Here is a 228041-nt window from a genome sequence, read left to right as displayed (position 1 = left end):
TCCGCGACGTCGCCACCGTCACGCTCGGCCCCGATATCGGCCAAACCACATTGCGTTCGAACGGCAAGACCGGCATCGGTCTCGGCATCATCCGCCAGGCGGAATCGAACACGCTGGATATTTCGACCGGCGTCAGGGCCGCTGTCGCCGCGCTGCAGGCGGATCTGCCTCAGGGCATGTCGATCAAGGTCACCAGCGACGATGCGGTCTTCGTCAACGGCGCGGTGCATGAGGTCGAGATCGCACTTGGCCTGTCCGTCTCCATCGTGCTGATCGTCATTTTCGTGTTTCTCCTCGACTGGCGCGCGACGCTCATTCCCGGGCTTGCAATGCCGGTCGCCATGATCGGGACCATCGCCGCCATCTATCTCGCCGGATTCTCGGTCAACATATTGACGCTGCTCGCCCTGGTGCTGGCGACCGGCCTGGTCGTCGACGACGCGATCGTCGTTTTGGAAAACATCGTGCGACGACGCAACGAAGGCATGGGGCCACGCGCCGCAGCCGTTCTTGGCGCCCAGGAAGTATTTTTTGCGGTCATCGCCACGACGCTGACGCTGGTCGCCGTCTTTGTGCCGATCTCCTTCCTGCCCGGCCAGACCGGCGGCCTGTTCCGCGAATTTGGCTTCGTTCTCGCTATATCGGTGCTTCTGTCCGCCGTCGTGGCACTGACGCTTTGTCCGATGCTTGCCTCCCGCATGCTGTCTGTCGCGCCGCTTCACCACCAGGCAGGCAGCGGCTTCGGCGCCCGCATCGGCGGCGCGCTGAACACGCTTTACCGGCGCTGTCTGCGCATCTGCCTCGACGCCCCGTGGATCGTGCTTCTGGTCGCGCTGCTGTTTGCAGCCACCGCTTTCGCGCTGTTCGGCACGATCCGCCAGGAACTGACGCCGACCGAGGACCGTGCCGTCGTGCTGATGCGCGTCGACGCACCGCAGGGCGTCAGCCTCGACTACACGACGCAGCAGATGCAGAAGATCGAGAAACTGATCCAGCCGCTTCGCGATTCCGGCGAAATCCGCAACACGTTCGAGAGTGCCGGCCGCAACGGCGCCTACAATGCCGGCTTCATGGTGATGACGCTGGCGCCATGGGACGAGCGCACGCGCAGCCAGCAGCAGATCATGGCCGACATCAGCCGGCTCACCCGGCAGGTCCCGAGCGTGCGCGTCTTTCCGATGCAGCCCAACAGCCTCGGCATTCGCGGCGCCGGCAGCGGCCTGCAGTTTGCGCTGGTCGGCAACGACCGTGCGGCGCTCGGCGACGCTGCGGTGAAGATCATCGCCGAGATGCACAAAGATCCCCGCTTCCAGTCGCCCCGGCTCTCCGTCGACCCGACCCAGCCCCAGCTTTCCGTGGCCATCGACCGCGAACGCGCGTCCGACCTCGGCATCGACATCACCGGGCTTGCCGATACCTTCCAGGCCATGCTCGACGGCAATGATGTCGTCGACGTCTACATCGCCGACCGCAGTTACGGGGTGAAGCTCGTCTCGACGACCAGCCCGATCAACGATCCGACCGACCTGGAGAACATTTTCCTGAAGACGACCGACGGCCGCTTCGTGCCGATGTCGACCATCGCCACTTTGACCGAGCGCGCCGTGCCGCCCTCGCTGACCCGCGAGCAGCAGCAGCCGTCGGTGGCGATCACCTCCAATCTCAGCGGTGATTTCGCGCTCGGCCAGGCGCTCACCCGCGCAGAGGCAATCGCCACGCCGCTTCTGCCGCCGGGAAGCCGCATCGTCCCCTTGGCGGAAGCGGCGACGCTGGGCGAAACCAACAGCGCCATGATCACCATTTTCGGTTTCTCGTTGGTCATCATCCTTTTGGTGCTTGCTGCCCAGTTCGAGAGCTTCGTCAGCGCCATCATCATCATGGCAACGGTGCCGCTCGGCCTTGCCTGCGCGGTCTTTGCCCTTTTGCTCACCGGCACCAGCCTCAACGCCTACAGCCAGATCGGCCTGGTCCTGCTGGTCGGCGTCATGGCCAAGAACGGCATCCCGATCGTCGAGTTCGCCAATCAGTTGCGCGACCGCGGGCTCGGCGTGCGCGAGGCGATCGAGCAGGCTTCCACCATCCGGCTGCGGCCGGTGATGATGACGATGATCTGCACCGTGCTCGGCGGCCTGCCGCTGGTGCTGGCGAGCGGCGCCGGCGCCGAGGCGCGCATCGCGCTCGGCTGGGTGATCGTCGGCGGTCTGGGGCTGGCCACCGTCTCAACGCTGTTCCTGACGCCGGTCGCCTATCTCCTGCTCGGCCGCTTCGTCACGCCGAAGGTGGAAGAGGCATCACGGTTGAAGCGCGAACTCGAGCAAGCCGCCTACACCAATATCGAGCCGGCTGAGTAGTTCGGGTCAGGCCGCCTTCAGTATCGCGGCGGGAAGGTGTTCTCGGGCATCCAGCACCTCCATCCCGACGACGTGACCTTCAGCATCATAGTCGAGGACTATGCCTGCGGAAACTTCCCCGCTTTCCTGGATCGCCTCCGAGGAGAAACGTATGTAGGCTGCATTGGCTTCCGGATCATATTCGAGTTTGAGCGTCATTTCGGCCTTCTCGCCCCGCGATCGAAGTAAGCAGAAAGTATACGGATTCCTCAGGCGTAGAAACCGCAGCGCACACCGGCAGGACAATCGTTTCCGCTTTAGAGCGGGATGAGATTACCTGCGGTCATAGCCTGAGTTTGCGAAGTAATTTGAGCACTCGAGCGGTGTGACGCGGTTGAGAATCTGGCCGATGGCGTTGCAGACCGTTTCAACGGTGCGCTTTGCGGCCTTTCGCAGCCAGTGCTTGAGCTTGGCGAAGAGCTGTTCGATCGGATTGAGGTCAGGCGAGTATTTCGGCAGGAAGAAGAGCCTCGCGCCGGCCTTTCGGATGGCGCGACGCACGGCCTTGCCTTTGTGGCTGCCGAGATTGTCCATCACAACGATGTCGCCCGGCTGGAGAGTGGGCACGAGAACCTTCTCGACATAGAGGAGGAACCTCTCGCCGTTGATCGGCCCGTCGATGAGCCAGGGCGCTTCGACGCGATCATGACGCAGCGCAGCCAGAAAGGTCATTGTCTTCCAGTGGCCATTGGGAACTTTGGCCTTGATCCGCTGTCCGACCGGTGCCCAACCCCTGAGCGGGGCCATGTTGGTCTTGGTCCAGGTCTCGTCGATGAACACCAGGCGGGCGGGGTCGATCCGGTCCTGATACAGAACCCATTGCCTCCGTCGGCGCGCAACATCGGGACGATCTTGCTCGGCGGCGATCAGCGTCTTTTTTTGTGAGACAGCTTCTCGGCGTGCACGAACTCCCACACCGAGCGGTAGTCAACCTTCAGGCCACGCTCGCCAAGTTCGGCCACAAGCCCGCGCAAGGTGAAGTCCTTCTCCCGGCAGCGCTCGACAAGCCAGTCGCGCCACGCTCCCGATATCTTCTTCGGCTTGTAGCCGCCCACTTGGCGGGGCGCCACGCTCCCCGTCTGTTCCACCCGCTTCAGCCACTCGATCGCCGCGCTGTAGCTGACGCCAAATCGAGCAGCCGCCGCGCGCCGCGAAAGCCCTTCAACCTTGACCGCCGCAACAACCCGTTCGCGCAGGTCCATTGAATATCCAACCATCAATGCTGGCCTCCTGCCCAGCAGCAAGGTTGAATCAGATCATCGCTGATTTGGGAATCCCACGACTCCCATAAATCTCATCCCGCTCTAGACCAGTGGCCGCTCGTTCCGAGCGTTTGCGCTGCCCCTCACCTGCCTGCCGGCATCCTCTCCCCGTATAGGGACGGGGAGAGGGGCGCTCTCGTCACCGGTTTTGCCAATCACCGGCGTCGCAAGAAGGGCGCCGGCGTTGAGGCCAGTTCCTTCTCCCCGTCACTATACGGGGAGAAGTGCCCGGCAGGGCGATGAGGGGCGGCGCCGACTTCAACAAGTTGATCTCCAATACAAATTGGGCACTATCATTTGCCTGAAGAAATTTGCGGCCCTGACCATGGCAGCCTTTTGCTGGGCGAGGCAAGGATGCGCAGAGGAATTGCGATGAGTTATCTGGACGAGCTGTTTTCGGTGGCCGGCAAAACCGCGCTGGTGACCGGGGCTGCGACCGGCATCGGCCGCATGGCGGCGACCGCTTTGGTCAGAGCCGGCGCCACTGTGATGATCGCCTCGCGCAAGGGCGAGGATTGCATCAGGGTTGCCGGCGAACTGAACGGCCTCGGCGGCTCCGGCCGGGCCCAGGGCTTTGCCGGGGATGTCTCCAGCGAGGCTGGCATCGCAGCGCTGGTCGACGAGGTCAAGGCGCGGACCGAGCGGCTGAATATCCTGGTCAACAATGCGGGCGTCTCCTGGGGCGCGCCGCTGGAAAGTTTTCCCTACCATGCCTGGGCCAAGGTGTTCGGCGTCAACGTCACTGCCGTCTTCCAGCTGACCCGCGAGCTTCTGCCGCTGCTCGACGCCGCCGCCAGTGATGCCGATCCGGCCCGAGTGATCAACCTGGGTTCGGTGATGGGCACGCAGCCACTCGCCGACGACGCCTACTCCTACTCTGCCTCGAAGGCTGCTGTTCATCATCTGACACGCATTTTGGCGATCGAGTTCGCCGCCCGCCGCATCACCGTCAACGCCTTCGCCCCCGGTCCCTTCCAGAGCCGGATGACCGCCTTCGCCACGGCGACCGAGGACCAGGCAAAACATGTCGGCGGCCATGTTCCGCTTCGTCGCATCGGCGCGCCGGATGACATTGCCGGCGCAACGCTCTATTTGTGCAGCCGTGCCGGCAGCTATGTCACCGGCGCCATCCTGCCGATCGATGGCGGGCAGTCGGTGCAGCATGGGCTGGCACTGTTCAAGGAATGAAGCCGCTCGCGTTCCGGACGGTTGAAATGGAGGACAGCGTGGAACCGATCAGTCTCGATGTGCTTCTGGCCAGCATCGGCAAGGAGGTCGGCGTGTCGCCGTGGCGGGTGGTCTCGCAGCGCATGATCGACCAGTTCGCCGATGCCACCGACGACCACCAGTTCATCCATTGCGACCCGGAGCGCGCCAAGCGCGAGACGCCGTTCGGCGGCACCATCGCGCATGGTTTTCTGTCGCTTTCGCTTCTGTCGGCGATGACCTTCGAGACCATGCCGCCGCTCGAAAACAGCAAGATGGGCGTCAACCATGGTTTTGATTCGCTGCGCTTCCTGGCGCCGGTGAAGACCGGCGCGCGCATCCGCACCCGTTTCGTGCTCGCCGACGTCAAGGTCAGGCCGTCGGGCTGGGTGCAGACCGCGCATGACGTGACGATCGAGATCGAGGGCTCGAAAAAGCCGGCGCTGACCGCGCGCTGGCTGACGCTGACATTGATCGAACGCCAGCCAGAAGCGGCTTGAACGGCTCAACGAACCTCGGTGTGACCACGCCTTGTCCGATTCCGTACAGCGTATATAGTTTAGCCAGCCACTAACAGAAGGCAGGCGAAAATTGCCGCTTAGCGTCCAGACACGCCGCGAGAAACAAAAGGCCGAACTGCGCTCCGAACTTGTCGACGCTGCGCACAAGCTAGTCCAGGAAGAAGGCTATGAAGGCCTCACCATCCGCAAGCTTGCCAAGCGTGTCGGCTATGCGCCGATGTCGGTGTATTCCTATTTTGCCGACAAGCAGGACATCTTGTTCGCGTTGGCCGAGGACGCGTTCAAAACTCTGGCAAAGCGTATCGAGGATCACCCGGCCGACGATCCGATCGAGGCGCTGCAGGTGGTGATGTCCGAATACGCGGCCTTCGGCCTTGGCAACCCCAACGAGTATCGCACGATATTCATGACCGAAAAAGTCAAGCCCCCGGAAGGCAAGTCCTTCGCCGACATGCGGGAGGGCAACCCGTTGATGAAAGTGCTGATCAATAGGGTCGAGGCCTGCGTTGCCGCCGGCAAGCTGAACGGCGATCCGCACGCCATCGCCACCATGCTGTGGGCGGTCGGCCACGGCACGATCTCGCTGCTGATCACCTTTCCCTTCTACCCGTTCGGCGACCAGCAGGCGTTCGTCAAGCGGATGTCCGATTTCACGCTTGCCGCGCTGGCCACGCAGGACGTGCCGCCGTTGACCGAGATGCCGGTCAACTGCTGAAGGATTTTGTTCGGTTTCGGACAGCTGATGGCAATCAGTGCGAATGTTCGAGATTAGCCGAAGCATCCCTCCATTTCCTCATTTCCAGGACGAAGGCGCAGCGCCACGCGCCGTCAAAAAATTTCGTACATGTACAATTCCGACTTGAACTTCACGTTCGCCAGCCGTATATGTACGTTATGTCGTACATGTACAAAAACTTTTCAGCCATCCAGCCCGGAGACAGACAATGAAAAAGACAATCCTCACCCTCGCGGCACTGCTTGCTTTCTCGGGCGCTGCCTTCGCCGACCAGGGCCAACTCGGCAAACAGGCGCCGGCCGCGGCCTGCGCCGACACCAGCATCAAGCTCGATTGCGGCGCGACCGGATCGGTCGAGAAGGCAGGCGCGGCCACCCACCAGGGCTCGACAGAAAGCAAGGGCCCGCGGCTCGGCATCGACATCGACCCGTGGATCGTGCCCAGCACATTCTGAGGTTCGAAACCAAAAGCGGCGACAGGAACCCTGACCGCCCGCTCTCGTGGCCGGCGACCCGGCTCGCCGGAGCCTGATGGATGTTATTTCCTGCGCTTCTTCATTCCGGTCACGAACTTGGCCTTGCCGGGTCTTGCAGGAGCGCCGGGAATCGAAGTCCCGGTGATCGACACCGGATCGCTGGCCGGAAACGTGTCCTCGAGCCCTTCCTCGAGTTCCTCTTCAATGTTTGGTTCTTTGTGCTGTTCGTGTTCGAACGAGCGCACTGCCGGCGTCTTCTGGACCGGTGGATTCGGCGCCGATTTCGACGGCATCGATATTCTCCCTCGACTCGCTCCGGCAAACGGTCGAGCCCAGCGAACGTTCCTAAGCCGCTGCGTCGCCGGCCGCCTCCGACAGGAAAGTAAAGACATAATCGGAAAAAGAGCGCCAGCATTCAACCCGGAACGCGTCGGCTGCGGTGCGCAACAGCACGATCTCGGCCTTGCCCAGAATGGTGCGCGACGCCGCGCCGACCGGAAAGACGTCCAGCGACAGATCCTGCGGACAGCCTGAATTGATCGTCGCCGCCGCCGCGGGGCCGGTGACCGAGATGGCGACGTTGCGATGCGAGATGCCGACCGCCGAATGCAGCACTGCAACCTCGGCGCAGTCGGCGAGCGGGTCTTTTCCCGCCTCGTCGATGACCAGCCATTCGTCCGGCCCAAGCCACAATGCCGTGCGCCCGGCCTTTGCCGCCGAGGTTTTGGGCTTCCGCGGCAGCTCCACGCCAAGCGCCTTCGAAAGCGCCGCGACAGAGGCGTCCGGCGCGCGCAGCGAAATACGCTGCGCCGGCGGCAACACAGCAAGCGTAACGCCGGTTACGGAAAGCTCCTGGCCGACGAGCGCCGGCCGGCGTTCGGCCGGTGTGGGAGCAGCGATCTTGTCAGCAGCAGCCTTAGCCATTGAGGCGCTCCCCCTTGTCGTCGAAGAACACCATGCCTGTGACCTCCACCTCGATCGTCGCATTGGGCATCGGCACGTAGAGCGTCTCACCCATCCGGTCCCGGCCGCCGGCAACCAGCGCGAGCGCGATCGAGCGGCCGCAATTTTGCGACCAGTAGCTCGAGGTGACATGGCCGATCATGGTCATCGGGATCGCCTGCTTCGGATCGCCGACGATCTGCGCGCCTTCTTCCAGCACCACTTTTGGGTCTTTGGTCTTCAGGCCGACAAGCTGCTTGCGGCCCTTGGCGACCAGGTCGGGCCGAGCCATGCCCCTGATGCCGACGAAATCGGTCTTCTTCTTGCCGACCGCCCAGTCGAGCCCGGCATCGCCGGGCGTCACCGTGCCGTCGGTGTCCTGGCCGACGATGATGTAACCCTTTTCGGCACGCAGCACGTGCATCGCCTCGGTGCCATAGGCGCAGGCGCCGTGCTTCTGGCCCTCGCTCCACAGCGCTTCCCAGACGGCCTGGCCGTAATCGGCCGGCACGTTGACCTCGAAGCCGCGTTCGCCGGTGAACGACATGCGGAACAGCCGTGTCGGCACCCCGCAGATCTTGCCTTCGCGCACCGACATATGCGGCAGCGCCCCGTCCGACATGTCGATGCCCTCGACCAGCGGCGCGATGATGTCCCGCGACTTCGGCCCCTGCACGGCGATCACCGCCCACTGTTCGGTGGTCGAGGTCAGCCAGACGTTGAGATGCGGAAACTCGGTCTGGAGGTAATCCTCCATATGGTTCATGACGCGCGGCGCACCGCCCGTCGTCGTCGTCACATGAAAGCGGTCGGCTGCAAGCCTGCCAACGACACCGTCGTCATAGATGAAACCATCCTCGCGCAGCATGATGCCATAGCGGCAGCGGCCGGGCTCCAGTTTCTCCCACGGATTGGTGTACAGCAGTTCCATGAACTTCGCCGCATCCGGCCCGACCACCTCGATCTTGCCCAGCGTCGAGGCGTCGAACAGGCCGGCCGTCTTGCGCACCGTCACACACTCGCGATCGACCGCGGCGTGCATGTCCTCGCCTGCCTTTGGAAAATACCAGGCGCGCTTCCATTGGCCGACATCCTCGAACACAGCGCCTTGAGCCTCCGCCCACGGATGGATCGCCGTCTTGCGGGTCGGGTCGAAGAGTTTTCCGCGCGCATGGCCAACAATCGAGCCGAATGTCACCGGTGTGTAAGGCGCCCGGAACGTCGTCAGGCCGACTTGCGGGATCGGCTTGCCCAGCGTCTCGGCGGCGATCGCCAAGCCGTGCATGTTCGAGGTCTTGCCCTGGTCGGTGGCCATGCCGTTGGTGGTGAAGCGCTTGACGTGCTCGATCGAGCGCATGCCTTCATGCACCGCCTGGCGGATGTCCTTGGCGGTGACGTCGTTCTGGAAGTCGACGAAGGCTTTTACCGTCGTGTCCGGCCCGGCGCCGGGCGCCGCACCCAGCATGCCGCGCGACCAGCTCTCGCTGGCGTCGACCGTCGGCTTAATTGCCTTGGCGACGTTGATGCCCGCATCCTTCGCCGCTTTGGCGCCCGCCGCATAGGCTTCGTCAATCGTCGCCGACAGCCCGTCCGTACCGTTGCAGGCGCCGACCGAGACGCAATCCTGCGCGTAGGTGCCGGGCACGAAACGCTTTGTCTCATCATTGAAGACAACCTTGCCGCGGGATTGCGAGAACAGATGCACCGACGGTGTCCAGCCGGCCGACATCAGGATCGCGTCGACCGGGATGGTGCGCTCGCCGCCGCCATTCTTCGGCTGCACGGTCATCGATGAGACCCGCAATTTGCCGCCGGCGCGGATCACCGCGCGGCCGAAATTGACCTCGATGCCAAGCGCCCTCGCCTCATCGATCAGCGCCCCGGTCGGGTTGTCGCGCAGGTCGACTATCGCCGCCACGCCGACACCGGCCTTCTTCAAGTCGATCGCCGCCGCATAGGCGGAATCATTGGCCGTATAGACGCCGACATTCCTGCCGACGGCGACGCCATAATGGTTGAGATAGGTGCGCGCCGCCGACGCCAGCATGATGCCAGGCCGGTCGTTGTCGGCAAACACCATGTGCCGCTCGATCGCGCCGGTCGCCAGCACCACACGTTTGGCGCGAACCTGCCACAACCGCTCGCGCGGCAGCTCGCGGCCGGGGTTCCGCAGATGGTCGCTGACGCGCTCGACCAGCCCGACGAAATTCTGTGCGTAATAGCCAAAGGCCGTGGTGCGCGACAGCACGCGGACATTGTCCATGGCCTTGAGCGTCGCGACTGCCCTTTGCGCCCAGGCAAAACCATCCTGGCCGTCGATCCTGGCGCCGCTTTCGAAGCGCAGGCTGCCGCCGAAATCCACCTGCTCGTCGGCAAGGATGACGCGCACGCCGGCTTCGGCCGCGGCAAGTGCCGCGGCGATGCCGGCAGCACCGCCGCCCAGCACCAGCACGTCGCAATGGGCGAAGCGCGCCGAATAGTGGTCGGGATCCGGCTGGTCGGGGGCGACGCCGAGCCCTGCCGCAGCCCTGATCCTGGGCTCGTAAAAGTTTTTCCAGGCGGACTTCGGCCACATGAAGGTCTTGTAGTAAAAGCCGGCCGAAAGCAGCGGCGAGGCGACGTCGCCGAGCGCGCTGACGTCGAAGGCGAGCGACGGCCAGCGGTTCTGCGACTGTGCCGTCAGCCCGTCATAGAGCTCCTGCACGGTGGCGCGGACATTGGGTGTCCGCCTGGCGGAGTCGCGCTTGATCTCGACCAGCGCGTTGGGCTCTTCCGCCCCGGCGGACAGGAAGCCGCGCGGCCGGTGATATTTGAACGAACGGCCGACCAGATGGACACCGTTGGCGAGCAACGCCGAGGCCAGCGTTTCGCCCTCGACGCCGGCATAGGTCTGGCCGTCGAAGCTGAACCGAGCGGTCTCTGCCTGCTTGAGGCGCCCGGCGCCGGGAATGCGAAACGTCGCGATCATTCGGAGGCTCCCGGCAGCTTCGCCGGCTTCGGCTCGCCGGCCTTGTAGGTCATCAGGAACCTGTCGCTGACGGTGTCACGCACGGCATTGAAGAACCGCGCGCAGCCATGCATGTGCCGCCAACGCTCATAGATGATGCCTTTGGGATTCGAGCGGATGAAGAAGAACTTTTCGAAGTCGTCATCGCTTGTTGCGGCCATGTCCGCCGAACGCGCGATATGTGCCTCGCCGGCGTTGCGGAATTCGAGTTCCGGACGCTCTTCCTCGCAATAGGGGCAGCGGATGAGAAGCATGGTTGTTCCTACAATTCGCCGTGGCCAACAACGCAGGCGCCGGCCGGTTGATCGCAAAGCCACTGACCCAACGTCACGGAGGGAGCCATCATCAGTGCGCCACCGCTGCCGCCGCCGCTTCGTCAATGAGACGACCGGTGCGGAAGCGCTCGATGGTGAAGGGCGCGTTGATCGGATGCGGATCGTCCCTGGCGATGGTATGGGCAAAGACATGGCCCGAGCCCGGCGTCGCCTTGAAGCCGCCGGTGCCCCAGCCGCAATTGACATAGAGGCCGGGCACCGGCGTCTTGGCCAGGATCGGCGAGCGGTCGGGCGTCACGTCGACGATGCCGCCCCACGAGCGCAGCATCTTCATGCGCGTGAACATCGGGAACATCTCGCAGATGGCGTCGAGCGTGTGCTGCAGGATGTGCAGGCCGCCGGTCTGCGAATAGGAGATATACTGGTCGGTGCCGGCGCCGATGACCAGCTCGCCCTTGTCGGACTGCGAGATATAGGCGTGCACCGTGTTCGACATCACCACGCAGGGGAAGACCGGCTTGACCGGCTCGGAAACCAGCGCCTGCAGCGGGTAGCTTTCCAGCGGCATGCGCACCCCGGCCATGTCCATGATGACCGACGAATGGCCGGCGGCAACGACGCCGACCTTGCTGGCGCCGATGAAGCCGCGCGTCGTCTCGACGCCGGTGACCGCACCGTTCGGCGCCCGCTTGACCCCGGTGACTTCGCAGTTCTGGATGATGTGGACGCCGCGCGCCGAAGCACCGCGCGCATAGCCCCAGGCGACCGCATCGTGACGGGCGGTGCCGCCGCGACGCTGCAGGGTCGCCCCCATCACCGGATAGCGGGCATCGCGCGAAATGTTGAGCGGCGGGCAGAATTGCTTGGCGGCTTCCGGCGTCAGCCATTCATTGTCGATGCCGTTCAGCCGGTTGGCATGGACGTGGCGTTTCAGCACCTGGATGTCGTGGACATTGTGGGCCAGCATCATGACGCCGCGCGGCGAATACATGACGTTGTAGTTGAGCTCCTGGCTGAGCCCGTCCCACAACTTTAGCGCGTGGTCGTAGATGCCGGCGCTCTCGTCACAGAGATAGTTGGAGCGGATGATGGTGGTGTTGCGGCCGGTATTGCCGCCGCCGAGCCAGCCCTTTTCCAGCACCGCGACATTGGTGATGCCGTGCACCGTGGCGAGATAGTAGGCGGTGGCCAGGCCATGGCCGCCGGCGCCGACGATAATGACGTCGTACTCCTTCTTCGGCTCTGGCGAGGACCACTGTTCCTCCCAGCCCTTGTGGCCGCGCATGGCCTCGCGGGCGATGGCGAATACCGAGTATTTCTTCAACGTTCCAGCCTCGCAAATAGCGGCCGGACATCCAATCGAGCCCCGGCACGCGAGGTGTATCACTAGCGAAACCGCGCTGCCAGCCTTGCGCTGTTTGCGACGGCGCTTGCCGTTTTGCGCCACGGCCAAAAAGACCTGTCGAAGCAACGAGCCAACGACGCATCCCGGACGCCTTCGCAGGTATCGGGTGGCTCGCTTTGCCTCGATCTGCGACCAAGCAGCCGATTGCCGGCAATGCTGGCGCGAAGAAAAGGACGCCAAAAATGCTCACACTCGCCAACAAGGTCGCCATCGTCACCGGTGCCAGCTCCGGCATCGGCCGCGCCACCGCAAAACTCTTTGCCGAGCAAGGCGCCAAGCTGGTCGTCGCTGCCCGCCGCCAGGCGGAGCTTGACGCCCTCGTCGCCGAAATCGAGGCGGCCGACGGCACGGCCATTGCGCTTCCCGGCGACGTTCGCGACGAGGCCTATGCCAAAGCTCTTGTCGACATAGCGGTCAAGAAATTCGGCGGGCTGGATATCGCCTTCAACAACGCCGGCTCGGTCGGCAAGATGGGTCCGATTTCGGAGCTGTCGCTGGAGGGCTGGCGAGAGACGCTCGACACCAATCTGACCAGCGCCTTCCTCGGCGCGAAATATCAGGTGCCGGCCATGATTAATCGCGGCGGCGGTTCGCTGATTTTCACCTCTACCTTTGTCGGCCATACCGTCGGCATGCCCGGCATGGCCAGCTATGCCGCAAGCAAGGCCGGGCTGATCGGATTGACGCAGGTGCTTGCCGCCGAATACGGCGCTAGCGGCGTACGGGTCAACGCGCTGCTGCCGGGCGGCACCGACACGCCTTCGGCAACGTTCAAGACACCTGAATCGCGTGCGTTCGTCGAAAACCTGCATGCCTTGAAGCGCGTCGCCGAGCCCGAGGAGATCGCCCGCTCGGCGCTCTACCTGGCTTCGGATGCGTCGAGCTTCACCACCGGAACCGCGCTGTTTGCCGATGGCGGGGTCTCGATCAATCGGACGTGAGGCAATGTCGCAAAGGCGGACTTGCTTTCCAGTGCGATTTGGCGATTTCTTCGGACACTTCTGTTCGAAGACGGACCTAAAACATGCTGCTGATCAGGACCTACATCGCTGCGAGCACAATCGAGGGCGTCGGCGTGTTCGCCGCCGAGCCGATCAGCAAGGGAGCGTCGATCTGGCGGCTCGATCCGGATTTCGACCGGATGATCCCGCTGGAAAAATATGAAACGGCGCCGCCGCACCTCAGGGAATTGCTCGACAGATATGCCTATCCAAGCCCGGACCGGCCGGGATTCATGGTCTATGAAGTCGACAATGGCCGCTTCATGAACCATTCCGAAAGGCCGAACACGGACTTTTCTCGGTATGGCGGGGCAACCGCGATCCGCGACATAGCGGCGGACGAGGAAATAACCTGCGACTACGGCGAGTTCTTCGAAGATTTCGAGCGGCTTCACGTGGCCACAGCATCATAGCGGTCTGGTTTGCGTCTGTGGAGGAACATCGCACAGCCCGGAGCGGTGATCGGCTCCGGGCCCGTTTCCAGCCCCCAGATCAGTTCCGGTGGGCGTGCGGCTCGTCGGTGAGGTGGCCTTCATACTGCAAGTCCAGCTCGCGTATCGCCTCCTTGCCCTTCTCTGGATCGACAAGCCTGAGAAGCGCGTCGATCTTGGCCTCCATCCGGTCGGTACTCTCCTTCGATTGCGGCGAGCCGACGAAGAGCAGGAACGCCAGGCCACCGACCTGCCAGAGCAGTTGCAGGAATTCCGACTGCCAGTTCTCGAGCGTGTCGCGGCTCATCTCGATCAGATAGCCCCCGAACTCGGGCGGTTGGCCAAGCGCTCGCTGCTCGTCGAGATAGGCGAACCAGCCGAAAACCCAGTGGCCGACAAGCGAAATGATGAAGAAGCCGAGGGTAATCCATGCATAGCTGTAAGCCCGCCAGACCGAAGGTCGCTTCACGTTGCTCGCCGGCCTGCTGTCGTCACCGCTTGGCATTGTCGCTGTCCGACGCCGAGCGAGCCAGGAACTGCCCCGTAGTCGCGGGCAGCTTGTTTTTCAGCCACTCGGCCATCGCCTCCTCTTCACGCAGATTTTGTTCGCAGGCCCGGGCGATCTCCGTTTCGCCGAGGGACTCGGCGGTTGCTATGAGGATCGTGTAGGAGGCGATCTCCATGTGCTCGAAGGTATAGCTCGCCAGTGAGCCTTTCATCACCTCGTCGTCGGCGAAGACGCCGCTCAGGGACTGCGCCATCGCCAGCAGCTTGCCGCCGGCGTCCTTCAGCGCCGATGTATCTTCGCCCAGTCTTTCCAGGCAGGTTCCGAGGCGCGCGGCGTGTCCCTTCGTCTCATCGAGGTGCAGCCTGATGCGCTCGCTGAGCTCGGGATAACTCTCCAGCCGATTGAGCTGGCCGTTCAGCATGGTTTCGGCCTGCTCCTCCATCGCATGCGCATCCTTGAGCCATTGGACGAGCCATTCACGGGTGCCTGACATCGGCTTTCCCCTGTGCTTGTTTCGCCGCAACAACCATTGGGGAACGAGGTTGGTTCCTTCGTTGATAGAGCTGGGCTGAGCGTTCTGCCGGATTGGGCAGCAGGAAATTTATCGGTGGCGGAGAAAACGCCAACGATCTCTCATCGGCGCGGGGAGCCCGCCCGAGCAGGCGAATATGCTACCGGAGGTCGTAATTCCTTGCTTTGTGACGGCAGTTATGCTATTGGTTTGCGCATGGTGTGATTTGCGCCGACGACCCGCCGCTGAGGCGGGTTTTTCGTTTCGGCAGTGGACAGAGCGGCATGATTCTGCTATCAGCCGCCACAATTCGTGGTGTAGACCGCCGCGGAGGCAAGCGACTTTGGCCACTTGCCTGTTGTTAACAAAACCCGAAAGACAGGATTGCACGTGCAGGTACTCGTCCGCGACAACAATGTTGATCAGGCGCTTCGCGCGCTCAAGAAAAAGATGCAGCGCGAAGGCATCTTCCGCGAAATGAAGATGCGCGGACATTATGAGAAGCCTTCCGAAAAGCGCGCCCGCGAAAAGGCGGAAGCCGTTCGCCGCGCCCGCAAGCTGGCCCGCAAGCGCGCTCAGCGCGAAGGCCTGCTGCCGATGACGCCGCGCCCGGTGGCGGCTGGTGCTGCTGGCGCTGGCGCTCCGCGTCCGCCGCGGTTCTGACGTCAATTTTTCGTCCTTTTCGAAGGATACCAAGGGTGGCGCGATGTGTAATCGCCGCCACCTTTTTGTTTTGAATTCGACCAGTTCGCAGAGGGCCGGTTCGGAGACGGACCAGACCTGACGGCGCGGGCGGGCAGTGAGGACAGAGCAGACATGAACGCAATTAGCGTGGAGCGCAGAACCGCAATGCGCGGCTTCGCCCTGACGGCAACCTTGCTTTCCGGACTGGCGCTCGCCAGCTGCCAGACAGCAGCCCCGACCGGCGAATTCACCAACATCGACAGGGCGCAAGGGTCGGCCGAGAACATCTCCTCGCTATCGGCCGTCATCCAGCGCAGTCCTCAGGACCCGGAAGCTTACAATGTGCGCGGCTCGGCCTATGGCCGCGGCGGCCAGTATCAGGCGGCGCTCAAGGACTTCAACACCGCCATCCAGCTCAATCCGAATTTCTACCAAGCCTATTCGAACCGCGCTCTCATCCAGCGCTTCCTCGGCGACCAGGCGGCCGCCCTTGCCGACTACAACCGCTCGATCCAGATCAATCCCGATTATGACGCAGCCTATATCGGCCGCGGCAATCTCTACCGCAAAGCCAACCGGATCCAGGAAGCGTTCAACGACTTCCAGAAGGCCATCCAGCTCGACACGACAGATGCGCGCGCCTATCACAATCGCGGCCTGATCTATCAGAGCCAGGGCCAGCACGCTTTCGCCATCGAGGATTTCTCGACCGCCATCTCGCTGGCGCCGGATGCCGCCGATCCCTACAATGGCCGCGGCCTCTCCTATCTCGCGACGAACGACGAGGACAATGCCTTCGCCGACATCAACATGGCGATCAAGCTCGACGGCAAGAATGCCGAGGCCTGGTCCAACCAGGCGCTGATCTACGAGCGGCGCGGTGACAAGGCCAAGGCGGCAAAATCTTATCGCGAGGCCGTGCGCCTCAGCCCCACCTACCAGCCGGCCAAGGACGGCCTGGCACGCACCAGCGCCGCCTGACCGGCGGCGGCTTTTCGGCCTGATATGGCGGGCCTGCCGTTTGGCATGCCTTCGAAACCTTCAACGACTGTGCATTGACGCCCGCCTTGATCGCGCCAAGTTCTCGGCGGAACGCTCGGGACACTTAGCCGTTGTTCAAGGCTGTTCGCGAAAAGGACCCCTCCCATGATAAAGAAACTCGCCTGTGCCGCCGCCCTCGCCGCTACGGTTCTCGCCACCCCTGCCAGCGCGGGCAGGCTGCAGCTCGGTGTGCTCGACTGCACCATCGACGGCGGCACCGGCTATATCGTCACATCCAACAAAGGCGTGGCCTGCACCTTTCGCCCTCATCATGGCGGCCCCCCCGAAGCCTATACCGGGGTCATTTCCAAGCTCGGCGTCGACGTCGGCAGGACTCACCAGGGCGAATTGATATGGGCGGTTCTGGCGGCCACCCGCGACCGTGGTGCCGGCGATCTTGCCGGCAGCTACTATGGCGTCAACGCCGAGGCCAGCCTGGTAACCGGCGGCGGCGCCAACCTTCTGGTCGGCGGCTTGAACAGCGCCTTCTCGCTGCAGCCTCTCAACGTACAGGCGCAGACCGGCGTCAACCTGGCCGTCGCCGTCACCTCATTGGAGCTGATCCACTCTTTCAAATAAGCGCCATAGCGTAACTCTGCATGCGGCGCGGAAGGACTGTTCCGCGCCGCATGATTTTTGTGGGGACCTTTGCGGTTCGAAATTGACCGGTTAACGCGCAGTGCCGCCAAACTCGCTCGATTTTGTGGGGACGCAGAGGATTCAACTATCCGTGCTGATCATTCTGTGCGCAGCGCTTCGATTGGCTGTAGCCTTGCGGCCTTGCGGGCGGGATAGTAGCCGAAGAAGACGCCTACCGCCGCGGCAAAGCCGACAGCCAGCAGGACGGCGCTGAGGTCGATGATCACCGGCCATTGGGCGATAGAGCCAACGGCGATTGCCGCAGCAATGCCAATAGCGGCACCTAGAATACCCCCGAGCAAGGCAAGCGTTACTGCCTCAACGAGAAACTGGCCAAGGATATCTCGCCGTCGCGCGCCGACCGCAAGCCGCAGTCCGATCTCGCGGACCCGCTCCGTCACCGTCACCAGCATGATGTTCATGATGCCGATCCCGCCCACCACCAGCGAAATTGAGGCCACCGCCGAAAGCAGCAGCGACACCACGCGCGTGGTCGAACCCTCGACATTCGCAGATTCGGCGAGGTTGCTCACCATAAAGCTGTCTTCCTGACCCGTCCGCAACCGATGGCGCTGCCACAACAGGTCGCGGATAGCTGCCATCGTGTCCTCGGCCGAGACCCAATCGGCGAACTTGACGGTGATGCTGTGTACGAAGGTCGGATTGGCGCGGCTCGTGCCTATGAACTGACGTCGCACCGTCTTTAGCGGCACAAGTGCCACATCGTCCTGATCATCGCCCCATACGCTCTGACCCTTCCGCTCCAGCAGTCCAATCACCGTGAACGGCACGTCGCGGATGCGAATCGCGGCGCCTACCGGATCGGCTTTTCCGAACAATTTCTCCCGCATCGTCGTTCCGAGGAGCACCACATTGGCGACGCGCTTGTTGTCCTCCGGGGTAATCTCCTGCCCGGCGATAACGCGCCATTCGCGCGCCGAGAAATATTCCGGCGTCACGCCGCGCACCACGCCTTGCCAATTGCTGGAACCGATCGTGAACTGCTCGCGGGCGTGGAGGAGTGGCGCCGCCACCACGACGCCAGAGATTTCCATTCCGATCGCCGCCGCGTCCTCTTCGCTCAGCCGTGGCGCGCCACCGGCCCCAAGCCGGACACTGCCCATCTTCGCACTGCCCGGACTGATGCTGATGAGGTTGGCGCCAAGGCTGCGGATCTGGGTTGCGATGCGTTCGCGCGCACCAACCCCGATCGCGATCATCACCACGACAGCGGCCACGCCGATGATGATGCCCAACATGGTGAGCGCGCTGCGCAGATGATGGGAGCGTAATGATCGCAAGGCCGTTCTTGTGCTACCGGACATTGTTGTAAGCCAGCGATAGATGGCGAGCGTTACCCAGAGATCGGGTCTGTTGCACGACAGGGGTGTCGGACACGACGCGACCGTCTCGAAAGGCGACAATGCGATCGGCATGGGCAGCTATCTCCGCCTCGTGGGTGACCAGCACAATAGTCAGGCCCTCTCCATTGAGGCGGCGGAGAATTGCCATGATCTCCAGCCCGGTCTGGCTGTCGAGCGCACCAGTGGGTTCATCGGCGAGCAGAAGCAAAGGCTCCGTCACCAGAGCACGGGCAATGGCAACGCGCTGCTGTTGTCCGCCCGAGAGTTCGGCAGGAGTATGTCTGGCCCGATCGGCGAGCCCTACCCTGGCCAGCATCGCCAGGGCTGCGCGCCGCCGCTCTCCAGCCCACATGCGGCGATAGACAAGCGGCAGTTCCACATTTTCTAGTGCGCTGGCCCGCGGCAGCAGATTGAACGACTGAAACACGAAACCGATGTTGCGATTGCGGATCGCAGCGAGCTCATCGTGATGGAGTCCGCCGACGTAAACCCCGTTCAGCCGATAGCGGCCTTCGCTGGGCCTGTCGAGGCAGCCCAGAATGTTCATGAAGGTAGACTTGCCTGACCCAGAAGGTCCGATCACCGCGACGAATTCGCCTCGTTGAATCGTCATGCTCACCCCTTCGAGCGCCCACACCGGCCCTCCGCCAACGCGGTAGCAATGGCGCAGCCGGTCGACTTCGATCAGGGCCATGGATGCCTCACCGCAACCGGAACTTGACCAGGACGGAAGACGTGTCATCGTCCCGACGCGGAGCAGTGGCAAGCCCTGTAATGACCTGCTGCCCCTCGGTCAGGTCGCCTGCCAGTACCTCCGTTGCACGACCGTCGGTGATTCCAAGCCGGAGCGAAACCCGCTTCGGCTCGTGGTCTGGCCCAACTACAAAGACCTCGCCCGGGCTCCCTGGCTCTACGCCCGTTTCGGCAATGGCCGGCGCGGTTGAACGCGCCTCCTCCCGGATATCACTCGGCGGCCGGAAACGCAGGGCCGCATTAGGCACTTTCAAGACGCCCTGTCGCCTTGCCACCACCACGCTCAGATTGGCGGTCATGCCGGGCAACAGCAGCTCATCGGAATTTTTCGTACCGACCACCACTATGTATGTGACGACATTTTGAACGACCATGCGGTGCCTTGCGTATCTGCTTCACCGTGCCGGTGAAAATTCGGTCGGGATAGGCATCGGCGGTGAAGGTAACCGGCTGGCCAAGCGCAAAACGGCTAATATCGGCTTCGACCACCGAGGCCTCCACCTGCATCTCAGTCAGATCCTGAGCTATGGTGAACAGGATCGGTGTCTGCAGGCTAGCCGCCAGGGTCTGACCGCCACTGACGGCGCGATTGACCACTGTGCCGGTGACCGGCGCGCGTACATAGGTGCGGTCAAGATCGATTTGAGCCTGCTGAAGCACCGCTTCCTTCTGCTTCACCTGGGCAAGCGTGTTGGCGAGCTCCGCTTCGGCCATGTTGAGTGTCGCTTTGGCGGCTCGAACGGCTGCCGATTGCGACAGTTCCTCCGCCTGGGCCGCAGTCGCCTGCGCCTTGGCAGAATTATGCGCAGTGTTGTCCCGCTCCCACTCACCTACCGCGATGATCTTTTGCTTAGCCAGCGAGCGTTTGCGGTTCACCTCCTGCGCCGCACCATCGAGCGCGATTTCGGCGCGTGCAGTCTGTGCTGCGGCAGAATCATATCTCGCCTCGGCGGTCTCTAACTCTGCCCTGGCCCGCTCGATCTGGGCCCGCTGTACGGAAACCTGCGTTTGGGCCATCTCCCGTTCGGCAAGGGTTTGCGCTACTCTCGCCTCATAAATCTCCGGCTCAACCCGGGCGATGACCTGGCCCTTGGTAACCTTGGAGTTGAAGTCGACATAGAGTTGCTTCACCCGACCCGAGAGCTGAGAACCGACTTCCACCATAACCAATGCGTTCAGCGTGCCAGCCGCCTGAACTGTTGTGATGATATCGCCGCGCTCCACGGCTTGCGAGCGATAGGCGGGGGTATCGGGCCGGATCGAGGACGGCTTGAGGAGAGCTGAGAGGTTATTGAAGGCCGACAATACCTGGCCGGAAGTCGCCGATGGCGACGGTCCCATCGAACTCCCTGGCGTCACCGCGGCGCCGAGGATTACCGTAACGAACAGAACGCTGCGCATCATGTTCTGACCACCTCCGAGCCGGAAGGAGAAGTAGACCCCTCCCAGCTCTAATCTGTGCTTTGGCAGTAGAGGAATTTATTCCACCTATAGAATAAATTCATGAACAGCCAACCACATAAACGAAAACTCGAATTTTCGGATATTACTGCTGCTTGCATTGACCTTGATTACCCTCGCAACCCGTCTCGGTCTTGTTGCCGATATTGCCCTTGCCTTCAGCAGTGTCCTGCGTTGCCGTGCCGAACGCATTGCCATTCACATCCTTCGTGTCCTCATTGCATTGGCAGTCCGGAACCGACCCCGTCTTCTCGCAAGTAGCCACACCAGCGGCGCCGCAGAAGTCTGTGCACTGCTGCGCCGACACGCCAGGACAGTTGTTCTGCGCCAGCGCTCCGCCTGTTCCAAGCAACAGTGTCCCACCCATGAAAGCCGCAGCCGCGGCCAGCTTTAAAACACTATGTCCAACAATCATGTTTTCCTCCGAATTTGCCAGAGCTAGAGCGGGATGAGATTTATGGGAGTCGTGGGATTCCCAAATCAGCGATGATCTGATTCAACCTTGCTGCTGGGCAGGAGGCCAGCATTGATGGTTGGATATTCAATGGACCTGCGCGAACGGGTTGTTGCGGCGGTCAAGGTTGAAGGGCTTTCGCGGCGCGCGGCGGCTGCTCGATTTGGCGTCAGCTACAGCGCGGCGATCGAGTGGCTGAAGCGGGTGGAACAGACGGGGAGCGTGGCGCCCCGCCAAGTGGGCGGCTACAAGCCGAAGAAGATATCGGGAGCGTGGCGCGACTGGCTTGTCGAGCGCTGCCGGGAGAAGGACTTCACCTTGCGCGGGCTTGTGGCCGAACTTGGCGAGCGTGGCCTGAAGGTTGACTACCGCTCGGTGTGGGAGTTCGTGCACGCCGAGAAGCTGTCTCACAAAAAAAGACGCTGATCGCCGCCGAGCAAGATCGTCCCGATGTTGCGCGCCGACGGAGGCAATGGGTTCTGTATCAGGACCGGATCGACCCCGCCCGCCTGGTGTTCATCGACGAGACCTGGACCAAGACCAACATGGCCCCGCTCAGGGGTTGGGCACCGGTCGGACAGCGGATCAAGGCCAAAGTTCCCAATGGCCACTGGAAGACAATGACCTTTCTGGCTGCGCTGCGTCATGATCGCGTCGAAGCGCCCTGGCTCATCGACGGGCCGATCAACGGCGAGAGGTTCCTCCTCTATGTCGAGAAGGTTCTCGTGCCCACTCTCCAGCCGGGCGACATCGTTGTGATGGACAATCTCGGCAGCCACAAAGGCAAGGCCGTGCGTCGCGCCATCCGAAAGGCCGGCGCGAGGCTCTTCTTCCTGCCGAAATACTCGCCTGACCTCAATCCGATCGAACAGCTCTTCGCCAAGCTCAAGCACTGGCTGCGAAAGGCCGCAAAGCGCACCGTTGAAACGGTCTGCAACGCCATCGGCCAGATTCTCAACCGCGTCACACCGCTCGAGTGCTCAAATTACTTCGCAAACTCAGGCTATGACCGCAGGTAATCTCATCCCGCTCTAGAGGGGTGCTGCGCAGGCCATCTCTGGCACTGGTCGGCAGCATGAGGGCGCAGAGCGAGCCCTCGATCCGGCTCGATCGATTATGCTGTGGGAGATGTGGAAGTTATGAGGCCGCCAGCAGCGGGTTATGCCGCCGGGCCTCCCAAGACTCTTTCGGGTGAAGGTCCCTCTGCGGCGCATAGAACCGCCGCGATATTTTGCTTGCGCAAATAGGTAGCGCTCATTGTCGTGCTCCAGTACGACCGAAGCATGGTAATATTCGCTGTAACTAATATAATAAGTTGCAGAAGCTGGCAACAATTAACTAGCACATAGGCGCCGCTAAATCGTTTCAGTGAGGGGAACCAACATCGCTATCCGCGGGAGCTAGTTCCAGTTGCGCAGCACAACGGATTGATAGTGGCGCCGGGATGCGCGATCCCTCTGGTCCCGCGTTCATCGCATCGAAGCACCGCAAAAACCGCTTGAGCTCAACTGCGGTTGAGGTTCTACAACCCGTCCCCGAAGCGCCGCGTGCCTGTTGGAGACGAAGAGCGCTCCACCATTTTTTGAATCGGCGTATAAGAAGTTTGGGAGGGCGGGGTGATCGAAACCAGCACAAACAGGGTCGACTGGCGGGCACTGTGGGCGAGTGGCGATCTAGCGCGCTTCTGCTTCATCAGCCTCGGCATCCTGCTGCACGCCACCAACGAAACCATGGTGGCGACGGTGATGCCGGCGATGGTCGGCGAACTCGCCGGCGTTCAGCTGGTCGGCTGGTCGCTGGCGATCTACGAGCTCGGCGCCATCGTCGCCGGTGCCGGCGCCGGACGGCTGGTGAGCTATGTCGCCCTACGCAGCAACATGATGGTCGCCGCCCTGCTCTATGCCGCCGGCGCCCTGGTCTGCGCCACCGCGCCGTCCATGCCGCTGTTCCTGACCGGGCGTCTGATCGAAGGGCTTGGCGGCGGCGCGCTGGTGTCGCTGGCCTTCGTCTCGGTCGAGCGGCTGTTTCCACGCGCCATCTGGCCACAGCTTTTCGGCGTCATGTCGGCGATCTGGGGCGTCGCCGCGTTCAGCGGGCCGGTGCTCGGTGCGTTGATGACCGAGTTGTCCTCCTGGCGCTGGGCTTTCGGTATCTTCACGCTCGGCGGCACCGCCATGGCATTGGCGAGCTTCATCGTGCTCGACGCGCCCGAGGCGACCCGGCCGCAGGCGATCACTGGAACCGCGCCGCCCTTCCCCTTTGCCGCGCTCGGCTGCCTTGCCGTCAGCGTCGTGCTGATCGCCACGGCCGGTGTCGACATTGCCGTGCTGCGCTCCTCCCTGCTGCTCATCCTCGGCCTGATCGGACTTGCGCTGTTCATTCGCCTCGACGCGCTGCTGCCGGGCTCGCGGCTGTTCCCGTCGCGGCTGTTCTCATTGCGCTCGCCGGTTGGTGCTGGCATGACCATGGTCGCCGCGTTTTCGGTGGCGACCTGTTCCTTCGCCGTCTACGGGCCGCTGCTTCTGACCAGCCTGCACGGCATTCCGATCCTGACCACCGGCTATATCATCGCCGCCGAATCGATTGCCTGGTCGATCCTGTCGATCCTCGTCGCCAATGCGCCGGCGGAGCGGGAAAGACTGATCATCACCGGCGGCGCGCTGATGATTGCGACGGGCATCACCGGTTTCGCCTATGCCGTGCCGGCGGGTTCGATTCCGCTGATCCTGTTTTGCGCCTTGCTGCAGGGCGGCGGCTTCGGCATTGCTTGGCCCTTCGTCACACGGGTGATCGTCGCATCGGCCAGCGACGGCGAGCAGACGATCGCCTCCGCCGCCGTGCCGACCATGCAGCGCATCGGCTATGCGGTCGGTGCCGCGTTGACCGGCATCGTCGCCAACGCCAGCGGTTTTTCCGAAGGCCTGAACCGCGAGGCGGCGGCCAACGTCGCCACCTGGCTGTTCCTCGCCTTCGTGCCGCTCGGGGTTCTGGGATGCCTTGCCGCGCTGAGGATCCCGGGGCCGGCAGCCCCACGGCCGGCGGAGCTGCCAATCTCCCCCCTTGTGGGGGAGATGCCCGGCAGGGCAGAGGGGGCGTGAAGGATCGCCAAACGTGGGCTTAACCTACCCATACGAGACAGCGCCGATTCCTGGGATCCTGTTATTTCGAGCGCCGCTGCGGAACACGATCTTTCGAAACGTCGGCGGGACAGCGCCCCCTCTGGCCTGGCCCTCTGCCAAAACTTGGCATCTCCCCCACAAGGGGGGAGATTGACTAGACGATGATCGTCTTCAGCCGTTCGGCGATCAAGGCGGCGAGCCGAGTCGCCACCTCGTCCTTGCTCATCTCGGGCCATTCGTCGACACCGGCCTTCGAGACGATCCGCACCCGGTTGCGATCACCGCCCATCACCCCGCTTTCGTGGGACACATCGTTGGCGACGATGAAATCGACGCCCTTTTTCCTGAGCTTGGCTTCGGCGTTGCGGACGAGATCCTGCGTTTCAGCGGCGAAGCCGACGACCAGGCTGGGCCGCTTCCGGTGGTGACCGATACCGGCAAGAATGTCAGGGTTTTCGACCATCTGCAGCGCCGGCGGCCCCTCGCCTGCAATCTTCTTGATCTTCTCGCCGGCCGATGTCTCGCTGCGCCAATCGGCAACAGCAGCGACAAACACGGCCGCATCTGCCGGCAGAAGCTGTTCGACAGCGTCCTTCATCTCGTTCGCGGTTTCAACATGCAGCGTGGTGACACCAGCCGGATCGGCAATGCCGACCGGACCGGAGACGAGGCGCACATCGGCGCCCAGCCTTGCCAGCGCCGCCGCGATGGCATGGCCCTGCTTGCCGGACGAACGGTTGGCGATGTAGCGCACCGGGTCGATCGGCTCATGCGTCGGCCCGGAGGTGACGATGATCTTTCTGCCCGCCAGCGGCTTCGGCCCGATATCGAGCAGCGCCTCGATCGCAGCAACGATCTCCAGCGGCTCGGCCATGCGGCCTTCGCCCGCCTCGTTGCTCTCGGCCATCTCACCCTTTGCCGGGCCGACGAATGCGACGCCGTCCTTCTGCAACGTCGCGAAATTGCGCCGGGTCGCCGGATGCGACCACATTTTCGGGTTCATGGCTGGCGCCATCAACACCGGCTTGTCGGTGGCAACGAGCACGGTGGAGGCAAGGTCGCTGGCGTGGCCATTGGCGAGCTTCGCCATCAGGTCGGCGGTGGCCGGCGCCACGACGACAAGGTCGGCCTCGCGCGACAGGCGGATGTGGCCGACATCGTGTTCGTCATAGCGGTCGAACAAATCGGTGAAGACGTGGTCGGCCGACAGCGCCCCGACCGACAGCGTGGTTACGAACTCCTGCGCCGCAGCGGTCATGACGACACGCACGGCGGCGCCGCGCTCGCGCAGCCGGCGGATCAGGTCGAGCGCCTTGTAGGCGGCGATACCACCGCCGATGATGAGCAGGATGCGCTTGCCGGAGAGGATCATGCCCAAGACCAGTTCTTGTCCGATGTCATGCCGGCTTCAGCGCCGGTTCGATGTCGGTATGGATGAAATCGTCGCCCTTGAAAAGCAGCGGCAGGTTTCGGGTCTTGGCCAGAGCGTAGGCGAAACAGTCGCCCATATTGAGGTTGGCACGATGGCCAGTACCTCGGCCATAGAGCGCATAGGCTTCAATTCCGACCTGCGCATGTTCGGCGGAGAGCGCGACGATCGTGACTCTCAGTCTGGCGAGGAGGCCCGTCAACTCGGCCGTGCCAGCCGCGCCATAGCGTCGGACAATTACTGTGCCGCATTCCATCAGAGTCGCGGCGCTCATAAGTATCTGCTGTTTTCCGGCGAGGCGCTGGGCGATCGCGAGAGCATCGGGCTCCTGGTTCAGGATGGCCACGATCGCTGAGGTATCGACCACCACGGTCATTCCTCCTCGATGAAAGACCAGAGGTCATCCGTGAATTTCTTCTGATCGAAGTCCGCTCGTTGCAGTCGTCGGCCGAATTCGAGGATTTCCTCCACCGTAACGACATCCCCCTCACGTTCTTTGGCGGCCGCTACATCCTTCAGCAACAGACTTCTTGCTTCCTGCTCCATTGACACGCCATGTCTGGCAGCCCGCTCGCGCAGCTTTTGCTTCAGATCGTCGTCAAGATTGCGAATGGTCAGGGTGCCCATAGTTACCCTTGCCCCCGTGCCTTCGGTCTGAACTCGGCTTCGTCCTCGGCTGTTATACCCGACCAGTCGAAACCTTTGGTGGTCGGCAGCCCAACGGATGCGGCGAGCACGTCCCGCGCCTCCTGCTCCATCGAAACCCCACGTGCGGCGCCACGCTCACGCAGTCGCTGCATGACGCTCTCATCGACATTGCGGACAGTAATCCTGGCCATATCGCCCTCCTGCTACCAATATAGCGACGCCAGGGCATGACTGCAATGACAGCACTGCTGTCATTGCCTGCAGTCAGAGCAGCTTCCAAGCGATATAGACCAGCGTCAGCGCGATTACCCACAGCGCCAGCCTGCCTGACCGGGTGTGGCGCGCCTCGGCCTTGCCGATCGCATGTGCGGTCGCCTCGTCGAAGCGCAGCCCGTGCTCGGCCATCAGGTCGATCTCGCGCGACAGCCGCTCGGTGCGGGCGGCGAGGTCCGGCGCCTGGCGGGCCAGTGCCAGCAGCGCGCCGGCGCCGTCGCGTGCGTCGGCCAGCAGGGCACGCGGGCCGAGATTGCCCGATATCCAGCCGCCGACCACCGATTCTGACGTCTTCCACATGTTGAAGGCCGGGTCGAGCGTGCGGGCAACGCCCTCGACCACCACCATGGTCTTTTGCAGCAGCACCAGTTCGGACCGCGTCGCCATGTCGAAGAGGTCGGTTACCTCGAACAGCAGCGCCAAGAGCTTGGCCATCGAGATGGTCTCGGCCGGCTGGCCGTGGATCGGCTCGCCGATGGCGCGGATCGCCTGGGCGAATGCTGCGACGTTATGCTGGCGCGGCACGTAGCCGGCCTCGAAATGCACTTCGGCGACGCGCAGATAGTCACGGGTGATGAAGCCGTAGAGGATTTCGGCGAGAAAACGGCGCTCCTTCTTGCCGAGCCGGCCGGCAATGCCGAGATCGACAGCGACGATGGTGCCGTCGGGCTCGACGAACAGGTTTCCCGGATGCATGTCGGCGTGGAAGAAACCGTCGCGCAGCGTATGGCGCAGGAACGACTGGACCAGATTGGCGGCGATCGCCTTCAGATCGTGGCCGGCGGCAGTGAGGCCGGCAATGTCGTTCAACTTGACGCCGTCGACCCATTCCATGGTCAGCACGTCACGGCCGGTGCGTTCCCAATCGACCTTTGGCACGCGAAAGCCGGGATCGTCCCTGGTGTTTTCGCCGAGCTCCGAAAGCGCTGCCGCCTCGAGCCTCAAATCCATCTCGATCTTGGTGGTCTGCGCCAGCGTTTGGGTCACCTCGACCGGCCGCAGCCGGCGCGACGACGGGATGTATCTTTCCTGGAGACGGGCGGCGAGGAAATAGCTTTCGAGATCGCGAAAGAAACGGCGCCGCACGCCCGGCCGGATGACCTTCACCGCCACCTTCGAACCAACGCCGTTCTCAAGGGTTTCGGCGAAATGGACCTGAGCGATCGAGGCCGCGGCGACCGCCTCGCCGAAACTGGCGTAGAGCTCGCCGACCTTGCGCCCGAGCGAGGCCTCTATCGCCGCAATCGCCTCGGCCTGCGGAAAGGTCTGCATCTTGTCCTGCAGCATGGCGAGATCGAGCGCTATGTCGTTGCCGACGACATCGGGCCGGGTCGCCAGGAACTGGCCGAGCTTGACATAGGATGGGCCGAGCCGGACGACCGCCTTGGCCAGCCGATCGCCACGCTCATAGGCAAGCGCGCGGCGGCGGGTGAACAGCCGTGCCACCCGCCAGCCGAATTTCGGCAGGCCGAAGAGCTCATCGCCCGGCAACGCCGCCACGACGCCTTCGCGGACCAGCACCCAGCCGGCCCGCACGAGCCTGAGACCAGCGCCGACACTGCTCATGACCGCGCTTGTCCTGCCGGTTTCTTAAACCGGCGAAGGGCACGTCGCGTATAAAAAATACCGGCCAGCCTCAAAGCTTCCAGCCCGAATGAAGCGCAGCTATGCCGCCGGCATAATTGCGAAAAGACACGCGGTCAAAACCGGCGCGGGAAATCATCGCCGCAAAATTCTGCTGATTGGGAAATTTGCGGATCGATTCGACCAGATAGGAATAGGGCTCGCCTTCGCCGGTCACCGCCTTGCCAATCCTGGGGATGGCGTTGAACGACCACGCCTCGTAGACCTTGTCGAGCAGCGGCATGTCGACCTCGGAAAATTCGAGGCAGAGAAAACGCCCGCCGGGCTTCAGCACGCGATAGGCTTCGGCAAGCGCCACATCGATGCGCGGCACGTTGCGAATGCCGAACGCGATCGTGTAGGCGTCGAAACTGGCATCAGCGAAAGGCAACTCCTCGGCATTGGCCTCGACGAAATCAGTGTTGTCCTTCAGGCCCTTTTTCTCGGCCCGGTCACGGCCGACGGCGAGCATCGAGCCGTTGATGTCGAGAACCGTGGCATGGGCGTTCCTGCCGCTCGCCTCGATGATGCGGAAGGCGATGTCACCAGTGCCGCCGGCAACGTCGAGAACGCTCCAGCCCGGTCGTTTTGGTGGATTGAGCCATGTGACCATGGCGTCCTTCCACAGCCGGTGCAGGCCGCCCGACATCAGGTCGTTCATCAGATCGTAGCGGTTCGCCACCTTGTGGAAAACGTCGTTGACCAGGGACTGCTTCTCGCCTGCCCCTACGCGCTTGAAACCATAGGAGGTTTCCATGCCGCCAACGGCCGTGGTTCTCTCAACCGACATTATTTTTGATCCGCCATAAAACCGGCGGGACCATAGCCGATCGATGATGCCAACGCTATTGTTTAAGGCGCGGTGTTCGGCCGCGCTTCCCGGTCGTGGAGTCATGCTTTTGGCTCAACGTCCCGGACTGACCTGACGGGATGATTGCATGCCTTTGAAAGCGGAACTGCACTGCCATATCGAAGGGGCAGCGGCGCCCGAACTCGTCATCCGCCAGGCGCAGAAATACGGCAAGGACACCTCGCCCTACATTCAGGACGGCTCTTTCGTCTGGCACGATTTCACCTCCTTCCTCGCCGCTTATGACTTCTCCTCCGACCTGTTCCGCACGGAAGAGGACTATGCGCGGCTGGCCGATCATTATCTGACCAGCCTCGCCCGCGACGGCGCCATCTATTCCGAGATCTTCACCTCGCCGGACCACGCCGGGAAGGCCGGCCTGTCGCCCAGGGCCTATACGGACGCGCTCGGCGAAGGCATGGCGCGTGCCAGGGCCAAGACCGGCATCGAGGGCCGCATGATCGTCACCGGCGTGCGCAATGCCGGCGTCGAATCGATCGAGCAGGCGGCCCGCTTCGCCGCACGTTGCGGGCATCCGCTGGTCACCGGCTTCGGCGTCGCCGGCGACGAGCGGATCGGCGATCTGGAGGACTATGTCAGGGCCTTCGAAATCGCCCGCGAGGCCGGCCTTGGCATCACCGTCCATGCCGGCGAACTGATGGGCTGGGAGAGCGTCAAGGCCGCACTCGACCACATCCGCCCCGCCCGCATCGGCCATGGCGTGCGCGCCATCGAGAACCCCGACCTTGTTCGGCGCATCGCCGACGAAGGCATCGTGCTCGAATGCTGTCCGAGTTCCAACATCGCGCTGAAGGTCTTCGACAGTTTCGCCGGACACCCTTTTCCGGCACTGCAGGCGGCGGGCTGCAAGGTGACGCTCAACTCCGACGATCCGCCCTATTTCCGGACGTCGCTGAAGCGCGAATACGACATTGCCGCCGAGCATTTTTCGATGAACGACAAGGCGCTCGCCGCCGTCACCAGAACCGCTATCGACGCCGCCTTCGTCGACAGGAAGACCAAGGCAATGCTGCTGGGCCGGCTCGACGCCAAGAGCCGGTGAATGGTGAATGGTGAATGGTGAATGGTGAATGGTGAATGGTGAATGGTGAATGGTGAATGGTGAATGGTGGTGCGCCCGGCACTTCGGCCCGTCAACCGCAAGTTTCCGCTGAATCAGGAACTCGCCAACCTATTCACTATTCGCTATTCCCTATTCACTATTCACCATTCACCATTCACTAACTGCGCAGCCAGGAGACCACCATGCAGGGCGTCACCGTCGTCGACCACCCGCTTGTCCAGCACAAGCTGACCATCATGCGCAAGAAGGAAACCTCGACGGCCGGCTTCCGGCGGCTGTTGCGCGAGATCTCGCTGCTGCTCGGTTACGAGGTCACACGCAACCTCGAACTGACGACGACGACGATCGAAACGCCAATCGAGACGATGGAAGCGCCGACGCTGGAGGGCAAGAAGCTGGTCTTCGCCTCAGTGCTGCGCGCCGGCAACGGCCTGCTCGAAGGCCTGCTCGACCTGGTGCCGGCGGCGCGCGTCGCCCATATCGGTCTCTACCGCGACCACGAAACCCTGGAAGCGGTCGAATATTTCTTCAAGGCGCCGAGCGATCTCGCCGATCGGTTGGTGATCGTCGTCGATCCGATGCTGGCGACCGCCAATTCGGCGATTGCGGCTATCGACAAGCTGAAAGGGCGCGGCGCCACCAACATCCGCTTCCTCTGCCTGTTGGCGGCGCCAGAAGGCCTCGAGCGCTTCATAAAGGCGCATCCCGATGTCCCGGTCTTCACTGCTTCCATCGACCGCCAACTCAACGAGAAGGGCTACATCATGCCCGGCCTCGGCGATGCTGGCGACCGCATGTACGGGACCAAATGACCGTGCCGCTCGTTTACCGATCGTTTACGCAAACGACCGCTTTCCGCGTCTGTTAAAGCGTAAGCGGTCAGCCGATAACGTCAGGCCTAAAGTTCCAAGGCATGAGCATTTCGATTTCGGATGCCGGCCAGCCTTGAGCGATGCGGGTCAAGGTCTGCGAGAGCCAGTCGAGCGGATCGACGCTGTTCATTTTGCAGGTTTGCAGCAAGGTGGCTACCGTCGCCCAGGTTCGTCCACCGCCGTGGCTGCCGGCGAATAGACTATTCTTTCGCGTGATCGTCTGGGGCCTGATTGCACGCTCGACGATATTGGAGTCGATTTCGATGCGACCGTCCATCAGAAAGCGTTCCAGCGCCTCCCGCCGGGTGAGCGCGTAGCGGATCGCCTCGGCGGTCTTGGATTTTCCGGAGACCTTGCCCAGTTCCGCTTCCCATAGATCGAAGAGGCTCGCGACAATGGCCACGGACTTTTCCTGACGTAGCGCGGCGCGGCTTCCGGCATCCTTGCCGCGGACCTCGTCCTCGACCTTCCACAATTCGGTCATGGCGATGATCGAATCCGTCGCGGCCTGCGAGACCCCGCTGATGTGCAGGTCGTAGAATTTGCGCCGCAGGTGAGCCCAGCACCCGGCGAGCCGGATTGTTTCATTGCTGCCGGCTTTGGCCCGTGCCTTGACCAGGTTGGTATAGGCCGAGTAGCCATCCACTTGCAGGATACCGCTGAATCCGGCGAGGTGGCGCGCCACGCAATCCGCACCTCTGCTGTCTTCAAAACGATAGGCAACCATTGGCGGACTGGTTCCGCCATAGGGTCGGTCATCCCGTGCGTAGGCCCACAACCAGGCTTTCGTGGTTTTCCCGGAACCAGGGGCAAGGGTGGGCAAGGTCGTCTCGTCGGCGAAGACCCTTTCGCCCTCCTTGATGCGCTCCAGTATGTAATCAGCAAGCATCTGCAGCTCGAAGCCCAGATGCCCCATCCACTGCGCCATCAACGACCGGCTGATCTCGACGCCGTCGCGCAGATAGATCGCCTCCTGCCGATAAAGCGGGAGGCCGTCGGCGTATTTGGAGACGGCGATATAGGCGAGCAGCCGCTCCGTCGGCAGCCCGCTTTCGATGATGTGCGCCGGCGCCAGAGCCTGGACCACGCCGTCACGGCCCCGGAAGGCGTATTTGGGACGGCGCGTGACGATGACCTGGAACTTCGGCGGCACGACGTCCAGCCGCTCGGATCGATCCTCGCCGATCAGAACCTTTTCAAGCCCCTCGCAGTCGGCCGGGATTTCCGGCTCGACGACCTCCTCGATGCGTTCGAGGTGGGCAGCAAAGCCCTTGCGCGGACGCGGGGCGCGCTTCGGCTTGTTCCCGACCGCGCGGTCGAGTTCGCTCCGGATTTCCGAAAGGCCGGTCTCGACCTCTTCGAAGGCAAAGGAGGCCTGCTCGTCGTCGATGGCCAGGCGTAGCCGCTCGGAACGCGTGCCATGTTGCGTGCGCTGTAAAACTTTCAGGATTGACGTGAGATTGGCGATCCGCTCGCTGGCGCTTTTCTCGACAGCTTTCAGCCGGGCGACCTCCGCCTCAGATGCTGCGATCCGAGCGTCGGCGACTGCGATCCGGGCCTCGCTTGCAGCCTGCTCGCGAGCCATGGAAAGGATCATCGCCTTCAGCGCATCAACGTCGTCGGGAAGGGCAAGACCCGGTAGAACCATGGCAAGCAACAGAGCACAAAAACAGCCGCTTTCCCAACCGTTCCAGCCGCATGATTCATCTTGCCGCAGGCCGGTTTCAGCCCGTCGATAACGGCCGCCTGACCCTGGCCGGACGAATCTTTTTCCAGTCCAGTCCGGCCAGAAGCGCCATCAACTGGGCGTGGTCGAGACGCATGCGCGCGGCCGATATCCCCGGCCAGCAGAAGCTGTGATCTTCCAGAGTCTTCGAATAAAGACAAACCCCGCTGCCGTCCCACCACACGATGCGAACCCGGTCCGCACGCTTCGAACGGAATACGTGAAGTGCCCCCGAGAATGGGTCCAGGCCGCCATCCCTGACCAGCGCCATCAAAGATGCCGCGCCCTTGCGGAAGTCGACCGGCTGGCACGACACGTAAACCACCACACCGGAAGCGATCATGCCTTACGAACCGCGCGGATGATCCTCGCCAGGCGATCGGGATCGACATCGCCGCCGGCGCGCACCACTGCGTCGCCAATGACGATTTCCACCGTGTCGCTGCCCACCGCTTCAAAGCGCGTGAACTTCGCCGGCTTGCTCGCTCCCTCCGTCAGTGGCGCAACCATGCCCGACGAAAGCGCCTTGCGGCGCCACGCATAGAGCTGCGAGGGGTCCAGCCCCTCGGAACGCGCAACCGCCGAGACATTGCCCCCTGGCGAGAACGCTTCGGCGACAAGCCGTGCCTTCTCTTCGTCCGACCGATGGCGCGGCTTGCGTCGGGACGGCACAGGCTCCGCCGTCAAAATCTCGAATGTTCGATGATGGCTCATACTGTCGCTCATAGGATTCTCCGCATGATTCATGCTGAAAATGAGCGATCAACCGCCTGCACGCTACGTGGGGACGCCTACGCGCTTACGTTAAAGCGGCAAACACCATGTCGCGATAAGCATGGACCTTCACGAAGGCGGGTCCATGCTGCGCAATCTTCTCATCCTTGGCGTGCTCGCCGTAGCATCGGCGTCGTTCCCGATGCTCTACCAGTCGAATCCGCAGATGTTCGAAGGCCTGCTGAAATCGGCGGTCGGGACCAGGCCGGCGATCGAAACGGACCTGAACCTGGCTGCGGTTCCCGACAGACCAGCGCAGCCGCTCGGCCGCAAGGTCGTGATCGCGGCGGACGCGCGCGGGCACTTCAGGTCGGCGTTCAAGCTCAACGGTCGAACGGTCGACGGCATGATCGACACCGGCGCGACGCTGGTCGCCATCAACGGTTCGACGGCACGCAGGATCGGCATTTCGCTGAACGCGTCGGACTTCAAGCACCAGGTCAACACTGCCAACGGCGCGATCAAGGCTGCCCTGGTGACCGTCGATCGGCTGCAGATAGGCAAGATCACGCTCGACGGTGTCCAGGCGGTCGTGCTCGACGACAAGGCGCTGCGCACCAATTTGATTGGCCTGAGCTTTCTCCAGCGGCTGGAAAAATACCAAGTCGAGAACGGCGCGCTGCTGCTCGTCCAGTGAACCATGATCCCGAAAAAGTGGAAACCGGTTTTGGTCCGCTAAAAAGGATCAGCCGCGCGGCAAAATACGCCGGATGACGGTTTTTTCCGCGGGCGGCTTCGAAGCGCCGATCGCATAGGCCGAAAGCACGGCGGCGGCGGCCGCCTCGGCATCCCCCGCATTGCGGGCATGGACCAGCGCCAGCGCCTCACCGGCCCGCACCTCGGCGCCGACAGGCAGCAGCCGGGTGATGCCAACCGCATGATCGATCCTGTCGTCCGGCCGTATGCGCCCGCCGCCAAGCCCGACGACGGCGAGCCCGATGTCGCGGGTGGCGATGCCGGTGACAAAACCGTATTCGGTCGCCTTGACCGCAAACTCGGTCGCCGCCCTCGGCAGGTATTTTTCCGGGCTCTCTATGAAGTCGGTCGGACCGCCGAGCGCCGCCACCATCCGCGCGAAGACGGCGGCGGCGCCGCCGCCGGCAAGCGTCTCGGCGGCGCGCCGCAAGCCATCCTGGTTGGATGACACCAGCCCGGCCGACTGCAGCATGTCTGCGGCCAAAGCCAGCGTCACATCCTCCAGCCGCCGGTCACGGAAACGGCCGGTGAGAAAATCGACGGCATTGCGCACCTCGACCGCGTTGCCGGCTGCCGACGCCAGCGGCTCGTTCATGCCGGTGACCAGTGCTGAGGTCTTCAGTCCGGCGCCATTGGCGACTTCGACCAGGCTGTTCGCCAGTGTCGTAGCGTCACGCGACTTTTCCATGAAGGCGCCGTTGCCGACCTTTACGTCGAGCACCAGCGACTGCAGGCCGGCGGCCAGTTTCTTCGACAGGATCGAGGCGGTGATCAGCGGCACCGATTCGACGGTTCCCGTCACGTCGCGGATCGCATAGAGCCGGCGGTCGGCGGGCGCGAGATCGGCGGTCTGGCCGATGATGGCGCAGCCGGCTTCGAGCACCGCCTTGCGGAACCCCGCCACGTCCGGCTGGCTGATATAGCCCGATATGGCATCCATCTTGTCGAGCGTGCCGCCGGTATGGCCGAGGCCGCGGCCGGAAATCATCGGCACATATGCGCCGCAGGCAGCGACGATCGGCGCCACCAACAGCGAGACATTGTCGCCGACGCCGCCTGTCGAATGCTTGTCGGTGACCGGGCCCGGCAGGTCCGACCAGTCGAGTACATCGCCGGAATCGCGCATCGCCAGCGTCAGCGCCACCGCCTCGTCGCGGCTCATGCCGTTGAAGAACACCGCCATGGCGAACGCCCCGACCTGCCCGTCCGAGACGGTGCCGGCGGTGACGCCTTCAATGAAGCTGGCGATCTCCTGCGTCGACAGCTTGTGGCCGTCGCGCTTGCTGCGGATGATTTCCTGGGGAAGCATCAGGCCAGGACCTTACGCTCCGGCAACCCGTCCTGGAACACACGCTGGAGGATTGTCGCCAGCCGCGCGCCGCCAATCGGCGCCATGTCCTTGGTCTCCTGGTGCGAAAGCTCCGCCCCGGTCATCCCTGCGGCGAGATTGGTGATGATCGAGCAGGCGGCGACGCGCAGGCCGAGGAAGCGGGCGAGAATGACCTCCGGCACGGTCGACATGCCAACGGCATTGGCGCCCATGACGCGCGCCATGCGGATCTCGGCGGGCGTCTCGAAGCACGGCCCGGAAAACCACATATAGACGCCCTTGTGCAGCGCGGTGTCCGTCGCCTTCGCGGCCGTCTCGATGGCTGAGCGAAGGCCGGCATCATAGGCTTCGGTCAGGCCGACGAAGCGGCGGTCGCTCGGCTCGCCGATCAGCGGGTTGGAGCCCGAGAAATTGATATGGTCGGTGATCAGCATTATCGAGCCCGGCCCCATGTCCGGATCGACCGAGCCCGCGGCATTGGTGAGGATCAGTTGCGAGATGCCGAGGCCGGCGAGCACTTCCAGCGCCGGCCGCATCGCCGCCGCGTTGCCATGCTCGTAATAATGCGCGCGGCCGGACAGTATCAGCACCGGCGTGCCGGCAAAACGCCCCGCCACCACCTCGCCGGCGTGGCCGCTGACGCCGCTTCTTGGAAAGCCCGGCAATTCGGCATAGGAAATGCGAACAGCGTCCTCGACCTGGTCGACAAGCCCGCCAAGACCCGAACCCAGCACCAGCCCGGTGGCGGGCGCCAGCCCGTCCAGCCTTTCGACGAGACGATCAAGCGCTTCCTTCATTTCGACCAGCTCTTCATTTCAACCAAGCTCTTCATTTCAACCAAGTTCTTCATTTCAACATGTCGCCCTGAAAGCCGTAGGGCAGCATCTCGCCCATGGTCACGGTTTCGACCACGCCGGCATTGTCGCAGAGATAGAGTTTGGTTTCCGGCCGGCAGAATTCGGCCAGCCGCTGCCGGCAGCCGCCGCAGGGCGAGCATTTCGCCATGCGCTCTGCGATGACAGCGATCTCCGTTATCCTGCCGCCGCCGGCCATGATGAAGTGGCCGAGCGCCGTGGTTTCGGCGCACCAGCCTTCCGGATAGGACGCTACCTCGACGTTGGCGCCGGAAAAGACGCGGCCGTCCTCGGTGCGCAGTGCCGCCCCGACCGGGAATTTCGAATAGGGCGCATAGGCCTTGGCCATGGCGGCCTTGGCCGCTTCGAACAGATCATGCGACACTGTTTTTCTTCCACACGCGGGCCAGGGCAATCGCTTCAGACGAGTGACGGTTTCCAACTTGCGGTGGAGAGCGATGCTTACCGAAGTTGGCGCCGCCCCTCATTGCCCTGCCGGGCAATTCTCCCCGTAGAGTGACGGGGAGAAAGGGCTTGCCGCAACGTTGGCGCCCTTCCTGTAACGCTGGTGCTTGGCGAAACCGTCGATGACAGCGCCCCCTCTCCCCGTCCCTATACGGGGAGAGGATGCCGGCAGGCAGGTGAGGGGCAGCGCCAACGCCCGGAAGATGAAGCTGAAGCGATCGCCCTGGAACCATGCTCAGCGTTCCTTGACATAGGGCACGCCGCCGGCGCGTGGCGGGATCGCCCTGCCGATGAAGCCGGCGAGCAGGATGACGGTGAGGATATAGGGCAGCGCCTGCATGAGCTGCACCGGCACCTTGCCGATCAGCGGCAGCGGCGTGCCCTGCAGGCGGATCGACAGCGCGTCGAGGAAGCCGAACAACAGGCAGGCGAACATGGCGTTGACCGGCTTCCATTTGGCGAAGATCAGCGCGGCCAGGGCGATGTAGCCCTTGCCGGCGGTCATGTCCTTGACGAAGCCGCCATTCTGCACCATCGACAGATAGGCGCCGGCAATGCCGGTGAGCACGCCGGTGCAGATCAGCGCCCGGTAGCGCAGCCAGGCGACCGAGATGCCGGCGGTGTCGACCGCAGCCGGGTTCTCGCCGACCGCGCGCATGCGCAAGCCGAAGCGGGTGCGGAACAGCACCCACCAGGTGAACGGCACGGCGAGGAACGCGACATAGACCAGCACGGAATGGCCGGAGATGAGTTCCGAATAGATCGGTCCGAGGATCGGCACGCCCCTGAGCGCGTCCGCTCCGGGCCAGATGATCGCCCCGAACCGCTCGTCCGAGGCAAGAGCCGGCGTGCGTCCACCTTGCTGGAACCAGGCCTGGCCTAGCATGATCGTCGATCCGGCGGCGATGAAATTGATCGCCACGCCGGAGACGATCTGGTTGCCGCGATGGGTGATCGAGGCAAAGCCGTGGACCAGCGCGAAAGCGACCGAGATGAGGATGGCCATGCCGAGGCCGATATAGGCGGAATGGAAGACGGAGGCGGAGGCGGCGCCGGCGAAGGCGCCGACCAGCATCTTGCCCTCGAGCCCGATGTCGAAAATGCCGGCCCGCTCCGAATAGAGGCCGGCAAGGCAGGCGAGCAGCAGGGGCACCGACAGGCGGATGGTCGAGTCCAGAACCTGGATGATGGCGTTGAACAGATCCATCTCAGGCACCCTTCCCCTTGATCGCTTCGATGCCGACGGATCTCGGGCTGAGCGAGGCGAACAGCGCCTGGACATAGGGCCGGAACATATGCTCGAGCGCGCCGGCGAACAGGATGACCAGACCCTGGATGATGACGATCATGTCACGGCTGATCGCCGGCATCTCGAAGGCGAGCTCGGCGCCGCCCTGGTAGAGCATGCCGAACAATATTGCGGCGAGCACAATGCCGACCGGGTGCAGGCGCCCCATCAGCGCTACGGCGATGCCGACGAAACCAGCGCCCGAAACGAATTCGAGCGCGACATTGTGCTGGTCGCCCATCGTCGGGTTGAGCGCCATCATGCCGGCCAGCGCGCCCGAAATCATCATCGCGACGATGATGATGCGGGTTTCCGAAATGCCGGCATAGCGCGCTGCTTTCGAACTGTGGCCGTAGGTGCGCATCTCGTAGCCGAGCCTGGTGCGCCAGATCAGCACCCAGACCAGAAACGCCATGGCCAGCGCCAGCAGGAAGCTGATGTTGAACGGCGCCGAGCGGATCTTGGCGCCGAACAATTCGATGACCCAGTTGAGCTTCGGCAGTTGCGCGCCGTCGAGGAAGGAGCGTGTCTGCGGCGCCATCGAATTGGCCGGCTTCAAGAATCCGACCAGTGCGTAGACCATAACGCTGGCGGCGATGAAATTGAACATGATGGTGGTGATGACGATATGCGAGCCGCGCCTGGCCTGCAGATAGGCCGGGATCAGCGCCCACAGCGCCCCCATCGCCGCAGCGGCGATGATCGCCAGCGGAAAGGTGAGCCACCATGGCAGCACGCTGTCGAAGGTCAGGCAGACGAAGCCGATGCCGAGACCGGCGATATAGCCCTGGCCCTCGCCACCGATGTTGAACAGGCCGCAATGCGCCGCAACCGCCACCGACAGCCCGCTGAAGATGAAGGTGGTGGCGTAGAACAGCGTGAACGCAATGCCTTGCCCACGGCCGAATGCGCCCTCGACCAGAACGACGGCCGCGCGGAACGGATTTTCGCCAACCAGTAGCACGACGAGGCCGGCGACGACGAAGGCAACGGCGAGATTGATCACCGGGATCAGCCCGTAATCGGCCCAGGCCGGCAGCTTGGCGTAGGGCGTGCTCATTCCGCCGCCTCCCGATGCTCGACGCCGGCCATCAGCAGTCCAAGCTCGCCTTCGCTCGCCTCCGGGCCGCGCTCGCCGACGATTCGGCCGGCAAACATCACCAGGATGCGGTCGGAGAGCGAGCGGATCTCGTCGAGCTCGACCGACACCACCAGCACCGCCTTGCCCTGGTCGCGCATGGCGATGAGCCGCTTGTGGATGAATTCGATGGCGCCGACGTCGACGCCGCGCGTCGGCTGGCCGACGATCAGCACGCCCGGGTCCTGTTCCATTTCCCGCGCCAGCACGATCTTCTGCTGGTTGCCGCCGGAGAAATTGGCGGTCTTGAGCCGGCAGTCCGCCGGGCGGATGTCGTATTTGGTGATCTTGTCCCTGGCGTCGTCGCGGATCGCGTCGATGTCGAGGAACGGCCCTTTCACATAGCGCGGATCGTTGTGATAGCCGAGGATCGAATTCTCGTTCTCCTCGAAGGCCAGCACCAGCCCGACATGATGACGGTCTTCCGGGACATGGGCGAGGCCGCGGTCGCGCAGTTCGCCGGGATCGGCGGCGCCGGTCAGATCGATCGGCTTGCCGTCGAGCATGACCGAGCCCGAGACCGCGCGCCTGATGCCGGAAATCGCCTCAAGCATTTCGGATTGCCCGTTGCCGGCGACGCCGGCGATGCCGACGATCTCGCCGGCGCGCACGTCGAAGGAGACGTCGTCGACCATGGTGACGCCACGCGAATCCTTCACCGTCAGGCTCTTCACCGCAAGCTTGACCTCGCCGGCTTCCGCCTCGCCCTTTTCGACCCTGAGCAGAACGCGCCGCCCGACCATCAGCTCGGCCAATTCTCCGACCGTGGTCTTCGTCGTCTGTCTGGTCGCCACCATAGTGCCCTGGCGCATGACCGAGACCGTGTCGGTGATCGCCATGATCTCACGCAGCTTGTGGGTGATCAGCACGATCGTTTTGCCCTGCTCCTTCAATTGCCTGAGGATGCGGAACAGATGGTCGGCCTCTGCGGGCGTCAGCACGCCCGTCGGCTCGTCGAGGATCAGGATCTCGGCGCCGCGATACAGCGCCTTGAGGATTTCGACACGCTGCTGCAGGCCGACCGGCAACTCCTCGATGATCGCATCGGGATCGACCTCCAGCCCATATTCGCGCTCGAGCCGTTCCAGCTCGGACCGTGCCTTGGCGATGCTCTTCTTCAGCAGCGCATCGCTTTCGGCGCCGAGAATGACGTTTTCCAGCACCGTGAAATTGTCGACCAGCATGAAATGCTGATGCACCATGCCGATGCCGAGCGAGATGGCGTCGTTGGGCGATTTGATCGATGCCGGCTGGCCGCCGACGCGGATCTCGCCGCTGTCGGCCTGATAGAACCCATAAAGAATTGACATCAGCGTCGACTTGCCGGCGCCGTTCTCGCCGACAATGCCGTGGATGGTGCCGCGCGCGATTTCCAGATTGATGTCGCGATTGGCGCGGACGGCGCCAAAACTCTTGTTGATGCCGATCAGCTCGATTGCGGCTTGCGCCATGCAGCCTTTCCCATCGTATTTTTATCGCTTGGTCAAAACGCCTAGCATGACGCCCCGTCTGTGCCAATTGCCGGAGCGGCATTCACTCTCGACAAATCCCCGCGCGCTTGTCAATTTCGAACGTGGCCGCAGCCTGCACAATCGCCTGATCGAGGATTTCAAATGACCATGCCCGACGACCGGTTGACGACGCTGGAAATCCGCGCTGCCGAGCAGGAGAAGACCATCGAGGAACTGTCCGGCCAGATCGCCGAGCAGTGGAAGGTGATCGAGCGCATGCAGTGCAAGCTCGATGCGCTGGCCGACCGCTTCCTGGCGCTGGAGGAACAGGCTACACCCGACGTGCCGGTGGCCAAACCGCCGCATTGGTGAGCTTGCGGATAAAAAAGCCGCCGGGTTGTCACCCGGCGGCGTCGAGCAGATCGGCAATCTCGCGATCAGTAAGGGCAGGAATTGTCCGACATGTAATCATGCACCTTGATGGTACCGGCGATGATGTCGGCCTTGGCCTTTTCGACCGCCGCCTTCATCGCGTCGTCGACAAGCGCCTTGTTGTTTTCGTCCATGGCGTAGTCGACGCCGCCTTCCTTAAGACCGAGATCGTTGATGCCGGCGGTGAACTTGTCGTTCTTGGCGTCCATGAAAGTGTTGTAGACGGCAACATCGACGCGCTTGACCATCGAAGTCAGCACCTTGCCGGGCTGCAGGCCGTTCTGGTTAGAATCGACGCCGATGCCGAGCTTGCCGGCGTCGGCAGCCGCCTGCAGCACGCCGACACCGGTGCCGCCTGCCGCTGCGTAGATCACGTCGGCGCCCTGGTCGATCTGCGTCTTGGCGATCTCGCCGCCCTTGGCCGGATCGTTCCAGGCCGCCGGCGTGTCGCCGGTCATGTTCTGGATAACCTCGGTAGCGCCAGCCGCTTTGGCGCCGCCGACATAGCCGCAGCCGAATCGGCGGATCAGCGGAATGTCCATGCCGCCGATGAAACCGACCTTTTTGGTCTTCGAGGCCATCGCCGCCATCACCCCGACGAGATAGGAGCCTTCCTGCTCCTTGTAGACGACGGAGCGGACATTGGGCTTGTCGACGACCATGTCGATGATGGCGAATTTTGTCTCGGGAAACTCGACGGCGATCTTCTCCAGCGCATCCGCCCAGGAGAAGCCCGCCATGGCGATCGGATTGCGGCCATCCTCGGCGAAACGGCGCAGCGCCTGCTCGCGCTGGGTCGCGTTCGAGACCTCGAATTCCACATAGGCGATGCCGGTTTCGGCCTTGAACTTTTCGGCGCCGTTGTAGGACGCTTCGTTGAACGACTTGTCGAACTTGCCGCCGAGATCAAAGAGAAGTGCTGGCTGAATGTCCGCAGCGAAGGCCGGAAGAACCATCGCAGTTGCGGCCAGGAGGCCGAGAACGATACGTTTCATGTGATCCACACCCTGTCGGTTATTTTTCCGTTATGCACCGCCTGCCTGTCCGATTCTCCGGCAGGCAGGCGACATCAGACAGGAGTGTCTTCCTCCCGCTTCGGGCCAATCTGGCACGGCCCGAAGCAAAATTCACGCGGAATTTTGACCCTTTGGAAAAGCCGGGCGCCGCATCCCGGCGCCACGGATCATCGTCTCGCCAAAGGCCTCAAACGGAGGCGGCCGCCGGGATGGCGCAGGCGACGCCGGTGCCCTGCAGATTGCAATAGCCGTAGGGATTCTTCGCCAGATATTGCTGGTGGTCTTCCTCGGCGAAGTAGAATTCCGGCGCCGGCGCGATCTCGGTGGTGATCTTGCCGCGCCCGGCGCCGCGCAACGAGGCCTCGTAGGCGTCGCGCGAGGCGATCGCCGCCTGATATTGCGCATCACCGAAGGTGTAGATCGTCGAGCGGTAGGTGGTGCCGACGTCGTTGCCCTGGCGCATGCCCTGTGTCGGGTCGTGGCTTTCCCAGAACAGCTTCAGAAGCTGTGCATAGGACACGATCTTCGGGTCGTAGACGACCAGCACGACTTCGGCATGGCCGGTCAAACCGGTGCAGGTTTCCTGGTAGGTCGGATTGGGGGTGACGCCACCGGCATAGCCGACGGCCGTGACCCACACGCCCTCGACCTGCCAGAACAGGCGTTCCGCGCCCCAAAAACAGCCCAGCCCGAACATCGCCTTCTCCAGGCCCTCGGGATAGGGCCCCTTCAGCGGCCGCTTCGAGACAAAGTGATTGGATGCCGTCGGGATAGGGCTGGCGCGACCCGGCAGCGCCTCGGCAGGCTTCGGCAGGTTGAGCTTCTTGTTCAGCATGTCGCTGAGAAACATGTGCAGTCTCCTTTTCTTTTTGTTTGGAGCTTGTCTTTGTTTGGGAACACCAAACGACAACAAATCATCAAGTCTAGGCGAACCGCCTGGTCGGCCGCTCCCGCCTGTAGCCGATCAAGTAGAGAATGAAGGCAACCACCGCGAACACGGCGAAACCGGGCTGGTTGAGCACCCAGGCGATGGCGCCGTCCCACAGCAGCGGACCAAGCTTTTCGCGGACGAAGCTTTCGAAGGCGCTTCGCGTATCCGGCGAGACGGCGAGCCAGCTTGTGTTGAGCGGGGTCATGACCAGCACGGAGGCGGCCACCGAGCGGGTCGCGTCGATCACCGCCATGATCACCGAAACCGCAAGCGCAACCATTGCGGCAAGACGGAAAAGAAAGCGGAACATGCAGACCTTTCCTCCCCGGAATCAGAAATCTGTATCGGCCTGATAAATAGGATCTGCGCGCTATATCCGCAATCGCGACACGCGAAGTTGAACCTGCGCCGCCGGTTTTCGCCGCTGAGGCGTCGGTCGGCCAAGACGACGCCGATCGCGGCGATCGGCTTGCCAAGCAGCGCTGGTGGCATGGACAGAGCATCCCTGTCCGACAAAGCGAATAGAGCGTCTTGGCATTCGGCACCGGATCGACTAGATGAGCCCCGCGCCTGTTGCTTTGACGGCTCAGGTGCGGAGAAAAGGTGTCCGCTGGTTGACGGCGCCTGCGGTGCGGAGTTCCGGACCGGAATTTTCCCGAGGGAGACGGCATCTCCCCAACCCGCGCGGCGAAACCGGCCGCGGCGAAATGACGGAGAGGTGGCCGAGTGGTTGAAGGCGCACGCCTGGAAAGTGTGTTTACGGGAAACCGTAACGCGGGTTCGAATCCCGCTCTCTCCGCCAGACTCCCTTGCTAAAAGGTTGTTTTAGCTTAGAAATATCAATCATCGTCGAATTTACTTGCACCTTTCGTTGCCCCTTCGGTTGGCGCTTTGCGCGGGGCCGATCCGCGACAGCCTGCCGCATTCTCGAACCAGCCGGAATGACGCTTCCGCCTGCCCCGGCGGGTCAACCGGCACATGCCTGCTTCGCGCCCCCATCAGCAGCGGTGTGGCTTCTAGCCGCAAGCAATTGCTTGAAGCAGTTCCCGACACCACATGGTGTTCCATAGCCAGCCAAGCGAGATAAATTCGCCCGACGCAGTCGCTGCCCTCCACAGTGGAAATCAGACTATTGGATCATGGCGACGGCCAACCTTTAGGAACCAGAAAGACATCATGCCTGAAAATGCCAGACTAACTACGAGTGACGTCCCCCTCATGAAGCTAGGCCCCTATCAATGCCGCTTCCCGGTTCGCGAAGATCGGTCAGTACCCGGCGGTCACCGCTTTTGTGCTGGGCCAACTTCGCCTGACCGTGTGTACTGCGATCACCACCACAGCATCGTGACCGTCGTCGAGCCCCGTCGAGCCCGTTCGGGTTTCCACCTCGCTCAACGACGCGCCGCGTAGATAGATATCGGGCGGCTGCACCTCGAACCAGTCTCAAGGGCTCGATGTGATGCTCTCCCACGTGTTCGGGCACCACCGCGGCGGTCAGGACTTCCTATCGCCGTGTGGATTTGGTGCCGGAGCCTCGCGCACGTCTCGTGGCGGCGGGTCCACATGTTCAGGCTCCGGCGACGCTTCCTTGTCAGGACGACGGACAGGTGTCTTCTTCGGGGCGGGCTTCGGTGGCGGGTCTTTGATTTTGTTTGGCATATCCAGTTAACCGAATCGCCAAGCTCTGGTTCCGGTGTACCCATCGATAGGCCGCGCCACCGTGAGGCCGCGGGCACGATCTGGAATGCGGGAACAGAAGAAGACAAAAGGTGCACTGTCGCCGTAAAAAAATCTTCGAGTCTCGGCGGCGGCTGAAAGGAAAGTCGGGCACGGCTCAGATCAGATGCTTCAGCCGGGAAGCGAGCAAGGTCGTTCGAGGAAGCTTACCTAAGAAAATTCGGCAGCGTTATCTTGTGTCCATTCCGGTCGAATTCCGAAGCAAAGCTGTAGGACCTGGAGAACTCGAAGCTGATCTTGTCGTAGAGGCCAGGCTTGTTGGAATAATCCTGCAACTTTCTAAACAGGATTTTCTGCTGGAACGGCCAGGCCAATCCATCGGTCACGCCGCGCACCTCGCCGCAACCGACCTCGATGTCGACGACAGTCTTTCTCGATTGGACGTCCCCCAGAAAATGAAGCTGAACGTGACCGTCGGCACGTTTGGTGTGCCCGTAGCTGTTCAGCTTAAAAACTTCGACAAGATACTCGACTGCTTTGCTCGAAATCTTTCTATTCTCTTGGTAGTATCTTGCACTGCGGCGCCGAGATTGAATTGTAGAATATCAGGTAGTGCACTGCTTTGTTGGCTCCAGATTCTTTCCGAAATCCTTTCGCATAGTAATCATCCAGGAATTGGTCTATCTTGATGCCAGCTTGCGCTGCGAGTTCCTTTTCCTCACGGTACACCTTGTTTTTGCTGTAGGTTTTCGGATCGTCCAAGGCTCCCGACTGCCTGGTGTCGCCTTCCATCCCGCGGCGCAATGTGACCTGCTCAAGGATGATCTCCGATGCCGATAAAGGTATCGAAAAAAGCACAATGCCCAGAGACAACGGATACTTCATACTTCACGCACCTCAGGGATATCATGAGCCTCAGCAGCTAGTTGAACCGGGGCATTGCGGCCGATTCGCGGCCTGGTTGCCGCCCAGCCGGGCATGTCCGTAGCGGCTCAATCGTCGCATAATGCAGATCGCGGTGGGCACTCCCATTGCTGAGCGCCCCCCGCACAGATCCGTACGCCGCTGAGAGGATCAACTCGTCCAGATCGACACTACTTGACCCGTTGCCGGATCACGAACCCTTTTCGAAAACACGCGATGAAGGCCGAGTGCGCGTGATCTAGCTTCCTTCGTCGCAACGTAATCGGGATAGCCGACGTGCCATAGCCAGAAAAAGTCTGATGGGGCAGGTTTCCACGTAAATTTTAATCCAAAGGCCTCTTTGTCCAAATCAGTGCTATCGAACCGGCAGTCGACCGTTGCGGGCATCATGCCTTTCTTAGCCATTGCGTCGGAAACCGCGTCAGCATTTCGCTTCATAAGCCATCCATCCGCACCGCCAGTGGAAACTGTAGTGCACCCTGCCAGAGATATGCTCGATATCAAAAGCCCGATCGCCAACGCGCTGCCTGCGGATGATCGCCGATTGCCATCCTGACTCTGTTTCATACCCGCCCCTCAGACTAAAAGTAGTTGAAGCAGATAGGACATCGGCGCAAAACAAAGCAAGGCCCACTTTCTTAGTATTTCTACTAAATATTGCAGCGAGCCACGCGGCAGGTCTTCCTTGCCATGCAAGTGCATCACGCGGCAGACCATCTCCGGTTTGCCACTGTGTCGCCGGCATCTTCATGCCCCGGTAGTGCCGCGTGCATTGCCTGGCGATCACCCAGGCGGTCGAGCGGCTAAGCCGATGCCCAGAGGACGCTACTGGTCGTCAGCGAAACCCATCAGTGACGCATTGCGTATCTGGCTGTGGTCGCCGCGAAGATGCTTGATGCGCAGCTTCACCCCGGGCCTGAGCCATTGCGTCCCCGGCCGCTTCTCCATTGCCTCTGGCGGCGGCCCGGCGTGCTCCCGAACCCGCTTCAACAGCCGCTCCTTCATGTCGCGGCCCAGGCTGATCAGGGCGGAACCGACATATTTCCCGGTGCCGGGCTGCGCCAAAAGGGCGAAGGCTGCCTCGCCGGGCTGGCGCTCGACGCCCAACAGTTCGAATTCATCGACCGTGAAGCTCTTGGTCGTCAGCCAGTCCGAGGTCAGGCCGCTGCGATATCTGCTGTCGGCGCGCTTCGAGACAATGCCCTCAAGCTCGACCTCCTCGACGAGGTGGAAGAGCGACTGCGCGTCACCAGGCAGGGCCTCGCTGAACCGAATCCGGCTGTGCGGCTTGATGATACCGCTGAGAATTTCACGGCGCGCCTTGCAGCCGATGTCGCGCAGATCATCGCCGTCGAGGTGCAGAATGTCGAATGCGCACAGGTACATGCCGTAGGGATTGTTGTCGACGGCGTTCTGGAGCGCGTTGAAGTCGGGCATGCCGGCCTTGTCGGTGACGACCGCCTCGCCGTCGATGATGGCGTTCTTGACCTCAAGCTCACCCGCAGCTTCGACGATGCCCAGATATTTACGCGTCCAGTCCTTACCGGTTTCGGCATAGACGCGGATATCCTCGAGGCCGTTGACAATGATCTGGGCGCGGTAGCCGTCCAGCTTGATCTCGTGAATCCAGTCGTCACCCTCGGGCGGCATGGCCACCAGCCTGGGCTCCATCGGGGGAATGAACTCTAGCCGGCCGGTGCCGGCATCTGCCCGCCTACGCATGGAACCAGTCTAGGTCATCTCCGTATATTAGCCATAGCCAATATTAGAGAATCCTAAAGGACGTGCGATATGGCAGACGACAAAGGCAAACGCGACTTTCGCGACCGCAACAAGATATCGGCGAGCGATGATTATGAAGTGAATTATTTCGCTCTGCAGAACAACATCACGCCGGAGCAGGTGCGCGAGCTGATCCGCAAGCACGGCACCGATCGGGCAACCCTGACCGCTGCCGCGAAGGCATTGCCGGCACAATGATGACCAAACTCTCAGACCTGGGGCCGCCGATCGCGGGTTGGTCGTTGGCTATTCCGTACGATAGGCAAAGAAAGCCCGCGCCCCGTGGAGGGGAAGAGGACGCGGGCTGATCGGAGGGACGAGCCGATCTCGCAGCATGTCTGCACAGGAAATAATGCCGCGGAAGCCGAACTTTCTAAGCCTTTGTTCCAACGCAAAAAACCCGCCGCAGCTTTCGCCAAGCCGGTCAATGGGGCCTGGATTTCAATCCCTATTGGGCCGCACCTAAATTCCAGATGTCCCGATGCAGGCGCCATGTCCCGTCGTCGCCCTTTTTCCAGACGACAATGTACTTGCCCGCAAGGGTGGAGAGGGGGCCGTCTTTGCTCGGCACATCGAGCGTAAATGCGCCAACTTCGTATGCGAGGTTCGCGCTCTCTTCCACTTCCAGCGCCTTCAGGGTGAGATTCTTCATCCCGCCTTTGATCGCGCTCTGCCAGAATTCTTCCACGCCCTTGCGGCCATCGACGCGCTTGCCGTCGGGCGGCAGCAAGGCAGCGTCCTCGGTATACAATTGACCCACCGCCGCCGCGTTTCCGCTGTTGAAGGCGTCCATGAATTTCGGCAGCGCCGCTTCGATGTCCTCGCGAGCCGACTGGGCGGCCGCAGTCAATGCAGATGAAAGAAGCAGCACAGCAGCAAATGCAAATGACTTAACCGGTCTCATCTCGTCCTCCTTCCGAGATTTTCGGCATGTCATGTCCTCCCAAGCCGTTGCGGGCGGCCCGGCAGCCTGTTGGGGGTGACCGGCTGGCCGCCGGGCCTAACCGGCTTGCGCCGGCTGATCAAAACATGCGCTCACACTAATATAATTGCAATATCGAGATGCCGGTACGCACAGCGAGTTTGATCTGGATTCCCGTCTCAGGGGGAAGATGGGTGCCAGGAGTTGAAAACGCTAGCCAGGACGCCGCAGGTGTTCGACAAGGGCGCGCAGCTTCGGCGCGACGTTGCGACGGCTCGGATAATACAGGTAAAAGCCGGCAAAGCGCGGGCAATAGTCGACGAGAACCGGCACCAGTTCGCCCCGACCGATCCACGGGCGAAAGCTTTCCTCCATGCCGAAAGTGATGCCGGCGCCGGCAATGGCGAGCTTTATCATCAACGCCATGTCGTTGGTCGTGATCTCGGGCGCCACCGCGACGCTGAACTCCTTGCCGTCCTCGGCGAATTCCCAACGATAGGGCGCGACCTTCGGGGCGCGGCGCCAGCCAATGCAGCGATGTTCAGCGAGTTCCTTCGGATGCGAAGGCTCGCCAAACCGATCGCGATAGGCCGGCGCGCAGACGGCCAGCTGCCGTTCGTCACCGGCGACAGCCACCGCGATCATGTCCTGCTCGATCACCTCGCCGAGCCTGACGCCGGCATCGTATCCCTCGGCGACGATATCGAATTCCTCGTCGGTCACCGTGATGTCGATCTGAACCTCGCGATTGGCTTCGGCAAAGGTCGCCAGGAACGGCCCTGAAAGAAAGCGCTCGGCGATCGACGAGACGGCGAGCCGCAACTGCCCGCGCGGACGCCCGCGCAGGTCCCTGGTGCTCTCCATTGCGGCGCGCATGTCGGCAATGGCGGGCGCTATCTCGGCATAGAGGCGTTCGCCAGCCTCGGTCAGGCTGACGCTTCGCGTCGTGCGCTGGACGAGCGCTATACCGAGCGTCTCTTCCAGCCGCTTCATCGTCTGGCTCACCGCCGAGCGGGTGACGCCCATTCGGTCCGCAGCCGCGCGAAAGCTCCGCTCCTCGGCGACGAGGGCGAAGACGGCAAGGGCATTGAGATCAGGCTGCATTGGTTAGCTGTGCTTTCGACGCTGTGAACGAATGGTCGTCTTATCGCAACAGTGAAACAGATCCATCTTCCTGGCAACCGCTGCATGGCGGCTCGCAAGATCAACCAGTCGGAGACAAAAAATGTCCATCAACAAAGTCGTGCTCATCACCGGGGCTTCGAGCGGCATTGGCGCCGCCATCGGCATGGAGCTTGGTGCCGCCGGAGCAAAGCTCATGCTGGGTGCGCGCCGCACCGATGGCTGAACGCCCTCGCAGATGAGATCCGGGCAAAGGGCGGGGAGGCAATGACGCGCCGCCTGGACGTGACCGACCGCGCCGATGTCGCGGGCTTTGCCGAGGCGGCGCGCCAGGCCTGGGGAGGCGTCGACGTGATCGTCAACAATGCCGGCGTCATGCCGTTGTCGCTGATGGCCTCGATGAAGGTCGATGAATGGGACCGAATGGTGGACGTCAACATCAAGGGTGTGCTCTACGGCATCGCCGCGGTGCTGCCGGAGATGACGGCCCGCGGCTCCGGACATGTCGTCAACATCGCCTCCGTCGGCGCGCTTTCGGTGTCGCCGACAGCAGCGGTCTATTGCGCAACCAAATACGCGGTCCGCGCCATCTCCGATGGCTTGCGGCAGGAGCACGACAACATCCGCGTCACCTGCATCCATCCCGGCGTGGTCGAGAGCGAGCTCGCCGACACGATCACCGATCCGGTCGCGGTGGAAGCGATGAAGACCTATCGCGCCATTGCGCTGCAGCCCGACGCGATCGGCCGTGCCGTGCGCTTTGCCATCGAACAGCCGGACGATGTCGACGTAAACGAGATCGTCATCCGGCCGACAGCCAGCAAGTAGTCCCATGAAACAAATTTCCATACTTGCCGCTGCCGTGCTTGTTGCCGGCGTGGCCGGCTTATCCGCACAGAAAGGTCTCGCCCGGATGAATATCGCGCAAAATTCCGCTACCCCACCTTCGGCATGCCACTCCTATGTCGGGATGTGGGTCACGGCGAACGGTTATATCCGCCACAACTTGCTTCCAAATGGTCGCTATGACGAAGCGCGCGGGAACCGTGAGAGCGCATACCAGGGGCGCTATGAGATCCGGGGAAATCACATCGACTACTGGGACGACACCGGCTTTACCGCTGACGGAACGTTCATCGACGGCGTGCTGCACCACGCCGGCATGATCTTGTATCGGGAGAAGTAGATGACGTCCGTATCGCGATGACGACATCCGTCGCGTCTCGATAAAAAGGTTTCGGCGCCGCTGCACCGTATGTAGTCTGCTGCAAAGCAAACCAGGGGCTCACCTTGCCAACCGAACCACGTTCTCCACGGCTTGCAGTGCTGATCGATGCGGACAATACTTCGGCCAAGATTGCCGACGGCTTGTTCGAGGAAATCGCAAAGATCGGCGAGGCAAGCGTTCGTCGCATCTACGGCGACTTCTCCAGCACCCGCTCAAAGGCATGGGCCGATGTGCTGTCGAAGCATGCGATCATCCCGCAGCAGCAATTCGCCTACACCACCGGCAAGAACGCATCCGACATCACGCTCGTCATCGACGCCATGGACCTACTCCACAGCGGGCGGTTCGAAGGCTTCTGCCTGGTGTCGTCCGACAGCGATTTCACCCGCCTTGCCGCTCGCATCAGGGAGCACGGCATCGACGTTTACGGATTTGGCGAGCAGAAGACGCCGGAGAGTTTCCGGCAGGCATGCCGCCGCTTCGTATACACCGAAAACCTGCTTCCGACTGCGTCAGCCAACGCGCAAGATGCGGCAGCGACGAAATCCTTGCAGCCGCCCAGCGCCGCGACGCCGGTCATCGCCAAGGTCATTTCACAGATGGGAACCGAGGACGGCTGGGTGCCGCTCGGGATTGTCGGCAATCAGCTCGCCAATCTGGCATCGGACTTCGATCCCAGGACCTTCGGCTTTCGCAAGCTGAGCGATCTTGTGCGCAAGACCAACGCCTTTGAGATCGATCATCCCGAGGGTGGAGCGATGCGCATAAGGCTCAAGCCGGCTGCGAAGAGCCGAGAGAAATCGAAGTCGGCAGCATCGCGCTGAGTCCCGCAAAAAGCTGGCTGTCCCAGCCCGATTGGTGTCCGATTGGCCTCTGGTCGGACCACAATTTCGCTGGCGAAAACCGCCATTCGGCGTATCATTCTGGTGGGAAAGGCTTCATGGTGGAGGATGCCAATGAACGTCGTTTCGAGAGCGCCTGTCGTCGACTTGCCGGCCCATGAACTTGTTTCATCTGCGCTTTCAAAATTCCGCGCCGGCGACACCATATCGACCAGAGCCGCAATAGATGCCATACGCCGGGCAGGCCCGGCTTGTGCGGACAGCGACGACCGTCTGGTCGAGCTTATCGTCATGACGGCAATTAGTAGGACCATGGGGGTCGTGTTCGATCATCGGTGCCACTAAAGCGCGTCACCCGCAATTGGCTTGCACAACTGTCAAAAATGAGACCGGCGACGTAAGCCACTCGGTAACCATGAATTGTGATCGGGATGGATCGCGCCATTCGCTATCGGAACAGATAATCCGCTGCGCCGTTGCTGCCGTTGGAGTCAAGGAGTGGCGACAATGCGTGATGAACAATTCGACGTCCCGGTGACGATCGAGAGCGAACGGACCGGGCGCCGGCTTTCTGTGACGAGGACGGTTCAGGCGGCCTCGCTGCTGGTCGACAGATGGCCAGACGAAAAGCGCGGGCCGAAATATCGCGCCGCCTTGAAAGCCATGATGGATGCGATGGAGCAGCGGCGTGCGGTTGGCAGTGCGCGGCGGGCATTCACGGCCGCCGCCAAGGAAGCCCATGTGTTTGTGCGCGAAGGCCAGCATTAAAGCGCGTCACGTCTGAAGAGCTCGAAGCGACGCGCTTTGGTTCTTTTCTTTAGGCATGTCGTTGTCCCAAAACCGCTGCGCAGCTTTGGGCGACATGCATCAAGGAACCTCACGAAATCTCCGCCGTTATGCTCCAGGTCCACGAGGAGAGAACTGCCATGCCAGACGACAAGACCAAAACCGACAATCGCGATCGCTCACAAGTAGCCGGCGACGAGGACTATGAGGTGAGGCATCTCGCCGAGGAAGCCGGCATTACTCCCGAACAGGCACGCACCTTGATTAAGCGCCACGGCACCGATCGCAAGGTGCTGCACGAAATCGCCGAGAGCATAAAGGCGTCGTGATGGCTGACAAACGAACCGCAATGGCCGATCGGAAGAAACGCGAACCGGACGACAAGGAGGCCCTGCGCCTGGCCGAGACCACCGACGTTTCGCCCAACCAGGCGAAGGATCTGATGCGCAAGCACGGCAAGGACAGCGCCAAGGTCGAGAAGGAAGCGAGGAACTTCAAGGCCGAAGGCTGAGCAGCCGATTTGCCGGAGCGCCCGCCCTCGACGCCCCGCGTCGGCTACGCACGCGCCAGCCACTCGCACGCTTCGCCTGGCTGGCGTTGTGTGCGGGCTATGCTGAGCGGCTTATCAATTTTCTAAGAAATTCGGCCTATTCCCATTCTTACCATGGGAGCTGGGCTTTTGGCGCATACAGAGAAAATCGCTGCGCGACGCGCCGTCGCGCTGTCGGTTGTCGTGCCGTGCTACAATGAAATCGGTGGGATCGCCGAACTTTACCGGCGCGTCACCGCCGTTTGCCGTGAGCAAGCCGGGCATTCCTACGAGATCGTGCTGGTCATCGACGGAGCCACCGACGGCACCCGCGAGGCCATCTTCGAACTTGCCAAACAGGACAGCCACGTCGTCGGCATAGACCTCGCCCGAAATTATGGCCACCAGATTGCGCTCAGCGCCGGCCTGGAGTTTTGCCGCGGCCAGCGCATTCTCATTCTCGATGCCGACCTCCAGGACCCGCCGGAACTGCTCAAAGCCATGATGGCAAAGATGGATGAGGGGTTCGACGTCGTCTATGGCCAGCGGCTGAAGCGGCAGGGCGAAGGCTGGTTCAAGCGCGCAACCGCCGCATTGTTCTACCGTCTGCTGCGCAAGATGGTCGACGTCGACATAGCGCTCGATTCCGGGGACTTCCGCCTGATGAACCGCCGCGCGCTCGATCATCTCAATGCGATGCCGGAGCGTTACCGCTTCATTCGCGGCATGGTGAGCTGGATCGGCCTGAAGCAGGCGGCCTTTGCCTATGAGCGGCACCAGCGCTTCGCCGGCACCACGCATTACCCGTTGAAGAAGATGGTGCTTCTGGCGATGGATGCGATGACCAGCTTCTCCATCGTGCCGCTGCGGTTCGCCTCGCATCTCGGCATGATCTTCGGCTTTCTCGGTCTTGCTGCGCTGGGCTACACGCTGTTCGCATGGATTGCCGGCAGCGTCTTGCCAGGCTGGACCAGCCTGGCCGCAATCGTCCTGATCCTCGGCAGCGTTCAGCTTCTGGTGCTTGGGATTTTCGGGGAATATCTCGGGCGCATGTATATGGAGACCAAGCGGCGGCCGCTCTACCTCATAAACGAGATCGCTGCCCATGATCCTGCCGCCGGCAAACTGCCGGTCCATCGCCTTCAGGAAATGGCCGAGGAACTGACCAAGGGAGCCGCGCGTGCTTCAGGCCGAATTTGACCAGTTCGCGCTGGAATATCAGCGGCAGCATGCCGCAAGTATCAGGCTGAGCGGCGAAACCCCTGACTTTTTCGCGCAGTACAAGATCGATGACGTCGCAGCACGGCTGGCTCGCTCCAATATCAAGCCGCGGCGGATACTCGACTTCGGCGCTGGCGTCGGCAATTCGCTGCGGCCCATGCGCGCCGCATTTCCCGACAGCGAAATCACCTTGCTCGACCCTTCCTCGCAGTCGCTCGACATCGCCCGCAAGCGCTTTCCCGGCCAGGCCGATTTCCGGCACTTCGACGGCGAAACGATCCCCTATGCCGACGCGAGTTTCGATCTCGCCTTCGCCGCCTGCGTGTTCCATCACATCCCCGAAGACCTCCATGTCGGCCTGATCAGGGAGATCAAGAGAGTGCTGACCGGCGGTGGCAGTTTCTTCTTGTTCGAGCACAATCCCTGGAATCCGCTGACGACGCACGCGGTGCGAAACTGTGCTTTCGACGAGAACGCAATCCTGATCAGCAGCCGCGATCTGCGCAAGCGAATGGCTGCCGCCGGCTTCTCCAAATCCGATGTCGTCTATCGGATCTTTTTCCCACGCGTGCTCGCAAGATTGCGGCCCTTGGAGCGCTTCCTGACCAGGATGCCTATGGGAGCCCAATATTTTGTGCATGCGGTCAAGCATGCCGTTTGAGCGGACGCCCTGCCCTTGGATGAGCGACAAGCTGAAACCGCCAATCGATCTGCCGCAGAGCGGCCTGGAGCTATGATATGAACGGGATTCAGGCGACCGTAGCGACCGTTGCGACCGCGTCGTCGGTTAACAGCGCGCAGCGGGCCAGGGTGATGTTCTGCCTGCTCGTCGCGCCTGTCGTGGCATTCGCGCTTTCCGCCCACGCCCAGGCCGTCCTGCAGGACCCCGACAGTTGGTGGCAGGTCAAGGTCGGGCTCGACCTGCTGGCAAATCGTACCTTCCCGGTTGTCGACAGCTATTCTCACACGTTCGCCGGCCAGCCGTGGATCGCCAAGGAGTGGCTTGGACAGGTCCTCCTTGCGCTCGCCTACACGGCAAGTGGCTGGAACGGCGTGGCGGTGCTGATCATCTCAACCATCGCCCTGACGGGCGTGTTGCTGTCATGGTATCTCAGCACCTGGTTGAGACCGACGGCGGCAGTGGGACTGGCCTTGCTCGCGGTGGCCTTGATCTCCCCGATCTTCACCGCGCGTCCGCACATCTTCACCTTCCCCATCATCGTGATCTGGACCGCAATGCTTTTCCGCGCAGCGCGCGATGAGCAAGCACCGCCTCTATGGCTGCTGGCCCTGCTTGTCCTGTGGGCCAATCTCCACGCGACCTTTACCGTCGGCTTCGTCATCGCGGCTTTCGCTGGCCTCGATGTTCTTGTGCGGATCCGCCTGTCCAACCCACTACTCCTTAGCAAATGGATATCCTTCGGACTGCTTTGCCCGGTGGTCAGCCTGATCAATCCCTATGGCATCAAGGCCATCCTTGCCACTTTCACCGTAGCCTATGGCAATGAAGCGGTTCCCTTGATTGTCGAGTGGAAACCCTTCGACGCCTCGGATCAACAGTTCCAGGAAGTCGGTATCCTGGTGTTCTTTTTCGCGCTGCTTGTGTCGCGACTTCGTGTTGGCTGGGCGAAGGCGCTGTTCATCATCTTCGCCTTGCATATTTATCTCACCCATATGCGCTTCATGTACCTGTTCTTCCTGCTGGTGCCGATCGTGCTTGCGGCCGAGATTGCGCAGCAATATCCAGCACTTTCCCTGGAAAAATGGGCGTCCGGCAGACGCGACGGCCTGGAACGGTTTTTCGCAGAGCGATTTTACCGGATCTGCGGCGTGGCAGGGGTTTTGCTGCTGGCGGCAACCGCAATGCACACCAGCGCCTATCCGGTCGCGCCGAGCCAGAAGACTTCGGCCAGGGACGCGCTCGCATTCGCCGAAAGCCATCATCTGTCAGGCAATGTGCTGAATTCATACAATTTCGGCGGCAGCCTGATTTTCCATGGCATCAAGACGTTCATCGACGGTCGGACAGATCAGCTCTTTCTCAACGGCTTCATGAAGACAGATGCCGAGACCGGACGCAGCGGTGGAAAGCCTGTCCTCGAAGCCCAGCTCGACAAGCATGCGATCGACTGGGCCTTGCTGACGCCGGACGACAACCGCATTCCGTTCCTCGATGAACTGGGCTGGAAGCGGGCCTATGCGGACGACTATGCCGTGATCTATACGCGCAATCGCTGATTTTCGGCGGCTTCGCGCCGGTGCACGACTTGTCTTTGAGCGCCGCGCTAAGAACCGCGACGGCAAATCCTTTATAGGATTTTTATTTCTTTCCTCTTCGCCACGTCTCGAACCTTTATGGGGTTTGGATCCATATCCCGTCGGGAAGAACTCGCTCGCCATTACCGTCGCGACAGAGTGTCTTCACATGACTTCAACGCTGCCGGCTGCAGGCAAGCCAGTGCAAAACGAGAATAAGGAACAAATCCGATGGACATCATCGTTCTCGGGATAGGGTTTTTGTTTTTCGCCCTGTTCTTCGGCTTCGTCAAAGCCTGCGACAGTCTTTAGGCGGAGGGATCGCAACATGCTTGTCGACTATGTTCTCGGTGGCGCTGTGACCCTGTTCCTTCTTGCCTACCTGACATACGCCCTCATTCGCCCAGAACGTTTCTAAACGGCAACTGGCGCAGGCACGGAAGGCCATTTCAATGACTTTTGGCGGATGGATGCAGATCCTCGTCTATTGCGGGATCGTCGTTTTGCTGGTGAAGCCGCTCGGCGGCTACATGTATCGCGTTTTCAGCGGCGACCGCACATTGCTCTCGCCGATCCTGGCTCCTGTCGAGCGGGGCCTTTATCGCATTTCGGGAACCAGCGAGCGTGAGCAGCAGCACTGGACCACCTATGCGGCGGCCTTGCTGTTCTTCAACCTCGCCGGCTTCGTGGTGCTCTACGCTCTGCAACGGCTGCAAGGCAGCCTGCCTTACAATCCGGCCGGCATGAGCGGCGTCGAACCCGGGCTCGCCTTCAACACCGCCGCCAGCTTCATGACCAACACCAACTGGCAGAACTACGGCGGTGAAAGCACGATGTCCTATCTCGTGCAGATGGCCGGCCTCACCGTGCAGAACTTCCTGTCCGCAGCGACCGGCATCGCCATCGCAATCGCGCTGATCCGCGGCTTCACCAAGGCTTCCGGCAAATCGATCGGCAATTTCTGGGTCGATATGACCCGCTGCACCCTTTACCTGCTGTTGCCGCTCTGCATGGTGCTGACGCTGGTCTATGTCTATCTCGGCATACCGCAGACGCTCAGCGCCTATCTCGAAGCCACAACCCTGGAAGGCGCGCGGCAGACGATCGCGGTCGGACCGGTTGCCTCGCAGATCGCCATCAAGATGCTCGGCACCAATGGCGGCGGCTTCTTCAACGCCAATGCCGCGCATCCCTTCGAAAATCCCGACGCGATCTCGAATCTGATCCAGATGGTTTCGATCTTCGCCATCGGTGCGGCGCTGACCAACGTCTTCGGTCGCATGAACGGCGACCAGCGCCAGGGTTGGGCGATCTTGACTGCGATGGGCATCCTGTTCATCGCCGGCGTCGCCGTCTGCTACTGGGCGGAAGCATCAGGCAATCCGCTGGTGCATGCGCTGGGCATCGACGGCGGCAACATGGAAGGCAAGGAAACCCGCTTCGGCATCGCCTTGTCGGCGCTGTTTGCGGTGATCACCACCGCCGCGTCCTGCGGCGCCGTCAACGCCATGCATGACAGCTTCACAGCGCTTGGCGGCATGATCCCGATCATCAACATGCAGCTCGGCGAGGTCATTGTCGGCGGGGTCGGCGCCGGTCTCTACGGCATCCTGATGTACATCGTGATCGCCGTCTTCATCGCCGGACTGATGGTCGGACGCACGCCCGAATATCTCGGCAAGAAGATCGAGGCCAAGGAAGTCAAGATGGCGATGCTCGCCATTCTCTGCCTGCCGCTGGCGATGCTGATCTTCACCGCCATCGCGGTGGTGCTGCCGACCGGCGTCGCTTCGATGGCCAATGCCGGCCCGCACGGCTTCTCCGAGGTTCTCTATGCCTACACCTCGGCTGCCGCCAACAACGGCTCGGCCTTTGGCGGCCTGACCGGCAACACGCCCTGGTACAACATCACGCTCGGCATCGGCATGCTGATGGGCCGCTTCCTGGTCATCATCCCGGCTCTGGCGATCGCCGGTTCGCTGGTCGCCAAGAAGACGGTGCCGGCCTCCGCCGGCACCTTCCCGACCGACGGGCCGCTGTTCGTCGGGTTGCTGGTCGGCGTCATTCTGATCGTCGGCGGCCTCACCTTCTTCCCGGCGCTGGCAGTCGGCCCGATCGTCGAGCACCTGGCTGGCATCCACGGGCAGACATTCTGAACTGTCGCTACCTTGGATCAAAATCATGTCCTGGTTCGAAACCATATGTCGCAAGATTCGGCGTCGAGCCGATCAGAAAGGGGCAACCCCGCCGCCTTTCCCGACCATGCCGACGTTCTTCGGCATTGCCGCAGTCATGATCGTGATCTGGCTGCTGGCCTCCGGGCTGCCGCATCTTCTTTCGGCCTACGATCGATCGGTCAACAACATCGATACTGGAGCCACTAAATGAGCCAGTCCAAATCCGCTGTCATCATGGATGCCCGCATCCTGCTGCCCGCCATCGACGGCGCCTTCAGGAAACTGAACCCGCGCACCTTGATGCGCAATCCGGTGATGTTCGTCGTCGCCGTCGTCTCGGCGCTCACCTCAGTCCTGTTCGTCAAGGATCTCGTCACTGGCGGCGGCGATCTCGGCTTCTCGCTGCAGATCATCATCTGGCTGTGGTTCACCGTGCTTTTCGCCAACTTCGCCGAAGCGGTCGCCGAAGGCCGAGGCAAGGCGCAGGCCGATTCGCTGCGCAAGGCTCGCACCGAGACCCAGGCCAAGCTGTTGAGCGGCGACGACCGCACCAGGTTCAAGCTGGTGCCCGGCACCAGCCTGAAGGTCGGCGACGTCGTGCTCGTCGAGGCCGGCGACATCATTCCGTCGGACGGCGAGGTGATCGAAGGCGTCGCTTCGGTCAACGAGGCGGCGATCACCGGCGAATCGGCTCCGGTGATCCGCGAATCCGGCGGCGACCGTTCGGCGGTGACCGGCGGCACCCAGGTTCTGTCCGACTGGATCCGCGTGCGCATCACCGCTGCCTCCGGCCATACGTTCCTCGACCGCATGATCTCGCTGGTCGAAGGCGCTGCGCGCCAGAAGACGCCCAACGAGATCGCGCTCAACATCCTGCTCGTCGGCATGACGCTGATCTTCGTGCTGGCGACGGCAACGATCCCGAGTTTCGCCGCCTATTCGGGCGGCACCATTTCGGTGACCGTCCTCGTCGCCCTGTTCGTCACCTTGATCCCGACGACGATCGGCGCGCTGCTTTCGGCCATCGGCATCGCCGGCATGGATCGCCTGGTGCGGTTCAACGTGCTGGCGATGTCGGGCCGCGCCGTCGAGGCGGCCGGTGACGTCGACACGCTGCTGCTCGACAAGACCGGCACGATCACGCTCGGCAATCGCCAGGCGACTTCATTCCGCCCGGTCAAGGGCGTCACCGAACAGGAGTTGGCCGACGCGGCACAGTTGGCCTCGCTTGCCGATGAGACGCCGGAAGGCCGCTCGATCGTCGTGCTGGCGAAAGAGAAATACGCCATCCGTGCCCGCGACATGGCAACACTGCATGCCGCTTTCGTGCCCTTCACCGCGCAAACCCGCATGAGCGGCGTCGACCTCGATGGCTCTTCGGTTCGCAAGGGCGCGGTCGATTCGGTGCTCGCGCACGTCAATCAGTCGACCGTCGCCAGGCATGGCACGCGCCCCGGCAGCGACACCGTCCGCGACCTGCAGGCGATCGCCGACGACGTCGCCAAGTCCGGCGGCACGCCGCTTGCGGTCGAGCGCGACGGACGCCTGCTCGGCGTCGTCCATCTCAAGGACATCGTCAAGGGCGGCATCAGGGAACGCTTCGCCGAACTGCGCAAGATGGGTATCCGCACGGTGATGATCACCGGCGACAACCCGATGACGGCGGCGGCGATCGCGGCGGAGGCCGGCGTCGACGATTTTCTTGCCCAGGCGACGCCCGAGGACAAGCTGAAGCTCATCCGCGACGAACAGGCCAAGGGCAAGCTCGTCGCCATGTGCGGCGACGGCACCAATGATGCGCCTGCCCTTGCGCAGGCCGATGTCGGCGTTGCCATGAACACCGGCACGGTCGCCGCACGCGAAGCCGGCAATATGGTCGACCTCGACAGCGATCCGACCAAGCTGATCGAGATCGTGGAAATCGGCAAGGCGCTGCTGATGACGCGCGGCTCGCTGACAACCTTCTCCATCGCCAACGACGTCGCCAAGTATTTTGCCATCATCCCGGCCATATTCGCCGTCTTCTACATCGCGCCGGGGCAGACATCAGGTCCGCTGCAGGCGCTCAACGTCATGCATCTGGCAACGCCGCAGAGCGCCATTCTCTCGGCCATCATCTTCAACGCACTGATCATCGTCGCGCTGATCCCGCTGTCGCTGAGAGGCGTCAGATATCGCGCGATCGGCGCGGGCGCACTGCTCAGCCGCAACCTTCTAGTCTACGGCCTCGGCGGCATTATCGTCCCCTTCGTCGGCATCAAGGCGATCGACTTGGCCATCACCGCGCTGGGCCTCGCATAAAAAAGTTGGGCCTCGCCTAAGGAATTGATCATGCTCAAGCAAATCAGACCCGCGATCACCATGATCGTTTTCTTCACCATCCTCACCGGCCTGATCTATCCGATCGGCATGACCGGCATCGCCCAGGCCTTGTTCCCGCGCCAGGCCAATGGCAGCCTGATCGAGAGGGACGGCAAGGTCGTCGGCTCCGAACTGATCGGCCAGGCTTTTGCCAGCGAGCGCTATTTCCATGGCCGGCCGTCGGCTGCGAGCGACGGCTACGACGCCGCCGCTTCGAGCGGCTCGAATCTCGGGCCGACCAACGCCAAGCTGATCGACCGCGTCAAGAGCGATGCCGACAGGCTGAAAGCCGAAAATCCGAACCAGAAGGTGCCGATCGATCTGGTCACGACTTCAGGCAGCGGCCTCGATCCGCATATCAGCCCCGAGGCCGCCTATTTCCAGGTCGCCAGGGTGGCCAGGGCCAGGGGCGTCGATGAAGCCAGGGTCAAATCGCTTGTCGACAGCCATGTGGAGGACCGCGAGCTCGGCTTCATGGGAGAGCCTGTGGTCAATGTGCTGGCGCTTAACCTGGCGCTGGACGAGGCCACCAGGCAATGAATGGTGGGAAGCAATGAGTGGTCGGCTGGGGATCGACACCATCCCCGGCGCCATTCATGATCGATTGTGATGCCGGACGACAGAAGCAACGAAACCAGACCCTCACCCGACGCCCTGCTTGACCGTGCGGAGCGGGAAGCGCGCGGTCGTCTGCGGATTTTTCTGGGTGCAGCACCCGGTGTCGGCAAGACCTATGACATGCTGATGTCGGGCCGTGCAAGATTGGCCGACGGAGTGGACGTGGTGATCGGCGTCGTCGAGACGCATGGCCGCAAGGAAACCCAGGTGCTGGTCGACGGCTATGAGGTGATCCCCCGTCGTCGGGTCGACTACAAGGGGCGCATCCTCGAGGAAATGGACCTCGATGCTATCCTTGCCCGGCGTCCGGCGCTGGTCCTCGTCGACGAGCTTGCCCATACCAACGCGCCGGGCAGCCGCCATCCCAAGCGCTATCTCGACGTTCAGGAAATCCTGACGCACGGCATCGACGTCTACACCACGCTCAACATCCAGCATGTCGAAAGCCTGAACGATGTCGTGGCGCAGATCACGCGCGTCAGGGTGCGCGAGACGGTTCCAGACTCCATCATCGACCAGGCCGACGACATCGAGATCATCGATCTCACGCCCGACGACCTGATCAAGCGTCTCGAGGAAGGCAAGGTCTATATCCCCAGCACCGCCCGGCGCGCCATCGAGAACTATTTCTCGCCAGGCAATCTGACGGCGCTCAGGGAACTGGCGCTGCGCCGCACCGCCCAGCGCGTCGACGAGCAGTTGCTGACCCACATGCAGGCCCACGCCATACCCGGGCCCTGGGCGGCGGGGGAAAGGGTTCTCGTCTGCGTCGACGCGCGTCCGGGCGGGGCGGCCCGCGTCCGCTACGCGCGGAGATTGGCCGACCGGCTTCGCGCCCCCTGGACGGCGCTTCATGTCGATACCCCTCGTTCAGCCGCCACGTCCGAGGAGGACAAGGATCGGCTCGCGACGCTGCTGCGCCTTGCCGAGCAACTCGGCGCCGAGGTGACGACCATTCCAGGCCAGAACGTCGCACAGGACATCGTTCGCCATGCGACCGCCAACAACTTCACCCATATCGTGATCGGCAGGCCGACCCGATCGCGCTGGCGGGAATTGATCGAGGGCTCGCTCACTTATGATCTCATCCGCAACGCCGGCGACATCAGCGTCCATGTCATTTCGGGAAACGAACGCAACGACGAGACGACGTCACGGACCGTCAAGGTGGCGGACGAGCAGTGGCAATTCGAGATCTGGCCCTATCTCAAGGCCACGGCCTATGTTGCTGGCTCGCTCGCCTTCGCTTTCCTTCTTCATCAGTTTCTCGACGTCCGCAATCTGGCGATCATCTTTCTCATCGGGGTTCTGACGTCGGCGGTGACCGGCGGTCTCTGGCCGGCTTTGTATGCCTGCCTCATCAGCGCCACTGCCTTCAACTATTTCTTCCTGGAACCACGCTACACGCTGACGATCCAGGATCCGGAGAGCATCGTGGCGCTGGCTGCCTTCCTGGTTGTTGCAGTCATTGCCAGCAATCTGACAGTGCGGGTGCAGCGACAGGCGGTCGCTGCCCGTGCGCGGGCACGCGCCACGGAAGATATCTATCTTTTCTCGAAGAAGCTCGCCGGCGCTGGCACGCTTGACGACGTGCTCTGGGCGACTGCCTTCCAGATAGCCTCGATGCTGAAGTTGCGCGTGGTGCTGCTGCTGCCGGAAAACGGCACGATCACCGTCAAGGCCGGTTACCCGCCCGACGACACGCTGGCCGAGGCCGACATCGCGGCCGCCCGTTGGGCCTGGGAGCACGATCGCCCCGCCGGCCGCGGCGCCGACACGCTTCCCGGAGCAAGACGCCTGTATCTGCCGTTGCGGACCGGTCGCACCGCCGTCGGCGTCGTCGGCCTCGACAACGATAAGCATGGCCCGTTGCTGACCCCCGAACAGAAGCGCCTGCTCGACGCGCTCGCGGATCAAGCGGCAGTCGCCATCGAGCGCATACAGCTTGTTGCCGACGCCGACCGGGCCAAGCTCGAGGCCGAGGCGGACCGCCTGCGCTCGGCGCTGCTGACCTCGATTTCGCATGACCTGAAAACGCCGCTTGCCGCCATCATGGGCGCCGCCGGCACATTGCGGGAATTTGCGCCGGCGCTTCCCGAAACGGACCGGGCGGACCTGCTGTCGACCGTGCTCGACGAATCGGAACGGCTGAACCGCTTCATCGCCAATCTGCTTGACATGACCAAGATCGAATCCGGTGCGATGGAGCCGAACTACGCGTTCCACTATGTCGGCGACATTGTCGGCACCGCCTTGCATCGAGCCAGAAAAATCATCGGCGAACACAAGACCGAAATCGACATTCCCACGGATTTGCCGATGCTGAGGGTCGACCCCGTCCTGTTCGAGCAGGCGCTGTTCAATCTCCTCGACAATGCCGCTAAGTTTGCCCCACCAGCTTCGACGATCCGCCTGCAGGGCTGGGCCGACAATGGTTCCGTCATCCTGCAGATCATGGACGAGGGGCCGGGCATTCCGCCAGCGGATCTGGAACGCATTTTCGACACGTTCCACCGGGTGCGCAAGGGCGATCAGGTCCGTGCCGGCACCGGGCTCGGGCTCTCGATCTGCCGTGGCTTCATCGAGGCGATGGGCGGGACGATTTCCGCGGCCAACAGGACTGACCGCCCGGGGGCGGTTTTTACCATCAAGATGCCGGTAGCGGCAGACCAACATGTGGGCGACCCCGACGTGGATGACCTGCCATGACGAACCTGCCATGACGAACCTGGACGTCAGGATATTGGTCGTCGATGACGAACCGCCGATCCGCAAGCTGCTCCGCGTCGGCCTTGGCAGCCAGGGCTATGCGATCAGCGAGGCGCCGAACGCCAGGACGGCGATCGAACTGATGGAGACGGAAAGGCCGGACCTGATCCTGCTCGATCTCGGCCTGCCCGGTATGGGCGGCCACGAATTGCTGCGCAAATGGCGGGACGACGGCCTGGATGTTCCCGTCGTCATCCTTTCCAGCCGCACCGACGAGGCCGGCATCGTCTCGGCACTTGATCTCGGCGCCGACGACTATATCACCAAGCCGTTCGGCATGAACGAGCTTGTCGCGCGCATCCGCGTGGCGCTCCGCCACAAGTTCCAGCAGCAAGGCGAGAAGCCGGTCTTTCACACCGGCGATCTCACGGTCGATCTGGTGAAGCGCATCGTCATGATCGAGGACAGGGAGATAAAGCTCTCGCCGAAGGAGTACGACATCCTGCGCATCCTCGTGCAGCACGCCGGCAAGGTTCTCACCCACCAGTTCCTTTTGAAGCAGGTCTGGGGCGATTCGACCGACGTGCAGTATCTCAGGGTCTATGTGCGGCAGCTCAGGCAAAAGATCGAGAGAACGCCCGACCAGCCGCGTTACATCACCACCGAAACCGGCGTCGGATACCGCTTGCGCGAAGTCGACTGAAGCGAGGGCCGCGGGCGAGCTCAATCGGCCGAGAGTTCCGCCCTCCGGACAAGCGCGCCGGCCAACGAGATGGAAAAGGCGGGATCCGCCGCAATCGCATTGGTCTAGCCAACTGGCGCGCGTCTACCATAGGCCGCCTGTTGCGGCTGATCCAGCGCTCCACAACCAAGCGTCCCGGTTGCAAGGCGAAGCCGACTTGATCAGCTTTTCGTGGCGCGCGTCGCGCGAACGCGCAGGGTGGCTGTACTACAACTAGGTGGTTGCATTACAATATGAAATTTTACGTTATCGGGTTTCCGCAAATTCTCTTTAACAAAATCATGGTTAACAGGTGCTTGCCGCAGGTTAGCCACAGTCGGCTTTTACCGAGCAGCATGGGGGAAATTCTACAGCTGGCGGGACCGTCCAAAAACGAAACAGTGGAGCGACGACCTAATGCCGCAACATAGCGCACATGAACAATATCTACTTGAACTTATCAACGCGGCGAGGGCTAAGGCCGGCGTGCAGCCGCTGGCCTTTGACAATGACCTCAGCGAGGCGGCTGAGGGGCACAGCAGATGGATGCTTGCAACCGACACCTTTTCTCACACCGGGTCGGGAGGATCCTCACCCACCCAGCGTATGAAGGCGGCTGGCTACACCCTCGCGGGCTCCTGGGCGACAGGGGAGAACATCGCATGGGCTACGACCAGGTCGCCGGCAGGCTATAATGACGAGATTCAGCTTCTGCACAACAACCTGATGAACTCCTCGGGTCATCGTGCCAACATCCTCAACGCGAACTTCCGCGAGGTAGGGCTTGGATTCGAGGTTGGCGATTACCGGGGGCGCTCCAGCGGTTTCGTGACGGAGAATTTCGCCAAGACCGGATCAGACCTGTTCCTGACCGGTGTGGCGATCGACGACAAGGACGGGGACAAGTTCTACGATCCCGGTGAAGGCCTATCCGGTCTCACCATCACAGCGAAGAGTTCGACGGGCACGACGTTTACGACGAAGACCATGGCCGCTGGCGGATACGACCTCGCGCTCAAGCCGGGCACCTACACAGTGACCTTCTCGGGGGCGGGCATCGAAGCTTCGACGCGCACCGTCTCTGTCGGGAGCAAGAACGTCAAACTCGATCTCGTCGACCCGAAGCAGGGAGCCGTCGCTGCCGTTCAGGATGAACCGGCGGCCGCTTCCGATCCGGCGCCGCAGCAGGACCCGACACCAACGGCGCAAGCTGAACCGGCCCCGACGCCAACCGCGCAAGCTGAACCGGCCCCGACAACGCCGCCGGTTTCTGGGCAGCCGGATTCTGGGCAGCCGGATTCTGGCTCCCAGTGGCTTGCAAACTTCTTCAGCAAACACGGCGCAAACTTCCGGTCCGACCAGACCTTGGCCGAACATGAGGAGGCTGAAGGAACCCCTGGCACGGCTAAGGAGAGTGGTGCACAGGTGGCGCTTGACGGCGATAACATCGTGTTTCCACAACTCGCGAACGCCCGGGGTCAACTTGACGACGCTATCGAACAGGTCCGCGACGATGCATCGACCGCGTTGGCAACTGCGGGCGATTCGAGGCCGGCATTTGATTGGGCAGAATACGCACATACGCAGGCGGGCGATGCCGACGCGCTGGCTGCGAAGCTCATCGAGCAACTGTCTGCGCATAACAACAGCATGATCGCCGATCAGGCCGCGTAGCCGATGCCGGACGATGCGGGCTTGCAGTTATGGGCCCGCATCGCCTGCTGACGCATGCGGCTGTTCGAGGGGACATCGATGTCACAATCAAGCTTAGAGAGACTCCGCCCATCGAGGGCGAAGTCCGAATTGGCTGCCTGCCTGGCGCATTTCCGGCGCGCCTTTTTGGCGGTGGCGGGTTTCAGCGGCCTTATCAACGTGCTGATGTTGTCCGGCTCGGTGTTCATGCTGCAGGTCTACGACAGGGTCCTGCCCAGCCGTAGCGTGCCGACGCTGGTGGCTCTGATCCTGCTGATCTCGATTCTTTATTTTTTTCTAAGTGCTCTCGACGCGATCCGCGGCCGGGTGCTGGCGCGTATCGGCAGCGGACTCGACGAGCGCCTGAGTGAACGGACCTACCGCGTGATGTCGCAACTGCCCTTGGCCAGAGGCCGCTCGGGCGAGGGCATGCAGCCGGTGCGCGATCTCGATCAAATCGGCAGCTTCCTGGCCAGCGGTGGTCCCGCCACTCTTTTCGACCTGCCGTGGATGCCGCTTTATCTCGGACTCTGCTTTGCCTTCCATCCTTGGCTCGGCCTGGCTGCGCTGATTGGGGCGATCCTGCTTTTGGCATTGACCGTGCTCACCGAGAAAACGGTCCGCCGTCCAGCAACCGAAATGTCTGGATATGCCGGAGCGCGCAGCAATATCGCGCTGGCAAGCATCCGTAACGCCGAAGTGCTCGAAGCGATGGGCATGAGATCCACCCTGGCCTCGCGCTGGGCGGAAGCAAACGGCAAATACAGGCAGGCGCAGATGCGCGCCAGCGATGTCGCAGGTTCATTCGGCGCGCTCTCCCGCGGCCTTAGGATGCTGCTGCAATCAGTCGTTCTCGCGATCGGCGCGTATTTGGTGATCGGCCAGGAAGCCACGCCTGGTATCATCATCGCAAGTTCCATTCTCACTGCGCGAGCGTTGGCGCCGGTCGAACTCGCGATTGCGCACTGGAAGAACTTTCTTGCCGCCAGGCAAGGCTGGCGCCGGCTGAACGAACTTTTCACCCAGTTCCCTGCCACAGAGGATCGCTTGCAGCTGCCGCCGCCGCGGACCGAACTCTCGGTTGAAGGGGTCAGTGTCGTCCCGCCAGGCGAAAGCCGTTTTGTCGTACAGGACATTGCGTTTTCGCTGAGCGCCGGCTCCGCGCTCGGTGTCATCGGTCCGAGTGCATCGGGCAAATCGTCGCTGGCGCGGGCGCTCGTCGGCGTCTGGCCGGCTGCGCGTGGTAAAATCCGCCTGGACGGCGCCGCCATCGAACAGTGGCCGGCTGAGGCATTGGGGCGGCATATCGGGTATCTGCCGCAAGATGTCGAACTTTTCGCAGGCACCATTGCTCAAAATATTGCCCGCTTTGATCCTTCTCCGGATCCGGCAACCATTATCGCGGCGGCCAAGACCGCGGGCATGCACGAAATGATCCTGCGCTTGCCTCGCGGATACCAGACCGAGATCGGCGAAGGCGGCGCGTCGCTTTCAGCAGGACAGCGGCAGCGCATCGGACTGGCCCGCGCGCTTTATGGTGATCCTTTCCTCGTCGTTTTGGATGAACCGAACTCAAATCTGGACGCTGGAGGCGAGCAGGCTTTGACCCAGGCGATCCTTGCAGTCAAACGGCGGCACGGCGTGGTTGTCGTAATCGCCCATCGTCCAAGTGCCCTGGCGGCAGTGGACCTTTTACTTGTTCTCGACTCCGGCCGTCAGCACGCATTTGGGTCGAGGGATCTGGTCGTGCGGGGCGTGACGCCGAGCTCGCCCGTGGGAACGCTTAAAGCAGTTGCCCCGGAGGAAAAGGCATCAGGATGAATTTATTTCATGATCGATCGCTCTCTGGCGCACGTAACGGCGTGACGGAGATGATACCGCATATTCGTGCCGGAGCGAGCCATCTGGCGGGCGTCAAGGGCAAAATCGGCGGGCTGCTGTTCGTTCGGGCCAGCCTCCAAACCGAAGCGCGATCGCAGCCGACGCAGAACGACTTATCCCTTCGCCGGTATATGCTTCTTGGCGCCGCAACCGTGGCGCTGCTTGTCGGCGGCCTTGGTGCATGGGCCGCAACGACGGAATTGTCAGGCGCCGTAATCGCTTCCGGCCATGTCGCAGTGGAATCCAACGTCAAGGCTGTTCAGCATCCAAGCGGCGGCGTTGTCGGTGCGATCAACGTGCGCAACGGCGATGAAGTCAAAGCAGGCGATATTTTGCTTCGTCTCGACGACACGCTTACACGCGCCAATCTCGCCGTCATAACCAATACTCTGGACGAACTCTCGGCGCGGGAGGCGCGCCTCACAGCGGAGCGTGAGGGTGCCGAGGCGATAGCCTTTTCCGAGGATCTCACCAGCCGCTCCTCTGTTGGACATGTGGCGCGTGTGATCGGCGGAGAGCAGAAACTTTTCGCTTTGCGCCGGGGAGCTTACCGTGCCCAAATCGAGCAACGTAGGCAACGGGTGAGCCAGCTCAGGGAGGAGATATCGGGCCTCGAGGCACAAAGAGCGGCCAAGGAGCACGAGATTGCGTTGGTCCGCGACGAGATCAAGGGCGTCAGGGGCCTTTGGCAAAAGAAACTCGTCCAGCGGTCGCGTCTGCTGGACCTGGAGCGGGGCGAGGCCCAGATCGAGGGAGGGCGCGGCCAGCTCGTCGCTGCGATAGCCGAAGCGAACGGCAGAATCAGTGAAACGGAAATGGCCATCATCCAGATCCAGCAGGATTGGCGCAGCGAGGTCGCGAAAGAATTACGCGAAACCGAGGCTCGAACCACAGAATTGGCAGAACGAAAGATCGCCGCGGAGGAATTGCTTAGACAGACCGATATTCGTTCACCCCAGAACGGACGGGTGCATCAGCTTGCGATCCATACGGTCGGCGGCGTCGTCACTGCCGGCGAGCCAATCATGATGATTGTCCCGACCGCTGACGAAATGACTGTGGACGCACGCATCGCGCCGCAAGACATCGATCAGGTCCAGCCCGGCCAGCTTGTCCATCTGCGACTGTCGGCGTTCAGCCAGCAGGTCACGCCGGAAATCGAAGGACATGTAGCAACGGTTTCTCCCGACCTCATCGAAGACGAGCAAAACGGACTATCCTACTACACCGTGCGGATCAGGCTTGACGAAGGCAAGCTTGGCTCGTTGGATCCAGAAAGCCTCAAGCCGGGCATGCCGGTGGAGGCGTTCATGCGCACGACCGATCGCACCGTCATCTCGTTTCTGATGAAGCCGTTGACCGACCAGATCAGCCGCGCATTCCGCGAATAGTCGCGCAGCTGGGCTATCGCCGTGCCGTGGCCAACGGCTCCGGGGAACGCAGCGCGCTTTTCGACTGTGCGATGCTGTCCAATCCAGGCCTGAAAGGCATGGAACTGCAGGATGCCCTCCAGCTTCTTGTCGTCGGCCTCGTACACATCGGTCGACGGGCTTAGCGCCCTGACTGGCCAGCGCGCCAATTCCGCTTCGGCGTGAGGTTTAAGCCATGGCATCATCAGACAAACGCCCTATATAATCGCAGGGTTCTGTTTCGTGCGGGCCCAAGGTTCTGTTTCGTAAGGGAATGGATGGATGTCGCCGCTTCGTGTTTCGACGATCTTGATGCTGGCAACCCTGGCAACAGCGATGCTGGCGGGTGCGGCTGTCTCCGCCCAGAACGTCACTCCTGCCAATCGCAATACGGTGGTCCTGCAAGGCGAATTGCAGATGCTGGAGAACAGGCTGCGGCGGCAGCAATATCAGCAGCAGCAACAGCAGTACCGTGCCCAGGATCGCGTGGTCGTGCCGCAACGGCCTGATGTGCCGCAGATGAAGCCTACTTGCCAGTTGCGGCGGTCGGGCAGCCGCTTCATCAGCGTCTGCCGCTAATGGCCCAGCGTTTTCTTAGCCGATATGCTTGAACGCCGCTCTACTTAAAGTAGCATCGTGGGCGGTTTTGATTTTCGCAACGTGCCTTTGCGCTTGGGCACTGCCCTGATTGGATCGCCGGCAATGGCAGCCACCAAGAAGAAGGTCGTGCGCAAGGCGAGGAAGGGCGAGCGGATCCGTCAGGTCGCGGCGATTCCCTTTCGGCTGAGCGAGAGTGGCGACGTCGAGGTGATGTTGGTCACCTCGATATCGACAAGGCGCTTTATCGTGCCCAAGGGCTGGCCGATGAAGGGCAAGAGCGGGCGCAAGGCAGCCACCATCGAAGCGCGGGAGGAAGCCGGCGTCCTCGGCAAGACGCTGAAGCAGCCGGCCGGCACCTATTCCTACTGGAAGCGTCTGACGAACCGCTTCGTCCGCGTCGACGTCACCGTCTACCTGCTGGCGGTGACGGAGGAACTGGCCAACTGGCAGGAAGCCAAAAGGCGGCAGCGGGCATGGCTGGCGCCGGCAGACGCAGCCGTGCTTATCGACGAGCCCGATCTTTCAACGCTACTGAAGAACCTGAAAATTCCCCAGCCAGCGCCCGCCGGCGAACTTGGACCAAGGTCTCAGTTGGCGTCGTCTTCTGCCTGAGGAAAAGGCCGCACCGGCGTGCCCGTATAGGCCCATAACCATTCGCGCGGCAGTGGTCCTTTGTTGCGGTCGCTCTGTTGCGACTGTTCCCACGCATGCGCCAGGATGCCGACCGAGCGCGACAGCACGAAAAGACCGCGTGTCAGCGGCGGCGGAAAGCCGAGCTCGCCATAGATGACGGCGGTGGCGCCGTCGATGTTGAGCGGGATCTTCTTGCCCTTGCGCCGCGCGACCTCGCCCTCGACAGCCTCGGCGATGTCGGCGAAACGTCCACTGACGATGCCGCGTGCGGCAAAATCGCGGGTCATCTCGATGAGGCGCGGGGCCCGCGGATCGACCGGATGGAAGCGGTGACCGAGCCCTGGCACATAGGACTTTTCCTCGTCGAAAAAACGATCGAGCCGCGCCACGACGGCATCGCCAAGCGTCACGCCTTCGTCCACTGCCGCAGCGATGTCACCATAGAAGGCAAGCGCCTGCTCACCGGCGCCGCCATGCACGTCGCCCAGCACATTGATGGCTGAAGCCATGGCGCTGTTGATGCCGACGCCGCAAGTGGCCGCCATGCGGGCAATGGCGATCGACGGCGCCTGCGGCCCGTGATCGACGGCTGCCCCCAGCGCGATGCCGAGCAGCGCCGCCTGCTCCTCACCAGGCAATTCGCCGCGCAGCATCAGCCAGATCATCGCCGGAAAACTGATGCGGCCGATCAGGTCCTGGATCTCATAGCCGCGCAGCCGGATCACGCCGGGGCGCATTTCGATGATATCGGTCTGCCACCATTCCTCGCCGCGCTCGCGGCCGGTCTTTTTCCCGACGTTGCTCATGTTCTGCCGCTCATGCCTGCGCTCTTGTCTTGATGCGCGGCGGCAGACTGGCAAACACCTCGTTCATATGCTCGCCCAGCGTTGGCGGCGGCCTGGCCGGCAACGGCGCTGCGCCATCGACCATGAACCCGCCGCGCACGACGGTCAGCGGCCGATCCATCTTCGGCATGCCATCGAAGCGGGCGGTCATCTCGCGCTCGATCACTTGCTGCTCGGCCAGCACCTGCGGGATCGTCAGCACCCTGCCCGCCGGCACGCCTGCGCGATTGAGCGTCTCCTCCCAGGCTGCGGCCGAGTTGTTCTCCAGGGCATCCTCGATCAGCGCCTTCAAGGCGATGCGATTGCGCTTGCGCGTCTCGCGCTCGGCAAAGCGCGGGTCCGACGCCAGCTCCGGCAGCCCGACCAGCCGGCAGAGCGTGACGAACTGCTCCTGCTTGTTGGCGGCGATGTTGAGCAGACCGTCGCCGGTGCGAAACGTGCCGGAAGGTGCCGCCGTCATGTTCTCGTTGCCCATCGGCTGCGGCTCGACGCCTGCCGTCAGATAGTTGGAGACCGGCCAGCCCAGCGCGGAAAGCGTGCATTCGAGCATCGAAACGTCGAGGAAAGCGCCCTCGCCTGTTGTCTTCTGCTTCACAAGTGCCGCCGTGATGGCGAACGCCCCAACCAGCCCACCCAGCGTGTCGGCGACCGGATAACCGACACGCAACGGCGCGGTCTCAGGTGTGCCGGTAATGCTCATGATGCCCGAAAGACCCTGGATGATCTGGTCGTAGGCCGGATTGTCGCGCATCGGCCCGGTCTGGCCGAAGCCCGAAATCGCGCAATAGACAAGACTGGGGCGGACCTCTTTCAGCCTGGCATAGCCGAGGCCCAGCCGATCCATCACGCCGGGGCGGAAATTCTCGACCAGCGCATCGGCGGAGGCGACCAGATCGAGGAAGCGTTCGCGATCAGCCTCTTGCTTGAGATCGAGCACCACCGATCGTTTGCCGGCGTTCTGCGCCAGGAACGAAGCGCCCATGCCGGTGCTGTTGAGTTCCGGCGAGCCGCCGAGCTGGCGCGCCAGATCGCCGCCTTGCGGCGCCTCGACCTTGATCACATCGGCCCCGAGCAGCGCCAGCTGATAGGCACAATAGGGGCCAGCCAGAACATTGGTCAAGTCGAGGACGCGGATGCCGGACAGCAGATCGGTCATGATGTCACAAACAGGTCAGGCATCGCCCGGTACGTGTTCCGGTCCACGCATGCGCCGGCGTTCGATGTAAGCGTAGATATGCGGCCCGATCAACCCGATGAACGCCAGCGTCAGCAGCGTCAGCGACAGCGGTTGTTTGTAGAACACCGACCAGTCGCCGTTCGAGATGGTCATCGCGCGGCGGAACTGCGTTTCGGCGAGCGGCCAGAGGATCATGCCGATGATGACCGGCGCCGTCGGGAAATCGAAGCGCCGCATCAGGAATCCGGCCCCGCCGAGTAGATAGAGGATGACGAGGTCGGTCGGCGACTGAGAAATACCGTAGGTGCCGACCGTGGCGAACACCAGGATGCCGGCATAGAGCTGCGGCGCCGGGATTTTCAGCAGCCGCACCCAAAGCCCGATCAGCGGCAGGTTGAGGATGACGAGGATGATGTTGGCGATGAACAGGCTGGCGATCAGCCCCCAGACCAGATTGGCCTGCGTCATGAACAGCATCGGCCCGGGATTGATGCCATAGCTCTGGAAGGCCGACAGCATGATCGCGGCCGTCGCCGAAGTCGGCAGCCCAAGCGTCAGCATCGGCACCAGCACGCCGGCGGCCGATGCGTTGTTGGCGGCTTCCGGTCCGGCAACGCCTTCGATGGCGCCGACCGTGCCGAACTCCTCCTTGTGCTTGGAGAGCTTCTTCTCGACTGCATAGGACAGGAAGGTCGGGATTTCGGCGCCGCCGGCCGGCAGGGCGCCGATCGGGAAGCCGAGCAGAGCGCCGCGAAACCAAGCCTTCGACGAGCGTGCCCATTCGGCCGCTGTCATGTAGAGCGAGCCCCTCAGCGGCACGATCTCGTCCTTGCCGGCATAGCGGCGCGAGGCCATGTAGAACGTCTCGCCGACCGCAAACAGGCCGACGGCGACGACGATCACGTCGACGCCATCGAGCAATTGGCTCATGCCGAAGGTGAAGCGCGGTTGCCCGGTCTGCAGGTCGACGCCGATCATGCCGATGACGAAGCCGACGAAAAGGCTGGTCAGGCCACGCACCGACGACGAGCCGAGCACCGCCGAAACCGTGATGAAGGCCAGCACCATCAGCGAGAAATATTCGGCCGGGCCGAAAGACAGCGCGAATTTGACCACGACCGGGGCCAGGAAGGCGACACCCAGCGTGCCCAGTGTACCGGCGACGAAGGAGCCGATCGCCGAGGTGGCAAGTGCAGCGCCGCCGCGGCCGGAACGGGCCATCCTGTTGCCTTCCAGCGCAGTGACGATGGTCGCGCTTTCACCCGGCGTGTTGAGCAGGATCGATGTCGTCGAACCGCCATACATGGCGCCGTAATAGATGCCGGCAAACAGTATAAAGGACGCTTCCGGCGCCACCTGATAGGTGATCGGCAAAAGCAGCGCGATGGTCAGCGCCGGTCCGAGGCCGGGCAGCACGCCGATCGCTGTCCCCAGTGTCGTGCCGAGCAGGCACCACATGAGATTGACCGGCGTAAAGGCGACCGAAAATCCGTGCGCGAGATTGCTGAGCGTTTCCATGGCTTCAGCCTCTCAACATATGGATAACCGAATCGAGACCGATGTTCAGCTGGTTCTCGATGAAGCCGGCGCCGATATTGACGCCGAGCGCCCGGGCGAAGCCGAAATAGGCGGCAAGCGCAAGGACCAGGCCGAGCAGCACGTCACGCAGCGGATGTCTGCTGCCAAACCCGTGGCAGATGAGAACGAACATGATCACCGAGGCTGCGGTGAAGCCAAGCGGCTGGATCAGAACAAGGTTCGCGACCAGTCCGATGGCGACGATGCCCATCGCCTTCCAGTCGGTCGGCGTTTCCTTTTCTTCTTCCGGCTGCCAACCGCCCCGCAGGGCGGCGACGATCAGCAGGAGGGAAAGGATCGTCATGCCTATCATGGTGATGTAAGGGAAGACGGTCGGGCCGACCTTGGAATAGAGCGGCGACACCGGAATCGACAGCGTCTGCCAGGCTACTGCGCCGGCGCAGGCGAGAAGCCCGATGCCGATCAGCAATTCGGGCACGGCAAGGCGCGGCGGCGCCGCCTGCTGGTCGCTGGTGCTCATAATCGTCCTCCCTGGATAGCCGGTCTCCCACGGCCGACCTCACCGCAGTTTCACTCGCGCCGGATCGTATGTCCATGCGGCTGGCGAACATCGGAAAGGGGCAGTGCTTACCGCCCCTCTCCGAGGACATCAGGCAAGGCCGAGGTCCTTGAGGATGGCTGCGATCCGAGCCGTGTCTTCGGCGAGAAATTTCGCATAGTCGTCGCCGGTGAGCAGGATCTGCGTCCAGTTGCGGTTTTTGCATTCGGTGGCCCAGGCTTCGCTTTTGGCCATCGTCTCGACCAACGTGATCATCGCCGCCTTGTCGGCATCGGAAACGCCCGGCGGTGCGAAGACGCCGCGCCAGTTGAACAGTTCGACATCGATGCCGGCTTCCTTCAGCGTCGGTGCGTCGATGCCTTCCTGGCGCTTGTCCGCGGAAATGGCGAGCAGCCGAAGCGCGCCTGCCTTGACCTGTTCGGAGAACTCGCCGTAGCCGGAGATGCCGGCCGCGACCTGGTTGCCGAGAAGCGCCGACAATGCCTCGCCGCCACCGGCGAACGGCACGTAGGAGAGGTTGGCTGCCGGAACACCGACCGTGTTGGCGATAAGGCCGAACAATATGTGGTCCGAGCCGCCGGCCGAACCGCCAGCCACCGGAACCTTGGTCGGATCGGCCTTGAGGGCGGCGACGAAATCCGCTGCTGTCTTGAACGGCGAGGCCGCCGGCACCACCAGTGCCTCGAATTCGCCGGTGAGGCGGGCGATCGGCGTGACCTCGGTGAGATTATTGGCCGATTTGTTGGCGATGATGGCGCCTACCATGACCATGCCGGCAACCATCAGCGAGTTGCCCTTGCCGTTCCACTGGCTGATGAATTGCGGCAGGCCGACTGTGCCGCCGGCGCCGCCGACATTGGTGATCTGCGAACCGGAGATCAGCTTCTCACTGCGCAGCACCTGGTCCATCGTGCGCGCCGTCTGGTCCCAGCCGCCGCCGGGCGCTGCCGGCACGAAGATCTGGATCTGCGGTGCGTCCTGCGCGAAAGCGGGCGAGAGATGCAAGGCTGCGAAACCGGCGACGCCGGCAGCGGCGGTGCTCGTTAAAAATCTGCGTCTGTTCAGCATGGGATTCCTCCAATCACGACACCTCCTCCGGTGCCTGCCAGCAACGTAGCCTGAATTCAGACCCGCTCGACAAAAATTCATGCAGTCTTTGTATCGTTCTGTCAACCGGAATGGCATTCTGCTGGACAGAACTGTCCGGATGCGGCACAATTGTTCCGATCGGCCCTTCTGTCCAACTGGGAACGGAACGACGTGGTCAAGCGGATAACCGTAACACAATCCAAGCCTACGTCGACCAACGGCGTTGCCGCGCTCGACCGTGCGATCGCCATCCTCGATGCTTTCGCTGCTGCCGACCGCTCGCTCAGCCTGGCTGAGATCGCGGCGCGCACCGGACTCTACAAGAGCACGATCCTGAGGCTGGCGAACTCGTTGCTGCGCGGGCAATTGCTGGAGCGTCTCGACGACGGCCGCTACCGTGTCGGCCCTGCTACCTTTCGGCTGGGCGCGGTATACCAGCGTTCGGTGGTGGCGATCGACATCCTGCTGCCGATCATGCGAGATCTGGCTGAGCGAAGCTGGGAAAGCGTCGCTTTCTATGTCCGTTCGGGCGACATGCGCACCTGTCTTTACCGCGTCGAGTCCAAGCATCCGATCCGCTACACCATCCGGGAAGGCGACGTGCTGCCCCTGCTGGCTGGTACGGGCGGCCGCGTGCTTGCGGCGTTTTCCGGTCAGCAGGGCGAGCCATACGAGACGATCCGCAAAACCTACCATTGTTTGTCGGTCGGCGATCGCGACCCCGAGACGGCGGGCGTCTCGGCACCAGTGTTCGGGCCGGGGCACACCCTGCTCGGTGCGTTGACGCTGTCCGGCCCGAGCACACGCGTCGACGCGGCCTTTCTGCAACGCATGAAAAATCCGCTGATCGAGGCGGCCGCGCGCGCCACCCGCGCTTTCGGCGAAGACGCCTCGATGCTCGAACAGGCTGCCAGCAAAGCCGGTGCCGCAGCGGAAGGCCCGGTGCTGAAGCGGCAAGCCTAGAAAGCCTCGGCCCGGCCCGATCAGAACCACAGGCTGACAGGCCGCAACCCTAGGGCTGCCGTTCCAGCAGAATCGTCGCATTGTCGTGATAGGTGGTCCGCAACACTTCGCTATAGCCGCATTTGGCCGCGACGCTCAGCGAAGCGGTGTTTTCCGGATCGATGATGCAGACGGTCCTTGCGCGCCCGAATGCCTCGTCGCCCCAGGCGAGAGCCAGTCTGACGACTTCGCTGGCGAACCCTTTGCCATGTGCGCTCGGGACCAGCGCCCAACCGGCTTCCGGAACGCCTTCGATCGACGGCACCATGTCGCGCTTCAGATCGTGGAAGCCGGCCTCGCCGATGAAGCGGCCGGATGCCTTGTCCTCGATCGCCCAGAAGCCGTAGCCCAGCAGCGACCACAGGCCGGCATGACGCAGGAAGCGCATCCAGCTTTCCTCGCGCGTGCGCGGCTTGCCGCCGATGAAGCGGGTGATCTCCGGATCGGCCCACATGGCGACATAGGCATCGAAATCGTCGAGTTGGTGCGGCCGCAGCACGGTGCGCGGCGTTTCAATGACGGGAGCGACAAGCGCCTGTGGATTGATCATGTGTCGTGCCTCGGTTGCGTTAGTTTGCCTCCCCGGGGGGTGCTCGGCGGTTCTGGGGGACAGCGATATGCGACAGAGATCCAAATCGCCTGCACCAGACAAGAGCCAAAGCCTGTGCAGATCATCTTCCAGCCCAATGTGAATCCTGCCCAGCGGTGCTACTTTTCACCAGCAGCTGATTCAGCGTCCGCTGTGCCGTACGACGGAGGGAAAAGGGCATGGATACCACGGATCTTCTGCTTGCTATCTTTCATCATCTGCTGGTGTTTTCACTGGCCGGCATCATCGGCGCCGAATTTGTCCTGATCCGCGGCGATCTGCCCGCCACGACGCTTCGGCGGCTTGTCGGCATCGATCGCCATTACGGCATCATCGCCATGCTGATCATCGTCGTCGGCATCGGACGCGTCATCTACGGCCTGAAGGGTTGGGAATTCTATGTCTACAACTGGGTGTTCTGGGCAAAGATGGCGGCCTTCGTCACCGTCGGCCTGCTGTCGATCATCCCGACGGTCCGCTTTGCGTCCTGGAGCAGGCAGGCCCCGGCCAACCCCGGCTTTCAGGTGCCGGCAGCGCAACTTGCATCCGTTCGAACTTATGTCCGCGCCGAAGCCGTGATCTTCCTGCTGATCCCGGTCTTCGCCGCGGCGATGGCGCGCGGCTACGGCTACTGAATTTCGCTTAACGGTTCGAGCGGCGCAATTTCGACCAGCGGCGCCGGAATATCATTGGTCTTCTCCTCGGCCTTGCAGATGTCGGCGATGACACAGATCGGGCAATCCGGTTTGCGCGCCTTGCAGACATAGCGACCATGCAGGATCAGCCAGTGATGGGCATGGCGCATATATTCCTCCGGAATTATCCTCAACAGCCCCTGCTCGACCTGTTCCGGCGTCTTGCCGGGCGCCAGCCGCAGCCGGTTACCGATGCGAAAGATATGTGTGTCGACCGCCATCGTGTGCTGGCCGAAGGCCATGTTGAGCACGACATTGGCGGTCTTGCGCCCGACGCCCGGCAGCTTGACCAGTTGGTCGCGATCGTCGGGCACTTCGCCGCCATGGTCGCGGATCAGCGCCTCCGACAGCGCGATGACGTTCTTGGCCTTGTTGCGCCAGAGCCCAACGGTCCGGATATAGTCGCCGACCTTGGCTTCGCCGAGAGCCAGCATCTTTTGCGGCGTGTCGGCGACCTTGAACAGCGCCCGCGTTGCCTTGTTGACGCCGACATCGGTCGCCTGTGCCGAAAGCACCACCGCCACCAGCAGCGTGAAGGCGTTGACGTGTTCGAGCTCACCCTTCGGTTCGGGCCGCTGAACGGAGAAGCGTCGGAAAATCTCGTGCACTTCGGCCGGACTGTAAAGCGAATGGGACCGTACCGGCCGGGCACGCGGTTTGGCGTTCGATCCGTCGCGTCGGCCGGGGAGCAGTTCATTTTTGGGTGTAGAGGGATTTTTGGACTTGGGGCTCGTCATCCCCTTCCTATAATATTCCGGCATGAGCGACACAAACGCCTCATTTCAGGCCGACGAGCCAATCTTCCAGGCGTTGCTGATACCGCATCGGTCGCTGGGCAAAACCGGCTTTGCCATCCTGATGGGCGCCCTGCTGATCGGCTCGTTGGTCACCGGAGCGTTTTTCCTGTCGCGCGGCGCCTGGCCGGTGTTCGGCTTCCTGGGTCTCGACGTCATCGCCGTCTACATCGCCTTTCGCGCCAATTATCGTGCCGCCCGCGCCCGTGAGGAAGTGTCGGTCTCGCGCACCAGCCTCGACATCCGCAAGACCGCGCCATCAGGCAAATCGGAAGCACATCGCTTCAATCCGTTCTGGGCGCGTTTTTCGGTCGCCCGCCACGCCGAAATCGGCATCACCAGGATGGCGGTGGAAGCACAAGGCCAGAATGTCCCGATCGGCGGCTTCCTCAATCCCAACGACCGCGAGAGCTTTGCGTCAGCCTTTTCGCGCGCCCTGGCGACGGCGAAAGCGCGCTGATGTGAGCGAACCGCCTCGTTCGCGAACCGGTTCTGCAGTGCCTCATAACCGGTCATCGGCCAAAAACGGTAATCGGCAGCGTCTACTTCTCCTTGCTGGGATGAACCTTTTTGCCAGCCATCGTCGGCTCCTTGCTCGAAGCTGGGTGCACATGACGAGGAGGCAAGTTTCGGGTGGTGATCGGAGCCGCGAAGGACGATATTCACGGTCAAGGAGATAGTCCGATGAACGCACAGACAGCTATTCTGAAGCAAGACATCACACCAGAAGGCGGTGACTACGAAGTTGTTCGGCGCGCGATCGAGAAGATCAGCCTTGACTATCGTGACCAGCCGTCGCTCGAAATACTGGCCGCGGAAGTCGGCGAGACGCCTACCGGGCTGCAGAAGCTCTTCACCCGTTGGGCCGGCCTGTCGCCCAAAGCGTTTTTGCAGGCGGTCACGCTCGACCACGCGCGCAAACTGCTCGATTCCGGCATGCCGCTGCTCGAGGCTTCTTTCGAGGTCGGCATGTCAGGCCCCGGCCGCTTGCACGACCTTTTCGTCACCCACGAAGCGATGTCGCCGGGCGACTACAAGACGCGCGGCGCCGGGCTGACGATCCGCTACGGCTATCATATCTCGCCTTTCGGCATCGCCCTGATCATGGTCACAGACCGCGGCCTTGCCGGCCTCGCCTTCAGCGATGCCGGCGACGAGCGCACGGCATTCGCCGACATGTCCGGCCGCTGGCCGAACGCAACCTATATCGAGGACATGGCCGCGACGGCGCCCTATGCGGCGCGCATCTTCGATCCGGCGCTGTGGCGCGCCGACCAGCCGCTGCGCGTCGTTTTGATCGGCACCGACTTCCAGGTCCGCGTCTGGGAGGCCCTGCTGCGCATCCCGATGGGCAAGGCCTGCACGTATTCCTCCATCGCCGCCGGCATCGGCGCACCGAGCGCCAGCCGGGCGGTGGGTGCCGCTGTCGGCGCCAATCCGATGTCCTTCGTAGTGCCGTGCCACCGGGCGCTCGGCAAGTCCGGCGCGCTCACCGGCTACCACTGGGGCCTGACCCGCAAACGCGCCATCCTTGGCTGGGAAGCGGGACAGGTCGGCTCTTGAAACCGCGCGCCAATCGTCGACGCCGGAGTTGCACTGAGAAGCGCGCTCAAACCTGACGCGATTAGCTCGCACGGTCTGGCAAGCGGCGGCCTTACGGAGTAGCTTCCCGCGCAATTAGAGCGACGTGCGTCCCATTCGGACGCACAAAGTACGCTCTAACACTTTAATCTACGCATCGTGCTATCCAAAAATCGATTCCGGTTTTCGGAAAGCACGATGCGTCAGCAGGGAGGCGCCACTTGATCATCGTTGTCGGCTCGATCAACCTCGACCTTATCGCCAATGTCGACCGCTTGCCGGCACCCGGCGAGACGGTCCGTGGCTCCGGTTTCGCCACCGCACCCGGCGGCAAGGGCGCCAACCAGGCGCTGGCCGCCGCGCGCGCCGGCGCCAGGGTGCGCATGGTCGGCGCGGTCGGCAAGGACAATTTCGCCAACGAAGCGCTGGCGCTGTTGCGGGACGGCAAGATCGACCTGTCCGGTGTCGGTGAAACCTTCGCCTCGACCGGCACGGCATTGATCATGGTCGCCGACGACGGTGAGAACGTCATTGCCGTGGTGCCGGGCGCCAATGATTCGGTCGTCACAGGCGACCTCTCCAAGGCTTTCATGAAGAAGGGCGATGTCGTGCTCCTGCAGCAGGAGATCCCGCTGCAGACTGTTGACGCAGCACTGGACGCGGCACGGGCGGCAGGCGCGGTTACCGTGCTCAACACGGCGCCGTTCCGCGCAGAGGCGGCCGCCTTCCTCGCCAAGGCCGATTATGTCGTCGCCAACGAAACCGAATTCGATCTCTATGGCGAGGCGCTGTCGCTGAGCGGTCGCGATCGCCCGGCGCGGATGCGCGATTACGCCGGGAAGACTAGCCGCACAGTCGTCGTCACGCTCGGCGGTGACGGCGTTCTGGCCGCAACGCCAGCCGATCTTCTGATGGTTCCGGCGTTGAACATCACTCCGGTCGACACGGTCGGCGCCGGCGACACGTTTTGCGGCTATTTCGCCGCCGGATTGTCATCCGGCCTGCCGCTCGACCAGGCGCTCACCCGTGCTGCAGCCGCTGGTTCTCTCGCTTGCCTGAAGCCCGGCGCCCAGCCGGCAATCCCGCTGGCGAAGGAAGTCGAGGCGGCGCTCCAAAATCCGCCAGCCAGGTGAGAGCCATGCGTCCGGCCACAAAACACCCCGTGCCGCCTGCCGGCGATATCTGCCGCCTGTCCGCGGTGGATCTTGCCGAGGCGATCCGGCGCCGGCAGTTGTCGGTGCGCGAGGTGGTGACGTCATTCCTCGACCGGATCGACGCCGTAACCCGCTGGTCAATGCCATCGTTTCGCTGCGCGACCGTGCCGACATCTTGCGCGAGGCCGACAGGGCAGACGCCCACCTGGCGCATGCAGGGCATGCCGGACCGCTGTTCGGCCTGCCGATCGCCATCAAGGATCTCGCGCAGACCAAGGGGCTCAGGACCAGCTTCGGCTCGCCAATCTTCGCCGATTTCGTGCCGCAGGAAGACGATTTCTTCGTCGAGCGCATTCGCAAGGCCGGCGCCCTCATCATCGGCAAGACCAATGTTCCCGAATTCGGCCTGGGCTCCAACACCTACAACACCGTGTTCGGCCCGACGCTCAATGCTTTCGATCCGGCCTTGACCGCCGGCGGTTCGAGCGGCGGCGCGGCGGTCGCGCTGGCACTCGACATGGTGCCTGTCGCCGACGGCAGCGACTTCGGCGGCTCGCTGCGCAACCCGGCCGCCTACAACAACGTTTATGGCCTCCGTCCGTCGCAGGGGCTAGTCCCGGCCGGCCCCGAGCTTGACGTCTTCCACGCCCAGATGGGCGTCGAAGGGCCGATGGGCCGCAGCGTGCGCGACATGGCGTTGCTGCTCGACGAGCAGGCTGGCTACGACCCTCGCGCGCCGCTCTCGCATCACAAGGCCGGGTCGTTCCTCGAAGGGCTGCAAACGCCGGCGGCCGGCGGCCGCATCGCCTGGCTCGGCGATCTCGGCGGTCATCTGCCGGTCGAACCCGGCATCCCTGAGCTTTGCGAGGCCGCTCTCGGCCGCTTCGCCGAGGCATCCTTTCAGACCGAAGCGCTGGTGCCGGATTTCGACTTCGAAGCGCTGTGGCAGGCCTTTGTGACGCTGCGCCAAGCGAGCAGCGGTTGTGCGCTCAAGGCGCATTACGACGATGCCGTGAAACGCAGTCTTTTGAAGCCGGAGGCCGTGTGGGAGGTGGAACAGGCGCTGCAACTCACGGCGCCTCAGATCCACGCCGCCACGGTGCGGCGCTCGTCCTGGCATCGAATTTTGCTGTCGCTCTTCGACCGCTTCGACCTGATCGCGCTGCCGACCGCCCAGGTCTTTCCCTTCGATGTCCTCACCCATTGGCCGACCCAGGTGGCCGGGCGTGCCATGGACAGCTATCACCGCTGGATGCAGGTGTCGGCGCTTGCCACGCTGGGCGGCTGCCCGGCGGTCAACGTACCGGCCGGCTTCGATGGCAGAGGCAGGCCGATGGGCATGCAATTGATCGGGCGGCCGCGCGGCGATATGGCCGTGCTGAGAGCGGCGGCAGCCTACGAGACGACGCTACCGTGGCTGGCTGGAGCCTAAAATCCAGGTCAAGGTTGCCGGCGACATCTCCTGCCGGCTTGCAGCCGCGTTACTGTCATGCATTGATCGCAGTCAGCCGTGTCGCGAAGCCGCATACTGTCGAGGAAATCATGTCGCTGGAACTCTATGCCACCTATCTCGTCGCCTGCCTTGTCATCATCCTGGTACCCGGACCGACGGTCACTCTGATCATCGCCAACAGCATCCGCCATGGCGCTCGCGCCGGCCTCGCCAACGTCGCCGGCACGCAGGCCGGACTGGCGATCATGATCGCCATTGTCGGCATCGGATTGACCTCGCTGATCGCCGGAATGGGCCATTGGTTCGAATGGGTCAGGCTGATCGGTGCCGCCTATCTGATCTGGATGGGTGTGCAGATGTTCCGCTCCAAGGGCAAACTGAACGCCGACGGATCGGCGAAGACACCGCGCGGCGGCTTCTTCCTGCAGGGCCTGCTGGTGGCGATCAGCAATCCCAAGACGCTGGTGTTCTTCGGCGCCTTCTTTCCGCAGTTCATCGCCCCTGACGGCAACTATGGGTTGCAGATCGGCGTGATGGGCCTCACCGCCATGATCTTTGCCGCCGTATCGGATTCGACCTACGCGCTGGCCGCCGGCCGCGCCGGACGCCTGCTTTCGGCCGGCCGCGTCAAGCTGCTGTCCAGAATCAGCGGCAGCTTTCTGGTCGGCGGCGGCCTATGGCTGGCGTTTTCAAAGGCGAAGTGAGCGGCACTCTTTTCCCTCTCCCCTGTAGGAGAAGTTTCCCTCTCCCCTGTAGGAGAAGGAAGAAGCGCTAAAGCCGGCCCAGCCTTTCCAGCAGCAGGGCGAACAACGCATCGTGGTCGATGTCGCGCATGACCATGGCGTTGTTCGGCCGTTTGGTCACGCCCCACCAGTCGATCACGGTCATGCCCATGGTGAGCTCCGAGGCGGTTTCCACAGCGACGTTGCAGTTGCGGCCCCTGAACAGCTCGGGTTTCAACAGATAGGCGATAACGCAAGGGTCGTGCAGCGGGCCGCCGTCGGTGCCGTATTTCTCCTCATCGAAGCGCTCGAAGAATTCCAGCATCTCCGTCGTAGCCGTGCCGACCCTGGTGCCGAGCTTGCGGAAGGCCTGGGTCCGCTTGGCGGTGGTCAGCGCCTTGTGGGTGACGTCGAGCGGCATCATGACGATCGGAATGCCGGATTTGAATACGACATCGGCGGCATGCGGGTCGACATAGATGTTGAATTCGGCGGTCGGGGTGACGTTGCCGCCTTCGAAGAAGCCGCCGCCCATCAGCACGATTTCCTTGATGCGCGGCGCAATCTTCGGCTCGCGGATCAGCGCCAGCGCGATGTTGGTGAGCGGCCCGAGCGCGCACAGGGTGATTGTGCCGCTCTCTTCCTTCATCAGCGTCTCGACGATGAAATCGACCGCGTACTGGTCCTGTAGCTGCATTGTCGGTTCGGGCAATTGCGGTCCGTTGAGCCCGGTCTCGCCATGCACCTCCTCGGCGGTTACCAGTTCGCGCGCCAGCGGCCGGATGGCGCCGGCATAGACCTTGATGTCAGGCCGGCCGGCCAGTTCGCAAATCTTGCGTGCATTCTTTTCGGTGAGTCTCAGCGGCACGTTGCCGGCGACGGCGGTCATACCGACGATCTCCAGCTCGGCGCTGCCGAGCGCCAGCAATATGGCGACGGCATCATCCTGGCCGGGATCCGTGTCGATGATGATCTTGCGGGATTGGGGCATTTCAATTCCTTTTAGGGAGTCTTTTTGGGCGGGGATTTTGACGGCTTGAACTCGACCGCCGGGCGGACCATATCAAGACCACCGGGAAAAATGCCATACGGGTTTTTCCACTTTATGTCGCTCTTGAGAGGACAGTGTAACATGAGCCGAATGACGCCTTTTTCCAGCCCGCTTCTCCTGGGTTTCGACGCGATGGAAAAGACCCTGGAGCGTCTGGCGAAGTCGGGTGACAGCTATCCTCCTTACAACATCGAGCGCCTCAGCGGTGCCGACGGCAAGGCCGAAAGGCTGCGTATCACGCTCGCTGTCGCCGGTTTCGCCGAAAACGACCTCGATGTGACCACGGAGGAGAACCAGCTGGTCGTGCGCGGCCGTCAGAACGATGACACCGAGCGTGAATTTCTTCATCGCGGCATTGCCGCGCGCCAGTTCCAGCGCTGTTTCGTGCTGGCCGACGGTATGCGGGTGATCGCGGCGGAGCTGAAGAACGGTCTTTTGTCGATCGACCTCGATCGGCCCGAGTCCGAACGGCTGGTACGGAAAATAAACATATCGGTGAAAGACTGATTTTTACCGATTGCTCTCATGCGAGGCGGCCTTGAACGGGATCCTCGCGGCAAGGAGGCTTAAATGACCAGAACTGACGAGAATCTTATCATGACCAGCGGCGAATTCGCCCATCTCGGCGAAGGCTCGGTCGCCTATCTCAGGAAAGTGTCGAGCGACGATCTGCGCGGCCGTTTCCCGGGCCTCGGCGAAATCGCGCCCGGGCTGGAACTGTGGGCGCTGTTCGCCGCCAACGGCCAGCCGATCCTGCTTTCGGACGCTCGCGAGCGGGCGCTGGCCGGCGCCCTGGAAAACGACCTGATCCCGGTCGCGATCCACTAAGTCGCCATCCACTAACAAGACGGCGTAGCGATCTGGTTGGAACGGGAGGGCCTCGCGGCGGCCCTTTAACCGAACTGATCGAGAAAGCTCAGGCCGCGTGCGAGGCTTGTGTATCCGATAAAAGCGCGTGGATCGCGGCGGCGTCGCGGGTGCCCCTGATCTTGGCCACCGTGTCGGCGTCGCGCAGCACCCGCGCGATGCGCGACAGCGCTTTGAGATGGTCGGCCCCGGCGCCTTCGGGCGCCAAAAGCAGGAACACCAGATCGACCGGCTGGTCGTCCAGAGCCTCGAAATCGACCGGCGTCTCCAGACGGGCGAAAACCCCGGCGATCCGCTTCACCCCGGCCAGCTTGCCATGCGGAATGGCAATGCCGTTGCCGACACCGGTCGAGCCCAGCCGTTCACGCTGCAGGATGGTGTCGAACACCTCCCTTTCCGGAATGCCGGCAATCGCCGCCGCCCTTTCGGACAGCATTTGCAGCAGTTGCTTCTTGGAGTTCGCCTTCAACGCCGGCAAGATTGCCGGAACGTTGATAAGATCGCTCAGGTCCATACTTGAAATCCCTTGTTCGCCTGCCGTCGCCAGCCCTCACTCTCGCGTGCGGCTGGTGCCTTATCCCAGTGCGGCCTTGGCCGACACCCCGGTGCGACCCTGGCAGTCACCCCGGTGCGGCCCTGGCCGTCACCCCGGTGCGACCTTGGCCGTCACCCCGGTGCGGCCCTGGCCGTCACCCCTGCGCGACCTTGGTCGTAGACGGGTCGATCCAGCCGATGTTTCCGTCCGGCCGGCGATAGACGATGTTGAGATGCTCGTTTCCGGCGTTGCGGAAGACGAGGACCGGGCTGTCCTTGGCGTCGAGTTCGATCACGGCTGACGCCACCGACATGGTCCGCAGCGTCATGGTTGATTCGGCGACGATGGCTGGCGCGAAATTCTCCGGTATTTCCTCGTCATCGTCGGCAAGCGGCGCCATCACCGTATAGGCGACGTCGGTGGGTTCGCCATTGGCGTTGCCTGAATTATGAGACTTCAACCGACGCTTGTAGCGGCGAAGGCGGGTCTCAAGGCGATCCGCCGCCGCCTCGAAAGCGAGCGTCGGGTCCTGCGCTTCACCGGTCGCCTGCAGCGAAGCGCCGGAATCCAGCCGGATCATGCAATCGGCCGTGTAGCGCGACCCCGATTTGACGACTACAATTTGCCCTGAAAAGCCCCGATCGAAATATTTGCCGATCACTTCTCCGACACGGTCGCTGATGCGCGTACGGAACGCATCGCCGATATCCATGTGTTTTCCTGATATGCGCAGTGTCATCTGAATACTGACCTTCCTTGCTCAGGCTTCAAACTGTCCCGAGTTTATACCCGTGGTCTGAGCGCACAAGCTTTGCGGCGTCACTTGCGCCGATTTTAAATCCGAACTTTTCCGATTGATCACAAGCCGCCTTCTTGACCGTCCCGTGGCCAACGTCGTGACGGACCATCCGCATGCGGGCAGTAGCCCGTCCCATGCGGGCGGGCTTCTAGCCACTTCATTGCGGCTTGTCAATGAAGTGCTACGCTGTGGAAATTCCGTCGGAGATTCAACGTCCGGCGCTGGCCAAAGCGCGTTTCTCACGCCGCCGCTGCACCGACGAGGGAATATTCATGCCCTCCCGATACTTGGCGACCGTGCGCCTGGCGATATCGACGCCGCTTTCCCGCAACATATCCACGATCGCGTCGTCGGAAAGCACGTCGGCGGGCTTCTCCTCGTCGATCAGCTGCTTGATGCGGTCGCGCACCGCTTCAGACGAGTGCGCGTCACCGCCACCCGACGAAGCGATCGAGGCGGTGAAGAAATAGCGCAGTTCGAACACGCCGCGCGGCGTCAGCATGTATTTGTTGGCGGTGACCCTGCTGACGGTCGATTCGTGCATGCCGATTGCGTCGGCCACCGTGCGCAGGTTGAGCGGCCTCAGGTGACGCACGCCATGGACGAGGAAGGCGTCCTGCTGGCGCACGATTTCTGAGGCGACCTTGAGGATAGTCTTCGCCCGCTGGTCAAGGCTGCGCGTCAGCCAATTGGCGTTTTGCAGGCATTCCGCCAGGAAATCCTTTTCCGTCTGATTTTTCGCATGCGGCGAAACCCGGGCGAAATAGACATGGTCGACCAGCACGCGCGGCAGCGTTTCGGGGTTGAGTTCGATCACCCAGCTCCCGTCATTGGCCGCACGCACTTCGACATCGGCTATGATCGCGTCGCTGGCGCCGCCCGAAAACGCCATCCCCGGACGCGGATCGAGCGCACGTATCTCGGCCAGCATGTCGAGCAGATCCTCCTCATCGACCCCACAAATCCGTTTCAGGGTCTGGAAATCGCGCCGGGCCAGCAGTTCGAGATTGGCAATCAAAGCCTTCATCGCAGGATCGAGACGGTCGCGGACGGCAAGCTGCAGCGACAGGCATTCGGCGAGGTCGCAGGCAAAGATGCCGGTGGGCTCGAATGTCTGGCAGACCGCGAGCGCATTTGCCACCGCCGCTCTGTCGGTGCCGAGACGGGCGGCGATCTCAGCCATGTCAGCGCGCATGTAGCCGGCCTCGTCGAGGCCATCGGCCAGTTCGCTGGCGATCAGTCGTGCTGCCGGGTCGGCGAAGGCAAGCGCAACTTGCTCGGCGACATGCTCGCGCAGCGTGATGGCTCCGGCCGCCATGTCTCCGACATCAAAACCGTCGGAAGAGGATGCGGAACCGTTGCCGGATGCCGATTTCCACTGGGCCGTCAGGTCGGGACCGAGCCGCTCGATGGTGCCGGGGTCGTCGGGAAACAGGTTTTCCAGTGAAGTATCGAGCTTTTCCGAGATCGCCTCGGCGCTCCACGCCGTCTCCTTCTCGAACCAGTCGCCGGCGGTGGCCGTTTCCGGCGCGGCATCGATCTTCTGCGCCTGGTCGCTGACGGCATCGTCCTGCGGCTCGGCGCGCTCGAGCAAAGGATTGCGCTCGATCTCGTCGTCGATGAAGCGCTCCAGTTCGATGTGGGTGAACTGCAGCAGCCGTATCGACTGCATGAGTTGCGGCGTCATCACCAGCGACTGGGACTGTCGTAGCTGTAGTTTTGCCGCCAACGCCATGGTTCGGTTTCAAACGCCCTGTCTACGCATCCGGACTGCCGGAAGGAGTTGGGCATAGAAACTGGCCCGGCTTTTGCTTGTCAAGGCGACGGTGATCAAAACTCGCCTGTCCGTGCGTATTCCGACAAGAAATCGAAGAAAAAGCTCTGTCTCGCGTCAAAAATCGCGTCTAGACAGAAATTTTCACGCTTAATGCATGTCGCGCAAAAGTGCGCAGCGGTTTTGCGATAACGACATGCATAAGCAACAATAACTTAAAGCGCGTGGCATGAATCCGTTCAAATGCGACGCGCTTTAGAGTGTAAACCCCTCACCGAGATAAAGCCGCCGCACATCCGGGTTTGCGACCACTTCGTCGGCCCGGCCATGGGTCAGCACCTGGCCGGCATGGATGATGTAGGCACGGTCGATCAGGCCAAGCGTCTCGCGGACATTGTGATCGGTGATGAGCACGCCGATGCCGCGCGCCGTCAGATGGCGCACCAGTTGCTGGATATCGGCGACGGCGATCGGATCGATGCCGGCGAAAGGCTCGTCGAGCAGCATGTATGCGGGGCGGGTCGCCAGCGCGCGCGCGATTTCAAGGCGCCGCCGCTCGCCGCCGGAAAGCGACAGCGACGGGGCCTTGCGCAGATGGCTGATGTGAAACTCCTCGAGCAGTTCATCGAGACTGCGTTCGCGCTCCTTGCGGCTCTTTTCGACCACTTCGAGCACGGCACGGATGTTTTGCTCGACGCTCAAGCCGCGAAAGATCGACGCCTCCTGCGGAAGGTAGCCGATGCCAAGGCGGGCGCGGCGGTACATCGGCATGGAGGTGACATCGAAGCCGTCGATTTCGATCGTGCCTTCGTCGACCGGCACCAGGCCGGTGACCATGTAGAAGCAGGTGGTCTTGCCGGCACCGTTGGGACCGAGCAGTCCGACCGCCTCACCGGCGCGCACGCCGATCGTCACGCCATTGACGACTTTGCGGCCCTTGTAGCTCTTGGTCAGGCCTTTGGCGATCAGGGTTCCCTTGAATTTTACCTGATCGAGGTTAATTGCGGCCGGCGCCGCAAGTTTGCTGGCGGCGCGTCCTGGAAGACGCGCCAACAGCGATGCTACGTCGACCATCAGGGGTTCGCCGCTCCCGACTTCGGCGGCGTGATCGACATCATGACGCGTCCACCTCCGCAGGGGTCGACCTGGGCCAGACCGCTCTTCATCTGCACGGTCAGCTTGCAGCCGACCAGTACATTGTCGCCTTGCGAGAGCACGACCTTGCTGCCTGAAAGCACCAGCACTTCCGTCTTCATGTCGAAGGTGCCGCTGTCGCCCGTGGCGACCTGGTCGTCCGATTTGATATAGACCTTGTTGGCGACCTCCAGCCGGTCGATGTCGGCCGAGCCGGTCATCGCGGCACCTGCGGCCTGCCCACCCTTGGCGGCCTGCTCACCCTTGGCGGCAGCGTCGGCATCCTTGACGTAATAGACCGTCATCTTGCCGGCCTTGAGCAAGGTCGGACCCTGGACGACGCTTACATTGCCGGTGAACACGGCGACGCTGTCGGCCTGGCGGACCTCGAGCTTGTCGCTTTCGATCTGAATGGGCTTGTCGCCGGACAGTTTGAGGCCCGACAGCTGGCTGGTGGTCCTGGACTGCGCCAGAGCCGGCGCCGCCGCCAAAGTCAGCCCCAAAGCCAGCCCCAGGGCGGCCAGCCCTACAGCCGGCAACGCCGAAGCCGCGGCCACGAGCCGTGTCGAACTACTGAACCGCATTGGATTCTCCGCTCCTTGCCTCTGCCGCCTTCAAGCTAGCGGGATCGATGTTGACACGCACTCTGTTCTCGAAAACCACGATCTTGCCGTTGTCCCGGACAGACATCGAATCCGCGGTAATCCGCGACCCGCCACGGCTGACGTCGACCGGATCGTTCGTCTTCATAGTGCCTTTGCCCATGTCGAGAAAGACCGATTTGAACTTTGCCGCCACGCCATCTGTGGTGGTTATGGTGACATCGCTGGTCAGGCTCATCGTGTTGCCGTCACGATTGAAGCTACCGTGCGAGGCATTGATGGCCGCCACATTGTCGGTTGATATCGGCAGCTCGGCGTCAATGCCCTCCAGATTGATGATGCCCTGCTGGCTCACCTCCTGTATGGCGCGCAAAGCCGTCATGGAATAGGGCAGGTTCTGCTTGGTGAACCCGTTGAGCTTGGGGTTGGCCATCACCAGCTTGCCATTTACGAAGGCGCTGGCGTCGGCCTGGACCTGGATTGAGCCAGGCGCCACGAGATAGGTATAGACCGGGACGGCGATCGCGATCGCGGCAGCGGCCAGCGGCACCGCCAGCTTCAAGAAACGCACGCGGCGCGAGTGGCGCTGGGCGATGCCAAAGGCGTCGACCCGCGCCGGGCCTACGTCCGGGGGAGCCAACCCCGTCTCGGTGTTGGTCGGTTCGATCGGTCGCGCTAACATAACTGCTTTCTTCTAAACCCCTGCCGCCAAGCACCCCTATAGGTGGGATGCCGGCGCCCTCAAGCAAGCACAAGCGGAGGAAAACCGCAAAAGTGTGACGGTTGCTGTTGCACAAACGAAAATGAAACCGGCACAACTTGCACGTCATACCAGATACGGGCCGACAGCGTTAGGGGCTGTGGATTGGTCTTTTATGTTCTCTCAAAACGCCGGCTCGCCACCGTGGAGACCTTGTCTTTGGCGCAAGCTCGTCAGGAATCGGTAGCCGGGCGCGGGCGGTTGCTTTAAAAGCATCTGCTCCCACCGACTATGAGGCTGACCATGGTACTGAGAGCCGACGACCTGATCGACCGCCGCCGCTTGCGCCGCAAGCTGACATTCTGGCGCGTTGCAGCGCTTGTTGTCGCAGCCGCCGGGCTGATTGCCTTTTCGACCTGGATCTACGGCGACGACTTCACTGGCGCGGCGGTCGATCATATCGCCAAGGTCAAGATCGAGGGCACCATCACCGAAGACGAAGATCTGATCAAGCAACTGGATGCCATCCGTCGATCCTCGAGGGTGAAAGCTGTGATCCTGTCGATCGATTCACCGGGCGGCACCACCGTCGGCGGCGAATCGATCTACGAGGCAGTGCGCAAGCTGGCCGCCGAGAAGCCGGTGGTGGCCCAGGTCGGCACGCTGGCCGCATCGGCAGGCTATATGATCGCCACCGCGACCGATCATATCGTCGCGCGCAAATCGTCGATCGTCGGCTCGATAGGCGTGCTGATCCAGTATCCGGACGTCAGCGGCCTCATGGACAAACTCGGCGTCAAGCTCGAGGAAGTGAAATCCTCGCCGTTGAAAGCTTCGCCATCGCCTTTCAAGCCGACCAATGACGACGAGCGCACCATGGTCCGCAAGCTCATCCTCGACAGTTACGACTGGTTCGTCGGCATCGTCGCCGAACGCCGCAAGATGACCAAACCGGAGGCGCTGGCGCTGGCCGACGGATCGATCTTCACCGGCCGGCAGGCCGTTGCCAACAAATTGGTCGACGCGGTCGGCGGCGAGACCGAAGCGATCGACTGGCTCGCAACCAAGGGCGTTGACGCCAAGCTCAAGGTGGTGGAGTGGAAGGACGCGGAAAGCGGCGGCTTCCTGTTCTCGAAAGCGATGGCGCGAACCATCGGCAGTGCGCTCGGCCTGCCCGACTATGGCGGCGACATCATTCACGAACTTGGTGCCGATCGCTTGTTTCTTGACGGTCTGGTTTCCGTCTGGCACCCTTGAGACGAGTGAAAAAGCAAATAAAATCATCCTCATAATTTGACCGCAGTGTTTTCACGGGGAGCCTTCTCATGATCAAATCCGAACTTGTGCAGATCATCGCCACACGCAATCCGCACCTTTTCCTGCGTGACGTCGAAAACATTGTCGGCGCGATTTTCGACGAGATCACCGACGCGCTTGCCGAAGGCAACCGGGTCGAGCTGCGCGGTTTCGGCGCTTTCTCGGTGAAAAACCGCCCCGCCCGCACCGGCCGCAATCCACGTACCGGGGAATCCGTCGAGGTCGAGGAGAAATGGGTGCCGTTCTTCAAGACCGGCAAGGAATTGCGTGAAAGGCTGAACAGCGGCAAATAAGCGCCGCGCGGGCTCATCCGCCATGCCGGCCTTTCAGGTGGGCCGACCTTCGCTAGAGCCCGCCTTCGACAGGAAATTCTATGTTCAATCGATTCATGCTCATCGTGGTCTTCGTGCCGCTGGCCGTCATTCTGATTGCGCTGGCGGTCGCCAACCGCGATCCGGTTGCCTTCACCCTGGACCCATTCAACCCAGGCAATCCGGCGCTGACGATGACGCTGCCGCTTTTCATCTTCCTGTTCCTGGCCCTCGCCATCGGCATGATCGTCGGCAGCCTGGCGACCTGGATCAAGCAGGGCCGCTATCGCAAGCTGGCGCGCCAGCGCGGCGTCGAGGCCGAGAACTTGCGCCAGGCGGTCAGCCGGGCACCGGCCGCGCAACAAGGCCCCTCCTTACCGAAGCCGACGGGCTGAGCCGGAAACCGCCGCGCGCCCTTTTTGGACGCGCAAAGGACGCTCTATCTTTTTGACAACGCATGGTCTTTGCGGAAAATCGTTTCTGATTTCGCGGTCATGCGTCAGGCGTATTTCTCTCGACGGAGTTTTTCCCATGCTGAGCATTTCGGCGGCCGAGGTCGATCAGGCGCTGACCTTTCCCGGCCTGGTCGAAACGCTGCGCGCGGCTTTTCGCGATGGCGCGGTACAGCCGGTCAGGCACCACCATACGGTCGAACGGCCCGACGGCGCGGACTCGACCCTGCTCCTGATGCCGGCCTGGACCGACTTCAATGCCGCCGGCTCGTCGGCAGGCGGCCATATCGGCGTCAAGATCGTCACCGTGTCGCCCGACAACAACGCCGTGGGCAAACCCGCGGTGATGGGGCTTTACCTCCTGCTCGACGGTGCGACCGGCGAGCCTGAAGCCATGATCGACGGCCAACGGCTGACGCAGTGGCGCACGGCCTGCGCCTCGGCGCTCGCCGCCTCCTATCTGGCCCGCGAGGATGCTTCGCGGCTGCTGGTCGTCGGCGCCGGCGCGCTGTCGCCGTTCCTCGCCAGGGCGCATTCAGCGGTGCGGCCGATCACCGCCATCCGCATCTGGAACCGCACGCCGGCCCATGCCGAAAAGGTTGCGGCGGAATTGCGCGCCGAGGGCTTTGCGGCCACTGCCGTGAGCGATCTCGACGCCGAACTCGGCCAGGCCGACATCGTTTCGTCGGCGACGATCACGACGACGCCGCTGATCAAGGGCGCGCTGTTGAAACCGGGGACCCATGTCGATCTTGTCGGCGGCTTCACGCCGGCCATGCGCGAAAGCGACGACGATGCGATTGCGCGTGCCCGCGTCTACGTCGATACAAGGGCAGGCGCCACCAAGGAGGCGGGCGACATCGTGCAGCCGCTGGCCTCGGGCGTGCTGAAGGCGCAAGCCATCGTCGCCGACCTGCATGAATTGGCACGCGGCCGGAAACAGGGCCGGCAGAGCCCCGGTGAGATCACGCTGTTCAAATCGGTCGGCGCAGCCTTGGAAGACCTCGCCGCCGGCATTGCGGTGTACAAGGCGATGGGGAGTAGGGGAGTAGGGGAGTAGGGGAGTAGGGGAGCCGTACCAATCGAGCGACTTCGTGCAAGTGATACTTTCCTATTCACTTATTGCCTTACTGCCCTACTGCCTTACTGCCTTACTGCCTTACTGCCCTACTCCCCTACTCCCTTCCGCCGGGGAACGTCTCCGGCGTCACCCCGTTGTTCGGGCGTTATGGAAATACGTGGGTTCCTGTTGTTCTGGTCCATCCTGGCGGCCGTTGTCGCGGCGCTCAGCCTTGGACCATCTTTCGCCCATATCCTGGAATCGGCTCCTCGGCTGACGAAATGGTCGCCTTCGCTCTGGCGCGAGGCCACTGTCTTCAATGCCCAGTTCCAGCTGTTTGCCGTCATCGGCGCGCCACTGGACGTGGCCGCGATCGGCTGTCCGGTGCTGCTCGCATGGTTGCTGCGCAATGACCGACCGGCGTTCTGGTACGCGTTGGCCGCTGCCGTGCTCTATGCGGTGTCTCTTGCGATGTGGTTTGCTCTCGTCAAGCCGGCGAACGATATTCTGGCCACCTGGGTGCCTGGGCCGATTCCGGAGAATTTCGAAGCGATCCGACTGCGCTGGGAAACCGGCCATATGATCGTCGCCGGCTTCAAGGCCGTCGGTTTCGTATCGCTGATTGCCGCCCTGCTCTTCATCGAGCGCGGCTGACCGTTTCGGAAATGTCCAGCAACCGCGTTTGTTGCGCCGGTGAATGTGCTGTGGCAGAAGCGGGCCACGCCGCCCCGGAGATGCCCTTCTTGAAACCTTTTCGCGACAAACGCCGTGACAGCCGCTCGCATCAGTACGCAAAGGGCGGGGCGGAACCGCGCGGAACCGCTGCATCGGGCAACCGCACCGAGCCGAAAGCCGCGCCGCGCGTCCTTTCGCGCCGCGACGGCGCCCTGCCCGCCGAGCACCTGCCACTGATCCTCGAAGTGGCGCCCAACGCCGACTACGCGCTGCTCGACAGCGGCGCCGGACAGAAGCTCGAGCAGTACGGCCCCTATCGTATCGTTCGGCCCGAAGGCCAGGCGATCTGGCAAAAAGCGTTGCCGGCCAAAGACTGGGACCGCGCCGACGCCATTTTCACCGGCGACACCGACGAGGAAGGCATCGGCCGCTGGCGCTTCCCCAGGACGCCGCTCGGCGAAACCTGGCCGATGAAGCATGACGGCATCGATTATCTCGGCCGTTTCACCTCGTTTCGCCATGTCGGCGTGTTCCCCGAGCAGGCGTCGCACTGGGATCACATGGCCGGGCTGATCGCGGTGGCGAAGCGGCCGGTCAAAGTGCTGAATCTGTTCGGCTATACCGGCCTCGCCTCGCTGGTGGCGGCGCGCGCCGGCGCCGAGGTCACCCATGTCGATGCGTCCAAGAAAGCGATCGGCTGGGCCAGGGAGAACCAGGAGATGGCGGGCCTGTCGCAAAAGCCGATCCGTTGGATCGTTGACGACGCCCTTAAATTCGCCGAGCGCGAGGAGCGCCGTGGCAGCCGCTACGACATCGTCATGTTCGATCCGCCCGCCTATGGCCGTGGCCCCAGGGGCGAGGTCTGGCAATTGTTCGAGGATCTGCCTGATCTGACCGACCTCTGCCGTTCGATCCTGACGCCGAAGCCGCTCGCTGTCGTGCTGACCGCCTATTCGATCCGCGCTTCCTTCTTCGCCATCCATGCCTTGATGCGCGACACTTTTGCCGGCATGGGCGGTACGGTCGAATCCGGCGAACTGATTATCCGCGAGAAATCTGCTGGCCGGGCGCTGTCCACCTCGCTGTTCTCGCGCTGGGTGGCCTGAAGTGAGCGAGCGGCACGCCGGCGCGCCAGGGCAGGTGAAGGAAGTCACCAGCCTTGCCAATCCGTTGATCAAGGACATCAAGGCGCTCTCGCTGAAGAAATACCGCGACCAGCAGAACGCCTTCATGGCCGAGGGGCTGAAGCTGGTCATCGACGCGCTCGACCTCGGCTGGTCGATCCGGACGCTGGTCTTCGCCAAAGCCGGACGCGGCAACGCGGCGGTCGAAAAGGTCGCGGCACGCACGGTTGCCGCCGGCGGCACCGTGCTCGAAGTTTCGGAAAAAGTGCTCGTCGCCATCACCCGCCGCGACAACCCGCAAATGGTGGTCGGCGTCTTTTCGCAAAAGTTCCTGCCGCTGAAGGACATCCGCGCTCAAGACGGCGATGTCTGGGTGGCGCTCGACCGCGTGCGCGACCCTGGCAATCTCGGTACCGTCATCCGCACAGTCGATGCCGTTGGCGCCAAGGGCATCATCCTGGTTGGCGAGACCACCGATCCTTTTTCCGTCGAGACCGTGCGCGCCACGATGGGCTCGATCTTCGCCGTGCCGGTCGCCAAGGCGACGCCGGAAGCCTTCCTTGCGTGGCGAAAAAGCTTTCCTGGCCTCGTTGTCGGCACACATCTGAAGGGTGCGGTAGATTACCGTTCGGTGGACTTTTCCAAAGGCCCGGTGCTGCTGATGATGGGCAACGAACAGCAGGGCCTGCCCGAAAGCCTGGCCGAAAGCTGCGACAGATTGCTGCGGATTCCACAGTCCGGTCGGGCCGATTCGCTCAATCTCGCGGTGGCCACCGGCATCATGCTGTTCGAGATCCGGCGCGGCGCGCTGAAACTTGCCCCGGAGGCCTGACCGTGACATCCCGAATGCTGAAATCCCCCACGGCAAAATCATGGTTGCCCTACGTCGTGCTGGTCGCCGCCGCGGTAACGCTCGACCAGTGGGTGAAACATCTGGTCGAGACCGGCCTCCCTTTTCAGGAAAAGGTCGATCTTGTCCCGTTCCTGGCATTGTATCGCACCTACAACACCGGCATTGCCTTCTCGATGTTTTCGTCCTTCGGCGACACCGGCCTGGTGGTCATCGCCGCTTTCGTAGTCGCTTTCGTGCTCTATCTCGCGGCCCGCACTCCGCCCAGCCACGTGCTTACCCGCATCGGCTTTGCGCTGATCGTCGGCGGCGCGCTCGGCAATCTGTTCGACCGCGTTACCTATGGTCACGTGATCGACTACATCCTGTTTCACACCCCAATATGGTCGTTCGCCATCTTCAACCTCGCCGACGCCTTCATCGCGGTCGGTGCGGTGGTGGTCGTCCTCGACGAACTCATTGGTTGGCGGCGCGAGGCCAAGCCCTCAAGCGATTAAACTGGCGACCGACCTGGCGATTGACCTGGCCTTCTGCCGCCATACAGTGTCCCATTCAAGAAGCCCGAGGAGAGACATGCCCGAAACCTTCAAAGCCATCCTCGTTTCGCGCGACGCCGAGAAAAAGCAGTCGGTCGCGATCACCGACCTTACAGAAGCCGACCTGATGGAAGGCGATGTCACCGTCGCCGTCGAGGCGACGACGGTGAACTACAAGGATGGCCTCGCCATATCCGGCAAGGCGCCGGTGATCCGCCGCTGGCCGCTGGTGCCGGGCATTGATTTCGCCGGCACCGTCATCTCGTCTTCCAATGCCGACTGGCGCCCGGGGGACAAGGTCATATTGAACGGCTGGGGCGTCGGCGAGACGCATTTTGGCGCCTATGCCGAGCGCGCCCGTGTCAAGGGCGATTGGCTGGTGCCACTGCCCCAGGGCATGAGCCCGCATGATGCGATGGCGATCGGCACGGCAGGATACACCGCCATGCTTTGCGTCATCGCGCTGGAACGGCACGGCATCGTGCCGGATCGCGGCCCGGTCGTGGTGACGGGCTCGGCCGGCGGCGTCGGCTCGGTCGCGGTTTCGATTCTGTCCAGCCTCGGTTATCACGTCATCGCCTCGACCGGCCGCAGCGCTGAAAGTCCATACCTGACCGACCTGGGCGCTTCGGAAGTGATTTCGCGCGAAGAGCTTGCCCAGCCGGCAAAGCCGCTCGCCAAGGAACGCTGGGCCGGCGGCGTCGATGCGGTCGGCAGTCACACGCTGGCCAACGTCCTTTCGATGACCTCCTATGGCGGCGCCGTCGCCGCCTGCGGCCTGGCAGGAGGCATGGATCTGCCGGCGAGCGTCGCCCCGTTCATCCTGCGCGGCGTCTGTCTGCTCGGCATCGATTCGGTGATGGCGCCAAAAACCGTCCGCATGGAGGCGTGGCGCCGCATCGGCACGGACCTCGACCTCCGGAAGCTCGCCAGCCTGTCCACGACCATTGGCTTCGATGGCATCATCGACGCCGCACACGACATCGTCGAGGGCAAGATCCGCGGTCGTGTGGTGGTGGACATGTGAGCTCTTCCTTCTCCGATTTTTAGGAGCGGAGAGGCAAAAACCACGCGACCGCTAAAATTCGAACGATCCGCCGCAATTTTCCATAATCTCTGTCTGGCAAGGGTTTCCGCATGGTCACGGAATCCGCCATCAGAGAAACGCAGAGCGCCGAAAGCGTCGACGGGGTCGGCCCGGAGGCGCCAAGCCGGCAGCATATCGCGGCACCGCCACTGGCGCCTGAACTGCCCGCCGCCAATCGCGAAGGCCTGCCGTTCCTGATGCTCGTCGCCATCGTCGTGCTGGCAGGCCTGTCGCATCTGACCGGCGCGCCGATCTTCATCACCGTCGGCCTTTTGGCGACTGGCATGGCAGGCCTCGTCGTGCATCTGCGTGCCAGGCGCACGCAGCGCCGCACGGTTGCGCTCCTTGGCGAGACCGCAGCGCGCAGCCGCGCCGAGGTTGAGAGCCTGGCCGACCGCGTTTGGGAGATGCAGGAGAGCGAGGAACGCTTTCGCGGGCTGATCGACGCGCTTGGCGATCTCGTCGTCCATCGCGACCGTGACGGCCACATCGTCTATGCCAACAAGGTTTTCGCCGAGCTTGTCGGAGCCGACCAGCGCGACCTTGCCGGCAGGGCCCTGGCCGAATTCGGCATCGACGTCGGCATCGTTCCCGATGCCGCTTTTTCCGACCATGAATGCCTGAGCTCCACTGACGTCGCCATTAGCACAGCGAGCGGCCCGCGCTGGTTCTCATGGATCGAACTGTCCGTGCGCGACAAGGAGAGCGGTGCTGTCTCGCATCGGGCCATCGCCCGCGACATTACAGCACGCAAGCACGCCGAAACGTCGCTGATCACCGCCCGCGAGCGAGCCGAATACGCAAGCCAGGCCAAATCGCGCTTCCTCGCCACCGTCAGCCACGAGATTCGCACGCCGATGAATGGCATCATGGGCATGGCCAAGCTGCTGGCGGACACCGGGCTCTCGCCGCAACAACGAACCTATGTCGGCGCCATCTCGACCTCGGCCAGCGCGCTGCTGGCGCTGATCGAGGACCTGCTCGACTATTCCAAGATCGAGGCCGGCCGCTTCGATCCCGAACCACAGCCAATGTCGGTGCGCGAGATCGCCGACAACATCGTAGAACTCCTGGCGGCGCGCGCCTTCGCCAAGAATATCGGCCTTGGCTGCCATGTCGAACCCGACGTGCCGCAGATGATATCAGCCGATCCTGGAAGAGTCAGGCAGGTGCTGCTCAACCTCATCGGCAACGCCATCAAGTTCACCGACAGCGGCGGCGTGTTGGTGAGCATCGCTCGTGCCCGCACCGAAACCACCGACCGCATATGCTTCACCGTCACCGACACCGGTCCCGGCCTGCACGAGGACGACTTGGAGCGCATCTTTGAGGAATTCGAACAGGCTGACGGCACGTCGACCCGCGCGCATGGCGGCGCCGGGCTCGGTCTTGCCATCTCCAGGCGTCTGGTGATCGCCATGGGCGGCACGATTTCGGTGTCGAGCCAGTTCGGCCAGGGTTCGGAATTCGTCTTCGAAATCCCTGCAATATCGGCCACCGAGCCGCCGCAGAGCCGTCAGGATGCGCTGTCATGGCGGCGCGCCGTGATCCTGTCGAAGAACACCATCGAGGCCGACGCCATCGCCCGCACCATCCGCGCCAATGGCGGCAAGGTCGATCTCGCCGCGACCGCCGCCCAGGCGACGTCCTTCGCTGAAGGCTGCGATGTGCTTTTGGTCGATGCAGCCATGGAGGAAGGCGACGGCAGGTTGCTCAAGCGCCTTCGCCAGAGCGGCTTTGCCGATTGCGAGGCGATCACACTGATCGCCCCGACCGACCGCGGCATGCTGGGCGACTTCCGCGCCAGCGGCTACGCCACCTTTCTGGCGAGGCCGGTGCGTGGCGAAACGTTGCTGCGCGTGCTTTTGACCAGCAGCGTGCCTGCCCTCACCCAGCCGCAGCCGGAAAATCGCGGCGCACCATCGGCCCGCGCCACTGGCAGCCGGCGGCGGGGTCTGTCCGTGCTGATCGCCGAGGATAACGACATCAACGCCATGCTTGCCCGTGCTACGCTGCTGAAGGCCGGGCATCGCGTGAAACTGGTCGGCAACGGCAAGGCCGCCGTCGAGGCCATCACCGGCACCGACCACAAATACCGCTTCGACGTGGTGCTGATGGATCTGCATATGCCTGTCATGGACGGGCTGGACGCGATCGCCGCCATCCGCCGGCACGAGGAGGAAACCGCCGTGCCGCCGGTTCCGATCATGGTGCTGTCGGCCGACAGTCAGGAAACGACCCGCCACGCCGTGCTCGCCCATGGCGCCAGCGGTTTCGTCATCAAGCCGCTCGACCCTGACGCGCTTGTCCATGCGATCGAGGGCCACGTGGCCGCGTGATCCGCCGGCTGTCCTTGCCCGGCATCCCTGCAGAACACAGCCGGTTGAAGGATTACCCAGCCGACGAAGTATTGCCGGCAGGGTCCCATCACGGTACTGTCACAATCCTGTTGCACCTACACCGTATCCCCGTGCCAAGAGGGATGGCTCGAAGGAGAATCACTCGTGCATACAGTTATGCCGGAATGTGACACTCGGCCGAACGCCAGCGGTGCTTTGCTCACCGGGCGCAATGTCGATGCCGTCACAAAAGGCGAAGCGCTAGGCCGTATCGGCAATCTCGAAGTGCGGCTCGCGCGCAACGAGGCCGAGATCGCCGCCGCGCAGGAAGTGCGCTACCGGGTGTTCTATGACGAGCTCGGCGCCAGGAAAACCCTGTTTCAGGTGCAGGACCGCCGCGACGCCGACCATTTTGATCCGATCTGTGATCATCTGCTCGTCTTCGATACTTCGCTGTCCGGTCCCGAGCATCGCCGCATTGTCGGCACCTACCGCCTGTTGCGGCAGGAAATCGCGGCAGCGGCCGGCGGCTTCTATTCCGAGGGCGAGTTTGAGCTGACCAATCTTATCGCCCGCCACCCCGGCCAGCGTTTCCTTGAGCTCGGCCGCTCCTGCGTCTTGCCGCAATACCGCTCGAAGCGCACCATCGAGGCGCTCTGGCAAGGTATTTGGACCTATATCAACCATTATGGGATCGGCGTGATGACCGGTTGCGCCTCGTTCCCCGGCACCGTGCCGGCGGCGCACGCCGAAGCGCTGACCTATCTCGCCCATCACTGCCGGACGAACTCGGCCTGGGACGTGCGCGCGGTCGCCGGGCGCTACTGCTCCATGGATTTGATGCCGATCGAGGCGGTCAACGCCAAGGCCGCGATCGCGGCGATGCCGCCGCTGGTCAAGGGCTATCTGCGCGTCGGCGCGCGCATCGGCGACGGCTGCGTCATCGACCGCGAATTCTCGACCGTCGACGTGTTCGTGGTGATGCCGGTCAAGGAGATCGGCGCCCGCTACGTCAATTATTATGGCGGGGAAGCCCAGCGCTTCGCCGCTTGAGTAGGGCAGTAGGGGAATAATGCAGTGGGGGAGTAGGGGGAAAGAAGCAACGGCCGGAGTAGGCAATTGCTCTACATTATCGTATGTAGCGTTATTCCCTACTCCCGTACTGCCCTATTCCCCTACTCCCCTAACTTACGCATCCTTCTCAGCTTGCTCATTCACCGGCCCTGGCTCGACCGCTTCACCAGCCACATGCTTGGGACCGCCCTTGGCAACGCCGACCATGGCCGGCCGCAGCACCCGCTCGCCGATCGAATAGCCGGGCTGCACGACTTGGACCACCGTGTTGGCCGGCACCTCCGGATTGGGAACCTCGAACATCGCCTGATGGAAATTCGGGTCGAACTTCTCGCCTTCCGGCTCGAGCTTCTTCACTCCGTGCCGCTCGAGCGCCGATAGCATGGCGCGCTCGGTGAGTTCGACGCCCTCGATCAGTGACTTCAAACCGGCATCACCCGACGCCTTGGACTCAGCCGGGATCGCATCCAGCGCACGGCGCAGATTGTCCGATACCGACAGCATGTCACGGGCGAAATTGGCAACCGCATAGGCGCGTGCATCGTGCACGTCACGGGCAGTACGACGGCGCAAATTCTCCATCTCTGCTGCGACGCGGAGCGCGCGGTCCTTCAACTCGTCGTTTTCCTTCAGCAGCCGCACAAGCGCTTCATAGTCGCCGTCGGCGCTGCCTTCCGTGCGTTCGGTGGCAGTCCCGGTCGTCTCGGCTTCATCGGGCGCGCGTTCGTCTTTTGCCTGGTCGCTCATCGCCATTTCCCGTCATCTCGAATGGTGTGGATTTGTGCCCGATATCGAGGTTTGGCGGCCAAAAATCAAGGGGCAAGCGATACTGGAGCGGCCGTTCGCGCTTCGACGACGCATCATGAAGACCTTTCGATATTAATTCAAATTTTACTGTAACCGCCGGCTTTGCTTGCCAAGATGCTGCGATGGGGGAACCATTCGTCTGCGCGAGAGTTTCGAAACCGATACAGGATTTTGAGATGGCGACCCGCAACAATGGCGACCGTGGCAATAATGGCGCGCGCAACGATGACGAAAAACGTGAGCGGCTCGCGGCCGGCCTGAGGCGCCAGTTCGGCACCGAGGCGACGATACGCTTTCTGCGTGCGTTGCCGGCTTTCCGGACTGAGAACGACATTCCCGACCGTTTCAAGGAATTGCTCGACCGCATGGACGGCATCGAAAGCAGCGTAGCCGCCAGTCGCCGCCAGCGGTAGTCGAAATACCTTCGCCTGACATTGCGTGCCGGCCCGGGTGCCAAGCATGCCCTTCCACATTGCTACACCTCACGCGCTGCGCGTCGCGCGACAATTACCCGCAGTAACCTGGCGTGATGCCTGCCTTGCGGCGACGAAATGGTCCGTCTATGCTTCCTGATGAACATGATTTCCCCCGAAGCTGTAGCGAACAGCAAACGTGCCTGGTTGAAAATCCTGGCGCGCTACAAGAAACCTGACAGGCGGCGCAGCGCCGTCGAACTTGCCATCACGCTCATCCCCTTTGCCACGCTGTGGGCCCTGTCCTCGGCTGCCTATGCCTATGGTCATTGGTGGGGTCTGATCCTCATCCTTCCGGCCGCCGGCTTTCTGGTGCGGATCTTCATGATCCAGCACGATTGCGGCCACGGTTCCTTCTTCGCCAACCGCACCGCCGACGACTGGATCGGCCGCGGCCTGGGCATCCTGACGTTGACGCCTTACGATTGCTGGCGACGTGCCCACGCAACCCATCACGCCAGCGCCGGCAATCTCGATGAGCGCGGCACCGGCGACATCAAGACGCTGACTGTCGCGGAATATCGGCAAATGTCCTGGCGGGGCCGCCTTGCCTATCGTCTCTATCGCCATCCGCTCGTCATGTTCGGCCTCGGTCCCATTTGGCTTTTCATCTTTGAGCAGAGACTGCCGGTCGGCATGATGCGAGGCGGCCTCACCCCCTGGGTGTCCTCAATGGCCACCAACGCGGCCATCGCGGTCGCCGCCGCCGCACTCGTGTGGTTCGTCGGTCTCGAAGCGTTCCTGGTCGTCCATTTGCCGATCGTCGTTCTCGCTGGTTCTGCCGGCATCTGGCTGTTCTATGTCCAGCACCAGTTCGAAGAGACAGAGTGGGCAAAGGACTCCGAATGGGAGTTCCAGCATGCAGCCCTGCACGGCTCGTCCTATTACGACCTGCCGCCGGTACTGAACTGGTTCACCGGCAATATCGGCGTCCATCACGTGCACCACCTCTCCGCCAAGGTGCCGTGCTATCGTCTGCAGGAGGTGCTGAGGGACTATCCGGAGCTGCGCGAAATTGGTCGCGTCACGCTTCTCGACAGCCTGCGCTGCGTCAAGCTGGCGCTGTGGGATGAGAGTCGCAGCAAGCTGGTGTCGTTTCGCGAAGCGCGGATGACTGCGTAAAGCGCACCGCCGCACCGCAGGTGCGGCGGTTTTCGAAAACTGGCTCAAGCCGCCTGGCGTTCGTCGCGCATCAGGATCTCGCCGTGACGAATCTCGGTGCCGAGCACTTTCAGGCATTCGCGCATGAAGGCGGCCAGCCCCGGCCAGCCCTTGGCCGACACCAGATTGCCGTCGACATGGGCGCCGGTCGGCGCGACATCGATGTAGGTTCCGCCGGCGAGCGTGACTTCCGGCTCGCAATACTGCAGCGCCGCGACCTCCCTGCCACGCAGCACGCCGTCGACCGCCATCAGGATCTGGGCGCCGTGGCAGATGGTGAAGATCGGCTTGCCGGTCTCGTGGAAATGCCGCACCAGCGCCTGCACGCGCTTGTCGATACGGATATATTCCGGCCCGCGCCCGCCTGCCGCGTAGACGGCATCGTATTCAGCTGGATTCACCTCGGAAAACGTCTTGTTGAGGATATAATCGTGGCCGAGCTTTTCCGTATAGGTCTGGTGGCCCTCGAAGTCGTGCAGCGACGTCTTCAGGATATCGCCTGACTTCTTGTCGGGACACACGACATGGACCGTGTGGCCGACCGCATGCATGGCCTGTTCAAAGACGAAAATCTCGTATTCCTCGCTGAACTCGCCAACGAGCATCAATATCTTCTTACCAGCCATTCCGGTTCCTCCTTGGTGGCGATATTTATTTCGGATCGCGAAATAACAAGCCTATCCTAAGGCGCGGACGCCGAACATAGAAGACTGAATCTGCAATGTGGTCCGACCAGATGTGACCTGCTCCGTCGGGAAGATCAGCCGGTGCGCACCCGCCGCCACGAATATTTGGGGCCTTTGGCCTCCGGCTTCACAGTCGGCTGGTAGGAGAGCGGCAGACCGCCGGTGCGGCCTTCCTCGAGCCGTTTCAGCAACACTGGATTTGATACTTCGAACTCGTCGAAGCCGAGGCGCAGCATATGCGGAAGCTGGTCGACCAGAACCTGTCCGGTGGCGCGGACCGCGCCCTCGAAACGGTAGCGGCTGCGCAGCAGTTCGCCCTTGGAGAAGGAGCGGCCGTCACTGAAAGCCGGGAAGGCCAGCGCCACCAGCGATATCTGGTCGAGCAGGTCCGCGATCTTTTCGAGCTGGTCGCCGGGCTGAAGCAGCACGCCGAGGCGCTCCTTCGCCGACCGGCGCACCGCCGGATCGAGGTCGAGAAACGCCTGCAGCGGCAGGATGAAGCGGCCATTGCCGGACAGTGCGTCGGCACTCTCGGCATGAACCCACTCGTCTTCGAGAAAGCCATTCGGGGTCCAGAGGCGGGCGTTTTCCGCTATCGATTCACTCATCGAGAAATTCCCAAGTCCACAAAATTCTAAAGTTCAAAACGCTCTAATGTGTGTTGAGATTCGAGAATGGTGGCTTCCGAGAACCGGAGCGGAGCGTACTTGGGGTACGTGAGCACCGGAAGCGCAGGAAGCCGCCATTCGCAGGCCGGCCTCACCTGAATATCGACATACCCTAAAGCGATGCGTCGGTCAGCGACTTCTCCAGCCCCGACAAATGGATGCCGCACTCGGTCTTGGCGTGCCCTGCCCAGCGGCCGCTGCGCGCGTCCTCGCCCGGTTGCACCGGCTGCGTGCATGGGAAGCAACCTATCGACAGATAGCCATAGGCGACCAGCGGATTCTCACGCAGCGCATGCGCGCGCATATAGTTGGCCTGGTCGGCGGTCGTCCAATGCGCCAGCGGGTTGATGCGAATGCGCGAGCCGACCGCCTCGAACACCGGCAGGGATGCCCGCGTCGTCGCCTGGAAACGCTTGCGGCCGGTGAACCAGGCGCGGAACGGCTCGACGCCGCGCGCCAATGGCTCAACCTTGCGAACACCGCAGCAGGCGTCGGTGTCGGTCTCGTTCAGATTGCCGGTCGGATCGATCCGTTCGAGCGCCGCTTCTTCGGGGGTGATCACCCTTATGTCGGTCAGCCCGAAATCGGCAACCAGCGCGTCGCGATAGCCGAGCGTCTCCTCGAAGTGCTTGCCGGTGTCGAGGAAGATGACCGGCAGCGTCCGGTCGATCTTGGCGATCATGTGCAGCAGCACTGCCGAATCCGCCCCGAACGACGAAACCGCGGCGATTTCACCGTGAAAGAATTCCCGGGCCGACCGCTCGATGATCTCCAGCGGCTTCAGATGACCATAGAGCGCATCGAGCCCCGCCGCTTCGGCGGCGATGCCGGCCTCGGCGTCGACGATACGATCAAGCGGCCTTGGCTTCGCCAGCATAGAGCGCCTCCTTGAACGGCGCGGGACCGACACGGCGGTAGGCGTCGATGAATTTTTCGTTTCGGTCGAGCCGGAGGCCGAGATAGGTCTCGACGATCTGCTCGATGGCGTCGGTGATCTCTGCCGAGCTGAAGCCGCGGCCGATGATCTCGCCGACCGAGGTGTTCTCGTCGGCCGAGCCGCCGAGCGTCACCTGATAGAGTTCGGCGCCCTTCTTCTCGACGCCGAGGATGCCGATATGGCCGACATGGTGATGGCCGCAGGCATTGATGCAGCCGGAAATCTTCAGCTTCAATTCGCCGATCTCGCGCTGCCGCTCTAGCGAAGCGAAACGAAGCGAGATTTCCTGCGCCACCGGAATCGAGCGCGCCGTAGCCAGCGCGCAATAGTCGAGGCCCGGGCACGAGATGATGTCTGATATCAGGTTGGAATTGGCGGTCGCCAGTCCGATATCGACCAGCGCGTCATAGACCGCCTTGAGGTCGGCGCGCGCGACATGCGGCAGGATCAGGTTCTGCTCATGGCTGACGCGTAGCTCATCAAAGGCATATTTTTCGGCAAGGTCGGCGACCGCTTCCATCTGGCTGTCGGAGGCGTCGCCCGGCGCTTCGCCAATGCCCTTGAGCGAGATGGTCACGGCGGCATAATCGGGGTGGCGGTGGGTCACCACGTTCTGGTCGAGCCATTGCGAAAAGCTCTTCGAATCGAGGCGGGCGAGCTTGACCGCCTCGTCGCCTTCCGGCCGTTCGACCAGCGCCGGCGGCGCGAAATAGGCATCGATGGCGCGGATGTCGGCTTCCGGCAGTTTTAGATCCGCATCCTTCAGCTCCTGCCATTCGGCCTCGACCTGGCGGGTGATCTCCTCGACGCCGGTCTCGTGGACAAGGATCTTGATGCGCGCCTTGTATTTGTTGTCGCGACGGCCGTAGAGGTTGTAAACGCGCAGGATCGCCGTGCAATAGGACAGAAGGTCGGCCTCGGGCAGGAAATCGCGGATCTTCTTGGCGATCATCGGCGTACGGCCCTGGCCGCCACCGACATAGACGGCGAAACCGAGTTCGCCGGCAGCGTTCTTCTTCAAATGCAGGCCGATGTCATGCGTCTGGATGGCGGCGCGGTCGCGCTCGGCGCCGGTCACCGCGATCTTGAATTTTCTCGGCAGGAACGAAAATTCCGGATGCACCGACGACCATTGACGCAGGATTTCCGCATAGGGACGCGGATCGGCCACCTCGTCGGCGGCGGCACCGGCAAAGTGATCGGCGGTGACGTTGCGGATGCAATTGCCGCTGGTCTGGATGGCGTGCATCTCGACGCTCGCCAGATCGGCCAGGATCGCCGGAATGTCCGACAGCGCCGGCCAGTTGAACTGGATGTTCTGGCGCGTCGTGAAATGGCCGTAGCCCTTGTCGTATTTGCGGGCGATGTGGCCGAGCATGCGCAACTGCTTGCTGTTCAGCGTGCCGTAAGGCACCGCGATGCGCAGCATGTAGGCGTGCAACTGCAGGTAGACGCCGTTCATCAGCCGCAGCGGCCGGAATTGATCCTCGGTGATCTCGCCGGCAAGCCGCCGCGCGACCTGATCGCTGAACTCGGCGACGCGGGCCTGGACGAAATCGTGATCGAACTCATCGTAACGGTACATGTCTGGTCTTTCCGGGCGCGTCCGCCCGTTATCTTCAATGCGGTCGTTTACGCCGCCCGGGCGGCTTGTGGGCGGGCCTGCTTGCCCAGATCGTTGCGGTTGGTCGGGCCGGCGGCGCGGATCTTTTCGCGCAGCCGGACCGGCTCGACCACGCCATTGGCGACGGTCACGTCGATCAAATTGACGTCGACCACTTCATTGTTGGCAGAGGCCGTGGCGCCGATCGCCTCCAGCCGGTCTTCAGCTGCCTTGTCATGGGCGACGTCGGCATGGTCGATGGTCTCGGCCCAGCCGCCATTGGCGTACCAGACGGCTTCGCCGTCGGTCAGGCGGTTTGCGGTCAGAACTTTCATCGTTCAGCTCCTTCGGCGGCTGTTTGGTCCGCGCCTTCATGCCTGTGTGCCGCGAGCGGCTCGGAACGTTCAAAGTTGGCGCCGGCGACCGCATCACCGATGACCGTCATGACCGGGCCGGTAAGGTCGGCGCGGCCCTCTAGCGATGGCAGGTCGGCGAGCGTGCCGTGGAAACGGCGTCGGTTGGCAAGGCTGGCATTCTCGACCACGGCGACCGCCGTATCCGGCGACAGGCCCGCCTCGATCAGCCGGCCGGCAACCTCGGCCGCGACCGAGCGGCCCATATAGACGGCGACCGTGGCGCCGGAAATGGCGAGCTTGGCCCAGTCGGGCAGCGAATTTCCCTTGAGGTCGTGGCCGGTGGTGAACACCATCGACGACGACACGCCGCGCAGCGTCAGCGGCAGCTCGAAATCGGCGGCGGCGGCGAAGGCCGCGGTGACGCCCGGAACCACCTCATAGGCGATGCCGGCATCGCGCAGCGCTGCCATTTCCTCGCCCGCCCGCCCGAACACCAGCGGATCACCGGATTTCAGCCGCACAACGCGCTTGCCATCGCGGCCGAGTTCGATCAGCAGCGCGTTGATTTCGGCCTGGCTCTTGGTGTGGCAGCCCTTGCGTTTGCCCACCGGCAGACGCTCGGCGTCGCGACGGCCCATGGCGACGATCGCCTCCGGCACCAGCGCATCATGGACGATGACATCGGCTTCCATCAGCAGGCGGTGGGCGCGCAGCGTCAGCAGGTCTTCGGCGCCTGGACCCGCGCCAACCAGGGCGATATGACCAGATGCCGGCGCGTTCGAAAGCAACAGGTCGACGGCGGCATCATGCGCCTGCGAAACCTGGCCAGCCGCCATGGCGCGGGCCGGCGCCCCGCCGAAAAACTCGCCCCAGAAGCGGCGGCGGGCATTGCCTTTCGGCAACAATCTTTCAGCGGTGCCGCGCAACGAGGCAGCAAGCGAAGCAAGCGGCCCGAGCGACGGCGACAGCATGCGGTCGATGCGGCTGCGCAGCATCTGGGCAAGCACCGGTCCGGCCCCTTCCGTGCCGATGGCAATGGCGACCGGCGCGCGGTTGACCAGCGCCGGGGTGAAGAAATCGCATAGCTCCGGCCGATCGACGGCATTGACCGGAATGCCCAGCCGGCGCGCATCCTCGGCAACGCGGCGGTCGAGCGCCTCGTTGCCGCTGGCAGCAAACACCATCACCGCGCCTTCGAGATGCGCGGCCTCATAGGCGGCAGCGATGTGGACGGCGCCGTTCGCGGCGATGAAGGCCAGCAACTCGTGGTCCGGGGCATCGGTTATGATACGCAAGACGGCGCTCGACTGGCCGATCAGCCGCGCCTTGGCCAGAGCCTCCTCGCCGCCGCCGACGACGGCCACGGCTTCGCCCTCGACCCGCATGAAGACGGGAAAGGCGTTGAGCTTGGCAGGGGCCTGCGGCATGGCGAGTGGAATCCTGAATACGCTGTCGGTTTTACGCGCGAGCGCGAAAAAGCAGAAGGAACGCACTCGCGCATCGCTTCGTGCGATGCAATCGCTTTTCCGCAAGCACCAGAGGCAGGAGAAAAAAATTCTACACCCACGAGTGGAGCGGATCCAAGCCGCTGTTGCGAGCCTGATCTGCCGCCGTTCTAGCGACAAGCGAACTATATTACAAAACACTTTTTTCTAAATTCTACCAATCTTGTAGATTAAAGCCGAGATGCGCTGAACACCGTTATCCCCGTTGGTTGGCTTGCTCGCCGGTCTTGTCGTCACCGGAACATTCCTGCCTCGGCGCGCGTTTGCCCTGCGAATCCGAGCCTGGCTGTCGAGCTGCGGCAATGGCTCCAGAGACGGGCCTAGAACACCATGAAAAACAGAAAAAGGAGCGCTCCGGTGAACAACCTCAAGTTGAAACGCGGACTGTGGGTCGTGGTCGCCGACGGCGAGAAGGCGCTGTTCCTCGAGAACCGCGGTGGCACCCAATATCCCGACCTTCAGGTTGTGCAGGAGATGGAACAGGAAAATCCGGCGACGCGAGAGCAAGGTTCGGACCGCCCCGGTCGCTACAGCGACGGCCCGTCCGTCCACCGCAGCGCAGTCGAGGACACTGACTGGCATCGCCTCGGCAAGGAGCGTTTCGCCGACGAAGTTGCCGAGCGTCTGTACAAGCTCGCGCATCGCGGCGCCTTCAAGGAGATGGTGCTGATCGCGCCGCCGCAGGTACTGGGTGACATGCGTCGAAAACTGCACAAGGAAGTTGCCGAGAAAATCACAGTGGAAATTCCCAAGACGCTGACCAACCACACCATCGACGACATCGAAAACCTGCTGGAGCGCGCCTGATCAGCCCAAGCCTGCGCCGCCCCTCACCCTTACCCTCTCCCTCTCCCCATGAAGAACGGGATGAAGAACGGGGAGAGGAGTCGCAGCGTTGCGGTCAAGCCCTTCTCCCGTCGTTCACGGGGAGAAAGTCCCGGCAGGGGAATGAGGGGCAGCGTCAACGATCGATCAAAAGCTCACACGTGCTGGCCGCCATTGATGTGGATTTCCGAACCCGTCACATAGGACGCCTGCTGTGAGCACAGGAAGAAAATGATGTCGGCGACTTCCGCCGTGGTGCCCAGCCGCCGCAGCGGAATCGTCTCGACGATCTTTTCAGTGCCCGGTGACAGGATCGCCGTGTCGATCTCGCCGGGTGCGATGGCGTTGACGCGGATGCCGTGCGGGCCGAAATCATGGGCCATTTCGCGCGTCAGCGAGCCGAGCGCCGCCTTCGACGTCGCATAGGCGGTGCCGGCGAAGGGATGCACGCGGGTGCCGGCGATCGAGGTGACGTTGACGATCGAGCCCTTGGCCGACGCCAATTCCCTGAACAATCCCCGCGCCAGCATGATCGGCGCGAAGAAATTGACCTGGAACACGTCGCGCCAGACATGCATCGGCGTGTCGATCGAATTCATGCGGCTGTTACCGTCCTTGAGCTTCGGCGAGATACCGGCATTGTTGACCAGCGCATGGAGCTGGCCGCCATGCGCCTCCAGCCGATGGCGGATCTCCGAGATCGCGATGCCGACATCCTCCTGGTCGGCGAGATCGACCTTGATATGGTCCTCCGGACCGGCCGGCCACGGGCAGTCGTCGGCAAAGGCCTGGCGCGAGCAGGTGATGACGCGCCAGCCTTCGCGCGAAAAGCGCTTGACCGTGGCGTGGCCGATGCCGCGGCTGGCGCCGGTCAGCACGATGGTCTTTCTGGTATCGGTCTCGGCCATTCACGATCTCTCTTTAACCCGCAGATGTAGCGGAACACGGCAGCGATGACGAGGGGTCAGCCGCCGGTGAGGATGTCGAGGATCGAGGTCTGCCGCTTCTTGACCGGGCCGCCGACATCGCCAGGCGGCACCGGACGCCTGATCGATGCGGTGTTGCCGCCACCGCCCGGCATGCCGAAGCCGCCGGCGTCGACCGTTTCGGCGGGACGCGCGGCGCGAGCCGGCGCCGGCGTCCTGGTGGAGGCAGCCGGCGCGGATTGGCCGACCGAAGCGGACGGCACCGGCGCCGGTTGCGCGGTGTTGGGTGGTAATTCGTCCTGCACGATCGTATCGGCAGGCGTCGACCGCCATGTTCCAGGCAGCGGCCGCACCGGCACGCCTTCGTGCGCGGCGACCATGAACTCGTGCCAGGCCTGTGCCGGCAGCGCGCCGCCGGTGACTTTCTTCATCGGACCGCCATCGTCATTGCCGAACCAGACCCCGGTGGTGAGATTGGCGGTATAGCCGATGAACCAGGCGTCGCGCGAATTCTGGCTGGTGCCGGTCTTGCCGGCGGCCGGCCAGGCAAAAGCCGCCTTCCTGGCAGTGCCGATTTCGACGGTGCCGGTCATCATCGAATTCATCATGCCGACGATCTCGGGCTTGATGACGCGCGGGGCGCCGCCGCCATTGTTGTCGTAGAGCACCTTGCCGCCGGCTGTCGTCACGCGGCGGATGAAATGCACCTCCGGCCGGTAGCCGCCATTGGCGAAGGGGACGTAGGCCGACGTCAGTTCCAGCGGCGTCACTTCAGAGGTGCCGAGCGCGATCGAGGTGTTGGCCGTGAGGTCGGACCCGACACCCATGCGATGCGCCGCCTCGACGACCGCGTCAGGCCCGACTTCCATGGTCAGCTGGGCGGCCACCGAGTTCAGCGACTTCGCCAGCGCCGTCGCCAGCGTCACCTTGCCGAAATACTTGCCGCCGTAATTGGTTGGCGTCCATTTGCCTATTTTGATCGGCGCGTCATTGCGTACGCTGTCGGGTGTGCGGCCGGCTTCCAGCGCCGCCATGTAAACAAAGGGCTTGAAGGCCGAGCCAGGCTGGCGGCGCGCCTCCGAGGCGCGGTCGAACTGGCTGGTCGAGTAATCATAGCCGCCGACCATGGCGCGTACGGCGCCGGAATTGTCGATCGACACCAGAACGCCCTGGCTGGCATTGAGCTTCTTGCCGCTGCCGTCGATCAGCCGGCGGATCGATTGCTCGGCGAGCTTCTGCAGCGTCAGGTCGACGGTGGTGTCGACGATGATGTCGCCGCGCACATCGCCGATCAGCTCGGGCAGTTCTTCCACGATGGCGTCGGCGACGTAGTTTTCCGAGCCCGTCCAGTAGGATGCTACCCGCGACGCCGGCGCGCTCATCGCCGTGGTCAGTTCCTTGGCGCTGATCTTGCCTTCGTCGCGCATGGCGGCGAGAACGAGCTGCGAGCGCCGCTCGGCGGCCTTCGGGTCACGCGCCGGAGACAGTCGCGACGGCGCTTTCAGCAGGCCGGCGAGGAGTGCGGCTTCGGGCAGCGTGACGTCGCGCGCGCTCTTGCCGAAATAGCGGCGCGAGGCCGCTTCGACACCATAGGCGCCGGAGCCGAAATAGACCCGGTTGAGATACATTTCGAGGATCTGGTCCTTGCTGTGCTTGTGCTCGAGCCACAGCGCCAGAAGCACTTCCTGCACCTTGCGTTCCAGCGTGCGATCGGGCGTCAGGAACAGGTTTTTCGCCAATTGCTGGGTCAGCGTCGAGCCGCCCTGCGAAAAACGCCCGCCGACAACGTTGGCCACCATGGCTCTCGACAGACCGATCGGGTCGATGCCCAAATGCGAATAGAAGCGGCGATCTTCGATGGCGATGACGGCCTCGGGAATATAGGTCGACATTTCATGCAGGCCGACGGCTTCGCCGCCGCTCATGCCGCGATTGGCGAGCAGTTTTCCGTCGACCGAGACGATCCTGATGTTGGGCGCGCGGTCGGGGATGGCCCAGGTGGTGGCCGCCGGCATTTTCGCGCCGTAATAGACGACGATGCCGGCGGCGGCGATGCCGCCCCAGATGGCCAGCACGAAGCACCAGTAGGCCAACCGGCCGAGCACGCCGAACAGGCCGCGCCGGCTTTTGCCGCGCCCGCGACGCGACGCTTTCGTCTTGGCCGATTGGCGCTTTGCAGAGGTGTTGCGGTTGCTCGGCACGACGCGATCCTCCTCGCTCACCGAAAAACCGGCCGAGGATTTCGCCCGCGGCGGTCCCTCGAAGCTCGGTTCGATGCGGCTGTCTCTGCGGTTCGCCATGCGCTGTGCTGTCTGTCCCGATGCCTGTCGCATCGGCCCGAAAACGGAATCGTTTTTTCGGAAAAGCCGATGCGAAGCTTCAAAGTCTTAGAGCGTGCGTCCGAACGGACGAACGGTGCTCCATGGCGTTCGGGGTGCAGAGTAGATGCGGCGATTTAAGGGCGGGTTAAGTGGTCCAAAGGTAATTCAATGCGTTACGCACGTCACCGCTGCGTTCCTTGCTTCTGGCGGTCGGCAAACAACGGAATCCCCGGCGAGACGGCGGAGCGTTCTCGCATTTCGGCATCAGCTGCCCAGCCGCAGTCGTTCGGCGCGGGACCGCCCATAGCAAGGTAGCCGCAATCTATGCTCGTCATTAGAGCGCGATCGGTAAAGTGCGTTCGATCGCGCTCTAAACCATTGGATCTACGAATGACCTTGTCACCAAAGTCACGCGCACTGGGGGATCATTCGTTAGCCAATCGCAGCACGAACGGAAAGCGCTGCCCAGGATGATCGCATCGTCTCGCCCACATGGCAGTAGCAGACAATTTCGTGGAGCTCATCGTCGCTTAATTCGAAGAAACGCTTTGCTTCGCCATAAGTGTCGTCTTTCAGCCCCTCATCGCACAGGATCGGATCCTCGAAGGCAACCGATATTGGCGAGCCGTCGCCACGCATGACGTCGCGCTCGGGTGACAAACGGTATTCGGTCCCGGTAAGTGCGGTAAGCAGTCGGTTGGGCTGCCGTTCAAGAAGTATTGACCAACGTTCGAGACGCTGGGTTCGGTCCATTGCAGGAGGTGTTGGGTCTCTGTGTACCTTTGCCACCGCATGCAGTTGGTCCAGTGTTTGGTGCCTCATGGCAACCTCCTATTAGTAGGTGGGTTGGCCCAAACTCCCTGTACCAAGATCATACCGCGGATGCGCCGATACGTCACTCTCATTGCATATCCAGCTTGGCTTCTGTCTCCGGACGCATCGAAGGATGGAGCGGCCCTGCCTTGGCGTCAATTTTCGGCCTGATGTGGGTAGGTCATCGGCACCTTTGCCGCGCCAACACAACACCCGCTCAATTCCGCTGGATCGATATTCCCTTGTCGTCGATCTTCAGTTCCACGCCCTCCGACCTGGTTTGCTCGCGATAGACATAGGCGCCGAGCGCGATGACCACGACGACGAGCGCGCCGATGACGAGATAGAGCATGTTCTGTTTCATGGCGCGCCCTTGATGTGCTTCGAAAGAATCAGGCCTGCTTCACCAGCTTGATCAGCACGAGCAGGATCACCGCGCCGATCGTGGCGTGGATGATGGCGGCAAGTATGCCACCGCCTATGGCGAAGCCTAGTCTTGGGAAGAGCCAGCCGGCGATCAAGGCGCCAACGATGCCGACGACGATATTGCCGACCAGGCCGAGGCCGAACCCCTTGACGATCAGGCCGGCGAGCCAGCCGGCGATGGCGCCGATGATGATGAAGACAAGCAGGCTCTCAGTCCCCATTGCAGATCCCTCCTGAGCGAATGGTCGCGGAGCAGAAAGCTCCGAATCGACCCCCGATTGCAACAGGTCCAACCTATTGGAAAGAAGCCGGCGCCGCCAGCGGCGTCATTCGCCGTCGTCATCGCCGGATGCGGGCCGCCAGCTGATCGGATCGATCTTTCTTTGCGTATGACCGTCCGTATAGGCCCACCAGCCGGTGTCGTTCTCGTCCCAGTCGCCGCCGGCCGCTTTCAGCCGGTCGAGCGACCTGTACTGCGCGATGGATTCGTTCATCACCCCGTCGCTGTCCTTCCAGTAGACGGTGACCTTGGAGCCATCCCTGGGCGCTGTTTCGATTGGTTTTCTGGCAGCCATTTCATCCCCTCCATGTTCCGACAAGAACGTCGAGGCGAACACCTGGTTCCACTTAGCTGTGGGCGAAGATGTCTGCCTCATCCCAGCCCATCAGGTCGAGTTTCGCACGCGTCGGCAGGAAGCGGAAGCAGGCCTCGGCCTCCTTGGTTCGGTTGTCGCGCGCCAGCCGCATCGTCAGCACATCGCGCAACTGGTGCAGATAGAGCACGTCGGAGGCTGCGTATTCGATTTGTTCGGGCGACAGCGTCTCCGCCGCCCAGTCCGACGATTGCTGCGCTTTTGACAGGCTGACGCCGAGAAGCTCAAAGCAGATGTCCTTCAGCCCGTGCCGGTCGGTGTAGGTTCGGGTCAGCCGCGAGGCGATCTTGGTGCAGAACACCGGCTCCGGCATGACGCCGAAGGCATGGTAGAGCACTGCGAGATCGAAGCGGCCGAAATGGAACAGCTTGGTTATGCTGCGGTTCCTGAGCAGGCTGACGAGGTTTGGCGCCTTCTTCTGCCCGGGCGCGATCTGGATGACGTCGGCGGAACCGTCGCCCGGCGAGATCTGCACCACGCAAAGCCGGTCGCGATGCGGGTTCAGCCCCAGCGTCTCCGTGTCGATGGCGACCGCCCCGACGTCGTAGTGCAGGAGCCCCGGCAGGTCGTTCTTGTGGAAGCGGATATCGCTCATCGTCTTCTCCGGTCGCGACTGGGCGCGCGTCGCTGTCCTCGCCGCGATCCGATGAAAAATCAACAGAAAGTTGCAGCCTCGCCCTCTCAGCGTGTCAGCGCGTCGAGAATGCGCGCCCACGAGCGCTGGCCCTTGTGGAAGGAACTCATCTCGTATTTCTCGTTCGGCGAATGGATGCGGTCATCGTCGAGCCCGAAACCGACCAGCAGGGATTCGATGCCGAGATAAGTCTGGAAATCGCCGACCACCGGGATCGAGCCGCCGCTTCCCGTGGTCACCGCCGGCTTCGGCCACTCCTCGGACAGCGCGTCCTTGGCCTTGGCGAGAAATGGCGAGTCGTAGGAAAGCTGGATCGCCGGCGAGCCGCCATGCGGGTGGAAATCGACTGAGCAGTCGGCCGGGATGCGCTCCCTGACGAAGGTCTGGAAAGCGGCGCGGATCTTTTCCGGATTCTGCTTGTGGACGAGGCGGAAAGACACTTTTGCCGAGGCTTCCGCCGCGATCACCGTCTTGAACCCTTTGCCGGTATAGCCACCTATAATGCCGTTGAACTCGGCAGTCGGCCGCGCCCAGGTGAGTTCGAGCACCGAGCGGCCGCGTTCGCCGGAAGGGATCGACAGGCCGACAGGCCCAAGGAATGTCTCTGCGGTCTCGCCGAGCGTCTGCCATGAATTCAGGATCTGCGATGGCGTCTCCTCGACACCGTCATAGAAACCGGGAATGGTGACGCGGCCGTCCTCGTCGTGGATGTCTGCCAGGATCCTGGCCAGGATGCGAATCGGATTGGCGGCAGCACCGCCATAGAGGCCGGAATGCAGGTCGCGGTCGGCGGCTTTCACCGTGACCTCCTCGCCGACCAGCCCACGCAGCGCGACGCAGATGGACGGTGTATCGCGGTCCCACATGCCGGTGTCGCAGACAAGCGCGAAGTCGGCCTTGAGTTCGGCCGCATTTGCCTCGAGGAACGGCTTCAGCGATGGCGAGCCGGACTCCTCCTCGCCCTCGAACAGGATTGTGATGCGGCACGGCAGCCCGCCATGCACCTGCTTCCAGGCGCGGCAAGCCTCGACAAAAGTCATCAGCTGCCCCTTGTCGTCGGCCGAACCACGTCCCGTGATCACCTGGCGGCCGGGCTCGATCTGCTTGACCGAAGGCGCGAACGGATCGCTGTCCCAGAGCTCGATCGGGTCGACCGGCTGCACGTCGTAATGGCCATAGAACAGGACATGCGGCGCGCCCGCCGGCCCGTCATGGTGCGCCACCACCATCGGATGGCCTGGCGTGTCTCGCACGCTGGCGTCGAAGCCGATCAGCTTGAGCTCGGCCACCAGCCATTCCGCCGCCTTGCGGCAGTCTGCGGCATAGGATCGATCGGTGGAGATCGACTTGATCCTGAGCAGGCCAAACAGGCGCTCCAGGCTCTCGTCGAGATTTTTGTCGAGGCGGTCGAGGACGGGAGAAATTCTGGACATTTTTGTCAGGCCTTTCGATTCTGAGCGGCAACCCTAAAGCTGCAAAGCGGAAACGAAAAGCCGGCGGTCGTTGGACCACGGGCAGCAAAATCCAAAAAAATGCCGCCGTGGTGGAGGGGGAACCACGGCGGCCTTTACTCGAAACGATGCGGCAGCCCGGAGAGGGGGGATAGGCTGCCGCAAATGTCCGGGATAGGCGGGGGACGGGCCTTGCTCCGGACCTCGGCGAAAAATGCCGATGGCGTTTATCTGTGTCTCCGAACGTGGCGATTCAAGGGCACGAAGATTACACTTTCGTAACATAGCCGTGATCGGATCGACATGTCAGGGATGTTGCCGGAAGCGGTGGTTGAGGCCGCCTTTGGCATGGACCACGACGCCGCGCCGCGCTATCCCTTCGTCCCATGAAAAAAGGCGATCATCTGTTCCTTGTCGACGGCTCCGGCTACATCTTCCGTGCCTATCACGCGCTACCGCCACTGACCCGCAAATCCGATGGGCTGCCGACCAGTGCCGTCCTCGGCTTCTGCAACATGGTGTGGAAGCTGACCCAGGACGCCCGCAACACCGATGTCGGCATCGTGCCGACGCATTTCGCCGTCATCTTCGACTATTCGTCGAAAACCTTCCGCAACGACCTCTACCCCGGATACAAGGCCAACCGCTCGGCACCGCCGGAAGATCTGATCCCGCAGTTCGGCCTGATCCGCCAGGCGACCAGGGCTTTCAACCTGCCCTGCATCGAGACGGAGGGCTACGAGGCCGACGACCTGATCGCCACCTTTTGCCGGCTTGCCTGCGAAGCCGGCGCCGACACCACCATCATCTCCTCCGACAAGGATCTGATGCAGCTGGTCGGCCCTTCGGTCGCCATGTACGACCCGATGAAGGACCGCCAGATCGGCGTTCCCGAGGTGATCGAGAAATGGGGCGTGCCGCCGGAAAAAATGATCGACCTGCAGGCGCTGACCGGCGATTCGGTCGACAATGTGCCGGGCGTGCCCGGCATCGGGCCGAAGACCGCGGCGCAATTGCTGGAACAGTTCGGCGACCTCGATACGCTGCTCGCCCGTGCCACCGAGATCAAGCAGGACAAGCGCCGCGAATCGATCATCGCCAATGCCGACAAGGCGCGCATCTCGCGTGAACTGGTGACGCTGAAGAACGACGTGCCGGTGAACGGCGGGCTCGATGATTTCGTGCTGCACCCGCCAGACGGACCAAGGCTGATCGGCTTCCTCAAGACGATGGAATTCTCCTCGCTGACCCGCCGCGTGGCGGAAGCGACCGGAACAGAAGCGGCTGACGTCAAACCGGTTCCCGTCATTATCGAGCGCGCCGACACCGCGCATGGTCCCGATATGGGGTTTGGCGTGCCGGCCGCCGCCGCAAGCGCGGCAGGCGCAGTGACAGACGAAGCCGGCGAAGCGGTGCCGGCCACCGTCAAGGTGGAACCCAAGCAAGGCGACACCCCTTCGCTTCTCTCGGCGCTCCGCTTGGAGGACGCCACTGTCAGCAAGATCGACGCCAGCGCCTACGTCTCCATCCGCGACCCTGAAGTGCTGAAGGCCTGGGTGGCCGAGGCGATGGAGACCGGCATCGTCGGCTTCGACACCGAAACCAGTTCAGCCGATCCGATGCAGGCCGAGCTGATCGGCCTGTCCATAGCCACTGCGCCCGGTCGCGCCGCCTATGTGCCGCTCGCCCACAAAAGTGGCAACGGCGACCTGCTCGGCGGCGGAGTGGTCGAAAACCAGATTCCGATCCGTGAGGCGCTTGCCATCCTGAAGCCGTTGCTGGAGGACAGGTCGGTTCTCAAGATCGTTCAGGAGCTGAAATACGACCTCGTCGTGATGAGCCGCCACGGCATCGATATCGCCCCCTTCGACGACACCATGCTGATTTCCTATGTGCTCGACGCGGGCACGTCCGGCGGCCACAGCATGGCGGCTCTGTCGGAAAAGTGGCTCGGCCACTCGACTTTTGCCCTCAAGGAACTGGCCGGCTCTGGAAGGAGCTTCGTCGGCTTCGACCAGGTCGACATCGACAAGGCAACGGCCTATGCCGCGGAGCACGCCGATGTGGCGCTCAGGCTCTGGCGGGTGCTGAAGCCACGGCTTGCCGCCAAGGGCCTCGTCTCGGTCTACGAGCGGCTGGAACGGCCGCTGGTGCCGGTTCTGGCAAGGATGGAGCAGCGCGGCATCTCCGTCGACCGGCAGATCCTGTCGCGGCTCTCCGGCGAGCTGGCACAGGGCGCGGCGCGGCTGGAGGACGAAATCTACCAGCTCGTCGGCGAGCGCATCAATATCGGCTCGCCAAAGCAGCTCGGCGACATCCTGTTCGGCCGGATGGGCCTGCCCGGCGGCTCCAAGACCAAGACCGGCCAATGGTCGACCTCGGCGCAGCTCCTGGAAGACCTCGCCGCAGAAGGCCACGAGCTGCCGCGCAAGATCGTCGACTGGCGCCAGCTGACCAAATTGAAATCGACCTATACCGATGCGCTGCCCGGTTTCGTCCATCCCGATACCAAGCGCGTCCACACCTCATACGCGCTTGCCGCAACGACGACGGGCCGGCTGTCGTCCTCCGATCCCAATTTGCAGAACATTCCGGTCCGCACCGTCGAGGGGCGAAAGATCCGGACGGCCTTCATCGCCGACAAGGGCAACAAGCTGGTTTCCGCCGACTACAGCCAGATCGAGCTGCGTGTGCTCGCCCATGTCGCCGAGATCCCGCAGCTCAAGCAGGCGTTTGCCGACGGCGCCGACATCCACGCCATCACCGCCTCGGAGATGTTCAACGTGCCGGTCGAGGGCATGCCCGCGGAGATACGCCGCCGCGCCAAGGCGATCAATTTCGGCATCATCTACGGCATTTCCGCCTTTGGCCTGGCCAACCAGCTGTCGATCCCGCGCGAAGAGGCCGGCGCCTATATCAAGAAATATTTCGAACGCTTCCCCGGCATCCGCGATTATATCGACGCGACCAAGGCCTATGCCCGCGAATACGGCTATGTCGAAACCATCTTCGGCCGCCGCATCCACTATCCGGAGATACGCTCGTCAAACCCGTCGGTCCGTGCCTTCAACGAGCGCGCCTCGATCAACGCCCGGCTGCAGGGCACCGCGGCCGACATCATCCGCCGCGCCATGATCCGCATGGACGAAGCGCTGGAAAAGGCGAAGCTTTCCGCCCGCATGCTGCTGCAAGTGCATGACGAACTGGTCTTCGAGACGGCCGAAGCGGAGGTCGAGGCGACGATTCCGGTCGTGCGTCATGTCATGGAGAACGCCGCGATGCCGGCGGTGTCGATGTCGGTGCCGCTGCATGTCGACGCCCGCGCCGCCGACAATTGGGAAGAGGCGCATTAGTTCGGGGCCGCTGTCGACTTCCCGTCCAGGAAGGCAGTATCTGGTCACTCCCTTCTCTCAGCTTGTGTGCGATTTTTCGGTTCAAGGTTCACGACAAGCAGCGGTGTGCTATATTTGCCCGCATGATCACCAAGACACTTGAGAATCTGGTAAAGCACGCGGAAGCTTGGCCTCGCGAAGACCAGGAGGAGCTTGCCGACTATGCCCGCGTCATCGAGGCGCGCCGAACGGGTCTGTATGCCACGTCGGAAACAGAGCGCCGCGCCGTGACAGCAGGACTCGCAGAGGCCGATCACGGCACTTTCGTAGGTGAGGATACGGTTCGCGCTGCCGACATTCGCCGCAGGCTATGAACGTTGGCAAAGAGGACAGGACAGAGGGGGCGCTTCCCTCCGGCATCCACCGTTATGTCGCGGCATAACAGGCCTTTAAGCCGCCTCGGCCAGGCATTTCGCACAGGTGCCGCGGAACTCGATCACCGCCTTCTTGGCGGCGAAGCCGGTCGAGCGTACCCATTCGTCGAGCCGGTGTCCGACATCATGGTCGGAAAATTCGGTCACCTGCCCGCATGTGTCGCAGATGGCAAAGGCGGTCATCGAATGGCTGTGGTCGTGCGGCTCGGCGCAGGCGACGAAGGAATTGAGGCTTTCGAGCCGGTGCACGAAGCCGGACTTCACCAGCGTGTCGAGCGCGCGATAGACCTGCAGCGGGGCGCGAAAACCCCGATCGCGCAGCTGGTCGAGCAATGTATAGGCGCTGAGCGGCCCGCTGGCGGCCTCGAGTTTCTCGAGCACGCACAACTGGTTCTTCGTCAGCACATTCCTTGCCGCCATGATCCTGTTTCCAACCCGTCTTGCGCCGCCCGCACGTCATTTCCGCATGCAAGCGGCTTTAATTCTCTCCAGATAGCGACGAACGGGTCTTTTTGCTACTGTTTCAATGCCTGCGCTGCCCCTCATTGCCCTGCCGGGCATTTCTCCCCGTATAATGACGGGGAGAAAGGGCTTGGCCGCAACCTTGGCACCCTTTCTGCAACGCCGGATATTGGCGAAATCCTTTGTCGAGGCGTCCTTCTCCCCGTCCCTATACGGGGAGAAGTGCCCGGCAGGGCAATGAGGGGCAGCGCCAACCTGAAGTGACTGCCCTAAGTCACTTGCGGGGCGGACCGTTGCGCTCGGCGGAGGCGGCCCACAGATTGATGTCGGCCTCGCGTGCGTAGGTGTCGATTTCGGCGAGCTCGGCATCGCTGAACTCGAGCGCCTTCAGCGCGCCGACGCAATCCTCGACCTGTTCCGGCCGGCTGGCGCCGATCAGCGCCGAGGTCACCCTGCCCTTGCGCAGCACCCAGGCCAGCGCCATCTGCGCCAGCGTCTGGCCGCGGCGGCCGGCAATCGCGTTCAGCGCCTTGATGTTGGCGATGGTCTTGTCGTTGATGAAAGCCGGCCGCAGCGACTTGCCCTGGCTGGCGCGGCTGCCGTCAGGGATGCCGCCGAGATATTTGTCGGTCAGCATGCCTTGCGCCAGCGGCGTGAACACGATCGAGCCGACGCCGAGCCCCTCCAGCGTGTCGAGCAGACCATCGTCCTCGACCCAGCGGTTGAGCATCGAATAGCTCGGCTGATGGATGACGCAAGGCGTGCCGAGCTGCTTCAATATGTCGGCGGCCTCGCGCGTGCGCTGCGAATTGTAGGAGGAGATGCCGGCGTAAAGCGCCTTGCCCGAGCGCACCGCGTGGTCGAGCGCGCCCATCGTTTCTTCCAGCGGAGTATCGGGATCGAAGCGGTGCGAATAGAAGATGTCGACATAATCGAGCCCCATCCGCTTCAGGCTCTGGTCGAGGCTGGCCAGCACATATTTGCGCCCGCCCCATTCGCCATAGGGCCCGGCCCACATTTCGTAGCCGGCCTTGGTCGAGATGATCAGCTCGTCGCGATAGGCCGAAAAATCCGTCCGCAGGATCTCGCCAAAAGCCGTCTCCGCCGAACCGGGCGGCGGGCCGTAATTGTTGGCGAGATCGAAATGCGTGATGCCGAGATCGAACGCCTTGCGCGTGATCGCCTGCTTGGTCCGGTGCGGCGTGTCGTCACCGAAATTGTGCCAGAGTCCGAGCGAGATCGCCGGCAATTTCAGGCCGGATCGCCCGCAGCGATTGTAGACCATGTTCTCGTAGCGGTTTTCGGCGGGCACATAGGGCATGGGGAGATCCTCAAATCAAAAGCGAGCCAGGCAGCTGCCACCGCGAAAAGGGTGAGTCGGCTCTGCCTCTCACCCTTAGCCTCTCCCCGTATCCATGGGGAGAGGGTTCGACGTGTCACTGAAGCCCGCACCTATTTCTTCTTCGAAGGTCCTTTCTTCTTCGCCAACAGCCCTTCCGCATCCTTGACGCCCAGTGCCGCAGGCCGTTCGCAGGTGGTCTGCATGGTAACGAACTTTCCGCTGGCGCCCGACCGCAGCATGCCGGTCATCACATCGACGGCATGCAGCGCCAGTTCCATCGAGCAGCGATGCGGCCGGCCTTCGGCGATCGCCAGCGCCATGTCGGCGAGACCGGCGGTGCGGTAGTTGGCCATCATGCCGTGCGAATGCATCTGGTTGGCCACGCCGAACGGATGCTTCCACTTTGGCAGCTTCTTGACCGGCTTGGCGCCGTTGGTGAAGCGAACGTCGCCGCCGAAGAAATTCGGATCCGGCAAAACCACCGTGCCCAACTCGCCGTAGAGTTCCATCGGCGCATGGCCGTGGCTCCACACGTCCCAGCTGGTATTGAGCGTCACCACGGCGCCGTTCTCGAACTCCATCACGCCGTGGATCGTCGTCGGCGTGGCGACCAGGACTTTTTCGCCCGCGCGTGGCTTCGAGCTGATGGTACGCTCTGTCGAGGGGATGGAAGCGAACGCCGCCACCTGCTTCACCGGCCCGATCAGCTGGATCAGGTTGGTGATGTAATAGGGTCCGATGTCGAGCACCGGACCAGCGCCAGGCTGGAAGAAGAAGTCCGGATTGGGGTGCCAATGCTCCATCCCATGGTTCATCACGTGGCATGTGCCGCTGGTGATCTTGCCGAGCTTGCCTGTGTCGATCAGGTTGCGGACAAGCTGGTGCGCGCCACCGAGGAAAGTGTCGGGCGCCGAGCCGATGCGCAGCCCATCCCTCTCCGCCAGCTTCTTCAGGTCGAGCCCTTCCTTGACCGACAGCACGAATGGCTTTTCCGAATAGACATGCTTGCCAGCATCGAGGATCTGTTTCGACACCTCATAGTGCACCGCCGGAACGGTGAGGTTGACGATGATGTCGATGTCGCCGGCCTTGAGCAGTCCTTCGACTGTCTCGGCGCGCAGCTTGAACTCCTTCGCCCGCGCCTTGGCTGCATCCATGTCGATATCCGCGCAGGCGCGCATCTCGATGCCGCGAAACAGCGGCGCCAGTGAAAAATACGCCTTCGAGATGTTGCCGCAGCCGATGACGCCGACCCCAAGTTTTTTTGCCATGCTGGTCTGCTCCTAATAGGTCTTGGCGGCGGCGATCGAGCGGCGGGCGAAGCGCTCGATATCGTTGGGGTTGTCGTGTTCCACGACGTAGTATTTGCCGGCGCTCTCGGCGCGCAGCGCCTGGATCAGACCGGCCCAGTCGATCGTGCCGTGGCCGACATCCGACCAGCCGTCCTCATCGACGCCCTCGCCGGGCTTGGCGATGTCCTTGACATGGACGGCGGCGATGCGTTTGCCATGCTTCTCGATCCAGGACAGCGGATCGTCGCCGCCGCGCACCACCCAGGCGACGTCCATCTCCCAGCCGATGTCGGGCGCTGCCGCCAGGATATGGTCCTGCGGCACCGAGCCGTCGGCAAGCTTCTTGAACTCGAAATCATGGTTGTGCCAGGCAAAGCCGTAGCCGGCCTTTTCAGCCGTCTCGCCGACCTTGGCCAGGCGTTCGCCGAAGCCGCGCCAGCCGGCCGTGTCGGTCGGCCTGCTCTCGGCGACCAGATAGGGGCAGATGAGCAGCGTGATGCCGAGCGCGTCGGCGATTTTGCGCACGCCGTCGAAATCATTCTCGAGCGCATCGATCGAGAAATGGCCGGTCGGCATGGCCAGCCCGTTCTTGTCGAGTTCGGCACGAAACGCCTTGGGGTCGTCATAGACGCCGCCGAACCCTTCGACTTGCGTGTAGCCGAGTTCGCCCAGCATCTTGAGCACCCCTGCCCAAGGCTGGAAGTTGCGCGCGCTGTAAAGTTGGAATGACCAATTCATCGTCTCTGTCCGTTCCCTGGGGATGGATGTGTTTGGAGGGTGAAAATTTCGGGGGGTGTTACAGGCGGTTGCCGGTTGCAGCGTCGAACAGCGAAGCGCGCATCGGGTCAAAACCAATGCTCACCGTGTCGGCGGTGTTTGGCGTGCGCTCGGATGTCACCCGCACGGTGAAATTCTGATTTGCGAGCTTCAGCCAGACCAGCGTGTCGGAACCCATGGGTTCGACGACCACGACATTTGCCGTGGCTGTGAACGGCCATCCGGAGCCGCTGTTGAAGGCGACATGCTCGGGCCGGATACCGAACACCGCCGCTCCCGGCACCGGCTCCCTTTCGAAAGCGTAGGTGGCAAGCGGGATCCGGACTTCCTCGGCGACGAAGTGCCAGTTGCCATCGTTTTTCTCCAGCCGGCCGTCGAGGAAATTCATCGCCGGCGAGCCGAGGAAGCCGGCGACGAAACGGTTGACCGGGCGATTGTAGATGGTCTGCGGTGCGTCGAGCTGCTGGATGACGCCGCCCTTCATCACCGCGATGCGGTCGGCCAGCGTCATCGCCTCGATCTGGTCGTGGGTGACATAGATCATGGTGTTCTGCAGCTTGCTGTGCAGCAGTTTTATCTCGACGCGCAATTCGGCGCGCAGCTTGGCGTCGAGATTGGAAAGCGGCTCGTCGAACAGGAAGACGTCGACGTCGCGCACCAGCGCCCGCCCGATCGCCACACGCTGGCGCTGGCCGCCCGAAAGCGCCGACGGCTTGCGTTGCAGCAATGGCTCGATCTGCAGGATCTCGGCGGCCCGCGCGATGCGCCTGGCGATCTCGTCCCTGGGGATGCCGGCGACGCGCAGCCCGAAGGACAGGTTCTTCTCCACCGTCATCTGCGGGTAGAGCGCATAGGACTGGAACACCATGCCGATGCCACGGTCCTTGGGCTCCTCCCAGGTGACGTTCTTGCCCTTGATGAAGATGCGGCCGTCCGAAACGTCGAGCAGGCCGGCGATGCAGTTGAGCAAGGTCGACTTGCCGCAACCGGACGGCCCCAGCAGCACGATGAACTCGCCCTCGGCGACATCGATGTTAAGCGTTTCCAGCACCGAAATCGCGCCGAAATTCAGCGACAGATCCTGGATCGAAACGCTGGGATTTTCGAGTCTTGTCATCATCATCCTTTCACCGCGCCGGCGGCGATGCCACGCACGAAAAGCTTGCCGGAAACGAAGTAGACGACGAGCGGTACCAGGCCGGTCAGGATGGTGGCGGCCATGTTGACGTTGTATTCCTTCACGCCTTGCACCGAATTGACGATATTGTTGAGCTGCACCGTCATCGGATAGGTGTCGGGGCGGGTGTAGACGACGCCGAACAGGAAGTCGTTCCAGATGCCGGTCACCTGCAGGATGATGGCGACGACGAAGATCGGCAGCGACATCGGCAGCATGATGCGGAAATAGATGCCCCAGAAGCCGGCGCCGTCGACGCGAGCCGCCCGGAACAGTTCCTCCGGCATGGAAGAGAAATAGTTGCGGAACAACAATGTCAGGATCGGCATGCCGAAAATGGAATGGACGATCACCAGGCCGCTCAGGCTGCCGTAGAGGCCGATCTCGCGCAGGATGATGACGATCGGATAGATCATCACCTGATAGGGGATGAAGGCGCCGACGATCAGGATGACGAAGAACGTATCGGCGCCCTTGAAGCGCCAGTTGGCTAGCGCGTAGCCGTTCACCGATGCAATGGCGATCGACAGGACGACCGACGGGACGGTGATGCGCACCGAGTTCCAGAAGCCGCGCGAGAGCCCGTCGCAGTTGAGGCCGGTGCAGGCGCTGGACCAGGCCTTTACCCAAGGCTCGAAGGTGATCTCGAGCGGCGGCGAGAAGATGTTGCCGAGGCGTATCTCCGGCATGCCCTTCAGCGATGTCACCACCATCACATAGAGCGGCAGCAGATAATACAGCGCCACCACGATGAGCGTGCCATAGAGGAAGATGTTGCGGCGCGAGAACACATGCCGCGGCTTCGGCCCTCGCGGCCCGGATGCCTCAAGCCCGATAGAGCCCGTAGCGGCAGGCAGGGGAACGGCAAGGTCAGCCACGCTTCTTGCCTCCGAATTCGAGATAGGCCCAGGGAACGATGACGACCACCACCGACAGCAGCATCATGGTCGAGGCAGCAAAACCCTGGCCGAGGTTCTGGGCGAAGAACATGTAGTCATAGACATATTTGGCCGGCACTTCGGAGGCGATGCCGGGACCGCCGCTGGTCTGGGCGACGACCAGGTCATAAACCTTGACGATGCCGGCGGCGATGATGACCAGCGAGGTGATGAAGACCGGTCGCATCATCGGGATGATGATGAACAGATAGGTTTTCAGGGTGGGTATCCCATCCACCCGAGCGGCCTTCCAGATATCCTCGTCGATGCCGCGCAGGCCCGCCAGCATCAGGCACATGATCAGCCCGGTGCCTTGCCACAGCGCAGCGATCAGGATGCCGTAGATGACGATGTCGGAATTGTAGAGCGGATCGAAGCTGAAGCTTTCCCAGCCGAGGTCGCGCACTACCCCCTGGATTCCGAACTCCGGGTTGAGCAGCCACTGCCAGACAAGACCGGTGACGATGAAGGACAGCGCGAAGGGGTAGAGGAAGATGGTGCGGAACGTATCCTCGAAGCGGATCTTCTGGTCGAGCAGCGCCGCCAGCAGGAAGCCGATGACCAGAGAGAACACCAGCGACAGCACACCGTAGACCAGCAGGTTCTCGATCGAGACCAGCCAACGCGGCGTCGACCACAGTCGATAATACTGGTCGAGCCCGACGAAATTCAGCCGCGGCAGCAGTTTTGAATTGGTGAAGGAATAGAGCACCGTCCACGCGCTGCCGCCGACGAAGATCACCAGTGCGGTGAGGACCATCGGAATAGAGGCGACCTTGGCGTTAAGGTTGCGGAAGAGTTGGTTGGGGCGTTCGCACTTGCTCATCTGCACAGCCGGGCTGGATCGGGTAAGGCCAAAGGGTCAGGGCCAAGGGTCAAGGCCGATGGGTCAGGGCCTTGACCCGGAGCTCCCGGCCCCGCGGCGGGCCGGGAGCGCGCGGTTCGTCGATCGTCAGTCCGCTGAGGCGACGATGTCGGCGAAGCGCTTTTGCGCATCTTCCACGGTCATGTCCGGCTTGGCGAAGAACTCGGAGAAAAGGTCCTCCTTCTGCTTTTGGGTGTCCTGCGACAGCAGTTGGTCCGTCCAGGGCATGACACTGCCCTTGGCCAGGATGTCGAGCCCTTTCTTCATGCAATCGTTCGCCGCCTTGAGGTCGATATCGCCGCGCACCGGCAGCGAGCCCTTCTTGAGGTTGAAGGCGACCTGCGTCTTGGGATCGAGCAGCGTTTCGGCCAGCGCCTCCTGCGCCTTGGACTTTTCAGCGTCCTGCAGCAGCGGGAAGTAGAAGGCGTCGCCGCCGGTGGCGATGACCTCGTTCAGGCCAAGGCCGGGAAGGCAGGTATAGTCCTTGCCGGCGGTCTGCCCGGCAACCTGGAACTCGCCCTGCGCCCAGTCGCCCATGATCTGGCCGCCAGCCTTGCCGGAGATGACCAGATTGGTGGCCTGGTTCCAGTCCTGCACATTGGTGTTCTTCGCCATCTTGCGGGCATCGTCCGCGGCCTTGAATACCTTGGCGACCTCGGGCCCGGCGGCGAATTCGGCATCCTTATCGCGATAGACCTTCAAGAAGGCGTCCGTGCCGCCGACCGCCGTAAGCAGCACGTCGAAGGCGCCCGAGGATTGCCAGGGCTGCCCGCCGACCGCCAGCGGTATGATGCCTGCCTTCTCCAGCGCCGGAGCGGCCGCGACATATTCATTCCAATTCTTCGGCACCGGCACACCGGCCTTTTCGAAGGCCGCGTTCGACAGCCACAGCCACTGCCAGGAGTGGATGTTGACCGGCACGCAATAGATCTTGCCGTCGAGGGTACAGCCGTCGAGCAGGCTCTTCGGCTGTACGATTTCCGCCCACTTGTCCCTGGTCGCCAGCTCGGTCAAATCGCGCATCAGACCGGCCTGCACCAGTTCTTCCGCTTGCCTTCCGTGGTTGAACTGGGTGGCGCCCATAGGGTCGCCGCCAGTGATGCGGCTGATCATGATCGGCCGCGCCGTGCCGCCGGAGCCGGCAATGGCGCCGTCGACCCAATGATTGCCGGTCGCGTCGAACGCCTTGGCGAATTCGGCGACCGCCGCCGCCTCGCCACCCGAAGTCCACCAATGGGTCACTTCCAGATCTGTCGCTGCCGCCGGGCCGGCGAATGGCAGCGCGGTCACCGCCAACGCAGCGGTCATCAATTGGTATCGCATTTCGGCTCCTCCCAGAATCTGAAACGTTACAGATTTTCGATACGGCAATTGTCGGAGGCGCGCAACCCCCAACAGGAGCAGTTCCGCATTTTTTCGAGGCGCGAACAAACTCGCCGCGCAATGTCCGCCCAATGTACCGCAGCAGGCAGGCTGCACTGCAATGCGTGAAATACGGCAAGACATTGCTCAGCGGGCAGGTCCTTGCCGACGCACACCGACTATGCGTCGAACGGAGCGCCGCTCATCCAAGTTAGCTTTTACCGGCCGCTGCGCGATGGCAAGTGACAATCTGTAACGTTTCAGTATATAGGGTGTTCATTCGGCGGGCCGAGCCGCGACCCGCCGATTGCCGACCTGCACGGCAACTGCTATGCGCCTGACGGGCGGGATGAATGGACAGAGATCAGACGGAAAAAGACGACGAGGCGTCGGGCCGGCCGACATTGAAGACGCTTGCCTTCATGACCGGGCTGGGCGTCACCACCGTGTCGCGGGCGCTGAAGGACGCGCCCGAGATCGGCGCCGAAACAAGGCGGCGCGTCCAGCTCGTCGCCAGGCAGATCGGTTATCGCCCCAACCGTGCCGGTGTGCGCCTGCGGACCGGCAAGACCAATGTCATCAGCCTGGTGCTCAACACCGAGCGCGAGATCATGAGCTTTGTCTCTGACATCATCTACGGCGTTTCGGAAGTCATCGCCGACACGCCCTACCACCTGATCGTCACGCCCTATTCACGCACCCAGGACCCCCTGGACCCGATACGTTATCTCATGGAAACCGGCTCCGCCGACGGCGTCATCATTTCGCGCACCCAGCCGAATGACCCCAGGGCCCGTTACATGCTGGAGCGAGGCATTCCCTTTGCCACGCATGGCCGCACGGGGCTGATCCACCCCTATCATGATTTCGACAACTATGCTTTCGCGGCCGATTCTGTGCGCCACCTGGCCGGCATCGGCCGCCGCCGGCTGGCTCTGCTGGCGCCTCCAGTCGAGCTGACCTACCACGGTCATACGCTGGACGGCTTCACCGATGCGCTCAGCGAGGTCGGCGCCAGCGAGATCCCGTTCAACACCGTTTCGGTCGATCATTCGATCGAGCAGATCAGGATGAGGACCGCGCAGCTGATGCGCCGCGACGTCAGGCCGGACGGTTTCGTCAGCAGTGCCGCTGCCGCGACACTGGCCATCGTCGCCGGCATCGAGGACGCCGGCCTCAAGCTCGGCCGGGACGTCGACGTGGTGTCCAAGCAGTCGTCCGACCTGCTGCACCTGTTCCGCAGGGAATTGCTGGTCGTCAACGAGAACTTCCGGCTGGCCGGCGCCGAGCTCGCCCGCTCGGTGCTGGGCTGGATCGGCGGCGCAGCACCTGGCTCCCTGCAGAGCCTGAACAAGCCGACCGGGGTTCTGGCCTATCGCGGCTCCGACTAGAGCGGGATATGTTCAAATCGAACTCCCGCTCCATCTATTTGTCTTAGCCGCATTTCTGCGGCGCCAAGTGATTCCACTTGGCTGCAAAATGCGCGCTGCTGACTGGCAGCCTTGGGGCCGAAAACGAACCGGCAGCTGCGAAACCTGGACCTTCAAAAGCGAACAGGAGTGACGGCGACTGCCGTAAAATGGGCATCGAAGATAGGTGGATGCACGGAGATGATGGCGCCACTCCAATCAGCTTCCCGATGCTAGCCTTACGGCTGAGATCTGAAGCGGTTCATCTCGGCCTCTAATCACATGAAATCCGAGGTTCTCCGTGACGACATGTGGAGGTAGAACACGGATACCGGCGAGAAGATCTGCGGAGACCAGAATAGGTTGACCGAGAGCCTTGGATAGCGACTCCAGACGTCCAGTGGTGTTCACGACATCGCCGAAATACGCGATCTTGTGTCGCTCAAGGCCAATCTCAGCCGTTACCACCGACCCGCAATGCAGGACGGCGCGAAACTCCGGCACTTGCCCGAAACGCGCTTGCCACGCCGCCGCCTGATCCCTTATGGCCGCCGCGAAGTCGAAGACGCAACGAAGACACGCGGCGTCCCGCATGCCGCGATCCATGGGCCAGGTGACCAGCGCCATATCGCCGATATAGTCGTCAATAGAGCCCTGGGAGCGACGAACGGGAGACGCAAGTGCGTTGAATATCTGTCCGAGATAGGCCTGGGTCTCCAGATCGCCGTATCGCTCCGCGAAGTGCGTGGATCCGCTGACATCGAGAAACAGAAAGATGCGCTTCTCCTCGATGGGCCGATGATAGCGCCCAAGAAGCAGGCTGGTGAACAGGCTCGGCCCGATAAGGTCACGCAGTCGGAACACGAATGCGACGAGCGTGGAGACACCGAGTGAATACAGAAGACCGGACTCCGACATCACCATGGCTTCCCGCGCGGTGCTCATATAGCCGATGAGATGGTGAAGCGCTGTGCCGGCGGCGGCGTTGCCGATCAAGATCATCAAACCGTAGGTTGCGATCGTAGCCACGACGAAGACCGGCGTTGCCGCTTGCCGGATGATATCGCGCCATCGGCGCAAGATAACGCCGCGCTCATACAACAGAATAGGAGTTCCGATGAACACGCCCCTGACTGCGGAGTGCAGGGCCTCGACGTCGAACATCAGCGCGTAGGCCAAGCCCGCTACTGCCCCCACAATGGGTGCGAGGAGCCACTGCAAAGGGCGACGAAAGCGGTCCCGGCCAGTGTTCATTTCGTATCCTGCTCGATGAGATCGGGTCTCGGCCTGTTGCTCGGTGCGGTTGTGATTTCATCAGTTTCGCCCTGGCACCCTCGATCATGTATCGCGGTATGGCGATTTGCTCAGGCCAGGCTCGCCACCTCCAGTATGGCGTCTGCAAATGCCCGCGGGGCTTCTTGCGGAAGATTATGCCCTATGCCGCCGGATATGAGCCGGTGCTCGTATTTGCCGGAGAACATCTTCGCGTAGGCGCTGGGGTCGGGATGCGGCGCGCCGTTGGCGTCCCCCTCAAGGGTGATCGTCGGCACGCCGATCACCGGCGCCTTTGCAAGCCGCTGCTCCAGAACGTCATATTGGGGTTCGCCTTCTGCGAGGCCGAGCCGCCAGCGGTAATTGTGGATGACGACCGCCACATGATCCGGATTGTCGAAGGCCCTGGCGCTGCGCTCGAACGTGGCATCGTCGAAATTCCACTGCGGCGAGGCAATCTGCCAGATCAGCTTGGCAAAATCCCACCGGTACTTTTCGTAGCCGGCCTGGCCGCGTTCGGTGGCGAAGTAGTACTGGTACCACCACTGCAGCTCGGCCTTTGGCGGCAGAGGCATCTTGTTGGCCTCCTGGCTGCCGATCAGGTAGCCGCTGACCGAAACCAAGGCCTTGCAGCGTTCCGGCCACAGTGCCGCAATGATGTTGGCCGTGCGTGCGCCCCAGTCGCAACCGCCGACAATCGCCTTATCGATCTGCAGTGCATCCATCAGCGCGATGACATCGACGGCGACCACCGCCTGCTGGCCATTTCGCGGTGTTTCGCTGGAGAGAAACTGCGTCGAGCCGTAGCCGCGCAGATAGGGGACGATGACGCGAAAGCCCCTCGACGCCAAGATAGCCGCAACGTCGACATAGGTGTGGATATCGTACGGCCATCCATGCAGGAGGATGACGACCGACCCTTTGCTAGGACCGACTTCGGCATATCCAATGTCGAGTACGCCAGCTTTAACCTGCTTCAACGGACCGAACGACGTGTTCGCTTCTGGTTCGATTGTGTTGGCGTCCGGTTTTGTAATGCTGGACTGCGCATATGCCGAGCCCGTCATGGCAAACTGAGCGGCCGCGACGGTGGTGACGGCCACGCCCAAAAGGTGCCGCCGATGGAGGTCGATCTGTTCGGTCATAGTGGTTTGTACCCGTTGATAAGGCATGGTGCCTGGTGGAAGATTATCTTCGGTCGACTGTCACATCGGACACGTCGACCGTGATAGGTGCGAATGCTTGGTTTGCGACCCGCTCGGCGTCATGGAGGTCCTCTGGCGCTTTACTCAGGCTGACCCATTGAGTTTTCGCTTGGTTACGCGGCCACGGCGATGCCGTACCGCGCTGGCGAGGTGTTGAGCGAAAGATTTGGGATGAGTTTCTGCCGCGCCGCCTCATAGGCGTGCCAGTCGGCGACGTCGGGAAGCGAGGGAATAGTCACCAACTCGCCCTGGTCGAGGCCGGCAAGGGCCGCGTCGACGAGGTCATCGGACTGCATGATCGCCTTGCTCGGCAGATCGTCGAGTGAACCTCCTGATACGTCCCAGAAATTGGTGGCGATGGCGCCGGGCAGAACCGCCTGGATGCGCAGCTTCTTGTCCGCAAGCTCCTTGTGGAGCGACAGGCTGAAAGCGAGCACAAAGGCTTTCGTCGCGCCATAGACGCCGTTGAGGATTTCCGGCGCGATGGCGACCGCTGACGAGATGTTGATGATTGTGCCGCCGCCTCGCGCCACAAAGGCCGGAGCCGCTGCATAAGTCAAGCGGGTCAACGCCGTGATGTTGAGCCCGATCATCGCTTGCATCTTGTCGATGTCGGATTCCAAGAGCGGCGCGACGGCGCCGATGCCAGCGTTATTGACCAGCATCGTGATGGCGGGATCGGCGCCGAGCAAGGTCTCGATCCGGCCCAGATCCGCCTTGTCGTTGAGGTCAGCCGCAACGGCGCTGACGTTGCGATTCGTTGAGCCGGCGATGCGCCTGGCCACTTCGTCCAGCCTCTCCTGGCTGCGCGCCACGAGAATGAGGTCATAGCCGCGGCGCGCGAGCCGGTCGGCGTAGATCGCTCCAATCCCGGCGGAGGCGCCGGTCACCATCGCGATGCCCATTTTGGAATGCGTCATTGATCGTTCTCCCATACGATTGCGCCGGCAACAGCGCGCGTGAAAACATCAGCGGCAAACCAGGCTTGGATCGCCGGTTGAGCTGGGCGGCGGGACGGCGACCCGTCCCGCTCACCCGATTTTGGGTTGCTGCTTAGAGCGGCAGCGGCTTGCCGGCCTGTTCCGCCACCATGTACTTGGCGTACCAGTCCGGCCAATTCTCATCGCGTTGGCCGCCGTTGCGCTTCTCGTGCTCGCCATGGGCCTCAGCTGCCCGCCGCATCGCAGAGGCAAGATCGGCCTCAGAAGCGTAACTTGTCGTGTTGGTGTCGATCCGGCCGGGAAACCGGGTAGTGACTTCCTGCAGCAGCCACTCATTGCCGTCCGGATCACTGAACGTGGCGTAGGTGAAGTAACTGCGGCGTTCCGGATCCAGACCTGTGATGGCCGGCTTTCCAGGCCCGGCGCGGTGGAAAATCTCGCTCACTTCGGCACCGTGAGCGATGAGCTCTTCGCGCGCTTCGACGATGTCCGACACGACCAGATACAGTCCTCGAGCCGATCCCGGCGTGGCCGACGTGATCCCCTTGCCGAAGTGAATCGAGCTCGGCGAACCCGGGGGCGTGAACTGAACGGCGTGAAAGTCGTCCCCGACGGCAAAGTCGGCGTCGAGTCGCCAGCCCAGGTCGCCATAGAAGCGCTTGGAGCGCTCGACATTCGAGATTGGGATAACGACGACCTCGAGCTTCATGTCTGTCGCTCGCGTGGAGGACGCGACATCTCTTGCAATAACAGCGTGGTTCATGATGGTCTCCTATTTCCCTTGGTTGTGTTGACGTGCGCATGCTTCGCTGGGCGTTACTTGCCAGGCGTTATTCATCCAGCGCGACGAGCGGCTTTCCTTTTTCGACGATGTAGGTAGCGAGCTCGAGCGCTTTGCCGCTGCCCACGTTCTTGGCCGTGTGGCTTGTTCCCTGTGGGATAAAGAGCGTATCGCCGGCGCTGAGTGTCAGCGGCGGCTTACCCTGGAGCGTGTACTCCAGCTGGCCCTCGACGACATAGGCGATCTCTTCGCCAGGATGCGCGTGCCAAGGCGCCGTCACGCCCGGGGCGAATTCGACAAGCACCTGAATGACTTCACGTCCGGGGATGCCGAGGTCCGCCCGCAGCAAGTCGGTGCGCCCTACACCGAGCAATTGTGCCTCTTCGGTTTGCGCCAGCAGCGGCGTGAGAACAGCACCGGCAAAAAGCGTCGCCGCCGCGATCATTCGAAACGTTTTCATGGCTATTTTCCTTTGGCGTTCGCGGTTTGAGGATTAGTGTGCCGGCCGCAGAGACCTGAAGGCGGCGCGCAGTTCGGCCGAGAAGAGCTCCGGCTCCTCCCAGGCGGCGAAGTGTCCGCCCTTGTTCACTTCGTTGAAGTAGATCAGGTTGGGATAGGCGCGCCGGGCCCAGGTCTCGGGCGCTCGATAGACCTCTTCGGGGAATACCGAGATGGCGACCGGGAGCGAGATATCGGAGGTTTTCTGCGCCGCTGCGAGAAGCACGCTCTGGCCCATCGTCTCCCAGTAGAGCCGCGCCGCCGAAGTCGCGCTGTTCGTCAGCCAGTACAGCGTGACGTTATCCAGCATCTCGTCCCTGCTGAGCAGGCGCTCGGGTTCGCCGTTGTTGTAGTCGTACATCCAGCCGGCGAGCCCGGCCGGCGAATCCGTCAATGCGTAGCCAATTGCCTGTGGCCGCGTGCCCATCATTGCCGCGTAGGCCCGATATTTCTTGTAGAAGTTTTCGAGCGAACCGAACGCCACACCTTCCTTCTCGGTGAGGCTGGCTGGCGCCGGCCCGCCGGCGGCAAGCACTGCGGCCGCGTCCGCCGGTATCGTTGCCGGCAAGTTGATGTGGATGCCAAGCAATCCCTTTGGCGCCTGGCGTGCCAACGCGCTTGAAACGGGCGCGCCCCAGTCGCCGCCCTGGGCAACGTAGTGGTCGTAGCCCAGGCGCTGCATCAGTTCGGCCCAGGCACTTGCGATGCGGTCTGGATTCCAGCCCACGCCGCGCGGCTTGCCGGAGAACCCGTAGCCGGGCATCGAGGGCAGCACCAGGTCGAAGGCATCCTCAGGCCTGCCGCCATGCTGCGTGGGGTCCGTGAGCGGGCCGACCGTCTGGATCAGTTCGAAGACGGAGCCGGGCCAACCATGCGTCATGATTAGCGGCAGGGCGTTGGGTTGCTTCGATCGAACGTGAAGGAAGTGGATGTCGAGCCCGTCGATCTCGGTCATGAACTGCGGCAGGGCATTCAGCTTTGCCTCAGCCTTGCGCCAGTCGTGCTCGGTTCCCCAGTAACGGACGATCTCCTGCAATCTTGCGAGCTGAATGCCCTGCGACCGATCGGCGACGGTCTCCTGGTCCGGCCAGCGTGTCGCCATTATGCGCCGGCGAAGCTCGTCAATCTCTTCCTGCGGGATGTTGACGGTGAACGGGCGGATCGAGTTGCCGCCGCCCGTTGCCAACGCTGCTCCCGGAAGAAGCGCGATGGCCCCGGCTGCCGCTGTCGCTGCAAGTAGATGCCGTCGAGTAAGTGATCGTGCCGACATGACATTCTCCCTGTTTGCTGATGCTTTGGACGGCACACAGATCGACTGTCAGGCGAGGCAAAGCTATTGCACGATGGTATCGGCGATACCTTTGTATTGGCCCGGCGATGCCTCATCATCGAACCGACACCAAGGCACAATGGACGCCGCGATCACGCCGGCGCATTGTCACGCGCACGCGATATCCGCGAAAGGACCGCAATGGAGATCGAACAGACCCGCGTTTTGGATGCACTTCCGGCGATGGTATGGACCGCGAAACCGGACGGGCACGTCGACTTCGTCAATCGACGCTGGTCAGAATATACGGGGCTCGATCTTGATCAGGTCCGCCGCTCCGGGTGGCAGGCTGCGACCGACCCGCAAGACTTGCCGAACCTGATCGAGAGTTGGCGATCGATGCTGGCTTGCGGGGAACCCGGCGAAATGGAAGCGCGCATGCGGCGCGTCGACGGGCAATACCGATGGTTCGTGATCCACTGCAGTCCGATGCGTGACGATGTCGGTCGTATCGTCGAGTGGTATGCGATCAACACCGACATCGATCAAAGGAAGCGCGCCGAAGAAACGCTTCGGCAGGACGAGGCGAGGCTAACCGCCGCAGAACGAGATATTCGGCAGACGATCGATACGATCCCCGTATTCGTTGCAACATACAGTCCGGACGGAACGCGCACTTTCGTGAACCGGACGTGGCAAGACTACATGGGCCTCACACTTGAGGACGCGACAGGTCCATCTGGGAAGACATTTCCGCATTTCTATCCGGATGATGTAGAACGGAACGATGCGGCGTGGAAAGTTGCACTGGAAAGCGGCGAGCCGCTTACCATTGACGTGCGGGTCAGGCGCGCCGATGGACAATATCGCTGGCACACATCTCGCCGTGTGCCCCATCGCGACGAAAACGGACGCGTCATCCGTTGGTATTCGGTCGGCATAGACATTGACGACCAGAGGCGCGCCGAAGAGGCGCTGCTTGCGAGCAGGCACGATCTTGGCCTCATCATCAACACCATACCCGTGATGGCATGGTCGGCTCGTCCTGACGGGTCACCTGATTTCTTCAACCAGCATTATCTCCACTACGTGGGCCTCTCCATTGGCCAGTCAAAGGACTGGGAGCCGGCTGGTCCGTTGTCCGAGTATTGGGACTTGACTGCGGCTGTCCATCCCGACGACGTAGACCGACTTGCCGCCACATGGGAGGCTATATTGGCGTCAGGCAAGTCGGGCGAAACGGAAGCACGCCTCCGCCGCTTCGACGGCAAGTATCGGTGGTTCCTGTTTCGGGCCAATCCCCTGCGCGACGAAGCCGGAAACATCGTCAAATGGTACGGCACGCATACCGACATCCACGGGCGAAAGCGTGCCGAAGACGCGCTCAAGCGCAGCGAAGCATTCCTGTCGGAGGGTCAGTACCTGGCCCGCATGGGGAATTTGTCCTGGCAAGTCGCAACGGGCAAGATCACCTGGTCCGAGCCTCTTTACCGCATCTTCGAATTCGAGCCGGGTACGCTCGTAACGCTCGAACGAATAGCCAGCCGAGTTCATCCCGAAGACCTGCCTCTGATGGGGGACATGGTTGAACGGGCGCAGCGCGGTGATGGCGACTTTGAATACCAGCACCGGATTGTCTTGCCCGACCTGTCGGTCAAGCACCTGCACCTGATCGCCCACCGCGCACGCAACGATTCCGGCCACATCGAGTATGTTGGCGCGGTTCTTGACATCACGCAACGGCGGAGCTCCGAAGAGGCGCTGGAGAAAGTCCGATCCGAACTTGCACAAGCTACGCGGGCTATGAGCTTGGGCGTGTTGACCGCGTCGATTGCACACGAAGTGAACCAACCGCTCTCGGGCATTGTCACCAACGCCGGCACCTGCCTTCGCATGCTGGCGGCCGACCCGCCTAATGTTGACGGCGCGCGGGAAACTGCGCGGCGCACAATCAGGGATGGCAACCGCGCGGCTGATGTGATCGCCCGGCTTCGCGCTCTGTTCGCCAAAAAGGCCACGATTGTTGAACCGGTCGATCTCAACAACGCGGCGGCAGAGGTGGTCGCATTGCTTTCGGGAGACCTTCAGCGAAACAAGGTGCTCCTTCAGACCCAGCTTGCAGACGGACTCCCGCTCGTCGGCGGCGATCGGGTCCAACTGCAACAGGTCATCATGAACCTGTTGCGCAACGCATCCGACGCGATGGTCGCCGTCGACGATCGACCAAGACTTGTCGTGCTTGGCACTCGGCTTGGGGAGGACGGAAAGGTGCACCTTTTTGTGCGGGATACCGGAATCGGGTTCGATGCTCAGGGTGCGGAGCGGCTCTTCGATGCTTTCTACACGACGAAAGCCGAGGGCATGGGAATGGGCCTGTCCGTCAGTCGTTCCATCGTCGAAAGCCATGGCGGGCGGCTTTGGGCGGAGGCGAATGTCGGTCCTGGATCGACCTTCTCGTTTTCAATCCACGAATATCTCCGCGCAGAGTCACCACCTGCCCATCCGCCTGGCGCCATATCGGCACCGACCAGCGGCAGCGCCTCAATACAACGAGGTTTTTCATGAACGTTCGCCGCCCACTCGTGTCGATCGTCGATGACGATGAGTCCGTGCGCGAGTCTCTGCCCGACCTGTTGAGCGAGTTCGGCTTCCGCGCCGAAGCGTTCTCTTCGGCGGAGGAGTTTCTGGGGTCAGGCATCATCAACGAGACCGAGTGCCTGGTGCTTGACATCAGCATGCCCGGCATGACGGGGCCTGAACTCGAACTAGAGTTGGCGCGCCGGGGCCAGCCTATCCCCATCATCTACATTACGGCGCAGAGTTATGAGACCGCGCGGCCGGACCTTCTAAAAAAGGGTGCGGTAGAATGCCTATTCAAGCCGTTTAGCGACACAGCCCTGCAGAAAGCGCTCAACCTGGCCTTCGCTGATGATTGAACGCGACTTGCTATGCCGATCCGCAAGGGATACTTCCCGCACACACGGATTTGGCAACTGCACCGAGCAAGGGCAAGGCCGGCATGATGTCACACGAAACGCCTGTCGTATTCGTCGTTGACGACGACATTTCTGTGCGTGAATCGCTGGAATTGCTGATCCGTTCAGCGGGCTTCCATCCGGAGCCCTGCTCGTCGGCGCAGGAATTTCTGTCTCGGCCCCGAGCCCTGGTTCCGAATTGTCTGATTCTTGACGTCAACCTTCCCGATCTCAGCGGGCTCGACTTGCAACAACTTGTCTCCGTCGAGCGAACCGACATGCCGATTATCTTCGTCACTGGCTACGGCGACGTGCCGATGACAGTCAAAGCGATGAAGGCTGGAGCCGTAGAATTCCTGACCAAGCCGTTTGGGGACGACGTACTCTTGACGGCCGTCGAGCACGCGCTTGAACGTAGCCGGGCTGCACGTGCGAACGAGTTGGACAAGCAAGTGCTCCGTGAGCGCTATTCATCACTCAGTCACCGCGAAGCGGAGGTGATGGCGCTGGTCGTGACGGGACTGTTGAACAAGCAGGTTGGCTTCGAGCTCGGCATCAGCGAGATCACAGTAAAAGCCCATCGCGGCCAGGTTATGCGAAAGATGAAGGCCGGTTCCCTTCCCGAACTGGTCAACATGGCTGCAAAGCTGAATCTCGGGCAGTCACCGCATCTCAGTTCGTTGCAAAGCCGAGGTGTCACATCCTGGCGCGACGGCTAAATAGGATGCAGCCGGCCCGCCAGATCTTGGCGATGGTCGGCATCGGCAGGTTCCAGCTGAACTCCTTCGACGCGCAGCTGATGCGCCGCGACGTCAGGCCGGACGGTTTCGTCAGCAGGTGCCGCTGCCGCGACACTGGCCATTGTCGCCGGCATCGAGGACGCCGGCCTCAAGCTCGGCCGGGATGTCGACGTGGTGTCCAAGCAGTCGTTCGACTTGCTGCATCTGTTCCGCAGGGAATTGCTGGTCGTCAACGAGAACTTCCGGCTCGCCGACGCCGAGCTCGCCCGCTCCGTGCTGGGCTGGATCGGCGGCGCAGCACCTGGCTCCCTGCAGAGCCCGAGCAAGCCGACCGGGGTTCTGGCCTATCGCGGCTCCGACTAGAGCGGGATATGTTCAAATTGAACTCCCGCTCCATCAATTTGTCATACCCGCATTTCTGCGGCGCCACTGTGATTCCGCTTGGCCGCAAAATGCGCGCTGCTGACTGGCAACCTTTGGGGCCGATGAACGACCCGCTGCGCGGGAGGAGCGCGCGCGCTGAGGTAGAGGTTATGGGTCGATCGTCGCGCTCGCGTTGAGCGTAACGAGATTCGTCAACGAGGGCGGATGCCGAAAGACGGCACCGACCCGAGAACAGTAGCTTTATCATTTTTTGAATCCTGCGCGATAAGGTTCCGCGCATGTGGTTGAAGACTTACTTGATCATCACTGGCGTCGGCGCGTTCGTGGCGCTGACAATGCCATGGCTGGTCATCATCGGCAGTTTCCTGATTATTCCGGGGCTCATCCTCGCGTCGATGCCAACGGCCTTCATGTATGGCGTCGCCTTCGCGCTGTTCCGCTCGCTGCTCGGAAGTTTCCTTTCAGGCGTTCCTCTGAACGTCATGTCGGGCGCCGCGACGCTGGCACTGTTTTGGACCATCCCCCAGCCAGGCCTCACCTGGGCGAGGGGCATGCTGGCCAGCCTGGAGGAGCCGGACATTCAGGCGAGCGCACCGATTGCGCTCAAGGGCGACATTCTCCTCGCCCGCCCCTTCGAGGGCCGTTGCGATGCATTGTGCGCGGCCTTGCTCAAGACCCCGGGCGTCACTTCGGTCCGCGTCCAGACCCCTCGCGGTCATTCCAATACCTATCGCATCGTGCCGGACTCGACGCCCGGCAAACGAAGCACCGTCATCGGGCATGGCCTACTGGAAGAGCGGCGCTACGATGCCTCCGATCCGCTCTCCCATCAGCGCGCGCTGGAAGCCGAATGGAACCTGATGATGTCAGAGGGCAAGGCGCTGCTGCAAAGCGACGACGCCCCCGAAACCGACTTCACCATCGCGATCGAGGATGGCCCTGCCGTGCCCGATGCCAAGCCCGGATCGGGACGGGTGGATTGGTCGCTCGAACCCTCCGCTCCCCACCGCAAGGCGCTCACCATCACCGGCGCCGGTGAACAGGTGCTGCTGCGGCAGTCGATCGTGTCGATCTTTGCCCCGGCGGCACCGTTGCTGATCGGGATTTCGGGCGGGATCGAGAACTTCCGGTTTGGCTGGGCGCGTCGGCGGCTCGGTGACGGAAGGATGTACGCCGAGGTTCCGGTCAACCGGCTGCTACTCGACCACACCAGCGTTTCGCGCGGCGTGGATATGGAAGCGGCGAAAACGAAAACGCGCGAGGGACTTGCCAGAGCGCTAGACGATCCGCGCAAGCCGGTGAGCGATCCCGCGTTCGCGCTCGCCAATCAGTGGATGGACTCGTTCCGCGCGAACGACCAGCCGCTCGGCGAGAGCGACCGGCGTCTGCTGGTTCGCATCTTGGAGGACCCGCGGGTGCGATCCTCAGACGGACTGTGGGCGATCATCAAACAGGTCGATGGCGACTCCGCCGATCTGCGGCGGCTCGCCGCCCGCCGCTACCTAGCGGCCACCGACAAGAAGGAGGCGCGCCACTGGGTCAATGCCCTGGCCGGTCTCCCTGTAGGTGCATACGCCGATCCTCTGCCGGAAGAGCGCGCAATTCTCGCCGATCCGGCGGTCAGCCGCTTTGCCACCGGCCTGATCAAGCGCCAGGGCGACCGCGGCGTCGATGCCGTGCCCGACCTGTTGCGGCTGCTGCGCGAGTACTCCGTCTACGATCCGGGCAAGTATGGCTTCAGCGACCTGACCGCGGCTACCGATGCCGTGCGAAGCGGCTTTCGCCGCATTGGCCCTGCGGCCTCTTTCGCGCGGCCTGAGATCGAGCAGCTCCTGGCGTCGCCGGGTCTGGAGTACCGCTACAAGACGCTCGGCCAGGAAGAATGGGACACGCTGCTGGTCGTCCTCGGGAAGCCTGTCGAAACGCTTGCCAAGCCGGAAAACCAAAGTGGAACCGAGGCGAGGTACCGCGAGCGCGTCGCTCAACGGGCCGCCAAGCCTTACGATTCGCGCCGGGATTGATCGCCGAAACGGGAAGAAGAATCTTCGGGGACAGAGCTACGTCCGGCGACAGGCAAGCAGACGCGCACTCCCCGACATAGATGCGGCTGGTTGTTGCTTAGCGATCATGTTTGCCGTTCGATCAACAAAGGTCGGTTCGGCCTTGGAATTCGGACTCTCAGACTGACGGCGTTTGGGCAGAACATGCGCTCGATTGCGTTCTGATCGATCTCGCTCACGTCTCGTCGTCGGCAACGCGAAACAGAAGCCGAATATACCGCTCCAAATGATCAAGACTTTCGCGCGCCAGCTCCGCGTCATTCCCTGCTTTCGCAAGGACGAATCCTCCTTGGATAACAGTCTGCGTGTATCGAGCTAGACTTTCGGCAGTCCAATCATCCGTAACACCGCGCTCACGGCGGGCCAGTTCAATGTCGGCCTCTAGCGTCGACGCATGATCGAACATGCTGGCTCCGCACGCATCGCGGATGCTGGGGAAGGTCATGTAGGCCTCTTGAGCCATCGTTCCGACCAGACAGCTGGACTCCGCCAGATCCTCCGTGATGATCGCTTTGCGAAAAGCGACATAGGCAAGCACCCGCTCCAACGCATCGCGAGGGTGATGATAGGGAGCCGCGGCGAAAAAGCCCGAGGTGGTCCTGGCCCAAAATTCCGCAGCTGCAACTCCCAGGGCTTCCTTGCTACCGAAGTTGTGGAAGAATGCCCCCTTGGTTACCTCAGCCGCCCTGCAAAGATCATCAATGCTGGCCGAGGCGAAGCCTTTGGCGCGGATAGTGTCCCTTGCAGCTTCCAGGAGCCGGGTTCGGGCATCACCGCGCTCGGGAGCATGTTTGGTTGGCCTAGACATGCGAATATTCATACCTTACGGTTGGTATGTGTCAACAGTAGAGCGCGCGTAGCTCTCGAAACACGGAACCCGATATGAATTTATATGACGACGACCTTACCCGGTTTGCCGAGCATGGAGCCGCCCTTCTCCCCGCCCCCGATCGCGAGGATCGCGTGGAGCATGACGGAGCCCTGATCTGGTAGCATCATTTGGCAGCGGTCCTCCCGTCATCCTGTTGCACGGCGGACTCGGCCACAGCGGCAATTGGGGATATCAGGTGCCGGCCTTGGTAGCGGCGGGCCACCGCGTCGTGACGATCGACAGTCGCGGGCACGGCCGCAGCACCCGCGATGACAGGCCATATTCCTATGAACTCATGGCTTCTGACGTCGTGGCTGTGATGGACCACCTTTCCCTCGACAAGGCTGCCTTCGTCGGCTGGAGTGACGGCGCTTGCGTCGCTCTGGTAGTTGCCTCCAAGGCACCAGCACGCGTGGCAGGCGTCTTCTTTTTCGCCTGCAACATGGATCCTGGTGGCACAAAGCAGATCGAACCGAGTCCGCTTCTCGATCGCTGCTTCAGTCGCCACAGGAAAGACTACGCCATGCTCTCCGCCACGCCAGCCGCCTTCGACCAGTTCGTCAGCGCGGTGGGGCTGATGATGCGAACCCAGCCGAACTATACCAAAGAGGACCTTGGCGCCATCGAGGTGCCTGTCATCGTCGCACTCGGCGAGCATGACGAATTCATCAAGCGAGAGCATGCCAACTACCTGGCCGACACTATTCCGGGGGCCGCATCAATCATTTTGCCCGGCGTTAGTCACTTTGCGCCGCTACAGCGTCCGGATGAATTCAACACGACGGTCCTTGCCTTCATAGCCAAGGTATCGATCTCGGGTTCGGACCGATGACCAGTAGCTAGCGGCCGCGGCGCAATCCCAATTATCGAACCATACTCCAAACCGGCAGAGTCGATATCGCCGATGATGGAATTCATTCTTCCCGGCGAGCAGCAGGGTCATAATGCGGGTTGATCACTCCACACTGCACGAGGTCGCCTGAGATTAAGCGCAATCTTGGGTAGTGGGCCGCCGGAGCATCCTGGACTTCGGGGGAAATGACCGCTTTGAGGACTGGAAATATCGGAGCTTAACCCGACCAATAATGCGGCGCTAACCTGCCGCTCCGCTGCCCCAAGGGCCATGGAACGCGCCCGGCCCGTCGATGCGCTCGAAGCCGTGCGCGCCGAAGAAATCGCGTTGCGCCTGGATCAGGTTCGAGGTGCCGCGGCCCTGGCGGTAGCTGTCGAAATAGGCAAGCGCCGACGACAGCGCCGGCACCGGCGAGCCGGCTTCCGACGCCCTTGCCACGATGCGCCGCAGCGATGGATGCGCCTCCTGCATCATCGCGATGAAGGCCGGCGCCATCAGGAGATTGGTGGTTGCGCCACCCTTGTCGAGGGCTTCCGCCATCGTGTCCAGCAATTGCGAGCGGATGATGCAGCCGGCCCGCCAGATCTTGGCGATGGTCGGCATCGGCAGGTTCCAGTTGAACTCCTTCGACGCGCCGCTCATCACCGCGAAGCCTTGCGCGTAGGCTGATATCTTGCCGGCGAACAGCGCCAGTTCAAGATCGTCAAGAAGCGCGTCCTTGTCTCCGGAAATGCTGGTCACGCCGCCATGGCCATAGGCCTTTTCGGCGGCCAGGCGCTCGTCCTTGATAGATGACAGGACGCGCGCCGCCACCGCCGCCGAATACTCGGCGTTGGGGCGGCACAATTATCGGCGTTCGGGACAGGCCTTCGGCGATGTGCGCTCAGGGTCCGACTCCCGCTATTTCACATCTGTCGGCTGAACGGCCGCTTTTGGCGCAACCGCGACCTCCAACGTAGTCGCCGGCGATGTCTGCTTTCAGGCGGTGGCGAAGCTGACCTCAACAGCCGACATTGGGCGCAACCTTCCCGTTTTCAAACCGGAAGGAATGACCCGTAGCTGCTGTCCAATTGCACGATCTCGATGGTCCGGTCTCGACGTGACGAGTTGCCATTCGGTCCAGCCGCGTCCCAAGTCTAGCTTTTCGCACTGATCTCCGGCGCAGGAGCGAAATCTGACGTCAGTCTCCGTATTCCGACGTCGTACACGCGTACTTCCTCATCGAAGCCCTTGAGGTGGCGCGCGCCGAGGGCGACCATCGGAATCTTGCCGCCGACGGAACACGCCACAGAGTCATCGGTGAGAATTTGCAGATCATCGGCCGACGAACACAGTCTGGACGCCAGGTTCACGACATTGCCGATGGCGGTGTAGTCAACGCGGGCCTCATAGCCAATTCGGCCGACCGTCGCCCGTCCCATCGCGAGCCCTATGCCGAAACCGACCGCGTGGCCGCGCAGACGCCACTCGGCGATCAGGTGCTGAACGGCATCCTGCATGTCAATCGCCATCTCGACGGCGCGAAGCGCTGGCTCCGCGCTCGGCACAGGGGCGTTGACAAGCACCATCAACCCGTCCGCCGAGAAGTTGGTCAGCGTGGCCTCGTAGCGCGTGATGATCGCGCCGAGAGCCTCATAATAGTCGCGCAACACCTGCATGACATCATCGGGTTCGGCGTGCGCCGAAAACGCGGTAAAGCCGCGTAGATCGCAGAAGACAGGGACCACTTCCGCCCGCTGGCCCGCGAGTACGCTCTCGTCACCGGATTTTTCCACGAGCTCGGCGACTTGCGGTGCGAGAAAGCGTTTCAGCCGCGCGATCCGCTCCGATCGATCCCGCGATTTGGCGAGTTCCTGAGCCATCTGATTGAACCGGACCGCCAGCCGTTCAAGTTCATCTCCGGTGGCGATGTCGATCCGGTGATCGAACTGTCCGGCACCGATTTTTTCGGTGCCCTCCTCCAGCTGACGGATGGGGCCGGTCATGCGCCTGGCAAGCCAGTAGGCGAGCGCCGCCGCTAAGATGAGCGCCGCAAGCAGCAGGCCGCCGGTGCGCCACAAAGAAGCATAGAGCGGTGCAAAAGCTTCTGCCTGCGGCTGCTCGACGAACATGGTCCAGCCAACACTGGGGATCGATGCCATCGCAGTCACGACGCGTTCATTCTCAGCGTTGCGGGCCGTTGTCGCCTCGCCGCCCGCTGTGGCGATCTCGTCCCGCAATCTGCGCCGGGCAGCCGCTGTGTTCTCGTCGGTGCCTTGCAACACCTTGCTGATGTCGGGGTGAGCGATAAGCCGGCCGGTCTGGTCAAGAACAAATGCCTGACCGCTGCGGCCGACACGAACTTCCGAAACGACAATCCAGATGAGCTTCAGGTTGATTTCGGCGACGACGAACGCATCCGCCTTGCGGTTTCCGGCCATTGCCATAGTCAGGAACGGTTCGGAGCCGTTGCGAAACATGACTGGGCCATACCATAAGCCCGTGGACCGGGCTCCCGCGACCGCAGGATCGCCTGAACGATCCGATCCACTTTCCATCCTGTTCAAGCCAATTCGGGACACGTGCAGCCGCTCTACTCCCGTACTGTCGACAAGAGTGATGCTGACAATTGCCGGGGCTTGGCGCATTGCCCGCAGGGCATCCAGGCGATGCTGTCCCTCGGCGTCCGGGTTCCAGGCCTGCTGGACCGTCCAGCTGAGCTGATCCCTGATGCCGTCGAGAAAGCTCTGCATCTTGCCGGCTGCCGATGTGGCTTCCACCCGCAAGAGAGCGCTGAGCATGGCACGCTGATCGCGATAGCCGAACCAGGCGTTGCTGATGCCGCTGGCAGTTATGGGGACAATGACGGCGGCTAAAAGGGCGATGAAATACTTCCGAAACAGTGATCGGCGCACGGGGGCGGCCTCGGGATGGATCGAATCCCGCACATCATCCTCATTCGATGACTTCATCAGCCATGATCAGTACGGTCTGCGGCAGATCGATGCCGAGAGCATTGGCCGTTTTCAAATTGACCGACAGCTCGAACTTTGTCGGTTGCTCGAGCGGAAGATCGCCGGGATTCTCTCCCTTGAGAATCCGGTCGACATAGAAAGCCAGCCGATGCAGCATCTCCGCGTAATCCGCGGAATAGGCAAGCAGACAGCCGTTTCGCGGATACCACGGAGCCCATGCCATCGTCGGCAACCGCTGTTCGAGCGCCAGATCGGCGATATGTGCCGCCTCGCCGGCGAGCATGACGTCGGGCAGGACGAAGATTGCCTGCACGCTCTCTTTCTTCATTTCCGGGATTGCGACATCGAGGTCCGCCGGCTGCCTGATGTGATGAAGCTTTACGCCAATGCCGAGCTTTTCGGCCGCGCGCATTGCATCAGCCTCGAATGGCAAATAGGAAACGTCCGGGTTGGCCAGAACCCCGATCGTGACGATACCCGGAATTGCTTCTTTCAGCAGTTCCAGACGCTTGGCAGTAAGTTCGGTCGCATAGTAGCTCACCCCGGTAAAATTGCCGCCTGGCCTGGCAAGGCTGGCGACGAGGCCAGCGGATATCGGATCCCCGCTGACGATCGATACGATCGGGACCGAATCCGTCACCTGGTGGGCTGCACGTCCCGCCGGTTGAGAGCTTGTCACGATCACGTCCACAGAAAGCTGCACCAGCTTGCGCGCCGCTTCGGCAAGTCTGTCGTAATTCTTGCCGGCCGCCTGGCACTCGAGTGCAAAGGTCTCGCCCTTCCTATAGCCCAGTTCCTCAAGCCCCTTGAGAAACGGTCCGAATTCGTCCTGAACAGTACCCGGGCTGCAGTTCCAATAGGTGAGAAGGCCTACATGCGGAACAGTTGCGGCCAGCCCTTGGCTGGCCGCAAACGGTCCAACGAACAGTGCCAGCAGGTAGGCAAGAGCGAAATACCCTTGACGCATTGGATCCACCTGATCGGTTTCGGACGGCAGCCGATGTCAGGAACCATTCCCAAATGATGCGAATTTCACGCTTCACCGGGGCTGCTCATCCAAAAAGTCGTTACCTACATCGAGCACTTGGTGCCCAAATATAGCGCTATTTGACCCACTCAGAAAGCGACACCATTAGCTGCTGGGCGGAAAGCGCGAAAGAGACGCACATGACCCCGAAGGTCAGAAAATGGCGTCGACAACCGTCATTCGCCGATATCGCATCAAACGACTGTTGCTGGCGCAATCGAGGCGACCCGTGCTTTTAACCGCTCTGCACGCGGAAGAAGCCGTTGGAGGACCAGGTTGGGTGGAAACTTGCCGTATGCGCGCCTGTCGGAACGACGTGATTGCGGCAAGGAGCGGACGTCGCCCCGCCTATGCGGCTTGCTCAGTCTAGCGTTGGGGCGGTCCGCAGACCGTTGAATCGAAATCGCTACGAAGCCCACGGGCAGACCTTGGCCTCCCGCGCTGAGCATTTCGATGATTGTTAAATCCAAAGAATCGCCACAGGACGGTGGCCGTCGAGCGAGTTTTCAGCAGCCCATTTCCGCAGCCTATTAATGTGCAACTTGGGAAGCTGCCGACATCAATTCCTCGGGATTCGGCGCTCTGAAGGTGTTGAGGCCATCCTCCAGAACTTCAGTGAAGTTCCAGCGTACGATGCCCGCCCGGTCGATTAGGAACTGACCGACAAGCTGCCCCTGGCCGGAAGCCACCATCGCCTGCTGATCGGCTTCCGTAATCTCATATCCTTCTTTCTTGTTGAGGAACTCGTTCATTGCCATGACGTCCATAGGCTCGGGCAACTCGCCCGGAAGGTGGATCCGTATCGCCATGACCGTGTCCATCCCAACCTCGCGCAAGCCGAAAGCACGGTGCGAGGCCCGCTCCGGGTCGGATGCGGCGAGAAGATCGGGTGCCGGGTGGTAACGGAAATAGAGCCGCGCCCGCTCGACCGGCGTATTGACCACCGCCAGGCATTCGACGCCTTTCTCACGCAGGGCCGGCTTGAGTTGCGCCATCGCCGCGACATGGCGCCGGCAGAACGGACAGTGCAGGCCTCGGAACAAACCGATCAACAACGGGCTACGGCCTCGAAAATCATCGAGCGCGATCTTGCCTTCGCGTGAGATCGCATTGAGCACAACATTCGGTGCCCGGTCGCCCGGCTGCAGCGGGCGGTCAACACTACTCGTGGACATAGACAACCTCCTCGCCCCGCATCAGTCAGGGAAAGCAGCACACCCAGCGTCTCGGAGGCGATCGAGTGCTGGGGGCGAAGACTTCCTGTGCCAAGGCAATAGCTTTCGACCTGCCGAGGTCGAGATTGCGCGCGTTGCAAGCCCATCATAACACGAAAAGCATCTGCGGGTCGCCGCCAAATGTGGTGAATGACCTCACGCGAGCGAATGCTCTTGCGCTGAAGGTCAGGTTCCCGACCTCGATTTGGAGGTTCAAGTCTGCAACGCCCAAGGTCGTCAACGGGTCGGTTTGGGCCGTTGCGCGAAGGGCAGGTTTGGAGAAGCGCTGCAAATGACAGGTTATGGCGCAACCACGACCCTCAGTGAGGTTCTTGGGATGTTGGCTTTCAGGAAGCGGCAATGCTGATCTCAATGTCCGACCTTGGGCGCTAACCCCCCGCCCCGCTGCCCCAAGGGCCATGGAACGCGCCCGGCCCGTCGATGCGCTCGAAGCCGTGCGCGCCGAAGAAATCGCGTTGCGCCTGGATCAGGTTCGAGGTGCCGCGGCCCTGGCGGTAGCTGTCGAAATAAGCCAGCGCCGACGACAGCGCCGGCACCGGCGAGCCGGCTTCCGACGCCCTTGCCACGATGCGCCGCAGCGATGGATGCGCTTCCTGCATCATCGCGATGAAGGCCGGCGCCATTAGGAGATTGGTGGTTGCGCCGCCCTTGTCGAGGGCTTCCGCCATCGTGTCCAGCAATTGCGAGCGGATGATGCAGCCGGCCCGCCATATCTTGGCGATGGTCGGCATCGGCAGGTTCCAGTTGAACTCCTTCGACGCGCCGCTCATCACTGCGAAGCCTTGCGCATAGGCTGATATCTTGCCGGCGAACAGCGCCAGTTCGAGATCGCCAAGAAACGCGTCCTTGTCTCCGGAAATCCTGGTCACGCCGCCATGGCCATAGGCCTTTTCGGCGGCCAGCCGCTCGTCCTTGATCGACGACAGCACGCGCGCCGCCACCGCCGCCTCGATCGCGGTGGCCGGAATGCCGAGCTGCTGCGCCTCGATGACCGACCATTTGCCGGTGCCCTTCTGGCCGGCGCGGTCGAGGATGATGTCGACCACCGGCTTGCCTGTCTTCGGATCGTCGGCGGCCAGCACCTTGGCGGTGATCTCGATCAGATAGGAGTTGAGCCGGCCCCTGTTCCAGCCGGCAAACACCTGTGCGATCTGCTTCGGCCCCATGCTTAAGCCGTCGCGCAAGATGCCGTAGATCTCGGCGATCATCTGCATGTCGGCATATTCGATGCCGTTATGGATGGTCTTGACGAAATGCCCGGCGCCATCGGTGCCAAGCCATGCCGCACAGGGCTCATCCCTGAACTTGGCCGAAATGGCGGTCAGCACCTTTTCGACGCGTTTCCAGGACCCTTCGGTGCCGCCGACCATGATCGACGGTCCATGGCGCGCGCCCTCCTCGCCGCCGGACACGCCCATGCCGATGAAGGTGAGACCCGAATCGGAAAGTTCGGAGAAGCGCCGCATCGTGTCGCGGAAATTGGCGTTGCCAGCATCGATGACGATGTCGTTGGCCGACAGCTCGCCGCGCAGTGCCGCGATCTGCTCATCGACCGGCTTGCCGGCCAGCACCATGATGATGATCGGCCGCGGCGGCCGGATGGCGGCGGCGAGTTCCTCCAGGTTGTAGCAGGGCACAACCATATCCCTGAGCGCCCCGGCATTCTCGACAAAGGCGTCGGTGCGCGCGGCGGTGCGGTTGAAGACGGCTATGCGGTGCCCCTTTTCGGCGATGTTGAGCGCCAGGTTGGAGCCCATCGTGCCAAGGCCGATCAGGCCGATTTCGGCTTTTTCCATCGTTTCTTCCCTGCCTTCGGATCTTTTGTTGAGGCGGCGATTTGTGGCGACTCCCATTCTTCCAGGATGCCACTCTTGCCGAGATGCCATTCTTGCCGCGATGTTTGACGGGCCTTCGGGGCTGCGTCAACCGCCTCGCCGAATTGTGTTGCAGGCGCCAGCTTGTCCTCAAGGCCTGATGTCGATCGGCGCCTCGATCTTCACCATCTCGAAATCCGAGACGAGAATATCGAGCCGCGCCGTCCATCGGCCGGGAACCGGGACGACGAGTTCGTCGACGCGCCAGCTGCCGTCGCCTGGCTTTGTCGCCGCGCGCTTGATCGGCTCGATGCCGGCATCGGGTTTTGACAGCACCAGCGTCACTTGCTCAGCGTCGAGCGGGCCAAAATCGCCGGTCATGATGACGATCGAGGCGGCAACCGGCCCGACATGGCCGGGCGTGATGCTGAGGTCGGCCATCGCCTTCGCCGTGTGGATATGCACCGACGCCGGCTGCGCCGCTGCGATCGCCAGGGCGCGTGGCGGCGGCGTGAAGCGCCAGCCGGCGGCAACGCCGAAGATCGCCAGAACGATCAGCATTTCAATGCCGATCGAGCGGACCAGCTTCTTCTGTACTTCCGTCTCTCCCGCTTCCGCCGGACCGGTCAGCTTCCAGCGGTTGATGGCGGCCAGCGTGAACAGAAACAACAGCAGCGCCAGCTTGATCAGCAGCAGCCGGCCATAGGCGGTCTCGAGCAAAGCTGCGGGCGACTGCACCTGGATGACAGCCAGCACGAAGCCAGCGGCCGCAAGCACGGCCACGACAGGCAGGATCGCCTGGGAAAACCGACGCAGGAAAGGCGCGGCCTCGGCCGGCTTCCGCCGCATGGCGAGACCGAGCGGCGCCAGCGCCCCGGCCCAGAATGCAATGCCGGCGCCGTGCAGGAACACCATCGGCCGCGTCAGCCATTGCGGTTCGGCAGCACTTGCGTGCCCGCTGGCGGCAAGGGCGGCGCCGACACCGGCCAGGCCGGCAAAGGCAAACAGTTTTGCGCCGCCGCGCGGCCCGACCAGCGACAGCAGGCCAAGCCCGAGCGCCACCAGCGCGACCAGCACCGTCCAGCTGAATCTGGTGGCGAGCCCGGCCTTCCAGATGTCCGGCTGCGCCAGCCGGACGAGCGGTGCACCGAGCGCGTCCAGTCCCTGCAAGCCGAGCGACAACGGCGCCGCGACGAGGCCGCAAAGGATCGCGGTGATGACGAAGCGCCGGCCGGCGCGCCCGCCTTGCGCCAGCCAGGCGATGGCAAAGGCGCCGCCGACGCCGAGAAACAGGCCGACATAGAGGAAGACCTTGCCGATCCAGATTGCCGACCTCAGACCCCGGTCGACAGCTTCGGATACGGCCGGCGCAGCACCAGGCGCGCCAATGGAAAACAGCACCGAGCCAACGACCGGATGGCCATCGGCGGAGATCACCCGCCAGCTCAGCACATGGGTGCCGGATCCGAGCCTGTGCGGATTATCGATGGCGAGCGTCTGGGCGTTGAGCCGAAACGACGTCAGCGGAACCGGCGTCCCGTCAGGCCGCACCAAGGCCAGCACCAGCGGTGATACCGGCTCGCTGAAGGTCAGCGAGAACTGCGCGGGGCTCTGCGCCAGCACGGCGCCGTCCGTCGGCTCGGTTGTGACCAGCGCCGCGTGGGCGAAGGCCTGACCTGGCGCGGCAATGGCGGCAAGCAGCACGATCGCAGCCAGCAGGCAGTTCGCACGGCCGGTTGTGCAGACCGTTCGCAGCAGGGATGCACTCATGTCACAAAAACAGCGGCGCGCTCTTTCGAACAAAACGCTCCGCCGAATAATCATAGCTTCGGCGAAAGCTTGAGGCCGGGCGCCGGATATTCCAGGGCATCCGCATCCTGGCCAGCCGCTGGTATCTCGATCCAGCGTTCAGCGGCGCCTTCGCATTCCTGCACCACCGGGAAGTAGAGCGTTTGGCCTACCGGCAGATCCGCCGCCAGTGTCCCACGGAAGACGAATTCGTCGTAGAATTCGTCCGGCAGGCTGCCGCCGCTCCAGTTGACTTCCTTGACGCCGCTGGACACCTCCTGACCATGGAGCTGATAGGATTTCTCGTATCTGCCGTTCTTGACCTGCAGCGTCCAGCCGGCCTTCGGCATCGGCTTCACTGAAATCACGCCCTCCGGGATCTGCACGCGCACGGCGGTCGTCGCCTTGCCTTCACAGCCATGCGGCACGCGCAGGACTGCCTTGTAGGTCGAACCGACCGCCGCCTCCTGGGTTTCCAGCGTGACGTGGGCAAAAGCTGCACCCGTCCCGAAGACGAGAAACGTGCAGGCCGAGAGAAGATAACGGTTCATGATGTTTCCCTGAGTTTGAATTGTGCGGATCTGGCCGGATCAATTGGCATGGTCGTGCATGCCGCCCATTTCGCCGATGCCTTCTACGGCGAACTCGACGGTGACGGCGCCGGCTTTCTCGAAGGCCAGCGCAGCGGAAAACGTCTCGCCTTGCTTGGGCTGGCGCTTGAGGCCGATAAACATCAGATGATAGCCGCCGGGAGCCAGCGCGACCTTGCCGCCGGCCGGGATTTCGAGGCCGCCGCTGACCGGCCGCATGGTCATGACGCCGTCCTTGACGCCCATTTCGTGCAGTTCGGTCCTGTCCGACACATCGGAGGAGATCGACAGCAGCCGGTCCGGCGAACTGCCGGAGTTGGTCACGGTGAAGTAGCCGCCGGCCACTTTGGCGCCCGGTGGCGTGGCGCGCGACCAGGGATGCACGATCTCGAGGTCACCAACCCTGAACTCATGCGCGAAAACGGCCTGGGCGCTGACGAACAGCAGGGCGAGGAGGAGTACGGTGATGCCGAGTCGCTCCTCGAAGCTGCGCAGAAAGCGGCTGGTGCGGCCGAGCCGCGCGCGAAAGGTGTGAGACATGATAGCTCCAGGAACTGAGAAATCGCGCCGTCGGCCGGTCGCGAACAGTTTCGATGTTGAACGAATTCGCCCGCGAAAAATTCCGCAAGGCGAACTGGGACGGATCAGGCCGTCACCGGAGGCGCCCGCGGATTCGACGGCGAGCGGTCGCGGGCAAAGTCGAGATGCCTGAACGCCGGCAGCACAAACGCAACGGTTTCGGCCGAATAAATGTCGGACAGCATGGCGGCAGCGGGCGGCGGAGCGTCGACAGCCGAGGCCATGCCGCAGCCGAGCACGCAGCAAGCCGGGATGTGCTGCTGGTGCGGGTCGCCGCCGGGACGCTGGGCCGCGCCCTCCTGGGTGCAGATGACGTTGCCGAAAGCGTCGCGTTGCGAAGCGTCCGGCCCGATGCCGAAGGCGAATGCGCCGAGCATCGACTGGAGCACGAGCAAATAGGCGGCGGCGAATGCCGCCGGCATGCTCCATTGTCTCCGCCGGATGTTCAAAGGCCTGCCTCCTCACGCAGCAACGGCAAGATATCTAGCACGCGGCCGGCGGTCGGAAAATCGCCAACTTGCCACTGCGGCAACGCGGCGCTTTAGGTCGTGTTGACAATCCTAGCCAGGAACGAAGCCGAGGAAGCTGGAAGTCAGCTCGTCGCATCAGTCTTCGATAGGGGCGGCGAACCGGATCCTGGAATTGTTGAAGCCGGCTCCGCCCCTCATTGCCCTGCCGGGCATTTCTCACCGTATAGTGACGGGGAGAAAGGGCCGGCCGCAGCCTCGGCGCCCTTCCCGCAACGCTGGCGATTGGCGAAACCGGCGACGACAGCGTCCCTCTCCCCGTCACTATACGGGGAGAGGTCGCCGGCAGGCGGGTGAGGGGGCAGCGCCAACCGGTCGATAGGGGCGGCGAACAGGATTCCTGGAATTGTTGAAGCCGGCGCTGCCCCTCATTGCCCTGCCGGGCATTTCTCCCCGTATAGTGACGGGGAGAAAGAGCCGGCCGCCACCGCGGCACACTTCCTGCAAGGCTGACAATTGGCGAAAATCGCCGAGAGCGTCCCTCTCCCCGTCACTATACGGGGAGAGGTCGCTATTAACCACGCTACGGTTGCTGGCCTTCCGGAATCGACGTCAGCAGCGTGTGCCGCGCCGACTTCAGATGCTTGCGGCAGGCAGTGTCGACCTTGCCGAGATCGCGCGATTTGAGCGCCGCTATATAGGCCAGGTGTTCCGCGACCGCCACCTCGTTGCGCTCGCGCTCCTGCGCCTTGTTCCACTGATAGTGGTAGTGGAAGATCATGGCGATGACGTCGTAGAAATCGACGATGAAGCGATTGTGCGACGCGCGGTGGATCAGCCGGTGAAAGCGCTCGTCGAGCTCCGAGAATTCGTTGAAGCGCGTGGCGATCTCGCGCGCCAGCAGGCGATGCTCGTCCTCAAGCAGGTCGAGGTCGGCCCACACCGGGCTGTCTTCCGGCAGCGCGGCGAAGGCGGCGGCCGAGCGCAGTTCGAACATCTCGCGGATTTCGGTCAGTTCCAGCGCGAAGGCGCGTGTAAAACCTTTCAGCACCCAATGGCTGTTGCGGCGCTTCTCGATCAGCCCGAAGCGGGAAAAGCGGATCAGGAACTCGCGCACGCTGGTGGTGCCGACGCCGATCTCGCGCGCCAGCTCGAGCTCGTTGATCTGCATGCCGGGCTCAGCACCGCCGGCAAGCAGCCGCCGCATGAAAGAGCGCTCGATGATCTGCGACAGCGTGTCGGTCTCTTCCTCGGGGAAAAAGTCGTCGGGCCGCGGCGCGCGCAACACCGTCTTGCTGCGCTTGTTCCAGGCGATCAGCCCGGTCTCTTCCATGCGCGCAAGGATGGTGCGGATGGTCGTGCGGCTGACGCCAAGCAGGGCGCCTAGCTCGGGCTCCGACGGCAGGCTTTTCGTTTCCTCGAGCAGCCGCAAACCACGATTGTAGGCGTCCTTGTAGACGTTGTTGCTCTTCGACATCCCCTGCCCCGTTGCGACGACGCGCGAAAAAACAATTGACGCAAAACTGTTTTTTCACGATAAAAGACATTAACTGTTAACAGGCGCGTGTCAATCGCTTGCCGATCCCAGGAACACCCAGGAAACTGCCCGTGAACCCCGCAAACAGCATTCTTCTGTCCCCCGCCGACAATGTCGCGGTCGCCAACGGCCGCATCGAGATCGGCGCGGTGCTGCCGGGCGGGGCCGTTGCCACGGCGCTGATCGAACCCGGCCACAAGGTGGCGATCAAGCCGATTGCCGCCGGCGAGGCCGTGGTCAAATACGCCCAGGCGATCGGCCGCGCCACCCAGGATATTGCACCCGGCGAGCATGTCCATTCGCACAATCTGGTCTTCGAGTCCGGGCGTTTGCCGGTGGTGCCGCCGAGCGAGGCCGTGCACGCGACAGAGGCCGACCGCGCCCGCACCTTCATGGGCTACCGCCGCGCCGACGGCCGTGCCGGCACGCGCAACTTCATCGGCATTCTCGCCAGCGTCAATTGCTCGGCCACCGTTTGCCACGCCATCGCCGACGAGGCCAACCGCACGCTGCTGCCCAGATATCCCGGCATTGACGGCTTCGTTCCCATCGTTCACGGCCAGGGCTGCGGCATGAGCGCCACCGGCGACGGCATGATGGTGCTGCACCGCACGCTTGCCGGCTATGCCCGCCACCCGAATTTTGGCGGCGTGCTAATGGTCGGTCTCGGCTGCGAAGTCAACCAGCTCACCCTCTATGGCCAGAAGGGCGTCGCCGCGGGAAAACGCCATTTCAACATCCAGGAAGCCGGCGGCTCGCGCAAGTCGGTCGAGAAGGCGATGTTGGTGCTGGCCGAGATCGCCGAGGAGGTCGGCAGGCTTGAGCGTGAGCCTATCCCGGTCAGCGAGATTGTCGTCGGCCTGCAATGCGGCGGCTCCGACGGCATGTCCGGCATCACCGCCAATCCGGCGCTTGGCGCCGCCGTCGACATCCTGGCCGGCGTCGGCGGCATCGGCATCCTCTCCGAAACGACGGAGATCTACGGCGCCGAGCATCTGCTGGCCTATCGCGCGGCGACCCCGGAGATCGCCGCCAAGCTCGACGGCTATGTAAAATGGTGGGAAGACCATGTCGCCAAGCATGGCGCCTCCATCGACAACAATCCCTCGCCAGGCAACAAGCGCGGCGGCCTGACCACCATTTTGGAGAAGTCGCTTGGCGCGGTCGCCAAGGGCGGCCAGACCCCGCTCAACGGCGTCTTCGGCTATGCCGAAAAGGTCGGCGGCCACGGCTTGGTGTTCATGGACACGCCCGGCTACGATCCGGTTTCCGCCACCGGCCAGGTGGCTGGCGGCGCCAACGTCATCGTCTTCACCACCGGCCGCGGCTCCTGCTTCGGCTGCCGGCCGACACCGTCGATCAAGGTCGCCAGCAACTCGACCATGTACCACACCATGGAAGAGGACATGGACGTCAATTGCGGCGTCATCGCCTCGGGCGAAAAGACCATCGCCGGCATGGGCCGCGAGATTTTCGAGCTGATCGTCGAGACGGCTTCCGGCCGCAAGACCAAGAGCGAGGCGTTCGGCTACGGCGACAACGAGTTCGTGCCCTGGCACCTCGGGGCGACCCTCTAGCCCGACCGCCAACCGACAACGACAATAGACAGGCCGGACAACTGCCGGTGGGGAGGCTTTGCATGAAGAAACGCCGTGTCGGCAGCACCGCGCTGGAAATAACCGAGGTCAGCTTCGGCGGCGCGGCGATCGGCGGCCTCTACCGATCCTGCCCGCGCGAGGCGGCGATGCAGACGCTGCAGGTCGCCTGGGATGCCGGCCTGCGCTATTTCGATACGGCGCCCTTCTACGGCTTCGGCCTCTCGGAACGCCGTTTTGGCGATTTCCTGCGCGACAAGCCGCGGGATTCCTACGTGCTGTCGACCAAGGTCGGGCGCCTGTTGCGGCCGGTGCCGGATGGCCAGATCCCGGACCATTCCTATGTCGATCCGCTGCCCTTTGCACTCGACTACGACTATTCCTACGACGGCATCATGCGCTCGGTCGAGTTCAGCTATGCGCGGCTTGGCCTCAATCGAATCGACATCCTGTTCGTCCACGACATCGGCGTCTACACGCATGGCGTCGAGAAAACCAAGCTGCATTTCCGCCAGTTCATGGATGGCGGGCTGAAGGCGCTGGAAGAGCTGAAATCGTCCAGGGTCATTTCGGCGTATGGCCTTGGCGTCAACGAGGTGCAGATCTGTCTCGATGTGCTGCGCCAGGCGCCGCTCGACTGCATCCTGCTCGCCAGCCGCTACTCGCTGCTCGACCGCACCGCCGAAGCCGAATTGCTGCCGCTTTGCCGGCAACGGCAGACCTCGCTGATCATCGGCGGCGTCTTCAATTCCGGTATTTTGGCGACCGGCCCGGTGCCAGGTGCGCATTTCGACTATTTGCCGGCCAGCCCGGATATTCTCGACCGCGTCGGCGCCATGGAGAGAATTGCCACGGAGGGCGGCTACCCGCTTGCCGCGGCGGCGTTCCAGTTCCCGCTGCACGAGCCTGTGGTGGCTTCTGTGCTGACGGGCACCGCCAAACCGGCCAACCTGGCGCGAAACCTGCAACTGCTCGACATCCAGGTGCCCGAAACCGAATTCGCCAAATATGATCCCCCTACGGTCGTACAGAAACTTGGCTGATGCGCTGCGGCCTTCGCCGGTTGATCTGCGGACGATGCGATCAGGAGGCGCCCACCTTACGCCTCACAAAAGAATGAATATTCCATATTGACTTGAAGATGGAATTAATATTCCATGCCTTTCGGAGAGGATTTGTGGGGTTTGTCAATGAGGATCGGCATTCCCTTCCTGTCGAAGCAAACGCAGGACCATACGAAACACCGCTTGCGTCGACCGGACCGATGCACTATCAAAATGCGGTAAATGTTTTTTATTGATAAAGTTCGGTTTGGCCAGCGCCTATCCAAACCGAGCTTCCGCAACACTCACCGGGCGACTTAGGGAGGAAGCCTAATGAAATTCGTGACCAGCATTCTCAACCGCCGCGCATTCGTGGCGCTCGCCGCCGCCTCGATGCTTGCCGGCGTGGTGCATTCGGGCCCGGCTTCGGCGGCCGACGAAACCATTCCGATAATCGTCAAGGACACCACCTCTTTCTACTGGCAGATCGTCCTGGCCGGCGCCCGCAAGGCCGGCAAGGACCTCGGCGTCAATGTGCCGGAACTCGGCGCCCAGGCGGAGACCGACGTCAACGGCCAGATCTCGATCCTTGAAAACGCCGTCGCCGGCAACCCGGCTGCCGTCGTCATCGCGCCGACCGAAGCCAAGGCGCTCGGAAAGCCGATCGACGAGGCCGCCACCAAGGTCAAGATCATCGGCATCGACTCCGGCGCCGACTCCAAGGCCTTCACCTCGTTCCTGACCACCGACAACATCCAGGGCGGCCGCGTCGCCGCTGACGGGCTGGCGGCGGCGATCGGCGAAGCCAATGGCGGCAAGATCGAGGGCGACGTCGCCCTGATCACCGCGCTTCCCGGCGCCGGCTCGCTCGAACAGCGCGCCCAGGGCTTCAAGGAACAGCTCGCCGCCAAATATCCCGGCCTCAAGCTGGTCGCCGACAAATATGCCGACGGCCAGGCCACCACCGGCCTCAACATCGCCACCGACCTGATCACCGCCAACCCGAACCTCAAGGGCATCTTCGCCTCCAACCTGATCATGGCGCAGGGCGTCGGTCAGGCGATCGCCGAGAACAGCCTTGCCGGCAAGGTCGGGCTGGTCGGCTTCGACAGCGACGAGAAGCTGATCAAATTCCTCAATGACGGCGTCATTTCGGCTCTCGTCGTCCAGGATCCGTACCGGATGGGCTATGACGGCATCAAGACGGCGCTCGCCGCCTCGAAGGGCGAGAAGGTCGAGGCCAATGTCGACACCGGCGCCAACCTGGTGACCAAGGCCAACATGAAAGATCCAAAGATCGACGCGCTGCTCAACCCGAAGCTCGACTGAGCATCGCCACAGGCGAACTGTTTCCGGGGCCCTTCGCCCCGGAAACACCCCGCACTCGTGCCAATCGTGAGGCCGATCTGGGAGGCCGATCTGGGAGGATTGCCATGACGTCGACGGCGCAGGAACTGCATCCGGCCCCAACGCTGGAACCGGGCAGGACGATCCTCGAACTCAAGGGACTGGAAAAGCGCTATCCCGGCACGCACGCGCTGAAGCCGGTCAACCTCGCCTTCAAGGCCGGCGAAATCCACGCCATCGTCGGCGAGAACGGCGCCGGCAAATCCACCCTGATCAAGCTTTTGACCGGCGTCATGCCGCGCACCTCCGGCGACGTCATCTGGGAGGGCAAGCCCGCCGCATTGGCGACGCCGCATGAGGCGATGGCGCTCGGCATCAATGCTGTGCATCAGGAAGTCGTCCTGTGCCGCCATCTCACCGTCGCGGCCAACATGTTCCTCGGCGAGGAGGCTTCCCGCTTCGGCATCCTGCAACAGCGGGCCATGGTCAGGGAAGCGCAGAAGATCATCGACGATCTCGGCTTCGATCTGCCGGCGCATGTCGTGCTGGGTGACCTGACCATAGGCCAGCAGCAGCTGATCGCCGCCGCCCGCGCCACCGTGCGCGGCACCAAGTTCCTGATCTTCGACGAGCCGACTGCCTATCTCACCCGCAAGGAAGCCGACCAGCTGTTCACGCTGATCCGCCGGCTGAAGGGCGAAGGCGTCACCATCATCTACATCAGCCACCGCATGGAAGAGGTGTTCGAGCTCGCCGACCGGGTCTCGGTGCTGCGCGACGGCACGCTTGTCGGCACCAGGAACATCGCCGAGACCAACGACGCCGAGCTGGTCAGGATGATGATCAACCGCTCGATCGAGCAAGTCTATCACAAGGAGCATTTTACCCCGGGCGCGACGCTCCTCGAAGCCCGAAACCTCTCCGGCAAGGGCTTCGAAAATGTCTCGATGACGGTCCGTGCCGGCGAAATCGTCGGGCTCTACGGCCTGATCGGTGCCGGGCGCAGCGAGTTCGTCACCACGCTCTACGGCCGTCATCGCAAATCGGCCGGCCAGATCCTCTGGGAGGGGAAGGAGGTTCAGGTCAACTCCGAGCATGACGCTATCAGGCTCGGCATGGCGCTGGCGCCGGAAAGCCGCCGCGACCAGGGCCTGTGCCTCAATTTGCCGGTCGGCCTCAATCTCAATCTGCCGATCTACAAGCGCATCTCCAGTAATCTGCTGATCTCCAGCGCACAGGAGAAGACCGAGGCGGATCGCCAGATCGCCAATCTCAGGATCAAGACGCCGACGCGCCACGCGCTCGCCTCCAGCCTGTCCGGCGGCAACCAGCAGAAGATCGTCATCGGCAAGTGGCTGGCGCACGGCGCCAAACTGTTCATCTTCGACGAGCCGACAGTTGGCGTCGATGTCGGCACCAAGGCCGAGATCTACCGCCTGTTCGGCGAACTGCTGTCCAAGGGCGCCGGCATCATCCTGATCTCGTCCTATCTGCCCGAGGTCTATGAACTGGCCGACACGCTGCATGTGTTCCGGCGCGGCAAGCTGGTGGCCACGCATGGTTTCCACACTGCCGACCATGAGGAGATCCTCACCCAGGCGCTGGCCGAGAAACAGGAAAAACCGGGAGGACAGATATGAGCACCGAGGCAATTGCTGCCGAAAAACCGAAGCGCAACTACAATGCCCTGTTCGGGCTGACGCTGCTGGCGCTGCTGGTGCTGTTGTGGGTCATCCTGTCGGTGGCGACGCCGAGCTTCGCCTCCGCCAACAACATCTCCAACCTGTTGCGGCAAGGTTCGATGATCGCCATCCTGGCGGTCGGCCAGACCTTCGTCATCATCACCGGCGGCATCGACCTTTCCGTCGGCGCCGTGGTCGGCTTTGCCACCGTCATCGCAGCGATGCTGATCAATGCCGGCGTGCCGGTCTTCCTCGCCATCCTGATCACCTTGCTGGTCGGCGTCGCCATCGGCCTGTTCCACGGCTTCGGCATCGTAAAAATGGGCCTGCCGCCATTCATCATCACGCTGGCGACACTGACCTCGCTGCGCGGCATCGGCCTTCTGATGACCAACGGCAACTCGATCTCGATCAACAACGACGCCTTCCAGCTGTTTTCGCGCAGCTCGTTCCTCGGCGTCCCCAATCTGTTCTGGATGGTGATCCTGGTTGGCATCCCCGCCTACATCTTCCTGCATCACAGCCGCTGGGGCCGGTATCTGTTCTCGGTCGGCTCCAACGCCGAGGCATCGCGACTGTCCGGCGTCAACGTCCAGCGCACCATCTACATGGCCTATACGCTGTCGGGCCTCTGTGCGGCTTTTGGCGGCGTGCTGCTTGCCTCACGCATCGGCATCGGCAATCCGACACAGGCCGAGGGCTGGGAGTTGCAGGCGATCGCCTCGTCGGTGATCGGCGGCACCTCGCTGTTCGGCGCCGTCGGCTCGGTGCACGGACCGCTGCTCGGCGCCTTCATCCTCGCCACCATCAACAACGGCGCCAATCTCTTGAACGTCAATGCCTTCTGGCAGCGCATCATTACCGGCGTGCTGATCATCGTCATCGTCTATTTCGACGGCCTGCGCCGCCGCGGCAAATAGACCATCTTAACAACCGCCGGCCCGGCGATCGGGCCGGCGGCGCCATCAACCGACTGGATCAAAGCATGAAAGCCGTCATCTGCCGTTCGCCCGGCGATCTTGTTGTGGAAGACCGCAAGGCGCCGAGCACACCACCGCCGGGCTGGGCGCTGGTCGCGGTCAGTCATGTCGGCATCTGCGGCACCGACTATCACATCTTCGAGGGCAAGCATCCGTTTCTCGCCTATCCGCGCATCATGGGCCATGAAGCGTCGGGAACCGTGATCGAGGCCGGCGAAGGCGTCGATCTGGCGGTGGGCGAGCCGGTGATCATCAACCCCTACCTCGCTTGCGGCGAATGCATCGCCTGCCGTCAAGGCAAGCCGAATTGCTGCGTCAGGATCGAAGTGCTCGGCGTCCACCGCGACGGCGCCATGTGCGAACGGGTCCTGGTGCCGGCGCAAAATCTTTATCCGGCCAACGGCCTGTCGCTGGCCGACGCCGCCGCCGTCGAATTTTTGGCGATCGGGGCGCATGCCGTGCGACGCTCGCCAACAGATCCCGGCGCGCGCACGCTGGTCATCGGCGCCGGGCCGATCGGCCTCGGCACGGCGCTGTTTGCCCGAATCGCCGGTCTCGACGTGACGCTGCTCGACATGAGCGCCGAGAGGCTAGGCTTCGCCGCAAGCGAACTCGGCTTCGCCATCCTCGACGGTTCGCGGCAGTCTGCGACCGATCTGGTGCGGGAGGCGACCAACGGCGAAGGTTTTGACGTGATTTTCGATGCCACCGGCAACACCCAGTCGGTCCAGTCAGCCTTCGCCCATGTCGCGCATGGCGGGACGCTGGTCCTGGTCAGCGTCGTCAAGGACGACATCGCCTTTTCCGATCCCGAATTCCACAAGCGTGAAATGACGCTGATCGGCAGCCGCAACGCGCTGCGCGCCGACTTCGACCATGTCGCCGCCTCGATCCGCGATGGTGCTGTGCCGCTGGCAAAGCTCGTCACCCATCGCACGACGCTTGGCGGCACGCCGCGCGACCTCGCCCGCTGGGCGCATGAGAAATCCGGCCTGATCAAAGCTGTCATCCAGGTCGGATAGGATGCCGGTTCTGACACGAAAATTCGGCGGTCGATAGGTGCGAACTTTGGCTTCGTCATCCTATGGCGAAGCAAGGAGCGAAGCGACGCGGCGCAGACCATAGTATCCATGCCGTGACCTTGAAGTATCGCGACGGTGCAGAATTCTGCTTCGCTTCACTCATCAACCAATGTTACGGCATGGATCCTTGGGTCTCCGCGACGGAGCTGCGCTCCTGCTTCGCCCAAGGATGACGACGTCAGAAAGCTACTCTTTTGCCGATAGTCTGAGCTCGACGCGCTCGGCCGGGAACCGCGTTTCGGCAAACTGGATCGGCTGGCCGTCCGGCGTGACATTGACGGCGACCGTGACCAGCACGATGGCACCGGGCTGCAGATCGAGATCGGCCAGGTCGGCGGCGTCCGCGTGGCGGGCCGACAGCACCGTCGATTGCCTGAGATAGTCACCGATGCCGAAACGCTGGAACGAGGCGGTCACCGATCCGGTTTCGGCCATGGCGGCATCGATGCCGGCGAAGCGGCCCGCATCGAACCAGCCGGTGGCACGCGAGACCGGCTGCCCATCGGCTTCGCCGCGTGTCTCAAGGCGTATGACATTCGAACCTTTGGCAAGACCTAGGCCTTCGGCGACGCGCCGGCTGGCCGGCTCGACCGCCGATTCGAGTAGCACGCTGCGGCGCTCCGACGCTTGCCCTTGCAAGCCCTCCGAAAACCGGGTGCGGGCGCCGATCGGATAGGACAGCCGCTTGCGCGACAGCACAAAAGTGCCGCGCCCCTGTTCGGCCCTGAGCACGCCATCCTGCACCAGTGCGGCGATGGCGCTGCGCACCGTATGGCGGTTGACGCCATAGCGCTCGGCTAATACAACTTCCGGTGGCATTGCAGCATTCTCGGCGAAGTCGCCGACGGCGATCGAATGCAGGATCTGGTCGGCGATCTGCCGCCACAGCGAGACGCCGCTGCGCCGCTCCAGGCTGTTGGCCATCTGCTGACCGATCATCTCTTTGCCCCGATCTTTTCGCCGCTGTCATCCATCCGTCATGGACAGGCCTTAGAAAATAGATATAATTTGTATAATTGTCTATATCAATAGACAAATTTTCGATGCAAGGGAATGTTAACCATGCGAGGACAGGAAGCGCGCGATCAGCAGCTTGAGCGCAAGGCGGTCATGGCGACGCTGGCGCAATCGACCGGCGACGATATCGTCCGCCTCTGGAACCAAGCCGGCCTGCCTTCGGAAGCAGAACTCCTGCGCGGTCCCGAAACCGGCCTGGTCACCGTGCGTGGCCGCATCGGCGGCGGCGGCGCGCCATTCAACGTCGGCGAGGCGACGATCACCCGCGCGACGGTGCGGCTTGCCTCGGGAGAAGTCGGCCATTGCTACGCGCTGGGCCGTGACAAGCAGAAAGCAAAACTGGCGGCGATCGCCGACGCGCTCTGGCAGGATCCCACCCGCCGCAACGAGGTCGAGACCAAACTCATTGCGCCGCTGCAAGCCGCACTGGCCAGCGCACGCGAGCGGCGGCGAGCCGAGACGGCGGCAACGAAGGTCGATTTCTTCACCATGGTGCGCGGAGAAGACTGATGGACATCGCAACCCAGGCGATCGAGGGCGGCTTTGTCGATCCGGTGTTCAACGCCCAGACGGTGTTCCGCGCCGTGATGGACGCAATGGCGCGGCCGGGCACCTTAAAACCTCTGCCGGTGTTTGCCCGCCCGCCGGCGCCGCTGTCGGCCACCGCCGGTGCCATCGCGCTGGCGCTGTGCGACAACGACACGCCGCTCTGGCTCGACCTCGTTTTGCAGGCCCCGGCAGCGATAAAATCCTGGCTTGGTTTCCACACCGGCGCGCCACTGGCCAACACGCCGGCCGACGCGCATTTCGCGCTGATCGCCACGCCGGCCGAGATGATGGCGCTCGACGGCTTTTCGCAAGGCACCCAGGACTATCCCGACCGCTCGACGACGCTGATCCTGCAGGTGAGCGATCTCGTCTCAGGCGCCCCGCTGCTGCTCGAAGGTCCCGGCATCGAAACAACCGCAACAATCGCGCCGGCGCAGATGCCGCGCCACTTCGTTGAACAATGGAAGCAGAACAATCAGCGTTTTCCCCGTGGTGTCGACATCATCCTCGCCACCCCGGACGGCGTTGCCTGCCTGCCGCGCACGACGCGCATCAAGACGATGGAGGCGTGATATGTATGTCGCGGTAAAAGGCGGCGAGGCGGCCATTGCCAACGCCCATGCCCTGCTCGCCGACCGCCGCCGCGGCGACCGTTCGGTGCCGGCGCTTCGCCTCGACCAGATCGTCGAGCAGCTGGCGCTCGGCGTCGACCGGGTGATGAGCGAAGGTTCGCTCTACGACCGCGAATTGGCGGCGCTGGCGATCGTTCAGGCGCGCGGCGACATGATCGAGGCGATCTTCCTGGTCCGCGCCTATCGCACCACGCTGCCGCGCTTCGGCTACACCAGGGCGATCGACACCGGCGCGATGCTGGTCGAGCGGCGCGTGTCGGCGACCTACAAGGATCTGCCCGGCGGCCAGCTGCTCGGCCCGACCTTCGACTACACGCATAGGTTGCTCGACCCCGAGCTTGCCGCCGGCGGCGAGGTCGCCGAGCCACAGCAGCGCGCCAGCGAGGCGGAAGCCATGCCGCGCGTCTCCGCCATCCTCGCCCGCGAAGGCCTGATCGAACCCGATGGCGACATGCCGCAGGACCACGTCCCCGGCGACATCACCCGCGAGCCGCTGGAATTTCCGATGGCGCGCGACATCCGCCTGCAGGCGCTGTCACGCGGCGACGAGGGTTTTCTGCTGGCGCTCGGCTATTCCACCCAGCGCGGCTATGCCCGCAACCATCCGTTCGTCGGCGAGGTTCGCATCGGCGAGGTCGAGCTGGAACTCGACGTGCCGGAGCTGCCATTCGCCGTACCACTCGGTTCTGTGCGCGTCACCGAGTGCCAGATGGTCAACCAGTTCAAGGGCTCGGCCAAGGCGCCGCCGCAATTCACCCGCGGCTACGGCCTCGTCTTCGGCCAGAGCGAGCGCAAGGCGATGGCCATGGCGCTGTGCGACCGCGCGCTTCGTGCAACCGAATTCGGCGAAGATGTCGTCGCCGCAGCCCAGGACGAAGAATTCGTCATCTCGCATTCCGACAATGTCCAGGCGACCGGCTTCGTCGAGCACCTGAAGCTGCCGCACTATGTCGACTTCCAGGCCGAGCTCGATCTGGTGCGTCGCATGCGCGCCGAGCACGACGCCCGCGAACACGCAAGCAAGGCCGAAGAAAAAAGGGAGGCAGCGGAATGAGCGCGCAACCGACCGACATCGCCACCTACAACTTCGCCTATCTCGACGAGCAGACCAAGCGGATGATCCGCCGCGCAATCCTCAAGGGCATCGCCATTCCCGGCTACCAGGTGCCGTTCGCCTCGCGCGAGATGCCGATGCCCTATGGCTGGGGCACCGGCGGCGTCCAGGTAACGGCTTCGATCATCGGCCCCGACGATGTGCTGAAGGTCATCGACCAGGGCGCCGACGACACCACCAATGCGGTCTCGATCCGCGCCTTCTTCAAGAAAGTCGCCAATGTCGCCGTCACCACCGAGACGGCCAAGGCGACTCTCATCCAGACCCGCCACCGCATTCCCGAACATCCGCTGACATCGGGCCAGGTGCTGGTCTATCAGGTGCCGATCCCCGAGCCGCTGCGCTTCCTCGAGCCGCGCGAGACGGAAACGCGGAAAATGCATGCGCTGGAGGAATACGGCCTCATGCATGTAAAACTCTACGAAGACATCGCCCGGCATGGCCGCATCGCCACCACCTATGCCTACCCGGTCAAGGTCGAGGGCCGCTATGTGATGGACCCGTCGCCGACGCCAAAGTTCGATAACCCGAAAATGCACCGTTCGCCGGCTCTGCAACTGTTCGGTGCCGGCCGCGAAAAGCGCATCTATGCGCTGCCGCCTTTCACCGACGTCGTCAGCCTCGACTTCGAGGACTATCCGTTCGAGGTGCAGAGCTTCGACCAGCCCTGCGCACTGTGCGCCGCCGAGAACGTCTATCTCGACGAGGTCATCCTCGACGACCATGGCGGCCACATGTTCGTCTGCTCCGATACCGACCATTGCGAGAAGCGGCGCGAGCAAGGCCATCGCGGCCACCTTGCGCCCGAAACCTCTCCTGCCGTGGAAAAAACGGAGCCGGCGCAATGACCGACGAACCACTGCTGCGCGTCTCCGCGCTGTCCAAGTTCTACGGTTCGCGCATAGGTTGCGAGAACGTCACCTTCGACCTGTGGCCGGGCGAGGTGCTGGCAGTGGTCGGTGAATCCGGATCCGGCAAGACGACGCTGCTCAACTGCCTGTCGACAAGATTGCTGCCGAGCTCCGGCACCGCCAGCTACCGCATGCGCGACGGCCAGTTCCGCGAGCTTTACCGCATGAGCGAGGCCGAGCGCCGCTTCCTGATGCGCACCGACTGGGGTTTTGTCCACCAGAACCCGGCCGACGGGCTGCGCATGACGGTGTCGGCCGGCGCCAATGTCGGCGAGCGGCTGATGGCGGTCGGCGACCGCCACTATGGGAATATCCGCGCCACCGCCGTCGACTGGCTGTCGCGCGTCGAGATCGACGAGGACCGCATCGACGACGAACCGCGCGCCTTCTCCGGCGGCATGCGCCAGCGCCTGCAGATCGCCCGCAACCTCGTCACCGGGCCACGCCTGGTGTTCATGGACGAGCCGACCGGCGGCCTTGACGTTTCGGTGCAGGCGCGCCTGCTCGACCTGCTGCGCGGCCTGGTCACCGATCTCGGCCTGGCGGCGATCGTCGTCACCCACGACCTTGCGGTGGCGCGTCTGCTGTCGCAACGCATGATGGTGATGAAGGACGGCCGCGTCGTCGAAAGCGGCCTCACCGACCGGGTGCTCGACGATCCGCGCGCGCCCTACACGCAACTCCTTGTTTCTTCGATATTGCAGGTGTGAGGATGATTGTTCCGGCGTACCCCCCTCTGGCCTGCCGGCCATCTCCCCCTCAAGGGGGGAGATTGGCAACTTTTGTGCCCCGCCCGTTCTGCGACACAGGAGAATGGCGAAACCGAATGCGACAGCCAATCTCCCCCCTTGAGGGGGAGATGGCCGGCAGGCCAGAGGGGGGTGTTGGCCCGCTAACGAATGACGATTGGAGAACCTTCTGATGGCAACCCCGCTCGTCGTCTCCGATGTCGCCAAGAGCTTCACCATGCATCTGCGTGACGGCATCAGACTGCCTGTCGTCGCCGGCGTGTCGTTCTCGATCAGGAGCGGCGAATGCGCCGTGCTCGGCGGCCCCTCCGGCGCCGGCAAGAGCTCGATCCTGAAGATGCTCTACGGCAACTATGCCGTCGATGCAGGCCAGATCATCGTCCAGCACGAGGACGGGCTCATCGATCTGGCGACGGCCAGCCCGCGCACGGTGCTTGCCGTGCGCCGGCTCACGATCGGCTATGTCAGCCAGTTCCTGCGCACAGTGCCGCGCGTCTCGGCGCTGGATGTCGTCGCCGAACCGCTGGTCGAGCGCGGCGCGGACCGCGAGGTCGCGCGCAGCAAGGCGCGCGCCTTGCTGGCGCAGCTCAACCTGCCGGAAAAGCTCTGGGCACTGCCGCCGGCGACCTTTTCCGGCGGCGAACAACAGCGCGTCAACATCGCGCGCGGCTTCATCACCGAGCACCCGATCCTGCTGCTCGACGAACCGACCGCCTCGCTCGACGCCAGCAACCGCGACGTGGTGATTGAGCTGATCGCGGCCAAGAAGGCGGCCGGCGTCGCCCTGCTGGGCATCTTCCACGACCACGATGTGCGCGAGGCAGTGGCCGATCGCGTCATCGACGTGACCGCTTTTGCCGCCGGGAAGATCGCCGCATGAGCCGAAGACTGTCGGAAACGCCGCTTGTCCACGAGACGGCGGAAGTCGACAACTCGACGCTCGGCCGCTGGACCGAGATCGCCGAACGCTGCCGGCTTTCGGAAAGTACGCTGGGCGACTATTCCTACATGATGCAGGACTGCAGCGCCTGGTGCGCGACGATCGGCAAATTCGCCAACATCGCCGCCAGCGTGCGCATCAACGCCACCAACCATCCGACCTGGCGGCCGACGCTGCACCATTTCACCTATCGCGCCTCGGACTATTGGGACGACGCCGAGCACGAGAGCGAATTTTTCGCGCAGCGTCGCGCCAGGCGGGTCACCATCGGCCACGACACCTGGCTCGGCCACGGCTCGACCATCCTGCCCGGCGTCAGCGTCGGCGATGGCGCGGCGGTCGGCGCCGGCGCCGTGGTGTCGAAGGACGTCGCGCCCTACACCATCGTCGGCGGCGTGCCGGCCAAACCAATCCGCGAACGTTTCGACCGCCGCACGGCGGAACGCTATCAGGCGCTCGCCTGGTGGGATTGGGACCATGCCCGCCTGCGCGCCGCGCTCGACGATTTTCGCGCGCTTTCGGCGGAAGCATTTCTGGAAAAATACAGCGGCTGAAGGGGGTGAATGGTGGCAGCCAGCAGTGGCTGGTAAAGCCCTTTATTCACCACTCCCTCTCACTACCCACTACTCGCTACTCGCTATTCACCATTCACCATTCACCAACCCGTGGACGGTAACAAAACTGACATCAATCCGACACCGCGGTTTCACGCGGCTGCGCTAGCGAAGGTTAACAGACCTTCGAAACGCGACTGGACTGGAACTTGCCTATGTCAGCAACCTCGGCCACGCTCGAGATTCGCGGCGTCACCCGCCGGTTTGGCAGGAACACCGCGGTCAGCAATGTCGATATCTCGATCCCGCACGGCCAGATGGTCGGCATCATCGGCCGCTCGGGCGCCGGCAAGTCGACGCTTTTGCGGATGATCAACCGCCTCATCGATCCGAGCCAAGGGTCGATCTTCTTTGACGGCGCCGAAGTCTCCAGCCTGCGCGGCTCGCTGCTCCGGCGCTGGCAGCGCGACTGCGCCATGATCTTCCAGCAATTCAACCTGGTGCCGCGCCTCGACGTGCTGACCAATGTGCTGCTCGGCCGGCTCAATCACCGCTCGACCCTTGTCAATCTGCTCGGTGTCTTCTCCCGCGAGGAACGGGCCGAGGCGATCGCCGCGCTCGAACGCCTCGACATCGCCCGCACCGCGCTGCAGCCAGCTGGCACCTTGTCCGGCGGCCAGCAGCAGCGCGTAGCGATTGCCCGCGCCATGATGCAGCAACCGAAAGTCATCCTCGCCGACGAGCCGATCGCCTCGCTCGACCCGCTCAACGCCAAGGTGGTGATGGATTCGCTGCAGGACATCAATCTGCGCGAGGGCCTTACCGTCGTCACCAATCTGCACACGCTGGATACCGCGCGCACCTATTGCAACCGCATCATCGGCATGGCCGCCGGCAAGGTGGTGTTCGACGGCCCGCCCGAAGACCTCAATCGGGAGGCCGTGCGCATGGTCTATGGCGCCGACAGCAATGGTGGCGAAATCTCCGAGGCTATTACCTCGACCAGCGTAGCCATCAAGCAAAAGATCGCCGCATCCGCCGGGCCGCTCGAACCGGCATTTCCCGGTTATTAGCTCCAGGATCCCGGCAAGTGGATATCGGTATACGAGCATACGAAAGCAGACGACGAAGGAGCGCCCGGACCGCCAGTCCGCATCAGGGCCGGGCGTAAAAAAAGCGCTGTCAAAATACGAACGCTTCCGGCGCGAAGCCGGAACCAACAGGAGAGACGCGAAATGTTTAGAAAAATACTTTTCGGTGCCGTTTCCATCCTCGCCATGGCGATGGGCGCGGTCCAGGCACAGGACCTGAAGGAATTCCGCGTCGGCATTCTCGGCGGCGAGAACGAAGCCGACCGCCTGCGCAACTACCAGTGCTTCGCCGACCACATCAAGCAAGTCCTCGGCGTGGAAAAAGTTTCGCTGTTCCCGGCCGCCGACTACGACGGCGTCATCCAGGGCCTGCTCGGCGGCACGCTCGACTTTGCCGAGCTCGGCGCTTCCGCCTACGCCAAGGTCTATCTCGAAAACAAGGACGCGGTTCAACCGATCCTGACGACGATCCAGACCGACGGCTCGACCGGCTACCGTGCGGTCATGGTCGCGCGTGCCGATTCCGGCATCAAGACGCTCGCCGACATGAAGGGCAAGAAACTCGGTTTCGCCGATCCCGATTCGACTTCCGGTTACCTGATCCCGGTCACGTCACTGCCCAAGGACATTGGCATGGATGTGAAGAGCTACTTCGCTTCGACCGGTTTCGGCGGCGGCCATGAACAGCTTGTCCTTGAGGTCCTGAAGGGCACGTTCGATGCCGGCACCACCTGGGCCTCGGGCGTCGGCGACTTCAACGACGGCTACAGCTCGGGCAATCTGCGCAAGATGGTCGACAAGGGCGTCCTCAAGATGGATGACCTCGTCGAACTGTGGCAGTCGCCGCTGATCCCGAACGGCCCGCTGGTATTGCGGACGTCGATCGACGCCGGCACCAGGCAGAAGATCACCGATTTCCTGACCAAGCTTCCGGAAACCGATCCGGCCTGCTTCTCGGCAATCCAAGGCGGCGACTACAAGGGCTATTCGCCGGTTACCCCGGAATTCTACCAGCCGATCATCGACGCCCGTAAGGCGAAGATTGGCTCGTAAAGCAAACTGCCACGACGCCGCCGGGGTCGCGTGCCGCCGGCGGCGTTGCCGCATCAGGGGCCGGGAAAAAAATCGATGAGTGCGACCGACGTTTACCGCGCGCCCGCGCTTTCACCGGAGGGAGCCACCGTCGAGCGGCACTGGCGCGACCTTGCCGCCCGCCGGCGCCTTTACACGATCGGCGGCCTGGTTTTCCTGTTTCTTGCACTGTCTGGCTCGCTCTGGTTCGCCAACGAAACCAACGCCGGAAAGTTCTTCGACCGCCTTCCCTATGTCGCCGACTTTTTCGCCGAATTGAAGCCGCGCGACTGGTTCGACCCGGTGCGCGCGCTGTTCGACCTGCCGTCCCCCTATGACGACGGCAGCCTCAAATTCGACTACCCGGAAGGCCGGGTCTACCTGACCCAGAGCATCTACATTCCGGAGTATTTCCACCGGATGCTCGAGACGCTGAACATAGCCCTGTTTTCGACGCTGGTGGGTGCCACATTCGGCTTTCTGCTCTGCTTCTTCGCTGCAGGAAATATCACGACCAGCCGCTGGCTCCGTTTCGCCACGCGCCGCTTCCTCGAAATCGTCCGCGCCTTTCCGGAAATTGTCATTGCCGGCTTTTTCCTGGCGATTTTCTCACTGGGTCCGATTCCTGCGATCATTGCGGTCAGCATCCATACCGTCGGCGCGCTCGGAAAAATGTTCTTCGAAGTCGTCGAAAATGCCGACATGAAGCCTGAAGAAGGCTTGCGCGCCGTGGGCGCCAATTGGGTCGAACGGGTGTGGTTCGGCATCGTGCCCCAGGTCCTGCCCAACTTCATCAGCTATTTCCTGCTCCGCTTCGAGATCAATGTGCGCGCTTCGACCATTCTCGGCGCCGTCGGCGCCGGCGGCATCGGCGAATCCCTGCGTCTTTCGATCGGCCGAGGCCATGAGGCCAAGACCATCGCCATCGTCTTCCTGCTGTTCTGCACGATTGTCGCCGTCGACCAGTTTTCGGCATGGCTGAGACACCGTCTTGTCGGCCGCCAGGCGTTTGCATACGGGCGCGGAGAGTAAGAGAATGAATGCCGATGCCATCAACGACATCGCTGCTCGCCACCCGGACGCGTTCCGGCGCTCGCTGTGGAAGCGCTACGCCACCCCGATCGGCATCCTTCTTTGCATTCTCTACACCTGCTATTGCGCGTGGTTCTTCTCGGTCGCCAGCGTTCTCGAAAAGGCGAACTGGAACCTTGCCGGTGCGTATCTCGCCGACTGGGTGTCTTACGAAATCCGGCCCAACATCGAATTCGAGGACAATTATCTGACGATCGACTACTCCCGCTTCTCCAAGTTGGGAGCCAATCCAGATCCCGACTGGGTGGCCAAACAGATGGCCGTCATCGAGCGGCAGGTCGAGGCAGCGCCGGCACCGGCGATCGCGACCACCAAGTCGTCGCAGGATTCGTTCATGGCGCCCGGCGCCCCGACCGCCGAGAACCCGGCCGCCCCGTTGGGTCAATCCGCTCCGGCTGTGCCTGAAACGGTGCGCGAAAACGCCGTCGTGGCGGCGACCGTCACCCTTGGCAATGGCCGGATCGCCGTCACGCCAAGCCTGGTCACCGTGACGCGCGGCGCCGAAAGCGTCGTCTTCGACATCGCCAAGGACAATTCCGTCACGCCGCGCACACCGCTGCCTGACTGGATCGAGCAACGCAGGCCAGGCTCGACAGCCTATGTCTCGTTTGGATTTCTCGGCCGCGCTGAGGTGCAGAACGACGAGGTGGTCGCCTGGCGACGTTTCTTCGGCTGGGCCAATTTCGTGTTCGACACCAACTCGCCATTCTGGGGAAAGCCGTTCAGCGAGGTCGCTTCACTGATCGTCTCCGGGGTCCGCATCGACCCGTCGCGATCAAACGCGGCGCTCGCCTGGGACAACATTTTGAACAACGCCGAGTGGCAGCACGGCGACGTCTGGCTGAAACTCTTACAGACCATCGTCATGGCTTTCGTCGGCACCGTGCTGGCCTCGATCGTCGCCTTTCCGCTTGCCTTCCTGGCTGCGCGCAATGTCACGCCGAGCCGGATAGCCAACCAAGTGACAAAGCGCTTCTTCGATTTCCTGCGCTCGGTCGACATGCTGATCTGGGCGCTGTTCTTTACCCGCGGCTTCGGTCCGGGACCGCTGGCCGGCATGTCGGCGATCTTCTTCACCGACACCGGAACCCTGGGCAAACTTTACTCCGAGTCGCTGGAGAACATCGATGACAAGCAGCGCGAGGGCATCCGCTCGGTTGGCGCCACGCCGGCAATGGTGCAGCGCTATGGCGTGCTGCCCCAGGTTCTGCCGGTATTCCTCAGCCAATCCCTCTATTTCTGGGAATCGAACACCCGGTCAGCGACGATCATAGGCGCTGTCGGCGCTGGCGGCATCGGCCTGAAATTGTGGGAGGCCATGCGCACCAACACCAACTGGGCCAATGTTTTCTACATGGTCCTGCTGATTCTGCTCGTCGTCTTTATCTTCGACAACATCTCCAGCTATCTCCGCCGCAAACTGATGGGGAGTGACGGCAATGAGGAGCGGCGCGTTTCCGCCGGTTCGGCCGCAGCTCAGATCGCCTGAGACGAAGGCTGCGTCCTAGGCACCAGCCTTTTTCCAGCCGCTCTTGATGTGCTTGTAGCCGTCGCGATAGACGGCTTCCGGACTTTCCGAAAAATCGCGCCACACCTTGGTGGCCGCCGCCAGATCTTTCAGCGAGCGGCCGAAGGCCTCGATCGTCAGCCAGTCGTCATAGCCGCTCTTGCGGATCGCCGAAAACGTCTCTTTCCACGGAATGTGGCCGCGCCCAGGCACGCCGCGGTCATTCTCCGAAATATGGATATGGACGACATTTTTGCGGTTGCGCGTATAGGCGCCGATCGCGTCGGTCTCTTCGATATTGGCGTGGAAAGTGTCGTACATCGCCTTGATGTGCGGCCGGTCGATTGCGTCGACATGCTCGGACAGATCGTCCATCGTGTTGAGCAGATAGCATTCGAAACGGTTGAGCGCCTCCAGCCCGATGGTGACGTTCTTCTTGCCGGCATGGTCGCCGATGGCGCGCTGTGAGCCGACCGAACGCTTTTTCTCCGCCGCCGTCGGCCCGCTGCCGGAAAAGGCGCCGAGCGTCGAATGCAGCGGACCGCTCAGCGTTCTGGCGCCAAGCGCTTGTGTGCAGTCGATCGCCCACTTCATATAGTCGATGCCGGCCTTGCGCGTTGAGGCATCGGCCGAGATCAAATTCATCGCCGGATCGCCAATCGCCGAAACGGCAGTGCGTTCCAGTCCGATGCGGTCGAGCAGCGCGCCGAGCTTTTTGTAATCGTCCGGCGTGCCGGCAAAGATCGGTATCTCGACGCCATCGAAGCCGGTCGCCTTGATATCCCTGAGCAGCGGCTCGTGTTTCTTCGATACGGCCGTCGTCCACAAAAACATGCACATGCCGATTTTCATCGACGCCCCCTTCCCATCATTGGCCATCGCACAAGGGGTGTTGAGATTCAGGTCAGGCCGAGCCGGAGTCGAAGACGGGCGCGAGACGACCAAACTAGGCAGTTTCCGAGAACCGGAGCGGAGCGTACTTTTGGTACGTGAGCACCGAAAACGCAGGAAACTGCCGTTTGAGGCCGGCATTACCTGAAGATCAGCACCCCGATCAGAGCTTCGTCCAGGCCCCGTTCTTCCTCGACGACTTCACGCAGGCCTCAATGAATGCCATGCCTTCGACACCGTCCTGGATAGTCGGGAAGATAACGTCCTTAGCCGGCTTGCCGCCTTTGCGGCGCGCCGCGCGAATGGCGCGGGCCGCCTCCTGGTAGATGTTGGCGAAGCCTTCGAGATAGCCTTCCGGATGGCCCGACGGAACCCGGCTGACACGCCCGGCAACCGGCAACGCGCCGGCGCCATTTCGGGTGATCAACTGCTTCGGCTGGCCGAACGGCGTGTACCAGAGATAGTTCGGGTCGGCCTGCACCCATTCAAGCCCGCCCTTCGAACCGTAGATGCGCAGCTTCAGCCCGTTCTCGTGGCCGGGCGCCACCTGGCTCGCCCACAACATGCCCTTGGCCGGATGCGACGTGCCGACCGGTTTGAAGCGCAGCATGACGTTGACGTTGTCGTCGAGCTGCCGGCCCGGCACGAAGGCGTCGAGATCGGCGGAAAGCGAATCGAGCTCGAGCCCGCAGACGAAGCGCGCCAGATTGTAGGCATGCGTGCCGATGTCGCCCAGCGCACCGCCGGCGCCGGCCTGCTTGGGGTCGGAGCGCCAGGCCGCCTGCTTCTGGCCTGTGGCGGCAAGGTCTTCGGTCAGCCAGTCCTGCGGATATTCCGACTGCACGATGCGGATGTCGCCGAGTTGCCCCTTGGCAACCATCTCGCGCGCTTGCCGCACCATCGGATAGGCGGTGTAGTTGTGGGTGAGGACGAAGACCTTGCCGGTCTTTTCGACCAGTGCCGCCAGCTTCTTGGCTTCCGCCAACGTCGTCGCCACCGGCTTGTCGCAAATGACGTGGATGCCGGCTTCGAGAAACGCCTTGGCCGCCGGTACGTGCACATTGTTGGGCGTGACGATGGCCACCGCCTCGATGCCGTCCGGCCGCTTGGCCTCGGCCTTGGCCATCTCGGCGAACGAGCCGTAGCTGCGCGCCGGATCGAGCCCGAGCTCCTCGGCCGAGGCCTTGGCACGGGCAGGGTCGGATGACAGGGCGCCAGCGACCAGCACGAACTCATTGTCCATGCGCGCCGCAATCCTGTGCACCGCGCCGATGAAGGCGCCTTGCCCGCCGCCGACCATGCCGTAGCGGATCGGGCCGCCTCCCGTTTCCGACTTCGATGCGCCGACCATGATTTTTCTCCCTCATCTGAAATACCTCTCCCCCTTGAGGGGAGGGTGGCCCGAAGGGCCGGGAGGGGTCGGTCCATGCCTCTACGCCCAGCGACCCCACCCCGATCCGCTGCGCGGATCGACCCCTCCCCTCGAGGGGGAGGGAAAGCGGTGCTAAATCCCCATCATGGCGCGCAGCACCTTTTTGTCGGTCGCGCCGCCGGCGAAATCGTCGAATGCCTTTTCCGTCACCCTGATGATGTGATGCTGGATGAAGGGTGCGCCTTCGGCCGCGCCATCCTCGGGGTGCTTCAGGCAGCACTCCCATTCCAGAACCGCCCACGAATCGTAGTCATATTGGGCGAGCTTGGAGAAGATGCCGCCGAAATCCACCTGGCCATCGCCGAGCGAGCGGAAACGCCCGGCCCGCTTCGTCCAGCTTTGATAACCGGAATAGACGCCTTGCCGGCCGGTCGGATTGAACTCGGCATCCTTGGCGTGGAAGGCCTTGATCCGCTCGTGATAGATGTCGATGAATTCGAGATAGTCGAGCTGCTGCAGCAGAAAATGCGACGGATCGTAATTGATATTGCAGCGCTTATGGCCGCCGACCGCGTCGAGGAACATCTCGAATGTCGCACCGTCGAAGACGTCTTCGCCCGGATGGATCTCGTAGCCAACATCGACGCCATTGTCGTCATAGACGTCGAGGATCGGTTTCCAGCGCTTTCCCAGTTCGGAAAACGCTTCCTCGATCAATCCCGCCGGCCGTTGCGGCCACGGATAGAGGTAGGGAAAAGCCAACGCTCCACAAAACGACACTGACGCCTTGAGCCCGAGATTGTTCGAAGCCTTGGCGCCGAACTTCATCTGTTCGACCGCCCATTGCTGCCTGGCCTTCGGATTGTTGTGCACCGCAGGCGGCGCAAAACCGTCGAACTGCGCGTCATAGGCCGGATGCACCGCCACCAACTGCCCCTGCAAATGCGTCGACAGCTCGGTGATCTCGACGCCGGCATCGGCGCAGATGCCCTTCACCTCGTCGCAATAGGCCTGGGAAGACGCCGCTTTCTCGAGGTCGAACAGCCGGCTGTCCCAAGTCGGGATCTGCACGCCCTTGTAGCCCAGCCCGGCCGCCCATCTGGTGATCGACGGCAGCGAATTGAACGGTGCGGCATCGCCCGCGAACTGCGCCAGAAACAGCCCAGGACCCTTCATTGTCGACGGCATCGGCATCCTCCCTTTTTGTCCACGACCAAGCATAGCGCCGATTGAAAGCAGGGCCAGCCTGTTTGGTCTTTTCTCGACAGGCGCCAGTGCGCGCCGCCATTCTGGTATTACCAAATATGGTCATTTGGTCAAGCGCCGCGGCGCCCAACCAGCGCTGCGCAAATTACCCGGAAGCGGGCAAATACGCCAGTTTAATCAAAGAAATAATCATGGACCTGGGCTGCCTCGCAGGATTTCTTGCCGTCCAGATGAATTTGCTGTAGACCTCCTTTCACGCCCAATTGGTCGAACCAGTTACGAAAAATGCTGGAGCGCCTTGGGGAGGAACCATGCAACGCAATCTGGGGTGCGTCGCAGGCGAATTGTTACAGGCGAATTCTGGGAAGGACAGACCATGCATCTTTCGACGCACAACTGGATGCGGGCGGAACCATTGGAGACGACGCTCAAGCGCATCAAGAAATTCGGCTATGAGTCGATCGAGATTTCCGGCGAGCCCGCGCAATACAAGATCAACGAGACACGTGCGCTCCTGAAGGAGCACGGCATTCGCTGCTGGGGGGCGGTGACGCTGATGCTGGGCGAGCGCAATCTCGCCGCCAGGGACCAGGGCCAGCGCGAGCGCTCGGTGCAGTATGTCAAGGACGTGCTGACGATGGTCAGCGAACTCGACGGCGAGATCATCACGCTCGTTCCCGCCACGGTCGGCAAGGTGGTGCCGGACGGCACCGAGGAAGAAGAATGGAAATGGGTGGTCGACGCCACCAGGGAATGCTTTACCCATGCCAAGAAGGTCGGCGTCAAGGTCGCGATCGAGCCGCTCAACCGCTTCGAAACCTATCTGTTCAACCGCGGCGCCCAGGCACTGGCGCTGGCCGATGCGGTCAGCCCCGAATGCGGTGTCTGCCTAGACGCCTATCACCTCCATATGGAGGAGTTCAACGTCTACGATGCCATCCGGCAGGTCGGAAACCGCCTGTTCGATTTCCACGTCGCTGACAACAACCGCTTCGCCGCCGGTCTCGGGCAGATCGACTGGCCGAAGATCGTCGGCACCCTGAAGGAAGTCGGTTACGACGGCGCGCTGACCAACGAGTTCGTCGCCCCAGTTGACCGCACGCCGGCTGCTCCCTATCCCGACATGGTCGACCGCAAACCGGTCGACATCTCGCCGGAGCAGCTCAAATTCATCCAGGACCACGGTTCCAGCGTGCTCACGGAAAAGTTCTACACCGACCAGATGCGCATCACCGCCGAAACGCTGTTGCCGCTGATCAAGTAGTCGATCCGTTTGGAAATGAGCCTTCCGCCCTGACCGGCGGCAGGGCCGGGGATGAACATGCGCATCAAGACGGTCCAAGCCTGGTGGGTCCGCATACCGATCGAAGCCGCACGGCAGCACCGCAGCGACTTCGGTCAGGTGACGACGTTCGACGCCGCGATCCTGCGTATCGAGACCGCCGATGGGCTGGTCGGCTGGGGCGAAGGCAAGAATGCCGCCGGCAGCACCGGCAGCTATGGCGCCCTTGTCCACATGCTCAACCACGAGATCGGCCCGCAGTTGATCGGCTGCGATCCGGCCGACATCGGGGTGATCTGGGAGATGCTCTACAACGGCGTGCGCCACGACAGCGCCGCGCAAAGCGGCCACGCCATGCCGCAACTGGCGCGGCGCGGCATCAGCGTCGCCGCAATCAGCGCCGTCGACATCGCATTGTGGGATATTCTGGGCAAGTCGTTGGGGCTTCCGGTCTGGCGGCTGCTCGGCGGCCGCAAGCTTGACCGCATGCCGGCCTATGCGTCCGGCGGCTGGGCCTCCACCGAGGCGATCGGCGAGCAGTTGAAATCCTATATCGCCAAGGGCGGCTTCAAGGCGCTGAAGATGCGGATCGGCGCGATGGACGGCGCTCCGCACAATTCCGCCGCCCGCGTCCGCGCCGCAAGACAGGCGCTCGGCCCCGAAGTCGACCTGATGGTCGATGCGCACGGCACCTATACGGTGGCGGAAGCCAAACGCTTCATCCAGCTCGCCGGCGATCTCGATCTGGCCTGGTTCGAGGAGCCGGTCATCGCCGACGACAAGCCCGGCATGGCCGAAGTGCGGGCGTCCGGCTCCATCCCGATCGCCACCGGCGAAAGCGAAGCGACGCGCTACGCCTTCCGCGACCTCGCCACGCTCAAGGCTGCCGACATCTTCCAGCCTGACCCCGCCTTCTGCGGCGGCATCAGCGAGGCGATGAAGATCGGCACCATCGCCAGCGCCTTCAATCTGCGCTTCGCGCCGCATCTGTGGGCCGGGGCGCCTTGCTTCTTTGCCGGGCTGCATGTCTGCGCTGCTTCGCCGGCTAGCTTTACCGTCGAATTTTCGCTCGGCGCCAATCCGATGATCCACGACCTGATCGAGGAGACTGTCGAAGCAAAGGACGGTATGATAGCGATCCCCGAGAAGCCTGGACTGGGATTCACCCTTTCGGAACGGTTCCTGGAGGCGCACGCGCTACGCGGCTGATCATGAAAGAAAAGAACCTTCTCGCGGAACTCGCCGCCTATCTGTTCTCCCACTCCGACAAGGCGACCGGCCGAACGCCGTCAGAGCGTGAACTGGCGGAGCATTTCGCCGTCAGCCGCGGCCAGATCCGCGAGGCGCTGGCCATCCTCGAAGCCATGCGCATCGTCGAGCGCCGGGCCAAGTCCGGCATCTACATCGACACCAAGCAGGCCAGTGTCGAGGCGATGGCGCTTTTTGCCAGGGCCGGCCTGCCGCTCGATCCGATCCAGATCTACGAGACGGTCGAGTTGCGCAAGATCCACGAGATCAAGGCCGCCGAGCTTGCCTGCTCGCGCGCCACCGAGGAAAATTTCGAACGGCTGCGCGAAATCCTGAAGGCTTCGGAAGAGCGCATTGCGGCGGGCGAGGGCCTCGCCAAGGAGGACCGCGAATTTCACCTTGAGATCGTGCGGGCAACCAAGAACAGCGTTTTTCACAACATATGCAGCCTCTATTACTTGATGGGCGAGCAACGCCTGCCGATCTACTTCAACGATCCCGAACGCAGCATGCGCTCGCATGCCGAGCACATCCAGATCTACGAGGCGCTGCTGCGCCGCGACGGCAATCTCGCCCAGGCGCTGATGAGCGCCCATCTGCAAGGCGCGGAGAGCTACTGGAAAGGCCTGATCGAGGGTGGTGGGGCAGAACCTAACAGCCCAGCGCTCGAACCGGTCTGACATGCCTAAGATCCTGACGACACACACGCTGCACCCGCGCGCCTCCGCCATGCTGACCGGCGCCGGCGAACTCGTCGTCGCCTCCGCCCTCGATGCCGACACGCTGGCGACTGAGGCGAGGGACGCCGATATCATCATCGTTCGCGCCCCGCTGCCATCGGCGCTTTTCGAACGGGCGACAAAGCTCCGGGCGGCGATCCGCCACGGCGCCGGGCTCGACATGGTCCCCATGGAAGCCGCCACGGCGGCCGGCGTGCTGGTGGCAAACGTGCCGGCGGTCAATGCGCGCTCGGTCGCCGAATACGTGATGTTCGCCGCCCTGGCGCTGCTGCGGCGTTTCCGCATGGTCGACCGCGACTTGCGGGCGAGGGGCTGGCTGGCCGGCCGCGATCACACCATTCCCGCCAGCGAGCTCGCCGGCAAGACGATCGGCATTGTCGGCTTCGGCGCCATCGGACAGGCAGTCGGCCACATCGCGGCGCATGGTTTCGACCTGAACGTGGTGGCGACGACGCGCAGCATGAGGCCGGCGCCGGACAGGGTCGGGTTCCTGTCGATCGATGCGCTGATCGAGCAGAGCGACATCGTCGTTCTGTGCTGCCCGCTGACAGCGGAGACGCGCGGCCTGATCAACCGCGAGCGTATCGGTCGAATGAAGCCGGATGCGCTGCTGATCAACATTTCGCGCGGGCCGGTGATCGACGACGAGGCGCTGATCGAAGCATTGCAGAAGGATCGTATCGGCGGTGCCGCGCTCGATGTCTTTGCGACGCAGCCGCTGCCGCCCAATCACCCCTATTTCGGCTTCGACAATGTCATCGTCACACCGCATATGGCCGGCATCACCGAGCAATCGATGATGCGCATGGGCGTTGGTTCGGCTGATGAAACCCTGCGGGTGCTGGCCGACAAATTGCCGGTCAATCTGCGCAATCCCGAAGTGGTCGAGCACTACCGGCGACGGTTCCCGGCCGACGCGTAGCGTCTCAAGCGCCCAGCAGTTCCTCGACCTCCGCCGCAATGCGCAGCAGACGGTGGTCGTCGCCGTGGCGCGCCACCAGCATCAGCCCGGCCGGGCGCGCCATTCCCGGCATCGGCAGCGAGATCGCGCAGAGGTCGAACTGGTTCGCGACCTGCGTGTTGCGTAGCAGAAGGCCTTCCGTGTGCTCGCCCAGAGCTTCGTCGCCGGTCATCGACACGATGGTCGGCGCGGTGACCGGCGTGGTCGGCAGGACCAGCACATCGACCGACGCCAGCCGCTCGTCCATGGCGGCGACAAGCGCGGTGCGGCGGCGGATTGCCCTTATATAGGCCGTGGCCGGCACGGCGGCGGCGCGCGACAACGGCTCGCTCACCCGCGGATCGACCGGCGTCGTCGCTCCTGTCGCCAGCCAATCTGCATGGACCGCGGCGCCTTCCATTGCCGCGATCGAGGCCCGCCTGGTTACCGCGCGCAAATCGGCAAGCAGATGATCGATGGACAGATCAGCGAGGCGTGCACCGGCGAGTTCCAGCGTGCGAACACACCGATCGAACGCTGCCGAGACCTCTTCTTCCGTATCCTCGAAGAGCACGCCGCGCGGAACGCCGATGCGCAGTCCGGCAAGCTGAAGCGGAACAAGTGCCGCGAACTCCTGACCCGCCATCACCGAGTCGGCTGCCGCACATTCGGCGACGGTGCGGGCAAGTGGGCCGATGGAATCGAGCGTGTCGGACAGCGGGAAGACGCCATCGCGGGATACCCGCCGCGCCGTCGGCTTGAAGCCGACGACACCGTTCAGCGATGCCGGAATGCGCACCGAACCGCCAGTGTCGGAACCGATCGAGATCTCGCTCGTGCCTTCGGCAACGGAAACACCGGCGCCGGAGGATGAGCCGCCGGCAATCCGGCCGGCATCGGTCGCATTGCCGGGCGTGCCGTAATGCGGATTGACGCCGATCGCGGTGAAGGCGAATTCGGTCATGTTGGTCTTGCCGAAGATCACCGCGCCAGCTTGCCGCAGCCGCCGCACGATGACGGCATCCCGCTGCGCCGGCGCCGCGGTGCTTAGCAACAACGATCCGGCCGTAGTCGGCTCGCCGGCGACGTCGAACAGGTCCTTGATCGACAGAATTGTTCCGTCGAGTGGCCCGAGCGTCACGCCGGCTCTGCGCCTGGCATCGGCGGCCTCGGCTGCTGCTCGTGCGGCTTCCGGATAGAGTTTTACGAACACGCTTTCATTGTCGGCGCGGACGGTGAGACGCGAAAGAACGGCTTCGAGGCGGTCGCGGGCTGACAGCATGGCTCAGTCTACTTTTTTATTGTCGCCCGAACAGCCCTGCACACTGACAGCGACAGCTCTAAAGCGCGTCGCGTTTGACCGGCCTCATGCGACGCGCTTTAGGTTGTTGTTTTATGCATGTCGTTATCGCAAAACCGCTGCACACCCTCGGGTCAGGCCCGAGGGCATGCTTTTGCGCGACATGCATTAGCGATAGCCAGTCGCATCGGCTGGTTTGCCGGCGTCCTGAACCTCGGGAACGTAGCGCCACGCGTCGGGCCGCGAGCCGTCGAGATCGGTAAAACCGTAGACCTGCGCCAGCCCGCCACTCGACAGCGACTGTCCGTTCCAGCGCGAACGATCCGGGTCCGCAGCAAGCGCCGCCACCGCGCGCCCGACGAAGCGCGGCGTCTCCGAGATGGCAAAATGCGGCACTTTCGCTGTCGCATCACGCCAGTTATCCTCGGTCACCCCAAAAGCTTCCAACATCATTTCCGAACGCAGCCAGCCGGGTGTCAGCGAAATCGAGGTAGCGCCGTGCGGGGCAAGGTCCTGGGCATGGGCCCAGGCCATGCGGGTCACCGACACTTTGGCAAGGTCGTAGAACGGGGAAAGCCGATAGTGGGCTGCATTATACTCGGCTGTGCCGTCGGTGACTTCGACAAGCAGGCCCCCCGGGCGCTCAATCAGAAGCGGCAGCGCGTAATGCGCGGTGATCAGATGCGTGTCGACGCCCAGCCGCAGCATGCGCAAACCATTCGTGAGATCATGCTCCCAAACCGGCTTGTTCCATTCGAACAGTTTCTCGCCGCCCCAGATGTCGTTGACCAGCACATCGAGGCGGCCCTGCTCGGCACGTATCCGGTCGACCAGCTTGCGCACATCCTCCGCAACCAGATGATCGACTTGCACAGCGATGCCATGGCCGCCTTGCGCTGAAACGGACTCCGCGGTTTCCTCGATGGTTTCCGGGCGGGTGTATTCGGACTGATGCGTGCGTGTTGTCCGCCCGGTGACGTAGACCGTCGCGCCCGCGGCACCCAGTTCGACCGCAATGCCTCTCCCCGCACCACGCGTTGCGCCAGCGACCAGGGCAACTTTTCCCGCAAGTGTCATTGAAATCTCCAGACTCTGACCAACCAAACACTGGCTTTCTTCAATACCGCGATATATAAATGATCATTCGGTTATAAATGGATGTCAAGGTGCCTCGGCGAAAAACGCAATCCGACGAGCAGGTGCTGGAAGCGGCACACAGGTTGATCCACGAGCATGGCCCGGAGGCACTCACATTCGAACGGCTGTCGAAAACTTGCGGCCTTTCCGGCTCGACCCTAGTGCAGCGTTTCGGGAACAAGGCCGCGCTCAGGCAAAGAACCCTGTTGCAGGCATGGGACCGGCTGGACGAGAAGACGACAAAGCTGGCCAACGCGACACAGAGGACCCCTGCTGGCGCGATCGAGTTGCTGGTGGCGCTGTCGCGTGACTATGGCGGCATCGAATCCTATGCCGAGGGCCTGCTCGTCCTGCGCGAAGATCTACGCGATCCAGTGCTTCGCGCGCGCGGGGCGTCGTGGAGGACATCCCTGTGCAGCATCCTCGACTCTTGCTTTGCTTCGGTCGTCAACACGCCGTCAGACGTCGGCCTGCTGATGGCATCGCACTGGCAAGGTTCGCTGCTTTGGTGGAGTTTCGACCCGAAAGTCGAAGTTGCATCCTATGTCGAAGACAGTTTGGGCCGTTTCGTCGCCGCAATCGCCACGGCCCGAAAACCATGAGGTTTTCGGGCCATTGCTTGGAGGCAAGAGGCGTCCTACGTTGGACGCACGTGCGGATGGCTTAGGTAGTGCTCCTCGGGCCAAGCAAAAACGCCGCCAGGGCCGCCAGCAACGTCGCGATCCCGCAATAGGCGAACGCGCTGGCAACGCCGGCATTGTCGACCAGCAGGCCGCCGAATACAGCACCCAGTGCGATCGCCACCTGGAACGTGGCGACCATCAGCCCGCCGGCGCTTTCGGCCTGGTCGGGAGCGGCTCGCACCAGCCAGGTTTGCAGCCCGACTGGGACCGCGCCAAAGGCAAACCCCCAGGCGGCCACCGCAATCGCCGCCGCCGCAGGCGAGGCGCCGATGGTCAGCAGCAGAAGTGCTGCGACCGCAATCAGCATCGGCGCAAGGCCCACCGCGGTCTTGAGGCTGCGCTCTGCCATGAACCCGCCGGCAAAATTGCCGAAGAAGCCGCCAATGCCATAGGCGAGCAACACAAGCGAGATCGTCTCGATATCCAGTGCGGGCACCTTCTCGAGAAACGGGCGGACATAGGTAAAGCCGGCAAAGTGTCCCGAGGCAACCAGCAGCACCACCAGCAGCGCAACCCTGATCATCGGCCGCTTCAGCACTTCAAACAGGGTCCGAAAGCTTGCCACACCCGCCGGCGGCAGCTTCGGCAGGGTGGCGACCTGCATCAGCAGCGCCAGGGCGCTGACAACGGCCGCGATCATGAAAGCGGTTCGCCATCCCCAGACGTCGCCGACATAGGCGCCGACCGGGGCCGCGCAGACGGTCGCCACCGAAACGCCGGTGAGAATTATCGACATGGCGCGCGGCATCAGTCGCATCGGAACAAGCCGCATCGCCATGGCCGCCGACATCGACCAGAAGCCGCCGAGGCTGATCCCGAGCATGATGCGGGCGACCAGAAGAACGGGAAACGAGGAGGCAAACGCTGCCAGCAGGTTCGACAGGATCAGCAGCAGCGTCAGTCCCCACATGACCAGCCTGCGGTCCAGCCGTCTGGTGACGATGGCCATGGTCGGGGCGGCTATTGCGCCGACGACGGCCGTTGCCGTCACCGCCTGGCCGGCCGTGCCTTCCGATATGCCGAGGTCCTGTGCCAGCGGCGTCAGCAGGCTGGCGGGCAGGAATTCTGCGGTCACCAGTCCAAAGACGCCGAGCGCGAGCGATACGACCGCCCCCCATGCCGGCTCGGCTCGTTCGTCGGTTTCCGCGGGATCGAGAACGGCGTCGATGACGCCTGTCGCGGGTTCTGCCATGGTTGGATCTCCGATCTGGTTGCAGTGCAGCATCTGGCTGCAGTGCAACATAGGGAGTGACGGTCTGGAGTTTCCATGCTAGAAACGCCATCATGCTTGACCATTCGTCCAGAGTTCCGGTCACCGGCGATCCGCTGACAGACATTTTGCGCGGGTTACGGCTCGACGGCGTCGAATACGGCCGCTGTGAAATGCAGGAGCCCTGGGGCCTCCAGTTTCCGGCCCAGACGGCGGCGCGGTTTCATTTCATCGGCCGCAAGGGATGCTGGCTGCTGCAGCCCTCCGGCGAATGGGTGGAACTCAAGGCTGGCGACGCGGTGCTGCTGCCGCGCGGTGCGGCACATGTCCTGGCGAGCGAGCCGGGCACCGACGCTTCGCCAATCCAGGGCTACGAGGTCGCCGAGGTCTGCAAGGGCGTTTACTGCCTATCGAACGAAGGCTACCGGCCGGGGACGCTGCTGTTTTTCGGCAGCATGTATTTCAATCTCGACGGTTTGCACCCATTGCTCGGCATGATGCCGGATGTCATGCGCGCGCACGAGTTGGAGGCCTATGAACCCGGCATCCCGCATCTGCTGGAGGCCATGGCGCGCGAAGTGACGATGGAGCGCGTCGGCTCCGGCGGCATCCTGGCACGGCTTGCCGATGTGCTGGCCGCCACCGTCATCCGCTCATGGGTCGAGCGCGGCTGCGGCGACTCGTCCGGATGGATCGCCGCGGTGAGAGACCGCGAGATCGGCCGCGTGCTGGCCGCGATCCATCTCGAACCGGACCGCGACTGGACGGTGGAAACCCTGGCCAGGATGATGGGCGCCTCCCGGTCGGGCTTCGCCGAGCGCTTCGCGACGATCGTCGGCGAAACGCCGGCTAAATATGTCACTCAGGTGAGAATGCACCAGGCACGGCAATGGCTGGTCCGCGATCGGTTGAAGATTTCCGTCGTCGCCGCACGCCTGGGCTATGAATCCGACGCGTCGTTCAGTCGGGCGTTCAAGCGCGTCATCGGATCGGCTCCCAGCCATTTCCGGGCCGAGGAACAGGCTGAGACCCGTCAAGCCGGCTAAGCCTGGCCAGAGGGCTTCAAGCCGTAGACGCACCTTAGCCTGCGTGACGAAGGCTTATCCCGGTACCCTTGTCGAACAGCACCACCTTGCCCGGATCCCAGGCAAAGCGCACCGGCTGCTCGATCTCGACGTCGGTTCTGGCCGGCACCGTGGCCCGCAGCATGGCGTCGCCGACCCGCAGCGTCAAAATCTTTTCGACGCCATGGTTCTCGACATCGTGGACGCGCGCTTCCACCGGCGCCCCGCTATCGAGATAGACATCCTCGGGACGAATACCGAAGACGAGCGGGCGACCGTCGGTCGAAGCGCTCGTCCTGGTACCCCCCGCAAAAGGCAATTCGAAGTTCAGCGGCGCCATCACCGCGCGGCCATCGACGAGCTTGCCGTCGATGAGGTTCATCGGCGGCGAGCCGACGAAGCTCGCCACATAGGTGTCGCGCGGATTGTTGTAGATCTCATACGGCGTGCCGGTCTGGACGATGCGGCCATGGTTGAGCACGCCAACCTTGTCGCCCATCGACATCGCCTCGATCTGATCGTGCGTCACGAACAGGAAGGTCTGGCCAAGGTTCATCTGGATGTTCTTCAGTTCCGTGCGCAGCGCCTCGCGCAGCTTGGCATCAAGTGCCGACAGCGGCTCATCCATCAGGAATACGCGCGGCTTCCTGACGATGGCGCGACCAATCGAGACGCGCTGCATCTCGCCGCCAGAGAGGCGATCCGTCTTGCGGTCGAGCAGATGCTCGATACGCAAGGTCCTGGCAACACGGTCGACGCGCGTCTTGATCTCGTCGGGCTCGATGCGGCGGATTTTCGGCTTCAGCGGAAATTCGAGGTTTTCGCGCACCGTGTAGCGCGGATAGAGCGAGTATTGCTGCAGAACCAGCGCCACGTCGCGCTCGGCCGCCCCCCAGTCAGCGACATCGGCGCCGTCGATGAATATCTGCCCCTCGTCCGGCTTTTCCAGGCCGGCAATCATGCGCAGCGTCGTCGTCTTGCCGGCGCCGGTCTCTCCGAGCAGCACGAAAAACTCGCCGTCGGCAATGTCGAGATTGAGCCCGGCCAATGCGGTGTGATTGCCGAATCTCTTCGAGATGTTCTTGAGCTGGATATGGGCCATCAGAGTCTCACCCCCAGCGAATCGCCGCTTGCCGTGTCGAAGAAATGCGCCTGCGCCGGGTCGAGCTTGGCGAAGACCTGAACCCCCGCCTTGCCGACGAAACCGGAACGGGTCCGGGCGCGCAACATCTGGGCCCCGACCTTGAGGTCGACGATATCGTAGGAGCCAAGCGGTTCGATGATGTGTGCCTCGACCGGCAGATAACCGTCCGCCGCCTCGCGCGAGACCATCACGCCTTCGGGGCGGATGCCGAGTGCCAAGCGGTCCTGCCCGACGTTCGCGGCGTCGAGCTGGCCGACCAGTTCGGTCGGGAAAAGGAACCCTTCCGCGGCCCCGTCGACGGTGACCCTGGCGCCCGAACCGTTCATCGTCACCGCCGCCTTGGCGACGTTCATCACAGGCGAACCAACGAATTGCGCGACGAACAGATTGGCCGGGCGCTTATACACTTCCGATGGGCTGCCTACCTGTTGCAGAACGCCCTCATGCATGATGACGATGCGGTCGGCAAGGCTCATCGCCTCGATCTGGTCGTGGGTGACGTAGATGGTGGTCGAGCCCTGCTTGATGTGCAGCCGCTTGATCTCAGCGCGCATCTCCTCGCGCAGCTTGGCATCGAGCGCGCCGATCGGCTCGTCCATCAGCATCGCCTTCGGCCGCCGCACCAGCGCCCGGCCGATCGCCACGCGCTGCATGTCGCCACCCGACAGCGCCGACGGCTTCTTGCCGAGCAGGTCGGATATCTGCAGCACTTTGGCGACCGAGCGCACCTCGCCGTCGATCTCCGCCTTGCTCTTGCGCATGGCCCGCAACGGAAAAGCGATATTCTCGTAGACGCTCATGTGCGGATAGAGCGAGAACGACTGGAAAACCATGGCGATGTCGCGGTCGGCAGCCTTGAGATGCTGGACCGGCTTGCCGTCGATGAGGACATCGCCGCCGTCGATCGTCTCCAGCCCGGCGATGGCGCGAAGCGTCGTCGTCTTGCCGCAGCCCGACTGGCCGAGCAGCACGATGAACTCGTTGTCGTCGATCTTGAGATTAAGGTCCTTGATGACCTGGACGGCGCCAAAGAATTTCTGGACGCTACGAAGCTCGATCTGGGTCATGGGTGACCTTCTTTTTCCGGCGCGGCGGTCGCCTGCGGCCTCTGCCTTGGACCGACCCAGCCGGTGATCATGAACGTCAGCAGCCCGACGATGATGATCGTCAGCCCGTAGCGGTGCAGGAAGAGATTCCACGGCTGGCAGAGCGCGATGATGCCGAGCACCATCACGATCTCGGCCGTGCGCTGGATTGTAGCATGGCGGATCATTTGCGGATCGCTCCGAATGACATGCCGCGCAGCAGGTGGTTGCGCAACAGGAAGGTGAAGATGGCGACCGGCAGCAGGAACAGGAAGGTGCCGGCCGCGATCACCGTCCAGTCGGACAGACCGGACCCGACCTGGCTTGGAATGAACGGCGGCGCGGTCTGGGCGCGCCGGTTGGTCATAATCAGTGCGAAGGCATATTCGTTCCACGCGGTGATGAAGCAGAACACGGCGGTGGCGGCGATGCCAGTAGCCGCCTCCGGCAGTACGATCTTGAAGAACGCCTCCATGCGCGTATAGCCGTCGACGAGTGCTGCCTCCTCGTACTCCTTCGGAATTTCGTCCATGAACCCCTTCATCAGCCATACAGAGAAGCTGAGGTTGAAGGCGGTGTAGAGGATGATCAGGCCCCAATGCGTGTCGTTGAGGCCGACCGCCCGGTACATCAGGAACATCGGGATCGCCACCACCACCGGCGGCAGCATGCGCGTCGACAGGATGAAGAACAGCAGGTCCTGTTCCCCCTTTACCTTGAAGCGCGAGAACCCGTAGGCCGTGAAAGTGCCCATGCCGACGGCGAGGATCGTCGAGGTGATGGCCACGATCAGCGAATTCATGAAGCGGCTCGGATAGCCGGACCACTGAACCTCGCCCCGGCCCGAGCGCACCACCTTCTCGCCGCCGTCAAACACCAGCCGCTCCCACCACGGGGCCGCGGCGTATTGTTCCGGCGTCGGCGCTGTGCGCAGTTGCGAGCGCTTGGTGAACAGCTTGACGAAGGGCGATATCTCCGGCTGGAAGACCACCGTCGGCGGGATGGTGGTGGCGAGGTTGCGCGGCTTGAACGCGGTGGAGGCTATCCAGTAGATCGGCGCCAGGAAGATAATCGTGACGATCAGCACGCCGACGATGGCGAGCTTGTTGAGCGAACGCTCGGTAGAGGTGGTGACGGCGGCCATTCTAGCGCTCCTTCACCTTGTTCAGGTATTTGACGTAGATGTTGGTGATCGCCAGGATCATGATCAGCACGATGTAGGCGAGCGCGCAGGAGCGCCCGGTCTGCCATTCCTGGAACGCCATCTTGTAGAGCCGGATCGAGATCACCTCGGTGGTTGGCTGGCTGGTCAGGATGTAGGCAAGATCGAAGGTCTTGAACGCCTCCATGGTGCGAAAGATGATCGCGATCATCAGGATCGGCGCGACCAGGGGCAGCGTAATGCGAAAGAAGGTATAGAACGACCCGGCGCGGTCGATCGCGGCCGCCTCATAGAGGTGCTTCGGTACCGCCGACAGGCCGGCGAGCGACAGCAGCATGACGAAGGGCGACCACATCCAGATATCGGTGATAGCAACCGCGTAGAGCGCCATGTCGGGGTTGGACAGCCACTCGAAGGAGCCGAGGCCGAGCGTATAGTTGATGATGCCGAAGGACGGATCGTAGAGCAGTTTCCAGAACAGGCCGACGACAGCCATCGACAGCATCATCGGCAACAGCAGCAGTGTCGTCAGCAGGCCCTTCAGCGGGATATCGCGGTTGAGCAGCAACGCCACGCCGAAGCCGACGAGGACCTGGCCGACCACCGAGACGATGACATATTTAGCGGTGATGGCGAAATTCGACCAGATGAACAGGTCGTTGAGCAGCTCGCGGTAATTCTGCAGTCCGACGAAATTGGCCGGTGCCGCGCTCGATGCGCGAAAGTCGGTGAACGAATAGCCGAGCGAATAGAGCAATGGAAAGATGTTGAACACGATCAGGAAAACGATCGTCGGAATGATGAAGAGATTGCGGATCGTTAGGTCGCTCATGCCGCGGGCGGCGGAGCGCGACTTGGGATCCAGCGTGGTCATGACTGCAGTGGCCAAGGCCCGTTCCTCCGGAAAAGAAAACGGAAGGGGCGGGCTCCCGCCCCCTCCGAGCGTTAGTGCCGTTTACTTCACGCGGTTGTATTTCTTGAACGTCGCGTTCCAGTCCGCGGCGAGCGCATCGAGCACTTCCTTGGCCGTGCCCTGACCGCCGGTGATGTACGGATAGACGCGCTGGTTCATCTGGATGAGCAGCTCGGCATATTCCGGCGTCGCCCAGAAGTCCTTCACCTTGAACATGGTTTCGTAGAAGGCCTTGTTGTAGGGCGTGGCGTTCTGGAATTCAGGCGACTCGAGCACCTTGGCGCTTGCCGTATAACCGCCGAGTTCCGCCCATTTCTTCTGCGTCTCGTCCTTGATGAACCATTCCAGGAACTTCATCGCCTCTTCCTGATTCTGTGAATAGGAGATGACGGAGATGCCCTGGCCGCCGAGCGCGGCGAACTGGTCGCCGTTCGGTCCTGGAGGGTTGGCGAAGAAGCCGGTGACCTTGGCATTCGGGTTCGAGGCTTCGTTGATGAGCGCCGGGAAGAAGGCGAAGTAGTTCATGCTCATCGCCGCCAGGTTTTCGGTGATCGCCTGGTTGTCCTCGATGAAGAAGGCCTTGGCCCAACCAGGAGGGGTGAAGGAATAGAGTTCCTTGTAGGCCTCGAGCGCCTTGACGTTCTGCTCGGAGTTGATGATCCCGTCGACCTTGTAAGTGGCATAGTCGCCAAGCTCGCCGCCGAAGGAGAAAATGGCGTTCTCGACGCCCATCACCAGAGCGTCATAGGAGTTGTCGGTGTAGATGGCGACGCCGTAGCGCTTTTCGTCGGGCCGGTGGAAGAACTCGGCGATGTCGCGCAGCTGCTTCCAGTCCTTCGGCACGCCGAGGTCGTAGCCGTACTTGGCCTTGAAGGCTTCCATCTCCTTCGGGTCTTCGAACCAGTCCTTGCGATAGGACCAGCCGACCGCGTCGCCCTCGGCCGGGATCGACCAGTATTTGCCGGAGTTGGACGGATATTCGGCGTAGTATTTCACTGTCGCCGGCGCCATCACTTCCTTCAGGTTGTGCTCGTTGAAGAAGTCGGTGAGGTCGACATAGTGGCCTGCCTCGGAGGCCGCGCCAATCCACTGGGAATCGCCGACGACCATGTCGTAGGCACTACCCTTGGCGTTGAACTCGGTGAATGCCTTGGTCTGGAAATCCGGCCACGGCGTCGTCTCGACCGTGATCTTCACGCCGCTCTCGGCTTCGTAAAGGTTGACGAGTTCCTGCAAATAGTTCGCCGGATCCCATTCAGCCCAGAATATGGTGAGTTCCTTATCCTGCGCGTAGACGGACGTTCCGCAGGCGAGCACTAAGCCGATACCAGCAAGCATGCTGGTCACTGTCTTGCGCATGATGATTTCCTCCCTTGTGCGCATTCTACCGTATCATCCGAGCCGGCGGCGAGGCCGACCCTGGTAGTTCTTCCGTGATGGCGCCGTTCCGGTTTTTGAGCCTCCTCGCCCAGCCGGAAACGGATCGCAACCCTCACTTTCGACCGCTATATCGTCCTGATCTGGTATTACCAATTTCGGACGCACGTCAAGCTCTTTCTTGGACGATGGCAGGGCCTCAGACAAGCAGATTCCAGCAACATCTGTCTGTTTTTCTTAAATTTTCCTACTCGTTGATACGCAAGGCCATTCCTCGCGCTACGGCACGCCGACTATTGTCGGTAGTGGGCATCCCCATCTGGTCGAACCAGATCGATGCTATTCCGCAGCTGTCGCCGGCGCGCTTCTGCCTCCTCCACTCATCGATTCCATCACCGCAGCTCGCACCAGGGCGCCGGCTGCCCATTGCGCTACCGACATCATCTTGCGGCTGTCCAGCCCCCATATATCCTTCAGCACGATCAGCACTTCGACGCCGAAGATCAGCGACAGGGCCTGTGCCAGGCGCTTGAATTCGCGTGGCGGCAGCCGGTGCTTGAGCGGTGCGATCGCGTCCTTGAGCAGATCGATGCGATGGCCGCGGGTGAAGGCCGGCTCGCCGTCCAGCGTGCCGGCCTGCCGCCGCGCCCACTGGTCGAGCGACAGCTTCAGCGCCGCCTTGAACGTCGCCTCGAAGGCTTCGATGCGTGGCATGGCCGTGTCGAACAGTTCGACGACGCGGCGCTCTGGATCAGCCGATGCTGACTTCCAGGTGAGGATCGGCCCAAGCCCTTCGTCGACCACCGCCTGCACAAGCGCCGCCTGGCTTGGAAAATACCGATAGGCGGTGGCGCGGGAGACTTCCGCCGCTTCGGCGACCTCGCTGACCGAGGGCGTGGCGCCCGCCTGCATCAGCCTTGTCGCCGTCTCCAGCATCAACCGCCTTGTGCGGGCGCGCGGCCCGCGCGCCGCTCCAGAACCCGCATCGTCGGTCGTTGCCGCTGGTTGACGTGAGACATTCATGTCAATATGATACGCACGTCTCAAAAAATTGCAATGGCCTTTCGATCTGACGAACGGCCGGGCAAAAGAGCGGCCGGCAGCAACGCCGAGTGCGCCTCGAACCGGGGAAACGCAATGAAGCGCGTCTATGTGGTGGGCACCGCCGACACCAAGGGTGAGGAACTCGCCTTTCTTGCCGATGCGGTCGCCGTCACCGGTGCTGCTGTCGCCCGCGTCGATGTCGGAACGCGTAATGCGACCGTGCCGGTCGATGTCTCGGCCGAAGAGGTCGCCGGCCATCATCCCGATGGCAGCAGTGCCGTGCTCGGCAGCGACGACCGCGGCACCGCGGTGGCGGCTATGGCCATCGCCTTCACCCGGTTTGTCCAATCGCGCACCGACATATCCGGCATGATCGGCATCGGCGGCGGTGGCGGCACTTCGATCATCACATCAGGCATGCGCGCGCTGCCGCTCGGCCTTCCCAAGATCATGGTCTCGACGCTCGCCTCGGGCGACACCGCGCCTTATGTCGATGTCTCCGACATCATCATGATGCCGTCGGTAACCGACATGGCCGGCTTGAACCGGCTGTCTCGCGTCGTGCTGCACAACGCCGCCCAGGCCATATCAGCCATGGCTGCGAACCCGGCGCCGCCGCCCGACGGCAAACCGTCGATCGGGCTCACCATGTTCGGCGTCACCACGCCATGCGTGACTTCCATCGCGGACGAGCTTCGTTCGACCTATGACTGCATGGTCTTCCATGCCACCGGCACCGGCGGCCGCACCATGGAGAAGCTGGCCGACAGCGGCTTGCTGTCCGGCGTCATCGACATCACGACGACAGAAGTCTGCGACCTCCTGTTTGGCGGCGTTCTGCCGGCAATCGAAGACCGTTTCGGCGCGATCGCCCGCACGAAACTGCCCTATGTCGGCTCGGTCGGCGCGCTCGACATGGTGAATTTCTGGGCGCCATCGACCATTCCGGAACGTTTTAGCGAGCGGCTGTTCTACGAGCACAATCCGAACGTGACACTGATGCGCACGATACCTGACGAAAGCCGCAAGATCGGCGAATGGATCGGCGCAAGACTGAGCCTCTGCGAGGGTCCGGTCCGGTTCCTCATCCCCGAAAAGGGCATCTCGGCGCTCGACATCGAAGGCGGCGCCTTCTTCGACCCTGAGGCCGATGCAGCACTCTTCGAGGCCATCGAGCGCACGATCATGCCGGATAGCACGCGTCGTGTGATCCGCCTGCCGCTGCACATCAACGATCCCGAATTCGCCAAGGCTGCGGTTGCGGCTTTTCTCGACATCGCCAGACAGTGAGAGACGAAGCCATGCCCGCCATACCGCGCAAGAAGATCCTGGAAAAGTTCCGCAAGATGATTGCCGGCGGCGTGCCGATCGTCGGCGGCGGCGCCGGCACCGGGCTGTCGGCCAAGGCCGAGGAGGCCGGCGGCATCGACCTGATCATCATCTACAATTCCGGCCGCTACCGCATGGCCGGCCGCGGCTCGGCTGCCGGCCTGCTCGCCTATGGCAACGCCAATGAGATCGTCAAGGAAATGGCCTGTGAGGTGCTGCCGGTGGTGAAGAAGACGCCGGTGCTGGCCGGCGTCAACGGCACCGATCCCTTCGTCATCATGCCGCTCCTGCTGGCCGAGCTGAAGACGATGGGTTTTTCCGGCGTGCAGAACTTTCCGACCATCGGCCTGTTCGACGGCCAGATGCGGCAGAGTTTCGAAGAAACCGGCATGGGCTTCGGGCTCGAAGTCGACATGATCGCCGCGGCACACGAACTCGATCTGCTGACCACGCCTTATGTCTTCAACCCCGATGAGGCGCGCGCCATGACCAACGCCGGCGCCGACATCGTCGTCGCTCATATGGGGGTGACCACCGGCGGCTCGATTGGCGCGACGTCGGCCAAATCGCTCGACGACTGCGTGACGGAGATCGACGCCATCGCTGAAGCGGCGCGTGCCGTGCGCAAGGATGTGATCCTGCTTTGCCATGGCGGGCCGATCTCGATGCCGGACGATGCCCGCTACATCCTCGAACGCTGCAAGGGCCTGCACGGCTTCTACGGGGCAAGCTCGATGGAGCGGCTGCCGGCGGAAGCGGCGATCGCCAGGCAGACCGCGGATTTCAAGGCGGTCACGCTGGAGCATCGGGCCCAAAAGTGGGAACCGGATTTGGGAAAATCCGATGCGCAAACAAAAAAAAGCGGTGCCAGAACGACCGCAAAGAAAAAGAAGGGATAGGACGATGACCGACAAGAGCAAGGTGTTCGTGTATCCGAAGGATGTCAGCGCCTTCGGCTTCGGCTGGGGCAAGCTCTCGCTGACGGTGGCGCCCGAAGTGAATGGTGCTGAGCGCTTTTCCGGCGGCGTCGTCGACCTTCCGTCCGGCAAGGGGCACACGCGCCACAACCATCCCGGCGCGGAAGAGATCATCTTCGTCATATCAGGCAATGGCGAGCAGATGGTCGAGGACGAGGACGGCAATCCGGTCGTTGAGAAGGTCGGCCCCGGCTGCACCATCTATGTGCCGGAAAGCCGCTTCCACTCGACGCTGAACACCGGCGATGCGCCGATGCAGCTTTTCGTCGTCTATTCGCCGGCCGGGCCGGAACTGGCGTTGCGCGACCTGCCGGATTTCAGGCTGCTGCCGCCGGGTGGGAAGTGATCCAAGCCGACCTTGATCTGCTATCTATCGACCCGAGGAGCAGTCAAAAGACTATACGTCAGGTTCCAAATTAGTTCTGCAATCTCACCGGCTTCGTCATCAGAGAGTTGCTTCACGGTTGCCGGAACGCGACCCTCGTCCGAATCTTTAGGCGTCACTTTCGTGAGACGGCCCATGATCTCCTTGTATCCTTTAGAAAGTTCCGAGGTGCGAAAATCGCTTTCCTTGATCGGATGAAAGGACATATAGGCGCCGAGCAACCGCGTTCTGATATCTCCATTCCCTACGAGGGTAGACGTGGCGGTCACAAATTTCTCACGGGCGTAATCCTGGCTCAATATCGTTTCTCCTTAAGTCTACACTATCGAAGATAGCATATAAGACGGTGAGCGTCCATTTCAATAGCAGTTTTGTTAATTTTCAAATATCCGCAAACATAAGCGCGCTACATATATTTTGATTATTGAAATTTCAGCTCTATCGGATATCACCTCTATTCCAACCCCTGCCCCGATCACCGAACATGACGTAGCCGGTTTCGGTCACCGCCACCGTATCCTCGAGCTTGATGAAGCCGCGCGTCGGGTGGAGCATCGTCGTCTCGACCGAGAGCACCATATTTTTCTCCAGCGGCTTTTCGGCATAAGTGCCCTCATAAGTCACCGGATGATTGGTCATCAGGAACGGCGCCTCATGGGTGATCAGTCCCATGCCGTGGGCAAAGAAATCGGTATAGGGCGCGACTATGGATCTCTTCAGCACGCCTTCCGCGTAGGAAATCATCTCGCCACCCAGCGTGCCGGAGCGTACCTTGGAAAAGGCGGCCTGCTGCACCGCCTCGACTTCGGCCAACAGATCCTCGAGTTCGGCATCCGGCTCACCGAGAATGCCCATGCGGCAGAGGTCGCCGATATAGCCGTGATAATTGCCGCCGGAATCGATCGACATCACCTCGCCCTTCTTCCACGCCTGCGGCGAGCCGGCGCGGTTGTGGCTGGCGCCGAGCGTCAGCAGGCAATATTCGAAATGCGCACCGCGATTGGTCTCCTCGCGCCGCAGCTGCTCGATGATCTCGGTCTTGGTCGTGCCTTCGCGCGCCCAGGCAATGGTTGCCAGCATGGAATCGGTGATCAGTTCAGAAGCGATGCGCAGCTTCTCCAGCTCCGCATCCGTCTTGATCGCCCGCATCCGCTCCAGCATATCAGTCGCATCGACGAGCCTTGCATCCGGCAGCGCGTTGCGGATCAGCGTGTAGGCATCCGACGGCAGGAAAGCCGGCTCGATGCCGATGCGGGCGCCGCCCTTGCCGATTTTCGTCAGGTGTTCGACGGAGAGATTGGCGGCGTCGAGCGTGCCCCAGCTGGCGGCGTGGAAGGTCGGCGTCCAGAACGGGTTGTTCTGGTGCTCGGCGCCCTCCATGCGGTTGCCGATATAGGCGGCGTGGTCCGGTCCGCCCTTCTCGTAGACGACAACAGGCAGATAGCGGCTGTGGCCGATCGCATCCATGGCAGCGAAGAAGATGAACTTGTAGCCGCCAAGCAGATATTGCGTGTTGTGCTTGGAGGTGGCGAGCAGCACATCGATGCCGGCTTCCTCCATCAGCCGGTCGACCCTGGCGTGGTCGAACGGGATGGTGCTGACGGCATTCTGACCCGGAACGACGTTCATCTTCTCTCTCCCTGAATTCTTTGGCCGCACGATCAGATCGCGGCAGTCTCCAGTCTGGTCTTACAGATAAGTCTGGTCCTACCAGATAAGGTGGGCTTGAACCGCTTTCTGTAACTGGTCCAGCGGACGATATTTTCAAAGCCACATGAGGATGCGCCAAATCCGTCTCTGGCGAAACCCTCGGCAAGGCTCATAATCACCCTTGCAAGGATGCCGTCCGGCGTCCGAGGGTATTGGCCACCCGGCCGGGTGGCTGAGCGGGACGGAGTTCGATCATGTCAGAAGTCAAAGTTTCCAGACGCACCGTGCTTGCCGGTTCGGCACTGCTGCTGGCTTCGACGGCGCTGCCGACGATCGGCTGGGCACAGACGCCGAAGCAAGGCGGACGGCTGGTCGTCGCCGCCGATTCCGAGCCGCGCAACCTCAATCCGGCGATCGTCGCGTCCAACGGCGTCTTCTTCATTTCGAGCAAGATCGTGGAACCTTTGGCCGAGGCGTCCTTTGACGGCAAGGACGGGCTCGACCCGCGCCTGGCGACAAGCTGGGAGGGCGCCGCCGACGGCTTGTCAGTGACGTTCAAATTGCGCGAGGGCGTCAAATGGCATGACGGCAAACCCTTTACCTCCGCCGACGTCGCCTTCTCGGCGCTGCAGATCTGGAAGCCGCTGCAGAACCTCGGCCGCACCGTGTTCAAGGATCTGGAGGCGGTCGACACGCCGGACGAGCTGACGGCGGTGTTCAAATTCGCCAGGCCGACACCGTTCCAACTGATCCGCAACGCCTTGCCGGCGCTGAGCAGCGTGGTGCCGAAGCACGTCTACGAGACAGGCAAGATCGAAGAGAACCCGGCCAACAATGCGCCTGTCGGCACCGGCCCGTTCAAATTCGCCGAACACAAGCCAGGCGAATATTACCGGCTGGAGAAGAATGGCGACTATTGGGGCAAGGACCAGCCTTACCTCGACGAGATCATCTATCAGGTGCTGCCCGACCGCACCTCGGCGGCAAGCGCGCTCGAGGCCGAAGAGATCCAGCTCGCCGCCTTTTCCGCGGTGCCGCTGGCCGATCTCGACCGCATCTCAAAAGTGCCTGGCCTCAAGGTGATCACCAAGGGTTATGAGGCGCTGACTTATCAGCTCGTCGTCGAGATCAACCATCGCCGCAAGGAACTGGCCGACTTCAAGGTGCGCCAGGCGATCGCCCACGCCATCGACAAGGATTTCGTCGTCAAGACGGTGTTCCTCGGCTACGCCGCCACCGCCACCGGCCCGGTGCCGAAAAACGATCCGCAGTTCTATACGGCCGATGTACCGACCTATGCCTTCGACGTGGCCAAGGCCAACGCCCTGCTCGACGAAGCCGGCTACAGCAAGGGTGACGACGGCAAGCGCTTTTCGTTAAAACTGCTGCCGGCGCCCTATTTCAACGAAACCAGGCAGTTCGGCGACTATCTGCGCCAGGCGCTCGCCGCCATCGGCATCGACGCCCAACTGGTCAACAACGACTCGGCCGCGCATATCAAGGCCGTTTACACCGACCACACCTTCGACCTTGCGGTCGGGCCGCCGGTGTTCCGCGGCGACCCGGCTATCTCGACCACCATCCTGGTGCAGAGCGGCATCCCGGACGGGGTGCCGTTCTCCAACCAGGGCGGCTACAAGAACGACGAGCTCGACGCCCTCATCGCCAAGGCGTCGGAGACGCTCGACCCCGCCGCGCGGACGGAACTTTACAGGGAGTTCCAGAAAAAGGTCGCAGCCGACCTGCCGCTGATCAATGTCGCCGAATGGAGTTTTATCAGCGTTGCCAGAGACACGGTGAGGAATGTCGCCAACAACCCACGCTGGGCGGTATCGAACTGGGCGGACACCTATTTGGAATCGTGACACTATCGCGCGGATGAAAATTCGCAGCGAAGTCTGTGTGGAAACTTGGTCAAATGCCGAGTTCCTTCACACCCCCCTCTGTCCTGCCGGACATCTCCCCCGCAGGGGGGGAGATTGGCTGGCCGCAACCTTGGCTCGCTTGCCCGCTGCGTTGACGATTGGCGAAATCGCTGATGACATCCGATCTCCCCCCTTGCGGGGGAGATGTCCGGCAGGACAGAGGGGGGTGCCTGGACGGGGCATTTCTCGGCTCAGCCCCAAGCAGCCGGCGCCGCCATGACCCGCGCGCTTCTCCTCCTTCGCCGTCGCCTCGTCGGCAGCGTCTTCGTGCTGCTGATTGTCGTAATCGGCAGCTTCCTTTTGTTGGAAGCCGCCCCCGGCGACGCGGTCGACGCCTATATCGCCTCGACCGGCGGCGACGCCGGCATGATCGAACTGCTACGCCATCGCTGGGGCCTCGACCAGTCGGCGCTGACGCGGCTAGAGCGGGATGAGATTTATGGGAGTCGTGGGATTCCCAAATCAGCGATGATCTGATTCAACCTTGCTGCTGGGCAGGAGGCCAGCATTGATGGTTGGATATTCAATGGACCTGCGCGAACGGGTTGTTGCGGCGGTCAAGGTTGAAGGGCTTTCGCGGCGCGCGGCGGCTGCTCGATTTGGCGTCAGCTACAGCGCGGCGATCGAGTGGCTGAAGCGGGTGGAACAGACGGGGAGCGTGGCGCCCCGCCAAGTGGGCGGCTACAAGCCGAAGAAGATATCGGGAGCGTGGCGCGACTGGCTTGTCGAGCGCTGCCGGGAGAAGGACTTCACCTTGCGCGGGCTTGTGGCCGAACTTGGCGAGCGTGGCCTGAAGGTTGACTACCGCTCGGTGTGGGAGTTCGTGCACGCCGAGAAGCTGTCTCACAAAAAAAGACGCTGATCGCCGCCGAGCAAGATCGTCCCGATGTTGCGCGCCGACGGAGGCAATGGGTTCTGTATCAGGACCGGATCGACCCCGCCCGCCTGGTGTTCATCGACGAGACCTGGACCAAGACCAACATGGCCCCGCTCAGGGGTTGGGCACCGGTCGGACAGCGGATCAAGGCCAAAGTTCCCAATGGCCACTGGAAGACAATGACCTTTCTGGCTGCGCTGCGTCATGATCGCGTCGAAGCGCCCTGGCTCATCGACGGGCCGATCAACGGCGAGAGGTTCCTCCTCTATGTCGAGAAGGTTCTCGTGCCCACTCTCCAGCCGGGCGACATCGTTGTGATGGACAATCTCGGCAGCCACAAAGGCAAGGCCGTGCGTCGCGCCATCCGAAAGGCCGGCGCGAGGCTCTTCTTCCTGCCGAAATACTCGCCTGACCTCAATCCGATCGAACAGCTCTTCGCCAAGCTCAAGCACTGGCTGCGAAAGGCCGCAAAGCGCACCGTTGAAACGGTCTGCAACGCCATCGGCCAGATTCTCAACCGCGTCACACCGCTCGAGTGCTCAAATTACTTCGCAAACTCAGGCTATGACCGCAGGTAATCTCATCCCGCTCTAGCGAACTACCTCTGGGCGCTGCTGCATATCGATCTCGGCCAGTCGGTCACCTTCTCACGGCCGATCCGCGACGTGATCCTCGAACGCCTGCCCAACACACTGCTGTTGATGGGCAGCGCCACCGCGCTCTCCTTCGGGCTCGGCTCGGCACTCGGCATCTATGCCGGCGCCAGACCCGGCAGCTTTCGCGACCGCTTGCTGTCGATCGGCTCGTTGGCGCTCTATGCCATTCCCGGCTTCTGGCTCGGGCTGGTGCTGATCATCGTCTTTGCCGTCGACCTGCGCTGGTTGCCGATCGGCGGCATCGAGAGCATCGCGTCGGGCAAGACCGGCCTTGACCGCGGGGTGGATATCACCCGCCATCTCGTGCTGCCGGTGTCGGCACTCGGCTTCATCTATCTGGCACTCTATCTGCGCATGATGCGCGCCGGCATGGCCGAGATCTGGCGGCAGGATTTTGTCCTCGCCACCCGCGCCAAAGGGCTCTCCCGCCGCCGGATCGTGCTCGCCCACGTCGCCCGCAACGCGCTGTTGCCGCTGGTCACCATGCTCGGCCTGCAATCAGCGCAGATGCTCGGCGGCAGCGTCGTCATCGAAAGCGTGTTTTCGGTGCCCGGCCTTGGCCGGCTGGCGCAGGAAGCGGTGGCCGCGCGCGACACGCCGCTGCTGCTCGGCATCATCCTGGTCAGCGCCGTTCTGGTCATCGTCATCAATCTTCTTGTCGACATCGCCTATGCCTTCCTCGATCCGCGCGTCGGCGCCAGCGAGGCCAGCGCGTGAGCCCGCTTCGCCGCTTTCTTCGCACGCCGGAAGCGGTCGCCGGCGCGATCATTCTGGTAGCGCTGTTGGCCATGGCGCTGACAGCGCCGCTGTTCTTTCCCGGCGACCCGCAGGCGATTGCCGGGCCGGCATTGCTGCCGCCCTTTCAGGACTGGTCGCTGCCGCTCGGGACCGACCGGCTCGGCCGCGACGTGCTGGCCGCGCTTCTCCACGGCGCCCGTACCTCGCTGGCGGTCGGGCTGGCGGCGGCAGCCGCAGCCCTTGCCTTCGGCGCTGTAGTCGGCACGCTGGCCGGCTTTGCCGGCGGTCTCGTCGACGAGGTGCTGATGCGCATCACCGACGCCTTCCAGACCGTGCCGAGCTTTCTGCTGGCGCTGGCTTTCGTCAGTGTAGTCGGGCCGTCGCTCGGCGTCGTCGTTGCGGCGGTCGCGCTCGGCGCCTGGACCGGGCCGGCGCGTGTTGCCCGCGCCGAAGTGCTGTCGATCCGCGAGCGCGATTTTGTCGCCGGCGCCCGCGTCATCGGCATGCATCCGTTGGAGATCGCCTTGCGCGAAGTGCTGCCCAACGCATTGCCGCCGGTGCTGGCATTGTCGTCGGTGATCGTCGCCGCCGCGATCCTCACCGAAGCGGCACTTTCGTTCCTCGGCCTTGGCGACCCTAATCGCGTGACCTGGGGCGGCATGATCGCCGAAGGTCGCGCCGTGCTGCGCACCGCGCCCTTCCTGTCGATCATTCCCGGCGTAGCGCTCGTGCTGACCGTACTCGGCGTCTACCTCGCCGGCGAAGGCGTCGTCGAAACGGCTGCGGTGAGAAGGAGCCTGTCGTGACGGCGCTGCTTTCGATCCGCGATTTGACGGTGGCCTATCGCCGTGACGGCAGCGAGATGGCGGCGCTGAACCATGTCAGCTTCGATGTCGCCGCCGGCGAGCGCCTCGCCATCATTGGCGAGAGCGGCTCGGGCAAGAGCACGCTGGCGCTGGCCGTTGCCGGACTGCTGCCGGGATCTTCCAACGTTGGAGGCTCGATCGAGTGGTTTTTGCCCTCCTTTGGTGCCAAGGCACCCCCCTCTGTCCTGCCGGACATCTCCCCCTCAAGGGGGGAGATTGCGCTCTCATCTCCGCCTTCGCCAATCTCCAAGGTTGCAGGAGGGGACCCAACAGCGAAACTGCCAATCTCCCCCCTTGAGGGGGAGATGTCCGGCAGGACAGAGGGGGGCCTCATGGAACGCAACGTTCAAATATCTGCCGTTACACCCACCCACTCCCCCCTCGGCGGCCGCGACATCGGCTTCGTCTTCCAGGACCCGTCGGCCAGCCTCGATCCGGTCATGGCGGTTGGCGAGCAGATCGCGGAAGTCGCGCACACACATCTCGGCCTTACCTGGTCGCAATCCTATGCCAGGGCAAAAACCCTGCTCGAACGCGTCCGCCTGCCCGACCCGGACGCCGCCTTGCACGCTTATCCGCACCAGCTTTCCGGCGGCCAGAAGCAGCGCGTGGCGATTGCCGCGGCGATCGCGGCCGGTCCGAAACTGCTGATCGCCGATGAGGCGACCAGCGCGCTCGACACCATCGTGCAGGCCGAGATCGTCGCGCTGATCCGGCAATTGGTGGCCGAGGACGGTATGACGCTGCTGTTCGTCAGCCACGACATCGCGCTGGCCACCGAGCTGGCCGAGCGCATCGCCGTGTTCCGGCACGGCGAGCTGGTCGAACTCGGCGCGACGGCGCAGATCGTCGCCAGCCCGCGCCACGCCTACACAAGAGCGCTGCTCGATGCCCATCTCGGCCTCGACGCCGAACCGCTGCTGCGGCAGTCGGGAGCGTCGCGGTGAGCAGTCCATTGCTGGCCGTTTCCGGCCTGACCAAACGATATCGGCGCGGCGGCAAGACGATCGCCGCCGTCGATGATGTCTCCTTTCACATCGAGGCCGGCGAGACGCTGGCGCTGGCCGGCCCTTCCGGCAGCGGCAAGTCGACGATCGCCAGGCTGCTGCTGCGGCTGATCGAACCGGACGCCGGCCGTATCGAGTTCGAAGGCGGCGATTTCCTGTCCCTGAACGGTACTGCGTTGCGCGCACGGCGCGCGCGTTTGCAAATGGTCTTCCAGGACCCGCTCGCCGCCTTCAATCCGCGCGCCAGCGTCGCGCGCGTGCTTGACGATCCTTTGCGCATCCATGGCATCGCGGCCCGATCAGAACGCCCGCGGCGCATCGCCGCTCTGCTCGAGCGCGTCGGCCTGAGCGCTGATCTCGCCGCCCGCGCCATCCACGAGATCTCGGGCGGCCAGCGCCAGCGCATCGCGATTGCGCGAGCCATCGCCACAAAACCGTCGCTGATCGTCCTCGACGAGGCGGTGTCCGCGCTCGACGTATCGGTTCGCCGGCAGATCCTGCAATTGCTGCTCGATCTGCAACGCGAGCAACGGATCGCCTACCTGTTCATTTCGCATGATCTCGGCGTCATCAGCGCCATCGCCCATCGCGTCGTCATTCTCGATGCCGGCCGGGTCGCCGAAAGTGGCAACGCCCGCGCGGTCATCGGTGCCCCGCAGTCGGCGATCGGCAAGGCGCTGGTGGCGGCAGCGCCAAAACTGAACAGGACCGGCACGCAGGGCGCAGCCGACCGTCAGTAACCCAGCGCGCAACCATCCTTGCGTGGATCGGACGCGCCGGTAAGCGTGCCCTTGTCCCAGTCGATCAGCACCAGCTGGCCGCCGCCATGCGGGTCGGTTGGGATGGACACGTCATGGCCGCGCTCGCGCAGGCCAGCGATCGCCTCGGCCGGAACGCCACGCTCGGTCTCCACAGTGTTCTGGCGGTAAAACACACGTGGCGCATCCAGCGCCTCCTGCGGGTCCATGGCGAAATCGATCATGTTGGTGAGAAGGTGGACATGGCCGAACGGCTGGTAGCCGCCGCCCATCACGCCAAACGGCATGACTGCCCTGCCCTTGGCTGTCACCATGCCCGGCATGATGGTATGCATCGGACGTTTTCCCGGTGCGATGCGGTTTGGATGGTCCGCCGCCAGGCGGAAGCTGCTGCCGCGATTCTGCAGGACGACGCCGGTCTTGGGGCCGACCACCCCGCTGCCGAACGAACCAAAGGTCGAGTTGATGAAGCTGACCGCATTACGGTCGCGGTCGACCACCGAGATGTAGACGGTATCGCTCGGCTGAAGCTCCAGGCGAGGCAGATGGGTCATTGCGCGCGCCGGATCGATCTCGGCGCGAAGCCGGTCCGCATGGGAGCTGGACAACAACTGCTGCACGGGAACATGGACCCGGTTCTGGTCGCCGATGAAATCGTCGCGGTCCTGATAGGCAAGCCGCCCCGCCTCGATCTCGAGATGAAAGCGCTCGGCGCCGTTTGGGTCCAGCGAGCCGAGCGAAAAGCCTGACAGCACATTCAGCATGATCAGTGCCGTCAGCCCTTGGTTGTTCGGCGGCATCTGATGGATGTCGTAGCCCCGGTAGGATGTGCCGACCGGCCTGACATAGTCGCCCTTCGTCGCCGAAAAATCCTCGAGCGCATGCAGCCCGCCAAGCGCGCGCAGACGTGACACCATGTCGTCGGCGACCTCGCCATCATAGAAGCCGGCGCGGCCACGGCGCGAGACGATGCGCAAGGTCTCGGCCAGTTGCGGCTGCCGGTGCAGCTCGCCGGCCTGCGGCGCCTTTCCATCCGGCAGAAATATCCGCGCCGCATGTTCGTCGGCGGCCAGCAAGGCGGCACTTTCAGCCCAGTCGAAGGCGACGCGGTCTTGGACGACATAACCCTGTTCGGCGTAACGTATGGCCGGTGCGAGCGCGGCGTCGATGCCCTTTCTGCCATGATCATCGAGCAGCCGGCACCAGGCGTCGACGGAGCCCGGCACGGTGACCGAGTGCGGACCGGATTCAGGCAGTTGGTCATGCCCCTTGTCCAGATACCACTCAGCCTCTGCTGCTGCCGGTGCGCGGCCGGAGCCGTTGAAGGCCAGAACCTCGCCTTGGCCGTTGGGACAGTAGAGGACGAAACAGTCGCCGCCGATACCGGTCGATTGCGGCTCGACCACCGCCTGCACCGCCGCCGCGCACACGGCTGCGTCCATCGCGTTGCCGCCGGACCGCAGCATCTCGATTGCCGCCAGCGTCGCCAGAGGGTGCGATGTCGCGGCCATCGCTTCCGTCGCACGAACCGGCGAGCGCCCGGGGAGTTGGAAATCACGCATGCAGTCCAATAGCCCCTGACCAACAAGATGTGAACTGGCAACGGCGGCGAAAGGGCTGCGCCACCGAAAGCAGCACGATCACAGCGCCCAACCCTGGGAAATTGCAGATCTCAATCAGCGAACTTAAAAATATCCGTGGTGTAGTCGGGGTAGGCGTTAAGACTGTCGAAAAGCTCGGCGAGATCAGGGGTGTCCGCCAATATTCCGGACAAGACCAGCGCAGTCGCCACACCGGCACCAATTCCACCGGCGACATCGTGTTCGACGCTGTCGCCGATACAGACCACGCTGCTGCGGTCCGGGTTGCCCGCCAGCGCCAGCGCGGCGTCGAAGATCGGTGTATAGGGCTTGCCGATACGGGTGACGCTGCCGCCGAGGCTCTCGTAGAGATCCGCAAGCTGGCCGGCGCCAAAGCGAGGCCCGACTGCCGTCAGCATGATCTTGTCGGGATTGGTGCAGAAGCACGGCACCTGCCGCGTCGCTGCCGGCGCAAAGAGCCTGCGATAGTGCTCGATGTCGTAGCGGTCGCCCTCGCTGGCGGCGATCAGCACCAGTTCGGCATCGTCGCCGTCGCTGGTCAGCGTAAAAGGCAGACCTTCAATCGCCGAACGATCGCCCTCGCGGCTAATCAGCAAACATTTTGTGTTTGGTCGCAGCGTTCCGGATATCGCCATGTCGTGAAAAGACCGCCACGCGATCTCGCCGGAAGAGACAAATTGATCCCAGCTTCCTGGTTCAAAGCCGAGCTTCAGCAAGCGGGTCTCGTTGGGCCGCGCCCGCCTGCCGGAATTCGAGACCAGCACGATCGTCCTGCCTGCACGCTTCAGCGCCGCCAACGCCTCCACGGCGCCCGGATAGGGGTTCGTACCATCGTGCAGCACGCCGAACTGATCGAGCAGGAACACCTGATAGCGCTCGACCAGCGCTCCGATGCCGTCGAGATGTTCGACCTTTTTCGTGCTCACAACAGCCCCGCTGCGATTGCGCCGATCAGCGCCAGCCGTGCCGTGCCGGCGGCCGCCTCGTCCGAAAGCGCCGGCAGAAAATCGACGCCCAGCTTGCGCTGCCGGATCGCGGTCCAGGCGGCGTTTGCCGCCCCGCCGCCGACACTTCTGACCGACGTCAACCGGGGGGCGCCGAGTTCGGCAAGCCGGCGATAGCCGAGCGCCTCGATCACCGCGATGCCCTCGAACATGGCTTTCAGATAGTCGGCGTCGTCCGCCGGCCGCGGCGTCAGGCGTGGCAGCAAATCAGGATCGGCGATCGGAAAGCGTTCGCCAACCGCGGGAAGCGGATAATAGTCGAGGCCGGTCTCGGTCATCGGATCGATCACCACACTCAATTCGATGATCCGCGCGAGAGAAAAATGCTGCGCCAGCACCTTGCCGCCCGAATTCGACGCACCACCCGCCAGATAGGCATCTCCCAGCCGGTGACTGTAAATGCCGAACTGCGGCGCCGAGATCGGCCGGTCGGAGAGGACTTTGATGGTCAGAGAGGAGCCCAGCGTGGTGACGCCGTCGCCAACTGCCGCAGCACCCGTCGCCAGGAACGACGCGCAGCCATCCGTCGTGCCAGCGACCACGGCAACGTCGCGCGCCAGGCCGAACCGGTCCGCCGCACTCGCGGTGAGCGTTCCCGTGACATCGCCCGGCTTGACGACACGAGGAAGAAATCCCATGCGCATGCCGGTCGCCGCAATCCAGTCCGGCCAGCGGCGGGCCTCGACGTCGTAGCCGGTTTTCAGGGCATTGTTCTCGTCGCTGATGTCGAAGGCGCCGGAAAACTGTGCCGCGATCCAGTCGGCCTGATGCAGCACCGCAGCAATGCCGGGCAGGCGCTGGAACCACAGCGCCTTGGCGAGACCGGACGTCGGCCCACGTGCTGCGCTCGCGGCCGGCGCCTCACGCGCGATCACCGCCAGAATGACGTCGTCGTCGACCTTGTCGCTGTACATCAACGGCTCGGCCAGCGGCCGCCCGGCGCCGTCGACCGGCAGCAGCGTGCCCGAAGTGCCGTCGACGGCAATCGACCGCACCGCCGCGCGATCGATGCCGGAAAGCAGTTCGGTCAGCGCCGCGCCGACCGCTGACCACCATACCGAGGGGTCGCGGGCGTTCTGGCCAAATCTGTCGAGTGGAACGGCGGAACGCGCGGCAATCGAGAAGTCCGGCCGCATGGCGACGGCGCGCGCACCCGATGTGCCTATGTCGATCCCAATCGAAAGCGGGCCGATCGAAAGCGCCATCTCAGCTGCCGGCTGCATTGAGTTTCTGGCGATACTTCTCGGCGTCCCAGTTGATCAGTTCATCGTTCTCGGCGGCGGTCAGATAATTCAGCTTCGCTGCGACGTCGACCCGCGACGTCACGTCGGCGAGGCAGCGTTGCATGGCATTGGCGCCGGGACTGGCGTCGCCGCGCATCAGCACGCCAAGCCCGGGAAACAGGATCGCCACCGGTGCCGTACCGCACCGTTCGGTGACACGCATCACGTCCTCACCGGGCCTCGCCACGACCGAACCCTGGCCGAGAAAGATGACGTGATCGGGATAGAGGCTGCCTCCTGCCGCCATGCGGCGGCTCTCAGGATCGATCGCGACGGCATGCGCTTCGACATCCGCTGGCAACCTGTAGCCGGTGTGTCCGATGAGCGCCGTCAATGCGACAAGGTTGGGCTCCGCCACCTCGCGCGGCGGCCGCGCCAGCAGCCCCGTGACGCGACGCAGCAGCGCCTCGGCGCCGGCCACGGTTTCGGCTGCGACGACCAGGCCATGATTGGCAAGGATCAGCACATCGACCCCAGGCCGAAGGCGCTCGACAATCCCCTGGGCAAGCGGCAGGCCCGGCCGGCGATAGGGAACATACGCCCATTCGAGACCATCGAGGCGCTTGGCGATTTGAGCCTCGCAGTCGGCCTGCACCGCAAGCGAAATGGTGTCGACGCAGTGGACATGCAGGACGACGCGCTGCGGCATCAGCGCGTGAACCGTGGTCTCGATCGAAGGACGCAGCTTGCGGGCATTGAGCGCCTCGATGGCGAAACCCTGTGGCTGATCGGCGGCCGGGTCGCGCTCCTCGACAGCCCTAAGCAGCGGGGGGATCGCCACGGGAACCATGATCTCTTCGGCGAGCGCATCCTTCATCCAGGTGCCGGAAGCCTTGATCCAGAGCGTGTCGCCGGCTTTCAGCGAAGTGTTGCCGCCCGCGGCCTGGGTCAGATGCGGGTCGCACCCGATGCTGGCCGAAAGCGACCGCAACGCAGCCAGTTCCTGCGCATCCGCATTGATTGCCATCGAAACTCCTTCACGAACCGGCGCTCGCCACGGCTTTGGATCCGGGTGGCCAGGATAACGCATGACGCCGGTATCGCAGATGCGAGCAAGTTACGTCAATAGTGATCTTGTTCAACCAAATCAAGCTTGCATTCTGATTAACTCTGAGTAAGTTACACCAATTGCCGTGGCAAAATGGCATTTCGGGAGGGTATCCGTTGAGCGACTCCGGCCGCCAGCGTCAGATCGTCGAGCTGTTGCGGGATCGCCCCTTCGCCTCGGTGCGCGAGCTGCAGGAGCGGCTCGGCGTATCGGCTGCGACGGTGCGGCGCGATATCGACAAGATCGACGAGGCCGGCGAGGCACGCAAGGTCTATGGCGGCATCTCGGCGCTCGATGGCGCTGCGCAGGCGGGCGTCGCCTATGCCAGGCCCTACGACGAGAACCGCGATCTCGCGGTCGAGGCCAAACGGCAGATCGCCGCTCTCGCGGCGACCATGGTGCGCGATGGCGACGCCGTCATCGTGCATGGGGGTTCGACCTGCTTCCATCTCGGCGTCAAGCTCGCCGACCGCAACATCCGGCTCTATACCAATTCGATGCCGCTCGTGGCCTATTTGAGCGACCACGGCCATTGCAGCCTGACCGTTGCCGGCGGTGAACTGCATCGCGAGCCTGGCATCATCCATTCGCTCACCCAGGCCGTGCCCTTCTATGCGTCGAAGTTCTTTCTTGGCGCGCAGGGCATCAGCCAGCAGGGCGTGCTGGAATCGCATCCGCTGCTGGTTCGCTCCATCGTCGAGCTCAGCCTATGTGCCGACCAGATCGTGGTGCTGGCCGACAGCCGCAAACTGTCTATCCACGCGCGCAACGTCGCACTGCCCTTGTCGCGCATCGGCACGCTGGTGACCGACGACGGCCTGTCCGATGCCGACGCGCGTATGCTCGAAGATGCCGGCGTCATGGTGCGGATCGCCTCTGCCTCGGGGGCCGTCCAGTGAAGGTGGCTGTCCTCGACTTCGGCAAGACCAACTCGAAGCTGTTCGTCTTCGACCAGCACGGGCAGATTCTGGGTGAGCGCCGGACCCAGCCGAACTGGACGCGCGAAGGCGGCTTCAGCGTGCTCGACGAAGCAGCGCTTCACGATTGGGCGGCGCGCGCGGTCGGCGAAGCGGTCGACGTCCATGGCATAGAGGGCTTGATGGTTTCGGGCCATGGCTGCACCTTTGCCTTGGTCGACGATGCGGCGCTAACCCATCCGATACTCGACTACGAGCAAGAGCCGCCGCCTGAGATCGCCGCGCAGATCGGTCGCCGCATTCCGGATTTCGCCGAAACCTTCTCGCCGCGCCTGCCGCTCGGCTTCAACTATGGTCGCCACATGCTGTGGCTGAAGACGGTGCAACCAAGCGCGTTCGCCGCCGCCAAAGCGATGCTCGGTTATCCACAATACTGGAGCTGGCGCTTTGGCGGTCGGGCGGTGTCGGAGGTTTCCTATCTCGGCTGCCACTCGCATCTGTGGGCACCGCGCAAGCGTGATTTCTCGTCGCTGGTCGACGCCGAGGGTTGGCGCTGCCAAATGCCCGCCTTCGAGCGTGCCGGCGCGGTGATCGGCGAGCAGCGCTTTGGCGGAGCGACACGGCCGATCGCCATTCACAACGGTGTCCATGACAGCAATGCGGCGCTCCATGCCTATCGTCGGCAGCAGCTTGGTCCGGTCACCGTCGTCTCGACCGGCACCTGGGTTGTGGTGCTCAATCCGGACTGCCCGCTCGACGCGCTCGATCGCGACCGTGACATGCTGGTCAATGTCGATGTCGACGGCGGCCCGGTGCCGACCATCCGCTTCATGGGCGGCCGCGAATTCGCAGTGATCAGCAACGGTTGGCAGGGCGCGATCGCCCCCTCAGCCGTGCAGCAGGTGATCGGCGCCGGCATCATGGCGCTGCCCAGCTTCGCGCCGGGCGGGCCGATGCCTGGCCATCCCGGCGAATTGGTCGGCCGCACGCCCGACGCGGAGGAGCGCGCGGCCGTGGCGCTGCTCTATGTCGCGCTAATGGTCGACCTGTGTCTCGACCTGATCCATTCGAACGACACCGTGATCGTCGATGGCGGGCTGAACAGTGGCGGCCTGCTTGCCAGCCTGCTGGCGCAGCTGCGTCCCGGCCAGGCCTTCATGCAGGGCGCCACGCTGGAGGGCAGCGCCACTGGAGCGGCGGCTCTCGCCTTCGAGAGTGTTGGACGCGAATTTGCCGCCGAGGCGCCGGAGCCGGTACGCGCCTCGAGCTTCACCGGGCTTGCCCTCTATCGCGACAGCTGGCGCGGCCTCGCCACCGACCGAGGCGTCGCTGATGCCGCAGCGGGAGGTGCACGATGACCGCCGCTGCCCGGATCGAAACCGTGCGCCAGCCGGTGCTGGAGATGCGGCACATCTCCAAGACGTTCGGCCCAATTCGCGCCTTGCAGGACGTATCGCTGACCATCCATGCCGGTGAACTGCACGCGCTGATGGGCGAAAACGGCGCCGGCAAGTCGACGCTGATGAAGGTGCTGTCCGGCGCCTATCGGCCGGATGCCGGCGGCGATATCCTGATCGACGGCATACCGGTCGCGACCGGCGACCCGATCAAGGCACGCGCCAACGGCATTGCCGTCATTTATCAGGAGCTGTCGCTGGCGCCCAACCTGACGGTCGCGCAGAACATCTTCCTCGGCAACGAGCCGAGACGGTTCGGCATCGTCGACCGCGACCAGTGCAATCGGCGCGCCAAGGAAATCATCGCACGGCTCGGCGTTTCCTTCTCGGCGCGCGCCTCGGTCTCCAGCCTGTCGCTTGGCGAACGCCAGCTGGTCGAAATCGCCCGCGCGCTGTCGACCAGCGCGCGCATCATCGTCATGGACGAGCCGACGACGTCGCTGACCTCGCGCGAGACCGACAGGCTGTTCGAGGTGATTGCGACGCTGAAGGCGCAGGGCATCGCCATCATCTACATCAGCCACCGCATGGAAGAGGTCTACCAGCTTGCCGACCGCGTCAGCGTGCTGCGCGACAGCGGCTATGTCGGCACGCTCGAACGCGCCGAGCTGAACGCCTCGCGCCTCGTCTCGATGATGGTTGGCCGTGACCTGTCCGCCTTCTACAAGAAGGATCACCGCCCGCCGGACAGCAAGCGCGCAATTGCACTGTCGGTGCGCGACATGGCGGACGGCAATCTCCTGAAAGGCTGCTCCTTCGACCTGCACAAGGGCGAAGTGCTGGCGCTGGCGGGCCTTGTCGGCTCGGGCCGCACCGAACTCGCGCGGCTGATTTTTGGCGCCGACAGGCACATATCAGGCACGCTGGAGCTCGACGGCAAGCCGATAGCCATCGGCTCGCCGCGCGAGGCGCTGGACGCCGGCATCGCCTATCTTACTGAAGACCGCAAGGAACTCGGCCTGTTCCTCGACATGTCGATTTCCGACAATATCAGCATGGGCGTGCTCGCCAGGGACGCGCAGGCCGGCGGTTTGCGCGACTTCGCCACGGCCGAAAGGCGCGCCGCCAAGGCCGTTTCTGAGCTTTCCATCCGCACCAGATCGGTGCAGGCCAATGCCGGCTCGCTGTCGGGCGGCAACCAGCAGAAGGTGCTGCTCGGCCGCCTGCTCGAAACCGAGCCGCGGGTCCTCATCCTCGACGAACCGACCCGCGGCGTCGATGTCGGGGCGAAATCGGAAATCTACCGGCTGATCGACGATCTCGCCAAGAAGGGCATCGCCATCCTGATGATCTCCAGCGAACTGCCGGAGGTGATCGGCGTCGCCGACCGCGTTCTGGTGATGCGCGACGGCACCATATCGGGCGAGGTGACGGCATCCGAGGGCCAGCCGCTCAGTCAGGAGGCAATCATGGAACTTGCAACGGGAGCGGCCCAGGGATGACCGACAAGGCAACCGAGATGAGCGCGGGCGACCAGGCTGTCGGCAGGAGCCGGCGGCTGCGCATGGCCTTCGCCGCGCTTGGCATGCTGCCGGTCCTGATCCTGTTGGCGGCCGGATTCCAGATCATGAACCCGCGCTTCCTCACCGAGACCAACCTGTTGATCGTCACCCAGCAGTCGTCGATCAACATCGTGCTTGCGGCCGGCATGACCTTCGTCATCCTGACCGGCGGCATCGACCTGTCCGTCGGCTCCATCCTTGCCGCCTCGGCGATGGTGGCGGTGATGGTGTCGCTGGTGCCGGAGTGGGGCATGCTCGGCGTGCCAGCGGCCATTCTGGTCGGCCTCGGCTTCGGCGTCATCAACGGGCTGCTCGTCGCCTATATCAAGCTGCCGCCCTTTATCGTCACGCTCGGTTCGCTGACCGCCGTGCGCGGCGTCGCCCGCCTGCTCGGCCAGGACACGACGGTGTTCAACTCGGACCTGCCGTTCGACTTCATCGGCAACGGTTCGCTGTTCGGCATTCCCTGGCTGGTCATCATTGCTCTGTCGGTGGTGGTGCTGACCTGGCTGGTGCTCAAGCGCACCGTGCTCGGCACCTGGATCTATGCCGTCGGCGGCAATGCCGAGGCCGCCCGCCTCACCGGCATCAAGGTGCCGCTGGTGCTGCTCTTCGTCTATGGCGTTTCAGGCCTTCTCGCTGGCCTTGGCGGCGCCATGTCGGCGGCCCGGCTCTACGCTGCCAATGGGCTGCAGCTTGGGCAGTCCTACGAACTCGACGCCATCGCCGCGGTCATTCTCGGCGGCACCAGCTTCGTCGGCGGCGTCGGCTCGATCTGGGGCACGCTGATCGGTGGCCTGATCATAGCGGTGCTCTCCAACGGACTCATCCTGGCCGGTGTTTCGGACATCTGGCAGTACATCATCAAGGGATTGGTCATCATCGTGGCGGTCGCCCTCGACCGCTACAGGCTCCAGGCAGGAGCAAGAACGTGATTGACCTTAGTCGCCGGCGTCGACGACCCGGTTTCATGTAACGCACCGTGAGAGGCGCGGGGCATCAGGAGGAGAAGAATGAAGACCATCGCTAAACTGCTCTGCGGCGTTGCCCTCGCGGCCGTCGCCGTCGCACCGGCTTCTGCCAAGGACCTGAACAAGGTCGGCATCTCGGTCGGCCTGCTCGGCAACCCGTTCTTCGTCGCGACCATCAAGGGCATCGAGGACGCGGCCAGGAAGATCAACCCGAACGTCGAGGTGACCTCGGTGTCGGCCGACTACGACCTCAACAAGCAGGTCTCGCAGGTCGACTCGTTCATCGCCGCCGGCGTCGACGTGATCATGCTCAACGCCGTCGACGCCAAGGCGATCGCGCCGGCGGTGAAGAAGGCGCAGGCCGCGGGCATCGTGGTTGCCGCGTTCGACGTATCGGCGCCGGGCGCCGACGTCACCGTGATGACCAACAACGTCAAGGCCGGCGAGGCGGCCTGCCAGTACCTCGTCGACCATACCGGTGGCAAGGGTGACTATGTCATCCTGAACGGCCCTGCATCTTCATCGATCCTGGAGCGGGTGAAGGGCTGCAAGGACGTGCTGGCAAAACACCCGGATATCAAGATCCTCTCCGACGACCAGAATGCCGAAGGCTCGCGCGACGGCGGCCTGAAGGTGTTCCAGTCGCTGCTGACCCGTTTCGACAAGATCGACGCGGTGTTCGCCATCAACGACCCGACGGCGATCGGCGCCCAGCTTGCGGCCAAGCAGCTCAACCGCTCGGAGTTCATCTTCACCGCAGTCGACGGCGCGCCCGACATCGAGAAGGAACTCGCTTCCGGCACGTCGATGATCAAGGCCTCGGCCTCGCAGGATCCCTATGTGATGGCCGGCCAGTCGCTGCAGATGGCAGCTGAAGTGCTCGCCGGCAAAAAGCCGGCCGAGGCGACGGTGCTGCTCGACCCGCAGCTGATCACGGCGGACAACCTGAAGGACTACAAGGGCTGGACCGCGGCCCGCTAGTTAAAGCCTCCCAAGGCTGGTGCGGCCGGGTGACCGGGCGCACCAATTTTTGTTTGAGCATCGGATTTTTCCCAACTTTTGGGTCCGATGCTCTCGAGCAGCAGGAGACGATCATGTCGCGCATTGGAATCCACTCTTTCGTCTGGTCGGCGAGCTCGGCGCAAGAAGACCTCGAGCGGACGCTGGCCAACACCAGGGAGGCGGGCTTCGAGCTGATCGAATTCTCCTATCTCGATCCCGCCAATGTCGATGTTGGCGGGCTGGCCAAGCGCATCGCCGACCTCGATCTCGGCGTGGCGATCAGCATCGGGCTGCCGCCCGACGGCGACATTTCAAGCGCCGACAAGGCGATTGCCGCGCACGGTGTCGAAGTCCTCAATGATACGATCGCGCTCACTCGCGATCTCGGCGGCCGGAAGGTCGCCGGCATCCTCTCGACCAGCCATGGATTGCAGACTGAGGCACCGACGCGCGATCAATGGAACCGCAGTGCCGCCACGCTTGCCAAGGTCGCGGAGACCGCCAAGGCCGCCGGTGTCACACTCAACCTCGAGATCGTCAACCGGTTCGAGAGCAATCTGCTCAACACCGCGGCGCAAGGGTTGGCCTTCATCGAGGACACCGGTTCCGACAACATTTTTTTGCATCTCGACACGTTCCATATGAACATCGAGGAGGCCGATATCGGGTTGGCCATCCACCACGCCGCCAAAAAGATCGGCTATGTCCATATCGGCGAGAGCCATCGCGGCTTCCTCGGCACCGGCAACATCGACTTTGCCGCGATCTTCGATGCGCTGACCGCAATCGGCTATGGCGACGACCTCAGCTTCGAATCCTTCTCATCGGAGATCGTCGACGAGAACCTGTCGAAGAAAACCGCCATCTGGCGCAATCTGTGGACCGACAATATGGAGCTGGCCCGGCATGCGCGCCGCTTCATCGCCATCGGGCTGGAGACGGCGCGGCGCAAGGCCGAGCTTGTTGCGTCAAGCCATCAGCCTTAGCTCCGGTTGCGATCCTCAGGCCAGCTCAAAACGTTCCACGGCACGCATGATGCCACGCAGCTCGGCCAAGCCTTTCAGGCGGCCGATCAAAGAGTAGCCGGGGTTGATCCTGGTCTTGCCGATATCGTCGGCGAGCAGATGGCCATGATCGGGTCGCATGGGAATCCGCCAATCGGCGCGACCTTCGCTACGGCGGCGCGTCTCTTCCTGCATCAAAGCGAGGACGACATGCGCCATGTCGGTGCCGCCCTCCAGATGCTCGGCTTCATGGAAGGAGCCGTCATCCTCGATGGTTACATTGCGCAGATGGACGAAATGGATCCGGTCGGCGAACTCCTTGACCATGCCGACAATGTCATTGTCGGCGCGCGTACCGTAGGAGCCGGTGCAGAATGTCAGGCCGTTGGCCGGACTGTCGACGGCGTTGAGGATGAAACGCGCGTCCTCGGCGGTCGAAACGATCCGTGGCAGGCCATAGAGCGAGAATGGCGGGTCGTCGGGATGGATGCACATGCGCACCCCCTCCTGCTCGGCCATCGGAATGATCTCGCGCAGAAACCAGGCAAGATTGTCGCGCAACTCCTTCGGCCCGATCGAGTCATATTCAGCCAATGCCTCGCGAAAACTATCACGGTCGTAGCTGCGCTCGGTCGCCGGCAGGCCGGCAATGAGATTGCGCTCGATCCTGTCGATCTGCTCTTCGCTCAATTGCTTCAGTCGGGATTCCGCTTCGGCGATACGTGCCGCGCTGTAGCCGAATTCGGCATTCCTGCGCTTCAGGACGAACAGGTCGTAGGCGGCAAAATCGATCGCATCGAACCGCAGTGCGTAGCCCGTCGTTGGAAGCCGATAGGCAAGGTCGGTGCGGGTCCAGTCGACCACCGGCATGAAGTTATAGCAGATCGTCGCAATGCCAGCCTTGGCGAGCGCACGGATCGTCTCCTTGTACCAGTCGACATAGCGAAGCCGTTCCGCCGAGCCGATCTTGATCGAATTGTGGACGGGAATGCTTTCCACAACCGACCAGGTCAGCCCTTCGGCCTCGATGATCCGCTTGCGCTCCAAAATGTCCGTCAAAGGCCAGGCGCGGCCGTCATAGATATTATGCAGGGCGGATACAACGCCCGTGGCTCCGGCCTGCTTGACATGATCGAGCGTCACCGGGTCGTCAGGGCCATACCAGCGCCAGCATTGTTCCATCGAGGCTTTTCCTTTGCGATAAAACGGAACCGTATTGTTGGGCCACAATGGAAGTCAAATCTTAGGAGTTTGCGCAATGAAGGATTTCGACGGCAAGATCGCTCTGGTGACGGGGACGACCGGGATCGGCCTGGCAACCGCCAGACGTCTTGCGGCGGGTGGGGCGGCGATTATCGCCTGCGGCATCGACCGCGCGGCCAACACGGCGATGAGAGCGGAACTGGACAGCTCCGGCGCTGAGGCACTGGTCGTGGCCGTCGACGTCTCCGTGCCGGATCAGGTCCGCGACGCGGTCGCAGCCGGTGTCGAGCGGTTCGGCGGCCTCGATATCATCGTCAATTCCGCGGCGGTCCATCCGTATGGCACCGCAGTTAGCACCGATTTCGACAGCTGGAACCGGGCGATGTCCGTCAATGTCGGCTCGATCTACCTGACCGCGCATTTTGGTATTCCGGAAATGACCAGGCGAGGCGGCGGCGCCATCGTCAACGTGGCTTCGGTGCAAGGTTTCGCCTGCCAGCAGAACGTCGCCGCCTACGCCACGACCAAGGGCGCCATCCACACATTGACGCGCGCTCTGGCGCTCGACCACGCGCGCTCCGGCATTCGCGTCAATTCCGTCAGCCCGGGCTCGATCCGCACCCCGATCCTGGAAAAGGCGGCGCGCGGCGAAAACGGCACCGACGCCGATGTCGAGGCCGCCTACAGGCGCTTCGGCGAAGCACACCCCATCGGGCGCATCGGCGAGCCGGAGGAAGTGGCGGAACTCATCGCCTTTCTGTGTTCGTCGAAAGCCGGGTTCTGCACCGGCGCGGACTACAGGATCGATGGCGGCCTGACTGCCGGCATCGGCGTGAAGTAGAACGGGGGCGTGAAGTAGAACGGGAAAATCGGCCCCGGCTTTACGGGAGAAATTGTCGTCGGACGATTTTAGGTCAGCCGCCACACGTAGCACCGTGGCGAACCAATAGCGCATAACATGCGCGAGTGCGAATAGTGCACTTGCAGCCGGTTCAGCCGTCTGATTCCCTTGGTCACGCTCGGCTGTCCTGATTCGCGCACTGTCCAAAGTATTTGCAGTGCGCCGGGAACAAGCCTTCCACCGACCGCTGCGCTTGCGCATTCAAGGGGAGAGACGGCAAATGAACACTGCAACAAGGCCGGAAATCTCGGAGATGAGGCCCAAGATATCCGTCATCGGGGTTGGCGGCGGTGGCGGCAACGCCATCAACAACATGATCGCCGAAGGCTTGCAGGGCACCGAGTTCATCGTTGCCAACACCGATGCCCAGGCGCTCACCATGTCGAAGGCAACGCGGCTGATCCAATTGGGAGCGCACGTCACGGAAGGCCTCGGTGCAGGATCCCTGCCCGAGGTCGGCCATGCCGCGGCCGTGGAATCGATCGACGAAATCATGGACCATCTTGCGGGAACGCATATGTGCTTCGTGACCGCGGGCATGGGAGGCGGAACTGGAACCGGTGCAGCACCGGTCATAGCGCAGGCCGCGCGCAACGCGGGAATACTGACCGTCGCCGTCGTCACCAAGCCGTTCGTCTTCGAAGGAAACCGCCGAATGCATGCCGCCAATGAGGGCATCGAGCGGCTGCGCGAAAGCGCCGATACCGTCATCGTCATCCCGAACCAGAACCTTTTCAGGATCGCCGATGCCAAGACGACGTTCGCGGACGCGTTCGCCATGGCGGATCGCGTTCTCTACGCCGGCGTCGGCTGCATCACCGATCTCATCGTCAAGGAGGGCCTGATCAATCTCGACTTTGCCGATGTGAAGTCGGTGATGCGCGATATGGGACGCGCGATGATGGGGACCGGCGAAGCCACCGGGGAGGACCGCGCAAGGAAGGCAGCCGAAGCGGCGATCGCAAACCCGCTTCTCGACGAAGCGTCGATGATGGGCGCCAAGGGCGTCCTTGTCTCGATATCGGGCGGCACTGACATGACGCTGTTCGAGGTCGACGAAGCCGCCACCCGTATACGCGAAGAGGTCGACGCCGATGCCGACATCATCGTCGGCGCCATTTTCGACAAGGCGCTCGCAGGAAAATTCAGGGTGTCGGTTGTTGCGACGGGATTGCGGCGGGGGCTTGAGATTCCGCTGACGGTGGGATTGGAAAGCCGTGTCAGCTGAACGATGCCCTCATGGCGGCCGGCCGTGGGATTTGTCTTGAAGGTCCGCCACTTTCGAGATCGCAGGCAGACCATGTCTGGCGGACCGCTTGCCAGCCGGGATTGTTACGGGGTGGGCCCGCGGCTCGGATTAAGCTCTTGATCTTCTGCAATACTCTGTGGAATTGGAGCCCAGCGTTGTAAGCGGTCAGCCGATAACGTCAGGCCTAAAGTTCCAAGGCATGAGCATTTCGATTTCGGATGCCGGCCAGCCTTGAGCGATGCGGGTCAAGGTCTGCGAGAGCCAGTCGAGCGGATCGACGCTGTTCATTTTGCAGGTTTGCAGCAAGGTGGCTACCGTCGCCCAGGTTCGTCCACCGCCGTGGCTGCCGGCGAATAGACTATTCTTTCGCGTGATCGTCTGGGGCCTGATTGCACGCTCGACGATATTGGAGTCGATTTCGATGCGACCGTCCATCAGAAAGCGTTCCAGCGCCTCCCGCCGGGTGAGCGCGTAGCGGATCGCCTCGGCGGTCTTGGATTTTCCGGAGACCTTGCCCAGTTCCGCTTCCCATAGATCGAAGAGGCTCGCGACAATGGCCACGGACTTTTCCTGACGTAGCGCGGCGCGGCTTCCGGCATCCTTGCCGCGGACCTCGTCCTCGACCTTCCACAATTCGGTCATGGCGATGATCGAATCCGTCGCGGCCTGCGAGACCCCGCTGATGTGCAGGTCGTAGAATTTGCGCCGCAGGTGAGCCCAGCACCCGGCGAGCCGGATTGTTTCATTGCTGCCGGCTTTGGCCCGTGCCTTGACCAGGTTGGTATAGGCCGAGTAGCCATCCACTTGCAGGATACCGCTGAATCCGGCGAGGTGGCGCGCCACGCAATCCGCACCTCTGCTGTCTTCAAAACGATAGGCAACCATTGGCGGACTGGTTCCGCCATAGGGTCGGTCATCCCGTGCGTAGGCCCACAACCAGGCTTTCGTGGTTTTCCCGGAACCAGGGGCAAGGGTGGGCAAGGTCGTCTCGTCGGCGAAGACCCTTTCGCCCTCCTTGATGCGCTCCAGTATGTAATCAGCAAGCATCTGCAGCTCGAAGCCCAGATGCCCCATCCACTGCGCCATCAACGACCGGCTGATCTCGACGCCGTCGCGCAGATAGATCGCCTCCTGCCGATAAAGCGGGAGGCCGTCGGCGTATTTGGAGACGGCGATATAGGCGAGCAGCCGCTCCGTCGGCAGCCCGCTTTCGATGATGTGCGCCGGCGCCAGAGCCTGGACCACGCCGTCACGGCCCCGGAAGGCGTATTTGGGACGGCGCGTGACGATGACCTGGAACTTCGGCGGCACGACGTCCAGCCGCTCGGATCGATCCTCGCCGATCAGAACCTTTTCAAGCCCCTCGCAGTCGGCCGGGATTTCCGGCTCGACGACCTCCTCGATGCGTTCGAGGTGGGCAGCAAAGCCCTTGCGCGGACGCGGGGCGCGCTTCGGCTTGTTCCCGACCGCGCGGTCGAGTTCGCTCCGGATTTCCGAAAGGCCGGTCTCGACCTCTTCGAAGGCAAAGGAGGCCTGCTCGTCGTCGATGGCCAGGCGTAGCCGCTCGGAACGCGTGCCATGTTGCGTGCGCTGTAAAACTTTCAGGATTGACGTGAGATTGGCGATCCGCTCGCTGGCGCTTTTCTCGACAGCTTTCAGCCGGGCGACCTCCGCCTCAGATGCTGCGATCCGAGCGTCGGCGACTGCGATCCGGGCCTCGCTTGCAGCCTGCTCGCGAGCCATGGAAAGGATCATCGCCTTCAGCGCATCAACGTCGTCGGGAAGGGCAAGACCCGGTAGAACCATGGCAAGCAACAGAGCACAAAAACAGCCGCTTTCCCAACCGTTCCAGCCGCATGATTCATCTTGCCGCAGGCCGGTTTCAGCCCGTCGATAACGGCCGCCTGACCCTGGCCGGACGAATCTTTTTCCAGTCCAGTCCGGCCAGAAGCGCCATCAACTGGGCGTGGTCGAGACGCATGCGCGCGGCCGATATCCCCGGCCAGCAGAAGCTGTGATCTTCCAGAGTCTTCGAATAAAGACAAACCCCGCTGCCGTCCCACCACACGATGCGAACCCGGTCCGCACGCTTCGAACGGAATACGTGAAGTGCCCCCGAGAATGGGTCCAGGCCGCCATCCCTGACCAGCGCCATCAAAGATGCCGCGCCCTTGCGGAAGTCGACCGGCTGGCACGACACGTAAACCACCACACCGGAAGCGATCATGCCTTACGAACCGCGCGGATGATCCTCGCCAGGCGATCGGGATCGACATCGCCGCCGGCGCGCACCACTGCGTCGCCAATGACGATTTCCACCGTGTCGCTGCCCACCGCTTCAAAGCGCGTGAACTTCGCCGGCTTGCTCGCTCCCTCCGTCAGTGGCGCAACCATGCCCGACGAAAGCGCCTTGCGGCGCCACGCATAGAGCTGCGAGGGGTCCAGCCCCTCGGAACGCGCAACCGCCGAGACATTGCCCCCTGGCGAGAACGCTTCGGCGACAAGCCGTGCCTTCTCTTCGTCCGACCGATGGCGCGGCTTGCGTCGGGACGGCACAGGCTCCGCCGTCAAAATCTCGAATGTTCGATGATGGCTCATACTGTCGCTCATAGGATTCTCCGCATGATTCATGCTGAAAATGAGCGATCAACCGCCTGCACGCTACGTGGGGACGCCTACGCGCTTACCCAGCGTTCATGGCGCGCGCCGCGTGAACAGGGTGCGGAACATCTCCTCGGCCCGTCGCAGGCCCTCATCTGTCAGAACCACCGACTTCGCCTTGTTTGCTGGATTGGCGATCAGTCCCTTCTGGTGCAAGCGATCCAGAGCATCCCAATCCAATCCCTTCCAGGCGCGCCTCTCTTCATGCAGCGTTAGCCAAAGCAGCCCCAGAACGGCATTGTCGATCTTGTCGGTGTCCATCTCCATGCCAAGCAGTTTAGCACGGGAAGACGGCGCCTGCCGAGACCGACACCGTCGGGCAACTTGATGAGGATCAAACTGGCCGCACGAGACCCCAAACGCAAAACGGCCCGCGTGATGCGGGCCGTTTTTGTTTGGTTGCGGGGACAGGATTTGAACCTGTGACCTTCAGGTTATGAGCCTGACGAGCTACCGGGCTGCTCCACCCCGCGTCAACTTCAGAAGTAAGCCTTGGCTCACTGGAATCAAGCTTGCGCCAACTGAAAGGGCCGCTTGCGCGGCCCGAGTTCCCGATTGGCGGGCCTTTTGGTAGAGAGAAGATTTTCCACACATCGACCCATTTTCGATTTTTGGAAAGTACGATGTGAAGGTGAAGATCCAACGTGCGTTTTGCAGACCTGGCAGCGACCTACTCTCCCGCGTCTTGAGACGAAGTACCATCAGCGCTGGAGCGTTTCACGGCCGAGTTCGGAATGGGATCGGGTGCAGCCGCTCCGCCATAACCACCAGGTCGGCAAAGCGCACGTTGTTCGAGAAGCTTTTTGAGCGAATAGCGATGAGGAAGTAGCCAATAGGGAAGCCTATTTTCTGCTCTCTGAGCTGTTCGCTGGTCTTATATGTGCCTTACCGTTCTTTGGTCCTGGCGCCTTTCGAAGCGAAGCTTCGCAAGGTCGACCGACCGTCGGCGCCGATGCGCCGCACCCACGTAGCGCCGCCCGCAGGGCGGAACGAGCGTGAGTGAGAACAGCCCATCTGACTTCGTCAGATGGGCATAGGGAATGAGAACGATCAAGCCGATCGAACTATTAGTACCGGTAAGCTTCAAGCGTTGCCGCTCTTCCACACCCGGCCTATCAACGTGGTCGTCTTCCACGGTTCTCAGGGAATACTCGTTTTAAGGTGGGTTTCCCGCTTAGATGCCTTCAGCGGTTATCCCGTCCGGATATAGCTACCCTGCTATGCGGCTGGCGCCACAACAGGTCCACCAGAGATCCGTCCATCCCGGTCCTCTCGTACTAGGGACAGATCCTTTCAATATTCCTACACCCACGGCAGATAGGGACCGAACTGTCTCACGACGTTCTGAACCCAACTCACGTACCGCTTTAAATGGCGAACAGCCATACCCTTGGGACCTGCTCCAGCCCCAGGATGCGATGAGTCGACATCGAGGTGCCAAACAACCCCGTCGATATGGACTCTTGGGGGTCATCAGCCTGTTATCCCCGGCGTACCTTTTATCCGTTGAGCGATGGCCCTTCCACGCGGGACCACCGGATCACTATGACCGACTTTCGTCTCTGCTCGACTTGTCAGTCTCGCAGTCAGGCAGGCTTATGCCATTGCACTCAGCGAACGATTTCCGACCGTTCTGAGCCCACCATCGCGCGCCTCCGTTACTCTTTAGGAGGCGACCGCCCCAGTCAAACTACCCACCATACATTGTCCCGGACCCGGATGACGGGCCGCGGTTAGACATCCATAGTGATAAGGGTGGTATTTCAAGGATGGCTCCACCTGAGCTGGCGCCCAGGTTTCAAAGCCTACCACCTATCCTACACATGCCACTACGAATGCCAATGTAAAGCTATAGTAAAGGTGCACGGGGTCTTTCCGTCTAACCGCAGGAACCCCGCATCTTCACGGGGAATTCAATTTCACTGAGTCTATGCTGGAGACAGCGGGGAAGTCGTTACGCCATTCGTGCAGGTCGGAACTTACCCGACAAGGAATTTCGCTACCTTAGGACCGTTATAGTTACGGCCGCCGTTTACTGGGGCTTCGATTCAGAGCTTGCACCCCTCCTCTTAACCTTCCAGCACCGGGCAGGCGTCAGACCCTATACGTCGTCTTGCGACTTCGCAGAGCCCTGTGTTTTTGATAAACAGTCGCTACCCCCTGGTCTGTGCCACCCTCCTCCACTTGCGTGGAAAAGGG

At 62.8% G+C, this 228041-nt stretch carries 221 protein-coding genes, 2 tRNA genes, 2 rRNA genes and 8 pseudogenes (2 of these 233 only partly in view); 112 read left to right on the top strand and 121 right to left on the bottom strand.

The genetic code is table 11. From position 1 onward, the window contains the following. Window positions 1-2351, top strand: the 3' portion of a protein-coding gene (locus tag JG739_RS08165; protein ID WP_202366027.1) for an efflux RND transporter permease subunit. 781 nt of this gene lie to the left of the window's left edge; only the last 2351 of its 3132 coding nucleotides appear in the window; its start codon lies off the left edge, out of view; the stop codon is at window positions 2349-2351. A gap of 6 nt (window positions 2352-2357) precedes the next feature. Here the strand turns inward: JG739_RS08165 and JG739_RS08160 are convergent, their stop codons facing one another. Then, window positions 2358-2549 carry a DUF2283 domain-containing protein gene (locus tag JG739_RS08160; protein ID WP_202366026.1) on the bottom strand — a complete coding sequence of 64 codons (192 nt, stop codon included), beginning with the start codon at window positions 2547-2549 and terminating at the stop codon, window positions 2358-2360. 114 nt (window positions 2550-2663) lie between these two features. After that, window positions 2664-3607, bottom strand: a protein-coding gene (locus JG739_RS08155) for an IS630 family transposase (RefSeq protein ID WP_446720497.1) whose coding sequence is annotated in 2 segments (ribosomal slippage) — window positions 2664-3271 and window positions 3271-3607 — 945 coding nt in all. Because the reading frame shifts where the segments join, the coding sequence is not laid out codon by codon here. Between the two features lie 417 nt (window positions 3608-4024). Between JG739_RS08155 and JG739_RS08150 the strand changes: the two genes are divergently transcribed. The 4 genes from JG739_RS08150 to JG739_RS08135 all read left to right on the top strand — a co-directional run bounded on the left by JG739_RS08150 (window position 4025) and on the right by JG739_RS08135 (window position 6569). Then, entirely contained in the window at window positions 4025-4840 is an 816-nt protein-coding gene (locus JG739_RS08150; protein WP_202366025.1) for an SDR family oxidoreductase, read from the top strand. A gap of 26 nt (window positions 4841-4866) precedes the next feature. After that, on the top strand, window positions 4867-5358 hold the full coding sequence (locus tag JG739_RS08145; protein WP_274609429.1) for a MaoC family dehydratase: 492 nt from the start codon (window positions 4867-4869) through the stop codon (window positions 5356-5358). 91 nt (window positions 5359-5449) lie between these two features. Next, a complete protein-coding gene (locus JG739_RS08140) occupies window positions 5450-6094 on the top strand; it encodes a TetR/AcrR family transcriptional regulator (RefSeq protein WP_202366023.1) in 645 nt (214 codons plus the stop codon). A 229-nt stretch (window positions 6095-6323) separates the two neighbouring features. Next, window positions 6324-6569, top strand: a complete 246-nt coding sequence (locus tag JG739_RS08135) for a DUF680 domain-containing protein (RefSeq protein ID WP_202366022.1) — start codon at window positions 6324-6326, stop codon at window positions 6567-6569. 83 nt (window positions 6570-6652) lie between these two features. Here JG739_RS08135 and JG739_RS08130 read toward each other — a convergent pair whose 3' ends face one another. The 5 genes from JG739_RS08130 to JG739_RS08110 all read right to left on the bottom strand — a co-directional run bounded on the left by JG739_RS08130 (window position 6653) and on the right by JG739_RS08110 (window position 12138). Then, window positions 6653-6883, bottom strand: coding sequence for a hypothetical protein (locus tag JG739_RS08130; RefSeq protein WP_202366021.1), 231 nt, complete (start codon window positions 6881-6883; stop codon window positions 6653-6655). A gap of 52 nt (window positions 6884-6935) precedes the next feature. Next, on the bottom strand, window positions 6936-7514 hold the full coding sequence (locus tag JG739_RS08125) for a sarcosine oxidase subunit gamma (protein ID WP_202366020.1): 579 nt from the start codon (window positions 7512-7514) through the stop codon (window positions 6936-6938). Beyond that, a complete protein-coding gene (locus tag JG739_RS08120) occupies window positions 7507-10500 on the bottom strand; it encodes a sarcosine oxidase subunit alpha (RefSeq protein WP_202366019.1) in 2994 nt (997 codons plus the stop codon). Before JG739_RS08120 ends, JG739_RS08125 begins: the two co-directional genes overlap by 8 nt. After that, complete coding sequence (locus tag JG739_RS08115) at window positions 10497-10793, bottom strand: sarcosine oxidase subunit delta (protein WP_023797525.1); 297 nt, start codon at window positions 10791-10793, stop codon at window positions 10497-10499. Before JG739_RS08115 ends, JG739_RS08120 begins: the two co-directional genes overlap by 4 nt. Before the next feature lie 91 nt (window positions 10794-10884). Continuing rightward, window positions 10885-12138, bottom strand: coding sequence for a sarcosine oxidase subunit beta (locus JG739_RS08110; RefSeq protein WP_202366018.1), 1254 nt, complete (start codon window positions 12136-12138; stop codon window positions 10885-10887). Between the two features lie 263 nt (window positions 12139-12401). Here JG739_RS08110 and JG739_RS08105 point away from each other — a divergent pair, with 263 nt between their 5' ends. After that, window positions 12402-13160: an SDR family oxidoreductase gene (locus JG739_RS08105; protein ID WP_202366017.1), complete on the top strand. Its 759-nt coding sequence runs from the start codon at window positions 12402-12404 to the stop codon at window positions 13158-13160. 83 nt (window positions 13161-13243) lie between these two features. Next, entirely contained in the window at window positions 13244-13633 is a 390-nt protein-coding gene (locus tag JG739_RS08100) for an SET domain-containing protein (protein WP_202366016.1), read from the top strand. Between the two features lie 79 nt (window positions 13634-13712). Here the strand turns inward: JG739_RS08100 and JG739_RS08095 are convergent, their stop codons facing one another. Beyond that, window positions 13713-14120, bottom strand: coding sequence for a DUF6766 family protein (locus JG739_RS08095; protein WP_244749740.1), 408 nt, complete (start codon window positions 14118-14120; stop codon window positions 13713-13715). A gap of 22 nt (window positions 14121-14142) precedes the next feature. Continuing rightward, window positions 14143-14652, bottom strand: a complete 510-nt coding sequence (locus JG739_RS08090; protein WP_202366014.1) for a YciE/YciF ferroxidase family protein — start codon at window positions 14650-14652, stop codon at window positions 14143-14145. Between the two features lie 408 nt (window positions 14653-15060). Here JG739_RS08090 and rpsU point away from each other — a divergent pair, with 408 nt between their 5' ends. The 3 genes from rpsU (at window position 15061) to JG739_RS08075 (ending at window position 16974) form a co-directional block, all read left to right on the top strand. Next, on the top strand, window positions 15061-15333 hold the full coding sequence (rpsU, locus tag JG739_RS08085) for a 30S ribosomal protein S21 (protein WP_023675331.1): 273 nt from the start codon (window positions 15061-15063) through the stop codon (window positions 15331-15333). 153 nt (window positions 15334-15486) lie between these two features. Beyond that, complete coding sequence (locus JG739_RS08080) at window positions 15487-16335, top strand: tetratricopeptide repeat protein (protein WP_023797518.1); 849 nt, start codon at window positions 15487-15489, stop codon at window positions 16333-16335. A 165-nt stretch (window positions 16336-16500) separates the two neighbouring features. Then, window positions 16501-16974 (top strand): DUF992 domain-containing protein, encoded by a 474-nt coding sequence (locus JG739_RS08075; RefSeq protein WP_202366013.1) that lies wholly within the window; start codon window positions 16501-16503, stop codon window positions 16972-16974. Window positions 16975-17132: 158 nt separating this feature from the next. Here the strand turns inward: JG739_RS08075 and JG739_RS08070 are convergent, their stop codons facing one another. The 5 genes from JG739_RS08070 to JG739_RS08050 all read right to left on the bottom strand — a co-directional run bounded on the left by JG739_RS08070 (window position 17133) and on the right by JG739_RS08050 (window position 21027). Beyond that, the gene (locus tag JG739_RS08070; RefSeq protein ID WP_244749739.1) at window positions 17133-18458 is read right to left on the bottom strand and encodes an ABC transporter permease; all 1326 of its coding nucleotides are present in this window, start codon (window positions 18456-18458) and stop codon (window positions 17133-17135) included. Further along, on the bottom strand, window positions 18349-19092 hold the full coding sequence (locus JG739_RS08065; protein ID WP_202366012.1) for an ABC transporter ATP-binding protein: 744 nt from the start codon (window positions 19090-19092) through the stop codon (window positions 18349-18351). Before JG739_RS08065 ends, JG739_RS08070 begins: the two co-directional genes overlap by 110 nt. 7 nt (window positions 19093-19099) lie before the next feature. After that, entirely contained in the window at window positions 19100-19450 is a 351-nt protein-coding gene (locus tag JG739_RS08060) for a hypothetical protein (RefSeq protein ID WP_202366011.1), read from the bottom strand. Window positions 19451-19466: 16 nt separating this feature from the next. Further along, on the bottom strand, window positions 19467-20552 hold the full coding sequence (locus JG739_RS08055; RefSeq protein ID WP_202366010.1) for an efflux RND transporter periplasmic adaptor subunit: 1086 nt from the start codon (window positions 20550-20552) through the stop codon (window positions 19467-19469). Between the two features lie 145 nt (window positions 20553-20697). After that, window positions 20698-21027: a hypothetical protein gene (locus JG739_RS08050; protein ID WP_202366009.1), complete on the bottom strand. Its 330-nt coding sequence runs from the start codon at window positions 21025-21027 to the stop codon at window positions 20698-20700. Window positions 21028-21141: 114 nt separating this feature from the next. On the opposite strand from JG739_RS08050, the gene JG739_RS08045 reads away from it, so the two are divergent. Then, window positions 21142-22085, top strand: a protein-coding gene (locus JG739_RS08045) for an IS630 family transposase (protein ID WP_446720497.1) whose coding sequence is annotated in 2 segments (ribosomal slippage) — window positions 21142-21478 and window positions 21478-22085 — 945 coding nt in all. Because the reading frame shifts where the segments join, the coding sequence is not laid out codon by codon here. Window positions 22086-22682: 597 nt separating this feature from the next. Then, a complete protein-coding gene (locus tag JG739_RS08040; protein WP_202366008.1) occupies window positions 22683-24164 on the top strand; it encodes an MFS transporter in 1482 nt (493 codons plus the stop codon). 175 nt (window positions 24165-24339) lie between these two features. On the opposite strand, the gene coaBC is transcribed toward JG739_RS08040, so the two are convergent. The 6 genes from coaBC to ubiE form a co-directional block, all read right to left on the bottom strand. After that, complete coding sequence (gene coaBC, locus JG739_RS08035; RefSeq protein WP_202367373.1) at window positions 24340-25557, bottom strand: bifunctional phosphopantothenoylcysteine decarboxylase/phosphopantothenate--cysteine ligase CoaBC; 1218 nt, start codon at window positions 25555-25557, stop codon at window positions 24340-24342. Window positions 25558-25582: 25 nt separating this feature from the next. Then, window positions 25583-25990: a type II toxin-antitoxin system VapC family toxin gene (locus JG739_RS08030; RefSeq protein ID WP_342216434.1), complete on the bottom strand. Its 408-nt coding sequence runs from the start codon at window positions 25988-25990 to the stop codon at window positions 25583-25585. Then, a complete protein-coding gene (locus JG739_RS08025; protein WP_202366006.1) occupies window positions 25987-26241 on the bottom strand; it encodes a FitA-like ribbon-helix-helix domain-containing protein in 255 nt (84 codons plus the stop codon). The genes JG739_RS08030 and JG739_RS08025 overlap by 4 nt, the downstream gene beginning before the upstream one ends. Before the next feature lie 2 nt (window positions 26242-26243). Beyond that, window positions 26244-26453: a FitA-like ribbon-helix-helix domain-containing protein gene (locus JG739_RS08020; protein ID WP_202366005.1), complete on the bottom strand. Its 210-nt coding sequence runs from the start codon at window positions 26451-26453 to the stop codon at window positions 26244-26246. 73 nt (window positions 26454-26526) lie between these two features. Further along, window positions 26527-28101: a 2-polyprenylphenol 6-hydroxylase gene (gene ubiB, locus JG739_RS08015; protein WP_202366004.1), complete on the bottom strand. Its 1575-nt coding sequence runs from the start codon at window positions 28099-28101 to the stop codon at window positions 26527-26529. 70 nt (window positions 28102-28171) lie between these two features. Then, a complete protein-coding gene (gene ubiE / locus JG739_RS08010) occupies window positions 28172-28948 on the bottom strand; it encodes a bifunctional demethylmenaquinone methyltransferase/2-methoxy-6-polyprenyl-1,4-benzoquinol methylase UbiE (RefSeq protein WP_202366003.1) in 777 nt (258 codons plus the stop codon). A 148-nt stretch (window positions 28949-29096) separates the two neighbouring features. Here ubiE and JG739_RS08005 point away from each other — a divergent pair, with 148 nt between their 5' ends. Beyond that, window positions 29097-30071 (top strand): adenosine deaminase, encoded by a 975-nt coding sequence (locus JG739_RS08005; protein WP_202366002.1) that lies wholly within the window; start codon window positions 29097-29099, stop codon window positions 30069-30071. A gap of 203 nt (window positions 30072-30274) precedes the next feature. After that, window positions 30275-30904: a uracil phosphoribosyltransferase gene (gene upp, locus JG739_RS08000; protein ID WP_029348092.1), complete on the top strand. Its 630-nt coding sequence runs from the start codon at window positions 30275-30277 to the stop codon at window positions 30902-30904. Between the two features lie 67 nt (window positions 30905-30971). On the opposite strand, the gene tnpC (JG739_RS07995) is transcribed toward upp, so the two are convergent. The 3 genes from tnpC (JG739_RS07995) to JG739_RS07985 all read right to left on the bottom strand — a co-directional run bounded on the left by tnpC (JG739_RS07995) (window position 30972) and on the right by JG739_RS07985 (window position 33416). After that, window positions 30972-32612 carry an IS66 family transposase gene (gene tnpC, locus JG739_RS07995; protein ID WP_183445373.1) on the bottom strand — a complete coding sequence of 547 codons (1641 nt, stop codon included), beginning with the start codon at window positions 32610-32612 and terminating at the stop codon, window positions 30972-30974. Window positions 32613-32688: 76 nt separating this feature from the next. Next, window positions 32689-33033, bottom strand: a complete 345-nt coding sequence (tnpB, locus tag JG739_RS07990; protein WP_183445374.1) for an IS66 family insertion sequence element accessory protein TnpB — start codon at window positions 33031-33033, stop codon at window positions 32689-32691. Next, window positions 33030-33416, bottom strand: a complete 387-nt coding sequence (locus JG739_RS07985) for a transposase (RefSeq protein ID WP_183445375.1) — start codon at window positions 33414-33416, stop codon at window positions 33030-33032. The genes tnpB (JG739_RS07990) and JG739_RS07985 overlap by 4 nt, the downstream gene beginning before the upstream one ends. 133 nt (window positions 33417-33549) lie before the next feature. On the opposite strand from JG739_RS07985, the gene JG739_RS07980 reads away from it, so the two are divergent. Next, the gene (locus JG739_RS07980) at window positions 33550-34101 is read left to right on the top strand and encodes a TIGR02281 family clan AA aspartic protease (RefSeq protein WP_202366001.1); all 552 of its coding nucleotides are present in this window, start codon (window positions 33550-33552) and stop codon (window positions 34099-34101) included. Between the two features lie 48 nt (window positions 34102-34149). Here the strand turns inward: JG739_RS07980 and deoA are convergent, their stop codons facing one another. The 6 genes from deoA to JG739_RS07950 form a co-directional block, all read right to left on the bottom strand. Continuing rightward, a complete protein-coding gene (gene deoA / locus JG739_RS07975) occupies window positions 34150-35469 on the bottom strand; it encodes a thymidine phosphorylase (RefSeq protein ID WP_202366000.1) in 1320 nt (439 codons plus the stop codon). After that, window positions 35469-36287, bottom strand: coding sequence for a purine-nucleoside phosphorylase (locus JG739_RS07970; protein WP_202365999.1), 819 nt, complete (start codon window positions 36285-36287; stop codon window positions 35469-35471). Before JG739_RS07970 ends, deoA begins: the two co-directional genes overlap by 1 nt. Window positions 36288-36336: 49 nt before the next feature. Next, on the bottom strand, window positions 36337-36729 hold the full coding sequence (gene cdd / locus JG739_RS07965) for a cytidine deaminase (protein WP_202365998.1): 393 nt from the start codon (window positions 36727-36729) through the stop codon (window positions 36337-36339). A 315-nt stretch (window positions 36730-37044) separates the two neighbouring features. Then, a complete protein-coding gene (locus JG739_RS07960) occupies window positions 37045-38016 on the bottom strand; it encodes an ABC transporter permease (protein WP_202365997.1) in 972 nt (323 codons plus the stop codon). A gap of 1 nt (window position 38017) precedes the next feature. Then, window positions 38018-39157 carry an ABC transporter permease gene (locus tag JG739_RS07955; RefSeq protein ID WP_202365996.1) on the bottom strand — a complete coding sequence of 380 codons (1140 nt, stop codon included), beginning with the start codon at window positions 39155-39157 and terminating at the stop codon, window positions 38018-38020. Further along, window positions 39154-40686 carry an ABC transporter ATP-binding protein gene (locus JG739_RS07950; RefSeq protein WP_202365995.1) on the bottom strand — a complete coding sequence of 511 codons (1533 nt, stop codon included), beginning with the start codon at window positions 40684-40686 and terminating at the stop codon, window positions 39154-39156. Before JG739_RS07950 ends, JG739_RS07955 begins: the two co-directional genes overlap by 4 nt. 162 nt (window positions 40687-40848) lie before the next feature. Here JG739_RS07950 and JG739_RS07945 point away from each other — a divergent pair, with 162 nt between their 5' ends. Beyond that, window positions 40849-41058 (top strand): SlyX family protein, encoded by a 210-nt coding sequence (locus JG739_RS07945; RefSeq protein ID WP_202365994.1) that lies wholly within the window; start codon window positions 40849-40851, stop codon window positions 41056-41058. A gap of 65 nt (window positions 41059-41123) precedes the next feature. Here the strand turns inward: JG739_RS07945 and JG739_RS07940 are convergent, their stop codons facing one another. The 3 genes from JG739_RS07940 to JG739_RS07930 form a co-directional block, all read right to left on the bottom strand. Continuing rightward, complete coding sequence (locus JG739_RS07940) at window positions 41124-42113, bottom strand: BMP family lipoprotein (RefSeq protein ID WP_202365993.1); 990 nt, start codon at window positions 42111-42113, stop codon at window positions 41124-41126. Between the two features lie 208 nt (window positions 42114-42321). Continuing rightward, the gene (gene msrA, locus JG739_RS07935; protein ID WP_202365992.1) at window positions 42322-42984 is read right to left on the bottom strand and encodes a peptide-methionine (S)-S-oxide reductase MsrA; all 663 of its coding nucleotides are present in this window, start codon (window positions 42982-42984) and stop codon (window positions 42322-42324) included. Window positions 42985-43057: 73 nt separating this feature from the next. Beyond that, window positions 43058-43375 carry a hypothetical protein gene (locus JG739_RS07930; protein WP_202365991.1) on the bottom strand — a complete coding sequence of 106 codons (318 nt, stop codon included), beginning with the start codon at window positions 43373-43375 and terminating at the stop codon, window positions 43058-43060. 402 nt (window positions 43376-43777) lie between these two features. On the opposite strand from JG739_RS07930, the gene JG739_RS07925 reads away from it, so the two are divergent. Further along, window positions 43778-43867, top strand: a tRNA-Ser gene (locus JG739_RS07925). A 1081-nt stretch (window positions 43868-44948) separates the two neighbouring features. Here JG739_RS07925 and JG739_RS07920 read toward each other — a convergent pair. The 3 genes from JG739_RS07920 to JG739_RS07910 form a co-directional block, all read right to left on the bottom strand. Next, window positions 44949-45128 carry a hypothetical protein gene (locus tag JG739_RS07920; RefSeq protein ID WP_202365990.1) on the bottom strand — a complete coding sequence of 60 codons (180 nt, stop codon included), beginning with the start codon at window positions 45126-45128 and terminating at the stop codon, window positions 44949-44951. A gap of 166 nt (window positions 45129-45294) precedes the next feature. Continuing rightward, window positions 45295-45627, bottom strand: a complete 333-nt coding sequence (locus JG739_RS07915) for a hypothetical protein (RefSeq protein WP_202365989.1) — start codon at window positions 45625-45627, stop codon at window positions 45295-45297. A gap of 864 nt (window positions 45628-46491) precedes the next feature. Next, window positions 46492-47388: an ATP-dependent DNA ligase gene (locus tag JG739_RS07910; RefSeq protein ID WP_202365988.1), complete on the bottom strand. Its 897-nt coding sequence runs from the start codon at window positions 47386-47388 to the stop codon at window positions 46492-46494. Between the two features lie 69 nt (window positions 47389-47457). Here JG739_RS07910 and JG739_RS07905 point away from each other — a divergent pair, with 69 nt between their 5' ends. Next, window positions 47458-47646, top strand: a complete 189-nt coding sequence (locus tag JG739_RS07905; RefSeq protein WP_202365987.1) for a DUF3606 domain-containing protein — start codon at window positions 47458-47460, stop codon at window positions 47644-47646. Between the two features lie 250 nt (window positions 47647-47896). Here the strand turns inward: JG739_RS07905 and JG739_RS07900 are convergent, their stop codons facing one another. Both JG739_RS07900 and JG739_RS07895 read right to left on the bottom strand, forming a co-directional pair. Continuing rightward, on the bottom strand, window positions 47897-48352 hold the full coding sequence (locus JG739_RS07900) for a YybH family protein (RefSeq protein ID WP_202365986.1): 456 nt from the start codon (window positions 48350-48352) through the stop codon (window positions 47897-47899). A gap of 231 nt (window positions 48353-48583) precedes the next feature. After that, the gene (locus tag JG739_RS07895) at window positions 48584-49474 is read right to left on the bottom strand and encodes a LysR family transcriptional regulator (RefSeq protein ID WP_202365985.1); all 891 of its coding nucleotides are present in this window, start codon (window positions 49472-49474) and stop codon (window positions 48584-48586) included. A 121-nt stretch (window positions 49475-49595) separates the two neighbouring features. Between JG739_RS07895 and JG739_RS07890 the strand changes: the two are divergent. The 21 genes and pseudogenes from JG739_RS07890 to JG739_RS07790 all read left to right on the top strand — a co-directional run bounded on the left by JG739_RS07890 (window position 49596) and on the right by JG739_RS07790 (window position 71134). Continuing rightward, window positions 49596-50320 (top strand): annotated as a pseudogene (locus tag JG739_RS07890) (SDR family oxidoreductase). 85 nt (window positions 50321-50405) lie between these two features. Continuing rightward, a complete protein-coding gene (locus tag JG739_RS07885; protein WP_244749929.1) occupies window positions 50406-50678 on the top strand; it encodes an Atu4866 domain-containing protein in 273 nt (90 codons plus the stop codon). Between the two features lie 104 nt (window positions 50679-50782). Continuing rightward, window positions 50783-51544 (top strand): NYN domain-containing protein, encoded by a 762-nt coding sequence (locus JG739_RS07880; RefSeq protein ID WP_202365983.1) that lies wholly within the window; start codon window positions 50783-50785, stop codon window positions 51542-51544. 525 nt (window positions 51545-52069) lie between these two features. Next, on the top strand, window positions 52070-52330 hold the full coding sequence (locus tag JG739_RS07875; protein ID WP_202365982.1) for a DUF982 domain-containing protein: 261 nt from the start codon (window positions 52070-52072) through the stop codon (window positions 52328-52330). 158 nt (window positions 52331-52488) lie between these two features. Then, on the top strand, window positions 52489-52677 hold the full coding sequence (locus tag JG739_RS07870; RefSeq protein ID WP_202365981.1) for a DUF3606 domain-containing protein: 189 nt from the start codon (window positions 52489-52491) through the stop codon (window positions 52675-52677). After that, window positions 52677-52859, top strand: coding sequence for a hypothetical protein (locus JG739_RS07865; RefSeq protein WP_202367734.1), 183 nt, complete (start codon window positions 52677-52679; stop codon window positions 52857-52859). Before JG739_RS07870 ends, JG739_RS07865 begins: the two co-directional genes overlap by 1 nt. A gap of 168 nt (window positions 52860-53027) precedes the next feature. Further along, complete coding sequence (locus JG739_RS07860; protein WP_244749737.1) at window positions 53028-54077, top strand: glycosyltransferase family 2 protein; 1050 nt, start codon at window positions 53028-53030, stop codon at window positions 54075-54077. Further along, the gene (locus tag JG739_RS07855) at window positions 54058-54759 is read left to right on the top strand and encodes a class I SAM-dependent methyltransferase (RefSeq protein ID WP_202365979.1); all 702 of its coding nucleotides are present in this window, start codon (window positions 54058-54060) and stop codon (window positions 54757-54759) included. The genes JG739_RS07860 and JG739_RS07855 overlap by 20 nt, the downstream gene beginning before the upstream one ends. A 77-nt stretch (window positions 54760-54836) precedes the next feature. Then, window positions 54837-56336 (top strand): hypothetical protein, encoded by a 1500-nt coding sequence (locus JG739_RS07850; protein WP_202365978.1) that lies wholly within the window; start codon window positions 54837-54839, stop codon window positions 56334-56336. 346 nt (window positions 56337-56682) lie between these two features. Continuing rightward, window positions 56683-56772 carry a K(+)-transporting ATPase subunit F gene (locus JG739_RS07845; protein WP_202365977.1) on the top strand — a complete coding sequence of 30 codons (90 nt, stop codon included), beginning with the start codon at window positions 56683-56685 and terminating at the stop codon, window positions 56770-56772. Between the two features lie 34 nt (window positions 56773-56806). Then, complete coding sequence (kdpA, locus tag JG739_RS07840) at window positions 56807-58510, top strand: potassium-transporting ATPase subunit KdpA (protein ID WP_202365976.1); 1704 nt, start codon at window positions 56807-56809, stop codon at window positions 58508-58510. Between the two features lie 25 nt (window positions 58511-58535). Further along, the gene (locus JG739_RS07835) at window positions 58536-58742 is read left to right on the top strand and encodes a hypothetical protein (RefSeq protein ID WP_202365975.1); all 207 of its coding nucleotides are present in this window, start codon (window positions 58536-58538) and stop codon (window positions 58740-58742) included. Further along, window positions 58739-60832: a potassium-transporting ATPase subunit KdpB gene (kdpB, locus tag JG739_RS07830; protein WP_202365974.1), complete on the top strand. Its 2094-nt coding sequence runs from the start codon at window positions 58739-58741 to the stop codon at window positions 60830-60832. Before JG739_RS07835 ends, kdpB begins: the two co-directional genes overlap by 4 nt. A gap of 30 nt (window positions 60833-60862) precedes the next feature. Next, on the top strand, window positions 60863-61432 hold the full coding sequence (gene kdpC / locus JG739_RS07825; RefSeq protein ID WP_202365973.1) for a potassium-transporting ATPase subunit KdpC: 570 nt from the start codon (window positions 60863-60865) through the stop codon (window positions 61430-61432). A 69-nt stretch (window positions 61433-61501) separates the two neighbouring features. Further along, window positions 61502-64219 carry a sensor histidine kinase gene (locus JG739_RS07820; RefSeq protein ID WP_202365972.1) on the top strand — a complete coding sequence of 906 codons (2718 nt, stop codon included), beginning with the start codon at window positions 61502-61504 and terminating at the stop codon, window positions 64217-64219. Between the two features lie 10 nt (window positions 64220-64229). Beyond that, complete coding sequence (locus tag JG739_RS07815; protein WP_202365971.1) at window positions 64230-64922, top strand: response regulator transcription factor; 693 nt, start codon at window positions 64230-64232, stop codon at window positions 64920-64922. Window positions 64923-65357: 435 nt separating this feature from the next. Continuing rightward, window positions 65358-66614 (top strand): CAP domain-containing protein, encoded by a 1257-nt coding sequence (locus tag JG739_RS07810; RefSeq protein ID WP_202365970.1) that lies wholly within the window; start codon window positions 65358-65360, stop codon window positions 66612-66614. 78 nt (window positions 66615-66692) lie between these two features. Beyond that, window positions 66693-68453 (top strand): type I secretion system permease/ATPase, encoded by a 1761-nt coding sequence (locus JG739_RS07805; RefSeq protein WP_244749735.1) that lies wholly within the window; start codon window positions 66693-66695, stop codon window positions 68451-68453. Window positions 68454-68665: 212 nt separating this feature from the next. Further along, window positions 68666-69904 carry an HlyD family type I secretion periplasmic adaptor subunit gene (locus JG739_RS07800; RefSeq protein ID WP_446720542.1) on the top strand — a complete coding sequence of 413 codons (1239 nt, stop codon included), beginning with the start codon at window positions 68666-68668 and terminating at the stop codon, window positions 69902-69904. A 330-nt stretch (window positions 69905-70234) separates the two neighbouring features. Next, window positions 70235-70501 carry a hypothetical protein gene (locus JG739_RS07795; RefSeq protein ID WP_244749733.1) on the top strand — a complete coding sequence of 89 codons (267 nt, stop codon included), beginning with the start codon at window positions 70235-70237 and terminating at the stop codon, window positions 70499-70501. Between the two features lie 123 nt (window positions 70502-70624). Next, the gene (locus JG739_RS07790; protein ID WP_202365966.1) at window positions 70625-71134 is read left to right on the top strand and encodes an NUDIX hydrolase; all 510 of its coding nucleotides are present in this window, start codon (window positions 70625-70627) and stop codon (window positions 71132-71134) included. Here the strand turns inward: JG739_RS07790 and JG739_RS07785 are convergent. From JG739_RS07785 to JG739_RS07765, 5 genes are all read right to left on the bottom strand, one after another. After that, complete coding sequence (locus JG739_RS07785; protein ID WP_202365965.1) at window positions 71110-71961, bottom strand: citryl-CoA lyase; 852 nt, start codon at window positions 71959-71961, stop codon at window positions 71110-71112. The genes JG739_RS07790 and JG739_RS07785 overlap by 25 nt on opposite strands. A gap of 10 nt (window positions 71962-71971) precedes the next feature. Further along, window positions 71972-73156: a CaiB/BaiF CoA transferase family protein gene (locus JG739_RS07780; RefSeq protein WP_202365964.1), complete on the bottom strand. Its 1185-nt coding sequence runs from the start codon at window positions 73154-73156 to the stop codon at window positions 71972-71974. A 15-nt stretch (window positions 73157-73171) separates the two neighbouring features. Further along, window positions 73172-74695 carry a tripartite tricarboxylate transporter permease gene (locus JG739_RS07775; RefSeq protein ID WP_202365963.1) on the bottom strand — a complete coding sequence of 508 codons (1524 nt, stop codon included), beginning with the start codon at window positions 74693-74695 and terminating at the stop codon, window positions 73172-73174. Between the two features lie 4 nt (window positions 74696-74699). Continuing rightward, window positions 74700-75236 carry a tripartite tricarboxylate transporter TctB family protein gene (locus JG739_RS07770; RefSeq protein ID WP_202365962.1) on the bottom strand — a complete coding sequence of 179 codons (537 nt, stop codon included), beginning with the start codon at window positions 75234-75236 and terminating at the stop codon, window positions 74700-74702. Between the two features lie 129 nt (window positions 75237-75365). After that, window positions 75366-76343 carry a Bug family tripartite tricarboxylate transporter substrate binding protein gene (locus JG739_RS07765; RefSeq protein WP_202365961.1) on the bottom strand — a complete coding sequence of 326 codons (978 nt, stop codon included), beginning with the start codon at window positions 76341-76343 and terminating at the stop codon, window positions 75366-75368. 204 nt (window positions 76344-76547) lie between these two features. On the opposite strand from JG739_RS07765, the gene JG739_RS07760 reads away from it, so the two are divergent. Then, window positions 76548-77327, top strand: coding sequence for an IclR family transcriptional regulator (locus JG739_RS07760; protein WP_202367372.1), 780 nt, complete (start codon window positions 76548-76550; stop codon window positions 77325-77327). 49 nt (window positions 77328-77376) lie between these two features. Here JG739_RS07760 and JG739_RS07755 read toward each other — a convergent pair whose 3' ends face one another. Next, window positions 77377-77916, bottom strand: coding sequence for a GNAT family N-acetyltransferase (locus JG739_RS07755; protein WP_202365960.1), 540 nt, complete (start codon window positions 77914-77916; stop codon window positions 77377-77379). A 218-nt stretch (window positions 77917-78134) separates the two neighbouring features. On the opposite strand from JG739_RS07755, the gene JG739_RS07750 reads away from it, so the two are divergent. Continuing rightward, window positions 78135-78590 (top strand): DUF2214 family protein, encoded by a 456-nt coding sequence (locus JG739_RS07750; protein WP_202365959.1) that lies wholly within the window; start codon window positions 78135-78137, stop codon window positions 78588-78590. Here the strand turns inward: JG739_RS07750 and nth are convergent. Then, window positions 78584-79387 (bottom strand): endonuclease III, encoded by an 804-nt coding sequence (nth, locus tag JG739_RS07745; protein WP_202365958.1) that lies wholly within the window; start codon window positions 79385-79387, stop codon window positions 78584-78586. The genes JG739_RS07750 and nth overlap by 7 nt on opposite strands. Window positions 79388-79409: 22 nt before the next feature. Here nth and JG739_RS07740 point away from each other — a divergent pair, with 22 nt between their 5' ends. The 5 genes and pseudogenes from JG739_RS07740 (at window position 79410) to JG739_RS07720 (ending at window position 84336) form a co-directional block, all read left to right on the top strand. Beyond that, a complete protein-coding gene (locus JG739_RS07740; RefSeq protein ID WP_202365957.1) occupies window positions 79410-79904 on the top strand; it encodes a DUF2244 domain-containing protein in 495 nt (164 codons plus the stop codon). 224 nt (window positions 79905-80128) lie between these two features. Beyond that, a complete protein-coding gene (locus JG739_RS07735) occupies window positions 80129-81007 on the top strand; it encodes a methylated-DNA--[protein]-cysteine S-methyltransferase (RefSeq protein WP_202365956.1) in 879 nt (292 codons plus the stop codon). 239 nt (window positions 81008-81246) lie between these two features. After that, the gene (locus JG739_RS07730) at window positions 81247-82158 is read left to right on the top strand and encodes a ribokinase (protein ID WP_202365955.1); all 912 of its coding nucleotides are present in this window, start codon (window positions 81247-81249) and stop codon (window positions 82156-82158) included. A 5-nt stretch (window positions 82159-82163) separates the two neighbouring features. Further along, window positions 82164-83611, top strand: a pseudogene (locus tag JG739_RS07725) (amidase). A gap of 110 nt (window positions 83612-83721) precedes the next feature. After that, the gene (locus tag JG739_RS07720; protein WP_202365954.1) at window positions 83722-84336 is read left to right on the top strand and encodes a LysE family translocator; all 615 of its coding nucleotides are present in this window, start codon (window positions 83722-83724) and stop codon (window positions 84334-84336) included. Between the two features lie 67 nt (window positions 84337-84403). Here the strand turns inward: JG739_RS07720 and JG739_RS07715 are convergent, their stop codons facing one another. After that, complete coding sequence (locus tag JG739_RS07715; RefSeq protein WP_202365953.1) at window positions 84404-85345, bottom strand: nucleoside hydrolase; 942 nt, start codon at window positions 85343-85345, stop codon at window positions 84404-84406. Between the two features lie 141 nt (window positions 85346-85486). On the opposite strand from JG739_RS07715, the gene JG739_RS07710 reads away from it, so the two are divergent. Beyond that, window positions 85487-85912, top strand: coding sequence for an Hsp20 family protein (locus tag JG739_RS07710; protein ID WP_023797450.1), 426 nt, complete (start codon window positions 85487-85489; stop codon window positions 85910-85912). A 63-nt stretch (window positions 85913-85975) separates the two neighbouring features. Beyond that, window positions 85976-86233: a BQ00720 family protein gene (locus tag JG739_RS07705; RefSeq protein ID WP_202365952.1), complete on the top strand. Its 258-nt coding sequence runs from the start codon at window positions 85976-85978 to the stop codon at window positions 86231-86233. A gap of 88 nt (window positions 86234-86321) precedes the next feature. Here JG739_RS07705 and ptsN read toward each other — a convergent pair whose 3' ends face one another. The 6 genes from ptsN to lptC all read right to left on the bottom strand — a co-directional run bounded on the left by ptsN (window position 86322) and on the right by lptC (window position 91798). After that, a complete protein-coding gene (gene ptsN, locus JG739_RS07700) occupies window positions 86322-86786 on the bottom strand; it encodes a PTS IIA-like nitrogen regulatory protein PtsN (RefSeq protein ID WP_023797448.1) in 465 nt (154 codons plus the stop codon). 175 nt (window positions 86787-86961) lie between these two features. Next, on the bottom strand, window positions 86962-87546 hold the full coding sequence (gene hpf, locus JG739_RS07695) for a ribosome hibernation-promoting factor, HPF/YfiA family (RefSeq protein ID WP_202365951.1): 585 nt from the start codon (window positions 87544-87546) through the stop codon (window positions 86962-86964). Window positions 87547-87814: 268 nt separating this feature from the next. Continuing rightward, window positions 87815-89341, bottom strand: a complete 1527-nt coding sequence (rpoN, locus tag JG739_RS07690) for an RNA polymerase factor sigma-54 (RefSeq protein ID WP_202365950.1) — start codon at window positions 89339-89341, stop codon at window positions 87815-87817. Between the two features lie 294 nt (window positions 89342-89635). Next, window positions 89636-90454, bottom strand: coding sequence for an LPS export ABC transporter ATP-binding protein (gene lptB, locus JG739_RS07685; RefSeq protein WP_202365949.1), 819 nt, complete (start codon window positions 90452-90454; stop codon window positions 89636-89638). After that, entirely contained in the window at window positions 90454-91098 is a 645-nt protein-coding gene (locus tag JG739_RS07680; protein ID WP_202365948.1) for an LptA/OstA family protein, read from the bottom strand. The genes lptB and JG739_RS07680 overlap by 1 nt, the downstream gene beginning before the upstream one ends. Then, window positions 91085-91798, bottom strand: coding sequence for an LPS export ABC transporter periplasmic protein LptC (gene lptC, locus JG739_RS07675; protein ID WP_202365947.1), 714 nt, complete (start codon window positions 91796-91798; stop codon window positions 91085-91087). The genes JG739_RS07680 and lptC overlap by 14 nt, the downstream gene beginning before the upstream one ends. Before the next feature lie 321 nt (window positions 91799-92119). Between lptC and sppA the strand changes: the two genes are divergently transcribed. The 11 genes from sppA to JG739_RS07620 all read left to right on the top strand — a co-directional run bounded on the left by sppA (window position 92120) and on the right by JG739_RS07620 (window position 102620). Then, complete coding sequence (sppA, locus tag JG739_RS07670; protein WP_202365946.1) at window positions 92120-93073, top strand: signal peptide peptidase SppA; 954 nt, start codon at window positions 92120-92122, stop codon at window positions 93071-93073. 68 nt (window positions 93074-93141) lie between these two features. Beyond that, complete coding sequence (locus tag JG739_RS07665) at window positions 93142-93426, top strand: integration host factor subunit beta (protein WP_023797441.1); 285 nt, start codon at window positions 93142-93144, stop codon at window positions 93424-93426. An 80-nt stretch (window positions 93427-93506) separates the two neighbouring features. After that, on the top strand, window positions 93507-93839 hold the full coding sequence (locus JG739_RS07660) for a LapA family protein (RefSeq protein WP_027153064.1): 333 nt from the start codon (window positions 93507-93509) through the stop codon (window positions 93837-93839). A gap of 136 nt (window positions 93840-93975) precedes the next feature. After that, window positions 93976-94956 carry an ornithine cyclodeaminase family protein gene (locus JG739_RS07655; protein WP_202365945.1) on the top strand — a complete coding sequence of 327 codons (981 nt, stop codon included), beginning with the start codon at window positions 93976-93978 and terminating at the stop codon, window positions 94954-94956. Window positions 94957-95124: 168 nt separating this feature from the next. Next, window positions 95125-95610, top strand: coding sequence for a DUF1772 domain-containing protein (locus JG739_RS07650; RefSeq protein WP_202365944.1), 486 nt, complete (start codon window positions 95125-95127; stop codon window positions 95608-95610). 89 nt (window positions 95611-95699) lie between these two features. After that, complete coding sequence (locus tag JG739_RS07645; RefSeq protein ID WP_202365943.1) at window positions 95700-96737, top strand: class I SAM-dependent rRNA methyltransferase; 1038 nt, start codon at window positions 95700-95702, stop codon at window positions 96735-96737. 1 nt (window position 96738) lies between these two features. Further along, on the top strand, window positions 96739-97587 hold the full coding sequence (locus JG739_RS07640; protein ID WP_202365942.1) for a TrmH family RNA methyltransferase: 849 nt from the start codon (window positions 96739-96741) through the stop codon (window positions 97585-97587). A gap of 14 nt (window positions 97588-97601) precedes the next feature. Next, window positions 97602-98102 carry a signal peptidase II gene (gene lspA, locus JG739_RS07635; RefSeq protein WP_202365941.1) on the top strand — a complete coding sequence of 167 codons (501 nt, stop codon included), beginning with the start codon at window positions 97602-97604 and terminating at the stop codon, window positions 98100-98102. A 76-nt stretch (window positions 98103-98178) separates the two neighbouring features. Then, window positions 98179-99168: an acrylyl-CoA reductase (NADPH) gene (gene acuI / locus JG739_RS07630; RefSeq protein ID WP_202365940.1), complete on the top strand. Its 990-nt coding sequence runs from the start codon at window positions 98179-98181 to the stop codon at window positions 99166-99168. Window positions 99169-99278: 110 nt separating this feature from the next. Continuing rightward, on the top strand, window positions 99279-101567 hold the full coding sequence (locus JG739_RS07625) for an ATP-binding protein (RefSeq protein ID WP_202365939.1): 2289 nt from the start codon (window positions 99279-99281) through the stop codon (window positions 101565-101567). A gap of 165 nt (window positions 101568-101732) precedes the next feature. Continuing rightward, window positions 101733-102620 carry a GNAT family N-acetyltransferase gene (locus JG739_RS07620; RefSeq protein ID WP_202365938.1) on the top strand — a complete coding sequence of 296 codons (888 nt, stop codon included), beginning with the start codon at window positions 101733-101735 and terminating at the stop codon, window positions 102618-102620. Between the two features lie 135 nt (window positions 102621-102755). On the opposite strand, the gene grpE is transcribed toward JG739_RS07620, so the two are convergent. Further along, a complete protein-coding gene (grpE, locus tag JG739_RS07615) occupies window positions 102756-103388 on the bottom strand; it encodes a nucleotide exchange factor GrpE (RefSeq protein WP_202365937.1) in 633 nt (210 codons plus the stop codon). A 137-nt stretch (window positions 103389-103525) separates the two neighbouring features. After that, complete coding sequence (locus tag JG739_RS36175) at window positions 103526-103921, bottom strand: hypothetical protein (RefSeq protein ID WP_202365936.1); 396 nt, start codon at window positions 103919-103921, stop codon at window positions 103526-103528. Window positions 103922-104020: 99 nt separating this feature from the next. On the opposite strand from JG739_RS36175, the gene JG739_RS07605 reads away from it, so the two are divergent. After that, window positions 104021-105043: a fatty acid desaturase gene (locus JG739_RS07605; RefSeq protein ID WP_077381075.1), complete on the top strand. Its 1023-nt coding sequence runs from the start codon at window positions 104021-104023 to the stop codon at window positions 105041-105043. A 44-nt stretch (window positions 105044-105087) separates the two neighbouring features. Here JG739_RS07605 and JG739_RS07600 read toward each other — a convergent pair whose 3' ends face one another. The 6 genes from JG739_RS07600 to cysG all read right to left on the bottom strand — a co-directional run bounded on the left by JG739_RS07600 (window position 105088) and on the right by cysG (window position 110759). Further along, complete coding sequence (locus JG739_RS07600) at window positions 105088-105708, bottom strand: DJ-1/PfpI family protein (RefSeq protein WP_202365935.1); 621 nt, start codon at window positions 105706-105708, stop codon at window positions 105088-105090. 134 nt (window positions 105709-105842) lie between these two features. After that, window positions 105843-106376: a DUF934 domain-containing protein gene (locus JG739_RS07595; RefSeq protein WP_202365934.1), complete on the bottom strand. Its 534-nt coding sequence runs from the start codon at window positions 106374-106376 to the stop codon at window positions 105843-105845. Window positions 106377-106548: 172 nt separating this feature from the next. Next, entirely contained in the window at window positions 106549-107313 is a 765-nt protein-coding gene (locus JG739_RS07590; RefSeq protein ID WP_202365933.1) for a phosphoadenylyl-sulfate reductase, read from the bottom strand. Beyond that, a complete protein-coding gene (locus JG739_RS07585; RefSeq protein WP_202365932.1) occupies window positions 107288-108958 on the bottom strand; it encodes a nitrite/sulfite reductase in 1671 nt (556 codons plus the stop codon). The genes JG739_RS07590 and JG739_RS07585 overlap by 26 nt, the downstream gene beginning before the upstream one ends. A 47-nt stretch (window positions 108959-109005) precedes the next feature. After that, window positions 109006-109311, bottom strand: a complete 306-nt coding sequence (locus JG739_RS07580; protein ID WP_202365931.1) for a DUF2849 domain-containing protein — start codon at window positions 109309-109311, stop codon at window positions 109006-109008. Next, window positions 109308-110759 (bottom strand): siroheme synthase CysG, encoded by a 1452-nt coding sequence (cysG, locus tag JG739_RS07575; protein ID WP_202365930.1) that lies wholly within the window; start codon window positions 110757-110759, stop codon window positions 109308-109310. The genes JG739_RS07580 and cysG overlap by 4 nt, the downstream gene beginning before the upstream one ends. A gap of 435 nt (window positions 110760-111194) precedes the next feature. On the opposite strand from cysG, the gene JG739_RS07570 reads away from it, so the two are divergent. Beyond that, a complete protein-coding gene (locus JG739_RS07570) occupies window positions 111195-111644 on the top strand; it encodes a baeRF12 domain-containing protein (protein WP_202365929.1) in 450 nt (149 codons plus the stop codon). 173 nt (window positions 111645-111817) lie between these two features. Here the strand turns inward: JG739_RS07570 and JG739_RS07565 are convergent, their stop codons facing one another. The 8 genes from JG739_RS07565 to JG739_RS07530 form a co-directional block, all read right to left on the bottom strand. Further along, window positions 111818-112570, bottom strand: coding sequence for an SDR family NAD(P)-dependent oxidoreductase (locus JG739_RS07565; RefSeq protein WP_065010150.1), 753 nt, complete (start codon window positions 112568-112570; stop codon window positions 111818-111820). Window positions 112571-112626: 56 nt separating this feature from the next. Beyond that, window positions 112627-114888, bottom strand: a complete 2262-nt coding sequence (locus JG739_RS07560; protein WP_202365928.1) for a transglycosylase domain-containing protein — start codon at window positions 114886-114888, stop codon at window positions 112627-112629. A gap of 453 nt (window positions 114889-115341) precedes the next feature. Next, complete coding sequence (locus tag JG739_RS07555) at window positions 115342-115731, bottom strand: hypothetical protein (RefSeq protein WP_202365927.1); 390 nt, start codon at window positions 115729-115731, stop codon at window positions 115342-115344. 208 nt (window positions 115732-115939) lie between these two features. Continuing rightward, window positions 115940-116086: a hypothetical protein gene (locus tag JG739_RS07550; protein WP_202365926.1), complete on the bottom strand. Its 147-nt coding sequence runs from the start codon at window positions 116084-116086 to the stop codon at window positions 115940-115942. Window positions 116087-116114: 28 nt separating this feature from the next. Beyond that, the gene (locus JG739_RS07545) at window positions 116115-116369 is read right to left on the bottom strand and encodes a GlsB/YeaQ/YmgE family stress response membrane protein (protein ID WP_202365925.1); all 255 of its coding nucleotides are present in this window, start codon (window positions 116367-116369) and stop codon (window positions 116115-116117) included. Between the two features lie 105 nt (window positions 116370-116474). After that, window positions 116475-116723, bottom strand: coding sequence for a hypothetical protein (locus JG739_RS07540; protein WP_077381062.1), 249 nt, complete (start codon window positions 116721-116723; stop codon window positions 116475-116477). A gap of 52 nt (window positions 116724-116775) precedes the next feature. Continuing rightward, window positions 116776-117396, bottom strand: coding sequence for a ribonuclease D (locus tag JG739_RS07535; RefSeq protein WP_202365924.1), 621 nt, complete (start codon window positions 117394-117396; stop codon window positions 116776-116778). A gap of 86 nt (window positions 117397-117482) precedes the next feature. Next, window positions 117483-118868, bottom strand: a complete 1386-nt coding sequence (locus JG739_RS07530) for a M20/M25/M40 family metallo-hydrolase (RefSeq protein ID WP_202365923.1) — start codon at window positions 118866-118868, stop codon at window positions 117483-117485. 404 nt (window positions 118869-119272) lie between these two features. On the opposite strand from JG739_RS07530, the gene polA reads away from it, so the two are divergent. Together polA and JG739_RS07520 are read left to right on the top strand one after the other, a co-directional pair. Beyond that, complete coding sequence (polA, locus tag JG739_RS07525) at window positions 119273-122239, top strand: DNA polymerase I (protein WP_202365922.1); 2967 nt, start codon at window positions 119273-119275, stop codon at window positions 122237-122239. 122 nt (window positions 122240-122361) lie between these two features. Further along, window positions 122362-122592 carry a hypothetical protein gene (locus JG739_RS07520; RefSeq protein WP_202365921.1) on the top strand — a complete coding sequence of 77 codons (231 nt, stop codon included), beginning with the start codon at window positions 122362-122364 and terminating at the stop codon, window positions 122590-122592. 75 nt (window positions 122593-122667) lie between these two features. Here JG739_RS07520 and JG739_RS07515 read toward each other — a convergent pair whose 3' ends face one another. The 8 genes from JG739_RS07515 to JG739_RS07480 all read right to left on the bottom strand — a co-directional run bounded on the left by JG739_RS07515 (window position 122668) and on the right by JG739_RS07480 (window position 130828). After that, entirely contained in the window at window positions 122668-123072 is a 405-nt protein-coding gene (locus JG739_RS07515; protein ID WP_202365920.1) for a Fur family transcriptional regulator, read from the bottom strand. A 316-nt stretch (window positions 123073-123388) separates the two neighbouring features. Beyond that, window positions 123389-124435: an L-glyceraldehyde 3-phosphate reductase gene (gene mgrA / locus JG739_RS07510; protein ID WP_202365919.1), complete on the bottom strand. Its 1047-nt coding sequence runs from the start codon at window positions 124433-124435 to the stop codon at window positions 123389-123391. Between the two features lie 131 nt (window positions 124436-124566). After that, window positions 124567-125727, bottom strand: coding sequence for a Gfo/Idh/MocA family protein (locus JG739_RS07505; RefSeq protein WP_202365918.1), 1161 nt, complete (start codon window positions 125725-125727; stop codon window positions 124567-124569). Window positions 125728-125739: 12 nt separating this feature from the next. After that, the gene (locus tag JG739_RS07500; RefSeq protein ID WP_202365917.1) at window positions 125740-126486 is read right to left on the bottom strand and encodes a sugar phosphate isomerase/epimerase family protein; all 747 of its coding nucleotides are present in this window, start codon (window positions 126484-126486) and stop codon (window positions 125740-125742) included. 58 nt (window positions 126487-126544) lie between these two features. Continuing rightward, window positions 126545-127642 (bottom strand): ABC transporter ATP-binding protein, encoded by a 1098-nt coding sequence (locus tag JG739_RS07495; protein ID WP_202367371.1) that lies wholly within the window; start codon window positions 127640-127642, stop codon window positions 126545-126547. 2 nt (window positions 127643-127644) lie between these two features. Further along, window positions 127645-128580: a carbohydrate ABC transporter permease gene (locus JG739_RS07490; RefSeq protein ID WP_202365916.1), complete on the bottom strand. Its 936-nt coding sequence runs from the start codon at window positions 128578-128580 to the stop codon at window positions 127645-127647. Next, a complete protein-coding gene (locus tag JG739_RS07485) occupies window positions 128573-129466 on the bottom strand; it encodes a carbohydrate ABC transporter permease (RefSeq protein WP_202365915.1) in 894 nt (297 codons plus the stop codon). Before JG739_RS07485 ends, JG739_RS07490 begins: the two co-directional genes overlap by 8 nt. Window positions 129467-129592: 126 nt before the next feature. Then, window positions 129593-130828, bottom strand: coding sequence for an ABC transporter substrate-binding protein (locus JG739_RS07480; RefSeq protein ID WP_202365914.1), 1236 nt, complete (start codon window positions 130826-130828; stop codon window positions 129593-129595). A gap of 392 nt (window positions 130829-131220) precedes the next feature. Here JG739_RS07480 and JG739_RS07475 point away from each other — a divergent pair, with 392 nt between their 5' ends. Beyond that, the gene (locus JG739_RS07475; RefSeq protein ID WP_202365913.1) at window positions 131221-132258 is read left to right on the top strand and encodes a LacI family transcriptional regulator; all 1038 of its coding nucleotides are present in this window, start codon (window positions 131221-131223) and stop codon (window positions 132256-132258) included. 237 nt (window positions 132259-132495) lie between these two features. On the opposite strand, the gene JG739_RS07470 is transcribed toward JG739_RS07475, so the two are convergent. The 6 genes from JG739_RS07470 to JG739_RS07445 form a co-directional block, all read right to left on the bottom strand. Continuing rightward, complete coding sequence (locus JG739_RS07470; RefSeq protein WP_202365912.1) at window positions 132496-133530, bottom strand: adenylate/guanylate cyclase domain-containing protein; 1035 nt, start codon at window positions 133528-133530, stop codon at window positions 132496-132498. A 110-nt stretch (window positions 133531-133640) separates the two neighbouring features. Then, a complete protein-coding gene (locus tag JG739_RS07465; RefSeq protein WP_202365911.1) occupies window positions 133641-134693 on the bottom strand; it encodes an alpha/beta fold hydrolase in 1053 nt (350 codons plus the stop codon). Window positions 134694-134866: 173 nt separating this feature from the next. After that, the gene (locus tag JG739_RS07460; protein ID WP_202365910.1) at window positions 134867-135673 is read right to left on the bottom strand and encodes an SDR family NAD(P)-dependent oxidoreductase; all 807 of its coding nucleotides are present in this window, start codon (window positions 135671-135673) and stop codon (window positions 134867-134869) included. A 133-nt stretch (window positions 135674-135806) separates the two neighbouring features. Continuing rightward, on the bottom strand, window positions 135807-136457 hold the full coding sequence (locus JG739_RS07455; protein WP_202365909.1) for a VOC family protein: 651 nt from the start codon (window positions 136455-136457) through the stop codon (window positions 135807-135809). A 67-nt stretch (window positions 136458-136524) separates the two neighbouring features. After that, a complete protein-coding gene (locus JG739_RS07450; RefSeq protein WP_202365908.1) occupies window positions 136525-136935 on the bottom strand; it encodes a cupin domain-containing protein in 411 nt (136 codons plus the stop codon). A gap of 33 nt (window positions 136936-136968) precedes the next feature. After that, window positions 136969-138243, bottom strand: coding sequence for an epoxide hydrolase family protein (locus JG739_RS07445; RefSeq protein ID WP_202365907.1), 1275 nt, complete (start codon window positions 138241-138243; stop codon window positions 136969-136971). 66 nt (window positions 138244-138309) lie between these two features. On the opposite strand from JG739_RS07445, the gene JG739_RS07440 reads away from it, so the two are divergent. The 3 genes from JG739_RS07440 to JG739_RS07430 all read left to right on the top strand — a co-directional run bounded on the left by JG739_RS07440 (window position 138310) and on the right by JG739_RS07430 (window position 141937). Continuing rightward, on the top strand, window positions 138310-140808 hold the full coding sequence (locus JG739_RS07440; protein ID WP_202365906.1) for a PAS domain-containing sensor histidine kinase: 2499 nt from the start codon (window positions 138310-138312) through the stop codon (window positions 140806-140808). Further along, complete coding sequence (locus JG739_RS07435; RefSeq protein WP_202365905.1) at window positions 140805-141179, top strand: response regulator transcription factor; 375 nt, start codon at window positions 140805-140807, stop codon at window positions 141177-141179. The genes JG739_RS07440 and JG739_RS07435 overlap by 4 nt, the downstream gene beginning before the upstream one ends. Before the next feature lie 86 nt (window positions 141180-141265). Next, window positions 141266-141937, top strand: a complete 672-nt coding sequence (locus JG739_RS07430) for a response regulator transcription factor (protein WP_202367370.1) — start codon at window positions 141266-141268, stop codon at window positions 141935-141937. Here the strand turns inward: JG739_RS07430 and JG739_RS36335 are convergent. Then, window positions 141930-142019, bottom strand: a pseudogene (locus JG739_RS36335) (hypothetical protein); the annotation flags it as partial. The gene JG739_RS07430 and the pseudogene JG739_RS36335 overlap by 8 nt on opposite strands. Here JG739_RS36335 and JG739_RS35235 point away from each other — a divergent pair. Together JG739_RS35235 and JG739_RS07415 are read left to right on the top strand one after the other, a co-directional pair. Then, window positions 142006-142321 (top strand): annotated as a pseudogene (locus JG739_RS35235) (LacI family transcriptional regulator); the annotation flags it as partial. The pseudogenes JG739_RS36335 and JG739_RS35235 overlap by 14 nt on opposite strands. A gap of 299 nt (window positions 142322-142620) precedes the next feature. Beyond that, the gene (locus tag JG739_RS07415) at window positions 142621-144363 is read left to right on the top strand and encodes a hypothetical protein (protein WP_202365902.1); all 1743 of its coding nucleotides are present in this window, start codon (window positions 142621-142623) and stop codon (window positions 144361-144363) included. A gap of 214 nt (window positions 144364-144577) precedes the next feature. On the opposite strand, the gene JG739_RS07410 is transcribed toward JG739_RS07415, so the two are convergent. Beyond that, window positions 144578-145210: a TetR/AcrR family transcriptional regulator gene (locus tag JG739_RS07410; protein ID WP_202367369.1), complete on the bottom strand. Its 633-nt coding sequence runs from the start codon at window positions 145208-145210 to the stop codon at window positions 144578-144580. 74 nt (window positions 145211-145284) lie between these two features. On the opposite strand from JG739_RS07410, the pseudogene JG739_RS07405 reads away from it, so the two are divergent. After that, window positions 145285-146105, top strand: a pseudogene (locus JG739_RS07405) (alpha/beta fold hydrolase). Window positions 146106-146366: 261 nt separating this feature from the next. On the opposite strand, the pseudogene JG739_RS07400 reads toward JG739_RS07405, so the two are convergent. The 10 genes and pseudogenes from JG739_RS07400 to JG739_RS07355 form a co-directional block, all read right to left on the bottom strand. Continuing rightward, window positions 146367-146948 (bottom strand): annotated as a pseudogene (locus JG739_RS07400) (NADP-dependent phosphogluconate dehydrogenase); the annotation flags it as partial. A 314-nt stretch (window positions 146949-147262) separates the two neighbouring features. Then, entirely contained in the window at window positions 147263-149077 is a 1815-nt protein-coding gene (locus tag JG739_RS07395; RefSeq protein ID WP_244749730.1) for a HAMP domain-containing protein, read from the bottom strand. Continuing rightward, entirely contained in the window at window positions 149061-150047 is a 987-nt protein-coding gene (locus JG739_RS07390) for an ABC transporter substrate-binding protein (RefSeq protein WP_244749728.1), read from the bottom strand. The genes JG739_RS07395 and JG739_RS07390 overlap by 17 nt, the downstream gene beginning before the upstream one ends. Before the next feature lie 590 nt (window positions 150048-150637). Next, a complete protein-coding gene (locus JG739_RS07385; protein WP_192361436.1) occupies window positions 150638-151282 on the bottom strand; it encodes a peroxiredoxin-like family protein in 645 nt (214 codons plus the stop codon). Window positions 151283-151710: 428 nt separating this feature from the next. Then, window positions 151711-153138 (bottom strand): NADP-dependent phosphogluconate dehydrogenase, encoded by a 1428-nt coding sequence (gene gndA / locus JG739_RS07380; protein WP_202365900.1) that lies wholly within the window; start codon window positions 153136-153138, stop codon window positions 151711-151713. A 168-nt stretch (window positions 153139-153306) separates the two neighbouring features. Further along, entirely contained in the window at window positions 153307-154926 is a 1620-nt protein-coding gene (locus tag JG739_RS07375) for a copper resistance CopC/CopD family protein (protein ID WP_202365899.1), read from the bottom strand. A 50-nt stretch (window positions 154927-154976) separates the two neighbouring features. Further along, complete coding sequence (locus tag JG739_RS07370; protein WP_202365898.1) at window positions 154977-155495, bottom strand: YcnI family copper-binding membrane protein; 519 nt, start codon at window positions 155493-155495, stop codon at window positions 154977-154979. A gap of 39 nt (window positions 155496-155534) precedes the next feature. Further along, window positions 155535-156074 (bottom strand): copper chaperone PCu(A)C, encoded by a 540-nt coding sequence (locus JG739_RS07365; RefSeq protein ID WP_202365897.1) that lies wholly within the window; start codon window positions 156072-156074, stop codon window positions 155535-155537. Window positions 156075-156178: 104 nt separating this feature from the next. Beyond that, on the bottom strand, window positions 156179-156535 hold the full coding sequence (locus JG739_RS07360; protein ID WP_202365896.1) for a DUF2946 family protein: 357 nt from the start codon (window positions 156533-156535) through the stop codon (window positions 156179-156181). A gap of 628 nt (window positions 156536-157163) precedes the next feature. Beyond that, window positions 157164-158057 (bottom strand): GntR family transcriptional regulator, encoded by an 894-nt coding sequence (locus JG739_RS07355; RefSeq protein ID WP_202365895.1) that lies wholly within the window; start codon window positions 158055-158057, stop codon window positions 157164-157166. Between the two features lie 131 nt (window positions 158058-158188). Here JG739_RS07355 and JG739_RS07350 point away from each other — a divergent pair, with 131 nt between their 5' ends. The 6 genes from JG739_RS07350 (at window position 158189) to JG739_RS07325 (ending at window position 165786) form a co-directional block, all read left to right on the top strand. Further along, window positions 158189-159694: a UxaA family hydrolase gene (locus JG739_RS07350; protein WP_202365894.1), complete on the top strand. Its 1506-nt coding sequence runs from the start codon at window positions 158189-158191 to the stop codon at window positions 159692-159694. A gap of 62 nt (window positions 159695-159756) precedes the next feature. After that, on the top strand, window positions 159757-160755 hold the full coding sequence (locus JG739_RS07345) for an aldo/keto reductase (protein WP_202365893.1): 999 nt from the start codon (window positions 159757-159759) through the stop codon (window positions 160753-160755). Window positions 160756-161088: 333 nt separating this feature from the next. Next, entirely contained in the window at window positions 161089-162084 is a 996-nt protein-coding gene (locus JG739_RS07340; protein WP_202365892.1) for an ABC transporter substrate-binding protein, read from the top strand. 104 nt (window positions 162085-162188) lie between these two features. Continuing rightward, window positions 162189-163742, top strand: coding sequence for a sugar ABC transporter ATP-binding protein (locus JG739_RS07335; RefSeq protein ID WP_202365891.1), 1554 nt, complete (start codon window positions 162189-162191; stop codon window positions 163740-163742). Continuing rightward, complete coding sequence (locus JG739_RS07330; protein ID WP_202365890.1) at window positions 163739-164704, top strand: ABC transporter permease; 966 nt, start codon at window positions 163739-163741, stop codon at window positions 164702-164704. Before JG739_RS07335 ends, JG739_RS07330 begins: the two co-directional genes overlap by 4 nt. A 65-nt stretch (window positions 164705-164769) precedes the next feature. Beyond that, a complete protein-coding gene (locus tag JG739_RS07325) occupies window positions 164770-165786 on the top strand; it encodes a zinc-binding alcohol dehydrogenase family protein (RefSeq protein ID WP_202365889.1) in 1017 nt (338 codons plus the stop codon). Between the two features lie 246 nt (window positions 165787-166032). Here JG739_RS07325 and phnF read toward each other — a convergent pair whose 3' ends face one another. Next, complete coding sequence (phnF, locus tag JG739_RS07320) at window positions 166033-166785, bottom strand: phosphonate metabolism transcriptional regulator PhnF (RefSeq protein ID WP_202365888.1); 753 nt, start codon at window positions 166783-166785, stop codon at window positions 166033-166035. A 123-nt stretch (window positions 166786-166908) separates the two neighbouring features. On the opposite strand from phnF, the gene phnG reads away from it, so the two are divergent. From phnG to phnE (JG739_RS07265), 11 genes are all read left to right on the top strand, one after another. Continuing rightward, window positions 166909-167373 carry a phosphonate C-P lyase system protein PhnG gene (phnG, locus tag JG739_RS07315; protein ID WP_202365887.1) on the top strand — a complete coding sequence of 155 codons (465 nt, stop codon included), beginning with the start codon at window positions 166909-166911 and terminating at the stop codon, window positions 167371-167373. Next, the gene (gene phnH / locus JG739_RS07310; protein ID WP_202365886.1) at window positions 167373-167984 is read left to right on the top strand and encodes a phosphonate C-P lyase system protein PhnH; all 612 of its coding nucleotides are present in this window, start codon (window positions 167373-167375) and stop codon (window positions 167982-167984) included. Before phnG ends, phnH begins: the two co-directional genes overlap by 1 nt. Before the next feature lies 1 nt (window position 167985). Continuing rightward, on the top strand, window positions 167986-169098 hold the full coding sequence (locus JG739_RS07305; RefSeq protein ID WP_202365885.1) for a carbon-phosphorus lyase complex subunit PhnI: 1113 nt from the start codon (window positions 167986-167988) through the stop codon (window positions 169096-169098). Next, window positions 169095-170006 carry an alpha-D-ribose 1-methylphosphonate 5-phosphate C-P-lyase PhnJ gene (locus JG739_RS07300; RefSeq protein WP_202365884.1) on the top strand — a complete coding sequence of 304 codons (912 nt, stop codon included), beginning with the start codon at window positions 169095-169097 and terminating at the stop codon, window positions 170004-170006. The genes JG739_RS07305 and JG739_RS07300 overlap by 4 nt, the downstream gene beginning before the upstream one ends. After that, on the top strand, window positions 170003-170779 hold the full coding sequence (gene phnK, locus JG739_RS07295; protein WP_202365883.1) for a phosphonate C-P lyase system protein PhnK: 777 nt from the start codon (window positions 170003-170005) through the stop codon (window positions 170777-170779). Before JG739_RS07300 ends, phnK begins: the two co-directional genes overlap by 4 nt. A gap of 211 nt (window positions 170780-170990) precedes the next feature. Next, window positions 170991-171698, top strand: coding sequence for a phosphonate C-P lyase system protein PhnL (phnL, locus tag JG739_RS07290; RefSeq protein ID WP_202365882.1), 708 nt, complete (start codon window positions 170991-170993; stop codon window positions 171696-171698). After that, on the top strand, window positions 171695-172312 hold the full coding sequence (locus JG739_RS07285; protein ID WP_202365881.1) for a DapH/DapD/GlmU-related protein: 618 nt from the start codon (window positions 171695-171697) through the stop codon (window positions 172310-172312). The genes phnL and JG739_RS07285 overlap by 4 nt, the downstream gene beginning before the upstream one ends. Before the next feature lie 215 nt (window positions 172313-172527). After that, entirely contained in the window at window positions 172528-173385 is an 858-nt protein-coding gene (phnC, locus tag JG739_RS07280) for a phosphonate ABC transporter ATP-binding protein (protein WP_202365880.1), read from the top strand. Between the two features lie 162 nt (window positions 173386-173547). Further along, a complete protein-coding gene (phnD, locus tag JG739_RS07275) occupies window positions 173548-174456 on the top strand; it encodes a phosphonate ABC transporter substrate-binding protein (protein WP_202365879.1) in 909 nt (302 codons plus the stop codon). Window positions 174457-174531: 75 nt separating this feature from the next. Further along, window positions 174532-175506, top strand: a complete 975-nt coding sequence (phnE, locus tag JG739_RS07270; protein WP_202365878.1) for a phosphonate ABC transporter, permease protein PhnE — start codon at window positions 174532-174534, stop codon at window positions 175504-175506. 4 nt (window positions 175507-175510) lie between these two features. Continuing rightward, a complete protein-coding gene (phnE, locus tag JG739_RS07265; RefSeq protein WP_202365877.1) occupies window positions 175511-177055 on the top strand; it encodes a phosphonate ABC transporter, permease protein PhnE in 1545 nt (514 codons plus the stop codon). Between the two features lie 15 nt (window positions 177056-177070). On the opposite strand, the gene JG739_RS07260 is transcribed toward phnE (JG739_RS07265), so the two are convergent. The 3 genes from JG739_RS07260 to JG739_RS07250 all read right to left on the bottom strand — a co-directional run bounded on the left by JG739_RS07260 (window position 177071) and on the right by JG739_RS07250 (window position 180524). Beyond that, window positions 177071-177925 (bottom strand): sugar phosphate isomerase/epimerase family protein, encoded by an 855-nt coding sequence (locus JG739_RS07260; RefSeq protein ID WP_202365876.1) that lies wholly within the window; start codon window positions 177923-177925, stop codon window positions 177071-177073. Window positions 177926-178127: 202 nt separating this feature from the next. After that, window positions 178128-179315 (bottom strand): Gfo/Idh/MocA family protein, encoded by a 1188-nt coding sequence (locus JG739_RS07255; RefSeq protein WP_202365875.1) that lies wholly within the window; start codon window positions 179313-179315, stop codon window positions 178128-178130. Window positions 179316-179468: 153 nt separating this feature from the next. Further along, window positions 179469-180524 (bottom strand): sugar phosphate isomerase/epimerase family protein, encoded by a 1056-nt coding sequence (locus JG739_RS07250; protein ID WP_202365874.1) that lies wholly within the window; start codon window positions 180522-180524, stop codon window positions 179469-179471. Between the two features lie 86 nt (window positions 180525-180610). On the opposite strand from JG739_RS07250, the gene JG739_RS07245 reads away from it, so the two are divergent. From JG739_RS07245 to JG739_RS07225, 5 genes are all read left to right on the top strand, one after another. Beyond that, a complete protein-coding gene (locus tag JG739_RS07245; RefSeq protein WP_202365873.1) occupies window positions 180611-180787 on the top strand; it encodes a hypothetical protein in 177 nt (58 codons plus the stop codon). 131 nt (window positions 180788-180918) lie between these two features. Further along, window positions 180919-181806: a sugar phosphate isomerase/epimerase family protein gene (locus JG739_RS07240; RefSeq protein WP_202365872.1), complete on the top strand. Its 888-nt coding sequence runs from the start codon at window positions 180919-180921 to the stop codon at window positions 181804-181806. A 57-nt stretch (window positions 181807-181863) separates the two neighbouring features. Further along, entirely contained in the window at window positions 181864-183033 is a 1170-nt protein-coding gene (locus JG739_RS07235; protein ID WP_202365871.1) for a mandelate racemase/muconate lactonizing enzyme family protein, read from the top strand. A 2-nt stretch (window positions 183034-183035) separates the two neighbouring features. Continuing rightward, window positions 183036-183752, top strand: a complete 717-nt coding sequence (locus JG739_RS07230; RefSeq protein ID WP_202365870.1) for a FadR/GntR family transcriptional regulator — start codon at window positions 183036-183038, stop codon at window positions 183750-183752. 1 nt (window position 183753) lies between these two features. Next, entirely contained in the window at window positions 183754-184734 is a 981-nt protein-coding gene (locus tag JG739_RS07225) for a hydroxyacid dehydrogenase (RefSeq protein ID WP_202365869.1), read from the top strand. 4 nt (window positions 184735-184738) lie between these two features. Here the strand turns inward: JG739_RS07225 and JG739_RS07220 are convergent, their stop codons facing one another. Next, a complete protein-coding gene (locus tag JG739_RS07220) occupies window positions 184739-186034 on the bottom strand; it encodes an amidase (RefSeq protein ID WP_202365868.1) in 1296 nt (431 codons plus the stop codon). 186 nt (window positions 186035-186220) lie between these two features. Beyond that, complete coding sequence (locus JG739_RS07215; RefSeq protein ID WP_202365867.1) at window positions 186221-187129, bottom strand: SDR family oxidoreductase; 909 nt, start codon at window positions 187127-187129, stop codon at window positions 186221-186223. 89 nt (window positions 187130-187218) lie between these two features. Here JG739_RS07215 and JG739_RS07210 point away from each other — a divergent pair, with 89 nt between their 5' ends. Next, window positions 187219-187791 carry a TetR/AcrR family transcriptional regulator gene (locus JG739_RS07210; protein ID WP_202365866.1) on the top strand — a complete coding sequence of 191 codons (573 nt, stop codon included), beginning with the start codon at window positions 187219-187221 and terminating at the stop codon, window positions 187789-187791. 61 nt (window positions 187792-187852) lie between these two features. Here the strand turns inward: JG739_RS07210 and JG739_RS07205 are convergent, their stop codons facing one another. Further along, window positions 187853-189064: an MFS transporter gene (locus tag JG739_RS07205; protein WP_202365865.1), complete on the bottom strand. Its 1212-nt coding sequence runs from the start codon at window positions 189062-189064 to the stop codon at window positions 187853-187855. A 92-nt stretch (window positions 189065-189156) separates the two neighbouring features. On the opposite strand from JG739_RS07205, the gene JG739_RS07200 reads away from it, so the two are divergent. Next, complete coding sequence (locus JG739_RS07200; RefSeq protein ID WP_202365864.1) at window positions 189157-190128, top strand: AraC family transcriptional regulator; 972 nt, start codon at window positions 189157-189159, stop codon at window positions 190126-190128. A 34-nt stretch (window positions 190129-190162) separates the two neighbouring features. Here JG739_RS07200 and JG739_RS07195 read toward each other — a convergent pair whose 3' ends face one another. The 7 genes from JG739_RS07195 to JG739_RS07165 all read right to left on the bottom strand — a co-directional run bounded on the left by JG739_RS07195 (window position 190163) and on the right by JG739_RS07165 (window position 196850). Continuing rightward, complete coding sequence (locus JG739_RS07195; RefSeq protein ID WP_202365863.1) at window positions 190163-191248, bottom strand: ABC transporter ATP-binding protein; 1086 nt, start codon at window positions 191246-191248, stop codon at window positions 190163-190165. Beyond that, window positions 191248-192357, bottom strand: coding sequence for an ABC transporter ATP-binding protein (locus JG739_RS07190; RefSeq protein WP_202365862.1), 1110 nt, complete (start codon window positions 192355-192357; stop codon window positions 191248-191250). Before JG739_RS07190 ends, JG739_RS07195 begins: the two co-directional genes overlap by 1 nt. Next, window positions 192354-192563: a hypothetical protein gene (locus JG739_RS07185; RefSeq protein ID WP_202365861.1), complete on the bottom strand. Its 210-nt coding sequence runs from the start codon at window positions 192561-192563 to the stop codon at window positions 192354-192356. Before JG739_RS07185 ends, JG739_RS07190 begins: the two co-directional genes overlap by 4 nt. Further along, window positions 192560-193519 (bottom strand): carbohydrate ABC transporter permease, encoded by a 960-nt coding sequence (locus tag JG739_RS07180; protein WP_202365860.1) that lies wholly within the window; start codon window positions 193517-193519, stop codon window positions 192560-192562. The genes JG739_RS07185 and JG739_RS07180 overlap by 4 nt, the downstream gene beginning before the upstream one ends. A gap of 1 nt (window position 193520) precedes the next feature. Continuing rightward, complete coding sequence (locus JG739_RS07175) at window positions 193521-194426, bottom strand: carbohydrate ABC transporter permease (RefSeq protein WP_202365859.1); 906 nt, start codon at window positions 194424-194426, stop codon at window positions 193521-193523. 66 nt (window positions 194427-194492) lie between these two features. Continuing rightward, window positions 194493-195809, bottom strand: a complete 1317-nt coding sequence (locus JG739_RS07170; RefSeq protein WP_202365858.1) for an ABC transporter substrate-binding protein — start codon at window positions 195807-195809, stop codon at window positions 194493-194495. A 357-nt stretch (window positions 195810-196166) separates the two neighbouring features. Beyond that, window positions 196167-196850 (bottom strand): TetR/AcrR family transcriptional regulator, encoded by a 684-nt coding sequence (locus JG739_RS07165; RefSeq protein WP_202365857.1) that lies wholly within the window; start codon window positions 196848-196850, stop codon window positions 196167-196169. Window positions 196851-196964: 114 nt separating this feature from the next. Here JG739_RS07165 and JG739_RS07160 point away from each other — a divergent pair, with 114 nt between their 5' ends. The 3 genes from JG739_RS07160 to JG739_RS07150 are packed head-to-tail and all read left to right on the top strand — an operon-like array spanning window position 196965 to window position 199523. Next, entirely contained in the window at window positions 196965-198161 is a 1197-nt protein-coding gene (locus JG739_RS07160; protein ID WP_202365856.1) for a Tm-1-like ATP-binding domain-containing protein, read from the top strand. Between the two features lie 11 nt (window positions 198162-198172). Further along, window positions 198173-199099, top strand: coding sequence for a phosphoenolpyruvate hydrolase family protein (locus JG739_RS07155; RefSeq protein ID WP_446720540.1), 927 nt, complete (start codon window positions 198173-198175; stop codon window positions 199097-199099). Window positions 199100-199103: 4 nt separating this feature from the next. Next, entirely contained in the window at window positions 199104-199523 is a 420-nt protein-coding gene (locus JG739_RS07150) for a cupin domain-containing protein (protein WP_202365855.1), read from the top strand. A gap of 20 nt (window positions 199524-199543) precedes the next feature. On the opposite strand, the gene JG739_RS07145 is transcribed toward JG739_RS07150, so the two are convergent. Next, entirely contained in the window at window positions 199544-199861 is a 318-nt protein-coding gene (locus JG739_RS07145) for a hypothetical protein (protein WP_202365854.1), read from the bottom strand. A gap of 139 nt (window positions 199862-200000) precedes the next feature. Continuing rightward, window positions 200001-201191: a M24 family metallopeptidase gene (locus JG739_RS07140; protein WP_202365853.1), complete on the bottom strand. Its 1191-nt coding sequence runs from the start codon at window positions 201189-201191 to the stop codon at window positions 200001-200003. Between the two features lie 275 nt (window positions 201192-201466). Here JG739_RS07140 and JG739_RS07135 point away from each other — a divergent pair, with 275 nt between their 5' ends. The 7 genes and pseudogenes from JG739_RS07135 to JG739_RS07105 all read left to right on the top strand — a co-directional run bounded on the left by JG739_RS07135 (window position 201467) and on the right by JG739_RS07105 (window position 208021). After that, window positions 201467-203077, top strand: a complete 1611-nt coding sequence (locus JG739_RS07135) for an ABC transporter substrate-binding protein (protein ID WP_202365852.1) — start codon at window positions 201467-201469, stop codon at window positions 203075-203077. 276 nt (window positions 203078-203353) lie between these two features. Beyond that, window positions 203354-203560 (top strand): annotated as a pseudogene (locus JG739_RS07130) (ABC transporter permease); the annotation flags it as partial. 88 nt (window positions 203561-203648) lie between these two features. Continuing rightward, a protein-coding gene (locus tag JG739_RS07125; protein ID WP_446720497.1) for an IS630 family transposase occupies window positions 203649-204592 on the top strand; the annotation gives its coding sequence in 2 pieces (ribosomal slippage) (window positions 203649-203985 and window positions 203985-204592; 945 coding nt in all). A 39-nt stretch (window positions 204593-204631) separates the two neighbouring features. After that, window positions 204632-205387, top strand: a pseudogene (locus tag JG739_RS07120) (ABC transporter permease); the annotation flags it as partial. Beyond that, window positions 205384-206214 (top strand): ABC transporter permease, encoded by an 831-nt coding sequence (locus JG739_RS07115; RefSeq protein WP_202365851.1) that lies wholly within the window; start codon window positions 205384-205386, stop codon window positions 206212-206214. The pseudogene JG739_RS07120 and the gene JG739_RS07115, both read left to right, overlap by 4 nt. Next, window positions 206211-207221: an ABC transporter ATP-binding protein gene (locus JG739_RS07110; protein WP_274609427.1), complete on the top strand. Its 1011-nt coding sequence runs from the start codon at window positions 206211-206213 to the stop codon at window positions 207219-207221. Before JG739_RS07115 ends, JG739_RS07110 begins: the two co-directional genes overlap by 4 nt. Further along, on the top strand, window positions 207218-208021 hold the full coding sequence (locus JG739_RS07105; RefSeq protein ID WP_202365850.1) for an ABC transporter ATP-binding protein: 804 nt from the start codon (window positions 207218-207220) through the stop codon (window positions 208019-208021). The genes JG739_RS07110 and JG739_RS07105 overlap by 4 nt, the downstream gene beginning before the upstream one ends. Here JG739_RS07105 and ggt read toward each other — a convergent pair. From ggt to JG739_RS07085, 4 genes are all read right to left on the bottom strand, one after another. Continuing rightward, window positions 208015-209601, bottom strand: coding sequence for a gamma-glutamyltransferase (gene ggt / locus JG739_RS07100; protein WP_202365849.1), 1587 nt, complete (start codon window positions 209599-209601; stop codon window positions 208015-208017). The genes JG739_RS07105 and ggt overlap by 7 nt on opposite strands. A 110-nt stretch (window positions 209602-209711) precedes the next feature. Beyond that, entirely contained in the window at window positions 209712-210566 is an 855-nt protein-coding gene (locus JG739_RS07095; RefSeq protein WP_202365848.1) for a TIGR01459 family HAD-type hydrolase, read from the bottom strand. After that, on the bottom strand, window positions 210563-211867 hold the full coding sequence (locus JG739_RS07090) for an FGGY-family carbohydrate kinase (RefSeq protein ID WP_244749725.1): 1305 nt from the start codon (window positions 211865-211867) through the stop codon (window positions 210563-210565). The genes JG739_RS07095 and JG739_RS07090 overlap by 4 nt, the downstream gene beginning before the upstream one ends. Continuing rightward, the gene (locus tag JG739_RS07085; RefSeq protein WP_202365847.1) at window positions 211851-212894 is read right to left on the bottom strand and encodes a class II aldolase/adducin family protein; all 1044 of its coding nucleotides are present in this window, start codon (window positions 212892-212894) and stop codon (window positions 211851-211853) included. Before JG739_RS07085 ends, JG739_RS07090 begins: the two co-directional genes overlap by 17 nt. Window positions 212895-213091: 197 nt before the next feature. On the opposite strand from JG739_RS07085, the gene JG739_RS07080 reads away from it, so the two are divergent. The 6 genes from JG739_RS07080 to JG739_RS07055 all read left to right on the top strand — a co-directional run bounded on the left by JG739_RS07080 (window position 213092) and on the right by JG739_RS07055 (window position 219810). Next, a complete protein-coding gene (locus tag JG739_RS07080; protein WP_202365846.1) occupies window positions 213092-213874 on the top strand; it encodes a DeoR/GlpR family DNA-binding transcription regulator in 783 nt (260 codons plus the stop codon). Next, window positions 213871-215250: an FGGY-family carbohydrate kinase gene (locus JG739_RS07075; protein WP_202365845.1), complete on the top strand. Its 1380-nt coding sequence runs from the start codon at window positions 213871-213873 to the stop codon at window positions 215248-215250. The genes JG739_RS07080 and JG739_RS07075 overlap by 4 nt, the downstream gene beginning before the upstream one ends. Continuing rightward, window positions 215247-216791 carry a sugar ABC transporter ATP-binding protein gene (locus JG739_RS07070; protein ID WP_202365844.1) on the top strand — a complete coding sequence of 515 codons (1545 nt, stop codon included), beginning with the start codon at window positions 215247-215249 and terminating at the stop codon, window positions 216789-216791. Before JG739_RS07075 ends, JG739_RS07070 begins: the two co-directional genes overlap by 4 nt. Beyond that, window positions 216788-217786, top strand: coding sequence for an ABC transporter permease subunit (locus JG739_RS07065; RefSeq protein ID WP_202365843.1), 999 nt, complete (start codon window positions 216788-216790; stop codon window positions 217784-217786). The genes JG739_RS07070 and JG739_RS07065 overlap by 4 nt, the downstream gene beginning before the upstream one ends. A gap of 78 nt (window positions 217787-217864) precedes the next feature. Next, on the top strand, window positions 217865-218803 hold the full coding sequence (locus tag JG739_RS07060; RefSeq protein WP_202365842.1) for an ABC transporter substrate-binding protein: 939 nt from the start codon (window positions 217865-217867) through the stop codon (window positions 218801-218803). A gap of 113 nt (window positions 218804-218916) precedes the next feature. Continuing rightward, complete coding sequence (locus tag JG739_RS07055) at window positions 218917-219810, top strand: sugar phosphate isomerase/epimerase family protein (RefSeq protein WP_202365841.1); 894 nt, start codon at window positions 218917-218919, stop codon at window positions 219808-219810. Between the two features lie 15 nt (window positions 219811-219825). Here the strand turns inward: JG739_RS07055 and uxuA are convergent, their stop codons facing one another. Next, window positions 219826-221010: a mannonate dehydratase gene (uxuA, locus tag JG739_RS07050; protein WP_202365840.1), complete on the bottom strand. Its 1185-nt coding sequence runs from the start codon at window positions 221008-221010 to the stop codon at window positions 219826-219828. Between the two features lie 76 nt (window positions 221011-221086). On the opposite strand from uxuA, the gene JG739_RS07045 reads away from it, so the two are divergent. Then, window positions 221087-221872 (top strand): SDR family NAD(P)-dependent oxidoreductase, encoded by a 786-nt coding sequence (locus JG739_RS07045; protein ID WP_202365839.1) that lies wholly within the window; start codon window positions 221087-221089, stop codon window positions 221870-221872. Window positions 221873-222152: 280 nt separating this feature from the next. Then, on the top strand, window positions 222153-223160 hold the full coding sequence (gene ftsZ, locus JG739_RS07040; RefSeq protein ID WP_202365838.1) for a cell division protein FtsZ: 1008 nt from the start codon (window positions 222153-222155) through the stop codon (window positions 223158-223160). A gap of 186 nt (window positions 223161-223346) precedes the next feature. Here ftsZ and tnpC (JG739_RS07035) read toward each other — a convergent pair whose 3' ends face one another. From tnpC (JG739_RS07035) to JG739_RS07005, 7 genes are all read right to left on the bottom strand, one after another. After that, window positions 223347-224987, bottom strand: coding sequence for an IS66 family transposase (gene tnpC, locus JG739_RS07035; RefSeq protein WP_183445373.1), 1641 nt, complete (start codon window positions 224985-224987; stop codon window positions 223347-223349). Between the two features lie 76 nt (window positions 224988-225063). After that, window positions 225064-225408: an IS66 family insertion sequence element accessory protein TnpB gene (gene tnpB, locus JG739_RS07030; RefSeq protein ID WP_183445374.1), complete on the bottom strand. Its 345-nt coding sequence runs from the start codon at window positions 225406-225408 to the stop codon at window positions 225064-225066. Beyond that, the gene (locus tag JG739_RS07025) at window positions 225405-225791 is read right to left on the bottom strand and encodes a transposase (protein ID WP_183445375.1); all 387 of its coding nucleotides are present in this window, start codon (window positions 225789-225791) and stop codon (window positions 225405-225407) included. Before JG739_RS07025 ends, tnpB (JG739_RS07030) begins: the two co-directional genes overlap by 4 nt. Before the next feature lie 84 nt (window positions 225792-225875). Then, window positions 225876-226109 (bottom strand): DUF6429 family protein, encoded by a 234-nt coding sequence (locus tag JG739_RS07020; protein WP_202365837.1) that lies wholly within the window; start codon window positions 226107-226109, stop codon window positions 225876-225878. Between the two features lie 129 nt (window positions 226110-226238). Then, window positions 226239-226315 (bottom strand) — tRNA-Met (locus JG739_RS07015). A 184-nt stretch (window positions 226316-226499) separates the two neighbouring features. Continuing rightward, window positions 226500-226614, bottom strand: a 5S ribosomal RNA gene (gene rrf, locus JG739_RS07010). 274 nt (window positions 226615-226888) lie between these two features. Further along, a 23S ribosomal RNA gene (locus tag JG739_RS07005) occupies window positions 226889-228041 on the bottom strand (it continues 1667 nt past the right edge of the window).

Source organism: Mesorhizobium sp. L-2-11 (assembly GCF_016756595.1).
Classification (GTDB): Bacteria; Pseudomonadota; Alphaproteobacteria; order Rhizobiales; family Rhizobiaceae; genus Mesorhizobium.
Note: the sequence above shows the minus strand (reverse complement) of the source record. Positions and strands in the feature narration are given on the sequence as shown.

Excerpts from the sequence above, each read along its gene's own strand:
- phnF (WP_202365888.1), bottom strand. The coding sequence starts at position 166,785 with ATGATCGGTCAGCAGATGGCCAACAGCCTGGAGCGGCGCAGCGGCGTC.
- JG739_RS07505 (WP_202365918.1), bottom strand. The coding sequence starts at position 125,727 with ATGGCAAAAAAACTTGGGGTCGGCGTCATCGGCTGCGGCAACATCTCG.
- JG739_RS08135 (WP_202366022.1), top strand. The coding sequence starts at position 6,324 with ATGAAAAAGACAATCCTCACCCTCGCGGCACTGCTTGCTTTCTCGGGC.
- phnE (WP_202365878.1), top strand. The coding sequence starts at position 174,532 with ATGAGTGCGACCGACGTTTACCGCGCGCCCGCGCTTTCACCGGAGGGA.
- JG739_RS07330 (WP_202365890.1), top strand. The coding sequence starts at position 163,739 with ATGAGCACCGAGGCAATTGCTGCCGAAAAACCGAAGCGCAACTACAAT.
- JG739_RS07415 (WP_202365902.1), top strand. The coding sequence starts at position 142,621 with ATGTGGTTGAAGACTTACTTGATCATCACTGGCGTCGGCGCGTTCGTG.
- tnpB (WP_183445374.1), bottom strand. The coding sequence starts at position 225,408 with ATGATCGCTTCCGGTGTGGTGGTTTACGTGTCGTGCCAGCCGGTCGAC.
- JG739_RS08065 (WP_202366012.1), bottom strand. The coding sequence starts at position 19,092 with ATGGCCCTGATCGAAGTCGACCGGCTGCGCCATTGCTACCGCGTTGGC.
- JG739_RS08160 (WP_202366026.1), bottom strand. The coding sequence starts at position 2,549 with ATGACGCTCAAACTCGAATATGATCCGGAAGCCAATGCAGCCTACATA.
- JG739_RS07455 (WP_202365909.1), bottom strand. The coding sequence starts at position 136,457 with ATGAACCACGCTGTTATTGCAAGAGATGTCGCGTCCTCCACGCGAGCG.
- JG739_RS07625 (WP_202365939.1), top strand. The coding sequence starts at position 99,279 with ATGGTCACGGAATCCGCCATCAGAGAAACGCAGAGCGCCGAAAGCGTC.
- JG739_RS07590 (WP_202365933.1), bottom strand. The coding sequence starts at position 107,313 with ATGCTGGCGAAGCCAAGGCCGCTTGATCGTATCGTCGACGCCGAGGCC.
- JG739_RS07370 (WP_202365898.1), bottom strand. The coding sequence starts at position 155,495 with ATGAACCGTTATCTTCTCTCGGCCTGCACGTTTCTCGTCTTCGGGACG.
- JG739_RS07485 (WP_202365915.1), bottom strand. The coding sequence starts at position 129,466 with ATGAGCAAGTGCGAACGCCCCAACCAACTCTTCCGCAACCTTAACGCC.
- JG739_RS07600 (WP_202365935.1), bottom strand. The coding sequence starts at position 105,708 with ATGGCTGGTAAGAAGATATTGATGCTCGTTGGCGAGTTCAGCGAGGAA.
- coaBC (WP_202367373.1), bottom strand. The coding sequence starts at position 25,557 with ATGATCCTCTCCGGCAAGCGCATCCTGCTCATCATCGGCGGTGGTATC.
- JG739_RS07795 (WP_244749733.1), top strand. The coding sequence starts at position 70,235 with ATGCTGGCAACCCTGGCAACAGCGATGCTGGCGGGTGCGGCTGTCTCC.
- JG739_RS07360 (WP_202365896.1), bottom strand. The coding sequence starts at position 156,535 with ATGCCGGCGGCATTCGCCGCCGCCTATTTGCTCGTGCTCCAGTCGATG.
- JG739_RS07755 (WP_202365960.1), bottom strand. The coding sequence starts at position 77,916 with ATGATCAATCCACAGGCGCTTGTCGCTCCCGTCATTGAAACGCCGCGC.
- JG739_RS07735 (WP_202365956.1), top strand. The coding sequence starts at position 80,129 with ATGAACGCACAGACAGCTATTCTGAAGCAAGACATCACACCAGAAGGC.
- JG739_RS07365 (WP_202365897.1), bottom strand. The coding sequence starts at position 156,074 with ATGTCTCACACCTTTCGCGCGCGGCTCGGCCGCACCAGCCGCTTTCTG.
- JG739_RS07805 (WP_244749735.1), top strand. The coding sequence starts at position 66,693 with ATGTCACAATCAAGCTTAGAGAGACTCCGCCCATCGAGGGCGAAGTCC.
- JG739_RS07710 (WP_023797450.1), top strand. The coding sequence starts at position 85,487 with ATGAGCCGAATGACGCCTTTTTCCAGCCCGCTTCTCCTGGGTTTCGAC.
- JG739_RS07940 (WP_202365993.1), bottom strand. The coding sequence starts at position 42,113 with ATGAAACGTATCGTTCTCGGCCTCCTGGCCGCAACTGCGATGGTTCTT.
- JG739_RS07750 (WP_202365959.1), top strand. The coding sequence starts at position 78,135 with ATGGATACCACGGATCTTCTGCTTGCTATCTTTCATCATCTGCTGGTG.
- JG739_RS07820 (WP_202365972.1), top strand. The coding sequence starts at position 61,502 with ATGCCGGACGACAGAAGCAACGAAACCAGACCCTCACCCGACGCCCTG.
- JG739_RS07960 (WP_202365997.1), bottom strand. The coding sequence starts at position 38,016 with ATGGATCTGTTCAACGCCATCATCCAGGTTCTGGACTCGACCATCCGC.
- JG739_RS07435 (WP_202365905.1), top strand. The coding sequence starts at position 140,805 with ATGAACGTTCGCCGCCCACTCGTGTCGATCGTCGATGACGATGAGTCC.
- JG739_RS07720 (WP_202365954.1), top strand. The coding sequence starts at position 83,722 with ATGTCGCTGGAACTCTATGCCACCTATCTCGTCGCCTGCCTTGTCATC.
- ptsN (WP_023797448.1), bottom strand. The coding sequence starts at position 86,786 with ATGGACCTGAGCGATCTTATCAACGTTCCGGCAATCTTGCCGGCGTTG.
- JG739_RS07475 (WP_202365913.1), top strand. The coding sequence starts at position 131,221 with ATGGACAGAGATCAGACGGAAAAAGACGACGAGGCGTCGGGCCGGCCG.
- phnE (WP_202365877.1), top strand. The coding sequence starts at position 175,511 with ATGAATGCCGATGCCATCAACGACATCGCTGCTCGCCACCCGGACGCG.
- JG739_RS08150 (WP_202366025.1), top strand. The coding sequence starts at position 4,025 with ATGAGTTATCTGGACGAGCTGTTTTCGGTGGCCGGCAAAACCGCGCTG.
- JG739_RS07150 (WP_202365855.1), top strand. The coding sequence starts at position 199,104 with ATGACCGACAAGAGCAAGGTGTTCGTGTATCCGAAGGATGTCAGCGCC.
- rpoN (WP_202365950.1), bottom strand. The coding sequence starts at position 89,341 with ATGGCGTTGGCGGCAAAACTACAGCTACGACAGTCCCAGTCGCTGGTG.
- JG739_RS07065 (WP_202365843.1), top strand. The coding sequence starts at position 216,788 with ATGACCGACAAGGCAACCGAGATGAGCGCGGGCGACCAGGCTGTCGGC.
- deoA (WP_202366000.1), bottom strand. The coding sequence starts at position 35,469 with ATGCTTCCCCAGGAAATCATCCGCAGCAAGCGCGACGGCCACAAGCTG.
- JG739_RS07770 (WP_202365962.1), bottom strand. The coding sequence starts at position 75,236 with ATGAGCACCAGCGACCAGCAGGCGGCGCCGCCGCGCCTTGCCGTGCCC.
- JG739_RS07300 (WP_202365884.1), top strand. The coding sequence starts at position 169,095 with ATGAGCGCGCAACCGACCGACATCGCCACCTACAACTTCGCCTATCTC.
- JG739_RS07765 (WP_202365961.1), bottom strand. The coding sequence starts at position 76,343 with ATGCTGAACAGACGCAGATTTTTAACGAGCACCGCCGCTGCCGGCGTC.
- JG739_RS07235 (WP_202365871.1), top strand. The coding sequence starts at position 181,864 with ATGCGCATCAAGACGGTCCAAGCCTGGTGGGTCCGCATACCGATCGAA.
- JG739_RS08120 (WP_202366019.1), bottom strand. The coding sequence starts at position 10,500 with ATGATCGCGACGTTTCGCATTCCCGGCGCCGGGCGCCTCAAGCAGGCA.
- acuI (WP_202365940.1), top strand. The coding sequence starts at position 98,179 with ATGCCCGAAACCTTCAAAGCCATCCTCGTTTCGCGCGACGCCGAGAAA.
- JG739_RS07785 (WP_202365965.1), bottom strand. The coding sequence starts at position 71,961 with ATGAGCAACGTCGGGAAAAAGACCGGCCGCGAGCGCGGCGAGGAATGG.
- JG739_RS07680 (WP_202365948.1), bottom strand. The coding sequence starts at position 91,098 with ATGCGGTTCAGTAGTTCGACACGGCTCGTGGCCGCGGCTTCGGCGTTG.
- JG739_RS07255 (WP_202365875.1), bottom strand. The coding sequence starts at position 179,315 with ATGGTCGGCGCATCGAAGTCGGAAACGGGAGGCGGCCCGATCCGCTAC.
- JG739_RS07240 (WP_202365872.1), top strand. The coding sequence starts at position 180,919 with ATGCATCTTTCGACGCACAACTGGATGCGGGCGGAACCATTGGAGACG.
- JG739_RS07580 (WP_202365931.1), bottom strand. The coding sequence starts at position 109,311 with ATGAAAGTTCTGACCGCAAACCGCCTGACCGACGGCGAAGCCGTCTGG.
- JG739_RS07495 (WP_202367371.1), bottom strand. The coding sequence starts at position 127,642 with ATGACAAGACTCGAAAATCCCAGCGTTTCGATCCAGGATCTGTCGCTG.
- JG739_RS07225 (WP_202365869.1), top strand. The coding sequence starts at position 183,754 with ATGCCTAAGATCCTGACGACACACACGCTGCACCCGCGCGCCTCCGCC.
- grpE (WP_202365937.1), bottom strand. The coding sequence starts at position 103,388 with ATGAGCGACCAGGCAAAAGACGAACGCGCGCCCGATGAAGCCGAGACG.
- JG739_RS07715 (WP_202365953.1), bottom strand. The coding sequence starts at position 85,345 with ATGCCCCAATCCCGCAAGATCATCATCGACACGGATCCCGGCCAGGAT.
- JG739_RS07060 (WP_202365842.1), top strand. The coding sequence starts at position 217,865 with ATGAAGACCATCGCTAAACTGCTCTGCGGCGTTGCCCTCGCGGCCGTC.
- JG739_RS07190 (WP_202365862.1), bottom strand. The coding sequence starts at position 192,357 with ATGACCCAGATCGAGCTTCGTAGCGTCCAGAAATTCTTTGGCGCCGTC.
- JG739_RS07325 (WP_202365889.1), top strand. The coding sequence starts at position 164,770 with ATGAAAGCCGTCATCTGCCGTTCGCCCGGCGATCTTGTTGTGGAAGAC.
- JG739_RS07305 (WP_202365885.1), top strand. The coding sequence starts at position 167,986 with ATGTATGTCGCGGTAAAAGGCGGCGAGGCGGCCATTGCCAACGCCCAT.
- JG739_RS07945 (WP_202365994.1), top strand. The coding sequence starts at position 40,849 with ATGACCATGCCCGACGACCGGTTGACGACGCTGGAAATCCGCGCTGCC.
- JG739_RS07410 (WP_202367369.1), bottom strand. The coding sequence starts at position 145,210 with ATGTCTAGGCCAACCAAACATGCTCCCGAGCGCGGTGATGCCCGAACC.
- JG739_RS07445 (WP_202365907.1), bottom strand. The coding sequence starts at position 138,243 with ATGTCGGCACGATCACTTACTCGACGGCATCTACTTGCAGCGACAGCG.
- JG739_RS07430 (WP_202367370.1), top strand. The coding sequence starts at position 141,266 with ATGTCACACGAAACGCCTGTCGTATTCGTCGTTGACGACGACATTTCT.
- JG739_RS07910 (WP_202365988.1), bottom strand. The coding sequence starts at position 47,388 with ATGCGTAGGCGGGCAGATGCCGGCACCGGCCGGCTAGAGTTCATTCCC.
- upp (WP_029348092.1), top strand. The coding sequence starts at position 30,275 with ATGCAGGGCGTCACCGTCGTCGACCACCCGCTTGTCCAGCACAAGCTG.
- JG739_RS07900 (WP_202365986.1), bottom strand. The coding sequence starts at position 48,352 with ATGAGACCGGTTAAGTCATTTGCATTTGCTGCTGTGCTGCTTCTTTCA.
- JG739_RS07345 (WP_202365893.1), top strand. The coding sequence starts at position 159,757 with ATGAAGAAACGCCGTGTCGGCAGCACCGCGCTGGAAATAACCGAGGTC.
- JG739_RS07565 (WP_065010150.1), bottom strand. The coding sequence starts at position 112,570 with ATGGCCGAGACCGATACCAGAAAGACCATCGTGCTGACCGGCGCCAGC.
- JG739_RS07170 (WP_202365858.1), bottom strand. The coding sequence starts at position 195,809 with ATGCGCAAGACAGTGACCAGCATGCTTGCTGGTATCGGCTTAGTGCTC.
- JG739_RS07535 (WP_202365924.1), bottom strand. The coding sequence starts at position 117,396 with ATGAGCGATATCCGCTTCCACAAGAACGACCTGCCGGGGCTCCTGCAC.
- JG739_RS07515 (WP_202365920.1), bottom strand. The coding sequence starts at position 123,072 with ATGGCGGCAAGGAATGTGCTGACGAAGAACCAGTTGTGCGTGCTCGAG.
- JG739_RS08145 (WP_274609429.1), top strand. The coding sequence starts at position 4,867 with ATGGAGGACAGCGTGGAACCGATCAGTCTCGATGTGCTTCTGGCCAGC.
- JG739_RS36175 (WP_202365936.1), bottom strand. The coding sequence starts at position 103,921 with ATGTGGAAGGGCATGCTTGGCACCCGGGCCGGCACGCAATGTCAGGCG.
- uxuA (WP_202365840.1), bottom strand. The coding sequence starts at position 221,010 with ATGGAACAATGCTGGCGCTGGTATGGCCCTGACGACCCGGTGACGCTC.
- JG739_RS07595 (WP_202365934.1), bottom strand. The coding sequence starts at position 106,376 with ATGAGTGAATCGATAGCGGAAAACGCCCGCCTCTGGACCCCGAATGGC.
- JG739_RS07160 (WP_202365856.1), top strand. The coding sequence starts at position 196,965 with ATGAAGCGCGTCTATGTGGTGGGCACCGCCGACACCAAGGGTGAGGAA.
- JG739_RS07545 (WP_202365925.1), bottom strand. The coding sequence starts at position 116,369 with ATGGGGACTGAGAGCCTGCTTGTCTTCATCATCATCGGCGCCATCGCC.
- JG739_RS07550 (WP_202365926.1), bottom strand. The coding sequence starts at position 116,086 with ATGAAACAGAACATGCTCTATCTCGTCATCGGCGCGCTCGTCGTCGTG.
- JG739_RS07775 (WP_202365963.1), bottom strand. The coding sequence starts at position 74,695 with ATGGAAACGCTCAGCAATCTCGCGCACGGATTTTCGGTCGCCTTTACG.
- JG739_RS08060 (WP_202366011.1), bottom strand. The coding sequence starts at position 19,450 with ATGACCGCCAATCTGAGCGTGGTGGTGGCAAGGCGACAGGGCGTCTTG.
- msrA (WP_202365992.1), bottom strand. The coding sequence starts at position 42,984 with ATGTTTCTCAGCGACATGCTGAACAAGAAGCTCAACCTGCCGAAGCCT.
- phnL (WP_202365882.1), top strand. The coding sequence starts at position 170,991 with ATGGCAACCCCGCTCGTCGTCTCCGATGTCGCCAAGAGCTTCACCATG.
- phnH (WP_202365886.1), top strand. The coding sequence starts at position 167,373 with ATGGACATCGCAACCCAGGCGATCGAGGGCGGCTTTGTCGATCCGGTG.
- JG739_RS07215 (WP_202365867.1), bottom strand. The coding sequence starts at position 187,129 with ATGACACTTGCGGGAAAAGTTGCCCTGGTCGCTGGCGCAACGCGTGGT.
- nth (WP_202365958.1), bottom strand. The coding sequence starts at position 79,387 with ATGACGAGCCCCAAGTCCAAAAATCCCTCTACACCCAAAAATGAACTG.
- JG739_RS07355 (WP_202365895.1), bottom strand. The coding sequence starts at position 158,057 with ATGTCGAAGAGCAACAACGTCTACAAGGACGCCTACAATCGTGGTTTG.
- JG739_RS07955 (WP_202365996.1), bottom strand. The coding sequence starts at position 39,157 with ATGAGCACGCCCTACGCCAAGCTGCCGGCCTGGGCCGATTACGGGCTG.
- ggt (WP_202365849.1), bottom strand. The coding sequence starts at position 209,601 with ATGCGTGATTTCCAACTCCCCGGGCGCTCGCCGGTTCGTGCGACGGAA.
- JG739_RS07850 (WP_202365978.1), top strand. The coding sequence starts at position 54,837 with ATGAACGGGATTCAGGCGACCGTAGCGACCGTTGCGACCGCGTCGTCG.
- JG739_RS07930 (WP_202365991.1), bottom strand. The coding sequence starts at position 43,375 with ATGTTCCGCTTTCTTTTCCGTCTTGCCGCAATGGTTGCGCTTGCGGTT.
- kdpA (WP_202365976.1), top strand. The coding sequence starts at position 56,807 with ATGACTTTTGGCGGATGGATGCAGATCCTCGTCTATTGCGGGATCGTC.
- JG739_RS07195 (WP_202365863.1), bottom strand. The coding sequence starts at position 191,248 with ATGGCCCATATCCAGCTCAAGAACATCTCGAAGAGATTCGGCAATCAC.
- phnK (WP_202365883.1), top strand. The coding sequence starts at position 170,003 with ATGACCGACGAACCACTGCTGCGCGTCTCCGCGCTGTCCAAGTTCTAC.
- lptB (WP_202365949.1), bottom strand. The coding sequence starts at position 90,454 with ATGGTCGACGTAGCATCGCTGTTGGCGCGTCTTCCAGGACGCGCCGCC.
- JG739_RS07155 (WP_446720540.1), top strand. The coding sequence starts at position 198,173 with ATGCCCGCCATACCGCGCAAGAAGATCCTGGAAAAGTTCCGCAAGATG.
- JG739_RS07780 (WP_202365964.1), bottom strand. The coding sequence starts at position 73,156 with ATGACCGATCTGCTGTCCGGCATCCGCGTCCTCGACTTGACCAATGTT.
- JG739_RS07285 (WP_202365881.1), top strand. The coding sequence starts at position 171,695 with ATGAGCCGAAGACTGTCGGAAACGCCGCTTGTCCACGAGACGGCGGAA.
- JG739_RS07845 (WP_202365977.1), top strand. The coding sequence starts at position 56,683 with ATGCTTGTCGACTATGTTCTCGGTGGCGCTGTGACCCTGTTCCTTCTT.
- kdpB (WP_202365974.1), top strand. The coding sequence starts at position 58,739 with ATGAGCCAGTCCAAATCCGCTGTCATCATGGATGCCCGCATCCTGCTG.
- JG739_RS08050 (WP_202366009.1), bottom strand. The coding sequence starts at position 21,027 with ATGATTGTTGGACATAGTGTTTTAAAGCTGGCCGCGGCTGCGGCTTTC.
- JG739_RS07460 (WP_202365910.1), bottom strand. The coding sequence starts at position 135,673 with ATGACGCATTCCAAAATGGGCATCGCGATGGTGACCGGCGCCTCCGCC.
- gndA (WP_202365900.1), bottom strand. The coding sequence starts at position 153,138 with ATGGAAAAAGCCGAAATCGGCCTGATCGGCCTTGGCACGATGGGCTCC.
- JG739_RS07140 (WP_202365853.1), bottom strand. The coding sequence starts at position 201,191 with ATGAACGTCGTTCCGGGTCAGAATGCCGTCAGCACCATCCCGTTCGAC.
- JG739_RS07915 (WP_202365989.1), bottom strand. The coding sequence starts at position 45,627 with ATGAAGTATCCGTTGTCTCTGGGCATTGTGCTTTTTTCGATACCTTTA.
- JG739_RS07540 (WP_077381062.1), bottom strand. The coding sequence starts at position 116,723 with ATGGCTGCCAGAAAACCAATCGAAACAGCGCCCAGGGATGGCTCCAAG.
- JG739_RS07980 (WP_202366001.1), top strand. The coding sequence starts at position 33,550 with ATGCTGCGCAATCTTCTCATCCTTGGCGTGCTCGCCGTAGCATCGGCG.
- ftsZ (WP_202365838.1), top strand. The coding sequence starts at position 222,153 with ATGAACACTGCAACAAGGCCGGAAATCTCGGAGATGAGGCCCAAGATA.
- JG739_RS07585 (WP_202365932.1), bottom strand. The coding sequence starts at position 108,958 with ATGTACCGTTACGATGAGTTCGATCACGATTTCGTCCAGGCCCGCGTC.
- JG739_RS07905 (WP_202365987.1), top strand. The coding sequence starts at position 47,458 with ATGGCAGACGACAAAGGCAAACGCGACTTTCGCGACCGCAACAAGATA.
- tnpC (WP_183445373.1), bottom strand. The coding sequence starts at position 32,612 with ATGGTTCTACCGGGTCTTGCCCTTCCCGACGACGTTGATGCGCTGAAG.
- JG739_RS08030 (WP_342216434.1), bottom strand. The coding sequence starts at position 25,990 with ATGACCGTGGTGGTCGATACCTCAGCGATCGTGGCCATCCTGAACCAG.
- JG739_RS07230 (WP_202365870.1), top strand. The coding sequence starts at position 183,036 with ATGAAAGAAAAGAACCTTCTCGCGGAACTCGCCGCCTATCTGTTCTCC.
- JG739_RS08075 (WP_202366013.1), top strand. The coding sequence starts at position 16,501 with ATGATAAAGAAACTCGCCTGTGCCGCCGCCCTCGCCGCTACGGTTCTC.
- JG739_RS07970 (WP_202365999.1), bottom strand. The coding sequence starts at position 36,287 with ATGAAGGAAGCGCTTGATCGTCTCGTCGAAAGGCTGGACGGGCTGGCG.
- tnpC (WP_183445373.1), bottom strand. The coding sequence starts at position 224,987 with ATGGTTCTACCGGGTCTTGCCCTTCCCGACGACGTTGATGCGCTGAAG.
- JG739_RS07950 (WP_202365995.1), bottom strand. The coding sequence starts at position 40,686 with ATGGCGCAAGCCGCAATCGAGCTGATCGGCATCAACAAGAGTTTTGGC.
- JG739_RS07650 (WP_202365944.1), top strand. The coding sequence starts at position 95,125 with ATGGAAATACGTGGGTTCCTGTTGTTCTGGTCCATCCTGGCGGCCGTT.
- JG739_RS07500 (WP_202365917.1), bottom strand. The coding sequence starts at position 126,486 with ATGAATTGGTCATTCCAACTTTACAGCGCGCGCAACTTCCAGCCTTGG.
- JG739_RS07480 (WP_202365914.1), bottom strand. The coding sequence starts at position 130,828 with ATGCGATACCAATTGATGACCGCTGCGTTGGCGGTGACCGCGCTGCCA.
- cysG (WP_202365930.1), bottom strand. The coding sequence starts at position 110,759 with ATGCCGCAGGCCCCTGCCAAGCTCAACGCCTTTCCCGTCTTCATGCGG.
- JG739_RS07185 (WP_202365861.1), bottom strand. The coding sequence starts at position 192,563 with ATGATCCGCCATGCTACAATCCAGCGCACGGCCGAGATCGTGATGGTG.
- JG739_RS07200 (WP_202365864.1), top strand. The coding sequence starts at position 189,157 with ATGCTTGACCATTCGTCCAGAGTTCCGGTCACCGGCGATCCGCTGACA.
- JG739_RS08055 (WP_202366010.1), bottom strand. The coding sequence starts at position 20,552 with ATGCGCAGCGTTCTGTTCGTTACGGTAATCCTCGGCGCCGCGGTGACG.
- JG739_RS08080 (WP_023797518.1), top strand. The coding sequence starts at position 15,487 with ATGAACGCAATTAGCGTGGAGCGCAGAACCGCAATGCGCGGCTTCGCC.
- JG739_RS07385 (WP_192361436.1), bottom strand. The coding sequence starts at position 151,282 with ATGTCCACGAGTAGTGTTGACCGCCCGCTGCAGCCGGGCGACCGGGCA.
- JG739_RS07560 (WP_202365928.1), bottom strand. The coding sequence starts at position 114,888 with ATGGCGAACCGCAGAGACAGCCGCATCGAACCGAGCTTCGAGGGACCG.
- JG739_RS07205 (WP_202365865.1), bottom strand. The coding sequence starts at position 189,064 with ATGGCAGAACCCGCGACAGGCGTCATCGACGCCGTTCTCGATCCCGCG.
- JG739_RS07655 (WP_202365945.1), top strand. The coding sequence starts at position 93,976 with ATGCTGAGCATTTCGGCGGCCGAGGTCGATCAGGCGCTGACCTTTCCC.
- JG739_RS07045 (WP_202365839.1), top strand. The coding sequence starts at position 221,087 with ATGAAGGATTTCGACGGCAAGATCGCTCTGGTGACGGGGACGACCGGG.
- JG739_RS07090 (WP_244749725.1), bottom strand. The coding sequence starts at position 211,867 with ATGCAGCCGGCAGCTGAGATGGCGCTTTCGATCGGCCCGCTTTCGATT.
- JG739_RS07885 (WP_244749929.1), top strand. The coding sequence starts at position 50,406 with ATGAATATCGCGCAAAATTCCGCTACCCCACCTTCGGCATGCCACTCC.
- JG739_RS07025 (WP_183445375.1), bottom strand. The coding sequence starts at position 225,791 with ATGAGCGACAGTATGAGCCATCATCGAACATTCGAGATTTTGACGGCG.
- JG739_RS08115 (WP_023797525.1), bottom strand. The coding sequence starts at position 10,793 with ATGCTTCTCATCCGCTGCCCCTATTGCGAGGAAGAGCGTCCGGAACTC.
- JG739_RS07555 (WP_202365927.1), bottom strand. The coding sequence starts at position 115,731 with ATGAGGCACCAAACACTGGACCAACTGCATGCGGTGGCAAAGGTACAC.
- polA (WP_202365922.1), top strand. The coding sequence starts at position 119,273 with ATGAAAAAAGGCGATCATCTGTTCCTTGTCGACGGCTCCGGCTACATC.
- JG739_RS07180 (WP_202365860.1), bottom strand. The coding sequence starts at position 193,519 with ATGGCCGCCGTCACCACCTCTACCGAGCGTTCGCTCAACAAGCTCGCC.
- JG739_RS07985 (WP_183445375.1), bottom strand. The coding sequence starts at position 33,416 with ATGAGCGACAGTATGAGCCATCATCGAACATTCGAGATTTTGACGGCG.
- ubiB (WP_202366004.1), bottom strand. The coding sequence starts at position 28,101 with ATGAGCAGTGTCGGCGCTGGTCTCAGGCTCGTGCGGGCCGGCTGGGTG.
- JG739_RS07810 (WP_202365970.1), top strand. The coding sequence starts at position 65,358 with ATGCCGCAACATAGCGCACATGAACAATATCTACTTGAACTTATCAAC.
- hpf (WP_202365951.1), bottom strand. The coding sequence starts at position 87,546 with ATGACACTGCGCATATCAGGAAAACACATGGATATCGGCGATGCGTTC.
- JG739_RS07875 (WP_202365982.1), top strand. The coding sequence starts at position 52,070 with ATGCGTGATGAACAATTCGACGTCCCGGTGACGATCGAGAGCGAACGG.
- JG739_RS08025 (WP_202366006.1), bottom strand. The coding sequence starts at position 26,241 with ATGGGCACCCTGACCATTCGCAATCTTGACGACGATCTGAAGCAAAAG.
- JG739_RS07605 (WP_077381075.1), top strand. The coding sequence starts at position 104,021 with ATGAACATGATTTCCCCCGAAGCTGTAGCGAACAGCAAACGTGCCTGG.
- JG739_RS07790 (WP_202365966.1), top strand. The coding sequence starts at position 70,625 with ATGGCAGCCACCAAGAAGAAGGTCGTGCGCAAGGCGAGGAAGGGCGAG.
- JG739_RS07020 (WP_202365837.1), bottom strand. The coding sequence starts at position 226,109 with ATGGAGATGGACACCGACAAGATCGACAATGCCGTTCTGGGGCTGCTT.
- lspA (WP_202365941.1), top strand. The coding sequence starts at position 97,602 with ATGCTGAAATCCCCCACGGCAAAATCATGGTTGCCCTACGTCGTGCTG.
- JG739_RS07335 (WP_202365891.1), top strand. The coding sequence starts at position 162,189 with ATGACGTCGACGGCGCAGGAACTGCATCCGGCCCCAACGCTGGAACCG.
- phnC (WP_202365880.1), top strand. The coding sequence starts at position 172,528 with ATGTCAGCAACCTCGGCCACGCTCGAGATTCGCGGCGTCACCCGCCGG.
- JG739_RS07665 (WP_023797441.1), top strand. The coding sequence starts at position 93,142 with ATGATCAAATCCGAACTTGTGCAGATCATCGCCACACGCAATCCGCAC.
- ubiE (WP_202366003.1), bottom strand. The coding sequence starts at position 28,948 with ATGTCGGTTGAGAGAACCACGGCCGTTGGCGGCATGGAAACCTCCTAT.
- kdpC (WP_202365973.1), top strand. The coding sequence starts at position 60,863 with ATGCTCAAGCAAATCAGACCCGCGATCACCATGATCGTTTTCTTCACC.
- sppA (WP_202365946.1), top strand. The coding sequence starts at position 92,120 with ATGGTACTGAGAGCCGACGACCTGATCGACCGCCGCCGCTTGCGCCGC.
- JG739_RS07520 (WP_202365921.1), top strand. The coding sequence starts at position 122,362 with ATGATCACCAAGACACTTGAGAATCTGGTAAAGCACGCGGAAGCTTGG.
- JG739_RS07055 (WP_202365841.1), top strand. The coding sequence starts at position 218,917 with ATGTCGCGCATTGGAATCCACTCTTTCGTCTGGTCGGCGAGCTCGGCG.
- JG739_RS07165 (WP_202365857.1), bottom strand. The coding sequence starts at position 196,850 with ATGAATGTCTCACGTCAACCAGCGGCAACGACCGACGATGCGGGTTCT.
- JG739_RS07070 (WP_202365844.1), top strand. The coding sequence starts at position 215,247 with ATGACCGCCGCTGCCCGGATCGAAACCGTGCGCCAGCCGGTGCTGGAG.
- JG739_RS08090 (WP_202366014.1), bottom strand. The coding sequence starts at position 14,652 with ATGTCAGGCACCCGTGAATGGCTCGTCCAATGGCTCAAGGATGCGCAT.
- lptC (WP_202365947.1), bottom strand. The coding sequence starts at position 91,798 with ATGTTAGCGCGACCGATCGAACCGACCAACACCGAGACGGGGTTGGCT.
- JG739_RS07465 (WP_202365911.1), bottom strand. The coding sequence starts at position 134,693 with ATGACCGAACAGATCGACCTCCATCGGCGGCACCTTTTGGGCGTGGCC.
- JG739_RS08130 (WP_202366021.1), bottom strand. The coding sequence starts at position 6,883 with ATGCCGTCGAAATCGGCGCCGAATCCACCGGTCCAGAAGACGCCGGCA.
- JG739_RS07250 (WP_202365874.1), bottom strand. The coding sequence starts at position 180,524 with ATGCCGTCGACAATGAAGGGTCCTGGGCTGTTTCTGGCGCAGTTCGCG.
- JG739_RS07085 (WP_202365847.1), bottom strand. The coding sequence starts at position 212,894 with ATGGCAATCAATGCGGATGCGCAGGAACTGGCTGCGTTGCGGTCGCTT.
- JG739_RS07390 (WP_244749728.1), bottom strand. The coding sequence starts at position 150,047 with ATGCGTCAAGGGTATTTCGCTCTTGCCTACCTGCTGGCACTGTTCGTT.
- JG739_RS08005 (WP_202366002.1), top strand. The coding sequence starts at position 29,097 with ATGCCTTTGAAAGCGGAACTGCACTGCCATATCGAAGGGGCAGCGGCG.
- phnD (WP_202365879.1), top strand. The coding sequence starts at position 173,548 with ATGTTTAGAAAAATACTTTTCGGTGCCGTTTCCATCCTCGCCATGGCG.
- JG739_RS07740 (WP_202365957.1), top strand. The coding sequence starts at position 79,410 with ATGAGCGACACAAACGCCTCATTTCAGGCCGACGAGCCAATCTTCCAG.
- JG739_RS07530 (WP_202365923.1), bottom strand. The coding sequence starts at position 118,868 with ATGTCCAGAATTTCTCCCGTCCTCGACCGCCTCGACAAAAATCTCGAC.
- JG739_RS08100 (WP_202366016.1), top strand. The coding sequence starts at position 13,244 with ATGCTGCTGATCAGGACCTACATCGCTGCGAGCACAATCGAGGGCGTC.
- JG739_RS07375 (WP_202365899.1), bottom strand. The coding sequence starts at position 154,926 with ATGAGTGCATCCCTGCTGCGAACGGTCTGCACAACCGGCCGTGCGAAC.
- JG739_RS08105 (WP_202366017.1), top strand. The coding sequence starts at position 12,402 with ATGCTCACACTCGCCAACAAGGTCGCCATCGTCACCGGTGCCAGCTCC.
- JG739_RS07340 (WP_202365892.1), top strand. The coding sequence starts at position 161,089 with ATGAAATTCGTGACCAGCATTCTCAACCGCCGCGCATTCGTGGCGCTC.
- JG739_RS07260 (WP_202365876.1), bottom strand. The coding sequence starts at position 177,925 with ATGAAAATCGGCATGTGCATGTTTTTGTGGACGACGGCCGTATCGAAG.
- JG739_RS07470 (WP_202365912.1), bottom strand. The coding sequence starts at position 133,530 with ATGAACACTGGCCGGGACCGCTTTCGTCGCCCTTTGCAGTGGCTCCTC.
- JG739_RS08125 (WP_202366020.1), bottom strand. The coding sequence starts at position 7,514 with ATGGCTAAGGCTGCTGCTGACAAGATCGCTGCTCCCACACCGGCCGAA.
- JG739_RS07815 (WP_202365971.1), top strand. The coding sequence starts at position 64,230 with ATGACGAACCTGGACGTCAGGATATTGGTCGTCGATGACGAACCGCCG.
- JG739_RS07450 (WP_202365908.1), bottom strand. The coding sequence starts at position 136,935 with ATGAAAACGTTTCGAATGATCGCGGCGGCGACGCTTTTTGCCGGTGCT.
- phnG (WP_202365887.1), top strand. The coding sequence starts at position 166,909 with ATGCGAGGACAGGAAGCGCGCGATCAGCAGCTTGAGCGCAAGGCGGTC.
- tnpB (WP_183445374.1), bottom strand. The coding sequence starts at position 33,033 with ATGATCGCTTCCGGTGTGGTGGTTTACGTGTCGTGCCAGCCGGTCGAC.
- JG739_RS07835 (WP_202365975.1), top strand. The coding sequence starts at position 58,536 with ATGTCCTGGTTCGAAACCATATGTCGCAAGATTCGGCGTCGAGCCGAT.
- JG739_RS07660 (WP_027153064.1), top strand. The coding sequence starts at position 93,507 with ATGTTCAATCGATTCATGCTCATCGTGGTCTTCGTGCCGCTGGCCGTC.
- JG739_RS07895 (WP_202365985.1), bottom strand. The coding sequence starts at position 49,474 with ATGCAGCCTGATCTCAATGCCCTTGCCGTCTTCGCCCTCGTCGCCGAG.
- JG739_RS07135 (WP_202365852.1), top strand. The coding sequence starts at position 201,467 with ATGTCAGAAGTCAAAGTTTCCAGACGCACCGTGCTTGCCGGTTCGGCA.
- JG739_RS08020 (WP_202366005.1), bottom strand. The coding sequence starts at position 26,453 with ATGGCCAGGATTACTGTCCGCAATGTCGATGAGAGCGTCATGCAGCGA.
- JG739_RS07870 (WP_202365981.1), top strand. The coding sequence starts at position 52,489 with ATGCCAGACGACAAGACCAAAACCGACAATCGCGATCGCTCACAAGTA.
- JG739_RS07220 (WP_202365868.1), bottom strand. The coding sequence starts at position 186,034 with ATGCTGTCAGCCCGCGACCGCCTCGAAGCCGTTCTTTCGCGTCTCACC.
- JG739_RS07395 (WP_244749730.1), bottom strand. The coding sequence starts at position 149,077 with ATGAAGTCATCGAATGAGGATGATGTGCGGGATTCGATCCATCCCGAG.
- JG739_RS07705 (WP_202365952.1), top strand. The coding sequence starts at position 85,976 with ATGACCAGAACTGACGAGAATCTTATCATGACCAGCGGCGAATTCGCC.
- mgrA (WP_202365919.1), bottom strand. The coding sequence starts at position 124,435 with ATGCCCTATGTGCCCGCCGAAAACCGCTACGAGAACATGGTCTACAAT.
- JG739_RS07865 (WP_202367734.1), top strand. The coding sequence starts at position 52,677 with ATGGCTGACAAACGAACCGCAATGGCCGATCGGAAGAAACGCGAACCG.